Origin of the sequence: Xanthomonas vesicatoria ATCC 35937 (genome assembly GCF_001908725.1) — a bacterium.
Taxonomy (GTDB): domain Bacteria; phylum Pseudomonadota; class Gammaproteobacteria; order Xanthomonadales; family Xanthomonadaceae; genus Xanthomonas; species Xanthomonas vesicatoria.
This window is the reverse complement of the sequence record NZ_CP018725.1, coordinates 630,392-861,077: the sequence shown is the minus strand read 5'-3', so window position 1 is coordinate 861,077 and position 230,686 is coordinate 630,392. Positions and strand designations below refer to the sequence as shown.

The 230,686-nt window shown below is 64.2% G+C and carries 183 protein-coding genes, 1 tRNA gene, 1 other RNA gene and 3 pseudogenes (2 of these 188 cut by a window edge); 119 read left to right on the top strand and 69 right to left on the bottom strand.

What is annotated here, in order from left to right; all coding sequences use genetic code 11:
- The 7 genes from BJD12_RS03730 to BJD12_RS03700 form a co-directional block, all read left to right on the top strand.
- Positions 1 to 961, top strand: the 3' portion of a protein-coding gene (locus BJD12_RS03730) for a M24 family metallopeptidase (protein ID WP_005990511.1). The gene continues 239 nt to the left of window position 1, outside the view; the window shows 961 of its 1,200 coding nt (coding positions 240-1,200); its start codon lies beyond the left edge, outside the window; the stop codon is at positions 959 to 961.
- A gap of 96 nt (positions 962 to 1,057) precedes the next feature.
- Entirely contained in the window at positions 1,058 to 2,875 is a 1,818-nt protein-coding gene (locus BJD12_RS03725; protein WP_005990509.1) for a DUF885 domain-containing protein, read from the top strand.
- Complete coding sequence (locus BJD12_RS03720; protein WP_005990507.1) at positions 2,872 to 4,701, top strand: DUF885 domain-containing protein; 1,830 nt, start codon at positions 2,872 to 2,874, stop codon at positions 4,699 to 4,701. The genes BJD12_RS03725 and BJD12_RS03720 overlap by 4 nt, the downstream gene beginning before the upstream one ends.
- Before the next feature lie 64 nt (positions 4,702 to 4,765).
- Positions 4,766 to 6,352, top strand: a complete 1,587-nt coding sequence (locus BJD12_RS03715; RefSeq protein ID WP_005990505.1) for an APC family permease — start codon at positions 4,766 to 4,768, stop codon at positions 6,350 to 6,352.
- Positions 6,342 to 8,690, top strand: coding sequence for a S9 family peptidase (locus BJD12_RS03710; RefSeq protein WP_042827794.1), 2,349 nt, complete (start codon positions 6,342 to 6,344; stop codon positions 8,688 to 8,690). The genes BJD12_RS03715 and BJD12_RS03710 overlap by 11 nt, the downstream gene beginning before the upstream one ends.
- Positions 8,690 to 10,327 (top strand): DUF5597 domain-containing protein, encoded by a 1,638-nt coding sequence (locus BJD12_RS03705; RefSeq protein ID WP_050812856.1) that lies wholly within the window; start codon positions 8,690 to 8,692, stop codon positions 10,325 to 10,327. Before BJD12_RS03710 ends, BJD12_RS03705 begins: the two co-directional genes overlap by 1 nt.
- A gap of 116 nt (positions 10,328 to 10,443) precedes the next feature.
- A complete protein-coding gene (locus tag BJD12_RS03700) occupies positions 10,444 to 10,740 on the top strand; it encodes a flagellar basal body rod protein FlgC (RefSeq protein WP_005990500.1) in 297 nt (98 codons plus the stop codon).
- A gap of 164 nt (positions 10,741 to 10,904) precedes the next feature.
- Here BJD12_RS03700 and BJD12_RS03695 read toward each other — a convergent pair whose 3' ends face one another.
- The gene (locus tag BJD12_RS03695) at positions 10,905 to 12,476 is read right to left on the bottom strand and encodes a S53 family peptidase (protein WP_005990498.1); all 1,572 of its coding nucleotides are present in this window, start codon (positions 12,474 to 12,476) and stop codon (positions 10,905 to 10,907) included.
- A gap of 432 nt (positions 12,477 to 12,908) precedes the next feature.
- Here BJD12_RS03695 and BJD12_RS03690 point away from each other — a divergent pair, with 432 nt between their 5' ends.
- The 6 genes and pseudogenes from BJD12_RS03690 to BJD12_RS24070 all read left to right on the top strand — a co-directional run bounded on the left by BJD12_RS03690 (position 12,909) and on the right by BJD12_RS24070 (position 23,382).
- Entirely contained in the window at positions 12,909 to 15,266 is a 2,358-nt protein-coding gene (locus BJD12_RS03690) for a glucosidase family protein (protein ID WP_042827799.1), read from the top strand.
- 124 nt (positions 15,267 to 15,390) lie between these two features.
- Positions 15,391 to 15,531 carry a hypothetical protein gene (locus BJD12_RS24075; protein WP_155759265.1) on the top strand — a complete coding sequence of 47 codons (141 nt, stop codon included), beginning with the start codon at positions 15,391 to 15,393 and terminating at the stop codon, positions 15,529 to 15,531.
- A gap of 244 nt (positions 15,532 to 15,775) precedes the next feature.
- On the top strand, positions 15,776 to 18,670 hold the full coding sequence (locus BJD12_RS03685) for a TonB-dependent receptor domain-containing protein (RefSeq protein ID WP_005990495.1): 2,895 nt from the start codon (positions 15,776 to 15,778) through the stop codon (positions 18,668 to 18,670).
- Between the two features lie 160 nt (positions 18,671 to 18,830).
- A complete protein-coding gene (locus BJD12_RS03680) occupies positions 18,831 to 21,206 on the top strand; it encodes a glycoside hydrolase family 127 protein (protein WP_005990492.1) in 2,376 nt (791 codons plus the stop codon).
- 263 nt (positions 21,207 to 21,469) lie between these two features.
- A pseudogene (locus tag BJD12_RS24875) lies at positions 21,470 to 21,755 on the top strand (integrase core domain-containing protein); the annotation flags it as partial.
- Between the two features lie 298 nt (positions 21,756 to 22,053).
- Positions 22,054 to 23,382, top strand: a complete 1,329-nt coding sequence (locus BJD12_RS24070; protein WP_155616242.1) for a hypothetical protein — start codon at positions 22,054 to 22,056, stop codon at positions 23,380 to 23,382.
- A 97-nt stretch (positions 23,383 to 23,479) separates the two neighbouring features.
- Here BJD12_RS24070 and htpG read toward each other — a convergent pair whose 3' ends face one another.
- Positions 23,480 to 25,384 (bottom strand): molecular chaperone HtpG, encoded by a 1,905-nt coding sequence (gene htpG / locus BJD12_RS03665; RefSeq protein WP_005990488.1) that lies wholly within the window; start codon positions 25,382 to 25,384, stop codon positions 23,480 to 23,482.
- A gap of 239 nt (positions 25,385 to 25,623) precedes the next feature.
- Here htpG and rsmD point away from each other — a divergent pair, with 239 nt between their 5' ends.
- The 7 genes and pseudogenes from rsmD (at position 25,624) to BJD12_RS03630 (ending at position 31,844) form a co-directional block, all read left to right on the top strand.
- Positions 25,624 to 26,247 (top strand): 16S rRNA (guanine(966)-N(2))-methyltransferase RsmD, encoded by a 624-nt coding sequence (gene rsmD / locus BJD12_RS03660; RefSeq protein ID WP_005990486.1) that lies wholly within the window; start codon positions 25,624 to 25,626, stop codon positions 26,245 to 26,247.
- Positions 26,244 to 26,750: a pantetheine-phosphate adenylyltransferase gene (gene coaD / locus BJD12_RS03655; protein WP_005990484.1), complete on the top strand. Its 507-nt coding sequence runs from the start codon at positions 26,244 to 26,246 to the stop codon at positions 26,748 to 26,750. Before rsmD ends, coaD begins: the two co-directional genes overlap by 4 nt.
- A 46-nt stretch (positions 26,751 to 26,796) precedes the next feature.
- Positions 26,797 to 27,294, top strand: coding sequence for a hypothetical protein (locus BJD12_RS03650; RefSeq protein WP_005990481.1), 498 nt, complete (start codon positions 26,797 to 26,799; stop codon positions 27,292 to 27,294).
- Between the two features lie 61 nt (positions 27,295 to 27,355).
- The gene (locus tag BJD12_RS03645; protein ID WP_228861696.1) at positions 27,356 to 27,535 is read left to right on the top strand and encodes a hypothetical protein; all 180 of its coding nucleotides are present in this window, start codon (positions 27,356 to 27,358) and stop codon (positions 27,533 to 27,535) included.
- Positions 27,526 to 27,810, top strand: a complete 285-nt coding sequence (locus BJD12_RS03640; protein WP_003489796.1) for a YfhL family 4Fe-4S dicluster ferredoxin — start codon at positions 27,526 to 27,528, stop codon at positions 27,808 to 27,810. The genes BJD12_RS03645 and BJD12_RS03640 overlap by 10 nt, the downstream gene beginning before the upstream one ends.
- Positions 27,807 to 29,584 (top strand): annotated as a pseudogene (ggt, locus tag BJD12_RS03635) (gamma-glutamyltransferase). Before BJD12_RS03640 ends, ggt begins: the two are co-directional and overlap by 4 nt.
- 502 nt (positions 29,585 to 30,086) lie before the next feature.
- On the top strand, positions 30,087 to 31,844 hold the full coding sequence (locus tag BJD12_RS03630) for a glycoside hydrolase family 9 protein (protein WP_005990475.1): 1,758 nt from the start codon (positions 30,087 to 30,089) through the stop codon (positions 31,842 to 31,844).
- A gap of 523 nt (positions 31,845 to 32,367) precedes the next feature.
- Here the strand turns inward: BJD12_RS03630 and upp are convergent.
- Positions 32,368 to 33,000, bottom strand: coding sequence for a uracil phosphoribosyltransferase (gene upp, locus BJD12_RS03625; protein WP_039420472.1), 633 nt, complete (start codon positions 32,998 to 33,000; stop codon positions 32,368 to 32,370).
- Positions 33,001 to 33,151: 151 nt separating this feature from the next.
- Here upp and BJD12_RS03620 point away from each other — a divergent pair, with 151 nt between their 5' ends.
- The 4 genes from BJD12_RS03620 (at position 33,152) to BJD12_RS03605 (ending at position 39,432) form a co-directional block, all read left to right on the top strand.
- Positions 33,152 to 35,713 (top strand): TonB-dependent receptor, encoded by a 2,562-nt coding sequence (locus BJD12_RS03620; RefSeq protein WP_005990471.1) that lies wholly within the window; start codon positions 33,152 to 33,154, stop codon positions 35,711 to 35,713.
- A 14-nt stretch (positions 35,714 to 35,727) separates the two neighbouring features.
- Positions 35,728 to 36,831 (top strand): phytase, encoded by a 1,104-nt coding sequence (locus BJD12_RS03615; protein WP_005990469.1) that lies wholly within the window; start codon positions 35,728 to 35,730, stop codon positions 36,829 to 36,831.
- Complete coding sequence (locus BJD12_RS03610) at positions 36,828 to 38,207, top strand: purple acid phosphatase family protein (RefSeq protein ID WP_042827797.1); 1,380 nt, start codon at positions 36,828 to 36,830, stop codon at positions 38,205 to 38,207. Before BJD12_RS03615 ends, BJD12_RS03610 begins: the two co-directional genes overlap by 4 nt.
- A gap of 517 nt (positions 38,208 to 38,724) precedes the next feature.
- Positions 38,725 to 39,432: a glycosyltransferase family 32 protein gene (locus BJD12_RS03605; protein WP_039420406.1), complete on the top strand. Its 708-nt coding sequence runs from the start codon at positions 38,725 to 38,727 to the stop codon at positions 39,430 to 39,432.
- A gap of 347 nt (positions 39,433 to 39,779) precedes the next feature.
- Here the strand turns inward: BJD12_RS03605 and BJD12_RS03600 are convergent, their stop codons facing one another.
- Positions 39,780 to 41,276 carry an aminotransferase class III-fold pyridoxal phosphate-dependent enzyme gene (locus BJD12_RS03600; protein ID WP_005990464.1) on the bottom strand — a complete coding sequence of 499 codons (1,497 nt, stop codon included), beginning with the start codon at positions 41,274 to 41,276 and terminating at the stop codon, positions 39,780 to 39,782.
- 120 nt (positions 41,277 to 41,396) lie between these two features.
- Here BJD12_RS03600 and BJD12_RS03595 point away from each other — a divergent pair, with 120 nt between their 5' ends.
- The 17 genes from BJD12_RS03595 to BJD12_RS24055 all read left to right on the top strand — a co-directional run bounded on the left by BJD12_RS03595 (position 41,397) and on the right by BJD12_RS24055 (position 57,040).
- A complete protein-coding gene (locus tag BJD12_RS03595; RefSeq protein WP_039412949.1) occupies positions 41,397 to 41,828 on the top strand; it encodes an Lrp/AsnC family transcriptional regulator in 432 nt (143 codons plus the stop codon).
- Between the two features lie 153 nt (positions 41,829 to 41,981).
- Positions 41,982 to 43,052: a tRNA preQ1(34) S-adenosylmethionine ribosyltransferase-isomerase QueA gene (gene queA / locus BJD12_RS03590; protein ID WP_005990459.1), complete on the top strand. Its 1,071-nt coding sequence runs from the start codon at positions 41,982 to 41,984 to the stop codon at positions 43,050 to 43,052.
- 81 nt (positions 43,053 to 43,133) lie between these two features.
- Positions 43,134 to 44,279 carry a tRNA guanosine(34) transglycosylase Tgt gene (gene tgt / locus BJD12_RS03585; RefSeq protein ID WP_005990457.1) on the top strand — a complete coding sequence of 382 codons (1,146 nt, stop codon included), beginning with the start codon at positions 43,134 to 43,136 and terminating at the stop codon, positions 44,277 to 44,279.
- A 132-nt stretch (positions 44,280 to 44,411) separates the two neighbouring features.
- Positions 44,412 to 44,765 carry a preprotein translocase subunit YajC gene (gene yajC, locus BJD12_RS03580; RefSeq protein WP_005990455.1) on the top strand — a complete coding sequence of 118 codons (354 nt, stop codon included), beginning with the start codon at positions 44,412 to 44,414 and terminating at the stop codon, positions 44,763 to 44,765.
- Positions 44,766 to 45,096: 331 nt separating this feature from the next.
- Entirely contained in the window at positions 45,097 to 46,941 is a 1,845-nt protein-coding gene (gene secD / locus BJD12_RS03575) for a protein translocase subunit SecD (protein WP_005990453.1), read from the top strand.
- A gap of 113 nt (positions 46,942 to 47,054) precedes the next feature.
- On the top strand, positions 47,055 to 48,023 hold the full coding sequence (secF, locus tag BJD12_RS03570; RefSeq protein WP_005990451.1) for a protein translocase subunit SecF: 969 nt from the start codon (positions 47,055 to 47,057) through the stop codon (positions 48,021 to 48,023).
- Between the two features lie 509 nt (positions 48,024 to 48,532).
- Complete coding sequence (locus BJD12_RS03560) at positions 48,533 to 48,931, top strand: hypothetical protein (protein ID WP_005990449.1); 399 nt, start codon at positions 48,533 to 48,535, stop codon at positions 48,929 to 48,931.
- 27 nt (positions 48,932 to 48,958) lie between these two features.
- Complete coding sequence (locus BJD12_RS03555; RefSeq protein ID WP_074059308.1) at positions 48,959 to 49,285, top strand: barstar family protein; 327 nt, start codon at positions 48,959 to 48,961, stop codon at positions 49,283 to 49,285.
- A 72-nt stretch (positions 49,286 to 49,357) separates the two neighbouring features.
- Positions 49,358 to 49,753 carry a DUF7674 family protein gene (locus tag BJD12_RS03550; protein WP_005990447.1) on the top strand — a complete coding sequence of 132 codons (396 nt, stop codon included), beginning with the start codon at positions 49,358 to 49,360 and terminating at the stop codon, positions 49,751 to 49,753.
- Between the two features lie 770 nt (positions 49,754 to 50,523).
- A complete protein-coding gene (locus tag BJD12_RS03535) occupies positions 50,524 to 51,462 on the top strand; it encodes a hypothetical protein (protein ID WP_005992362.1) in 939 nt (312 codons plus the stop codon).
- 557 nt (positions 51,463 to 52,019) lie between these two features.
- Positions 52,020 to 52,520 carry a hypothetical protein gene (locus tag BJD12_RS03530; protein WP_005992360.1) on the top strand — a complete coding sequence of 167 codons (501 nt, stop codon included), beginning with the start codon at positions 52,020 to 52,022 and terminating at the stop codon, positions 52,518 to 52,520.
- Between the two features lie 421 nt (positions 52,521 to 52,941).
- Positions 52,942 to 53,523, top strand: coding sequence for a hypothetical protein (locus BJD12_RS03520; RefSeq protein ID WP_005993415.1), 582 nt, complete (start codon positions 52,942 to 52,944; stop codon positions 53,521 to 53,523).
- A gap of 18 nt (positions 53,524 to 53,541) precedes the next feature.
- Complete coding sequence (locus BJD12_RS24065; protein ID WP_126936615.1) at positions 53,542 to 54,330, top strand: hypothetical protein; 789 nt, start codon at positions 53,542 to 53,544, stop codon at positions 54,328 to 54,330.
- Positions 54,331 to 54,448: 118 nt separating this feature from the next.
- Positions 54,449 to 54,883 (top strand): hypothetical protein, encoded by a 435-nt coding sequence (locus tag BJD12_RS03510; protein ID WP_074059499.1) that lies wholly within the window; start codon positions 54,449 to 54,451, stop codon positions 54,881 to 54,883.
- A gap of 68 nt (positions 54,884 to 54,951) precedes the next feature.
- Complete coding sequence (locus tag BJD12_RS03505; protein ID WP_005993421.1) at positions 54,952 to 55,602, top strand: hypothetical protein; 651 nt, start codon at positions 54,952 to 54,954, stop codon at positions 55,600 to 55,602.
- Between the two features lie 70 nt (positions 55,603 to 55,672).
- Complete coding sequence (locus BJD12_RS24060; RefSeq protein WP_126936614.1) at positions 55,673 to 56,494, top strand: hypothetical protein; 822 nt, start codon at positions 55,673 to 55,675, stop codon at positions 56,492 to 56,494.
- A 135-nt stretch (positions 56,495 to 56,629) separates the two neighbouring features.
- Positions 56,630 to 57,040 (top strand): hypothetical protein, encoded by a 411-nt coding sequence (locus tag BJD12_RS24055; RefSeq protein ID WP_155616218.1) that lies wholly within the window; start codon positions 56,630 to 56,632, stop codon positions 57,038 to 57,040.
- A gap of 373 nt (positions 57,041 to 57,413) precedes the next feature.
- On the opposite strand, the gene BJD12_RS03495 is transcribed toward BJD12_RS24055, so the two are convergent.
- The 4 genes from BJD12_RS03495 to ptsP form a co-directional block, all read right to left on the bottom strand.
- Entirely contained in the window at positions 57,414 to 58,691 is a 1,278-nt protein-coding gene (locus tag BJD12_RS03495; protein ID WP_005993425.1) for a carbohydrate porin, read from the bottom strand.
- A 173-nt stretch (positions 58,692 to 58,864) separates the two neighbouring features.
- Complete coding sequence (locus tag BJD12_RS03490; RefSeq protein ID WP_005993427.1) at positions 58,865 to 60,610, bottom strand: PTS fructose transporter subunit IIC; 1,746 nt, start codon at positions 60,608 to 60,610, stop codon at positions 58,865 to 58,867.
- Between the two features lie 148 nt (positions 60,611 to 60,758).
- A complete protein-coding gene (gene pfkB, locus BJD12_RS03485; protein WP_005993429.1) occupies positions 60,759 to 61,715 on the bottom strand; it encodes a 1-phosphofructokinase in 957 nt (318 codons plus the stop codon).
- Positions 61,712 to 64,228, bottom strand: coding sequence for a phosphoenolpyruvate--protein phosphotransferase (gene ptsP / locus BJD12_RS03480; protein WP_058564022.1), 2,517 nt, complete (start codon positions 64,226 to 64,228; stop codon positions 61,712 to 61,714). Before ptsP ends, pfkB begins: the two co-directional genes overlap by 4 nt.
- 161 nt (positions 64,229 to 64,389) lie before the next feature.
- Here ptsP and BJD12_RS03475 point away from each other — a divergent pair.
- A pseudogene (locus BJD12_RS03475) lies at positions 64,390 to 65,201 on the top strand (LacI family DNA-binding transcriptional regulator).
- Between the two features lie 866 nt (positions 65,202 to 66,067).
- Here the strand turns inward: BJD12_RS03475 and BJD12_RS03465 are convergent.
- From BJD12_RS03465 to BJD12_RS03455, 3 genes are read right to left on the bottom strand one after another with little or no spacing between them, the layout of a single operon-like run.
- Complete coding sequence (locus BJD12_RS03465) at positions 66,068 to 69,238, bottom strand: multidrug efflux RND transporter permease subunit (protein ID WP_005997967.1); 3,171 nt, start codon at positions 69,236 to 69,238, stop codon at positions 66,068 to 66,070.
- 12 nt (positions 69,239 to 69,250) lie between these two features.
- Positions 69,251 to 70,558: an efflux RND transporter periplasmic adaptor subunit gene (locus BJD12_RS03460; protein WP_058563202.1), complete on the bottom strand. Its 1,308-nt coding sequence runs from the start codon at positions 70,556 to 70,558 to the stop codon at positions 69,251 to 69,253.
- Positions 70,559 to 70,572: 14 nt separating this feature from the next.
- Positions 70,573 to 71,232 (bottom strand): TetR/AcrR family transcriptional regulator, encoded by a 660-nt coding sequence (locus BJD12_RS03455; RefSeq protein WP_042827721.1) that lies wholly within the window; start codon positions 71,230 to 71,232, stop codon positions 70,573 to 70,575.
- Between the two features lie 276 nt (positions 71,233 to 71,508).
- On the opposite strand from BJD12_RS03455, the gene BJD12_RS03450 reads away from it, so the two are divergent.
- Entirely contained in the window at positions 71,509 to 76,515 is a 5,007-nt protein-coding gene (locus tag BJD12_RS03450; RefSeq protein WP_039424015.1) for an NAD-glutamate dehydrogenase, read from the top strand.
- Positions 76,516 to 76,740: 225 nt separating this feature from the next.
- Here BJD12_RS03450 and BJD12_RS03445 read toward each other — a convergent pair whose 3' ends face one another.
- A complete protein-coding gene (locus tag BJD12_RS03445) occupies positions 76,741 to 77,529 on the bottom strand; it encodes an SDR family NAD(P)-dependent oxidoreductase (protein ID WP_005989818.1) in 789 nt (262 codons plus the stop codon).
- A 188-nt stretch (positions 77,530 to 77,717) separates the two neighbouring features.
- Between BJD12_RS03445 and BJD12_RS03440 the strand changes: the two genes are divergently transcribed.
- Positions 77,718 to 78,293, top strand: a complete 576-nt coding sequence (locus BJD12_RS03440; protein WP_005989816.1) for a TetR/AcrR family transcriptional regulator — start codon at positions 77,718 to 77,720, stop codon at positions 78,291 to 78,293.
- Positions 78,294 to 78,601: 308 nt separating this feature from the next.
- Here BJD12_RS03440 and BJD12_RS03435 read toward each other — a convergent pair whose 3' ends face one another.
- The 6 genes from BJD12_RS03435 to aptA form a co-directional block, all read right to left on the bottom strand.
- A complete protein-coding gene (locus tag BJD12_RS03435) occupies positions 78,602 to 80,038 on the bottom strand; it encodes a DHA2 family efflux MFS transporter permease subunit (protein WP_005989814.1) in 1,437 nt (478 codons plus the stop codon).
- Positions 80,039 to 80,577: 539 nt separating this feature from the next.
- Entirely contained in the window at positions 80,578 to 81,570 is a 993-nt protein-coding gene (locus BJD12_RS03430) for an HD-GYP domain-containing protein (RefSeq protein ID WP_039425968.1), read from the bottom strand.
- A 34-nt stretch (positions 81,571 to 81,604) separates the two neighbouring features.
- Entirely contained in the window at positions 81,605 to 85,699 is a 4,095-nt protein-coding gene (locus BJD12_RS03425; RefSeq protein ID WP_005989812.1) for a CHASE domain-containing hybrid sensor histidine kinase/response regulator, read from the bottom strand.
- 151 nt (positions 85,700 to 85,850) lie between these two features.
- Positions 85,851 to 87,155, bottom strand: coding sequence for a DUF445 domain-containing protein (locus tag BJD12_RS03420; RefSeq protein WP_039425973.1), 1,305 nt, complete (start codon positions 87,153 to 87,155; stop codon positions 85,851 to 85,853).
- A gap of 206 nt (positions 87,156 to 87,361) precedes the next feature.
- Positions 87,362 to 88,216: a hypothetical protein gene (locus BJD12_RS03415; protein WP_005989810.1), complete on the bottom strand. Its 855-nt coding sequence runs from the start codon at positions 88,214 to 88,216 to the stop codon at positions 87,362 to 87,364.
- 234 nt (positions 88,217 to 88,450) lie between these two features.
- Positions 88,451 to 89,803, bottom strand: coding sequence for an omega-aminotransferase AptA (gene aptA / locus BJD12_RS03410; RefSeq protein WP_005989809.1), 1,353 nt, complete (start codon positions 89,801 to 89,803; stop codon positions 88,451 to 88,453).
- Between the two features lie 366 nt (positions 89,804 to 90,169).
- Between aptA and BJD12_RS03405 the strand changes: the two genes are divergently transcribed.
- The 5 genes from BJD12_RS03405 (at position 90,170) to BJD12_RS03380 (ending at position 97,275) form a co-directional block, all read left to right on the top strand.
- The gene (locus BJD12_RS03405; RefSeq protein WP_005989808.1) at positions 90,170 to 91,849 is read left to right on the top strand and encodes an OFA family MFS transporter; all 1,680 of its coding nucleotides are present in this window, start codon (positions 90,170 to 90,172) and stop codon (positions 91,847 to 91,849) included.
- Between the two features lie 6 nt (positions 91,850 to 91,855).
- Positions 91,856 to 92,701: a formate dehydrogenase accessory sulfurtransferase FdhD gene (gene fdhD / locus BJD12_RS03400; RefSeq protein ID WP_039426451.1), complete on the top strand. Its 846-nt coding sequence runs from the start codon at positions 91,856 to 91,858 to the stop codon at positions 92,699 to 92,701.
- On the top strand, positions 92,698 to 95,046 hold the full coding sequence (locus tag BJD12_RS03395; RefSeq protein ID WP_005989806.1) for an FdhF/YdeP family oxidoreductase: 2,349 nt from the start codon (positions 92,698 to 92,700) through the stop codon (positions 95,044 to 95,046). Before fdhD ends, BJD12_RS03395 begins: the two co-directional genes overlap by 4 nt.
- Positions 95,036 to 95,314 carry a hypothetical protein gene (locus tag BJD12_RS03390; protein ID WP_039426315.1) on the top strand — a complete coding sequence of 93 codons (279 nt, stop codon included), beginning with the start codon at positions 95,036 to 95,038 and terminating at the stop codon, positions 95,312 to 95,314. Before BJD12_RS03395 ends, BJD12_RS03390 begins: the two co-directional genes overlap by 11 nt.
- A 662-nt stretch (positions 95,315 to 95,976) precedes the next feature.
- Positions 95,977 to 97,275, top strand: a complete 1,299-nt coding sequence (locus BJD12_RS03380) for an MFS transporter (RefSeq protein ID WP_005989803.1) — start codon at positions 95,977 to 95,979, stop codon at positions 97,273 to 97,275.
- Positions 97,276 to 97,349: 74 nt separating this feature from the next.
- On the opposite strand, the gene BJD12_RS03375 is transcribed toward BJD12_RS03380, so the two are convergent.
- The 4 genes from BJD12_RS03375 to BJD12_RS03355 all read right to left on the bottom strand — a co-directional run bounded on the left by BJD12_RS03375 (position 97,350) and on the right by BJD12_RS03355 (position 102,319).
- Entirely contained in the window at positions 97,350 to 97,811 is a 462-nt protein-coding gene (locus BJD12_RS03375) for a bacteriohemerythrin (protein ID WP_039426320.1), read from the bottom strand.
- Between the two features lie 413 nt (positions 97,812 to 98,224).
- Entirely contained in the window at positions 98,225 to 99,523 is a 1,299-nt protein-coding gene (locus BJD12_RS03365) for a diguanylate cyclase (RefSeq protein ID WP_039426313.1), read from the bottom strand.
- Between the two features lie 100 nt (positions 99,524 to 99,623).
- The gene (locus tag BJD12_RS03360) at positions 99,624 to 100,940 is read right to left on the bottom strand and encodes an NAD(P)/FAD-dependent oxidoreductase (protein ID WP_005989796.1); all 1,317 of its coding nucleotides are present in this window, start codon (positions 100,938 to 100,940) and stop codon (positions 99,624 to 99,626) included.
- Positions 100,940 to 102,319 carry a glutamine synthetase family protein gene (locus tag BJD12_RS03355; RefSeq protein WP_005989795.1) on the bottom strand — a complete coding sequence of 460 codons (1,380 nt, stop codon included), beginning with the start codon at positions 102,317 to 102,319 and terminating at the stop codon, positions 100,940 to 100,942. The genes BJD12_RS03360 and BJD12_RS03355 overlap by 1 nt, the downstream gene beginning before the upstream one ends.
- A gap of 148 nt (positions 102,320 to 102,467) precedes the next feature.
- Here BJD12_RS03355 and BJD12_RS03350 point away from each other — a divergent pair, with 148 nt between their 5' ends.
- From BJD12_RS03350 to BJD12_RS03300, 10 genes are all read left to right on the top strand, one after another.
- Positions 102,468 to 103,223: a gamma-glutamyl-gamma-aminobutyrate hydrolase family protein gene (locus tag BJD12_RS03350; RefSeq protein WP_005989794.1), complete on the top strand. Its 756-nt coding sequence runs from the start codon at positions 102,468 to 102,470 to the stop codon at positions 103,221 to 103,223.
- 6 nt (positions 103,224 to 103,229) lie between these two features.
- On the top strand, positions 103,230 to 104,615 hold the full coding sequence (locus BJD12_RS03345) for a glutamine synthetase family protein (RefSeq protein WP_005989793.1): 1,386 nt from the start codon (positions 103,230 to 103,232) through the stop codon (positions 104,613 to 104,615).
- A gap of 792 nt (positions 104,616 to 105,407) precedes the next feature.
- Complete coding sequence (locus BJD12_RS03335; protein ID WP_039429019.1) at positions 105,408 to 106,775, top strand: aspartate aminotransferase family protein; 1,368 nt, start codon at positions 105,408 to 105,410, stop codon at positions 106,773 to 106,775.
- Positions 106,776 to 106,995: 220 nt separating this feature from the next.
- Positions 106,996 to 108,111, top strand: coding sequence for a polyamine ABC transporter substrate-binding protein (locus tag BJD12_RS03330; protein WP_005989791.1), 1,116 nt, complete (start codon positions 106,996 to 106,998; stop codon positions 108,109 to 108,111).
- A 288-nt stretch (positions 108,112 to 108,399) separates the two neighbouring features.
- Entirely contained in the window at positions 108,400 to 109,629 is a 1,230-nt protein-coding gene (locus BJD12_RS03325; RefSeq protein ID WP_425480540.1) for an HlyD family secretion protein, read from the top strand.
- A complete protein-coding gene (locus BJD12_RS03320) occupies positions 109,626 to 111,212 on the top strand; it encodes an MDR family MFS transporter (RefSeq protein ID WP_005989788.1) in 1,587 nt (528 codons plus the stop codon). The genes BJD12_RS03325 and BJD12_RS03320 overlap by 4 nt, the downstream gene beginning before the upstream one ends.
- Positions 111,213 to 111,216: 4 nt before the next feature.
- The gene (locus BJD12_RS03315) at positions 111,217 to 112,707 is read left to right on the top strand and encodes an efflux transporter outer membrane subunit (RefSeq protein WP_039423563.1); all 1,491 of its coding nucleotides are present in this window, start codon (positions 111,217 to 111,219) and stop codon (positions 112,705 to 112,707) included.
- Positions 112,708 to 113,211: 504 nt separating this feature from the next.
- The gene (locus tag BJD12_RS03310) at positions 113,212 to 114,342 is read left to right on the top strand and encodes an ABC transporter ATP-binding protein (protein ID WP_005989784.1); all 1,131 of its coding nucleotides are present in this window, start codon (positions 113,212 to 113,214) and stop codon (positions 114,340 to 114,342) included.
- Positions 114,339 to 115,253: an ABC transporter permease subunit gene (locus BJD12_RS03305; protein ID WP_005989782.1), complete on the top strand. Its 915-nt coding sequence runs from the start codon at positions 114,339 to 114,341 to the stop codon at positions 115,251 to 115,253. Before BJD12_RS03310 ends, BJD12_RS03305 begins: the two co-directional genes overlap by 4 nt.
- On the top strand, positions 115,250 to 116,098 hold the full coding sequence (locus BJD12_RS03300; RefSeq protein ID WP_005989781.1) for an ABC transporter permease subunit: 849 nt from the start codon (positions 115,250 to 115,252) through the stop codon (positions 116,096 to 116,098). Before BJD12_RS03305 ends, BJD12_RS03300 begins: the two co-directional genes overlap by 4 nt.
- A gap of 151 nt (positions 116,099 to 116,249) precedes the next feature.
- Here BJD12_RS03300 and BJD12_RS03295 read toward each other — a convergent pair whose 3' ends face one another.
- Positions 116,250 to 116,660: a hypothetical protein gene (locus tag BJD12_RS03295; RefSeq protein ID WP_039423542.1), complete on the bottom strand. Its 411-nt coding sequence runs from the start codon at positions 116,658 to 116,660 to the stop codon at positions 116,250 to 116,252.
- A gap of 260 nt (positions 116,661 to 116,920) precedes the next feature.
- Between BJD12_RS03295 and BJD12_RS03290 the strand changes: the two genes are divergently transcribed.
- Positions 116,921 to 118,285, top strand: a complete 1,365-nt coding sequence (locus tag BJD12_RS03290; RefSeq protein WP_039423560.1) for an NAD-dependent succinate-semialdehyde dehydrogenase — start codon at positions 116,921 to 116,923, stop codon at positions 118,283 to 118,285.
- A 272-nt stretch (positions 118,286 to 118,557) separates the two neighbouring features.
- Here the strand turns inward: BJD12_RS03290 and BJD12_RS03285 are convergent, their stop codons facing one another.
- The 8 genes from BJD12_RS03285 to BJD12_RS03245 form a co-directional block, all read right to left on the bottom strand.
- Positions 118,558 to 119,559 carry a magnesium and cobalt transport protein CorA gene (locus tag BJD12_RS03285; protein WP_005989775.1) on the bottom strand — a complete coding sequence of 334 codons (1,002 nt, stop codon included), beginning with the start codon at positions 119,557 to 119,559 and terminating at the stop codon, positions 118,558 to 118,560.
- A gap of 14 nt (positions 119,560 to 119,573) precedes the next feature.
- A complete protein-coding gene (locus BJD12_RS03280; RefSeq protein WP_005989774.1) occupies positions 119,574 to 120,839 on the bottom strand; it encodes a lipoprotein N-acyltransferase Lnb domain-containing protein in 1,266 nt (421 codons plus the stop codon).
- Positions 120,836 to 121,714 (bottom strand): CorC family transporter, encoded by an 879-nt coding sequence (locus tag BJD12_RS03275; protein ID WP_005989773.1) that lies wholly within the window; start codon positions 121,712 to 121,714, stop codon positions 120,836 to 120,838. The genes BJD12_RS03280 and BJD12_RS03275 overlap by 4 nt, the downstream gene beginning before the upstream one ends.
- 96 nt (positions 121,715 to 121,810) lie before the next feature.
- The gene (locus BJD12_RS03270; RefSeq protein ID WP_005989772.1) at positions 121,811 to 122,329 is read right to left on the bottom strand and encodes a hypothetical protein; all 519 of its coding nucleotides are present in this window, start codon (positions 122,327 to 122,329) and stop codon (positions 121,811 to 121,813) included.
- On the bottom strand, positions 122,329 to 122,814 hold the full coding sequence (ybeY, locus tag BJD12_RS03265) for an rRNA maturation RNase YbeY (protein ID WP_005989771.1): 486 nt from the start codon (positions 122,812 to 122,814) through the stop codon (positions 122,329 to 122,331). Before ybeY ends, BJD12_RS03270 begins: the two co-directional genes overlap by 1 nt.
- A gap of 519 nt (positions 122,815 to 123,333) precedes the next feature.
- Positions 123,334 to 124,323: a PhoH family protein gene (locus tag BJD12_RS03255; protein ID WP_005989769.1), complete on the bottom strand. Its 990-nt coding sequence runs from the start codon at positions 124,321 to 124,323 to the stop codon at positions 123,334 to 123,336.
- An 824-nt stretch (positions 124,324 to 125,147) separates the two neighbouring features.
- Positions 125,148 to 126,617, bottom strand: a complete 1,470-nt coding sequence (gene miaB, locus BJD12_RS03250) for a tRNA (N6-isopentenyl adenosine(37)-C2)-methylthiotransferase MiaB (RefSeq protein ID WP_005989768.1) — start codon at positions 126,615 to 126,617, stop codon at positions 125,148 to 125,150.
- A 64-nt stretch (positions 126,618 to 126,681) separates the two neighbouring features.
- Complete coding sequence (locus BJD12_RS03245; protein ID WP_005989767.1) at positions 126,682 to 127,302, bottom strand: glutathione S-transferase family protein; 621 nt, start codon at positions 127,300 to 127,302, stop codon at positions 126,682 to 126,684.
- Between the two features lie 108 nt (positions 127,303 to 127,410).
- On the opposite strand from BJD12_RS03245, the gene BJD12_RS03240 reads away from it, so the two are divergent.
- The 8 genes from BJD12_RS03240 to BJD12_RS03205 all read left to right on the top strand — a co-directional run bounded on the left by BJD12_RS03240 (position 127,411) and on the right by BJD12_RS03205 (position 134,755).
- The gene (locus tag BJD12_RS03240; RefSeq protein ID WP_005989766.1) at positions 127,411 to 128,376 is read left to right on the top strand and encodes a helix-turn-helix transcriptional regulator; all 966 of its coding nucleotides are present in this window, start codon (positions 127,411 to 127,413) and stop codon (positions 128,374 to 128,376) included.
- Between the two features lie 49 nt (positions 128,377 to 128,425).
- Positions 128,426 to 129,406, top strand: coding sequence for a lytic transglycosylase domain-containing protein (locus BJD12_RS03235; protein WP_039423527.1), 981 nt, complete (start codon positions 128,426 to 128,428; stop codon positions 129,404 to 129,406).
- Positions 129,407 to 129,770: 364 nt separating this feature from the next.
- Positions 129,771 to 130,415 (top strand): ubiquinol-cytochrome c reductase iron-sulfur subunit, encoded by a 645-nt coding sequence (gene petA, locus BJD12_RS03230; protein ID WP_042827720.1) that lies wholly within the window; start codon positions 129,771 to 129,773, stop codon positions 130,413 to 130,415.
- Positions 130,415 to 131,674 carry a cytochrome b gene (locus BJD12_RS03225; RefSeq protein WP_005989763.1) on the top strand — a complete coding sequence of 420 codons (1,260 nt, stop codon included), beginning with the start codon at positions 130,415 to 130,417 and terminating at the stop codon, positions 131,672 to 131,674. Before petA ends, BJD12_RS03225 begins: the two co-directional genes overlap by 1 nt.
- A complete protein-coding gene (locus BJD12_RS03220; protein WP_039423521.1) occupies positions 131,667 to 132,425 on the top strand; it encodes a cytochrome c1 in 759 nt (252 codons plus the stop codon). Before BJD12_RS03225 ends, BJD12_RS03220 begins: the two co-directional genes overlap by 8 nt.
- A 776-nt stretch (positions 132,426 to 133,201) precedes the next feature.
- Complete coding sequence (locus tag BJD12_RS03215) at positions 133,202 to 133,837, top strand: glutathione S-transferase N-terminal domain-containing protein (protein ID WP_024939278.1); 636 nt, start codon at positions 133,202 to 133,204, stop codon at positions 133,835 to 133,837.
- A gap of 78 nt (positions 133,838 to 133,915) precedes the next feature.
- Entirely contained in the window at positions 133,916 to 134,356 is a 441-nt protein-coding gene (locus BJD12_RS03210; RefSeq protein WP_005989759.1) for a ClpXP protease specificity-enhancing factor, read from the top strand.
- Positions 134,357 to 134,386: 30 nt separating this feature from the next.
- Entirely contained in the window at positions 134,387 to 134,755 is a 369-nt protein-coding gene (locus BJD12_RS03205) for a hypothetical protein (RefSeq protein ID WP_050812849.1), read from the top strand.
- A 443-nt stretch (positions 134,756 to 135,198) separates the two neighbouring features.
- On the opposite strand, the gene BJD12_RS03200 is transcribed toward BJD12_RS03205, so the two are convergent.
- A complete protein-coding gene (locus tag BJD12_RS03200) occupies positions 135,199 to 135,543 on the bottom strand; it encodes a DUF3301 domain-containing protein (protein ID WP_050812848.1) in 345 nt (114 codons plus the stop codon).
- 421 nt (positions 135,544 to 135,964) lie between these two features.
- Between BJD12_RS03200 and BJD12_RS03195 the strand changes: the two genes are divergently transcribed.
- Complete coding sequence (locus BJD12_RS03195) at positions 135,965 to 140,359, top strand: DEAD/DEAH box helicase (protein ID WP_005989753.1); 4,395 nt, start codon at positions 135,965 to 135,967, stop codon at positions 140,357 to 140,359.
- On the opposite strand, the gene BJD12_RS03190 is transcribed toward BJD12_RS03195, so the two are convergent.
- The gene (locus BJD12_RS03190; protein ID WP_005989752.1) at positions 140,299 to 140,919 is read right to left on the bottom strand and encodes a DNA-3-methyladenine glycosylase; all 621 of its coding nucleotides are present in this window, start codon (positions 140,917 to 140,919) and stop codon (positions 140,299 to 140,301) included. The genes BJD12_RS03195 and BJD12_RS03190 overlap by 61 nt on opposite strands.
- A 295-nt stretch (positions 140,920 to 141,214) precedes the next feature.
- Here BJD12_RS03190 and BJD12_RS03185 point away from each other — a divergent pair, with 295 nt between their 5' ends.
- Together BJD12_RS03185 and BJD12_RS03180 are read left to right on the top strand one after the other, a co-directional pair.
- Positions 141,215 to 142,873, top strand: coding sequence for a methyl-accepting chemotaxis protein (locus tag BJD12_RS03185; RefSeq protein WP_005989750.1), 1,659 nt, complete (start codon positions 141,215 to 141,217; stop codon positions 142,871 to 142,873).
- Between the two features lie 11 nt (positions 142,874 to 142,884).
- On the top strand, positions 142,885 to 143,394 hold the full coding sequence (locus BJD12_RS03180) for a chemotaxis protein CheW (protein WP_005989748.1): 510 nt from the start codon (positions 142,885 to 142,887) through the stop codon (positions 143,392 to 143,394).
- A gap of 340 nt (positions 143,395 to 143,734) precedes the next feature.
- Here BJD12_RS03180 and BJD12_RS03175 read toward each other — a convergent pair whose 3' ends face one another.
- From BJD12_RS03175 to BJD12_RS25310, 5 genes are all read right to left on the bottom strand, one after another.
- Positions 143,735 to 144,820: a GGDEF domain-containing protein gene (locus BJD12_RS03175; protein ID WP_005989746.1), complete on the bottom strand. Its 1,086-nt coding sequence runs from the start codon at positions 144,818 to 144,820 to the stop codon at positions 143,735 to 143,737.
- A gap of 196 nt (positions 144,821 to 145,016) precedes the next feature.
- Positions 145,017 to 145,190: a hypothetical protein gene (locus BJD12_RS24530; protein ID WP_005989744.1), complete on the bottom strand. Its 174-nt coding sequence runs from the start codon at positions 145,188 to 145,190 to the stop codon at positions 145,017 to 145,019.
- Between the two features lie 242 nt (positions 145,191 to 145,432).
- The gene (locus tag BJD12_RS03170; RefSeq protein WP_228862268.1) at positions 145,433 to 145,666 is read right to left on the bottom strand and encodes a helix-turn-helix transcriptional regulator; all 234 of its coding nucleotides are present in this window, start codon (positions 145,664 to 145,666) and stop codon (positions 145,433 to 145,435) included.
- Positions 145,667 to 145,872: 206 nt separating this feature from the next.
- Complete coding sequence (locus BJD12_RS03165; protein WP_228862267.1) at positions 145,873 to 146,784, bottom strand: ParB/RepB/Spo0J family partition protein; 912 nt, start codon at positions 146,782 to 146,784, stop codon at positions 145,873 to 145,875.
- 200 nt (positions 146,785 to 146,984) lie between these two features.
- Complete coding sequence (locus tag BJD12_RS25310; RefSeq protein WP_425480539.1) at positions 146,985 to 147,134, bottom strand: helix-turn-helix domain-containing protein; 150 nt, start codon at positions 147,132 to 147,134, stop codon at positions 146,985 to 146,987.
- On the opposite strand from BJD12_RS25310, the gene BJD12_RS25305 reads away from it, so the two are divergent.
- Positions 147,084 to 147,278, top strand: a complete 195-nt coding sequence (locus BJD12_RS25305; protein ID WP_425480543.1) for a hypothetical protein — start codon at positions 147,084 to 147,086, stop codon at positions 147,276 to 147,278. The genes BJD12_RS25310 and BJD12_RS25305 overlap by 51 nt on opposite strands.
- Positions 147,279 to 147,395: 117 nt before the next feature.
- Complete coding sequence (gene yecR / locus BJD12_RS03155; protein ID WP_074052451.1) at positions 147,396 to 147,719, top strand: YecR family lipoprotein; 324 nt, start codon at positions 147,396 to 147,398, stop codon at positions 147,717 to 147,719.
- Between the two features lie 326 nt (positions 147,720 to 148,045).
- On the opposite strand, the gene BJD12_RS24050 is transcribed toward yecR, so the two are convergent.
- The 4 genes from BJD12_RS24050 to BJD12_RS03135 form a co-directional block, all read right to left on the bottom strand.
- Complete coding sequence (locus tag BJD12_RS24050) at positions 148,046 to 149,032, bottom strand: hypothetical protein (protein WP_126936611.1); 987 nt, start codon at positions 149,030 to 149,032, stop codon at positions 148,046 to 148,048.
- Positions 149,033 to 149,045: 13 nt separating this feature from the next.
- Complete coding sequence (locus BJD12_RS03145; RefSeq protein WP_005989738.1) at positions 149,046 to 150,260, bottom strand: tyrosine-type recombinase/integrase; 1,215 nt, start codon at positions 150,258 to 150,260, stop codon at positions 149,046 to 149,048.
- Between the two features lie 173 nt (positions 150,261 to 150,433).
- Positions 150,434 to 150,509 (bottom strand) — tRNA-Ala (locus BJD12_RS03140).
- Between the two features lie 86 nt (positions 150,510 to 150,595).
- The gene (locus BJD12_RS03135; protein ID WP_005989736.1) at positions 150,596 to 150,997 is read right to left on the bottom strand and encodes an H-NS histone family protein; all 402 of its coding nucleotides are present in this window, start codon (positions 150,995 to 150,997) and stop codon (positions 150,596 to 150,598) included.
- A 217-nt stretch (positions 150,998 to 151,214) separates the two neighbouring features.
- Between BJD12_RS03135 and BJD12_RS03130 the strand changes: the two genes are divergently transcribed.
- A complete protein-coding gene (locus BJD12_RS03130; RefSeq protein ID WP_005989734.1) occupies positions 151,215 to 151,391 on the top strand; it encodes a DUF3606 domain-containing protein in 177 nt (58 codons plus the stop codon).
- Positions 151,392 to 151,406: 15 nt separating this feature from the next.
- A complete protein-coding gene (gene ligD / locus BJD12_RS03125; protein WP_005989732.1) occupies positions 151,407 to 153,983 on the top strand; it encodes a DNA ligase D in 2,577 nt (858 codons plus the stop codon).
- A gap of 86 nt (positions 153,984 to 154,069) precedes the next feature.
- Here the strand turns inward: ligD and rnd are convergent, their stop codons facing one another.
- The gene (gene rnd / locus BJD12_RS03120; RefSeq protein WP_005989730.1) at positions 154,070 to 155,164 is read right to left on the bottom strand and encodes a ribonuclease D; all 1,095 of its coding nucleotides are present in this window, start codon (positions 155,162 to 155,164) and stop codon (positions 154,070 to 154,072) included.
- 148 nt (positions 155,165 to 155,312) lie between these two features.
- Between rnd and BJD12_RS03110 the strand changes: the two genes are divergently transcribed.
- Positions 155,313 to 157,124 carry a formylglycine-generating enzyme family protein gene (locus BJD12_RS03110; protein ID WP_052318601.1) on the top strand — a complete coding sequence of 604 codons (1,812 nt, stop codon included), beginning with the start codon at positions 155,313 to 155,315 and terminating at the stop codon, positions 157,122 to 157,124.
- A gap of 520 nt (positions 157,125 to 157,644) precedes the next feature.
- Entirely contained in the window at positions 157,645 to 158,892 is a 1,248-nt protein-coding gene (locus BJD12_RS03105) for an AcvB/VirJ family lysyl-phosphatidylglycerol hydrolase (RefSeq protein WP_005994362.1), read from the top strand.
- A gap of 296 nt (positions 158,893 to 159,188) precedes the next feature.
- Here the strand turns inward: BJD12_RS03105 and xseA are convergent, their stop codons facing one another.
- Complete coding sequence (xseA, locus tag BJD12_RS03100; RefSeq protein WP_005994364.1) at positions 159,189 to 160,526, bottom strand: exodeoxyribonuclease VII large subunit; 1,338 nt, start codon at positions 160,524 to 160,526, stop codon at positions 159,189 to 159,191.
- A 179-nt stretch (positions 160,527 to 160,705) separates the two neighbouring features.
- Positions 160,706 to 161,773 (bottom strand): tRNA epoxyqueuosine(34) reductase QueG, encoded by a 1,068-nt coding sequence (gene queG, locus BJD12_RS03095; RefSeq protein WP_039424775.1) that lies wholly within the window; start codon positions 161,771 to 161,773, stop codon positions 160,706 to 160,708.
- Positions 161,774 to 161,797: 24 nt separating this feature from the next.
- Here queG and BJD12_RS03090 point away from each other — a divergent pair, with 24 nt between their 5' ends.
- The 6 genes from BJD12_RS03090 (at position 161,798) to BJD12_RS03065 (ending at position 169,476) form a co-directional block, all read left to right on the top strand.
- The gene (locus BJD12_RS03090; RefSeq protein ID WP_039424772.1) at positions 161,798 to 163,285 is read left to right on the top strand and encodes a bifunctional ADP-dependent NAD(P)H-hydrate dehydratase/NAD(P)H-hydrate epimerase; all 1,488 of its coding nucleotides are present in this window, start codon (positions 161,798 to 161,800) and stop codon (positions 163,283 to 163,285) included.
- Entirely contained in the window at positions 163,282 to 163,782 is a 501-nt protein-coding gene (gene tsaE, locus BJD12_RS03085; RefSeq protein ID WP_005994370.1) for a tRNA (adenosine(37)-N6)-threonylcarbamoyltransferase complex ATPase subunit type 1 TsaE, read from the top strand. Before BJD12_RS03090 ends, tsaE begins: the two co-directional genes overlap by 4 nt.
- Positions 163,783 to 163,852: 70 nt before the next feature.
- A complete protein-coding gene (locus BJD12_RS03080; RefSeq protein WP_172797200.1) occupies positions 163,853 to 165,535 on the top strand; it encodes an N-acetylmuramoyl-L-alanine amidase in 1,683 nt (560 codons plus the stop codon).
- 138 nt (positions 165,536 to 165,673) lie between these two features.
- Entirely contained in the window at positions 165,674 to 167,545 is a 1,872-nt protein-coding gene (mutL, locus tag BJD12_RS03075) for a DNA mismatch repair endonuclease MutL (protein WP_005994374.1), read from the top strand.
- Positions 167,545 to 168,480 (top strand): DUF1684 domain-containing protein, encoded by a 936-nt coding sequence (locus BJD12_RS03070; RefSeq protein WP_005994376.1) that lies wholly within the window; start codon positions 167,545 to 167,547, stop codon positions 168,478 to 168,480. Before mutL ends, BJD12_RS03070 begins: the two co-directional genes overlap by 1 nt.
- A gap of 33 nt (positions 168,481 to 168,513) precedes the next feature.
- Positions 168,514 to 169,476 (top strand): TraB/GumN family protein, encoded by a 963-nt coding sequence (locus tag BJD12_RS03065; RefSeq protein ID WP_005994378.1) that lies wholly within the window; start codon positions 168,514 to 168,516, stop codon positions 169,474 to 169,476.
- Between the two features lie 45 nt (positions 169,477 to 169,521).
- Here BJD12_RS03065 and phaR read toward each other — a convergent pair whose 3' ends face one another.
- From phaR to gluQRS, 3 genes are all read right to left on the bottom strand, one after another.
- Entirely contained in the window at positions 169,522 to 170,097 is a 576-nt protein-coding gene (gene phaR, locus BJD12_RS03060; RefSeq protein ID WP_005994381.1) for a polyhydroxyalkanoate synthesis repressor PhaR, read from the bottom strand.
- Positions 170,098 to 170,256: 159 nt separating this feature from the next.
- Positions 170,257 to 170,997, bottom strand: coding sequence for a beta-ketoacyl-ACP reductase (phbB, locus tag BJD12_RS03055; RefSeq protein ID WP_005994383.1), 741 nt, complete (start codon positions 170,995 to 170,997; stop codon positions 170,257 to 170,259).
- A gap of 85 nt (positions 170,998 to 171,082) precedes the next feature.
- Positions 171,083 to 171,982, bottom strand: coding sequence for a tRNA glutamyl-Q(34) synthetase GluQRS (gene gluQRS / locus BJD12_RS03050; protein ID WP_005994385.1), 900 nt, complete (start codon positions 171,980 to 171,982; stop codon positions 171,083 to 171,085).
- Between the two features lie 95 nt (positions 171,983 to 172,077).
- Between gluQRS and htpX the strand changes: the two genes are divergently transcribed.
- Complete coding sequence (htpX, locus tag BJD12_RS03045) at positions 172,078 to 172,956, top strand: protease HtpX (RefSeq protein ID WP_005994387.1); 879 nt, start codon at positions 172,078 to 172,080, stop codon at positions 172,954 to 172,956.
- A gap of 101 nt (positions 172,957 to 173,057) precedes the next feature.
- Here the strand turns inward: htpX and BJD12_RS03040 are convergent, their stop codons facing one another.
- From BJD12_RS03040 to BJD12_RS03025, 4 genes are all read right to left on the bottom strand, one after another.
- Complete coding sequence (locus tag BJD12_RS03040) at positions 173,058 to 175,127, bottom strand: EAL domain-containing response regulator (protein ID WP_039422622.1); 2,070 nt, start codon at positions 175,125 to 175,127, stop codon at positions 173,058 to 173,060.
- 116 nt (positions 175,128 to 175,243) lie between these two features.
- The gene (locus tag BJD12_RS03035; protein ID WP_005994391.1) at positions 175,244 to 176,425 is read right to left on the bottom strand and encodes a BaiN/RdsA family NAD(P)/FAD-dependent oxidoreductase; all 1,182 of its coding nucleotides are present in this window, start codon (positions 176,423 to 176,425) and stop codon (positions 175,244 to 175,246) included.
- Positions 176,422 to 176,970, bottom strand: coding sequence for a YaeQ family protein (locus tag BJD12_RS03030; RefSeq protein ID WP_005994394.1), 549 nt, complete (start codon positions 176,968 to 176,970; stop codon positions 176,422 to 176,424). Before BJD12_RS03030 ends, BJD12_RS03035 begins: the two co-directional genes overlap by 4 nt.
- Positions 176,971 to 177,026: 56 nt before the next feature.
- On the bottom strand, positions 177,027 to 177,512 hold the full coding sequence (locus BJD12_RS03025; protein ID WP_005994395.1) for a YaiI/YqxD family protein: 486 nt from the start codon (positions 177,510 to 177,512) through the stop codon (positions 177,027 to 177,029).
- A gap of 268 nt (positions 177,513 to 177,780) precedes the next feature.
- Between BJD12_RS03025 and BJD12_RS03020 the strand changes: the two genes are divergently transcribed.
- Positions 177,781 to 177,990 carry a cold-shock protein gene (locus BJD12_RS03020; RefSeq protein ID WP_005994397.1) on the top strand — a complete coding sequence of 70 codons (210 nt, stop codon included), beginning with the start codon at positions 177,781 to 177,783 and terminating at the stop codon, positions 177,988 to 177,990.
- A 367-nt stretch (positions 177,991 to 178,357) separates the two neighbouring features.
- A complete protein-coding gene (locus tag BJD12_RS03015; RefSeq protein WP_005994399.1) occupies positions 178,358 to 179,056 on the top strand; it encodes a glutathione S-transferase family protein in 699 nt (232 codons plus the stop codon).
- A 105-nt stretch (positions 179,057 to 179,161) separates the two neighbouring features.
- Here the strand turns inward: BJD12_RS03015 and BJD12_RS03010 are convergent, their stop codons facing one another.
- Positions 179,162 to 180,037, bottom strand: a complete 876-nt coding sequence (locus tag BJD12_RS03010) for an alpha/beta hydrolase (protein WP_005994401.1) — start codon at positions 180,035 to 180,037, stop codon at positions 179,162 to 179,164.
- Between the two features lie 268 nt (positions 180,038 to 180,305).
- Here BJD12_RS03010 and BJD12_RS03005 point away from each other — a divergent pair, with 268 nt between their 5' ends.
- Both BJD12_RS03005 and BJD12_RS03000 read left to right on the top strand, forming a co-directional pair.
- On the top strand, positions 180,306 to 181,862 hold the full coding sequence (locus BJD12_RS03005; RefSeq protein WP_005994403.1) for a protein adenylyltransferase SelO: 1,557 nt from the start codon (positions 180,306 to 180,308) through the stop codon (positions 181,860 to 181,862).
- Positions 181,863 to 181,954: 92 nt separating this feature from the next.
- The gene (locus BJD12_RS03000) at positions 181,955 to 182,515 is read left to right on the top strand and encodes an adenine phosphoribosyltransferase (protein ID WP_005994405.1); all 561 of its coding nucleotides are present in this window, start codon (positions 181,955 to 181,957) and stop codon (positions 182,513 to 182,515) included.
- A gap of 355 nt (positions 182,516 to 182,870) precedes the next feature.
- On the opposite strand, the gene dbpA is transcribed toward BJD12_RS03000, so the two are convergent.
- Positions 182,871 to 184,247 carry an ATP-dependent RNA helicase DbpA gene (gene dbpA, locus BJD12_RS02990; protein WP_005994407.1) on the bottom strand — a complete coding sequence of 459 codons (1,377 nt, stop codon included), beginning with the start codon at positions 184,245 to 184,247 and terminating at the stop codon, positions 182,871 to 182,873.
- A gap of 88 nt (positions 184,248 to 184,335) precedes the next feature.
- On the opposite strand from dbpA, the gene BJD12_RS02985 reads away from it, so the two are divergent.
- Both BJD12_RS02985 and BJD12_RS02980 read left to right on the top strand, forming a co-directional pair.
- Positions 184,336 to 186,228: an ATP-binding cassette domain-containing protein gene (locus BJD12_RS02985; protein WP_005994409.1), complete on the top strand. Its 1,893-nt coding sequence runs from the start codon at positions 184,336 to 184,338 to the stop codon at positions 186,226 to 186,228.
- 459 nt (positions 186,229 to 186,687) lie between these two features.
- A non-coding RNA gene (locus BJD12_RS02980) (sX9 sRNA) lies at positions 186,688 to 186,762 on the top strand.
- A gap of 90 nt (positions 186,763 to 186,852) precedes the next feature.
- Here the strand turns inward: BJD12_RS02980 and BJD12_RS02975 are convergent.
- Complete coding sequence (locus BJD12_RS02975) at positions 186,853 to 187,278, bottom strand: barstar family protein (protein ID WP_005994411.1); 426 nt, start codon at positions 187,276 to 187,278, stop codon at positions 186,853 to 186,855.
- Complete coding sequence (locus BJD12_RS02970; protein ID WP_005994413.1) at positions 187,275 to 187,715, bottom strand: guanyl-specific ribonuclease; 441 nt, start codon at positions 187,713 to 187,715, stop codon at positions 187,275 to 187,277. The genes BJD12_RS02975 and BJD12_RS02970 overlap by 4 nt, the downstream gene beginning before the upstream one ends.
- A gap of 262 nt (positions 187,716 to 187,977) precedes the next feature.
- Between BJD12_RS02970 and BJD12_RS02965 the strand changes: the two genes are divergently transcribed.
- A complete protein-coding gene (locus BJD12_RS02965) occupies positions 187,978 to 188,589 on the top strand; it encodes a superoxide dismutase (protein WP_005994415.1) in 612 nt (203 codons plus the stop codon).
- 157 nt (positions 188,590 to 188,746) lie between these two features.
- On the opposite strand, the gene BJD12_RS02960 is transcribed toward BJD12_RS02965, so the two are convergent.
- On the bottom strand, positions 188,747 to 189,580 hold the full coding sequence (locus tag BJD12_RS02960; RefSeq protein WP_005994417.1) for an inositol monophosphatase family protein: 834 nt from the start codon (positions 189,578 to 189,580) through the stop codon (positions 188,747 to 188,749).
- A gap of 115 nt (positions 189,581 to 189,695) precedes the next feature.
- Here BJD12_RS02960 and BJD12_RS02955 point away from each other — a divergent pair, with 115 nt between their 5' ends.
- The 3 genes from BJD12_RS02955 to BJD12_RS02945 are packed head-to-tail and all read left to right on the top strand — an operon-like array spanning position 189,696 to position 193,555.
- Positions 189,696 to 190,460: an RNA methyltransferase gene (locus tag BJD12_RS02955; RefSeq protein ID WP_039422598.1), complete on the top strand. Its 765-nt coding sequence runs from the start codon at positions 189,696 to 189,698 to the stop codon at positions 190,458 to 190,460.
- A 51-nt stretch (positions 190,461 to 190,511) separates the two neighbouring features.
- Positions 190,512 to 191,441 (top strand): phosphate/phosphite/phosphonate ABC transporter substrate-binding protein, encoded by a 930-nt coding sequence (locus BJD12_RS02950; RefSeq protein ID WP_042828236.1) that lies wholly within the window; start codon positions 190,512 to 190,514, stop codon positions 191,439 to 191,441.
- Positions 191,438 to 193,555 carry a putative bifunctional diguanylate cyclase/phosphodiesterase gene (locus tag BJD12_RS02945; RefSeq protein WP_005994422.1) on the top strand — a complete coding sequence of 706 codons (2,118 nt, stop codon included), beginning with the start codon at positions 191,438 to 191,440 and terminating at the stop codon, positions 193,553 to 193,555. Before BJD12_RS02950 ends, BJD12_RS02945 begins: the two co-directional genes overlap by 4 nt.
- Positions 193,556 to 193,652: 97 nt before the next feature.
- Here the strand turns inward: BJD12_RS02945 and epmB are convergent, their stop codons facing one another.
- Positions 193,653 to 194,681 (bottom strand): EF-P beta-lysylation protein EpmB, encoded by a 1,029-nt coding sequence (epmB, locus tag BJD12_RS02940; protein WP_039422591.1) that lies wholly within the window; start codon positions 194,679 to 194,681, stop codon positions 193,653 to 193,655.
- Positions 194,682 to 194,782: 101 nt separating this feature from the next.
- Between epmB and efp the strand changes: the two genes are divergently transcribed.
- The 6 genes from efp to BJD12_RS02910 all read left to right on the top strand — a co-directional run bounded on the left by efp (position 194,783) and on the right by BJD12_RS02910 (position 199,806).
- Positions 194,783 to 195,349 (top strand): elongation factor P, encoded by a 567-nt coding sequence (gene efp / locus BJD12_RS02935; protein WP_039407624.1) that lies wholly within the window; start codon positions 194,783 to 194,785, stop codon positions 195,347 to 195,349.
- A 5-nt stretch (positions 195,350 to 195,354) separates the two neighbouring features.
- Positions 195,355 to 196,203, top strand: a complete 849-nt coding sequence (locus BJD12_RS02930; RefSeq protein ID WP_050812921.1) for a PA3715 family protein — start codon at positions 195,355 to 195,357, stop codon at positions 196,201 to 196,203.
- A 17-nt stretch (positions 196,204 to 196,220) separates the two neighbouring features.
- The gene (locus tag BJD12_RS02925; protein WP_039422627.1) at positions 196,221 to 197,558 is read left to right on the top strand and encodes a TRZ/ATZ family hydrolase; all 1,338 of its coding nucleotides are present in this window, start codon (positions 196,221 to 196,223) and stop codon (positions 197,556 to 197,558) included.
- A gap of 29 nt (positions 197,559 to 197,587) precedes the next feature.
- Positions 197,588 to 198,307 carry a bifunctional 2-polyprenyl-6-hydroxyphenol methylase/3-demethylubiquinol 3-O-methyltransferase UbiG gene (ubiG, locus tag BJD12_RS02920; RefSeq protein ID WP_039422625.1) on the top strand — a complete coding sequence of 240 codons (720 nt, stop codon included), beginning with the start codon at positions 197,588 to 197,590 and terminating at the stop codon, positions 198,305 to 198,307.
- Between the two features lie 115 nt (positions 198,308 to 198,422).
- On the top strand, positions 198,423 to 199,088 hold the full coding sequence (locus BJD12_RS02915; RefSeq protein ID WP_042828744.1) for a phosphoglycolate phosphatase: 666 nt from the start codon (positions 198,423 to 198,425) through the stop codon (positions 199,086 to 199,088).
- Positions 199,089 to 199,116: 28 nt separating this feature from the next.
- Complete coding sequence (locus BJD12_RS02910) at positions 199,117 to 199,806, top strand: isoprenoid biosynthesis enzyme family protein (RefSeq protein WP_005997932.1); 690 nt, start codon at positions 199,117 to 199,119, stop codon at positions 199,804 to 199,806.
- 186 nt (positions 199,807 to 199,992) lie between these two features.
- Here the strand turns inward: BJD12_RS02910 and BJD12_RS02905 are convergent, their stop codons facing one another.
- Together BJD12_RS02905 and BJD12_RS02900 are read right to left on the bottom strand one after the other, a co-directional pair.
- Complete coding sequence (locus tag BJD12_RS02905; protein WP_005997934.1) at positions 199,993 to 201,663, bottom strand: glycoside hydrolase family 28 protein; 1,671 nt, start codon at positions 201,661 to 201,663, stop codon at positions 199,993 to 199,995.
- Positions 201,664 to 202,050: 387 nt separating this feature from the next.
- Positions 202,051 to 203,232: a putative acyl-CoA thioester hydrolase gene (locus BJD12_RS02900; protein ID WP_005997935.1), complete on the bottom strand. Its 1,182-nt coding sequence runs from the start codon at positions 203,230 to 203,232 to the stop codon at positions 202,051 to 202,053.
- A 365-nt stretch (positions 203,233 to 203,597) separates the two neighbouring features.
- Here BJD12_RS02900 and BJD12_RS02895 point away from each other — a divergent pair, with 365 nt between their 5' ends.
- From BJD12_RS02895 to BJD12_RS02885, 3 genes are all read left to right on the top strand, one after another.
- A complete protein-coding gene (locus tag BJD12_RS02895) occupies positions 203,598 to 204,101 on the top strand; it encodes a pyridoxamine 5'-phosphate oxidase family protein (protein ID WP_172797291.1) in 504 nt (167 codons plus the stop codon).
- A gap of 252 nt (positions 204,102 to 204,353) precedes the next feature.
- Complete coding sequence (locus BJD12_RS02890) at positions 204,354 to 204,644, top strand: hypothetical protein (protein WP_005997939.1); 291 nt, start codon at positions 204,354 to 204,356, stop codon at positions 204,642 to 204,644.
- Between the two features lie 239 nt (positions 204,645 to 204,883).
- Positions 204,884 to 205,150, top strand: coding sequence for a DUF3471 domain-containing protein (locus tag BJD12_RS02885; protein WP_005997941.1), 267 nt, complete (start codon positions 204,884 to 204,886; stop codon positions 205,148 to 205,150).
- 127 nt (positions 205,151 to 205,277) lie between these two features.
- Here BJD12_RS02885 and eutC read toward each other — a convergent pair whose 3' ends face one another.
- The 6 genes from eutC to yidD all read right to left on the bottom strand — a co-directional run bounded on the left by eutC (position 205,278) and on the right by yidD (position 211,925).
- The gene (gene eutC, locus BJD12_RS02880) at positions 205,278 to 206,099 is read right to left on the bottom strand and encodes an ethanolamine ammonia-lyase subunit EutC (protein ID WP_005997943.1); all 822 of its coding nucleotides are present in this window, start codon (positions 206,097 to 206,099) and stop codon (positions 205,278 to 205,280) included.
- Complete coding sequence (locus BJD12_RS02875) at positions 206,096 to 207,508, bottom strand: ethanolamine ammonia-lyase subunit EutB (RefSeq protein WP_005997944.1); 1,413 nt, start codon at positions 207,506 to 207,508, stop codon at positions 206,096 to 206,098. Before BJD12_RS02875 ends, eutC begins: the two co-directional genes overlap by 4 nt.
- The gene (gene eat, locus BJD12_RS02870) at positions 207,505 to 208,869 is read right to left on the bottom strand and encodes an ethanolamine permease (RefSeq protein WP_005997946.1); all 1,365 of its coding nucleotides are present in this window, start codon (positions 208,867 to 208,869) and stop codon (positions 207,505 to 207,507) included. The genes BJD12_RS02875 and eat overlap by 4 nt, the downstream gene beginning before the upstream one ends.
- Before the next feature lie 574 nt (positions 208,870 to 209,443).
- Entirely contained in the window at positions 209,444 to 210,283 is an 840-nt protein-coding gene (locus tag BJD12_RS02865; protein WP_005997947.1) for a M23 family metallopeptidase, read from the bottom strand.
- Entirely contained in the window at positions 210,283 to 211,632 is a 1,350-nt protein-coding gene (locus tag BJD12_RS02860) for a dihydroorotase (protein ID WP_005997949.1), read from the bottom strand. Before BJD12_RS02860 ends, BJD12_RS02865 begins: the two co-directional genes overlap by 1 nt.
- A complete protein-coding gene (gene yidD, locus BJD12_RS02855) occupies positions 211,629 to 211,925 on the bottom strand; it encodes a membrane protein insertion efficiency factor YidD (protein WP_161793297.1) in 297 nt (98 codons plus the stop codon). Before yidD ends, BJD12_RS02860 begins: the two co-directional genes overlap by 4 nt.
- An 84-nt stretch (positions 211,926 to 212,009) precedes the next feature.
- On the opposite strand from yidD, the gene dksA reads away from it, so the two are divergent.
- A complete protein-coding gene (gene dksA, locus BJD12_RS02850) occupies positions 212,010 to 212,969 on the top strand; it encodes an RNA polymerase-binding protein DksA (RefSeq protein ID WP_074052450.1) in 960 nt (319 codons plus the stop codon).
- Positions 212,970 to 213,406: 437 nt separating this feature from the next.
- Here dksA and BJD12_RS02845 read toward each other — a convergent pair whose 3' ends face one another.
- The 3 genes from BJD12_RS02845 to cysS form a co-directional block, all read right to left on the bottom strand.
- Positions 213,407 to 214,657, bottom strand: a complete 1,251-nt coding sequence (locus BJD12_RS02845) for an MFS transporter (RefSeq protein WP_005997955.1) — start codon at positions 214,655 to 214,657, stop codon at positions 213,407 to 213,409.
- Positions 214,654 to 215,091: a SufE family protein gene (locus BJD12_RS02840; protein WP_039420321.1), complete on the bottom strand. Its 438-nt coding sequence runs from the start codon at positions 215,089 to 215,091 to the stop codon at positions 214,654 to 214,656. The genes BJD12_RS02845 and BJD12_RS02840 overlap by 4 nt, the downstream gene beginning before the upstream one ends.
- Positions 215,092 to 215,729: 638 nt before the next feature.
- A complete protein-coding gene (cysS, locus tag BJD12_RS02835; protein ID WP_042828594.1) occupies positions 215,730 to 217,154 on the bottom strand; it encodes a cysteine--tRNA ligase in 1,425 nt (474 codons plus the stop codon).
- Positions 217,155 to 217,310: 156 nt separating this feature from the next.
- Between cysS and BJD12_RS02830 the strand changes: the two genes are divergently transcribed.
- The 15 genes from BJD12_RS02830 to BJD12_RS02760 all read left to right on the top strand — a co-directional run.
- Positions 217,311 to 217,823, top strand: coding sequence for a hypothetical protein (locus tag BJD12_RS02830; protein ID WP_005996827.1), 513 nt, complete (start codon positions 217,311 to 217,313; stop codon positions 217,821 to 217,823).
- A 308-nt stretch (positions 217,824 to 218,131) separates the two neighbouring features.
- On the top strand, positions 218,132 to 219,151 hold the full coding sequence (locus tag BJD12_RS02825) for an N-acetylornithine carbamoyltransferase (protein ID WP_005996828.1): 1,020 nt from the start codon (positions 218,132 to 218,134) through the stop codon (positions 219,149 to 219,151).
- Positions 219,148 to 219,618, top strand: coding sequence for an OsmC family protein (locus tag BJD12_RS02820; RefSeq protein WP_039420314.1), 471 nt, complete (start codon positions 219,148 to 219,150; stop codon positions 219,616 to 219,618). The genes BJD12_RS02825 and BJD12_RS02820 overlap by 4 nt, the downstream gene beginning before the upstream one ends.
- A gap of 30 nt (positions 219,619 to 219,648) precedes the next feature.
- On the top strand, positions 219,649 to 220,842 hold the full coding sequence (locus tag BJD12_RS02815; RefSeq protein WP_005996830.1) for an argininosuccinate synthase: 1,194 nt from the start codon (positions 219,649 to 219,651) through the stop codon (positions 220,840 to 220,842).
- 192 nt (positions 220,843 to 221,034) lie between these two features.
- Entirely contained in the window at positions 221,035 to 221,487 is a 453-nt protein-coding gene (locus tag BJD12_RS02810) for a GNAT family N-acetyltransferase (protein ID WP_005996831.1), read from the top strand.
- A 6-nt stretch (positions 221,488 to 221,493) separates the two neighbouring features.
- Positions 221,494 to 222,594: an acetylornithine deacetylase gene (locus BJD12_RS02805; protein WP_005996832.1), complete on the top strand. Its 1,101-nt coding sequence runs from the start codon at positions 221,494 to 221,496 to the stop codon at positions 222,592 to 222,594.
- Positions 222,595 to 222,643: 49 nt separating this feature from the next.
- Positions 222,644 to 223,987: an acetylglutamate kinase gene (locus BJD12_RS02800; RefSeq protein ID WP_005996834.1), complete on the top strand. Its 1,344-nt coding sequence runs from the start codon at positions 222,644 to 222,646 to the stop codon at positions 223,985 to 223,987.
- A 5-nt stretch (positions 223,988 to 223,992) separates the two neighbouring features.
- Positions 223,993 to 224,604 carry a GNAT family N-acetyltransferase gene (locus BJD12_RS02795; protein ID WP_005996835.1) on the top strand — a complete coding sequence of 204 codons (612 nt, stop codon included), beginning with the start codon at positions 223,993 to 223,995 and terminating at the stop codon, positions 224,602 to 224,604.
- A complete protein-coding gene (gene argC, locus BJD12_RS02790; RefSeq protein ID WP_005996837.1) occupies positions 224,601 to 225,551 on the top strand; it encodes an N-acetyl-gamma-glutamyl-phosphate reductase in 951 nt (316 codons plus the stop codon). Before BJD12_RS02795 ends, argC begins: the two co-directional genes overlap by 4 nt.
- A gap of 109 nt (positions 225,552 to 225,660) precedes the next feature.
- Complete coding sequence (locus BJD12_RS02785; protein ID WP_005996839.1) at positions 225,661 to 226,956, top strand: argininosuccinate lyase; 1,296 nt, start codon at positions 225,661 to 225,663, stop codon at positions 226,954 to 226,956.
- Positions 226,956 to 227,309 carry a cupin domain-containing protein gene (locus tag BJD12_RS02780; RefSeq protein WP_005996841.1) on the top strand — a complete coding sequence of 118 codons (354 nt, stop codon included), beginning with the start codon at positions 226,956 to 226,958 and terminating at the stop codon, positions 227,307 to 227,309. The genes BJD12_RS02785 and BJD12_RS02780 overlap by 1 nt, the downstream gene beginning before the upstream one ends.
- Positions 227,309 to 227,569, top strand: coding sequence for a YciI family protein (locus tag BJD12_RS02775; RefSeq protein WP_005996843.1), 261 nt, complete (start codon positions 227,309 to 227,311; stop codon positions 227,567 to 227,569). Before BJD12_RS02780 ends, BJD12_RS02775 begins: the two co-directional genes overlap by 1 nt.
- A 13-nt stretch (positions 227,570 to 227,582) precedes the next feature.
- The gene (proB, locus tag BJD12_RS02770; RefSeq protein ID WP_005996844.1) at positions 227,583 to 228,734 is read left to right on the top strand and encodes a glutamate 5-kinase; all 1,152 of its coding nucleotides are present in this window, start codon (positions 227,583 to 227,585) and stop codon (positions 228,732 to 228,734) included.
- Between the two features lie 123 nt (positions 228,735 to 228,857).
- Positions 228,858 to 230,102 carry a glutamate-5-semialdehyde dehydrogenase gene (locus BJD12_RS02765; RefSeq protein WP_005996846.1) on the top strand — a complete coding sequence of 415 codons (1,245 nt, stop codon included), beginning with the start codon at positions 228,858 to 228,860 and terminating at the stop codon, positions 230,100 to 230,102.
- A gap of 404 nt (positions 230,103 to 230,506) precedes the next feature.
- On the top strand, positions 230,507 to 230,686 hold the beginning of the coding sequence (locus BJD12_RS02760) for a CocE/NonD family hydrolase (protein ID WP_005996847.1). Its footprint extends 1,734 nt past the window's final position; 180 of the gene's 1,914 nt are visible here — the first part of the coding sequence; its start codon is at positions 230,507 to 230,509; the stop codon falls past the right edge of the window.

Sequence of the window (230,686 nt, the reverse complement as noted above, 5' to 3'; positions counted from 1 at the left end):
GGAGGGCGACCCGGTGCTGCTTTGCCCGGCGTTCGAGGAAGGCTCGCTGGACGCGGTGTTGAAAGTTCCGGTGGTCAAATACCTGTGGGAGGAGCACGAAGACCCCTACGCGCTGGCGGTGCAGGCGCTGGACGATCGCCATGCGCACGCGCTGGCGCTGGACCCGGGCATCGCCTTTGCGGTGCATACCGGCTTGCGCGCGCATCTGGGCACGGCCATCCGCGATGCCAGCGCCATCATCGACGGCTGCCGCATGTGCAAGTCGTCGGCCGAGCTGGCGCTGATGCAGCAGGCCTGCGACATGACCTTGCTGGTGCAGCGGCTGGCCGCCGGCATCGCGCACGAGGGCATCGGTACCGATCAGCTGGTGCGTTTCATCGATGAGGCGCATCGCGTGCTGGGCGCGGACAACGGCTCGACCTTCTGCATCGTGCAGTTCGGGCATGCCACTGCGTTTCCGCACGGCATTCCCGGCGTGCAGCACCTGCGTGAGGGCGAGCTGGTGCTGATCGACACCGGTTGCACCGTGCAGGGCTACCACTCCGATATCACCCGCACCTGGAGTTACGGCACGCCCAGCGATGCGCAACGGCGCATCTGGGACTTGGAGCAGGCGGCGCAGGCCGCTGCATTCGCGGCGATCCGCCCGGGCGTGGCCTGCGAGGCGGTGGACCAGGCCGCACGCACGGTGCTGGAAGCGGCCGGCCTGGGCCCGGATTACCGTCTGCCCGGGTTGCCGCATCGCACCGGCCATGGCTGCGGCCTGGCGATCCACGAAGCACCATATCTGGTGCGCGGCAATGCGCAGCCGCTGCGGCCGGGCATGTGCGCCAGCAACGAACCGATGATCGTGGTGCCCGGTGAATTCGGGGTGCGCCTGGAAGACCACTTTTACGTTACCGATGCCGGCGCGCAGTGGTTTACGCCGCCGTCGCCGGCGATCGATCAACCGTTTGCGTAAGCCTGTACGGGCTGACGCAAACGTGGGAGCGCACCCGCGCGCGACGGGCGTTCCCGACAAAGCCATTCCGCCGTCATCGCATCCTGGAGTCACTGCATGAAGCACCTGCGTCCTGTCGCCATCGGCCTGCTGGCTGCCGCCTTGTTCACTGCCTGCAAGCCCGCGCCGCCCGCACCGGAAACGGCAGCTGCGGCCACTGCCGCGCCGACCGACGAACAGGCCGCCAAGGCTTTCGATGCGCTGTTGGACAAGCAGTGGCAGTACCAGCTGCAGCACAACCCCGAGTTCGCCAGCATCATCGGCGACAAGCGCTACAACGACCGTTGGAGCGATTACTCGCTGGAGGCCGTGCAGGCCGAGCGTACCGCCACCGCCGAGCTGCTCAAGCAGTTCGAAGCGATCGACGCCAAGGCCCTGGACGAGCAACGCCAGCTCAGCCTGCAGATGATGCTCGGCCAGTTGCGCGACAAGCTGGAAGGCATCGACCTGAAGACCTATGCGATGCCGCTGGAGCCGATCGGCGGCATCCAGCTGGCGTTGGCCGGCTATGGCGATGCGTTTCCGTTCGAAAACGCCAAGGATTATCAGGACTACATCAAGCGGCTGGAGACGATTCCGACCGTGATCGAGCAGGTGATCGCGGTGTCGCGCCAGGGTGCGAAGGATGGCCTCACCCAGCCGCGTTATCTGCTGGAGCGCTTGCCCGAGCAGATCGACAAGATCGCGGCGCTGACCGGTGAGCAGAGCCCGTTCGCCTCGCCGCTGAAAAAGCTCGATACCGTCGTGCCGGCCGATCAGCGTGCTGCGCTACGCAGGCAACTGCTTACGGCGATCGATCAGCAGGTGCGCCCGGCCTACGGCAAGCTGGCGGCCTTCGTGCGCGACGAATACGCCGCGCAGGGCCGTAGCTCCGAAGGCATCTGGTCGCTGCCCGATGGCGAGCGCCGGTACCGCTACGCGATCCACACCCAGACCACCACCGACATGGCGCCGGAGGAGATCCATCAGATCGGTTTGAAGGAAGTGGCGCGTATCGAAGGCGAGATGGCGGTGATCGCCAAGGCGCAGGGCTTTGCCGACCTGGCCAGCTTCCGCAAGGCGGTGGACACCGACAAGCGCCACTTCGCCACTTCCGGCGAGCAGATCCTGCAGCAATACCGCCAGTACATCGCTGCGATGGAACCTGAGTTGCCCAAGCTGTTCGGGCACCTGCCGAAGACGCCGCTGGAGGTGCAGGCCATGCCCGCATTCCGGCGTAGCGCGCCCGGCGCCGAATATTGGCAAAGCAATCCGGAGGGCACCAAGCCGGCCATCGTGAAGGTCAACACCAGCGACTTCGCCAGCCGCACCCTGGTCAACATCGAAACCACCGCGTATCACGAAGGCGTGCCCGGCCATCACCTGCAGATCTCGCTTGCGCAGACGCTGCCGTTGCCGCCGTTCCGCCAGCAGGCCGGCTACAACGCCTATATCGAAGGTTGGGCGCTGTATGCCGAGCGCCTGGGCAAGGAGATCGGCTTCTTCAAGGACCCCTACAACGACTACGGCCGGCTGTCCGGCGAGCTGCTGCGCGCTAACCGCCTGGTGCTGGATACCGGGGTGCACTACAAGCGCTGGAATCGCCAGCAGATGGTGGATTTTTTCCACGCCCATCCCTCCGACGACGAGCCCAGCATCCAGTCCGAAACCGATCGCTACATCGTGTGGCCGGGGCAGGCGCTGGGTTACAAACTCGGGCAGCTGCAGATCCTGGCGCTGCGCGCCGAGGCGGAGAAAGAACTTGGCGATCGCTTCGATGTGCGCGCCTTCCACGATGCGGTGCTGGGGGGCGGCGCAATGCCGCTGGCGATGTTGCAGCAGCGCGTGCGGCAGTGGATTGCACAGGCCAAGGCAGCGCCGGGAGCTGCGCAGTGAGCGCCAACGCCGTATGGCGCAGCAGCGCCCTGAGCGTGCTGATCGCCGTCAACCTGGGCAGCGTTGCGATCCCCGTGTACGCGGCCGAGCCTGCGGCGAGCGCGCAAACCACGCCAGCGGCGCGCTTCAAGGCGCTGTACACGCGCGAGTGGCGCTGGCGTCAGGCGCAGCTGTCCGGCGCGGTGGATGAAGACAATCAGGCGACGCAAGACAAGCAGTCCGACCATCTACCCAAGGTCGATGTGGCCACGCAAACCCTGCGCACGGCGTACTGGCAACAGACCTTGAAGGAGCTGGATGCGATTCCGGCGGCGCAGTTGTCGGCCGAGGATCAGGTGAGCTACCAGGTCTACCGCCAGCAGCTGCAGGTGCTGTTGGATCAGCAGCGTTTTCGCGCCTGGGAAATGCCGTTCAACAGCGACTCGGCGTTCTGGAGCGATCTGGGTTTCAGTGCCGAAGCCACGTTGCGTACGCGCGAGGACTACCAGCGTTATTTGAAGCTACTGGCCGACATTCCGCGCTATTTCGCCGAGCACACCGACAATATGCGCGCCGGACTGGCGCGCGGTTTTAGCCAGCCGCGGGTCACGCTGACCGGGCGCGATCAGTCCATCGCCGATGTGGCGCAGGCCAAGGGCGAGGCCAATCCGTTCTATGCGCCGTTCAAGCAAATGCCGGCAACACTGCCGGCCGAGGTGCAGGCGCAACTGCGCCAGCAAGCGGTCGACACCATCGATACGCAGGTGCTGCCGGCGTACGCCAAACTGCTGGACTTCATCCGCAACGAGTACCAGCCGCGGGCACGGCCCACGCTTGCCGGTGAAGCCTTGCCCGATGGTCAGGCCTACTACCGCGCGCAGATCCGCGAGTTCACCACGCTGGACTTGAGCCCCGATCAGATCCACCAGATCGGTTTGCAGGAAGTGGCCAAGTTGCGCAAGCAGATGGACGCCACCATTGCCGAGAGCGGCTTCAAGCCACCGGCCGGGCAAGCAGTGTTCCCGGCGTTTCTGCACTTTCTGCGCACCGACCCACAGTTTTACGCCAAGACGCCGGAAGAACTGCTCAAGCAGGCTGCGTGGATTGCCAAGCGCGTGGATGCCAAGGTGGGCGATTACGTCGGCCGTCTGCCGCGCCGACGCTTTGCGATCGAGCCGGTGCCGCCGGAGCTGGCGCCGTTCTACACCGGTGGCCGCGGCGGACCGGGCATCTATCTGGTCAACACCTACAACCTGCCATCGCGGCCGTTGTACAACCTCACGGCGTTGACCTTGCACGAATCCTCGCCCGGCCACGCGCTGCAGATGCCGCTGGCCGCAGAAGCGCAGGGGCTGCCGGCGTTTCGCCGCTACAGTTATATCTCGGCGTATGGCGAAGGCTGGGCGTTGTACTCGGAGTACCTGGGCCAGGAAATGGGCATGTACGACACGCCCTATGACCGCTTCGGCTATCTCACCTACCAGATGTGGCGCGCGTGCCGGCTGGTGATCGACACCGGCATTCACCACAAGGGCTGGACGCGCGAACAGGCGCAAGCCTACTTGCGCGACAACACCGCGCTGAGCGAGCACGAAGTCACCACCGAAGTGGATCGCTACATCGCATGGCCCGGGCAGGCACTGTCGTATTACCTGGGCGAGCTGAAGATTCTGGAGCTGCGACGCAAGGCAGAAGCGGCGCTGGGCGAAAAATTCGACCTGCGCCACTTCCACGATGCGGTGCTGCAGACCGGCTCGGTGCCGCTGCCGGTGCTGGAAGCGCGTATCGACCGCTTCATCGCCGATGGTGGCGTGTCGCCGTATCCGGACGACACCACCGACGACTGATGCACCACCACCACGGGTGAGGCGTTGCCGCCGTCACCGCGCTTTCCACTCTTCGGGGCGACGTATGACCACACACGGTGCGACCACGCAAGGCAAGTTCCACAAGCGACTGAGCCTGACCGACCTGACCTTTATCGGCCTGGGTTCCATCTTCGGCTCGGGGTGGTTGTTTTCCGCAAGCCATGTGTCGTCGATCGCGGGACCGGCCGGCATTCTGTCGTGGATCCTCGGCGGCATTGCGGTGTTGCTGCTGGGGCTGGTGTATTGCGAACTCGGCGCCGCCTTGCCGCGCGCCGGCGGGGTGGTGCGCTACCCGGAGTATTCGCATGGCGCGCTGCTGGGGTCGTTGACCGGCTTCATCACCTTGATCGCGTTTTCCAGCCTGATTGCGATCGAGGTGGAGGCCGCGCGCCAATATGCGGCAGCGTGGTTTCCGTGGCTGAGCCAGCCGGGTAGCAGCCATCCCAGCGTGTTGGGCTGGTTGGTGCAGCTGGCTTTGCTGCTGCTGTTCTTCGTACTCAACTACTTCAGCGTCAAGACCTTTGCGCTGGCCAACAACATCGTCAGCATCTTCAAGTTCCTGGTGCCGATCCTGGTGATCGTGCTGCTGCTGAAGCACTTCAACGCCGACAACCTGAGCGTGCACGGGTTCGCACCGTCGGGCATGGCCGGGGTGGAAGCGGCGATCTCCGCCGGCGGCATCATCTTTGCGTACCTGGGGCTGACCCCCATCGTGTCGGTGGCCAGCGAAGTGCGCGACCCGCAGCGCAATATTCCCATTGCCTTGATCCTGTCGGTGGCGCTGTCCACGGTGATTTATGTGCTGCTGCAACTCGCCTTTCTGGGCAGCATTCCGGCCGCGCAGCTGGCGCACGGCTGGAGCGGTATCGACAAGGCACTTTCGCTGCCGTACCACGACATCGCGCTCGCCCTTGGCATGGCGTGGCTGGCTGCACTGGTGATCTGCGATGCGATGGTCTCGCCCAGCGGCACCGGCAATATCTACATGAATGCCACGCCGCGCGTGGTGTATGGCTGGGCGCGTAGCGGCGGGTTCTTGCCGGTACTGACGCGGGTGGACCCGGTATCGGGGATCCCGCGTCCGGCGTTGTGGTTGAGCCTGGGGCTGTCGATCTTCTGGACGCTGCCGTTTCCGTCGTGGGAGACGCTGATCGGCGTGGTATCGGCGGCCTTGGTGCTGAGCTATGCGGTGGCGCCAGTGACGGTCGCCGCACTGCGCCGCAGTGCGCCGAACTTGCCACGGCCGTTCTATGTGCGCGGTCTGACGGTGCTGGGGCCGCTGTCGTTCATGGTGGCGGCCTTGATCGTGTACTGGTCCACCTGGCCGACCTTGTCGTGGCTGCTGGGCCTGCAAGTGCTCGCGTTCGCGCTATACGTGTTGTACCGGTTGCCCTCGCGCGAGGGCAGGGCCCGCTTGCTGCGGCAGGTACGCGCATCGCTGTGGTTGATCGTGTTCTTCGTGCTGGTGATGGCGGTGTCGTGGGCCGGCACCTTCGGCGGGCACGGCTGGATCGCGCATCCGTTCGATACGCTGAGCGTGGCGGTGATTGCCTTCTTCATCTATCACTGGGGCGCACGCAGCGGCCTGCGTAGCGACGAACTGGCATTGGAAGAAGACGATGGCGAATGAGGCCCGACGTGCTGCGCGGATCATGCGGGCGGCGCGCGTCGTGGCCGCATGCATGCTGTGGCTCACGGCCAATGCGCAAGCGGCGCCGACGGTGGCCGACTACCAACGCTCGCTCGGCCTGCGCGCGCACTGGAGCACGCTGACCGAAAACGTCGCGTGGCCAGCGCAATGGCAGGACGATGGCAGGTTCTATTACCGCAAGACCGTGCCTGGTGGGTTCGCCTTCGTCCGCGTGGATGTGGCTACGCTGCACAAGCAACCGGCCTTCGACCAGGCGCGCGTGGCGCAGGCGCTGCAGGCCGCCACCGGCACCGCCTATGCGGCATTGGCGTTGCCGTTCGAGCAGTTTGCGTATTCGCAGGAAGGCGGGCGCGACGACGGCGCGATCGTATTCGCTATCAACGATGCCCCCTGGCGCTGCACGTTGACCACGTATCAATGCGCGCCCGATGCCCCCGGCCGGCAGCCGCAGCTGCTACAGCGACCGCGCGGTTTTGGCGTGGTGCGCGACCCGGACGTGGCCGCCGACACCACCCCGCGCCGCTCGCCCGACGGGCAGTGGGAGGCGCTGGCCGATGGCTGGAACCTGGTCGTACGCCGGGTGGCCGATGGCCAGCTGGTGCAGCGCACCGACGATGGCCGCGCCGACGATTATTTCGATCCGGACAGCATTGCCTGGTCGCCCGATTCGCAGCGGCTGGCGGTGTATCGGGTGCGGCCGGGCACTGCGCGCCGGGTGACGCGTGTGGAGGCCGCGCCGGCAGGACGCCTTGAGCCGGTGGTGCACACCCAGCTGTATCCCAAGCCGGGCGATGCGGTGGATGTGGAACGGCCGGTGCTGCTGGCGGTGGATGGCACGCGGCGCGTGGTGGACAACGCGCTGTTTGCCACGCCGTATTCCTTGTCGCCGCTGCAATGGCGGCCGGATGGGCGCAGTGTGAGCTTTGAGTCTGTGCAACGCGGCTTTCAGCACATGCGCGTTATCTCGGTGGATGCCAGCAGCGGGCGTGCGCAGGTGGCGGTGGCCGAAGACGCACGCACCTTCGTCTATGCCGACCGCAGCTTTCATCATGAGGTGGACGCGCATGGCAACGAGATTCTGTGGATCTCCGAGCGCGACGGCTGGCGGCACCTGTACCTGTTCGATGGCCGCAGCGGCAAGCCCAAGCGCCAACTCACCCGCGGGCCATGGGTGGTGCGCGATGTACTGAAGGTCGACGAGGCGCAGCGCCGTATCTGGTTCACCGCCAGCGGCATGGATGCGGGCAAGGACCCGTACTACCGGCAGCTCTACAGCGTGGATTTCGACGGGCGAAAACTCACCCGGCTGACCACCGCCGATGCCGATCACGAGGTGGCGATTGCAGACGATGGCCGGCATTACGTCGATGTCTATTCGCGCCCGGACCTGCCGCCGGTGATGGAGCTGCATGCCATCAATGGGCGGCTGTTGCAGCAGGTGGAGCAGGGCAACATCGACCGGCTGCTGGCCACAGGTTGGCGCGCGCCGGAGACCTTTGTCGCCAAGGGCCGCGACGGCCGCACCGACATCTGGGGCGTGGTGGTGCGGCCGCGCGATTACGACCCGCGCAAGACCTACCCGGTAATCGAGAACATCTACGCCGGCCCGCACGATTCCTTTGTGCCGAAGACGTTCTGGCCGTTCGGCTATCACTCCGGCGGCGACAAGCAGATCGGCATGCAGGCACAGGCGGACCTGGGCTTCATCGTGGTGATGATCGACGGCATGGGTACCGCCAACCGCTCCAAGGCCTTTCACGACGTGGCGTGGAAGAACCTGGGCGATTCCGGATTCCCCGATCGTATTGCCTGGCATCGCGCGCTCGCTGCAAAGGACTCGTCCTACGACATCAGCCGCGTCGGCATCTACGGCGCATCGGCGGGTGGACAGAGCACCCTGGGCGCGCTGGAACGTCACCCGGATTTCTACAAGGTGGGCGTGGCGTTTGCTGGTTGCTACGACAACCGCATGGACAAGATCAGCTGGAACGAGCAGTGGATGGGCTGGCCGGTGGATGCAAGCTATGCCGCTGCCTCGGGCGTGGTGAATGCGGGCAAGCTGCAGGGCGATCTGCTGCTGATCGTCGGCGAGCAGGACAGCAATGTGGACCCGGCCTCCACCGCGCAGGTGGTGGATGCCTTGATCAAGGCCGGCAAGGACTTCGACCTGCTCAACGTGCCGGGCGGCGAGCATTCGGTGGGCCGCTCCAGCGGGCCGATCGACTATGTACAACGCCGCCAGTACGACTTCTTCGTGCGCCACCTTCTCGGGCAGCCCACGCCGCACTGGAATTCGTCCGCCCCGGAGGCTCGCTGATGCTGTTTGCCCCTTTATCCGCCCTGCGCCAGCGTGGTCGCGCGGTTGTCTGCCTGTGTGCGTTGTCGCTGCTGGCAAGTGCGATCACGCCGGCAGCGTACGCCGAAGAGATGCCGCGCTTCGTCAGCCAGAACGGTCGCCATGCGGTCTTCGTCGACGGTGCGCCGTACACCGTCCTGGCCGCACAGCTGCACAACTCCAGCGCCTGGCCGGCGGTGTTGCCCAAGGCGCTGGACGAGGTGGTCGCCCTGCATGCCAACACCGTGGAAGCGCCGGTGTATTGGGAGCAGTTCGAGCCGGTGCAGGGCCGCTTCGACACCACCAACGTGGATGCCTTGATCGCCGGCGCACGCAAGCGCGGGCTGCGCGTGGCGCTGCTGTGGTTCGGCAGCTGGAAGAACGGGCAGATGCATTACGTGCCGGAGTGGATCAAGCGCGACGACGCCACCTACCCGCGCATGCGCGATGCCAATGGCGTGCCGGTGGATGTCTTGTCGCCACATGTAGCTGCCAACATGCAAGCCGATGCGCGTGCGTTCACCGCGTTGATGCAGCACCTGCGCAAGGTCGATGGCGACCGCCACACGGTGATCCTGGTGCAGGTGGAAAACGAGCCGGGCGCCATCGGCACGGTGCGCGACCATGGCCCGGCCGGCGAGGCGGCGTTTGCGCAGCCGGTGCCGGCTGCGATTGCGCAGGCTTTGGGCAAACCGCAGGGCAGCTGGCAACAACTGTTCGGTGCGGAGGCGGCCGAGGCGTTCAACGCGCATGCCACTGCGGCATACATCGAGCAGGTGGCCGCCGCCGGCAAGCGTGCGTATCCGCTGCCGCTCTACGTCAACACCTGGCTGCGCTACAAGGGCAAGCGCTATCCGGGCATGGATTACCCGTCCGGCGGCGCCACGGTAAATGTGTTCGCACTGTGGCGCGCGGCCACGCCATCGATCGACTTCATCGGCACCGACATCTATACCAACGACTACAACGAATACACCAAGGTCATCGGCCAGTACGCGCGGCCGGACAACCCGGCCTGGGTGTCGGAGACCGGCTTCGAAGCGGCGACGGCGCCGTACCTGTTCCATGTGCTGGGGCAGGGCGGGGTGGGCTTCTCGATCTTCGGCATGGATGGCAACCCGGACAGCGAGGCCAATCGGGCCGCCATCGCCGCGCATGCGGCCAATTTCCAGTTGCTGGCGCCGTTGCAGCGGGTGCTGGCGCAGGCCGCGTTCGAAGGTCGCCTGCAAGGCGTGGCCGAGCAGCCCGGCATGCCGCAGCGCACGCTTCGCTTTGGCGAGTGGCAGGCCAAGGTCTCGTTCGGGGCACCGATGTGGGGCGACGCGCCGGCGATCCTGCCGGGCAACGACGACCACGGCGGGCGGCTGCTGGTGGCGCAGCTGGGGCCAGAGGAGTTTCTGGTCACCGGCATGGCCGCGCGCATTGAATTTTTCCGCGAGGCGGCCGATACCCGTCATGGGCAACTGTTGCGGGTGGAGCAGGGGCGGTATGTCGACGGGCGCTGGCAGGTGGAAAAGCAGCTCAACGGCGACCAGACCGACTACGGGCTCAACTTCGGCCGTGGGGGCCCCACCAGTCCCGAACCGGTGGTGTTGCGGGTGCGCGTCGGAACCTATTGAGGGCTGCAGGCGCTGCGGCGACGCCGTCCGCAGGGTTGCCAGCCTGCCCTTGAAGCCCGCATTGCCGCACGCCATTGCATCCCGCGTCCCTCAGTCACTTGCGTAACGGAGCCACCATGAGCATCAGCAGCATCGCCAGTTCCGGAATGCAGGCCGCCGCGCTGCGTCAGCAGGTGGCCGCCAGCAATGTCGCCCGCCAACCGGTGGACGGCAGCCCGCGTCAGGCGGTGGCGGCCAGCACGCAGGCCAATGGCGGCGTGGCGGCCAACGTGGTCGATGCGGTGTCTGACCCGTCGGCTCCGGTCACCGATCTGGTCGACGGGCTATCGGCGCGCAACGACTTCCAGGCCAATGCCGCCGTGCTGCGACGCTCCGATGAAGCGGTGGGCAGCTTGTTGGACGTACTGGCCTGAAAGCAGCGCGCTGGCCTGGCGCGGCAGCATCGATCACGGCTCGCGTTACGCGCACAGCGCTGGTGTCCATCTCGGCACGCATGGTCCAGGCGGCGGGCATCACGCTTGCAGCGCGCTTATCGTCCCCGCCGTGCGCACAACGACGATAACCGCGCGTATCGCGCTCAGCCGGGTCGCAGCACGGTAGTCAAGCGTGCGCCGTCGGGCACGCCCAGTCCGGTGTTGGCATCCCAGCCGATGGATGCGCGGAAGCCGGTGTTGTCGCCGGCGACGATGTCGCGGAACGCATCCGGTTGGCCGTACAGGCGCGGCGGCACGAAGTGGGGGCGCATCCCGTTTGCGCCGTAGATGCGTGCCAGCAGGGCAGCCCACACCGGTGCGGCGGCACTGGTCCCACCCATTACCGCCGGCTGCCCGTTGATCGACAGGTAGTAGCCGGTCTGCGCATCGGCGTTGGCGGCCACATCGGGGACACCGCGCATGCTCAGTTGGAGTGACTGATGCTGTGCATCGGTCAGGTGCAGATCCTTCTGCCAGGCCGGGCGCGCGAAGAACCTGCTTTGCCCGCCGCCGCCGCTTACCCACGCCTGCTCGTTGGCGCTGTCGGCCGTGACCTGCAGCCGGGTGCCGCCACAGGCGAGCACGAATGGGCTGGACGCGGGGAAGCAGACATTCAACCCCGGCTGCCCGTCGCTGGCGCCATCGTCTCCGGCGGCGACGCACACCGTGATGCCCATCAATGCGGCGGCCTGGAACGCACAGTCGTATGCCTGACGCGATTGCGGAGTCCACTGCGATTCGGTGAAGCCCCAGCTGATGGCGATGATGCCGGGGGAATGCTCGGTGTCGTGGATGGCGGTGTTGACCGCTTCCAGAAAGCCGTTGTCGGTGTTGGGTGCGAAATACAGCACCAGCGTGGCGCCCGGTGCGATGGCCCCGGCAATCTGGATGTCCATCTGTGCTTCGACATCGGCGTTCGTGCTGCCGCTGCTCACCGTATTGGTCGCACCGGGCAACAGCACATCCACCAGCGTGGGCATGGGCACACCCAGCTGCGCGAAATAGGCGGCCATCTGTTCGCGTGCATAACCGGCCCCCAGCACGATGATGGCGATGCACTGCCCGTGCCCGTCGTGCTCGGGAAAGCCGTACAGCTGCGCCAGCTGCGGCGGTGTGTATTGCACGATCGGACCATCCTGCTTGGCGGTAGGCGCAGGCGGCTGTGTTGGGGTGGGCAGGGCCGCAGACGTGTCTGGCGTACTGGGCAGCGTCTGCGCCTGCGGACGCGCGTCCAGCCCGAGCACGGCGGTGACGATGCCGGCCAGGGCTTGTGGAATCGACACCGGTCCGGTGCGGCCGCGATAGCGCAGCGCGCCATCTACGTAGTCGCGCAAGCTGACCTGGAATGCAGCTTCGCATTGCTGCACGGTGCCTTCCAGGATCACGTTGCCGCTGTCTGCATGGGCACGCTCGACCACCAGGCCATAGCTGGCGGCAAAGTCGGCAACGGCCTGCAGGTCTGACGCGCTGGCGGCGAAGCGCTCGCTGAACTCCGCGCGCGTGAACGCAACCGGCAGCGTGTTGGCCTGCAGTTGCAGCAGCACCTCGGCGGCGGCATTCAATGCCGGCATCCGCACCGCGAGCAAGACGCGCAGTCGCTCGTCCTGCGGTGGTTGGCCGGCCTCGACAGTGGAGGCTGCGGTACGGCGCTCACTGCCAGCGAGGATCGTGTACATGCGGGAAAACTCCATCAAGGTAGGTGAGCCGATAGCGGTGGGTGCCAAACGAACAGCGCAGCAAGCACGGCCGACGCCTGCACGGCAGTGTGCATTCAACCCCAATGCGTTGGTTGTCTGCGCCGCCATCGCCACGTGCGATCGATCGCCATGCGAAGCACTGACACATCGAACAATGGACCTGCGGTCGCGCAAGGGAAGCGGCCTGCAGCAAGGCCAGCATCAGCGACCTTCGCCTCAGATCCTGCGACAGCATGCCGCGCGGGACATGGTGCTTGCGCGCTGGCGCAGCCACGGCCCCCACGAGCACGCCTGCAGGCAGTCGATGCGCCGCAGCTCTATGCAGATTTCCGCACCGGTCTCCGACCGCGGTCACAAGACGCGGTGCGCGAAGGCGCGCACGATGGGCAGCGATCATTCGAGGGCGCAACGATGGACCGTAGAACGTTTCTGCGTCAGGGCATGGCGGCCACAGCGGCGGTCGGTGCAGGTGCCGTGCTTGCCCCACCGGCCACAGCGGCGGCGGCGCTGCCGACGCCTCCGCCGGCACGGCCGCGTCTGGAGCCGCTGCCTTCGGCTGCGCATGTCGGCACCGCACTGTGCAGCTTCATGCACCTGCAGCAGACGTGGACCGTCTACGAGCATCTCGACGATGCGCAGGGCCAACTTACGCTGTGGACGGACAGCGGCATGTTGCGCCTGGACAAGCGCACAGAGCCGGCGTATCCAGCCGAGGGCACGCCGTACTTCGGCATGCCGCTGGCGCAGGTGGCGATGGCAGACGCCGACCTGCTCGCCGATCGCTTGCTGCGCGATGGCGACCCGGACGAGGCGCAGGTGCGCGATGTTGCGCCCCCGCCGGCCTCGTTGCTGGATCCCAAGGACAATGGTGGGCGCTGGCCGTGGACCACGTTTGTCGGCACGCGCGAAGCGCTGGACACCATGCCGATCCTGCCCAATGGCCGCAGCCGGACCTCGCGGCCGGAACATGCCTTCACCGAGCTTGGCGAGGAGGCGCTGATCAAACGCCGCGAGGAAGGCATGCTCGGTGGCTGGATGCCGGCGGTGCGCAAGGTGATGCGCCGAGCGGGTGAGCCCGACGCCTGGTACGACGTGCTGGTATTTGCCGATGTACGTGCCAGCGACCGTTTTGTGGTGCAGACCTGGCACCGCACCATGCAGGTCCGCGGCGGGCAGATCGTGGCAGTGCACTACACCCACAGCTATCCAGCATTCGGCAGCATGCGGACGCCTGCCACCGCTGAGCAGTTCTACGCGGCGCTGATCGATTTCGCGGCGTATTGGCAGCAGGCATTGGACGGAACGGTGCAGGCGCACTTACCCGATGCCAGCTGGAATGACATGGCGCAATTCGCGTTCGCGCGTGAGCTGGCGGTACGCCCGGGTGGCGACTACCCGAAGTATGGCGCGGTGGAGCGCGACTACTACGGCAACGAGTACGACGGCTTCCAGGATACCTTTACCAGTTCGTTCTACGCCAATCTGGAATGGGGCCGCTTCGCGCAGGCGGCGGCGGTACTCGACAACTATTTCGATGCGTTCGTGCAGGACGATGGCCTGCCGAACATGCGCGGGCCGGAGGTGGGGCAGTTCGGGCTGACCTTGTCGTTGTTGGCGCGTTATCTGCGTTACACCGGCGATGCGCTGCGCTTGCGTCGATGGCTGCCCAAGATCGCGGCCACGGCGCAAGTGCTGTGCGACTTGCACGACCAGGCATTGGCGCTGCCGCGTGACGCGTCCGGGTATGGCCTGTTGCATGGCTGGAACGAATCGGATGCGTGCCTGTTTCCCGATCCATCGCTGTGGTGGAAGCCGTACTACGCCAACAGCGCGCTGACCATTCGCGGATGGGAGGATATCGCGCAGGTCTGGGGCACCCTGGGCGGCGATGCGGCACAGGCGGCGCAATGGCAACGTCGCGCCAAGCAGTTGCGCAGCCGGCTCCAAACCAGCCTGCGTGCCAACGTGCGCCGCGACCTGTCGCCGCCATATGTCGGCCCACTGCCGGGCACCACGCTGACCTTTCGGCAATCGTTGCTGCAGGAAAAACCCAGCGAGCAGCAGTGGCCGCATCGCGCCTATGCTGAGTTGCTGCAGGCCGATGTGCTGCCCGACGATCTCGCTCATCTGGTGATCGATTGCCTGCGCGGCCACGGCGGTACCAGCATCGGCGTCGTGGCCAATATCGCACCACCCGAGCCGGGCAGCCGCGACCTGCTCGGCTTCATTTCCTATGGTTATGCGCAGCAATTGCTGCGGCTGGACCGCATCGAAGAGTATCTGCTGTTCGTCTACGCGCACCGGTATCAGGTGCATACGCGCGGCAGCTGGACGGCCGGCGAGGTCAGCGGCATCACCGGCGGCATGCCGCTGTTCTGCATGCCGGCGCAGATGACCATCCCGTTGCTGCTGCGCTGGATGCTGGTCAGCGACGACAGCGCGGGCGAGCAGTTGTTTCTGGCGCGCGCAGTGCCGCGTGCATGGCTGGGCAGTGGCGAGGCGGTCGGCATGACCGCAGCACCGACACGCTGGGGCGCGGTCACGCTGCGCTTGCGCACCGAGACCACGGCGCGCCGCATCGATGCAAAGGTACAGCTGCCCACACGCGCTCCCGAGCGCACCTGGCTGACGCTGCGTGCGCCAGCCGGCACACGATTGCAGCGTGTGCTGGTCGATGGGCGGCCGGCCCGTCTGCAGGGCCCGCATGCGGATCGGGTCGCGTTGTCGCGCGGCACTGCAGCGGTGCAGGTGCAGGCCTGGTACGTCTGATGCACGGCAGCGCAGTGCGTAGATCGAACAGTGGCGCGATCTGGGTTCGGCGATCCGCATCGATCGCCGTCTGGTTGGTTAGAGATGACAAGGTTGCTTTGAGGACATCTGCAGGAGTCGTGTCATGACGCTGGCCGTGAAGCGATCGATCCCGCGTGCAGCGATGCTTCAATGCACACCATTGCGCATGGCAACCATGCTGTTTTCCGCATGCACTTGCGACAAATGCGACAAGACGCGGCGCGTGCGCACAGGCACATTGTGACCAGCCGATGAAATTGGAGCGCATGGGCGACTCCACGAACGAACCAATTTCCATCTGACAATGCGCGGTGACGCGATCGATGCCGATCGCGCGCGTCGCTAGGTGTCTACGTCTGCCTTGCCGCCACGGCGACGCATCTCGCCGTGTCCTATGTCCGCCTTCGATGTTTTCCGCACTGGTGCATGCCGGTATGGGCGCGTGTTGCCCGTCGGTTATCCACTTTTCTTCAAACCAGGAGCCCCGCATGTCGATGTTGTCGCTGCCCATCCATCGCCGCACCGTCACGGGGCTGCGCCTGCTGCCCAGCACGCTTGCCACCGCGCTGTTGGTGGCGCTCTCCGCCGGCACGGCGGTTCCTGCGCTGGCGCAGCAGGCCGGCAACGGCGACGCAACGCAGACGCTCGACAGCGTGGTGGTCACCGGCTCGCGCCTGCGCCGCGTGGATACCGAAACCGCCAATCCGGTGGTCACCGTCAGCCAGGAACAGATCGCCGCCACCGGCAAGGCCACGGTTGGCGATCTGCTGCAGGAATTGCCATCGATCGCCGGCAACGCCACCAACCCGTACACCAACAACGGCGGTGGCACCGGCGCCTCGGCGATCTCGCTGCGCGGCCTGGGCGACAAACGCACGCTGGTGCTGGTCAACGGCATCCGCCTGGCCTACAACGACGTCAACGCGATTCCCTCCAGCATGATCGAGCGGATCGAGGTGCTCAGCGATGGCGCCTCGGCGGTGTACGGTTCCGATGCCATCGGTGGCGTGGTCAACTTCATCCTGCGCACGCGCTTCGATGGCGTGCAATTCAGCAGCGACTTCGGCACCAGCAGCGAACGCGATGGCAATCGCCGCAATTTCAGCCTTACCGCCGGCAAGACCTGGGAGCGCGGCAGCCTGATCGGCGGGTTGTCGTACCACAACATCGACCCGGTCTCGGCCGGTGCGCGCGACTACTCCAGAGATGCGCTGGCACTGACCGATGGCGTGCCGGTGAAGCAGGGGTCTTCTGCCACGCCCACCGGCACGGTCAATTTCAACGATGGCTCGGATCAGTCCAATCAGCTTCGGCAGGCCAACGGCTGCACGCGCGTGACGCTCAATGCGGGCGTCAGCGGCCGCGCGGGCCCAGGCGATTTCCACTGCTATGACGCCGCCGCCGATTCCTATAACTATCAGCCGTTCAATCTGTTGCAGACGCCGCAAAAGCGCACCAACGCCTTCCTGCTGGGGACATTTCGCTTCAGCGACGGCGTCGAGGGTTACGTCAACACCTGGTTCAGTAAAACCGAGTCGGCGTCTATCATCGCGCCGATCCCGATCTTCTCCAATGGCGACAACATCCTGGTGTCGTCGCAGAGCTACTACAACCCGTTCGGCGTCAACTTCGGTACCGACCGCACCACCGGCACCTCGTACAACGACCTCAATACGCGCGCCACGGTGCTGGGCAATCGCAGCTATCAATACAACACCTACAACTTCCAGATCAGCCCCGGCCTGCGTGGACGCTTCGGCGACAGCTCCTGGCAGTGGGATGCAAACTTCAACTACGGCAAGGTCAAGCAGAAGTCGATCAATAACGGCTTTCTCGACTATGCCGCGTTCAATCAAGCCATCGGGCCGTCGTTCCTGGACAGCGATGGCGTGGTCAAGTGCGGCAGCGCGAGCGCGGCGATTGCCGGTTGCACGCCGCTGAACTTCTTCAACCTCAACGACAGCAGCAACCTGGCCACCTTGCAGGGCATGGTGGTCAACCCGATCGTGACCAGCGTGTATACGGTCAAACAATTCGAAGCCAACGCCAACGGCACGTTGTTCGAACTGCCGGCCGGCGCGGCGAGCCTGGCGGCCGGGCTTTCGTATCGCAAGGAGCGCTCCACGACGGCATCGGACGCGCTGTGGACCGGCGACGAAAACGGCCTGTGCGGGGTGATCGAATACTGCTCGTCTACCCTGAGCGGCAGCTTCGACGTCAAGGAAGCCTATGCCGAAGCGTTGTTCCCGTTGCTCAAGGATCTGCCCGGCATCAACGCGCTCAACATCACCCTGGGCACGCGGTTTTCCGACTACAGCTCGGTGGGCAGCAAGACCAATAGCAAGGTGTCGCTGGAGTATCGCCCGATCGAGAATCTGCTGGTGCGCGGTACGGTCTCGCAGGTGTTTCGCGCGCCCAACATCAACGAACTGTATGCCGGCGTCGCAGGCGATGCGGCTACCGTCAACGACCCCTGCAACGGCTATACCGGCGGCAACAACGTCGCCTGCGCCAATGTGCCCACCGACGGCAGCTACCAGCAATCGGACGGCCAGGTGTCGGGCAAGGTCTCCGGCGCGGCAGTGGCCGGCTACCAACTCAAGCCGGAAACCGGCAAGTCCTACGACGTGGGCCTGGTGTACGACCCGCAATGGATCGATGGCCTGTCGATCAGCGCCGACTGGTGGCGCATCGATCTGGAAGACACCATCACCACCGTCTCTGCGCAAACGGTGCTCAACCAGTGCTATGCCAACTCGGCAAGCGCGTTCTGCGCGTTGATCCATCGCAACGGTAACGGCACCATCAATTACATCGCCGAACCCACCGTCAACCTGGGCAAGCTCTGGGCCAAGGGCATGGATTTCAACCTGACCTATCGCCTGCCTGCGACTGCCTGGGGCAACGTCAACATCGGCCTCAACGGCACCTATCTCACCCGCTACGATGTGCTGCCCGACACCACCGACCCCAGCTCGGTCACCATCCACAACGTCGGACGCTACACCCAGGCATACGGCAATTTCCCGCGCTGGCGCGCACTGGGCACGGTGAGTTGGGCGTTGGACGATTGGAGCGCCACCTGGCGCATCCGCTATGTCGGCAATACCGCCATCGGCAATTCGGATCCGGACCAAAGCCTGTCGGCCGACTCCAGCCAGCCCACGGTGGTGCGCAAGATCGGCGCCTACGTCTACAACAACCTGCAGCTCGGTTACAACGTCGAGCCCTGGCATACGCGCTTTGAAGTGGGCGTGGACAATGTCGCCAACAAGCAGCCGCCACTGTATTACTCCAACAATGTCGGCAACGCGAACACCGATGTAGCCACCTACGATCTGCTCGGCAGGTTCTATTGGGCGCGCGCGACGGTGAAGTTTTGAGTGCGGCCACGTCGACGCCGCTGTCTGATCGCACTGCTGCTGCCCGATCCGATCGGGCAGCAGCAGACCAGGTGACGCAGGGGGCCCTACATCGCGATTGCAATCAGGGCTGCAACGGCGCGCGCAGTCTGCAAGCAGCGGCGGGAGCTAAGCTGACCTTATGACCGAGCCATCCAACACCGTGCGCACCACCGACCACGCGCTGACCCTGTCGCGGCGGCGTTTTCTGGCCTGGAGCAGCCTGGCAGTGGCCGCGGGCTTCCTGCGCTTCCCCGCCGATGCCAATGCCGCCCAGCCGGGCCGCATGCGCGCGGTGCCGCTGGCCCAGGTCCGCTTGACGCCGTCGCTGTTTCTGGATGCGCTCAACACCAATCGACGCTATCTGATGCGGCTGCAGCCTGATCGGCTCTTGCACAACTTCGTGCTGTACGCCGGTCTCGACCCCAAGGCGCCGGCCTATGGCGGCTGGGAAGCGGACACCATCGCCGGCCATACGCTCGGCCACTATCTCAGTGCCTTGGCACTCATGCATGCGCAAACCGGCGATGCGCAATGCGCCACGCGTGCCGCGTATCTGGTCAGCGAACTGGCGCGTTGCCAGGCACATGCGGGCGATGGCTATGTGGCCGGCTTCACCCGCAAGAACGCTGCAGGACAGATCGAAAGCGGCCGCGCCGTTTTCGATGAACTGAAGAAAGGCAAGATCGACTCGGCACCGTTCTATCTCAACGGCAGCTGGGCGCCGCTGTACACCTGGCACAAGTTGTTCGCCGGCTTGCTCGACGTGCATGCGCACTGCGGCAATGCGCAGGCGCTGCAGGTGGCGGTGGGGCTGGCCGGTTACCTGCAAGGCATTTTCGCAGCGTTGAACGATGCGCAGCTGCAACAGGTATTGTCCTGCGAATTCGGTGGCCTCAACGAATCGTTCGTGGAATTGCATGTGCAAACCGACGACGCGCAGTGGCTGGCATTGGCGCAGCGCCTGCATCACCACGCCGTGATCGACCCGCTGGTCGCCCAGCGCGACGAATTGGTCCACCAGCATTCCAATACCAACATCCCCAAACTGATCGGCCTGGCCCGCGAGTACGAAGTCACCGGCGATGCCGCATCCGGTGCGGCCGCGCGCTTCTTCTGGCAAACCGTCACCGACCACCACACCTACGTGATCGGCGGCAATGGCGACCGCGAATACTTCCAGCAGCCGGACAGCATCTCGAAGTTTCTCACCGAGCAGACCTGCGAGCATTGCGCCAGCTACAACATGCTCAAGCTCACCCGGCACTTGTATCAGTGGGGACCACAGGCGGTGCATTTCGATTACTACGAACGTACCTTGCTCAACCACGTGATGGCGCAGCAGCATCCGCGCACCGGCATGTTCACCTACATGACACCGCTGCTGGCCGGCGAAGCGCGCGGCTGGTCCTCGCCATTCGACGATTTCTGGTGTTGCGTTGGCAGTGGCATGGAGGCGCACGCCCAGTTCGGAGACTCGATCTATTGGGAGGACGGGCAGGGCGTCTTCGTCAATTTGTACGTGCCCTCCACGGTGCGCGATGCGGCCGGGTTTGCGCTGAGCTTGCGCAGCACGCTGCCCGAGCGGGGAGAGGTCACACTGCAGATCGATGCCGCGCCCGCGGCGGCACGCACGTTGGCGCTGCGCGTGCCCGGTTGGGCCGGAGCATTCACGCTGCAGGTCAACGGCCAACTGCAGACCTTGCAGCCGGTCGATGGCTACCTGCGCATCGAACGAGTGTGGGCCGCTGGCGACACCGTGTCCCTGCAACTGGGAATGCCGCTGCGTCTGGAGCCCACCTCCGACGATCCTGCCTGGGTGGTGGTCATGCGCGGCCCGCTGGTACTGGCCGCCGATCTGGGCGACGCCGCAACGCCCTGGGACAACACCACACCCGTGCTGATCGGCGGCGACGAAGTCCTGCAACGCCTGCAGCCGCTACCGGCGCACGGCCATTACCAGTACAGCGACGGCGCGCAGCAGTGGCGTCTGTCGCCGTTTTACGCCCAGTTCGACCGCCGCAGCGCCGTCTATCTGGAACATCGCAACGCCGCTGCCTGGCAGCAACGCCAGGCCGAACAAGCCGCCAACGCGCAACAGCAAAAAGCCCTGGATACACGCGCGCTCGACCACGTTGCGCTTGGCGACGACACCTCCGAAAAAGCCCACGCACTCACCAGCGAAAGCTCCTACGCACTGAGCTACCGCCGCCGCGCCGGCCGCGACGCCCGCACTGGTGGTTTCATCGCCTTCACCGTGCGCAACACCGCCCAGGCCCGCATCTTGCGCCTGCGCTACTGGGGCGACGAAACCCGCCGCCGCTTCCGCCTCCTCGCCGACGGCGAGCTCATCGCCAACGAGCGCCTGGACGGCAATCGCGGCCTGGACTTCGTCGACATCGACTACGCCTTACCCGCAGCGGTAGCAGGCCGCGCCACCCTGCAGATCCGCATCGAACCGGAGACCGGCTACTCGGCAGGGCCGGCGTTCGGATGTTGGGTGTTGGGGTCGGCGTGAGTGCTGCATCAAGCGCATATCGAAGGGATGACTGGGGAACCCACCCTAACTTTGAAGAGAGCATGGCACCGGAAAGCAAAGAAACCATGCCCGCATCCACTCGAATGAGCTCAGACATGCAACATCAAACCCCTTTCCGTTCAGGAGAGGGGTTGGGCGAGAATACGGCGGTGAGCCGCGGCCTATTTTCAATGGCACGGACCCCCTCGCTTCACCGAATTGAATCCCACAGCAACGTTGACGTGAAGAAGTGTTCGACCGAAGAACTGGTTTGCACGGACAACGGAGAAGAGTTCTTTGGCAAGACTACGGGGGTATGCGCGTGTTGGGCAGCGGCGTCTGATCCAACCTAGCAAGCCAAACCAGAACTCTTACGTCTAATCCTTCAATTGCAGGCAGCACGACGAATGCCTCAACGAGCATTGGTTCCTGCGCGCCAAGCTCGATTGGTGGCGACGCGACTATAATGAGCGCCAACCCGAGAAAAAAATCGGGGCCATGACACCAGCTGCTTGTGCCCAACGGTTGACCAAAAGCGATATCAGCAACCACGCGGCTAAACTCGATCACTATTCAAAGAGGTGTGGGCGTTGCAACCTCTGGGCGGTGCGCCGGCAGTTGTTGCCGACCAAGGGGGGGCACTGATGGGCGGCACCAATCCGCTAGAAAATCTGATAAATCAGTCGTATGCACTCACGTTGCGCGTCAGCCTCATACCGCAGGTTGGGGTTGATGCATCTGGCGCATTGTTCCTGCCTTCCCTAGGAAGCGATCACATCCGTGGGCATGCTTGTTGCTGTGAACGCGCGGTCGAACTAGGATCATCATTTCTAATGGGGAGAAAACAATGGCGGAACCCGTAGCTGTCAGCGATAACGAGGACGTTTCAGCGATGGCAGCGAAGCTATGCAGTTCGCTACGCGAGTTTGCAGAAGAATTGGGCGCCCGCCACCCTAGCGGAACCCAGTCTTTTTATGCTGGTTTCAACTACAATGGCTCCGTCATACAGCCGGTCGACTTAAAGATCAGTGCGACTGCACTTGCAGAGCGTTATGAGTCTTATAACTGGACGGCCTGTAATCACGAGCATGCGTCAGAGTGGTTTAACGATCTAGCGGCCAAGGTTGATTTGGCAAAGACTGTTCTTCCAAATCTTTTTAGTTCTGCGCATGTTGCTGAGGGAATTCAGGCTCTACTGACAACTATAAAAATTCATGTTGATTCTTTGGTCGAATTATCGGTCGTAGATGAGATGCTGAAATTGCCCCAAAAAATCCAACGAGACGCATCGCGTGCAGCGGATCGTCTGTCAAATGCTTCTGGTAAAATTGAGGGTATTGAGGCGGTTTTGGCTAAAATTGCAGCCGCTAAAGAACTTGCTGAAAATCTCGGGGCTACCCAAGAAGATCTGGAAGCTGCTCTGAAAGAGGTGGAATTTGCCAAGACTAGCTCGCACCGGCATGAGCAGGCGGCTAAGGCTGCTGCGGAACATGCAGATGCAGCATCGGTCGAGTTGAAGGAGCATCTTGCAGAGGCTGAAAAAACGATGGCGCGTGTCGCAGCAGCTTACCGCGCGTCGACTTCTGAAGGGCTTGCGAAGGCCTTTTCAAGCAAAGCTGAAAATCTAAATAAGTCGATATATCTGTGGGTTGCCGCATTAATGGTGGGGCTTGTTGGTGCTATATGTATTGGTGCGACAAGGTTTCCATCGATATTGGCCGCTTCGGTTAATCAATCGGGTCAGTCTATAAATATAAGTGCGGTCTTAGTGCAGGTTATTTTAGCGGCCTTGTCGCTAGGGGCGCCAGTTTGGCTAGCTTGGGTGGCAACCACTCAGATCGGACAGCGTTTCAGGTTGGCCGAAGATTACGCTTACAAAGCTGCTCTTGCCGCAGCGTATGAGGGCTATCGTAGCGAAGCTGCCCGATTGGATCCTTTAATGGAAGGGCAGCTTTTCTCCATAGCTTTGACTAGACTCGATGAGCTCCCTTTGCGTTTAGTTGACAATCATGTTGCTGGTAGCCCTCTTCATGAACTTATAAAGTCTGTTGAATTTTCTGCAGCAATGGACGCTGTGCCTGGTCTACGCAGACGGCTTGATGCCATTTTTCGGCGCGAAGCCAAGACCTCGGGTAGCACATCTGTCGATTCTGCGGCATCCTCCCTCCCTGAGTAGTAGCTGTGTTGAGAGTTCGTGATTGATTTGATTCCTCTATATAAAAAACCGGCATTTAGCCGGTTTTTTATATTTCTTTCTTGGAATTGAAGAAATCTTAAGCAGACAGCTCCAGCAACAACTTATTCAACCGCCGCACATACCCGGCCGGATCCTTGAGGCTATCGCCCGCCGCCAACGCAGCCTGATCGAACAACACCCGGCTCAAATCGCCAAACCGGTCCATATCCTGTTCCGCATCCAGTTTCTCGATCAGCGGGTGGCCAGGGTTGAACTCGAACACCGGCTTGCTTTCCGGCACGGCCTGGCCGCTGGCTTCGAGGAGCTGGCGCATCTGCAGACCCAGGTCGCCCTGGCCAATTGCCAGGATGGCAGGGGAGTCGGTCAAGCGGTGCGAGACGCGCACTTCGGCGACGTCGTCGCCGAGCGCGGCCTTGATGCGAGAGGCCAGGCCTTCCTTGGACTTGGCGACTTCTTCCTGCGCCTTCTTGTCTTCTTCCGAATCCAGCTTGCCCAGGTCCAGGTCGCCGCGGGCTACGTCCACGAACGACTTGCCGTCGAACTCGGTGAGGTAGCTCATCAGCCATTCGTCGATGCGGTCGGTGAGCAGCAGCACTTCGATGCCCTTCTTGCGGAACACCTCAAGATGCGGGCTGTCCTTGATCTGCGCGTAGCTCTCGCCGGTGAGGTAATACAGCTTGTCCTGGCCTTCGGTCAGGCGGCTCACGTAGTCGGCCAGGCCCACGCTCTGCGCGCCGCTGGTGTCGTGCGTGGAGGAGAAGCGCAGCAGGCCGGCGATCTTTTCGCGGTTTGCGTAATCCTCGGCCGGGCCTTCCTTCAGTGCCTGGCCGAAGTTGCGCCAGAAGGTGGCGTAGTCGTCCGGCTTGTCCTTGGCCAGCTTCTCCAGCATGTCCAGCGAGCGCTTGGTCAGTGCGGACTTCATCGAGTCCACCACCGGGCCGGACTGCAGGATCTCGCGCGAGACATTGAGCGACAGGTCCGACGAATCCACCACGCCCTTGATGAAACGCAGGTACAGCGGCAGGAACTGCTCGGCCTGGTCCATGATGAAAACGCGCTGCACGTACAGCTTCAGCCCCTTGGCCGAATCGCGGTGATACAGGTCGAACGGGGCGCGGCCGGGCACGAACAGCAGCGAGGTGTACTCCAGCTTGCCTTCGACCTTGTTATGGCTCCACGCCAGCGGGTTGCCCGCATCGTGCGCGACGTGCTTGTAGAACTCCTGGTATTCGGCGTCCTTGATTTCGGACTTGGGGCGCGTCCACAGCGCGCTGGCGCGGTTGACCACTTCCCACTCCGGCTCGGCCGGCTTGTCGGCGTCTTCGCCGTAATGCTCCTTGCGCATCTCGATCGGCAGGCCGATGTGATCGGAGTACTTCTTGAGAATGTTGCGCAAGGTCCAGCCGTCGGCGAAGGACTCTTCGCCGTCCTTCAGCTGCAGCACGATGCGGGTGCCGCGCTCGGGTTTGTCGATGCTGGCGATCTCGAATTCGCCTTCGCCACGCGAAGACCAATGCACACCTTCGTTGGCGGGCAGGCCGGCGCGGCGCGAATACACGTCCACCTGGTCGGCGACGATGAAGGCGCTGTAGAAACCCACGCCGAACTGGCCGATCAGGTTGGCGTCCTTTTTCTGGTCGCCGCTCAGATGCTTGAGGAAGTCGGCCGTGCCGGACTTGGCGATGGTGCCCAGATGCGAGACCGCATCCTCGCGGCTCATGCCGATGCCGTTGTCGTCGATGGTGACGGTGCGCGCGTCCTTGTCGTAGTCGACGCGGATGCGCAGATCGCTGCCGCCTTCCAGCAGCTCGGGCTTGACAAGGGCTTCGAAGCGCAGCTTGTCGGCGGCGTCGGCAGCATTGGAAACCAGCTCGCGCAGGAAGATTTCCTTGTTCGAGTACAACGAATGGATCATCAGCTGCAGCAGCTGCTTGACCTCGGTCTGGAAGCCCAGCGTCTGCTTGTCGGTGTCAACGGTCATTGGGGTCGTGCTCCATGGTGGTCCAGGCCGCACTGCGGCCGATGGCCTGGGGGATGAGGCCGTCGGCGGATTTTTTCAAGGCGTGCCTGCGCGAAGGTGACGCGCATGGTGCAAAGCGGGGCAGGGCGGGCATGCCGGGCGCAGCGGTATCATGGGCGGCCATTGCCCGCACTCCGAACCATGCTGCCACTCGTACCACCTGTGTTCCGCCGTCGTCCGCCAGCGCCGGGCGCGCTGCGATGAGCCGCCCGCATCGGCCGGCGCCGCGTGGCATGGAAGGACAGGTGCGCATCGTCGGCGGACGCTGGCGCAACACCAAGCTGGCGGTGCCTGACCTGCCGGGCCTGCGCCCGAGCAGCGACCGCGTGCGCGAAACGGTGTTCAACTGGCTGATGCCGCACCTGCGCGGTGCGCGCGTGCTGGATCTGTTTGCCGGCTCCGGCGCGCTGGGGCTGGAAGCGGTCTCGCGCGGTGCGGCGCATGCCACGCTGATCGAACGCGACCCCGGCTTGGCGCAGCGGCTGCGCGAGCTGGTGACTAGGCTGGATGCGGCCGATCAGGTGCAGGTACTGCAGGAGGACGCGCTGCGCTGGCTGGAGCGCGCGCCGGCGGCCCAGGCCGATATCGTGTTCGTCGACCCGCCGTTCGCCGCCGGCCTGTGGCCCAGCGTGCTCGAACGCCTGCCCGCGCATCTGGCTGCCGAGGCCTGGCTGTATCTGGAAGCGCCGGCGGATGCGGCGCTGCAGCTGCCGGCCGGCTGGCACCTGCATCGCGAAGGGGGCACCCGGCAGGTGCGCTATGCGCTGTATCGCCGGGCCGCTGCTACACTGAACAGCGATCCAGCCCCGGTAGTTTCCGTATGAGCGTGGCCAACAGCCGCACCGCCGTCTATCCCGGTACCTTCGACCCGATCACCAATGGCCATATCGACCTGGTGAATCGCGCCGCGCCGTTGTTCGAGCGCGTGGTGGTGGGTGTGGCGTACAGCCCGTCCAAAGGCCCGGCATTGCCGCTGGAAAAGCGCGTCGCGCTGGCACAGGAGGCACTGGCGGCGCATACCAATGTGGAAGTGCGCGGCTTCGACACCCTGCTGGCGCACTTCGTGCGCGACATGAACGCCGGGGTGCTGCTGCGCGGCCTACGTGCAGTGTCCGACTTCGAATACGAATTCCAGATGGCCAGCATGAACCGCCATCTGATCCCGGAGGTGGAAACGCTGTTCCTCACCCCGGCCGAGCAATACAGCTTCATTTCGTCGTCGCTGGTGCGCGAAATCGCGCGCCTGGGCGGCGATGTCTCCGGTTTCGTGCCGGCCTCTGTGGTCGAAGCCTTGCGGCAGGTGCGCGAATCCCGCGCGCAGGCCTGATCTCATCTGTCGTTCCATCACCACGCTTTTCAAAGGGAGGAGTTTCATGAAACACACCATGCGCGCTCTGGCGCTCGCTTCGATCGCCGCTCTGGCGGTCACCGCCTGCAAGAAGGAAGAGCCGGCGCCGACCGCCGCTGCCGCTCCGGCAGCGCTGAAGGCCCCGGCCAAGGACGACAACGCGGGCTGGAAGAAGTACCTGCAGGAAGTGGTTGGTCAGAACCTGGGCGCCACCACCAACAGCCCGTTCCTGTACTACTTGCCGCCGGAGTCCGATGCCGAGTTTGCCGGCAGCTACGAGCGTCAGCTGGAAAGCGTCAAGACCGCACTCGCCCGTGGCGTGCAGCCGGGCAACATGCTGGCCTTCGGTTCGTCGGCCTCCACCAAGATGGCCGACCTGATCGAGGCCGCGTTCAAGGACGTGCAGCCGGATTCGATGAAGGGCGTGCGCGTTCTGTTCATCGGCGATGCCGCCGAGAATGCGCGCGTGCAGACCATCGTCCAGCCCAAGGGCGTGGAATACACTTTCGTTGAAGCCAAGTAATGCAGCACCAGGCCGGATGCGCGGGAGGGCGCAGCCGGCCGCCGTGTGCGGAGCCAGCAGCATGCTGACTTCGCACATCGCCGGAGCCGGCCGTGCCAGGCCGGTGCCCGACAGCGCCCACGGCGTTGTCCCCTGGTTGATTCGCGCCATGTGCGTCCGCCTGCAGCAGTACGTTGCGTTCCAGCGCCTGCAGTTGAACCGCGCTGCCTCGCATCGCATGGTGTTGTCGATATGTCGCTGAAAATCAACGAGCTGTGCGTCAACTGCGATGTCTGCGAGCCGGCCTGCCCGAATCAGGCGATCTCGATGGGCGAGACCATCTATGTGATCGACCCGGCGCGTTGTACCGAGTGCGTGGGCCATTTCGACGAAGCGCAGTGCGTGGTGGTGTGCCCGGTCGAATGCATCGACCCGGATCCGGCCATTCCGGAAACCCACGATCAATTGCTGGCCAAGCTCATGCAGCTGCAGCGCGATCATCCCGAACTGTACGAACAGGAGCCTCCCGCCCCGTGAGCACTTTCTTCCGACATTTTTCGACACGCGGCCTGCTGTTGCTGGCGTTCGTGCTGGCGCCGCCCGCCTGGTCCGCCGATGGTGCCAAGCCTGCCGCCGCCGCGCCCGCAGCAGTCGCCGCGCATCCGCCCGGTGCGGCAGTGGCCAGCGGCCATGCACTGGCCACCGACGCTGGCCTGCAGATCCTGCGCGAAGGCGGTAACGCGTTCGATGCGGCCATTGCGGTGTCGTCCACGCTGGCGGTGGTCGAGCCGATCAGCTCGGGGCTGGGCGGCGGCGGTTTCTTTCTGCTGCACGATGCCAAGACCGGCAAGGACGTGATGCTGGACGCGCGCGAGTACGCGCCCGAATCGGCCACGCCGGAGAAATTCCTCAACAAGCAGGGCGAGCTGGATCGCGACCGCTCGGTCAACGGCCCGTGGTCGGCCGGTATCCCGGGCCTGCCGGCGGCGCTGGTGGAGCTGGCGTCCAAGCACGGCCAGCTGCCGCTCAAGCAATCGCTGGCACCGTCGATCCGCATCGCCACCGAGGGCTTCCCGGTGTACGCGCGCATGGCCAAGGGCTACGCCTCGCGGCGCGAGGTGATGGAGCGCTATCCCGGCACGCGCGAGGTGTACTTGCGCGGCGGAAAGCCCATTGCCGAAGGCGACCTCTTCAAGCAGCCCGAGCTGGCGCACACCTTGACGCTGCTGGGCGACAAGGGCTTCGACGGGTTCTACAAGGGCGAGACCGCCAAGAAACTGATCGCCGGCGTCAAGCAGGCGTGCGGCCATTGGACTGCCGCGGAGCTGGCCGGTTACTCGGTGAAAGAGCGCACGCCGATCCAGTTCGATTACCGCGGCTGGAAAATCACCACCGCGCCGCCGCCGTCCTCGGGGGCATTGCGCTGGCGGCGATGCTGCAGATTCTGGAAGGCTGGGACTTGAACAAACTCGATGACGTGCACCGCACACATCTGGTGGTGGAATCGATGCGCCGCGCCTACCGCGACCGCACCTTCTTCCTGGGTGACCCGGACTTTGTCGACGTGCCGCAGCGCGTGCTGACCAGCAAGGATTATGCGCAAGGCCTGCGTGCCACCATCAACCCGGACAAGGCCACGCCCAGCGATCTGTTGTCGGGCAATCCCACGCCGCTGGAAGACGACGAGACCACGCACTTTTCCATCATCGATGGCGAAGGCAACCGCGTCGGCGCCACCCAGACCGTCAACCTGTTGTACGGCTCGGGCCTGATCCCCAAGGGCACCGGCGTGCTGCTCAACGACGAGATGGACGACTTCGCGCTCAAGCCGGGTACGCCGAACGCTTTTGGCGTGATGGGCTACGCGGCCAACGCGCCCAAGCCGGGCAAGCGCATGCTCAGCTCGATGACGCCGACCTTCATGGAATCTGCCGACAAGGCGATCGTGCTGGGCACGCCGGGCGGCAGTCGCATCATCACCATGGTGTTGCTCGGCATCCTGGGCTACGACGCCGGGCTGGATGCGCAGGCGGTCAGCGCGTTGCCGCGCTATCACCACCAGTGGCTACCGGACGTCATCGACGCCGAAAGCAATGCGTTCTCGCCGCAGACCGCCAAGGGTCTCGAGGCGATGGGGCACGCGCTGAAACAGCCCGGCGATACCGCCGAGGGCGGGCGCGGGTCCAGCCATGTGTGGGGCAACCTGCAGACCGTGGAATGGGACAAACGTAGCAATGTGCTCAGCGGCGGCAGCGACCCGCGTAACCCGGTGGGCAAGGCGCAAGTGCAGTTGGATACGGCGCCACGCTGATTGCCGAGATCGCTTGATCCAGACGCCTGGTTGCCAGCGATGGTGCCAGGCGTTTTGTGTTGTCGGGTCTGGATTCTGCCGCTGTCACGCAGTTGCTGATTCCATGCCTGCCAGTGTCGCCGACGCGGCCAATGGCTGAAGCGATTTCGCGCGCACGCGTGGCGGCGCTTACGTCGCGTACGTAGCTTGATCGTTGGGCAACGCACAACGTGCGTTGTTGAAGGCAGCCATGAGCGCTGTTGCACAGGGCATCGCAGAGAAGCGCGCATCGCTGACGCGGAATCAGTCAGGAAAGTGCTGCCTAGATCTGATCGGCGTGGGATTGCACGCGAGGCGCCTAACGCTGGTGGCTGATCGAAGCGCGCAGCGTTGTGGCGATCAAGCCAATGCGATGAGGCTCGGTCGGTCGCAGCGTTCGCACCGCCACGGGAATGCCGATTCACCCATCGACTATGCCCGGATTGGACTTGTCGCTGCCGGACAATGCAGCCACCATCGCGGCATGACACTCTTCAAGACTCTGCTCACCAGCATGGTGATCGCATCGCCCATCGTCGCCTGTGCCGCCGACACGTCCGGCAGTCAAACTGCCGCGTCGGCCGGTGCAGCCATCCACGTCAATCAACTCGGTTATCTGCCGGGCTCGGCCAAGCTGGCGGTGGTCGGGGTGCCGCAGGGCGCGGCGCCGGGTTCGGACCGTTTCACGGTCGAGGATGCGCAGGGCCGCAGCGTGCTGCAGGGCACGTTGCAACCTGCTGCAATGTGGACCCCGGCAGGGCAGCAGGCGCGGGTGGCGGATTTCTCCAGCGTGCGTGCGCCGGGAACCTACCGGTTGAGGATCGATGGGTTGCCGACCTCCGATGCATTCCCGATCGATGCGCAAGCATATCAGCCGGTGGTCGATGCCTCGCTCAAGGCGTTTTATTTCAACCGCGCCAGCACTGCGTTGCCGGCGCAGTTCGCCGGGCGCTATGCACGTGCAGCCGGGCACCCGGACACCGATGTGCGCATCCATCCTTCTGCCGCGTCTGCCACGCGTCCGGCCGACAGCGTGATCAGCGCGCCCAAGGGCTGGTACGACGCCGGCGACTACAACAAGTACATCGTCAATTCCGGCATCAGCACCTATACCTTGCTGGCCGCCTATGAGCACTATCCGGCGCTGTTCAAGGCCCAGGCCCTCACCATCCCCAACGACGCGCCCGGCGTGCCCGGCATCCTGCAGGAAACCTGGTGGAACCTGGAATGGATGCTGGCCATGCAGGATCCGGCCGATGGCGGGGTGTACCACAAGCTCACCGACAAGCAGTTCGACGGGTTGGTGATGCCGGAGCAGGCCAAGCAGCAACGCTACGTGGTGATGAAGGCCACTGCGGCCACGCTGGATTTTGCTGCGGTGATGGCGGCGGCCAGCCGTGTGTATGCGCCGTTCGAAAAACAGTACCCCGGCGTGTCGGCACGCATGTTGAAGGCAGCGCGTGCTGCGTGGAGCTGGGCGCAGCAGCATCCGGATGTGATCTATCGCCAGCCCGATGACGTGCGCACTGGCGGCTATGACGATGCGCAGGTTGACGACGAATTCGCGTGGGCGGCGGCGGAGTTGTATGTCAGCACCCGCGAGGATGGTTTCTACGATGCGATGCTGGCGCGCAATGTGCCGGCCAGCGTGCCGGGCTGGAGCAATGTGGGCGGACTGGCCTGGATGTCGCTCGCCGCGCATCGCGACACGCTGACCGCACGTGCGGATCGTGCGCGCATTACGCGTGAGATCACCGGCCTGGCCCAGCAATTGACCGACCAATGGCAGGCATCGCCGTGGCGCCTTGCCATGACCGACAAGGATTTCGTCTGGGGCAGCAATGCCTCCGTGCTCAACCGCGCGATGATGCTGCTGCAGGGCTATCGCCTGACCCAACAACGGACGACGCTGGATGCCGCGCAATCGCATCTGGACTACATCCTGGGCCGCAATCCGCTGGGGATTTCGTTCGTCACCGGGGTCGGCCAGCGCACACCGATGCATATCCACCATCGCCCATCGGAGGCCGATGGCATCGATGCGCCGGTGCCGGGCTGGCTGGCCGGCGGCCCGCAGCCGGGTCAGCAGGACGCGAAGGACTGCAAGGTGCCGTATCCGTCCAGGTTGCCGGCGCTGTCGTATCTGGATGACACCTGCAGCTACGCGAGTAATGAAGTTGCCATCAACTGGAATGCGCCGCTGGTGTATGTGAGTGCGGCGATCCAGGCTTTGACGCGCTGAGGCGGGCTTCAGCGCGAGGACGCGGTTTTTCCTTCTCCCATCGGGAGAAGGTGGCGCGTAGCGCCGGAAGAGGGGACGGCGTTGGCCAGGATACTGGCACGCCGCACCCTCACCCCAACCCCTCTCCCGCAGGAGAGGGGCTCACGCCGCCGTAGCTCACGCTGGCCTGCGTACAAGAGCTTCTGCTACTTGCATGTACCAGGGGTCGGGCTAGTTGCAGTTCTGGATAACGCCCTTAGCTATGCCAGCAACTTGTTGGCGATGCCGGCAACACAGTCAACACGGACGCACTGCAGCTGTTCCTTCTCCCCTCGGGAGAAGGTGGCGCGTAGCGCCGGATGAGGATACGGCGTCGGCCAGGATACTGACACGCCGTACCCTCACCCGAATCCTCTTCCGCAGGAGAGGGGCTTGCGTCGCCTCCGCCGCGCTTGCGGCGCGGGTGCGCCAGGGCATGCACGCCAATAGCGCGCATGCGGTCGCTTCACGCCCCGGAAAGAGAGGGGCGTGAAGGCACCACAGCTCACTCCAACCGCGTCCCGAAGATGCGATCGCCTGCATCGCCCAGGCCAGGCAGGATGTAGCCCTTTTCGTTGAGGTGGTCGTCGATGGCGGCGGTGTAGACCTCTACGTCTGGGTGCACCGCTTCCAGCGCCTTCAGGCCTTCCGGTGCGGCGACCAGGAAGATGCCCTTGATGCGCCGGGCGCCGGCGCGCTTGAGCATGTCGATGGTGGCGATCAAGGTGCCGCCTGTCGCCAGCATCGGGTCCAGGATCAGGGCGTCGCGTTCTTCCAGTCGGCCGGTGAGGCGTTCGAAGTAGGGCACCGGCTGCAGGGTTTCTTCATCGCGTTGCAGGCCGACCACGCTGACGCGCGCGGCGGGAATCAGTGCCAGCACGCCTGGCAGCATCCCCAGGCCGGCGCGCAGGATCGGCACCAGGGTGATCTTGGCGCCGGCGATGCGCTGTACATCGACCGGGCCGGCCCAGCCTTGTTGCACGTGCGATTCGGTGTCCAGGTTGGCGGTGGCCTCGTAGGCCAGCAGGGTGCCCAGCTCGGTGACCAGTTCGCGAAATCCCTTGGTGCTCAAGGCGGCGTCGCGCAGCAGGCCGATTTTGTGCTGGACGAGAGGGTGGCGGACTTCGACGATTTTCATGGGCAGCGACAGGCGGGAGAGACGCACAGTGTGCCGCAGCCACGCGTTGCGCTGCCACACATGACATGTGATCGCGCTTGCATATGTCATGTCGGTGAAACGTCGCAGACATAGTGTGCACACCCATTCTTAACCGATTTGGGAAGCACTCGTGTTGAACAAGACTCCGCTCTGCCTGGCGATCACGCTGACGCTGGCAACCACCGGCTGGGGCCCGCAGGCACAGGCGGCAGAGGCCGTTGCTGCATCCGGCGCAGCCAGCGGCGCGGCAGCCATCGATCTGGAGCGGCTGGAAGTGCGCCCGCAGCTGGAAGCGCAGGAGCGCGCAGTCGATCTCAAGCGCGCGTCCGATGCGATCCAGGATGCAGTGGCCTCCGATGCGATGGGCCGTTACCCCGACAAGAATGTTGCAGAATCCTTGCAGCGCCTGCCTGGCGTCAGCGTCACCCGCGATCAGGGCGAAGGGCGTTTCGTGGTGATCCGCGGCCTGGATTCGTCGCTCAACAGCGTGACCATCGACGGCATGAGCATGGGGACGCCGGAAGACGGCACGCGTTCGGCGCCGCTGGACGTGATTCCGTCCGATTCCACCGAGCGCCTGAAGGTCGTGAAGTCGCCCACGCCGGACATGCCGGGCGATTCGATCGGCGGCGCCATCCAGGTGGAATCCACCTCGGCGTTCGATCGCAACGGGCGCACCCTGCGCGGTTCGATCGAAGGCAGCCATCAGTCGTTGTCGGGCAAGACCAGCCCCAAGGGCGCGTTCAATTACAGCGACATCTACAACGGCACCTTCGGTGTGGCGGTGGGTGTGAACTATCAGTACCGCGAGTTCGAATCGGACAACACCGAAGTGGCCTACGACAGCTTCGACGGTGGCGCGGCCGATGACCTGTTCGCCGGCGAAGTGCAGCGCCGCAAGTACTTCATCGAGCGCACCCGCATGGGTGCCAACCTCAATCTGGACTGGCGCCCGGACGCCGACAACCGCTACTACCTGCGTTCGCTGTACAGCCGTTTTGACGATGCCGAAACACGTCAGCGCACCATCTTCGGGCTGGCCGATGGGGAGGTGAGCGCCAACGGCGACGGCACCTACGACGTGGCCGACCTGCCGGCGGACAGCATCTCCAAACGGGTGCGCTACCGCACCAAGAAGGAAGACAACACGGCGATCAGTTTCGGCGGCGAAAACCGCCTGAGCAGCGCCACGCTGGACTACAAGGTGGGCTACACCAAGACCACCGAGCGGGTGAATGATGAAATGGAAGCGCGCTTCAACTACGACGGCGATGACCTGTCGGCCACCGTGGATCAGCGCAGCGGCATCCCGCGGCTAGGTTTCTCCGATAACGGATGGCAGAGCAACCAGGACTTCGTGTTCGACCGCTTCGTGGTGGCGCCCAAGACGGTGGACGACAGCGAGCACAGCGCGCAGGTTAATGTGCGCTTCGACGGCGAACATTCCAGCCTGAAGATGGGTGTGCTCGGCCGCTGGCGCGAACGCGATGTGGACGTCAACGAACAGGAACTGCGGCGTGGCCCGGCGATCGATCTGAGCAGCTGGACCACCGCCGCACCGGAGCACCGCGGCGGTACGCTGGGCGAGAGCATCGGCTCGGACGGCATGCGCCGCTACTGGCGTGCGTCCGGTGGCTTGTACAGCGCACGTCCGCAGGATGTGGGCGGCAACCAGCAGGTGTCGCTGCAGGACGACTACACCGCAACCGAAGACGTCTTCGCCACCTATGCGATGGGCACCTGGGATATCGGTGCGTTGCGCATGATTGCCGGCGTCCGCGTGGAGAACACCCAGTTCAACGCCACGGGCAACCAGGTGGACGTTGCCGAAAACGGCCACACCGCCACGGTAACGCCACGCCAGGCCTCCAGCAGCTACACCAATGTGTTGCCGGGCCTGCACCTGCGCTACGACAGCGGCAACGATTGGGTGTTGCGGTTTGCAGCCAACAAGACCCTGTCGCGCCCGTCGTTCGGCGATGTGTCGCCGCGCGTGAGCATCAACCGCGGCGATGAAGAAGTAAGCATCGGCAACCCGGACCTCAACCCGTATCGTTCCACCAATCTGGATCTGTCGTTCGAAAAATACATCGGCAGCACCGGCCTGGTGTCGCTGGGCGTGTTCAACAAGTCGATCGACGATTACATCGTGCAGACCATCAGCACCGCCGATGCCGAATTTCCGGGCCTGCAGGTGACGCGTTCGATCAATGGCGACACCGCCAAGGTGCGCGGCGCCGAGTTCAACTGGCAGCAGACGCTGGACTTCCTGCCCGAAGGCTGGAATGGCCTGTTGGTCGGTGCCAGCGCCACCGCCCTGGACAGCGACTTCGACCCGGGCCTGAGCAATCGGGCCGGCGACGACTTCATGCTGCCGCGCTCGTCCAAGCGCATCTACAGCGGCCATCTCGGCTATGAAAAATACGGCTTCAGTGCGCGCGTGGCGGCGGTGTATCGCAGCGAATATCTGGACACCATCGGCCAGAGCCGCGCGTACGATATCTATGTCGCCCCGCATACCCAGCTGGATGTCAGCATGAGTTATCAGTTCAACAGCCACGTCAGCCTGTATCTGGAAGCGCAGAACCTGCTGGATGAGCCATTGGAGTTGTACCAGGGCGTGCCCGCGCGCACGCTGCAAAATGAAGAGTACGGCCGCACCTATGCGCTGGGCCTGAAGGTGGCGCTGTGATGCGGACAGGCATAATGCTGCGCTCCACGCTGCTAGCGAGCGCCCTGCTGTTGGCAGGCTGCGCGACCAGGCCGGTCGACCGCGAAGCCGACGAAGCGCTGCTCGCCGACCCCACGCTCAGCGATGCGAAGGTGGCGCATGAAGTGGTGCCGGAAGCCTTCATCACTGCGCTGACGCCATCCGACAATCTGGATTCGCCGGCCAGTTGGATCGCGCCCGATGGCAGCCGCTGGGTGATCGCCACGGCCAAGGCCACGCATGCGCTGGTGGTGTTCGACGGCGACAGCGGCAAGCGTCTGCGTGTGGTCGGCGGCAAGGGCAAGGCGCTGGGCAAGCTGGATCGGCCCAACGGGATTTCCGTGGTCGACGATCTGGTGTTCGTGGTCGAGCGCGACAACCGCCGCGTGCAGGTGTTCTCGCTGCCGGATTTCAAACCGCTGACTGCGTTCGGCCAGGACGACTTGCGCGAACCTTATGGCCTCTGGGTGCGCAAGCATGATGCCGGCTACGAAGTGGTGGTCAGCGACAACTACATGTCGCCGGCCAACAAGGACCAGCCGCCGCCGCTGGCCGAGCTGGGCCAGCGCTTCCGTCGTTATCAGTTGAATGCGGCAGGGCAGGGCTGGCAGGCGCGGCTGACGCAGAGTTTTGGCGACACCACCGAAGCAGGTGCGGTACGCATCGCGGAGTCGGTCTTCGGAGACGAGGCCAATGCGCGGCTGCTGATTGCCGAAGAAGATGTCGCGGTGGGCACGCAGTTGCGCGAGTACGGCATGGACGGGCGCTACCGCGGGCGCGACGTCGGGGCCGGGTTATTCAAGGCACAGGCCGAAGGCTTGACCCTACTGCAGTGCGCCGATGGCAGCGGCTACTGGATCGCCACCGATCAGTTCAAGGACCGCAGCGTGTTCCAGGTGTTCGACCGCAAGACACTGGCGCATGTGGGCGCCTTCGCTGGCCGCGTCACTGCCAATACCGATGGCGTGTGGCTGGACCAGCGCGGCGATGCGCGCTTCCCCGGCGGCGTGTTCTATGCGCTGCACGACGACCAGGCGGTGGCCGCGTTCGATTGGCGCGACATTGCACGCACTCTGCGCCTGAAGGAGTGCGCGCAGTGACCGCAGTCCGCACCGCGCTGTACGCCGCACTCTTCGCCTTTGCACTGGCCGCTGCCCCGGCACTGGCCGCCGAGCGCACCGCCGAACCCAATATCCAGGTACCGGCCGGTTCTACCCATTACGTGGCCGATGGCTTCCCCGACCGTATCGTCGCCACGCCCGCGCAGGACGCGGCCACCGGTTTTGCGGTGGCCTGGCGCACCGACACCAGCGTCGATCAGCCGTGGCTGGAACTGGTGATCGCCGGCGATTCGCCCGACGTCGGCACGCCGCGGCGTATTCGCGCCAGCACCGCCACGTTGAGTAGCGAAAATGGCAGCTCGCACCACCATCGCGCCGACATCGACGGACTGAAGCCGGACACGCTGTATGCCTACCGCGTGCAGGGTCATGCCACCTGGGGCGCGTGGAATCACTTCCGCACCGCTGCCACGGCGCAGACACCGCTGACGCTGCTGTATTTCGGCGACACCCAGAACAAGAATCTCAGCCTGGTGTCGCGGGTGATCCGCCAGGCCTGGCGCTCGGCGCCGGATGCGCGTCTTGCGCTGTTTGCGGGCGATCTGGTCAGCGGCAAGGACGGCCAGGACGACAACGAATGGGCGGAGTGGTTCGAAGCCGGGCGCTGGCTGCTGGAAGGCACTGCAGTGGCGCCGGCACCGGGCAATCACGAGTACCACGAAGAGGGCGAAGACACCCCGCAGGCCACCCGCCTCCTGGGCAGCCATTGGCCGGTGACGTTCGCACTGCCGCGCAACGGGCCGTCGGCGACCGCGCGCACCAGTTATTGGTTCGACTACCAGGGCGTGCGCATCGCCGTGCTCGACGGCACCTCGGCACTGGACCTGGGCACCGGGCCGGCGCAGGCGCAATGGCTGGACAAGGTCCTCGCCGACAATCCGCACCCGTGGTCGATCGTACTGATCCATCAGCCGTTCTTTTCGCCGCGCGCCGATCGCGAGAACGAAAAGCTGGTCGAGCAGGTGTTGCCGGTGATCCGCCGGCACAAGGTGGATCTGGTGCTGCAGGGGCACGACCACACCTACGGCCGGCGCGGCGACCAGGCCGGGCAGGCCACGCCGGTGTTCGTGGTGTCGGTTGCCGGGCCCAAGCAATACCGGCTCTCGGACATGGCCCGCAAGACCATGCGCCCGGTAGGCGAAGACACCCAGCTGTATCAGGTACTGCGCATCGACAACCAGCATCTGGGCTACGAATCGCGCACCGCCACCGGGCGCCTGTACGACGCGTTCGAACTACAACGCGACGCAAGCGGCGGCAAGCGGCTGATCGAACACGAGCAAGGGCGCATCGCACCGCGCGATTGCCCGCGCAACGCCACGCTCAAGGGCCGCGCGGATCGTTGCTGGGAGTAAGTCGGGCAGGGCGCAAGTGAGCAGGCGACCGATGGAGATGACGCAATCGCGAGATGGCGATCGGTCGCCTTGCACAGAAGCCACTGGCGTGGCGCATCTGTGCGCCGCACATCCAACCGATGGCAGTCGCTGCGGCGTCGACTGCGACCCTGGCGCTGACAAAACTGCCGGACTACCGTCGCAGAAGACTGGCCGGGATTCGGTGCGGCCTGCGAGATCGATTCCGATCCTGTCATCAATGCGCACCTGACGACCGGCTGCTCCGGTGCATTGGCCGCCGTCGATATGACAAAGCGGCGAAGGTTTAATCCGTAAATCGGTCGCGTTTATCAGCCGTTTCGTAACTTCGCGCGGGCATAGATTCTGTCGATGGAAGTCATGGTCAACGATTATGTAATGTGAATTACGTCACATCGAAAGTGCGACTACGGTTGGCGCGGCCAAGCCGTCTACCGATGCGCCGTTCCGATGCGGTTCGGTGACGGCTCCGGCTCCCCCAGCCCACCGAGTCGCCCCCATGATTCCCCAACTCATTCACCTGACCGCACCTACCAAGCAACTGCTGTGGGAGGAGCGCCGGGTTTGCGATCGCTTGCAGCGCTTGTTGCCCGGATGGAGCTGTCACGTCTGGGACGATGCCGATAATTCTGAATTGATGCGACGTGCGTTTCCGGAGTTTGCCGAGCGCTACGAGCGCATCCGGTTTGGCGTGATGAAGGCAGACATCGCGCGGTGTGCGTACATGCACGCGCATGGTGGTTTTTACTTCGACACCGACTACAAGCTGCTGCGCCCGCTCGGTGCGGATGTCCTGTCGCAGCACTGCGTGTTGCCCATCGAGGAGGGTGCGCTCGGCAACGACGACTTCAAGATCGGTAATGCCGTGTTCGGCTCCGAAGCGGGTCATCCATTCTGGGGCGCGTTCATCGAACATATTTTCAACGTGCATGCGCCGGAAACGCTGGAGGACCACCGTGAGATTCCGATGATCTCCGGCCCTCGCGGACTCACCCGCTTCTACAACGCGCATGGCGGGCAGTTCGCCGGCATCGTGTTCCCGCCGCGTGACGCGTTCCATCCGGATCGCACCTGGTTCGGGCTTGGCCATCGTGGCGGCCAGATCGCAGTCGGCTCGCACCTGTGCTGGGCGTCGTGGCGCGGCAAATCGCCACACCGTGCGGTGACCAATTATCTGCGCCGCAAGTTGAGCGCAGTGCCGATCTGATGCGTGCTTTCGTGGTGATGGTACGGCCATCGACCTGGGCGAAGACTGCGCGGGACGACGTGAGTCAGCCGGGTCGCAAAGCACGTTAATGGCGATTCATTCAAGCGAACGCTTGCTCGTCAGATTGGCTTCGCATCACGCCTTGCACTTGTCGTGCAAGGTGAAACCGTCGGGCGAGATGCGGGCTTGGCAGGGCCTGACATCTCCTCGAACGCGCAAATGCGGTGCGCAACGGCCGCCGTGCGAATCAAGATGCCGAACAGACAGGAGGTTGTGGGTGGCAAATCCAACACCCGATCGGGCAACGCACCGGCTGCAGCTGGCAGCCGATGCGCACCTGTCGCCGATCAGGCGGCCTCGGCCTGTACCTGGCGCGGGCCTTCCTTTACTGCGCGTGCGATCAGGCCGACCAGCAGATCGAGCTCGTCTTCGTCCATCGCAAAGTGCGGCGTAAAGCGCAGCGAGTTCTCGCCGCCGTGGATCACATTGACGCCGCGATGGCGCAGCCACTCTTCGGTGGAGCCGGCCCCGTAGCATTTGAACTGCGGCGCCAGTTCGCAGGAAAACAGCAGCCCGGTGCCTTGCACCTTGGTGATCAGCCCACCCAGTTCCGCCTGCAGCGCCTGCAGCTTGGCAATCGCCTGCGCACCGCGCAGGCGGATGTTGTCGCGCACCGCGGGCGTGAACAACGCCAGCGTGGCGCAGGCGACATCGAGCGCACGCGGATTGGTGGTCATGGTGTTGCCGTAGGTGCCCTTGCGGTACACCTGCGCGGCGTGCTCGGTCACTGCCAGCACCGACAACGGGTACTGGGCAGCGTTGAGCGCCTTGGAGTAGGTTTCCAGATCCGGCGGGTCGAGTTGCTCGAAACCGGGGTAATCCACTACCGACAGCACGCCGTGCGCGCGCAGGCCGGCCTGGATCGAATCCACCAGCAGCAGGCTGCCGTGCGAGCGGGTGAGCGCCCGTGCGGCGGCGTAGAACTCGGCCGGCAGGGCGCGCCCCGGGTCGCCTTCGCCCATTACCGGTTCCAGGAACACCGCTTCGATAAACCAGTGGTTGCGCACTGCCTCCTCGAAAGCGCGCTCCAGGGCGGCCACATCATAGGGTGCGATCGCAATCACCGAATCTTCGTCGCGGTAGCTGGCCAGATACTTGTTGTAGGTCTTGCGGCTGGAGTCCGAATACAGCCCCGGGCGGTCGGTACGGCCATGGAAGCTGCCCTTGACCACCAGGCGCTTGATGGTCGCCCCGGCGTGCCGCGCACCCGGGTCGGTGTGCAGCTTGGCGTTGGTATCGACGATGCGCGCCGCCAGGCCCACCGCTTCGGAGCCGGAGTTGAGGCACATGAAACGTGCGAACGGGCAGCCGCCACGGGTGTGGCCGATCTCGGCACGCAGGGCGCGGTCCAGCCGGCGCTGCGCCAGACTGGGTGTCATCACATTGGCCATCACCTGCGGGCGCGCCATCGCCTCCAGCACCGCTGCCGGGGTATGGCCGAAGCCCAGCATGCCGTAGCCGCCGGCGTCGTAGAGCACTGCGCCCTTGAGCGTGACCACCCACGGCCCGCGCGCAGCCAGCGCCACGTAGGGCGTCACCGCATCGTCGGCGTAGAAATTGATGAAGCCGTCCTGCACCGCGGCAATCTGCGCGTCTTCGTCGAGATCCAGCAGGTCAGCGGCATCATCGCGTACGTGTGCGTATTCGGCGGCCGCCGCGTCCATGGCGTGCGCCAGGTCGGGGTGGTTGGCAGCCAGACGCACGATGGCCGCATCGTCCAGGCCATCGGTCAGGCGGCGGCCGGCGTGGGCACGCAGCGGGGCGAGCGGGGCGAGGACGGACATGGCGCATCTCCTGCAAGTGGCGGTGTCCTTCCTATTATCGGCAGGGGATCGGCATTTGGCAGCGTGAATTTTGACGAGATGTGCGCTATTTTCGTCGATTCGCCGAAGTAGATGCGCATTGTGAAGATCACCCCGTCCGACGAACGCCTGTTGTCGCTGCTGCGCGAGGACGCGCGTGCGTCCACTGCCCAGATTGCGCGCCGGCTCGGGCTGTCGCGCACCACCGTGCAAAGCCGCATCGAAAAGCTCGAACGCGATGGCGTGATCAGCGGCTACACCGTGCGTACCCACGACGACTACGAGCAAGGCCGCATCCGCGCCCACATCCTGATCACCGTGCTGCCCAAGAAGATGCCGGCGGTGGTCAAGGCGCTGCGCGATATTCCCGAGGTACGCCTGCTGCATTCGGTCAGCGGCGCCTACGACCTGATCGCCCTGGGCGTGGTGGGCGGCGTCAACGAGATGGACGTGCTCACCGACGCCATCGGCGCGATCGACGGGGTAGAGCGCACCACCAGTTCGATCATTTTGTCGACCAAGTTTGAGCGGTGAGGGGAGTCGGGAATCGGGAATCGGGAATCGTAAGAGCGGGAGGCAGGGAGCGGAATTGGTGGCGGGTGCGCGCTGGATCTGTTGCGATTCCCGATTCTCCACTCCCGGCCGCAGTTACAATGCCCGGCTCCTCAGCCAATCCATCCTGCGGCCTTGAAGAAGTCTGATTTCAATTACGCGCTGCCCGAAGAATTGATCGCCCAGGCGCCGCTGGCCGAGCGTGCGGCCAGCCGTCTGCTGGTGGTGTCGCCTGCGCCCGCAGCTTTCAGCGACCGCCAGGTGCGCGATCTGCCCGAGCTGTTGCAGCCGGGCGATCTGCTGATCTTCAACGACACCCGCGTCATCCCCGCACGGCTGTTCGGGCAGAAGGCCAGTGGCGGGCGGGTGGAAATCCTGATCGAGCGCCTGCTCGGCGAACGCGAGGCGCGGGTGCAGATCGGTGCCAGCAAGTCGCCCAAGGCCGGCAGCCTGATCGCGCTCGATGCCGGTGGCCAGGCCGAGGTGCTGGGGCGCGACGGCGAATTCTATCTGTTGCGCTTCGAGATCCCGCTGCCGCTGGAGCAGTGGCTGCCCGAGGCGGGCCGCCTGCCATTGCCGCCCTACATTCGCCGTGAGCCGGGGCTGGAAGACCGCGAGCGCTACCAGACCGTGTTCGCGCGTGAGGTCGGTGCGGTCGCCGCGCCCACCGCCGGCCTGCATTTCGACGAGGACCTGCTGGCGCGTTTGCGCGAGCGCGGTATCGAGTTCGGTCACGTCACCCTGCATGTCGGCGCCGGCACGTTTCAGCCGGTGCGCGTGGACGCACTCGATCAGCATGTGATGCATAAAGAGTGGCTCAACGTCGGCGCTGCGCTGGTCGAACAGGTGCGCCGCACCCGCGCGCGCGGCGGCCGTGTCATCGCGGTGGGCACCACCGTCGTGCGCTCGCTGGAAAGCGCCTGGCGCACCACCGAGGCGGCCCCGGAGGGCGAACTGCTGCCGTTCGCCGGCGAAACCCAGATCTTCATCCTGCCCGGCTACCGCATCCGCAGCGTCGACGCGATGGTCACCAACTTCCATCTGCCCGAAAGCACGCTGCTGATGATGGTCTCCGCTTTCGCCGGTCGCGAGCGTATTTTTGAGGCCTACCAGCACGCCATTGCGCAGCGCTATCGCTTCTTTTCGTATGGCGATGCGATGTTGCTGTGGGGCAGGGAATCGGGAATCGGGAATGGGGAATCGTAAGGCGGTATCCGCCAAACGATCAGCCACTTGCCAACCGCTTTTCCGATTCTCCATTCCCGATTCCCCATTCCCGGCCCCTCAATGTCCCGACTCCAGTTCCAGCTCCAAGCCACCGACGGCCACGCGCGCCGTGGCCGGTTGACCTTTCCGCGCGGCACGGTGGAGACGCCGGCGTTCATGCCGGTGGGCACCTATGGCTCGGTCAAGGGCATCCTGCCCGAGCAGATCCGCGCGCTGGGGGCGGAGATCATCCTGGGCAATACCTTCCACCTGTACCTGCGCCCGGGCCTGGATGTCATCGGCGACCACGGCGGGTTGCACGGATTTGCGCGCTGGGACGGGCCGATCCTTACCGATTCCGGCGGCTTCCAGGTATTTTCGCTGGCGCATCGCCGCAAGATCACCGAGCAGGGCGTGACTTTCGCCTCGCCCACCGATGGCGCGCGCGTCTTCCTGGGCCCGGAAGAGAGCATGCAGATCCAGAAGGTGCTCGATTCGGACATCGTGATGATCTTCGACGAGTGCACGCCGTACCCGGCCACCGAAGAGGTGGCGCGGCGCTCGATGGAACTGAGCCTGCGCTGGGCGCAGCGCTCGCGCGATGCGCACGACGGGTTGGGGAACGACGCGGCGCTGTTCGGCATCGTGCAGGGCGGGGTGCATCCGGACCTGCGCACCCGCTCGCTGGAGGGCCTGCACGCGATCGGCTTCGATGGCTACGCCATCGGCGGGCTGGCGGTGGGCGAGCCGGAGCATGAGCGCAACGCCATGCTCGAACACCTGCACCCGCGCTTGCCGGCCGAGCGCCCGCGCTACCTGATGGGCGTGGGCCGGCCCGAGGACCTGGTGGAAGGCGTGGCGCGTGGCGTGGACATGTTCGACTGCGTGATGCCCACCCGCAACGCACGCAACGGCCACTATTTCACCTCGTTCGGCACCGTGCGCATCCGCAATGCCAAGTACGAGCGCGATCTGGACACCATCGAGCCGGGCTGCGGCTGCCATGCCTGCAGCAGCGGCTACACGCGTTCGTATCTGCGCCACCTGGACCGCTGCAACGAGATGCTGGCACCGATGCTGGGCACCCTGCACAACCTCTGGTACTACGAAAAACTGATGGCCGACATGCGTGCGGCGATCGCGGCGGGAACCTTTGTGCAGTTCCGGCGGTCCTTCTATGCGGCACGCGGCGCCACCACGCCGCCGTTGCCGGGGGAAACCAGCTGAGCCCTGCCGCCCGCGCCCCGGCGCGGACGGGCTGGAACCCGCGTGGCATAATTCCCGGCTGTTCCGCCCTGGCGGTACCTGAATAGCGAGTGGGCCCGTGGGGCGCGCTGGCACCAAACTAGGATGCATTGAATGAATTTGCTCGATTTCCTGATCCCCGTCGCGCAAGCGCAGGCCACTGGCGGCGCACCGGCCCCGGGCCCGATGGGAAGCCTGTCCACCTTCGCGCTGCCGATCATCCTGATCGCGGTCATGTACTTCTTGATGATCCGCCCGCAGATGAAGCGCCAGAAGGAGCACAAGTCGCTGCTGGACAAGCTGGCGCGCGGCGATGAAGTCATTACGTCCGGCGGCGTGGCCGGCGTGATCACCGACATCGGCGACAACTTCATCAGCGTGGAAGTGGCCGACAACGTGCGCATCCGCGTGCAGAAGAGCGCCGTGGGCCATGTGCTGCCGAAGGGCACGCTGAAGTCCGCCAGCTGAGTCGCGCGATCGGCATCGGGCACCGTCTGGCGCTGCCGGCAGGTGCTCGAAAACGGCAGGGGCCGCTCGTACACTCCGCTGTCGTCGCGCTGCCGATGCGTGCTTGGGGCTGCTCAAGACGTCGCTGTAAGTGAACACCTGCAACACCACAGCTGCGCGCACCGTGAGGCGGGCGCAGTCGGTGCACGGAGTCGGAACGCGCCCCTGGGCGCTTTTGCTCCGCGCACTGCCCGTATCCACCGGATGACCGCTCGCGACGCTGCATCGGCCGCTTGAAGTCGTTCTCACTGCTAGGCGCGGCGCCGGGATGGTGCTGTGCGGGACTGTCGCAATGCTCGAATTTCCTCGCTGGAAGTACTTCCTGATCCTGCTGGTGCTGGCGGTCAGCGCGCTGTACGCGTTGCCCAACATCTACCAGAAAGACCCGTCCGTGCAGATCACCGCCAGCCGCGGTGCGCAGCTCGACGACGCATTGCGCAGCCGTATCGACGGCGAGCTCAAGGCCGCGGGTATCACGCCCAAGGCCGTCACCAAGGAAGGCGACAGCCTGATGGTGCGCCTGCCTTCGTTGCAGGCGCAGACCCGCGCCAACGATGTGCTGCGTCAGCAGCTGGGCGAGAACTACACGGTGGCGCTGAATCTGGCGTCCACGGTGCCGGAATGGCTGGCCAAGCTGGGCGGCAAGCCGATGGTGCTGGGCCTGGACCTGGTCGGCGGCGTGCACTTCGCCATGCAGGTCGACCAGAAGGCCGCAGTGGAAAAGCGCATCGAAGGCTTTGCCGAAGACATCCGCACCACCTTGCGTGACGGACGCATCGCCTATCGGGCGGTCGAGCGTCGTGGCGACAACAGCATCCAGATCAGCCTGGGCGAGGGCGCCAGCGCCGATGCGGCGCGCACCGCGCTGGCCAAGGCCCAGCCGACGCTGACCTACGACGTCAGCGGCCAGAACATCGCAGTGAAGGTGCCGGAGGCCGAGCTCAAGCAGATCGCCAGTGGCGCGATCGAGCAGAACCTCACCACCTTGCGCAATCGCGTCAACGCGCTGGGCGTGTCCGAGCCGACCATCCAGCGCCAGGGCGAAGACCGCATCGTGGTCGAATTGCCCGGCCTGCAGGACACCGCCGAGGCCAAGCGCCTGATCGGCGCCACCGCCTCGCTGGAATTCCGCGCCGTGGTCGAAGGCAATGCCGAAGACGCGGTGCGCAGCGGCAGCATCCCGCCGGAAGCCAAGGTCTACCGCGTGCGTGATACCGGCGCGCCGGTGTTGCTCAACAAGCGTGCGCTGGTGACCGGCGACCAGATGGTCAGCGCCAGCGTCAGCAACGACCAGAACGGCATGCCGGCCGTGTCGGTGACGCTCAACAATGTCGCCGGCCAGCGCATGCTCGACTACACCAGCGCCAACGTCGGCAAGCTGATGTCGGTGGTCTACATCGAGCGCATCCCCACCGTGACCATGGTCGACGGCAAGGAAGTGCGCAGCGTTCGGGTCAAGGAAGAAGCCTTGTCGCCGACCCGCATTGCCGGCGTGTTCGGCAAGAACTTCCAGACCACCGGTCTGGAGAAGACCGAGGCCGAAAACCTGGCCAAGCTGCTGAAGTCCGGCTCGCTGGCCGCGCCGATGGATTTCGTCGAGGAATACGTGATCGGCCCGAGCCTGGGCGCGGAGAACGTGGAGCGCGGCGTCACCGCGGTGGTGTACTCGTTCCTGTTCACGCTTGTCTTCTTCACCATCTACTACCGCGTGTTCGGTGCGATCACCTCGGTGGCGCTGCTGTTCAACCTGCTGATCGTGGTGGCGGTGATGTCGCTGTTCGGCGCCACCATGACGCTGCCGGGTTTTGCCGGCTTGGCCCTGTCGGTCGGTCTCTCGGTGGACGCCAACGTGCTGATCAACGAGCGTATCCGTGAAGAGTTGCGGCTGGGCGTGCCGGCCAAATCGGCGATTGCGGCCGGCTACGAAAAGGCCGGCGGCACCATCCTGGACGCCAACCTCACCGGTTTGATCGTGGCGGTGGCCCTGTATGCGTTCGGCACCGGCCCGTTGAAGGGCTTCGCGCTGACCATGATGATCGGTATTTTCGCCTCGATGTTCACCGCGATCACCGTGTCGCGTGCGCTGGCGGTGCTGATCTATGGCAGCCGCAAGAAGCTGAAGACCGTCGCTATTTGAGATGCGAGTCCGCCTCGACCCGTGCAGCCGCGCTGTAGGGGGCGAGGGATGAATCCCTTCGCAAGCGTAGCGCGTCCCGATGGTGCGCAACGTCTAAACGGAAGATCTTTTCCATGAAATTGTTCCCGCTCCATCTCATCCCCAACGACACCAAGATCGACTTCATGCGCCCGCGCAAGCCGGTGCTGATCCTGATGCTGATCCTGGCGGTCGCTTCGGTCGGCATCATCGTCGGCAAGGGCTTCAACTACGCGCTGGAATTCACCGGCGGCACGCTGGTGCAGACCAGCTTCCAGAAAACGGTGGACGTGGACCAGGTGCGCGAGCAGCTGTCCAGGGCCGGCTTCGAGAACGCCCAGGTGCAAAACGCCCGCGGCGGCAACGAGGTGATGATCCGTCTGCAGGCGCGCGAGCAGCACAACAACCGCGACGATGCCGCGCGCACCGTCGCCGAAGAGGTGCGCAAGGCTGTCAGCACCGAGCAGAACCCGGCGACCGTGCAGCCCGGCGAGTTCGTCGGCCCGCAGGTCGGCAAGGACCTGGCCTTGAACGGCGTGTACGCCACGGTGTTCATGCTGGTGGGCTTTTTGATCTACATCGCCTTCCGCTTCGAGTGGAAGTTTGCGGTGGTGGCCAGCCTGACGGCCTTGTTCGACTTGCTGGTGACGGTGGCCTTCGTGTCGCTGACCGGTCGCGAGTTCGATCTGACCGTGCTGGCCGGCTTGTTGTCGGTGATGGGCTTTGCGATCAACGACATCATCGTGGTGTTCGACCGCGTGCGCGAAAACTTCCGCGCGCTGCGGGTGGAGCCGCTGGAAGTGCTCAACCGTTCGATCAACCAGACGCTGTCGCGCACGATCATCACCGCGGTGATGTTCTTCCTGTCGGCATTGGCGCTGTACATCTACGGCGGCGAGTCGATGGAAGGCCTGGCCGAGACGCACATGATCGGTGCGGTGATCGTGGTGATCTCCTCGGTGATCGTGGCCGTACCGATGCTGAGCATCGGACCGTTTGCGGTGACCAAGCAGGATCTGCTGCCCAAGGCCAAGGACGTGGAAGCGCTGGCGCGTCGTCCTTGATCGGTCGGCAAAAAGTGTGACGAAAAAACCGCGCATTGCGCGGTTTTTTCGTTTCTGGCGGTGGACGTCGTGCGTGCGCGGTTGTGCACTGTGAGGCCACTACTCGAGATCGTGAACATTAGGGATTAGGGATTTCGTCGCGTGCGTGATGCCGATCGATACGCAATACGTTGCGGTAGAGCCACTGGCCAGGATGAAGCGCCGTATCCAACCGAGATCCGCCTGTCGGTGCGCAGGTTGTAGTGCCGAACGCGCAAGCGGCCGCGCACTTGATCGAGCAACCGCGTCGGCGGACGTGCTGTTACACCATTGTTTTGGGGGTATTTCATACGCCTGCGTTCTTGCTGGATAACACTCCAAGCATCTGCATGGTCGAGGCCGCTCTCCGTCGTGCTACCTCATGATCGCGGCTAGGATTTCCCCCATTCACAAGGTACCAGCGATCGAACATACTCCATGCAACACCGCATTGCGGCGGTCCAATAGTAGTTAGACCGCACAGGAGAGATATGCAAGCCAAGACGCCCTTCGCAAGTCGATTCGCCGCGCGGTTTCTGGCGGCCGTGGTTGCCATGCACCTGCTGGTTACACTCGATCTGCTCTTCAAGTTCTTTCCGGCAAAGCCTGAATTCCTAGCCATGTGGGGGATTTCCGGTTGGGCAAAGCTGCTCTGGGCCGCGACCTGCGCTGTCGGAGCCGTTGCAGTGCTATTACTCCGTCGTCGCGCATGGTTAGGTTTCTTTGCATCGATCGGGTTTTGTGTGGGCTTGTATTTCGCCAGCGTGCAATTATGGGGTGCCGTGAAAGGTGGCTTCTGGCTAGCTGTCGGAGTAACGGCTCTTGCATTGATAGGCGCGGTGCGGTCCAACAATTCATTCAAGCCGAACCCGCTTCGCGGGTCGGCTTAATTCGGGCGTTAGGCGGCTCAGGAAAAAATGTTGCGCATTGATGCCAGTAATATAGTGGACGCCGATTCGTTCCATTCCGTGTTTGCGGCAGCCATGGGATTCCCAGCCTTCTACGGACGCAACATGAATGCTTGGATAGACTGTCTTTCCTACCTGGACGACCCTGATGCGGGCATGACAAGCATTCATGTCCAGCCAGGGCTAACACTTACCCTCGTCATAGATAATGCTGCTGACTTCAAGGCTCGTTGCCCAGAGCTGTTTGCTGCACTCACTGAGTGTGCTGCATTAGTCAACTGGCGTTGCGTCGAGGCCGGCACTGCCCCTGTTCTTTCTCTTGCGTTCAGTGCGTGATCGGCCTAACAATTCATTCAAGCCGACGCTGCTTTGCAGCGCGGCTTAATTCTGGCGTTAGCCGCATCGAACATGATCGAGCAATCTCAAGTCATGCTCCACATCGTTGAGGCCTGCCCTTCCTTTCGTTCCGCTTGGGAGGCACACTTGCTCGAGTACGGCAACGACGTCTTGTATGTCGCTGCTGGAGAGCTGGCCGATCACTTGCTTGTGCTGCATAGGGCTGGCGACTCATCGACGTTCCCCGCCTTGGCTGCCGCAATTGAGCAACTACATGTTAACGGTTCCCCTTGGGTCCAAGAGTTCGCTACTGTCGGCATTCTGGAGGCCGTTCAAAATGTCTGGGGCAACGCGGGAGCCGATCCGGAGACATTTGCTATCCACCTAGGCCCCGAGAGCCTCCGGTGGTGGAAAGGCCTCAACAATTTCTGGCCTGGCCGGGCTCCAATTGTCGTCGCAAGCGGCTAACAAATCATTCAAGCCGAGCCGCTTCGCGGCTCGGCTTAATTCTGGCGTTAGGCAGTGGTGGAGCAAACGCATTGGTGGTTGCCGCTTCGGTGAGCTCGCAGGCGTGCACGCGGTCGGCTCCGGAAGTCGTCATCACCGTCGCTGGTTGCGGTAAGTTCGGTGCTTCGCCCTGGCACGTCGTTCTCGCGCTGCGCCCGTTGCATTTGGCTTCGGTGGCATCCCGCGTCGCTGCATCGCTGGGCAAGCTCCATCCCACAACCTGTGACACACTCCGTCCAGGCGGCAGTGCTGGGGAGCAGGGTTGCAACATCCAACTTTTGCGGCCACTCACTTCCTAACAACTCATTCAAGCCGAAGTTACTTCGCAACTCGGCTTAATTCAGGCGTTAGGCTGTGGTGGAGCAAACGCGTTGGTGGGTGCAGCTTCGGTGAGTTGGCTGACGTGCACGCGGTCGGCTCCGGGGATCGCTCATCACTGTTGGTGGTGCCTGTAAGTTCGGTGTTTCGCCCTCGCACGTTATTACTGCGCTGCGCTCAGCGTCCTTGGGTTCGGTGGCATCACGCGCCACTGCATCGACGGGCACGCTCCATCCCACAACCTGTGGCAAACTCTGTCCAGGCGGCAGTGCTGGGGAGCATGGTTGCAACATCCAACCTTTGCGGCCACTCACTGCCTAACAACTCATTCAAGCCGAAGTTGCTTCGCAACTCGGCTTAATTCAAGCGTTACGCATGCAACTTAAACTCTTCCGCGAGCCAAGGAAAATCCAATGAACAGTCAGGAGGAGAAGCGCGCACAACTTCAGAAGGATCTGCAAGAGCGCATGTTCGATGTTGAGCACGCATTGGGGATGTACGCGCTCGGGTACTGCACTCTCCCGGCTGAAGGCATCTACGACAAAGAGGCCTTAGCTCCGCTCATGTCGGTTATTGAGTCGTGCCATATCTACCTCATTGGATTCGTGCCTCGCATAACACTAGAAAATGCGCGTCAAGACGAGGGCGGCATTCATTTGACCCACTCAGTGCTCGGAAGCGAGCACACGCTGACTTATCCAGTGCCGGTCGGGTATGTGCTGAAGGAAGATGATGATCGCTACTATCTTGAAGACCAAGGCGGCAATGCCTACTGGCTTAACCCAGACGAGGTGCAGCAGCGCCTGTGCAGAGAAACGGGGAAAATCGACTTCAACGTCAAGTACATTGGTCAAGCGTATGGACAGGAAGGTTCAAGGAATGCACTAGACCGGCTTTTAAAGCACGAAACACTTCAACGCATCTCACTCCTCGGCATACCCGACGGGTACCGCCTGACCGTTTTGCTGCTCTCGGTTCAACCTAACAATCAGTTGTTTACAGTGTTTAATCCCTTCGCAAAAAACAAAGACGAAGACGGAACTAGAGTGAAAGCTGGGCTGGACAAGCTATACAATACAAACGAAGCGGAGCGCACAACACTTTATGAGGCTTCATTAATAAGGTACTTTTATCCTGAGTACAACAAAGAGTTCAAGGACAGCTTTCCTTCAACGAACTTAAAGGTCTTGAAGGACTGTTACGCAAAGGACTTCAGCGCACTTGTGGCAGAGATATGTATCGATGAACTTCCCTTCAAGCTCAAGTCTGAAGCAGTTGAGGCCAAGAACTACCATATCGTTCGGCACGACCTGCATCAGTCTGCAGATCGGAAAATGTTCTTTGGCTTATGACTGGTAGCGGCGGAGCTCCCGTGCGCATGCCCAACAACTCATTCAAGCCGAACCCGCTTCGCGGGTCGGCTTAATTCAGGCGTCAGGTTGATGGAGATACACAATGAGGCTTTCAGTCTTCTTGCTGATAGTTCTAGCGACTACATCATGCTCGTGTGCTCCAGAGCCTTCCGGTTCCGGTGAAACACTTCCAGACCTCGTAATGACGGAAGTAGCTGCTGGGAAATGCGAGCTGAAATATAATTCCACGGCCACAACTTCTGTGGCTATCGCCGCGGACACTTGCACGTTCAAGCCTGGCGGAGAGATTGTTCTGATGTTCGCTCAGTGTGGACAGGTAGTAATGACGCCAAACAAGGACATTCCAGGGACATACGTGTGTGACTACTGCTCGGGTGGGCCCGGAACCAGTAACGCGTGTCCACTTAAGCGCCTTCCGGCTAGCGCCATGTGGCGGGTCGAGCGTGGTGCCGGGCCATCAACCTAACAACTCATTCAAGCCGAAGTTGCTTCGCAACCCGGCTTAACTCAAGCGTTAGACGGCAGGAAATCCCGAAATGAGCTTTTCGCACAAAGCCTTCTCCTTTGACTGGGCCGCATTCGAGCGTGAGCTGGCGCCCAAACTTAAGCAGGCGCTTCAGCTAGAGGACGCGAGGCCCTTAGAAGATTTCATTGAAGCTCACATCGACTCAGTGCGAGACCCATACGAAGGCGAGCCAGTCACAGAAGACTGGCGCTCCATGCTGGAAGCTGGAGATGTGCAAGAACTGGCCGATTTCGCTTTAACCCGCTACTACCAACCATCAGCCGACTTCGGGATCGGGGAAGAGTGGGAAGCACTGTCGAGGGAAATGCCAGAGGCTGAACGGGCTGCGTTGCTCGGCTCAGCGTTTGAGAGTTTTGATCCGGGAAGAATGGGCAGCTACTTTCAAAGCGAGCGAGTCGCAGCCGATTCACTACGGGCGTTGCGGAACTCAAGCGGCACGGCAGCAGAGAGGCTCAAACAGGGCCTAAGCGAAGCCGTCGATTCAGGCCGAGGCATCTATGTCACCTTCTAGCCTGCCGCCTAACCCTTTCATTGAGAGGACGCTTTCCGGCCTACGGCCTCCAAGCGTCTCTCATGTCAAACGTTAGGCCGTGGTGGAGCAAATGCGTTGGTGGCGGCCGCTTCGGTGAGCCCGCAGGCGTGCATGCAGTCGGCTCCAGACGGCAGTCATCACCGTTGTGAGCTGCGGTAAGTTCGGCACTTCGCCCTGCCACGTCGTTCTCGCGCTGCGCCTGTTGCACTTGGCTTCGGTGGCATCACACGCTACTGCATCGCTGGGCAAGCTCCATCCCACAACCTGTGGCACACTCGACCCAGGCGGCAGTGCTGGGGAGCATGGTTGCACCATCCAACCTTTGCGGCCACTCACTGCCTAACAACTCATTCAAGCCGAAGTTGCTTCGCAACTCGGCTTAATTCAGGCGTTGGGCGTCATGAAGACGAGTCAAGTACTTGCAGAATTTCAAGCGCGAGGCCATGAGCTGTACATGTGCTTCGTGTTCGCTGCGGATGGGCTGAGCAGCACAGCAGAACGCCTGCGGCCACACCTGACGGGTGCGGCCAATCAAGCCATGTATGTAGGCAACACCGCCCCTGAGCAAGGAAAGCACCAAGCCCGAATCAAGATGAAGGATTTGGTTGATTTCTCAAGCAAGGGTGGACTATTCACAGACACACTCGCCAAGTCGCTCATTGTATCGCTCTACTCAGAGTGGGATGAGCTTTATAGACATCGCTTAGCAAAAGAAATGGGAGTAGATGCTTCGGCTATTAGAGCCGATCTCATGGGAGATATCCGGCATGTTCGTAACTGGATTGTGCACAACAAATCAGTTGTTGGAGTTAAGCCACTGAAAGTTCTGCCTTGGCAACTATCGGTAGGCTCTCTGCTCACCATATCGGAGGAGCACTTCATTCAGTTCATGGATCAGCTGAACGAAATGCAGGCGTATGTAGCTGATGCCCAACAAAGGGCTCAAGCCGATAGCCCCGCCTCCGGCAGGTCCGCGGCTTAGCCCTGGCGTTAGGTTTGCTTGGAAATTTCATCGCAAAAGCAGCTCAGGAGCCATGGAACCCCAGATTTCTGCTATTTGTGCGGACAACTGTTAGACGACTCAAGCTCATTCAATCGAGATCATTGCCCGCCGAAAGGCTTCTTCGCCCCCAGCGACCGCGAGAATTACCCCATCATTCTTCCTACGCACGAAAGCTGTAACAACAGTTGGAAGGAGGCTGACGAACTTGTCGGGATAATCACAGACGCGCTTCACACAAGAAAGAAAAGCCAAGACCAAGCTTTTACCTCGCGCTTTGAAACCGAGTTTGTCAGCTTCGGGAACAGCCAAGCGGCATCTGTATCAAATCTTCCTCTTGCACCAATGGCTGCTCGCATTGTTCGCGGAATGCATGCTCTTCTATACAAAGAGTTTCTTCCTGTCAGCACCCAGAGCAAATTCCACATTCCACTGCCGGAAGCCGAGCTGGAGAGAAAAACTCCCATTCTTCCGCTTGAGCAGACGTTTACGTTCTCTGGGATCATTCGAAAAACTCTACTCTCAAAGTCGGCTGACGTTGTGCGCGCCTACAATGACAAATTCAAATACGCGTGCACTTGGGAACGCTTCGACAATGGTGGGGATTTCTGCATCGCTTGCTTCGACATCTACAACTTTCACAAGCTCGCTCCACCTGTAACGAACTTCCCGAAGTGCTTTGTCGCAATGTATATGCCTCAAAGACTGCCCATCGGCGCCTCGAGAGCATCAGACCTTGAAATCTCACTCACGCACAGCGAGCTCCTTGATCCTTGGCAGCAAATCTAACAATTTATTCAAGCCGAGCCCGCTTCGCAGCCTTGGCAGAGCGCCGTAAGATTGTCACTCAGCCGTGGCCGCGCAGCGAGCCGGCTTAACTGAGGCTTTAGCAGCTAAGGAGAAGAATTTGGCGACCGCAATAACGGCACTGCTTTCCATCTTCGGCGTAGTGGTTGGCGCGCTCCTGCAGAATCACTTCGCACGCCAGTCACATCAGGAGAAGCACCTCCTTGAGTCACGGAATGCTGCGTACATTGACTTTCTTGAGGCCGTCTCGGAACTTGTTGCTGCTCAGCGTGTGGGAAATAAGCAGCGAGAGATTGAGCAGCTAGCTCGGTTAACTCATGCAAAGGCCCGCATCTGCATCTTCGGTGAGGAGCATGTCGTGAGGCGTCTAGCCACGTTTTGGGCAACTGGCGCCACGCTTGAGACAGAGCAAGAGATTCTGGCTTTCACCCGCTTTTGCATGGAAATTCGAAAGTCACTTGGCATCAAGGACAAAGAATTCCTTCACAGCGAGGTTTCTCAATTGCTGTTTGCCGTCAATCCGGCACGCAGCTAACAGTTCATTCAAGCCGAAGCCGCTTCGCGGCTCAGCTTAATTCAGGTGTTAGGCCGCTAGGAGATATCATGGAAGACCAACTAAATTCTGTGCTAATGTTGCTTCTCGGCTGGTTGCTCGGCACGCTCAGTCCCGCAATTGTAGATGCCATAAAGTCAAAGAGAGAAACAGCTCTTGGTCGCGAGGCAATAGAAAATGAACTTAGGGAGTTCTCATCCATAATTCTTGCCGCTTGCTTCCGAACAAGTGGCTTAGCTGGTCAAATCGACAGAGCGTTTCTTAACTGGCAAAAAGGCAAGCTAGAGGCGGACCCTGGCAATGAGAGATCTGCAAAGTTTCTCGCCATGACAAATCAGCTTCTGGCGTTTCCCGATGACCAGATTGCTGGCGCGTCGCAAACTGCCGACGCAAAAGCGACTCTTTTGCAGAAGTACGCAGTTCCGCTACTGGATTATAGAGTCTCCGCACTCCAGACGTTTGATGCGCGCCATCAGACAAGTCTTCTTGAGATTAGGCGCAACATATCCCTTCTTGACTCAATCGTGGATCAGTCACGCGAGTTCTATCGCATGACCTTCGTACAACTACCAGAAGGCAACTACGACATCATTAGGGCCAATTTGGGGCAGACATACAGCGAGTACACTCAGCGGGCAAAGGTCATAGTCGATCAATTCATGCACTCCGGGTGGTGGCCTAACAATTCATTCAGGCGTTAAGCTATTAGCGAACTAACCTTGTCAATAAGCTAGCCACAAGGTACGCCACCAAATAAAACTGGACACATATATGCTTACTACCAAAAAATCTCTGCATGACTTTCTCACCAGCGGATCGGGTTTGGCGATTTTAGTTGTGGCATTGGTGTTTTCAGTTTTATCACTAATAATTTTCCTGCTTGCAAGTTGGGTGCAGAACTTGGCAGAACCTTGGAATAAAACCGCCGGCCCATTTCGTGAAGTCGGTTCGCTTCTTCTGACGGTCGGTGCCCTCGATTTTCTATTGAGAACAAAAATATGGAAAGAAGCCATTGATTCCGTTAGCGAACGCCTTCACCTTAAAGAATCCACTCTAATATCAGGCCTAACGGATTGCTGGAAATTCGATGAGGTGCCATGGGCGAAATTGTTTGGAAATTCAAAGACAATCACCATAGTGGCCATTTCGGCACGCCCGCTTTTGGTGGATCGATTGGCAATTTTGCGTGACTTCCTTTCCAAAGATGGCGTGCGTCTTAAATTGGTTCTTTCTGATTTTCGAGAAGATGAATTGATGGGCAGATTCGATGCCGAATTCAATGAAAAACCAGGAACGCGCTCAACTAAACTCAAGGATGCACTGAAAGAACTGCTGAAGGCGCTCAATAAAACGGACTTGACTAAAGTTGACATATATCTCTCAAAAACACGAGTTCCATACTCTGCATATAAATTCGATGATGACGTTCTTTTTGTGCCATATATTGCAGAGCCAACGCGAGATACACGGAGAATCACAGCTCTTTTATTTGGCGAAGGTCAAGTTCAGCGCGCATTCTTAGCACCTGACTTCGCATATCTAACAAACAACGGCAACATTGATCACAACACTCTTCAAGGGCATTTAAATTAAACATGCCAGTAAATCAGTGCTTCAACCCCTAAGCCTAACTGGTTGGTCAACCCGACGTCCACACGCTCTGCTTGTGGATACCCTCCGTGCCTCGCACTCCGCGAGCGCTAGGCCCCCTTTGAGGAACGCGCAGCTTTGGGACACTTCCACGGCAATGTTGTGTTACCCGGCGCCATTGATCCCGCAGACGAAGTGGCAGTAGTTAACTTCGTTCATTCGATCTTGGCGCCGCATCAACCCGAGCAGGATGAATGCTTTCCTCTCGCCTTCTATTCTGTCGTTGATAAAGGGTGGTACTCCCGCGTGGGATATCTTGCAATTGACTTTCCGCAGGCTCTTTCTGGCAGCAACCTCGTTATCGTTCCAGTTGCCGCTCTCCTGTTCAATGATGAGCCGTACGTGTTTGTAGCGCCAGATGGCGAATGGCATCAGTCTGGCTCGACATACACTTCAACTGAAATTGATGAAAGTTGGCCAAAGAGATTTCGTAGCCTGGCAAAGGCCTACAAAGACCGCTTGTCAGCAGTTGTCTACTTCAAGTGCTAAGCATGCCTGTCGCAAAGGTCATGGTGCCCGTCAAGCGGGCGCATAACAATTCATTCAAGCCGAACTCGCGTCGCGGCGCGGCTTAATTCTGGCGTTAGGCAGTGGTGGGTCATTGCAGCTTCGGCATCCGCTGTCGCGTGATCCTGCGTGTCCAGTGACTGGCTTGCGCGACCAGGTGGGCCGATAACGCCTCATTCCGTGCGATTGCGCACTGACGCGGCTCATCCAACTCGTCGGCCACATCCGGAAAATGACCAAGTCAACCGAGTCGACGCAATGCGTTGCACTGAAGTCAGATGCAACGCACCCGCCACTCACTTCAGGCAATAGTGCTCGACAAGCATGCGCGCAACGCGCACAGCGTCTCTACGGCTCACAGATTCCAATCAACCCGCATGCCGGCGATCAACGCATTCTTCAGATCATTGGTGCGCGTGGGTTCGTTGAACTGGTCCGGGTTGATCACGTAATGCAGGTTGGGGGCGATGCGCAGGCGCTTGGTGACCTGGATGCCGTAGCTCAGCTCCATCATGATCTGGTTGTCGGCCGGGGTGCCGGTGCCGCCGGCGGAAGCGCGCGCCAGGCGCAGGTTTTCGATGGCGTCGTCGCTGTACTTCTGTTGGGTGATCACAAACGCAATGTTGTCCTGCGGGCGGCTGGCGAAGGTGCCTTTCTGCACCAGGCCCAGTTGCACGAAGTGGTCTTCGATCGCCTGGCCGCTGGTGCTCTTGAGGATGGCGGCGAAGACCGTCAGCCCCTGGTTGCCGGACGGGTCCGGGTTGGTGACCTGCTGCTCGAAGCGGCCGAACAGGCCCGAGCGGCCTTGCTTGTTGTCATAGCCCAAGCCGCTGAGGACGGCGGGGTTGCCGTTGCGGTCGCGCAGCGGGTCGGTGTAGTCGGAGTTGTCCTGCCAGCCGCCGAGTTCGTACATCGCCGCCAGCGTGCCGTCGCCGCCCTTGTTCTTGTAGCCGATGGCGTAAGGCACCACCACGCCGGTGGTGTCGTCGGTGCTCCACTTCAGGCCGTGCTGGCCGTCTTGTGCCTGCACGGGGTTCACTTCATACGCGCCCACATGCACATAGACCTTGGGCGTGACCCAGGCGGTGGCATGCGCGGCCCAGCTGGAGACCGGCCAGTAGGTGAAGTTGCTGGTGCGGAACACGAAGGTGGGGTTGCCGCACGCGGAGTTGCCCTGGAAGTACTGGCACAGGTCCGAGCCGAGGAAGTGGATGTTGGCCACGCTGCGGCCGGCTTCCAGTTCCAGGCGGTCGTTGAAGAGTTTTTGCAGCAGGGTGAAGTTGGCTAGGCGCGTGCCCTGGCCGCCGTAGATTTCCTGCACAGAGGTGCTGTTGCCGATGCTGCTGTTGGACAGGTTGGTGCCGTGGCGGTTGGTGACGTACAACTTGACGGTGGCGCCGTTCCAGCCGAACAGGCGGTCCATGTCCACGTCGGTGCCGACCATCAGCTGGCCGGCGTAGGCGTCGCCGCTCTTGCGGCCGCCATCGATCATCGAAGCGGCTTCGCCGGTGTAGCCGAGCTTGAGCTTGAAGGCGTCGGCGGCGTCCTGCGCGTGGGCCAAGGGGGCCAGCGCCATGGCAAGCGACAGGCACAGCAGACGATGGGAAGCGCGGTGGGAGAGCAGGGCGGTCATGGCAGGACTCCGAACAAAGAGGGCGTGGCCGAGATGGCGGACGCGACAGCAAGGGGATGGGCAAGCCGCTGGCGGCGCGCGATCAATGCGCGGTGCGGCGGTAACGGCAATCAGGGGCGACGCGCGTCCGGCGCGTCGGATGCGGCGGCAGATGTCTGCCGCCGCAGGTTGGCTCAGGCGACGACGTCGACCACCGGCTTCTTGAGCACGCGCAGGGCGATCGCGGTGACCGCCACGCCGGCCAGCAGCGCCAGCACATACATCGCCAGGTGGGTGACGGCATTGGGAATCAGCAGCACGAAGATGCCGCCGTGTGGGGCCTTCAGTTCGGCGCCGACCGACATCGAGATCGCGCCGGCCACGGCCGAGCCGACCACCAGCGCCGGGATGGTGCGCAGCGGGTCGCGGGCGGCATACGGGATCGCCCCTTCGGTGACGAAGGCCAACCCGAGCACGCCGGCGGCGGTGGCCGAGCCGCGCTCTTCGACGGTGAAACGATTGCGGAACACCCAGGTGGCCAGCGCGATGCCCAGCGGCGGGGTCATGCCGGCCACCATGGCCGCGGCCATCGGGGTGTAGACCTGGCTGGCGATCAGGCCGGTGGAAAACGCGTAGGCGGCCTTGTTGACCGGCCCGCCCATGTCGAAGGCCATCATGCCGCCGAGCAACAGGCCCAGCAGCAGTGCGCTGCTGCCCTGCATGCCGCGCAGCCAGGCGGTGAGCCAGGCCAGCAGGTCGGCCACCGGTTGGCCGAACACGTACATCATCGCCAGGCCGACCAGCAGGGTGCCCAGCACCGGCAGGATCAGCACCGGCTTGAGCCCTTCCAGGTTGCGCGGCAGTTTGATGTAGCGGTTGAGCGCGGCCACGCCATAGCCGGCGATGAAGCCGGCAATGATCCCGCCGAGGAAACCGGCATTGAGATTGGCCGCGACCAACCCGCCTATCATGCCGGGCGCGATGCCGGGGCGGTCGGCGATGGAGTAGGCGATGTAACCGGCCAGCGCGGGCACCATCAGGGTGAATCCGGCCTTGGCGCCGATCTGGAACAGCGACCAGGCCAGCGTGCCCTGATGCGCATCGTCGCCGGCATAGATGCCGCCGAGCGCGAAGGCCAGCGCGATCAACAGGCCGCCGGCGGTGACGAACGGCAGCATGAACGACACGCCGGTCATCAGATGCTTGTAGGCGCCGGTGCGGCCGTTGGCCTTGCTCGCGGTGGCGCTGGCGGCCGTGCCCGAGGCCGGCGTCGCGCCGCCGTGCACGCTGGCTTCGGCCAGCGCCTTGTTGATCAGCGCCGGGCCGTCGTTGATCGCCGGCTTGGTACCGCTCTTGAACAACCGCTTGCCGCCGAAGCGGGCCAGGTCCACTTCGCGGTCGGCAGCGATGATGACCACGTCGGCGGCGCGGATTTCCTCGTCGGTCAGCGCGTCCTGCGCGCCCACCGAGCCCTGCGTTTCCACGCGCATCTGGTAGCCCAGCTTCTTGGCGGCCTGCTGCAGGCCCTCGGCGGCCATGAAGGTGTGGGCGATGCCGGTGGGGCAGGAGGTGATCGCGATGATGCGCTTGCCGCCTGCGCCGGACGCAGCGGTCGCTACCGATGTGCTGGCGGGTGCGGTGGTGGCAGCGAGCTGGCCGACGGCGGCGGCCGGGTCGTCCAGCAACGCGCCCAGGCTCAGATGCAGCAGTTGCGCGTCGCCGAAGCGCGCGGTGTCGGCATCGGCATCGCCGACGATCAGCACTTGCGCAGCGCCGTTGGTCAGCTCGGTCGGCAGTGCGCCGAGCACGCCCTGGTCGCTGCGGATTTCGATCGTCACGCTGCGCCCGGCGGCGGTGGCCGCGCGGCGCAGCGCTTCGGCCGCCAGGACGGCTTCGGTACTGCGTTCGCCGGCGGCGATGACCACGATGGAAGAGGACATGGGAAAACTCCTGCTGTATTGCGGTCGCCGGTAAGGCCGGCGGGGGAATTGGGGTGTTAGGCGTGCGGATGACGCATGCCGGGATGGCGGCAGTCGGAACGCCACGCCAAGACCGGCGTGCCAGTCGCCGGCAAGTGCCAGGCGGCGCTCACGACAGCGTCTCGATCACGACGTCGGCCGCAGCACGGCGCACGCCGTCGGCGTTGAGCCTGCGCGCGTCGCCGCTTTCCAGCCGGCACATCGAAAACGCCGTGGCCAACCGCGCGCACTGCTCCAGATCGGTGGGCGCATCCAGCAGCGCGGCGGCCAGGCCGGCCACCATCGCATCGCCCGCGCCAACGCTGCTGCCCTGTGCCAGCCGTGGCGGACGCGCGATCAGGCGCTGGTCGCGCTGCACGAACAACGCGCCGTCGGTGCCCATCGAAATCACCACCAGCTGGATGCCGCGCGCGAGCAGTTCGTGCGCAGCGGCGCTGAGTGCGGCCCGATCGGTGAGCGGGCGGCCGGTCCAGGCTTCCAGTTCATGACGATTCGGCTTGACCGCGTAAGGCAGGGCCTCGCGGGCAGCGCCCAATGCCGCCACCAGCGGCGCGCCGCTGGTGTCGAGCAGCACGCGTGCGCCCGCCGCGCTGGCCTGCGCCTGCAGCTGCGCCCAGCTGTCGTCGGGCAGGCCGGCCGGCAGGCTGCCGGATAGCACCACCGGCAAGCCGGGGCGCAGCAGCGGGGCGAGTTGATCGGCCACGCCTTGCAGATGCGCGCTGGTCAGTTGCAGGCCGGGCAGGTTGATGTCGGTGGTGTCGTTGCTGCGCGCTTCCACCAGCTTGAGATTGGTGCGGGTTTCGCCGGCCACGCGCTGGCAGTGGTCGACGATGCCGCGCTCGCGGAACAGCGCTTCGAACACGCCGGCATTGCCGCCGCCGAGCACGCCGAGTGCGGCGACATCGCTGCCCCAATCAGCCAGGCAGGCGGCGACGTTGATGCCCTTGCCGCCTGCGTCGTTACGCACGCTGCTGGCCCGATGCACGGCGCCAGGCAGCAGGCTGTCGAGCCGGATGGTCTGGTCGATCGCCGGATTCAGCGTGATGGTAATGGCCTGCAGGCTCATGCCCTGTCCTCGCGCTGCACTTCGAGTGCGCGCACTTGCTCGGCGGTTTCGCAGTTCAACGCCTGCTCGGCCAGCTGCTGCAGCGCGCTGAGCGCGGTGCCACGCAGACGTGCCTTGACCGCCGGGATGTCGTTGGGTGTCATCGACAGTTCCTGCACGCCCAAGCCGGCCAGCAGGCTGGCGCCGAACGCATCGCCGGCCAGACCGCCGCACACGCCAACCCAACGGTCGTGCTTGCGCGCGCCTTCAATCGTGCTGCGGATCATGCGCAGCACCGCCGGGTGCAGACTATCGGCTTCGGCGGCCAGTTCCGGGTTCTGGCGGTCGATCGCCAGCACGTACTGGGTGAGGTCGTTGGTGCCGATCGAGAAGAAGTCCGCATGGCGCGCAAGCACGTCGGCCTGCGCGGCGGCGGCGGGCACTTCGATCATGATGCCGATCGGCACTTCGGGCGCATCCAGCTCGGCGCGGATGCGCGCGCAGATGGCGCGCAAGGCGATTAGCTCCGGCACCGAGGTGATCATCGGGAACATGATCGACAGCCGCGCACCGTCCTTGGCAGCGCGGTACAGCGCACGCAGTTGCGGCTCCAGCAGGTCCGGGCGACGCAGCAGCAGGCGCGCGCCGCGCACGCCCAGGAACGGGTTTTCTTCGTGCGGCAGTTCCAGGTGCGCCACCTGCTTGTCGCCGCCGATGTCCAGCGCGCGCACGATCAGCGGGCGGCCATCCAGGGCCTGCGCCATCGCAAGGTAGGTTTGGTACTGCTCGTCTTCGCTGGGCGTGCTACCGCTTTCCAGGAACAGGAATTCGGTACGCATCAGGCCCACGCCTTCGGCGCCTTGGGTTAGCGCCATGGCCACCTGATCGGGCAGGTTGACGTTGGCGCCGATGTCGATGTGGTGGCCGTCGGTGGTCTCGGCGGGCAGGGCGCGCTGCGCGGCTTCGCGCTCGCGGATGGCCTGTTGTTCTGCGATATGGGTGCGCGCGGCGTCCAGATCCTGCTCGGACGGGTTGAGATAGAGCCGGCCGCTGCTGCCGTCGATGATCGCGGTGACGCCATCTTCGATGTCCAGCAACTGGCCCCCGGCTGCGACCAGAGCCGGCAGGCCCAGGGTGCGCGACAGGATCGCGGTGTGCGAGGTCGGGCCGCCCTGTGCGGTGGCCAGGCCGAACACGCGCGCGGTGTCCAGGTTGGCGGTGTCCGACGGCGACAGGTCGCTGGCCAGCAGGATGCAGGGCTGCTCGGGCAGGTCGGTGAGGCCAGCGCTCGCCGCCGCCGGGTCCAGCTGGGCCAGCACACGGCGGCCGACGTCGCGCAAGTCGGCTGCGCGGCCGGCCAGCACCGGGTTGCCCAGCGCCGCCAGGCCGGAGGCGATCTGTTCCACCGCCTGATGCCACGACCATGCAACGCCATGGCCTTCGACCATCAGCTGGCAGGTGCGGGTGATCAGGTCGGTGTCGTTGAGCAGCTCGGCCTGGGCCTTGAAGATGGCCGCGTCCGAGGCGCCGAGCCGGCGCTGGGTATCGTCCTGGATCGCCGCCAGCTGCTGGCGGGTGCGGGTCAATGCGTCGTGCAGCTGCGCGCCGCCATCGCCCAGGCCAACCGGTTGATCGGCCACCTCGGTCTGCGCCGCGCGCAGGCGGTGCACGATGCCGATCGCCACGCCCGGGCTGGCGCCGATGCCGACGATGGCCGGCTGCGCCTGCGGCGGGGTCCAGCCGACCACCGGGGCGGCGCGGCGTTGCGCGGCACGTTCGGCATCAGCCTTTTCCTGTGCGGTCAGGCTGTCCATCACCGCGCGCAGGCGCTTGAGCAAGGCGGCGGCATCGCCGCCTTCGGCCGAGACGGTGATGCTGTCGCCGGCGCGCAGGCCGAGTTGCAGCAGGCCGACCAGGCTCTTGGCATCGGCGGCCTGGTCGCCAGCGCGCACCTGGGCGCGGGCGCTGAAGCCGCGCGCGGTTTCGGCCCAGCGGGTGGCCGGGCGCGCGTGCAGGCCGCTGGGGTAGGCGATGGTCCACTCGAAGCGCTCGGCCAGATCGGTGGCCGGCACGGCGCTGCTGTCGGGGGCGCGGTCGCCGGTGAGCGCGGCCACGATCACGCCGGGGTCGTCGGTGGTGAACAGCGCTTCCAGCTGCGCCGGGTCCTGGATCAACCGGGTCAGCCGGCGTAGCAGGGTGATATGGGTGTCGGACTGGGCAGCGATGCCCACCACCAGTCGGGTGATCTGGCCGGGGTTCCACTCCACGCCTTCGGGCAGCTGCAGCACCGCAATGCCGTCGCGGCGCACCAGGTGGCGGTCCTCGCCCACGCCGTGCGGGATCGCCAAGCCATGGCCCAGGAAGGTGTTTGCCAGGCCTTCGCGGCGTCGCATGCTGGCGTCGTAACCGGGCGCTACGCAGCCGGCGGCGACCAGCAATTGAGCAGCCTGGGCGATGGCATCGTCCTTGTCGCGGGCCTGCGCACGCAGACGGATGAGCTCGGGAGTGACGGGGGCGGGCGACGGAGAAGACAAGGCGGGCTCCGATTGGGGGATCAGGCTGGGAAGTATAGTGGGAACGTTCCCACGATCCAGGTCAATGTGCAGTGCACAAAATCCTTGTAGTGCTTTCGGGTTAGCATCGGAACGGCTAGGGCGCCTGGGTCAGGTGCGCAAACGGAGCGGGAACGATCCCAGTGAGTATCAGCATCAATGACGTGGCCCGGGTGGCCGGTGTGTCCAAGTCCACGGTCTCGCGCGCGCTGGGCACCGGCCCGGTATGCGCGTCACCCTGTGCAATACCGATGAAGACCCCGAGCGTGAGGCGCTGTATCTGGAGTTGATGCAGGAAGAACGCATCACCGGGCTGATCTTCGCGCCGACCCGGGTGACGGTCGGGCGCATGCACGAACTGGCGTTGGATTACCCCACCGTGCTGGTGGACCGCGCGGGCCCTGGCAGCCGCTACGACAGCGTGGTACTCGACAACGCCGCTGCGATGGGCGAACTGGTCGCGCATCTGCAGGCACAGGGGTATCGGCGCATCGGCGGGCTGTTCGGCAGCACCAGCACCACTGCGGCCGAGCGCCGTGATGGCTACCTTGCCGCGATGCGTGCGCAGGGGCTGGAGCCGGATTACCGCGAAGTGGCGCCGACGGCCGAAGCGGCGATCGCCGAACTGGGCGATTGGCTGGCCAGCAAGGCTCGCCCGGAAGCTATCGTCACCAGTAACAGCCTGCTGCTGATGGGCGCACTGAAAGCTGCACGTACCGCCGGCCTGCGCCTGCCGCAGGACCTGGCGCTGGCCGGCTTCGACAACGAACGCTGGACCGATCTGGTCGAACCGGGCATCACCGTCGTCGAACAGCCGGTGGAAGACATGGGCCGCGCGGCGATGTCGCTGCTGCTGGAACGCCTGGGCAACCCGCAGCTGCCGATCCGCCGCATGGTCATGACCGGGCGGTGCGTGGTGCGAGGGTCGACTGGAACACGCACACCGGGCATCTGACTGCAGCTGAGTAGCGCGCTCAGCGCCGGTCAAAACGCCTGGCTCGTCGTGAGCGCGGCATGCTGTTACCGCTCGAAGTCAAACGTATGCCTCGGCGAGCGCGCGGTGTCCTCACCGCTTGCGTGAACCCATCCATGGGGGCTCGATGGCGGCATCCATGCCGCCAACGGTCCCGCAACCGGCGAGGGCACCGCGTTAGACAGTTTGCTGGCTGTTTTATTGAAAGCTCTGCGCACCAACCATCGTGACTGGTCCTTTTGCGGGACACGCCGTGAACCCATCCATGGGGGCTCGATGGCGGCATCCATGCCGCCAACGGTCTCGCAAGCGGCGAGAGCACCGCACCGGACAGTTTGCTGGCTGTTTTATTGAAAGCTCTGCGCACCAACCATCGTGACTGGTCCTTGCCTACTTAGCCTGAATTAGTCGGGAGCGCGGCGCCCTCACCGCTTGCGGGACACGCCGTGAACCCATCCATGGGGGCTCGATGGCGGCATCCATGCCGCCAACGGTCCCGCAACCGGCGAGGGCACCGCGCCAGACAGTTTGCTGGCTGTTTTAGTGAACGCTCTGCGCACCGACCATCGTGACTGGTCCTTGCCCGTCTACCGTCGCGGGACCTTACGCGGCATGGATGCCGCGTAAGAGCTTACAAGGACGTACTTGCAGCGTGTCCCGCGATGGTAGGCGGGCAAGGGCCCTGCAACGACGCCGCCGATTAGGGACTTTCCTTCTGGCCCATCCGCGCGCTATTGGAGAAAGCCGCTTCGAGCCGTCGCTTGGTTCGGATGCAGTCAAACTCTCAGGTCAAAGCACAAAAAAGCCCCGGCAGTGCCGGGGCTTTCGGTTTGCAATGAACGCCCGACTCAACGATCCGGACGATGCGTGCCCGAGTCGTTCTGTGCGACCAGGTATTCCTTGGACTGCTCGTCCAGCTTGTCGCCCAGCATGCGGCGCACCACCACGAAGAACAGCGGGATGAAGATCACGCCGAGCACGGTGGCGAACACCATGCCGCCGATCACCCCGGTACCGATGGAGTGACGCGAGTTGGCGCCGGCACCGGTGGAGATGGCCAGCGGCAGCACGCCCAGGATGAAGGCGAACGAGGTCATCAGGATCGGGCGGAAACGCAGGTGCGCCGCTTCCAGTGTCGCCTCGCGCAGGGTCTTGCCCGCCGCCCGCTGCTCCACCGCGAACTCCACGATCAGGATCGCGTTCTTCGCCGCCAGACCAATGACGGTGATCATGCCGATCTTGAAGTACAGATCGTTCGGCAGGCCGCGCAGCATGGAGAAGGTGATCGCGCCCAGCACGCCGATCGGCACCACCATCAGCACCGCCACCGGAATCGACCAGCTCTCGTAGAGTGCAGCCAGGCACAGGAATACCACCACCACCGACAGCGCGAGCAGCAGCGTGGCCGCGTTGCCGGCGATGATTTCCTGGTAGGACATGCCGCTCCAGTCGAAACCGAAGCCCGGCGGCAGGTCGTTGTTGACGATCTCTTCCATCGCCGTCATCGCCTGGCCGGAGCTACCGCCCGGGGCAGGGTTGCCGACGATGTTCACCGCCGAATAGCCGTTGTAGCGATTCAGCGCCGGCGAGGCGTAGGTCCATTCGGCCTTGACCACATTGCTCAGCGGAATCATGCCGGGCTGCCCGTCGGCACCGGTGGCGGTGCTGCTGGGAGTGAAGAAGTTACGCAACGATTCCGGGCCGGTACGGAACTGATCGTCGGCACGGATGTTGACGCGCTTGATGCGGCCTTCGGAGAAATAGTCGTTGACGTACACCGGTGCCAGCATCAGCTGGATCGAGCTGTAGATGTCGCTGACTTCCAGACCCATCGACTGCGCCTGCACGCGGTCCACATGCAACTGCAGCTGCGGCGAGTTTTCCAGGCCGTTCGGGCGCACGCCCACCATGGTGTCGGCTTTCTGCGCCGCCTTGCCGAGCACGATGTTACGCGCCTGGGTCAATGCTTCCTGGCCTGCGCCGGAGCGGTCCTGCAGCCACATGTCGAAGCCGCCGAACTGGCCAAGGCCCTGCACGGTGGGCAGGTTGACCACGAAGATCTGCGCACCCTTGATGCCGTAGAAGGCACCGTTGAGTTGCTGGATCAACTGCTCGGCCGTGACGTCACGCTCTTCCCACGGCTTGAGCCGAATGAAGCCCATACCGACGTTTTCGCCCGAGCCCAGGAAGCTGAAACCGGCAATCTGCAGCATGCCTTCCACAGCGGGCTGTTTTTCCAGCACCGCACGCATCTGCGCAAACGCTTCGTTGGTACGGATCTTGGTAGCACCCGGCGGCAGCTGCACGATGGCCACTGCAAAGCCCTGGTCCTCTTCCGGCAGGAAGCTGCCCGGCATGCGTGTGAACAGGAAGCCGCACAGCACCACCAGCACCACGAACACGATCATCCACGGTGGCGAGCGCTTCAGCGTGTGGCCCACCACGCCGACATAGCGATGCGCCAGCTTGTCGTAGTACTTGTCGAACGTGCGATAGACCCAGTTCTTCTTGTCCGAATGGGTGGCCTTGAGGAAGCTGGCGCACAACGCCGGCGTGAAGGTCAGCGCCAGGAACGCGGAGAAGCCCATCGACATGGCGATGGTCAGCGCGAACTGCTTGTAGATCGCACCGGAGGCGCCGGGCTGCAGCGAGGAGGGGATGAACACTGCCGCCAGCACCACGGTGATGGCCACCACCGCGCCGGTGATCTGGGTCATTGCCTTTTGCGTGGCCGCCTTTGGCTCCAGATGTTCCTCGCTCATGATGCGTTCGACGTTCTCGATCACCACGATCGCGTCGTCCACCACGATGCCGATCGCCAGCACCATCGCAAACAGCGTCAGCTGGTTGATGGTGAAGCCGATGGCATACATGCCGAAGAACGTGCCCAGCAACGCCACCGGGATCACCAGTGTCGGGATGACTGTAGCGCGGAAGTTCTGCAGGAACAGCAGCATCACCAGGAACACCAGCACGATGGCTTCCACCAGCGTGTGCACCACTTCCTCGATGGAGATGCGCACGAAGGTGGTCGACTCGTACGGCGCAAACCAGGTCACGCCCTGCGGGAAGGTGGGCTGCAGCTCGTCGAGCTTGGCGCCGACCGCCTCGGACACGTTCAATGCGTTGGCGCCCGGCAGCAACTGGATACCGAAGGCACCGGTAGGCTTGCCGTTGTACTGGGTATCGAAGCCGTAGTTGCTCGGGCCCACCGAGACACGCGCGACGTCCTTCAGGCGCACCGTCGCACCATTGTTGTCGGTACGCAGGATGATGTTCTCAAACTCTCCCGGCGAGCTAAAACGCCCTTCCGCCGACACCGTGGCGGTGAAGCTGATGCCTTGCGGCGTTGGGTCGGCACCGACCGAACCGGCCGCGAACTGCACGTTCTGATTACGCACCGCGGTCAGCACCTGGGTGGCCGACAGGTTGTAACCCTGCAGCTTCTCCGGGTTCAACCAGATATTCATCGCGTACTCGGCGCCGAACTGGTTGGTGCTGCCGACGCCGGGAACGCGCGAAATCTGTTCGAGCACGCGCGAACCGACGATGTCGTTGAGCGCATCGCGGTCGATCGACGGGTTGTCCGAGCGCAATGCGGCCACCATCAGGAAGCCGGCGTTGGCCTTGGCCACCACCACACCCTGCTGGGTGACTTCGGACGGCAGGCGTGGCGTGGCCAACGACACCTTGTTCTGCACCTGCACCTGCGCGATATCCGCGTCGGTGCCGGTTTCGAAGGTCAGCGTGATGGTGACGCGGCCGTTGGAGGCCGACGACGAGTTGAAATACAGCAGGTGGTCGATACCGGTGAGCTGCTGCTCGATGACCTGCGTCACCGCCTTTTCGGCGGTATCGGCGCTGGCACCGGGGAAGTTGGCGGTGACGGTGACCTGCGGCGGGGCGATCGTGGGGTACGACTCGATACCCAGATTCAGGATCGAGATCACGCCCGCAAGCGAGATCAGGATCGCCACCACCCAGGCAAAGATCGGGTGTTCGATAAAAAACTTAGGCATGTGCGGGTTCCGTCACTGCTGCTTGGACTGGGAGTCGGCCGGCTGCGCCGCCGCATCCTGCTTGGGCTGCTCCTGCGCCGCCGGGGCCGCGGCATCAGCCGCGTTGGCGGCCGGTGCGGCCTTGGCATCGCCGGCCTGGCCGGCAGCAGGCGCCGCGCCAGGTGCACCGGGCTGGCCACCGGCGGCCGGCTTGTTCGGATCCCACGGCACGCCCTTGGCGGGCTGACCTTCCTTGGCCTTCTGCACGCCGTCGACGATGACCTGATCGCCCGGGGTCACGCCGCCGGTCACGATCCACTGGCCCTTCTGCTGGCCGTCGACAGTGAGGTTCTTGCGCACCACCTTGCCGTCCTTGCCGAGCACCAGCGCATAGGCGCCCATGGCATCGCGCTGCAGTGCCTGCTGCGGCAGCAGGTAGGCATTGTTGCGCTGGCCCAGGCTGGCCTTGAAGGTCACAAACGCACCTGGCAGCAGCGACAGTTCCGGGTTGGGCAGGGTTGCGCGCAGCGACACCGCGCCGGTGCTCGGGTCCACCGTCACCGCCGACACGTCCAGCGTGCCGGGGTGCGGGTACATGGTGCCGTTGCCCAGTTCCACGTTGATGGTGGACTTGCCGTCGCCGCTGAGCTGCACGTTGCCGCTGCTCTGCGCCTGGCGCAGCGCGGCGAGTTCTTCGCTGCTCATCGCAAAGTTGACGTACAGCGGGTCGATCTGGTCGACCGTGGTCAGCAGGGTGGCTTCGCCGGCGCCGACCAACGCGCCTTCGGTCACCCGCTGGATGCCGGCGCGGCCGGTGATCGGCGAGGTGACGCTGGCGAAGCTGAGCTGGATCTTGGCAGCCTGTACCGTGCCGCGCGCCTGTTGCACGCTGGCGCCGGAGGAGCGCTCGGTGGCTTCGGCGTTATCGATGTCCGCGCGCGAGACGTATTGCTGCGGCGCCAGGCTGCGCGCGCGCTTGGCGGCGATCTGGGCGTTGGCATAGGTGGCCTCGGCGGCCGCCAGCTGGCCCTGTGCCTGCAACAGCGAGGCGCGCAGCGGCATCGGGTCGATCTCGAACAGCGGCTGGCCTTCCTTGACGTCGGTGCCCTCGGTGTACAGGCGCTTGAGCAGCACGCCGTCCACGCGGGCGCGCACGTCGGCCGAGCGAAACGCCGACAGGCGACCCACCAGGTCGCGCTCCAGGGGCAGCGTCTGCGGCTTCATTTCCAGCACCGACACTTCCGGCGGCGGTGGCGCCTGCTGTTGTTCGGGCTTGCTGCAGGCAGCGAGCGCCACGGTGATGGCCAAGGCCAGGCCGAAGGTGCGGAGCGGGGCAATCATCAGGAGGAACTCCGTTAGGGTCTTGAAGTGAGAAGAGAAAGCGGGGCCAGCGCAGGCGTGGCGTTGGCCACGGCAAACGCCCGCAAAAAGGTATCGACGGCGAACTGCGCCCACTGCTGCCGGGCGGCAAGGCCGGCGCGATGGGGCACCTGGAAGCGTTGGCGATCGAAATCCAGCCCGACGATCATGCTGAGCAGCAGCTCGGCCATGAAGTGCGGATCGTCATGGCGCAGCTGGCCGGCGGTCATCGCCTGCTCGAAGCGATGCGCCAGGCGCTGCTGCATACCGACGACGCCCTCATGGAAGATCTGCTGGGACTGATCGGGGAACCGGTGCGACTCGGCCTCCACCAAACGACAGGTCTGTAACACATCCGGGCTGTTGAGGCGGTCAAGATGGGCCAGCGCGAAGGCCAGCAGATCCTCGCGCAGATCGCCGGATACCGCACCCAGCGGCACCGTGGCCAGATGCACATGGTCCTGAAGGACATCGCGCAGCAGATTCTCTTTACAACCGTAATAGCTGTAGAGCGTCTGTTTGGAACAGCCGGCACGCTCCGCCACCGCGTCCATGCTCAGCCGCATACCGCGCTCGGCAAGCAAAGTATGCACGGCAGCATGGATGCGGCGATCGCAGTCCGAACGCCGGGCAGCACGGGGGGAACGAGAGGTCATGGCGGTAGACTATACCGTCCAGTTTAGTTTTTAAACAGCCTTGACGATCGCAGTTTGGCCTGCGCAATGCCTTGTGTGCCAGGCATTGGGCCGGACTTTGCCGGATCTGGCGGTCCAGCTGCCATTGGCCAGGCCTGGCTGAGAAAACTACAGAGCCAAAGCGTTTTGGGGCCACTGCGGCGCCTGTTGCGCGCCATGCATTTGCGCTATGCAGCAAGGCGTTCTCACGGCGCATCGGTACAATTCAGGTTTTCCACCGAGCATCCCAGCTCTCTCATGACAGCCAAGAAAGCCGCTTCGAAATCGTCCACGACGTCGGTCAGACCGGTCGCCGAACGTGCCGTCCCCGTGCTTGCCACCGAACCGCAGGCGGTGACCCTCGAGCCGGTGTTTGCCGCCTTGCGCAAGCGCTATCCGGCCGCCCGCCAGGCAGAAGGACAGGCGTTCGCCGCCGACTTCTATCGGCGCATGGAAGAGGACGAGTTCCCGAACCATCCGCCCGAACAATGGGCGGCGCTGGCGGCCGACATGCTGGAATTTGCGCGCGTGCGCAAGGCCGGCACGGTCAATGTGCGGGTGTTCAACCCCACCTTGAAGAGCCACGGCTACGAGTCGCCGCACACGCTGCTGCAGATCGTCAACGACGACATGCCGTTTTTGGTGGATTCGGTGAGCATGACCTTGTCGGACCTGGGCATCGGCGTGCATGTGCTCGGCCACCCGGTGCTGCGCATCGCGCGCGACAAGGCCGGCAAGCTGACCGCGGTGGGCGAGGGCAAGAGCGAGTCGTTGATGGTGCTGGAGATCGATCGCCAGCCGGCCGATGAAATGGCCAAGGTGGAAGCGGCGGTGCGCAAGGTGCTGGGCGAAGTACGCGCCATCGTGCACGACTGGGCCTCGATGCGCGAAAAGATGGTGATGCTTGCCGACGACCTGGCCACCCGCCGCCTGCCGATCGACGACATCAGCCGCCACGAAGCGCAGGAGTTCCTGCGCTGGGCCGCTGCCGACCATTTCACCTTCTTCGGCTACCGCGAATACCGCGTGGAGAAGCAGGACGGCCAGGAAGTACTGGCACCGGTGGAAGAGACCGGTCTGGGCCTGATGCGCGGCCACGACACCTCGCCGGCGCGGCCGGTGACCACGCTGGCGGCGCATGGCCTGAATGCCTCGTCCAAGCTCAAGGACGCGTTGATCCTGACCAAGACCAATGCACGTTCGCGCGTGCACCGGGTTGGCTATATGGATTACATCGGCATCCTGGAATTCGACGCCAAGGGCCGCATCGTCGGCGAGCAGCGCTTTCTCGGCCTGTTTACCTCCAGCGCCTACAACCGCCGCCCGTGGGAAATCCCGCTGGTGCGTCAGCGCCACGAATACGTGATGAGCAAGTCCGGGCTGACCCCGAGCAGCCATAGCGGCAAGGCGTTGCGGCATATTCTCGAGACACTTCCGCGCGAAGAGCTGTTCCAGTCAAACGAAGAAGAGCTGTATCGCACCGCGATCGGCATCCTGGGCTTGCAGGAACGCGTGCGTAGCCGCATGTTTCTGCGCCGCGACAAGTACAGCCGCTTCATTTCCGCGTTGGTGTACATCCCGCGCGAGCGCTTCAACACCGATGTGCGCTTGCGCATCGAGGCGCTGCTCAAAGACGCCTTGCATGGCGAATACATCGACTCGTCGGTGGTGCTGGGTGAGTCGCCGCTGGCACAGCTGCATCTGATCGTACGGCCCAAGAGCGGCGAAGCGCTGGAGTTCAACACCACCGAACTGGAATCGCGGCTGGCGCATCTGTTGCGCAACTGGCGCGATGCCCTGCGCGAAGCGCTGGTTGCCCGTCACGGCGAGGCCAACGGCTTGCGCATGGCGGCCAATTTTGGCCGCGCGCTGCCGGCTGGTTACATCGAAGAGTCGTCGATCGAATCGGCGGTGTCGGACGTCGAACATCTGGCAACCCTGGATGGCCCGGACGATCTGCATCTGAGCCTGCAGGAGGTCCGTCGCGACGCTGGCGTGCAAGACGCCGGCGAAGGGCTGCGTCTGAAGCTGTACCGCCAGCTCGACGATATTCCGTTGTCCGATGCGATGCCGATGATGGAAAACATGGGCCTGCGCGTGATCTCCGAGCGGCCGTATCGGCTGCAGGTCGGCGAAACGCCTGTCTATATCCAGGATTTCGAGGTCGAATCCACCGCCGGCAAGATCAACGCAGCCAGCGCCGATGCCAGCTTCGGCGAAGCGTTCGAGCGGATCTGGAATGGCGATGCCGAGAACGACGGTTTCAACCGCCTGATCCTGGCCGCCGGCCTGCACTGGCGTCAGGTCGCGCTGCTGCGCGGTTACTGCAAGTACCTGCTGCAGACGGCAGTGCCGTTCTCGCAGGCCTACGTCGAAGCGACCTTCACCCGTTATCCGTTGCTGGCACGTTTGCTGGTGGAGCTGTTCGAAGCGCGCTTCGATCCGTCCACGGGCAGCGAAACCAAGGCGCAGATCTTTGCCGGGCAGGAGCGTCTGCGCGAAGAGCTCTCCGCGCTGGCAGGTGGCGATGAGGCCACGCTCAAGGCGCTGGAGCCGGTCCTGGAGGCGCGCGGTGGCGATCGTGCTGCGCAACAGGAGTCCACCCGCGCCACCCTGCTCAAGCTGATGGACCGCGTGTCCAGCCTGGACGAAGACCGCATCCTGCGCAGCTTCATCGACGTGATCGATGCAACCTTGCGCACCAACTACTACCAGACCGATAAACAGGGCAAGCACGGCCATTGCATCAGCTTCAAGCTGGATTCTGCGCTGGTGCCGGACCTGCCCAAGCCGCGCCCGTATCGCGAGATCTTCGTCTACGGCCCGCGTGTGGAAGGCGTGCACCTGCGCTTTGGCGCGGTGGCCCGTGGCGGCCTGCGCTGGTCGGACCGCCGCGAGGATTTCCGCACCGAGGTGCTGGGGCTGGTCAAGGCGCAGATGGTGAAGAACACTGTCATCGTGCCGGTCGGCGCCAAGGGCGGTTTCTACGTCAAGCGCTCGCCGGTGGGCGGCGACCGTGACGCGATCCAGGCTGAAGGCATCGCCTGCTACAAGCTGTTTATCCAGGGCCTGCTCGACATTACCGACAATATCGTCGGCGGCAAGATCGTGCCGCCGCCGCAGGTGGTGCGTCACGACCAGGACGACCCGTATCTGGTCGTTGCAGCCGACAAGGGCACTGCCACCTTCTCCGATATCGCCAATGGCCTGGCGCTGGACCATGGCTTCTGGCTGGGCGATGCGTTCGCCTCCGGCGGCTCGGTCGGTTACGACCACAAGGGCATGGGCATCACTGCGCGCGGCGCGTGGGAATCGGTCAAGCGCCACTTCCGTGCGATGGATCGCGATTGCCAGAGCCAGGATTTCAGCGTGGTCGGCATCGGCGACATGTCCGGCGACGTGTTCGGCAACGGCATGCTGCTCTCACGGCATATCCGCCTGCTGGCGGCATTCGACCACCGCCACATCTTCCTGGACCCGAATCCGGATGCAGCGGTCTCCTTTGCCGAGCGCGATCGCTTGTTCAAGCTGCCGCGCTCCAGTTGGGCCGATTACGACGCCACGCTGATCAGCGCTGGCGGCGGTATCTATCCGCGCACGCTCAAGTCGATCGACATCAGCGCGCCGGTGCGCGAGGCGCTGGGCCTGGAGCCCAACGTCAAGCAGCTCTCGCCCAACGAGCTGATGAACGCCATCCTCAAGGCGCCGGTGGACCTGTTCTGGAATGGCGGCATCGGCACCTACGTCAAGGCGTCCAGCGAATCGCATGCCGACGTGGGCGACCGCGCCAACAACGGCCTGCGCGTCAATGGCGGCGAACTGCGCTGCAAGGTGGTGGGCGAGGGCGGCAACCTGGGGCTGACCCAGCTCGGCCGCATCGAAGCCGCGCAGACCGGCGTGCTGCTCAACACCGACTTCATCGACAACTCGGCCGGCGTGGACACCTCCGATCACGAGGTGAACATCAAGATCCTGCTCAACGACATGGTGCAGGCCAAGAAGCTCACCTACGACGCGCGCAACACGCTGCTGGCGTCGATGACCGACGAAGTGGCCGACCTGGTGCTGTGGGACAACTATCGCCAGAACCAGGCCATCAGCTTGATGGAGCGCATGAGCGTCAAGCGCCTGGGCTCCAAGCAGCACTTCATTCGTACGCTGGAATTGCAGGGCCTGCTCGATCGCCAGATCGAGTTCCTGCCGTCCGATGCCGAACTCTCCGCACGCAAGGCGCGCGGGCAGGGGCTGACCCGGCCGGAACTGTCGGTGCTGTTGTCGTATTCCAAGCTGGTGGCGTTCCAGCAGTTGCTGGAATCGGATATTCCGGAAGACCCGTACCTGTCCAAGGAATTGCAGCGCTACTTCCCGCAGCCGCTGCAGAAAAAATACGCCGATGCGATGGAGCGCCATCGCCTCAAGCGCGAAATCATCGCCACCGCGGTGACCAACACCACCATCAACCGCATGGGCGCCACCTTCCTGATGCGCATGCAGGAAGACACCGGCCGCAGCATCGGCGAGGTCGCCAAGGCCTACACCATCAGCCGCGAAACGCTGGATGCGCGCGCGCTGTGGACGCAGATCGACGCGCTGGACGGCAAGGTGCCCGAGCCGGTGCAGATCGATGCACTGGAAGTGATCTGGCGCCTGCAACGCTCGTTCGTGCGCTGGCTGTTGCTGCGTCCGGGCCAGATGCCGGGCATCACGGCGGCAGTAGAGCGTTACCACGGCCCGTTCAACGATATCCGCGTGGCATCGGGCGTGTTGTCCGACACCCAGCGACCGCTGTACGAAGCCAGCGTGCAGGATTGGCAGGACAAGGGCCTGCCGCCGGCACTGGCGCAGCAGCTGTCCGAGTTGCGCTATCTGGAACCTGCGTTCGACATCATCGAAACCGCGCGCACCCGCAAGCTCAAGCCGGTGGAAGTATCCAAGGTGCATTTCCGCCTGGGCGATGCGCTGCGGCTGCCGTGGTTGTTCGAGCAGATCGACGCGCTGGAGGTCAACGGCCGCTGGCATGCGGTGGCGCGTGGCGTGCTGCGCGACGAACTGGCCGCGCACCAGCGTGCACTGGTGGGCCAGGTGCTGACCATGCCCGGCAGCAGTGCCGAGGACAAGGTGGCCAACTGGCTGGCGCGCGACGATTCCAGCCTGCGCTTCACCCTGGCCATGCTCGCCGACGTGGCCGAGCAGAAGACGCTCGATTACCCGACCGTGTCGGTTGCGGTGCAGCGGCTGGGTCAGCTGGCTGCGCACGGGCTGTAGGCGCGTGCCGTGGCGTGACAGCGGGGCACGCGCCGCTGTCACGTTGCCCGTCATCGGTGATGACCGTTGTTGTCTGTCACGCAAAAGGCCGCCCTCGGGCGGCCTTTTGCGTGATGGCGTCCAGACTGCTGCGGTTTCTTGAGTCCTGCAGCAGTCAGAGTGCACGGCAGATCAGCGCAGGCCCGGCAGCCTTCGCCACTCAGACCGGCGCTGAGTGAATGCCGCTCAGGCCGCCGGTCGATAGCGCTCCGCGGCGTTCGCCTGCCGGATGTCCGACAGCAAGCCCTGACGTGCGCCATCCAGTGCATCCCAGCGCTCGGCTGCATGCAACGGCGGAATCGTCACCAGCTCGCGGCGATCGAAGCCGATCAGCGCGGCATCGACCAATTCGCCAACGTCCATCAGATCGCTCAGCGTGTTGATGTCGATACCGGCGCGCTCCCAGATTTCGGTGCGCGTGCCGGCCGGCAGGACGGCCTGCACGTACACGCCCTTGGCGCCAAGCTCCACGTGCAGCCCCTGCGACAGGAACAGAACGAACGCCTTGGTTGCGCCATACGCAGTCATGCCGAATTCCGGAGCCAGCCCAACGACCGAGCCGAGATTGACGATGGCGCCGCTGCCGGATTGCGCAAAGCGTGGTGCGACGGCGGCACAAAGGCGCGTCAACGCGGTGATGTTGAGCGCGATCAGGCGATCGATCCCCTCGGCGTTTTGTTGCACGAGGCCGCCGGATTGCGCGATGCCGGCATTGTTGACCAGGATGCCGATCTGCGCGTCGTCGCGCAGGCGCGCTTCGACCTTGCTGAGGTCGGCAGGCTGGGTCAGGTCGGCCTGCAGCGCATCGACGGTGACCTGGTGGCTGTCGTGCAGGCGCGCGGCCAGGGCGTCCAGGCGTGTCTTGTCGCGCGCGACAAGCACCAGGTTATGGCCGCGTTGGGCGAAGCGTTCGGCGTAGACGGCGCCGATACCGGTGGAGGCGCCAGTGATGAGGACAGCGGGGAGGGTTGTCATGGAAGTTCCTTGCGGTTGGTCGGGGCAGATGCCCAGAGCGTGGGGTCGAAGCGGAGCGAGCAATGGCGTTGCTCGCAGGGCACCTTAATGATTATGACCAAAATCTAAAATGTCAATGCTTTGATGATGTGCAACATCAAAGTATGCTGGCGTTCTACAACGTCCCGCACCCACGGAGGGTCCCAACGATGAAAGTGACCAAGGCACAAGCGCAGGCAAACCGCGCGCACGTCGTCGAGACGGCCGGGGTGTTGTTTCGCGAACGCGGTTATGAAGGGATCGGCATCGCCGATCTGATGGCTGCGGCAGGGTTCACCCACGGTGGCTTCTACAAGCAGTTCCGCTCCAAGGCGGATCTGATGGCCGAATCGGCTGCCTGCGGGCTGGCCAACGTCGCGGCACAGACCGAGCACGCGAACAAGACGGATTTCGTGAACTTCTATCTGTCGCGCGGGCATCGCGACAACCCCGCCACCGGTTGCACGATGGCTGCGCTGGGCGCCGACGCTGCGCGTCAGCCGCAGGAAGTGCGCGAAGCGTTTGCTGTCGGGGTCGAAAACCTGCTGGCTGCGCTCGACCGTAGCGGCGCCGCGCCCGGCACTGCCGAGGCGGCACAGGAGCGCACCAGCAACCTGGACATGATGGCGCATGCGATCGGCGCCATCGTGCTGTCGCGCTCCTGCCCGAACGATTCGCCACTGGCAGACGAAATCATTGCGGTATGTCGCGACCAGATCCTGTCGTCGTTGCAACCGTCCAACTAGCGGGCACAGGTGCATGCGCACCTTGCGCGATTGCGCCGGTCAAGCCGCGCGGCGAGAAAAGCACGCGTCCTGACACGCCATGTAATGCGTGAGTGGTCCTGCAGATCCTTCGTGCTCGCCACGCGCATTGATCGCCGCATGACTGCAGCAAGTTGCGTGACGTCATGAAATCGAAGCGCAGGGGCACGTTGCAAACCCATTGTGGTCAGCACCTGCGACAGTAAATGCTGATGAAGTGCAGGAGCTGCGGTGTCTCTGTCGATATCGGCTGACGGCGGTGCCCGCCCGCCGGTCACGCCACAGGTGGGTCAGCCGCGCGAAGCGCGGTGTCCGCTCATTTCCTGCCCGGCGTGCTTGTCGAAGCGCACATGCCACCAGGTGGCGCTGAGCGAAATCAGGCTGACCACGCAGAACGCCAGCGAAAAATCGCGTTGCGCGGGCTGGGTGTGATCGCCGGCCAGCATCGCCAGCTTGAGAATCATCGCGCCGGCGCAGACACCCACCGACAGCATCAGCTGCTGCAAGGTGGTGTACAGGCTGCTCGCGCGGCTCATGCGCGCGCTGGGCACGTTTTCATAGGCGATGGTGTTGTAGGCGGCAAACTGGAACGACATGAAGGCACCGCAGCACAGCAGCAGGCCGAACATCAGCGCCGGCGGCCAGTCTGGCCGGAACAGTGCGCACACCATGTATCCCAGGCTGGCCAGGATGCCATTGCCGATCAGGCTGTTGCGGTAGCCGAAGCGGCGCAGCAATTGCGGAGTGATGCTGCGCATCAGCAATGCGCCGAGTGCGGTGGCCAGAATCAGCCGCCCACTGTGCGCGGCGCTGAAGCCGAAGCCGATCTGGAACAACAACGGCAACAGGAACGGTTGCGCGCCCTGGGTGATGCGCATCAGTGCGCCCCCGATCACCGACAGACGGAACGAGTCGATCCGCAGCAGGGTCAGATCCAGCAGCGGTGCAGGGTGGTGGCGGGCATGCCACAGATATCCCACGGACGCGGCCGCGCCGATGGCCAGCAACCAGCTGGCCATGCCGATGCCGTCCTGCTGGCTGACCATTTCCAGGCCGAACAACAAGCAGCCCAGCGCCATGCCGCACAACACGAAGCCACGCAGGTCGAAACGCGCCGGTGCGGTGTCGGTGGGAATTTCCGGGATGAAACGGCGCACCAGCAAAAAGCCGGCGATGCCGATCGGTACGTTGATGTAGAAGATCCAGCGCCAATCCAGATACGACACGAAAAAGCCCCCTAGCGGCGGGCCCAGCATCGGGCCGATGAAGGCGGGGACGAGCGTCCAGGCCATCGCCGACACCAGATGGCGGCGCTCCACGGTGCGCAGCAGGATCAGCCGTCCCAGCGGGGCCATCATCGCGCCGCCGGCGCCTTGCAGCACGCGTGCGGCCACCATGGTGGGCAGGCTGTCTGCCAGCGAACACAGGATCGAGCCGCCCACGAAGACCCAGATCGAAGCGCCGAACACGCGGCGCAGGCCGAAGCGGTCGGCGATCGCGCCGCTGGCCGGGATCAGCACCGCCAGTGCCAGCAGATAGCTGGTCATGGCGATGCTCATGGCCGGCGCGGCCACACCGAAGTCGCGCGCCAGCGTTGGCAGTGCGGTTGCCAGCACCGTGGCGTCCATCTGCTCCATGAAAATGGCGCACGCCAGGATCAGCGAAATGATGCGGTAGTCGGGATAACGCGGCGGCGTCACGCCGGCCTCGGACACGCTGGAAGACATCGGGTTCTCGGTTGCCGGGCCGCGTCTACGGCGCTGGAGCGCCGGAACAGCCCGCGTCGCACGGTGTTGTGCGGCGCAACATGGATATTGTCCGCTTGCGTAGCGCGCGGTTCAAGCACGTGGCGGCAACGCTGCGTGCGTTTGGGCGGTGCATTTCTGCGTTGGCCGGAGCGGACTCTTGAGTGGGGCGATCTGCCAAGTGGAGTGGCCGGATGTGATCGTGTTTGGTGGCTTGAAGAGGTGCGCTGATTGCCGCGCTATCTGTCGCTGATGGCCGTCTCAAGCGGGAAAAAGGAGCTGCCAGCGTTCGGGCCGTGCGTGAGGCAGCGCGTGCGGTGGCGCAACCGCGTCGGGTGACGGTGAGGTCTGGGTGCGTGGGTGTCGATGGCGCCGCCGTCCCCTCATCCGGCGCTGCGCGCCACCCCGGTGCGAGAAGGGAGTGATGAGCACGCGGATCGTGCGTGGCTCGCTAGCACCAAGCACGACGCAGCTCGCAGCATGCACAAGGCGATACAGCTCGCCGTGCTTGAAGCGCTGGGTCAGCGCTGCGCGGTTCGGCTGTCCCAGGCGTCCTTGATCTCCAGGATCCTTGGCAGCGCATCGTGGAAATGCCGCACCAGGCGCGGTTCCAGTTGCTTGCCCGCCATGCTTTCCAGCTTGCGCATCGCGTCTTCTACCGTCCATGGCGCCTTGTAGGCGCGCCGCCCGCAGAGCGCGTCGAACACGTCGGCCACCGCGACGATGCGGGCCGATTCCGGAATGGCCTCGCCGGCCAGTCCGGTGGGATATCCGCTGCCGTCCCAGCATTCGTGGTGATGCAGCGCGATTTCGGCGGCCAGTTGAAACACCGGTCCGCGTCCGTGCCGCAGCAGATCGTGACCGGCCTGTGGGTGCTGCCGCACTACCGAGCGTTCGTGCTCGTCCAGCGTATCTGGCTTGTGCAGGATGCTGCCGGGCACGGCGATCTTGCCGGCGTCGTGCAGCGGTGCGGCGTCCTGCAGGGTCTGGGCCTGTTGCGGCGACCAGCCGGCGGCTTCGGCCAGGACACGGGCATACACCGCCATGCGCCAGATATGCGCGCCGGTGTCCGCGTCCTGACCCTGGCCGGCGGTGCCCAGCAAGTGAATCGCATCGCGGTATTGCTGCGCCAGCCGCGCGTTTTCGGCCAGCCTAAGCTGGGTGTTGATACGCGCCTTGAGCAGGGCCGGCGAATAGGGCCTGCTGACGTAATCGGCCGCGCCCGCTTCCAGCCCAGCGCGCTCGTCGTGCTCGCTGTTGCGCGAGGTCACGAACAGGATCGGGATGGCCGTGCTGGAGGGTTGTTGCTTGAGCGTGCGCGCGACCGCATAACCATCCATGTCGGGGAGTTCGACATCCAGCAGGATCAATGCCGGTGCGTGGCGCGCCACCGCGTCCAGCGCCTCGCCCCCGGTTTTGGCGAACACCAGCGGGAAGTCGTCACGCAGCAACTGGCGCAGGGTTGCCAGGTTGCTGGATTCGTCGTCGACACACAGCAAGGGGCGGGACGGCATGGGTGGTCCTTGCAGACGGTACGGGAGATCGCCGTCAGCGTGGGTGGGTGGCCTGCCAGTCGCGCAGGGTGGCCTGGGCACGGCGAAAGTCGAAATCTTCCACGGCGCGTTGCAGTTCTTCCCGCAGCGAAGGCGGCAGGTGCGGTGCGCAGATCAGCAACGCCTGGTCGATCTTGTCCGCGTTGTCGGTGGATAGGGCGAGCTCCAGGATCTGGATGCTGTCGGCATCGAGTACGACGTCGTCGCCGTCGGCTGCCACACTGTCCTGGCCGTCCTGCAGAAAGGCGCCAATTGCTTCGGCGGTGCGCTGCATGACGTCCTTGAGTGCGATCAGGGATGCGGCGATGTCGTGACCATCTTCGATGCGCGTTTCCAGATCGCTTGCAGCACCGGCCAGCGCCGGCAGCGCCAGCGAACCCGCCGCACCGCGCAACTTGTGCGCCATTGCGCCGATGGCAGACAGTTCGTTGCGGCGCAGGTGCTCGGCCGCAACTTCGGCCGGGTCCGGATTGTCGCGCAGCAGCTTGCTCAGGTAACGCGCGTACGGCTCGCGATCGCGCCACAGGCTGCGCGCGCGTGCAGCGTCCAGCAGTTCCGGATCGGCATGCTGCCACTCAGGGCCGATGGCCGGGTCGCTTTCGTGGGGCAGCGACGGCATGCGCTTTGAGCCCGGATGCATGAAGTGGCGGATGGCCGTGACCAGTTCCTCCACGTTGAAAGGCTTGGCGATGAAACCATTCATGCCCGCTTCCAGGGCTTTTTCCTGTTGCGGGCGGAACGCACCGGCGGTCAGTGCGATCACCGGCAGGCTGGCCAGGGCAGGGATCTGCCGCAGTCGGCGAGTGGCTTCGTAGCCGTCCACCACCGGCATCTGTACGTCCATCAACACCAGATGGAACAGATCGGGCGCACGTTTGAGGGTGTTGATCGCCTGCTCGCCATCGTGGGCGACGGTGACCATGGCGCCTTCGCCCTCGAGAATGCGCTGCGCCACTTCGCAGTTGATCTCGCTGTCGTCGACCAGCAACAGGTGCGTGCCTTCCAGACGCCGGGCCACGAAGGTCGGCGTGACGGGGCGCGCACCTGGCCGCTCGTCGACCAGTTGCTCTACCAGACGATGCAATGCGGCGCTGGTGACCGGCTTGGTCATCACCGCGTCCAGGTCCTGCTGGTCGGGATGCTGCTCCAGCAGCCGCCGCTCGTAGGCGGTGACCATCACGATTACCGGATGCGGGCCAGGGGCCGCACGGGCGCGTATTTCGCGTGCGATGGCCACACCGTCGATGTCGGGCATGCGCCAATCGAGCAGGAAGATGTCGTACGGTTCGCTCGCCTGTTCGATCGCCTGCAGCGCGGCCTGTCCGCTGGCCACTGCGTCCACCCGCCAGCCCAGGTCGGTGGTGATGCGTACCAGATTGCTGAGTGCGGCATCGTGGTCGTCGGCGATCAGTACCCGCGGCATCGCCTCCGGCGGCAGCGCGGGCAGGTCCTGATGCGATTTGGGCGAGGCCGCCTTTTCCAGCGTCACCACGAAATAGAACTCGCTGCCACGGCCGGGCACGCTTTCCACTTCCAGCTCGCCGCCCATGAGCTCGATCAGGCGTCGGCTGATGGTCAGCCCCAGGCCGCTGCCGCCATACCGCCGGCTGGTGGAGGTGTCGGCCTGCAGGAACGGCGAGAAGATCAGGCTCTGCTTTTCCTTGGAAATGCCGATGCCGGTGTCGCGCACGGAGAACAGCAGCTTGACCTTGTTCGGATCGCCGCTGGGGAAGCGCCGCACCGACAGCACCACTTCGCCCTGCTCGGTGAACTTGATCGCATTGCCGACCAGATTGACCAGCACCTGGTTGATGCGCAGCGCATCGCCCAGCAGCCAACGGCTGTCGCGTGGCAACGGCTCGACGATCATTTCCACCGGCTTGGCGCTGAGCGAGGAGCGCATCAGGTCGGCGATATTGTCGAACAATTGATTGAGATCGAATGGTGCGCGTTCCAGATCGATGCGCCCGGCTTCGATCTTGGAGAAGTCCAGGATGTCGTTGATGATTTCCAGCAAGGTGCGTGCGGAGCGGTCGATCTTGGTGACCATGTCCTGCGCCGCACCCGGGAGTTCGCTGCGCTGGAGCAGGTACAACATGCCCAGGATGGCGTTCATCGGCGTGCGAATTTCGTGGCTCATGTTGGCCAGGAAATCGGACTTTGACTGGTTGGCGCTCTTGGCTGCATCCATGGCCAGACGCAGCTGTTTTTCGTGCATCTTCTGCTCGGTGAGGTCCACCGCGACACCGAGGTAGCCGATCACCTGGTCGTTGTCGTCGCGCAGGGTGCTCAGGGTCAGCAGCACCGGCAGGCGGCGGCCGTCATGACTGACATAGGTCCATTCGCTGGTATCGCTGCGGCCCAGGCTGGTGAGCGCGGCCACCGCCTCCAGCGTCTGCGCCACAGGCACCCCGGTCTGCTCGGACAGCAGATGCGCGCGGTCCTGCAGTTCTTCCGGTTCGACGAACTGACTGGCCTTGCGCCGGCCAATCACATCTTCCGCGTTATAGCCAAGCAGCTTTTCTGCGGCGCGATTGAACAACGTGACAAAGCCGCTGGAGTCGGTGGCGATGATCGCGTACCCGGCATGCGCCAGAATCGCGCGCTGCAAGACCGAGAACTTCACCAGCTCGCTGGTGCGCTCGGCCACCTGATGTTCCAGGGAGGCATTGAGGTCGACGATCCGTTGATGCGACCGCACCCGCTCGGAGATATCGCGGAAAAAATGCGAATGACCGCTCAGCGTGCCATCCGGTTCGATGATGGGCGCCTTGCTCGCCAGAACATGCACGTGATGGCCATCGCGGTGACGCATGCTCTGTGCAGCGGAGGCATTGGGCGGAAGCGCATCGTCGGTGTGGTCGATCTGCGGCATCGCATACGGCTGTGGCGACAGCAGTAGCGTCAGATCCTGGTCGATCGCATCCTCGGCGGTGTAGCCGAACATCACTTCTGCGGCAGGGTTCCAGTGCGTGATACGGCCATCCGGGGTTTCGGCCACGATGGCTTCGCTGGAATGGCTGACCAATGCGGCCAGCTCCATCTGCTTGCGCAAGACCTCTTCGCGGCGCAGCCCGTTGCTGAAGTACAGCGCCAGCAACGCCGCCAGCAAGACGGACGCGGCCATGACCAGCCCGCCCACCAGCCACGGCGACGTCTGATTGAGCGAGGCTACGAAGCTGGCCGTGGGGTGGGCGGTGATGATCCAGGTGCGCCCGTAGATGGGCAGCAACTGCACCACCGGCCGCCAGCGCGCGCTGGCGCCAGTGGGGATGCCGCTGCGATAGAAGTTATGCGTCGGCTCGTTGCGATCGGATAGATCCAGCGCCACGTCGCTGCGTTCGCCCAGTGCGCTTTGCACCATCTGCTCGACGGCGAAAGGCGCATATACCCAGCCATTGGTAGCGGCCATGCGTTGCTGTGGTGTCTGCAACGGCATGCCTTCGCGGTACACCGGCAGCAAGACCAGAAAGCCGCTCTCGCTGGGCACGCGATAGCCCGACAGCGAGACCGGCGAGGTCATGATCGGCTCGCCGCTGCGCGCGGCCTGCAATGCCGCAGCGCGGCGGCGCGGTTCGGACGCGATGTCCAGACCGATGGGGCGGTTGCCGGAGGACTCTGGCTCGAAGTACAGCACGATGTAGCGCTCGCCATCCCACGGTGCCAGCAAGCGGCGGTGGATATCCGGCGCGCCGTCGGCACGCGCGGTCTGCAAGAACGCCGCTTCGTCGGCAGGTGCGACCCGATGGATATAACCATAGCCCAGTACGCCGGGAAACTCGCGCGCATAGTCGCGCGAACGGCTGTACAGCGTGAAGCGGTCTCGACCGATGACATCGCTGCCGGCACCGATCACCGCCCCGCGCGCACCGCGCAAGCCGTGCTCGAAGGTGTACATGCGTTCGCTGATATTGCGGGCGAGCGTGCGCACGACATAGTGGAAGCGCTGTTCGCGCTCGAGCTCGTTATGCCGTTGCAGCCAGACTCCCGAAACGATGGCGGCAATCAGACCTGCGGTGAGAACCAGCAGTGCGCTGATAAACGCGCGGCGCCCGTATTTCCTGCGCAGATCCCAGCTGCCATTCGGCATTTTCGTTCCTTCGCCTTGCCTGTTGCGTGCCCAGTGTCCAGGCCGACGGCAACGTCGACCTCGCGGTACCGCCTGACGATCATTTGGATGCGTGCAGCGTCCCCAGTTGCTGCATGCTGTCCTATTGGGCGATCAACGTCATGTCAGTGCATCAGAACGATAGCCAGATCGATAATGCGTGAAGGGCAAGGCCGATCAATCCACCGACCAACGTTCCGTTGAAGCGAATGTATTGCAGATCGCGCCCGACACCCAATTCCAATTGTTCGACGAGGTGACGTTCGTCCCAACTTTTCACTGTCGATGCAATGTGGTCGGTGACCGATGCACGCAGCCGCGTCGTGAGTTTGTCGGCTGCCTGCAGCATATGCTGATTGAGTGCATCGCGCAGCGAGGGATCTTGCGACAGCGCCTGGCCGAGTGATTGCATCGAGCGCTCCATCTGTGCGGCCATCGATGATTCTTCACGTGCCAGATCGTTGCGCAGCGCGTCGCGGATTTCGCCCCACAGGCCCTGCACGTATTCCTGCAAGGCAGGATGTTCGATCGCGCGTTGCTTGAGTTCTTCAACGCGCACGGCCATCTCCGGGTCATCGCGCAAGCGCGCGATGTAACGTTGCAGCCACGCTTCGTAGTCGAGCCTGATTGGATGCTCGGGTGTCTTGAGGATGTCCTGCAACTCTTCGATGGCCGCGCGCGCCATGCGGTCGGCGAGGCTATCGCCGATCTCTTCGATCGGCTTGACCCAGTTCACCGTGCCAACCAGCTTGGGCCACTCGCGGCGCGCATACCGCACGATCAATGCTGAGGCGCGGGTCTTGACCTGTTCCTGGTCCAGCCATTCGCCCAGCCGCAGCAGCACTTCGTCCAGCAACTTCTGATGGCGGCCATCGGTGGTGAGCAGCGCCATCACATCGCCCGCGGTGGCGGCCGCATTCCATTTGCGCAGGCGATCCACCACAAAGCGCTGGATGGCGCTTCGCACTGCGGCTTCGTCCAGCAACTCCAACGCCTGCAACATCCAGCCGCGTGCCATCTGCGCGAGCATACGTGCCTGTTCGGGCTTGGCCAGCCATTCGCCCAGGCGGCTGGCGGGATCGAACACGCGCAGCTTGTCCATCAACGCAGCCGGGGCGAGGAACTGGTCGCGCACGAATACCGCCAGGCCGTCGGCCAGCCGTTCCTTGCCGCGCGGCAGGATGGCGGTATGCGGGATCGGCAGGCCCATCGGACGGCGAAACAAGGCCACCACGGCAAACCAGTCGGCCAATGCGCCGACGGTGGCCGCTTCGCAGAAGGCCGACACCCATGCCCAGATGCCTTGTTCGCCCATCAGGTGGCTGACGACAAAGCCGGCAAACATCGCCAGCAGCAAGGCTACCGCCAACAGCTTCATGCGCTGCAGCTGGGCACGACGGGGATCGATGGGGCGAGACGTACTGAGACTGGGTTCCATGCCCGAAGTGTACCGAGTCGTTTGACCAGGGCATGTCCACGGCAGGTGGCGCTTGCGGGCCGATGTTGGCAGCCGTGCTTGCAACGGGGCGACCAAGCGCCTGTGCTGTCGTAGGAGCGCACCCGGGCGCGACGGGCTTTCGCGAGAAGGCTCAGTCGCGCCCAGGTGCGCTCCTACAGGATGGCTGTTGGCCGGCGGCTGGGCGCTTAGCCGCGCAGCCGCTCCAGCTGCGCCTGCAATGCGGTCACCTTGGACTGCAGCGCGGCGTTTTCGTTTTCCAGCTCGGTCACGCGGCGCTGCAAGGCCTTGAGATCGCGGCGCTCGGCTTCGCCGCCTTCGGCCTCGTCGGGCTTGGGTTTGCGCTTGGCGTCGCGCACGCGCTTGGCGGCCTGCTTGAGTTCTGCCTTGCCGGCCTGCGCGGCGGCACGTTGTTCGTCTTCCGATAGCGTGGCCACGGCGGCCGCGGCGCTGATCGAGATCTCGCCGGCCTTCACTGCCTGCACCACTTCCGGTGCGGCCTGTTTGTGGATGCGTTCGATCATCACCACCTGGTTGCTGCTCAGGCGTGCTTCGCGTGCCAGCTCAGCGCGGCTCACCGGAGTGGAGGTTTCCTCCCACGGCGGGCTGTCGGTGTCGTCGGTGGTGCGGGCGGCGCTTTCGTCGAGGCTGGTGTCGGCTTGCTGGTCGTCGACCGCTGGCGCCTCTGCGGCGGCATCGGCGTCGCGCTGGCTGCGCCGGCGTGCGGCCAGGATCTCGCGCTTGCGCAGTGCCAGCACGCCGCGCTGGAAGTCGGAGACGCTGCGTCGGCCAAGGTGCTGCTCGATCATCCACAGATGCACGTCCTGCATCGATTGGAAGCGTGGGTTTTGCACGGTTTGGAAGGGCAGTCCGTGCTTCTGGCAGATGCCGTAGCGGTTGTGGCCGTCTACCAGCACATCGCCCCACAGCACCAAGGCATCGCGACAGCCTTCGGCCAGCAGGCTGCGCTGCAGCGCCTCGTGCTCGTCGGGTGTCAGCGGGTCGATATAAGCCTTGAGTTCTTCTTTGACAACGATGTTCATGGGGCAACTGCGGGGAGTACGGGGCCGGCATTGTAGAGAGCCTGCTCCGGCTTTGCGCGCTTGACGTGGTGCCCACGCCCGTGACACGCGGGCGCCATTACGACCGGCCGGGCGCGCCGTCGGCGGGCTGTCATGACGCCACTCGCTGACGCCAGGTACCAACGCGATGCGGCCATGCGGACCAGGTCAGTGGCGCGCATCACCGCCTGTCATCCGAGCATGCCGGCTGCCTTGCTAATCCACCTGGCGCAGGATGCCGGCCAGGGTCTCGACCATTTGCCCGATCTGCTCGGGGGTCACGATCAACGGTGGCGACAGCGCGATTACATCCCCGGTGACGCGCACCAGCAGGCCGCCGTCGTGGAAGCAGCGTTCGAACACCTCGTAGCCGCGCGCGCCGGGGGCGCCATCGCGCGGCGCCAGCTCGATCGCGCCGATCAGGCCGATGTTGCGGATGTCGATCACGTGCGGCAGGCCCCGCAAGCTGTGCAGCGCGTCTTCCCACTGCGGGCCCAGCGTGATCGCAGCAGAAAACAGGCCTTCTTCGGCGTAGGTGTCCAAAGTCGCAATCGCAGCGGCGCAAGCCAGCGGGTGGCCGGAATAGGTGTAGCCGTGGAAGAGCTCGATGGCGTTATGCGGCCCGTGCATGAAGGCGTCATGGATCGCATCGGCCACCAGCACCGCGCCCATCGGCACGGTGCCGCTGGTCAGTCCCTTGGCGGCAGTGATGATGTCGGGTGTGACGCCGAAGCGCTGCGCGGCGAACGCCTCGCCGACGCGGCCAAAGCCGGTGATCACCTCGTCGAACACCAGGAGGATATCGTGTCGGTCGCAGATGGCGCGCAATCGTTGCAGGTAGCCTTCCGGCGGCAGGATCACGCCGGCCGAGCCGGACACCGGTTCGACGAACACTGCGGCAATCGTGGAGGCGTCGTGCAGGGTGATCAGGCGCTCCAGATCGTCGGCCAGCTCCGCGCCATACGTCGGCAGACCGCGCGAATAGGCGTTGCGCTGCAGATCCAGCGTGTGGCGCAGATGGTCCGTGCCGGCCAGCAGCGGGCCAAACCACTTGCGGTTATTGGGCAGCCCGCCGATCGACATACCTCCGAAGCCGACCCCGTGATAGGCCTTCTCGCGGCCGATGAAACGCGTGCGCTGGCCTTCGCCGCGCAGCCGGTGGTATGCCAGCACGATCTTCATCGCGCTATCCACCGCCTCCGATCCGGAGTTGGTGAAGAACACATGGCCCAGGCCGGGGGGCGCGATCGCGGCCAGACGCTGCGCCAGTACAAAAGGCAGCGGCGAGCCCATCTGAAAGGTCGGAGCGAAATCCAGCGTGCCGGCCTGTTCGCGGATTGCCGCCACGATCCGCTCACGCGCGTGCCCGGCATTGCAGCACCACAGGCCTGCAGTGCCATCGAGGATCTGCCGGCCGTCGATATCGCGGTAGTGCATGCCGGCGGCCGAGGCGAGCAGACGAGGGCGTGCCTTGAACTGCCGGTTCGCTGTGAAGGGCATCCAGAACGCGTCCAGCTGCGCCGGTGTCTGCAGCGCCTGCGCGTCGTCGCGCAAAAGTGGGTCGTGCATGAGTGGCTCCGTCACGGGTCTCCCGACTGTACGCAGCCTTCGCCCCGGTCGTCACCTCGGCGTCTGGCGAGAATGGGCGGTATGCCCAGACAGTTCTTCCGGGCAGCGGTTGATCTAGCTCGTAAGGACTAGTTAATTAGTCGCAGCGTCGGCCGCTAATCTCAAGGAACGCTTGTATGGCGTGTGTGTGGCGATGCGATGGAACGCTGCGAGGCGTCGCCGAGCATTGCAAAGCTGCAAGGATTGCCGATGATGCGCCAGACAACCGCTTGCTGGGTCTGGTTGTCGCCGCCGCATATATCGCAACACGCCGATCAATCGCAGGCGTCAATCGCCTTTATCGCACTTCATTTTGGGGAATCAAGAATGACGCAAGGGTCCACCGTGGCGGCAGCCAGTGGCGCAGACACCGGTTTGCTGTCCAAGGAGCGCATCGTTGCGCGTCCGGGGTTCAATCGTTGGCTGGTGCCGCCGGCTGCACTGGCAATCCATCTCTGTATCGGCATGGCCTATGGCTTCAGCGTGTTCTGGCTGCCGCTGTCCAAGGCGCTGGGCATCACCGAAGCGATTGCCTGCCCGGCCGACATGGGCCTGTTCGCGCGCATGGTGGCAAGCACCTGCGACTGGAAGATCAGCGAGCTGCAGTGGATGTACACCCTGTTCTTCGTGCTGCTGGGATGCTCGGCGGCGATCTGGGGCGGCTGGCTGGAACGTGCCGGTCCGCGCAAGGCCGGCGTGGTTTCGGCGCTGTGCTGGTGCGGCGGCCTGGTGATCTCGGCGGCTGGCATCCATTTCCATCAGATCTGGATGCTGTGGCTGGGTTCGGGCGTGATCGGCGGCATCGGTCTGGGCCTGGGCTATATCTCGCCGGTGTCGACCCTGATCAAATGGTTCCCGGACCGCCGCGGCATGGCGACCGGCATGGCCATCATGGGGTTCGGCGGCGGCGCGATGATCGGCAGCCCACTGGCCGATGCGCTGATGCGCCACTTCGCCACGCCGACCTCGGTGGGCGTGATGGAAACCTTCCTGGTCATGGCCGCGCTGTACTTCGTCTTCATGATGGCCGGCGCCTTCGGTTACCGCGTGCCGCCGAGCGGCTGGACCCCGGCTGGCTGGACCGCTCCGGTGGCCAGCAACAACGCCATGATCACCGCCAACCATGTGCATGTGAAAAAGGTCTGGGGCATTCCGCAGTTCTGGTTGCTGTGGGGCGTGTTGTGCTTGAACGTCTCGGCCGGCATCGGGGTGATCGGCATGTCTTCGCCGATGCTGCAGGAGGTCTTTGGCGGCCGTCTGATCGGCATGGATATCGGCTTCGGTAGTCTGGATCCGGCCCAGTTGGCCAGCATCGCGGCGATTGCGGCAGGCTTCACCGGCCTGCTCAGCCTGTTCAACATCGGTGGCCGTTTCTTCTGGGCCAGCATGTCCGACAAGCTCGGCCGCAAGAACACCTACACGTTGTTCTTTGTGCTGGGCATCTGCCTGTACGCGGCGGCGCCGTCGGCTGGTGGTGTGGGCGGCATTGCGCTTTTCGTCGGCATCTTCTGCATCATCCTGTCGATGTATGGCGGCGGCTTTGCCACCATTCCGGCGTATCTGGCCGATCTGTTCGGCACCCAGATGGTCGGTGCCATCCATGGCCGTCTGCTGACTGCCTGGGCCACCGCCGGCATCCTCGGCCCGGTGGTCGTGGGGTACATGCGCGAGTACCAGCTGGCGCACGGCAGCCCGCCGTCACAGGTCTACAACACCACCATGTACATCCTCGCCGGCATGCTCGTGCTCGGCCTGATCTGTAATTTGCTGGTGCGCCCGGTGGCCGCGCGTCATTTCATGACGCCCGACGAACTGGCACGCGAGAAGCAGCTGGCGCACGAGAAGGTTGACCGTAGCGGGCATGCGGTGCTGCCGCCGGACCAGATGTCGCGGATCGGGCATGGCGGTAATCCTGCGCTGGTTGCGTTTGCTTGGTTGGCGGTCGGCATCCCGATGGCGTTCGGCATCTGGGTGACGCTGCAGAAAGCCTTCGTGCTGTTTCACTGAGGTGAGATGACCATCCCATCGTCTCGTGCAGTGCGCCCTGGCAGTGTGGTGCGCACGGTTGTCCGTCATCGCGGCGGCCGCGGTGCCACCGTGCAGGACATGGTGGCGGCCGAGATGCCGGTTGCCCTGATCTATAACCAGGTGCCGTTCGCAGTGATGATGGCCACGCCGGAAGACCTGGAGGATTTCGCGCTCGGGTTTTCCTTGAGCGAAGGCATCGTCGACCACGCGCAGGATCTGCGCGTGGTCGCGGTGGAGACCTTTCTGGAAGGCGCGTCGCTGCAGATCGAGATCCCGCCCGAGCGCGCGGCCGCGTTGGACCAGCGGCGGCGCAATCTGGATGGACGTAGTGGTTGCGGCGTGTGCGGCAATGAATCAATCGAGGCGGTGCTACGTGTGCCGCCGCAGGTGCAATCGACGCTGCAGATCGACACCGATGCGCTGGCGCGCGCGCTGGAGGCATTACATGCCCAGCAGCCGATCGCCGCGCAGACCGGCGCCGTGCACGCGGCCGGTTGGGCGGACGCAAACGGGGCAGTGCAGCTCGTGCGCGAAGACGTCGGCCGCCACAACGCGTTGGATAAATTAATCGGTGCATTGGCGCGCGCGCGCATCGATGCATCGCAAGGGTTTGCGGTGGTCACCAGCCGCGCCAGTTACGAAATGGCCATGAAAGCTGCGCAGGCCCGGATTCCGCTCTTGGCGGCGATCTCGGCACCGACCGCGCTGGCGATCAGCCTGGCCGACAGCGCGGGCCTGACCCTGGTCGGTTTTGCCCGCAATCACGATTGTGTTGTTTACAGCCATCCACAACGCCTGAATCTGGGCGTTGCCGTGGGAGAGCCCGCATGAGCAAGAAAACCATCAAGCAGTACGACAATCCCGCGGGCGGCTGGGGCGCATTGCGCTCGGTAGCCAAGCACCTGATGGAACAGGACATCGCGGTGCAGGGCGCCAAGACGCTGCTGCACGCCAACCAGCCGGACGGCTTCGATTGCCCGGGCTGCGCCTGGCCGGATCGCGACCACACCTCCACCTTCGAGTTCTGCGAAAACGGCGCCAAGGCCGTGGCCGCCGAGTCCACCGCGCGCCGCGCCGGGCCGGAGCTCTTCGCCTCGCACAGCGTGAGCCTGCTGTCGCAGTACAGTGACTACTGGCTGGAAGGGCAGGGCCGCTTGACCCACCCGATGCGCTACGACGCCGCCACCGATCATTACGTGCCGGTGAGCTGGGACGCTGCGTTTGCGCAGATCGCCGGCCATCTCAATGGCCTGGCAACCCCGGACGAGGCGATCTTCTACACCTCCGGGCGGACCAGCAACGAAGCGGCGTTTTTGTATCAGTTGTTTGTGCGCGAGTTCGGGACCAACAACTTCCCTGACTGCTCCAACATGTGCCACGAGCCCTCCGGCACCGCCCTGCGCGCGCAGATCGGCGTGGGCAAGGGCACGGTGTCGTTGCACGATTTCGAGTTGGCCGATGCCATCTTCATCTTCGGCCAGAACCCGGGCACCAATCACCCGCGCATGCTGGGCGAGTTGCGCCAGGCCTCCAAGCGTGGCGCGGCGATTGCGGCGTTCAATCCGCTGCGCGAACGCGGGCTGGAGAAATTTGCCGACCCGCAGGACAAGCTGGAGATGCTGCACAACGGCTCCACGCGCATCGCCTCGGATTATTTCCAGCTCAAGATCGGCGGCGACCTGGCAGCGTTGAAGGGCATCATCAAGCATGTGCTGGAGCGCGATGCGCAGGCGCAGCGCGATGGCACGCCGCGGTTGCTGGATCTGGATTTCATCGCCGAGCACACCGCGAATTTCGACGCATTCGCTGCCGATGTGCATGCCGAGCGCTGGGACACGATTGTCGAAGAATCCGGCCTGGACGAGGCGGCGCTGCGCAAGGCCGGCGAGATCTATCTAAAGGCCGAGCGTGTGATTGCGTGCTGGGGCATGGGCATCACCCAGCACAAGCACTCGGTGGCCACCATCCACATGATCACCAACCTGCTGTTGCTGCGCGGTCATCTGGGCCGTCCCGGCGCAGGCGTGTGCCCGGTGCGCGGGCATAGCAACGTGCAGGGCGACCGCACGATGATGATCTACGAAAAACCGCCGGCCGCCTTCCTGGACAAGCTGCAGTCGGTGTTCGGCTTTGCGCCGCCGCGCGAAGATGGCTTCGATACCGTCGGTGCGATTGAAGCGATGCTGGACGGGCGGGGCAAGGTGTTCTTCGCGATGGGCGGCAATTTTGCTGCCGCCACGCCGGATACCGACGCCACGCACCGCGCATTACGCAACTGCGAACTTACGGTGCACGTCACCACCAAGCTCAATCGCAGCCATCTGGTGCACGGACGCGATGCGTTGATCCTGCCGTGCCTGGGGCGTACCGAAATCGATATCCAGGACACCGGCTCGCAAGGCGTGACGGTAGAGGATTCGATGAGCATGGTGCACCTGTCGGCCGGCATCAACCCGCCCGCCTCGCCGGAGCTGTTGTCGGAGCCGGCGATCGTTGCGCGCATGGCAGAAGCCACGCTGGGTGCGCGCAGCGCCATCCGCTGGCGCTGGCTGGTCGGCGATTACGACCGCATCCGCGACCTGATCGCACAGGTGTTCCCGGACTTTGCCGACTTCAACGAGCGCGTACGCACGCCGGGCGGTTTTCGCCTGTCCAACACCGCGCGTGACCGCCACTGGGTCACCCCTGAGCAGCGTGCAGTGTTCAAGGCGCACGCGGTCCCCACCGACAACCCGATTCATCGCGCGCGGCGTTCGCGAGGCGATCAGATGGTGTTTACGCTCGCCACCACGCGCTCGCACGATCAATACAACACCACCATCTACGGGCTGGACGATCGCTACCGCGGCGTGTTCGGCGAGCGCCGCGTGTTGTTCATCAACGGCGCCGATATCGCCGCGTTGAACATGAAGGCCGGCGATTGGGTGGATTTGGAAAGCCTGTGCGAAGACGGCGTGCATCGCGAGGCGCGGCGTTTCCTGCTGGTGGACTACAACATTCCGCGTGGCTGCCTGGCCGCGTATTACCCGGAAACCAACGCGCTGGTGCCGCTGTCGAGTTTTGCCGACGAAGCACGTACGCCGACCTCCAAGTCGATTCCGGTGATCGTGCTGCCGCATCGCCTAGAAACTGCCGATGCGGCGCCGCGCGATATCGGGGCCGTGCTTGTCCGCTGACCCGCAACTCACTGCGAAGCTATTGCACGTCCTGGCCGATGCGCCGGAAGGCGTGTCTCTGGCTAAGTTGTGCAAGCAACTGGGTGTGCGCATGAGCGTGTTACTGCGCACGCTCGCCTGGCTGGGGACGGCAAACCTGGACGGTGAACCTGGCCCGGACTGGGTCCGCGTAGAAGAGCGTGGCGAACGGCAATTTGCGGTGATTACCGCTGCCGGTCTGGATGAACACGTACAGCGTGCAACGGCGCAAGCGCCGCAGGGCGGTTAAGCGATCTTCCCGCTTTGATGAAGAGCTGGCGGTGTTTTGGATTTGGTTGGTACCGCATCCAGGAACGACGAGGGTCACGGGTTTGAGCCAAAAGCGTCGTTGGGCGAGCGCGCGGTGCCCTCACCGCTTGCGGGACACGCCGTAAACCCATCCCTGGGCGCTCGATGGCGGCATCCATGCCGCCAACGGTCCCGCAATCGGCGAGGTCACCGCACCAGAGCGTTGGTCGGCGGTTTTATGCGAGCTGCTCTTAATACGCAGGCGGCGCAGCGCGGCGCAGAAAGCGAAGGTCGCCTATCGCTTGCACTGACACACCGACCATCTCGACTGGTCCTTGTCCGCTCACCGTCGCGTAAGAGCCTACAGGGACGTACTTGCGGCGTGTCCCGCGATGGTGGGCGGACAAGGGCCCTTCAGCAAACCAACCAAGCTTTAGCGGGAAATAGTCGCAGCAATACCGCAGATCAAGCGTTCTGCAACCAAAGCACTTGAACAGCAGTTGGCTACGCTTTGTCGATCGCCTTAAGCGGGCAAGGCAAGGATGCCTAGCCCATAGCACCGTCGGTCACGCCTGTAACTTTTTACCAACCGGTTCGCCTGCGCAAAGCGTTGCCACGATCTGCCAGAATCAGCCGTCTTGTCTGTCTGGATGCCGATCAACGATGACTGCCGCCGCGCCACTCGCTACGCCCGTCAATTCGCCTGCGCGCGTGCTGTTTGCCAGCCTGATCGGCACCACCATCGAATTCTTCGATTTCTACATCTATGCCACCGCTGCGGTGCTGGTGTTCCCGACGTTGTTCTTTCCGGCCGGTGACGGCAGTGCGGCGATGCTGCAGTCGCTGGCGACCTTTGCGGTGGCTTTCATCGCGCGGCCGGTGGGCTCGGCGGTGTTCGGGCACTTTGGCGATCGGGTGGGCCGCAAGGCCACGCTGGTGGCAGCGCTGCTGACCATGGGCCTGTCCACGGTAGCTATTGGTCTGTTGCCCGGCTATGCGCAAATCGGGGTTTGGGCGCCGTTGCTGCTGGCGGTTTGCCGGTTTGGCCAGGGGTTGGGCCTTGGCGGCGAGTGGGGCGGAGCGGTGCTGCTTGCCACCGAGAACGCGCCGCCGGGCAAACGTGTGTGGTACGGCATGTTTCCGCAGCTGGGTGCGCCGTTGGGCTTTTTGCTGTCCACCGGCACCTTCCTGGGCATGGGCGCACTGCTGGACGATGCGGCCTTCTTGCAGTGGGGGTGGCGGGTGCCATTTCTGGCAAGCGCCTTATTGGTGCTGACAGGGCTGTGGGTACGCCTGAGCATCACTGAAACGCCGGACTTTCAAAAAACCCTGGATCGCAAGACGCGTGTGCGGCTGCCGCTGGGCACGGTAATTTCACAGCATTGGCCGGCGTTGCTCGTTGGCACGCTGGGCGCGTTTGCCACCTTCGTGTTGTTCTACCTGATGACCGTATTCGCGTTGGGCTATGGCACCAAGACGCTGGGCTACGACAAGGAACAATTCCTCTTGCTGCAGATGGCCGGCATCGTATTTTTTGCACTCGGCATTCCGCTGTCGGCCAAGTTCGGAGACCGGCACGGCGCACCATTGGCGATGATGCTCGCCAGCGTCGCCATTGTTGCGTTCGGGCTGGCGTTCGCGCCGTTGTTCCAGGCACATCACCCGCTGCAAGTGCTGGTCTTTCTTGGCCTGGGATTCTTCTTCATGGGGCTGACCTACGGGCCCTGTGGCACCTTGCTGGCGGAGTTGTATCCCACCGAAGTGCGCTACACCGGCGCGTCGCTGTCGTTCAACCTGGCCAGCATCCTGGGCGCGGCGCCGGCACCGTACCTGGCCACGCAACTGGCGGCCCGCTACGGGGTGCAAGCGGTGGGTTACTACCTGGGCGCCGCCGCCGTGTTGAGCTTGCTCGCATTGACGGTGGCGCGGCGCTCGCGGCCCAAGGCGCTTCCTGGCACGTAACTTCTCAGGCGTGTGCTGGCACGCAATGGTGCGTGTCGGATAAACGCATCTAGCGCGCAGCGCGCGCCTGCGAGTTAGCGAAAGATCCGCTGTAGTGTGCGTCCCAGCCAGGTGCCATGTTGGTGACTGCGCGAGAACTGGTTGAGATGGGCGATCACCTGCGGTGCGTAGGCCTGGTCGTCGCCGCGAATGTGATTGAACAGCCAGCGCGAAAGCATGTTGCGCAGTTCATCGGTGACGTCTTCACCGGCCTGGAACCGCAGCCGATACTCGCCGACACGCTTGCCGAACACGAGATGCACCCGCTTGTGCGCCAGGCTGAAAGGGTAGCCGGCCTGCTCCATCAACTCTTCTTCGAACGCGAAGTGCGACAGCGTGTAGTCGATCAGTTCGTCGATCACCTCGGCGACAGCCAATCGCTGCAGACTGGTCTGCGCAACATGCAGGTGGTTGATCATCTCGACGATGCGCCGGTGTTGATGATCGATGACCTCGATCCCGGTGTTGAGGTCGTCCTGCCAAACCAGCAATGCCATCGAAAATCCATTGATCAATGCGATGGGTGGACAATAGGCATGCGCTAGCAATGGCGCGTTGATCTCGATCAAACGGGCAAGCTCCCAGTTGGATCCTGCGGCGCCATGCCACCGCAGGCATCGGCACTGGCTGAGCGCGCCACCTGGGCGCAGGTCGCATGCACCATTCTCAGCAACGAAAACGGCGCGAGCGATTACCCGGTGGTGCTGGGCGATACGGAGAAAGTGCACGATGTGCGTATTGCAAGCCGGTTCAGGGCAGCGGTTGCGCAGCCTTTCTGCTTGCGGTTCCGTGCCTCTTTACTCCGGTAATGCGTCGCTCCCGCCAATGGCGGCGTGCTCATCGGTTTTCCGGTTCAACGATGGAACGTACCAGGCCGCATTGCAGTCTCAGGCGCCCAAGCGTGCGGCGCTCAACTCGCCAACCGCACCTGGTTACGGCCGCCGGCTTTGGCCAGATACAGATGCTTGTCCGCTTCGTTCAATAGATGATGCAGCGACTGGTCGCTTTCGGTCGCGATGCACACGCCGATACTCACGGTCATGCTCAGCGTATCGTCGCCAACGCGTACGCGTAGCGCACTGATGCGTTCGCGCAAGGTTTCGAAGTAGCTGGTGGCATTGGCCGCATCCAGTCCTGGCACCAGCAGGCAGAATTCTTCGCCGCCGAAACGCGCGACCAGGTCCTGCGGCCGTGCATGCCCGGAGACCGATGCGGCCACCGCGCGCAGCGCCTGGTCGCCGGCTTCGTGGCCCCAGGTGTCGTTGATGTGTTTGAAGTGGTCGATATCCAGCATGGCCGCGGTCACCGTCTGGTCCTGCGACAGCAGCTGGGGGATCACGCGCTGGCTTTGTTCCAGGAAGTAGCGCCGATTCGGCAGGCCGGTAAGAAAATCGCGCGTGGCCAGATCCTGCAGCGTGCCGATCAATTCCAGCTGGTCCACGTTCTGTGAGACGCGGCAGAAGAATTCTTCGCGCGAGAACGGCTTGCGCAGGAAGTCGTTGGCGCCATTCTTCAAGAAGCGCGGGATCAGCGACGAGTCGCTATTGCCGGAAATGCCGATTACCGCGACCTTGTCCCGCGAGCGCAGCGCACGCAGCCGGCGGGTGAATTCCACGCCTTCCATGCCGGGCATTTCCTGGTCGACGATGGTCAGGCGGATGCCGGGGTCGCGTTCGATCGCCTCCAGTCCGGCGGCGCCATCGGCGGCCAGCACCACGCGGTAGCCGTACATCGACAGCAGGGCGGCGGCATAGGTGCGTGCGGACAAGGAATCGTCCACCACCAGTGCGCCGATGCGGCGATTGCGCTCCAGGCGCTGCACCAGCCAGGCCAGATATTCGATGCTGCCCGGCGCATTTTTGAGCACGTAATCGATGATCTGCTGCTGCAGCACGCGCTGGCGCAGGTCCTCGTCATACACGCCGCTGACCACCACGGTGGGCAAATTGCGCGAGAGAAAAAACTCCACGACCTTGTCGCGGTCGCCGTCGACCAGTACCAGGCCGGTCAGGACCAGGAACCAGCCGTCTTCTTCGTCGAGCACGCGTGCGGCTTCGGCCAGGGTCGAAACGACCGTGACCGGCAGTTCCACGCGTTGCTCGATGGCTTCGCGCAGCATGCTGGTGAACGTGCGCGAGTTCTCCACCAGCAATACGCGTTGCGGCAGGACTGCGCTTTCACTATTGCGATGTAGGGTACCTGGGGACATCGGCTGGCCGTGTGGATCGAACCGTCAGATCAGCTAACGGCTCTGCTCGCCAAAACTTGAGCACGGCGTCGCAGCCTGCGCGATGTGCGTGTTTGCCCAGTCACCACAATGCGTCGCGCAGCCGATACCAGCTCATGGCCGCCACCAGCAACGGGGTGCGCAGCCGCTGCCCGCCGGGGAAGGGCAGGTGCGGGATGCGTGCGAACACGTCCAGCCGCCGGCTCTGGCCGGCGATGGCCTCTGCAATCACTTGGCCGGCCAGACCGGTGGCCGCCACGCCATGGCCGGAGAAACCTTGGGCGAAATACACATTCGGGGCGAGCCGGCCCCAGTGCGGGGCGCGGTTGCGGGTGATGTCCACGTAGCCGCCCCAAACGGTGTCCAGCGGCACGTCGCGCAATTGGGGAAACACCGTGTGCATGCGCTGGGTCATCAAGCGCTGCAGTCCCGGCGGCGGGCGCGAAGAGTAGCTGGCCCGCCCGCCGAACAGCATCCGGTGATCGGCGCTGAGCCGGTAATAGTCCAGCGCCCAATTGGTGTCGGCCACCGCCATGTCGTTGGCGATCAGGGCATGCGCACGCGCCTGGCCCAGCGGCAGCGTGGCGCCGACATAGGTGCCGACCGGCATGATGCGTTGCTCAAGCTGCGGGGCGATGCCGTGTAGCAAGGCGTTGCCGGCAATCACGCCGAAATCCGCGGTGACGCTGCCCTCGGCGGTGTGCAGCGTGACCTGCGCACCAGCGTCCTGCCGGGTCACGGCCGAGTCCTCGAAAATGCGCACGCCGGCCGCCAGCGCCGCCCGCGCCAGGCCGAAGGCATAGGCCAGCGGATGCAGGTGGCCGCTGGCGGGGTCGAACATCGCACCCAGATACAGCGGGCTGTCCAGCACCTGGCGGGTGCGGGCACGGTCCCACCACTCCAGCGGGTAGTCGTAGCGCTCGGCCATGCGCACGATGCCGTGCTGCAGCGCCCGGACCTGGCGTGGTTTCAGCGGCACGTGGGCGTGACCATCGCGCCAGTCGCAGGCGATGCCATGGCGCGCGATCCGCTGGCGCAGCAGGCGCATGCCGTCGCGCGAGAAGTCGAACAGCAGCCGTGCATCTGCATCGCCGACCAGCGCTTCCAGCGTGTCCTGTTCACAGCCGTAGCCGACGATCGCCTGGCCGCCGTTGCGACCGGATGCGCCCCAGCCGACGCGCCGGGCCTCGAGCACGACGACCTGGTAGCCGGCTTCGGCCAGCGCCAGCGCCGCCGTCAGGCCGGTGTAGCCGGCGCCGAGGATGCAGACATCGGCGCGTTCGGCGCCGCGCAGGCGCCGTTGCGCGGGCAGGGCCGGCGCGCTGCGCGCATACCAGCTGTCCGGATAGCCGCCTTGCGCGGTATCGGCGTGCGGCAGCGCGGTGGTCTGGTTGGCCATCACACGGTTCGCAGATACCGGGCGTAATCGATGTCCGGCACCAGCGCCTGATAGTCGAGCAACTCACGCTGTTTCTGCTGCCCGAACACCTGCTGGAACTGCGCGCCCAATTGGGCGCCGATGAAGTCGCTGGACACAAACGCATCGACCGCGCCCTGCCAGGTGCGTGGCTGGAACACGCCTTGCGCATAGGCATTGCCGGTGATCGGCGGCGTGGGCTCGGCGGGTTGCTGCAGGCCATCCAGGATGGCCGCCAGCACTGCCGCGACGGCCAGATACGGGTTGGCATCGGCGCCGGCGATGCGGTGTTCGATGCGGGTGTTGCGGGCATCGCTGTGCGGGATGCGCAGCGCCACGGTACGGTTGTTGAAGCCCCAGCTGGCATCCAGCGGCACGAAGGCATTGCTGACGAAGCGTCGGTAACTGTTGGCGTGCGGGGCAAACAACAGCAGCGATGCGTCCGCATGCCGCTGCAGCCCGGCAATGGCGTGGCGCAGGCGCTCGGCGGGCATCTCGGCCTCGCCGGCCAGCACATTGTGCCCGTCGGCATCGAGCAGGCTCACATGCAGATGCAGGCCGCTGCCGGCCTGGCCGGAGAAGGGCTTGGCCATGAAGCTGGCCAGCATGCGCTGCTGTTGTGCGATTGCCTTGATGGTGCGCTTGAGCAGGATTGCCTCGTCGCAGGCGGCCACGGCATCGGCGCGATGCTGCAGGTTGATCTCGAACTGGCCCGGCGCGTATTCGGCCACGGCGGTGTCGGCCGGAATGCCTTGCTGGCGGCATGCCGCAGTGACCGCATCGGTAAAACCACGGTGATCGTCCAGGTCCTGCAACGCGTATACCTGGGTGCTGTCGCTGCGGAGGCCGGTGACCGGATCGCGCGGGGTCTGCGGGCGCCCCTGCGCATCGGGTACTGCATCGAAAAGGTAGAACTCCAGCTCCACCGCCATCACCGGGGTCAGTCCGAGCGCGGTAAAGCCATGCAATACCCGCTGCAGCACCGAGCGGGGTGCGACCTCGACCAGGCTGCCGTCCGGCGCATGCATCGCCAGCAACAGCTGCGCCATCGGCTGCGGCGCCCACGGTACCGGACGCAGCGAGCCTTCGATCGGCCGGCAGATGCGGTCGGCATCGCCGATGGCATAGCCAAGCCCGGTTTCTTCCACCGTGTTGCCGGTGATGTCGGTAGCGATCAGCGACATCGGCAGGCATACGCCATCGCGGTAGACCTTGTGCAGCACATCGGCAGTGACGCGCTTGCCGCGCAGCACTCCGTTGGTGTCGGGCAACAACAGGTCGACGGAGTGGCAGCCTGGGATGCCAGCCAGGGTGGCGGCATCGGCAGTGGGCAGCGATGCAACGGAAGTCTCGGAAGCCATGGGCACCCCCTGCGAAGTCGCCGCCCAGCCTAGCAAAGCACGCGTGATCTTTTGCGACCGTGCAACGGTGCGGCCATTGGCAATGGCGGCGCTGGCGCGGTAAGTTCGAGCGCATCTGCCGTTCAACGCACCGCATCGGGATGTCTGCATGGCTGTGGTACCGCTGGTCGGATTGCCGACCGATCGCATCGCACAAGGGCCGCATCCGTTTCTGGCGGCCGGCGAAAAATACATCCGCGCGGTCGTGGAGGCGGCCGGTGCCATGCCGGTGCTGCTGCCGAGTCTGCAGCCCAGCCTGGATGCCGGCGTGTGGCTGGATCGGTTGGACGGCCTGCTGCTCACCGGGGCGGTCAGCAATATCGAGCCGCACCACTACAGCGACGAATCCAGCTGGGAGGGCAACCTGCACGATGCGGCGCGCGATGCCACCAGCCTGGGGCTGATCCCGCAGGCGCTTGCGCGCGGTTTGCCAGTGCTGGCGATCTGTCGTGGCCTGCAGGAGGTCAATGTCGCGCTCGGCGGGCGCCTGCATCAACGCGTGCATGCGGTGACCGGTCTGGCCGACCACCGCGAAGACCGCAACGCGGCGCTGGAGGTGCAATACGGCCCCGCCCACCCGGTGCGGCTGCAGCCTGGCGGCTTGCTAGCGAGCATGAACGACTCGGCCGAGGTGTGGGTGAACTCCCTGCATGGGCAGGGCATCGCCATACTTGCAGAGGGCCTGTTGGTCGAAGCGACCGCGCCGGATGGCCTGATCGAAGCCTTTCGCGGCTCCGGCCCGGGCTTTTTGCTTGCTGTGCAATGGCATCCGGAATGGCGTGTCACACAGCATCCGTTCTACCGTGGCATCTTTCAGGCCTTCGGCGAGGCCTGTCGCCGTTACGCCGCTCAGCGCGGTCAGTGAGGTTGTATGTCGATCCGCACACGCTCGCGTAAATCCACGCCTAAGCAGCCGGAGAGCGCACTGCGGCGCTGGCTCAAGGACCGCCACATCACCGAGGTGGAATGCCTGGTGCCGGACATCACCGGCAATGCGCGCGGCAAGATCATTCCGGCCGACAAGTTTTCGCACGATTACGGCACGCGTTTGCCGGAAGGCATCTTCGCCACCACGGTGACCGGCGATTTCCCGGACGACTATTACGCACTGACCTCGCCGTCGGATTCGGACATGCATCTGCGCCCGGATGCGTCCACCGTGCGCATGGTGCCGTGGGCCGCAGACCCCACCGCGCAGGTCATCCATGATTGCTACACCAAGGACGGCCAGCCGCATGAACTGGCGCCGCGCAACGTGCTGCGTCGCGTGCTGGATGCCTATGCCGAGGTCACGTTGCAACCGGTGGTGGCACCGGAGCTGGAATTCTTCCTGGTGCAGAAGAACACCGACCCGGACTTCCCGCTGCTGCCGCCGGCCGGCCGCTCCGGCCGCCCGGAGACCGCCCGGCAGTCGTATTCGATCGATGCGGTCAACGAGTTCGACCCGATCCTGGATCTGATGTACGACTACTGCGATGCAATGGAGCTGGACGTGGATACCTTGATCCACGAATCCGGCGCCGCCCAGCTGGAAGTCAATTTCACCCACGCCGATGCCTTGTCGCGTGCGGACCAAGTATTCCTGTTCAAGCGCACCATGCGCGAAGCGGCGTTGCGTCACGGGGTGTATGCCACGTTTCTGGCCAAGCCGATGGAAACCGAGCCTGGCAGTGCGATGCATATTCACCAGAGCCTGTTGCACGCCAGCACCGGCAAGAACGTGTTTACTGGAAAACGCGAGGGCGGGTTCAGCGAGACCTTCGCGCACTACCTGGGCGGGCTGCAGAAATACATTCCGATGGCGATGGGGCTGCTGGCGCCCAACGTCAATTCGTACCGCAGGCTGATGTTCGGCGAGGTCTCGCCAAGCAATGTGCTGTGGGGATTCGACAACCGCACCTGCGGGCTGCGGGTGCCGATCGATGCGCCGCAGAACATGCGGGTGGAAAGTCGGTTTGCCGGCTCCGATGCCAATCCATATCTGGCGATGGCGGCGACCTTGGCCTGCGGGTTGTTGGGTATCCGCGAAAAGCTCGAACCGACCGCGCCGATCAGCAGCAACGGCAAGGAGCAGGGCTACGATTTGCCGCGCTCGTTGGGCGAGGCGCTGGATGGGCTGGAGGGATGCGAGGCATTGCAGGAGATGTTGGGGCGGCGGTTTGTGCGGGCCTATATCTCGGTGAAGCGGAAAGAATATGAGACGTTCTTTCGGGTGATCAGCTCGTGGGAGCGGGAGTTCCTGTTGTTGAACGTGTGAGCATCCGAAAGAATATCGCTGCACGCGTCCTTCTCCCATCGGGAGAAGGTGCCCGAAGGGCGGATGAGGGTACGGTGTCGGGTGGTGTTGAAGTGTGGCTTGTGCTTGCGCGTTTCTGGTCATTCAAATTTAAAGCAGAGCTTTCACGCCCGTCGGGATCGTTTTTTAGATATTTCAACCAACGCAGAGCTTTCACGCCCTTCGGGCGCGAGTCACTTTCTTTGCTTGTGCAAAGAAGCGCTTTACGGCAGCCGCAGGCTGACCCAAGTAACCAAAGAAAGCACACCCCGTCCTCGCGCCCTGCGCGCCTTTGGCGCTGCGGGTGCGCAAGTCCGGCAGAAATTTTTGTAAGGTACATCACTGTCCCTTACAAAAACGTCGCGCATCCATGCGCCGCCCTGCGGGTTGTATCTGCCGGTCTTGCCGCTGCGGTATGGGGCCCCGGAAAAGCGTAAGCAAAGCAAAGCAAGCGCCGCTTTGCGCAACGCACTGAGGTGCGGCGATGCCATGCGCAGGCCAGGCGGTGCTGCGCAGGAGGCCGAAAGTGCGCTCGAAATGCGCAGGGCGCCTATGTCGCCAGACGTTTTCCTTCTCCCTCCGGGACATTGTCCTCCTCCATGGGGGAGAAGGTGCCCGAAGGGCGGATGAGGGCGACGTCGTTGGTAGGGCAACTTCTCGCGGCCCACCTGTCTGCCGGGCGCGCAGTGGAATGGCGGGGCGATCTGCAACGCCGTCCACGGTCCGGCAACAGGGCCTGGGTATGCTCTTGGTTCTTCATGCGTGGAGCGGGTCGTGGATTCTTCTGTGCTCAAGTCGTTGCAGCAACTCGATGCCGCGCATCATCTGCATCCGTTCAACGACAACGCGGTTTTGGCGGGCAAGGGCACGCGCATCCTGACGCGCGGTGAGGGCGTGTACGTGTGGGATGCCGACGGCAACAAGTTGCTGGATGCGTTCGGTGGCTTGTGGTGCGTCAATGTCGGTTATGGACGCAAGGAGCTGGCGCAGGCCGCAGCGCGGCAGATGGAGCAGTTGGCCTACTACAACAGCTTTTTTCAGTGCACCACCGAGCCCACCATCCACCTGGCCGCCAAGCTCGCGGAACTGACGCCGGGCGATTTGAACCATGCGTTCTTCGCCAATTCCGGCTCGGAGGCCAACGACACCATCCTGCGCTTGGTGCGGCATTTCTGGGCGGTGCAGGGGCAGCCGCAGAAACAGGTCTTCATCGGTCGCCACAACGGCTATCACGGCACCACCATGGCCGGTGCCAGCCTGGGTGGCATGCAGGGCATGCACAAGCAGGGCGGGTTGCCGATACCGGGCATCGTGCATATCGAGCCGCCCAATCATTTCGGTGATGGCGGGGACATGGCACCGGACGAGTACGGACTGCTTGCCGCACGCCGTCTGGAAGCCCGGATTCTTGAGCTTGGTCCTGAAAACGTGGCGGCATTCATCGGCGAACCGATCTTGGGGGCGATCGGTGTCTATATTCCGCCACGCAGTTATTGGCCGGAAATCCAGCGCATCTGCCGGTACTACGACGTGCTGCTGGTGGCCGACGAAGTGATCTGCGGGTTCGGCCGCACCGGCGAGTGGTTCGGGGCAGATTATTTCGGCTTTCAGCCCGATGTGATGACGCTGGCCAAGGGCATTACCTCCGGCTACATCCCGCTGGCAGCGGCGATGTTCAGCGATCGGGTAGCCGGGGTGCTCAAGCAGCAAGGCGGCGAGCTGGCACATGGCGGCACCTATGCCGGGCATCCGGTGTGCGCAGCGGTGGCGCTGGAGAATCTGCGCCTGCTGCAGGACGAAGGCATCGTGGACACCGCACGCACGCAGATTGCGCCGTATCTGGCGCAGCGCTGGGCCGAACTGGGAGAGCACCGGCTGGTCGGCGAGGCGCGGATCGCTGGCCTGGTCGGCGCGCTGGAGCTGGTGCCGGACAAGCGCCAACGCGGCAGGTATTTCAATGGGCGCGGGCGGGTCGGCGCGCTGTGTCGCGACTTTGCGCTGCGGCGCGGGCTGATCCTGCGTGCCACCTACGATGCGATGCTGCTGTCGCCGCCATTGATCATTACCTGCGAACAGGTCGATGAGCTGTTCGACAAGGCCTGGGCGGCGCTGGACGACACCGCGCAGGCATTGGGCAAGTAAGCGCGGCGGCAGGACGCCGGCCGCCGCGCCACCGATCCCAAGCGCAGCAAGCGCCACCGCCGCGAAAGACCTTCGCCACGTCAGACGCTTCAGCGCGTCGCACCCGCGCGAACTGCCGTCCTGCGACCGCATGCTGTGCAAACCCGGACGCGGTGGGTAGGCTGGACGGCAGACCGGCCGCGATGCCGGGTCGCCCCACCGCACTGCCCTGGAGACCCACATGACGCTGCGACTGCTCGCCCTGACCCTGTCCCTCACTCTGTTGTCCGGCTGTGGCGGCAATGGCGCGCCGGGCAAGGCCGATGCGCAGGCCAAGCTGCTGAACGTCTACAACTACTCCGACTACATCGCCGAAGACACGATCCCCGCGTTCGAAAAGAGCACCGGTATCAAGGTCACCTACGATGTGTTCGACAGCGACGAGATGGTGGAAACCAAGCTGCTCGCCGGCGGCAGCGACTATGACGTCGTGGTGCCCACACTCAACTTCTTCGGCCGGCAGATCCAGGCCGGTGTGTTTCTGCCACTGGACAAAAGCAAGATCCCGAATCTGGCCAATCTGGACCCGGACGTCATGCGCCGCATCGCCGCGCAGGACCCCAACAATGCGTATGGCGTGCCGTACATGATCGGCACCACCGGCATCGGCTACAACGTGGACAAGCTCAAGGCGATCTTCGGCAGCACCGATGTCGCCAACAGCTGGGATCTGGTGTTCAAGCCGGAGAACCTGTCCAAGCTCAAGGACTGCGGCGTCACCATTCTGGATACGCCATCGGACATGATCCCGATCGCGCTGAACTATCTGGGGCTGGACCCGCATAGCAGTGTGCCGGCCGAGATCGAGAAGGCGGCCGGGCTGATCAAGAGCATCCGCCCGTACGTGCAGAACTTCCACTCCAGCCAGTACGTCACATCCCTGGCCAACGGCAATACCTGCCTGGCGGTGGGCTGGTCGGGCGACATCATCCAGGCGCGCGACCGTGCCAAGGAGGCCGGCAACAACGTCAAGGTGGCTTACGCCATTCCGAAGGAAGGCGCACCGCAATGGTTCGACATGCTGGCCATCCCCAAGGACGCCAAGCATCCTGAAAACGCCTACGCCTTCATCAACTACCTGTTGAAGCCGGAGGTGGCCGCGTCCAACAGCAACTTCATTCATTACGCCAACCCGGTGCGCACCGCCACGCCATTGGTGGATGCGGCGATCCGCAACGACCCCACCATCTACCCGCCGCCGGAAGTGACCGCCAAGATGTTCACCTATGCGATCAATCCCCCGGAGGTTGATCGCCTGTACACGCGGCTGTGGACCGAGATCAAGACCGGCCGCTGAGCCAAGCTGACAGTGCTGATGCGGCGCCGACCGCATCTTCATCAAGCGCCAATCATTGGCTGCGAAACTGCAGCCTTGGTCGCGGCTGCGTGCAGCTGGCGCACCGGCGTCGCTTGCAGCGCCAGCGCACGTTCCTGTGCCGCACGCGGCTGACCGACACGCAGCAACCGCCCATACCGCGCGCTTGGCGAGCTCCAGCCCCAGCTGACTGGGCTCGTCACGCAATCTGTACTGGCGGGTTCAAATAATTGTATGGTTCCGCCGCTTGCGCCGTGCCGCTGATGCAGCATGCCGTTGCGCGCTTCGCCCACGACCTACAGGACGCTTCCTTTGAGCAACCAAGAAGACCGCCAGTCCAACGATGGCCGCAGCCAGGCTGCGGACGCGCACGACGACCAGGAACAGAAGCCGTCGCCGTTGAAGAATCCCAAGGTCAAGTGGACGCTGATCCTGGTGGGCGTGCTGGTGCTGGTCCTGCTGGTGGTCTGGCTGGGCTATTACCTCATCAAGGGCCGCTACATGCAGGACACCAACAACGCCTATCTGCAGGCCGATTCGGTGGCGGTGGCGCCGCGTGTCAGCGGCTATGTGACCAAGGTGATGGTGGGCGACAACCAGATCGTGGACGCCGGCCAGCCACTGCTGCAGATCGACGACCGCACCTATCAGGCCACGCTGCAACAGGCCGAGGCTGCGATTGCCGCGCGCCAGGCCGATATCGCCGCCGCTACCGCCAATGTGTCGGCGCAGGAATCGTCGCTGGTGCAGGCACGTACCCAGGTCACTGCCGCTGCTGCCAGCCTCAAGTTCGCCCAGGCCGAAGTGAAGCGCTTCGCGCCGTTGGCGGCTTCCGGCGCCGACACCCATGAACACCAGGAAAGCCTGCAGCACGATCTGGCCCGCGCCCGCGCCCAGTACGACGCCGCCCAGGCACAGGCCAAGGCGGCGGAGAGTCAGATCCAGGCCAGCACGGCGCAGCTGGAGCAGGCTCAAGCAGGGGTGAAGCAGGCCACTGCCGATGCAGATCAGGCCAGCATCGCCGTGGAAGACACCCGTCTGACCAGCCGCATCCACGGCCGTGTCGGCGACAAGACCGTGCAGGTAGGGCAGTTTCTGGCCGCCGGCACCCGCACCATGACCATCGTACCGCAGGAATCGCTGTACCTCATCGCCAACTTCAAGGAAACCCAGGTTGGCCTGATGCGTCCGGGCCAGCCGGCCGAGATCGAGGTCGATGCGCTGTCCGGCGTGAAGCTGCATGGCAAGGTCGAAAGCCTGTCCCCCGGTACCGGCTCGCAGTTCGCGCTGTTGCCGCCGGAAAACGCCACCGGCAACTTCACCAAGGTGGTGCAGCGCGTGCCGGTACGCATTCGCGTGCTGGCCGGCGAGGAGGCTCGCAAGGTGCTGGTGCCGGGCATGTCGGTGGAAGTGACGGTGGACACGCGCTCGGCCAAGGACGCCAAGCAGCGTGCCGAAAAAGAATCCGACCGCGTGCAGGAGCAGGAGCGCGCGCAGTGACTGCAGCGGCAGCCACCGGCCAGAGCGCCGGCGGCAGCGCGACCGGCGAGAAGGCCGAGCCGGGCTCCTGGCTGGCGGTGCTGGCCGGCACCATCGGCTCGTTCATGGCGACGCTGGATATCTCCATCGTCAACGCCGCGCTGCCCACCATTCAGGGCGAGGTCGGTGCCAGCGGCACCGAAGGCACCTGGATCTCCACCGCCTACCTGGTCGCCGAGATCATCATGATCCCGCTGACCGGCTGGTTCGTGCGCACGTTGGGCCTGCGCAACTTCCTGCTGATCTGCGCGGTGATGTTCACCGCGTTTTCGGTGGTGTGCGGGCTGTCCACTTCGTTGAGCATGATGATCATCGGCCGGGTCGGGCAGGGCCTCGCCGGCGGCGCGTTGATTCCCACCGCGCTGACCATCGTTGCCACGCGGCTGCCGCCAAGCCAGCAGACCATGGGCACCGCCTTGTTCGGCATGACCGTGATCATGGGCCCGGTGATCGGCCCGCTGCTTGGCGGCTGGCTCACCGAGAACGTCAGCTGGCACTACGCGTTTTTCATCAACGTGCCGATCTGCGTCGGCCTGGTGGCGTTGTTGCTGCTGGGGTTGAAGCACGAAAAAGCCGATTGGGCCGGCCTGCTCAACGCGGATTGGCTGGGCATCTATGGCCTCACCGCGGGCCTGGGTGGGCTCACTGTGGTGCTGGAGGAAGGCCAACGCGAACGCTGGTTCGAATCCAGCGAGATCAACACGCTGAGCCTGATCGCCTTGAGCGGCTTCATCGCCCTGGTGATCGGCCAATTCCGCAAGCGCGCGCCGGTGATCCGCCTGTCACTGCTGCTGCATCGCAGTTTCGGCGCGGTGTTCATCATGATCATGGCGGTCGGCATGATCCTGTTCGGCGTGATGTACATGATCCCGCAGTTTCTGGCGGTGATTTCCGGCTACAACACCGAGCAGGCCGGCTACGTGCTGCTGCTGTCCGGCCTGCCCACCGTGCTGCTGATGCCGATGATGCCCAAGCTGCTGGACGTGGTGGACGTGCGCATCCTGGTGATCGCCGGGCTGATCTGTTTTGCCGCCGCGTGCTTCGTCAATCTGTCGCTGACCGCCGACACCGTGGGCATGCATTTCGTCGCCGGGCAGTTGCTACAGGGGTGCGGGCTGGCGCTGGCGATGATGTCGCTCAATCAGGCGGCCATTTCGTCGGTGCCGCCGGAGCTGGCCGGCGATGCATCCGGTCTGTTCAATGCCGGCCGCAACCTGGGTGGCTCGGTGGGGCTTGCGTTGATCTCCACCTTCCAGGAGCGCCGCATGACCTTCCATACCGAAACCATCGGCAGCGCGATCACCGCCAATGCAACGCGCGCGCAGGACTTTCTGGCTGGCCTGAGCGCGCAGATGCAGGGCAGCGCCGGTGGCGAGGCCGCCATCCGCTCCATCGCGCAGCTGGCGCGACTGGTGCAACAGCAGGCGCTGGTGATGACCTACAGCGATCTGTTCTGGATCTTCGGCGTGATCGTGGTCTGCACGATTCCGCTGGCTTTTTTGCTCAAGCCGTTACCCAAGGGGGCGCACCTTGCAATGCACTGATTACCTGCGCCCGATGCGCATGCCACTGGCGGCGGCGTTGAGCGCCGTGTTGCTTGGCGGCTGCATGCTCGGCCCCAACTACACCAAAGCTCCGCCGGTGGCCGATGCGGCCATGCAGGCACCCACGCTGCATCGTGCCAGCGGCGCGCAGGTGGTTGCGGCCGCGCCGTTGAACCATTGGTGGGAGCAACTGAACGACCCGCAGCTCACCCAGCTAGTGACCCAGGCACTGGCAGACAGCCCGAACCTGCGCGCTGCGCAAGCCCGTCTGCGCGCCAATCGCGCACTGGCCCGGCAACGCCGCGCCGAGCGCTTGCCCAAGCTCAATGCGAGCGCGCTGTACGCCTATGCCGAGCCGCCGCAGACCATCGTTGATACGCTGGGCGGGCTGCAGGAGGGCCAGCCCGGTCAACCGCCGGCCACCGGCGATCAGGCGTTGGATCTGGACAAGACCCAAATCTACAGCGCCGGTTTCGATGCCAGCTGGGAACTGGATTTCTTCGGCCGCCGTCGTCGCGCCGCCGAGGGGGCGTTGGCGCAAGCGCAGGCTTCCGAAGCCGAACTGGCCGACGCGCAGGTGCAGCTCGCCGCCGAAGTGGGGCAGGTGTATCTCAACTATCGCGGGTTGCAGGCGCGGCTGGGCATTGCCGATGCCAACCTGGACAAGATCCGCCAGTCGTTGCAGCTGGTGCAGCAACGCCGTGCGCAGGGTGCCGCGTCGGACCTGCAGGTCGAACAGATCGCCACCCAGGTACAGCAACAGCAAGCGCAGCGCTTGCCGCTTGAGATGCAATTGCAGGAAGCGTTGGACCAGCTTGCCTTGATGGTCGGGCGCGAACCCGGCGCGCTGGACGCGCAGCTGGCGGCGGTGCGGCCGCTGCCGATGTTGCCCACCGACGTGCGTGTAGACGATGCCGTCGCGTTGATCCGCCGCCGCCCCGACGTGCGCAAGGCCGAGCGCGAGCTGGCTGCGTCCAGCGCGCAGATCGGCGAGGCCTTGAATGGCTATTTCCCACAGGTGACCTTGCTCGGCGGCCTGAGCTGGGTGGCCGGCTCGCCCAGCGACTTCAACTCCGACGCGCTGACCACCCTGGCGGTGCCGATGCTGCGCTGGTCGATCTTCGATTTCGGCAAGACCCGCGCGCAGGTGGAGCAGGCGCGTGCCGGCAACGCCGGCCGCGTGGCGGCCTACGAAGGCGCGGTGCTGGTGGCGCTGCAGGATGCAAATTCCGCGTTGTCGCGCTTCGGTTCGGCGCGCAAGCAATTGGTGGTCGCGCGCCAAGCCGAAGCCTCGGCCACGCGCTCGGCTGGCCTGATGCAGCAGCGCCGCGATGCCGGCGCAACCTCGTCGATCGATCTGCTCGATGTACAGCGACAGCAACTGTCCGCGCAGGACGCCGCCGCGCAGGCGCAATTGCAACTGCTGGTCAACTACGTCGCGCTGCAGAAGAGTCTGGGGCTGGGTTGGAGCGAGGCGCCACCAGAGACGCGTTGATGGCAGGTGACGTGCCGACGATCGGGGCGGATTCCCAACGGCACGACTCTGCCTGGCATTAGCATTGGCATTGGTGCTGTATTGGGATGCGCAAGCATTGAGCGCGTTCGCAATACGTGTGTCATCGGAACGATGGAGCCTTCCGACCGCGGCAAGTCAGCCGCTGTTCTGCGGCGACCTGCCTGACTGCAACACCGATGAAACGGCTGTCGGGTGGGTCGACGCATCGGTGCACCCAAGTGGTGCGTTATGCAACGGGCGGCAGGCTTGATTTGCTCCAACGCCTGACATCGTCCCCGTGTACGCGATGGCACACGAGATATTTGGCGGTCGTTCCATGTGCGAGGCCGTCAACGGTATCGTCAAGGTCGCTGCCCAAGATGCTGCTGCATCGCCGCTCTCAACCCGAGGCCGACATACGCGCTGCAGCGGACACGCGCTTTTGCCATGATGGCGTGCAGGCTTTGCTCAAGGCGCCTGCGTTTGCCGCACTCGAGAGGAACCATGTCACTGACCGATGCCTTGCCGCTCCCGTCCACCGCTGCGAATGCCAGCTACCTGTCCATCAGCGAGGTCCGCAAGGAGTTCGACGGGTTCGTTGCGGTGGACGATGTCAGCCTGCAGATCCGCAAGGGTGAGATCTTCGCGCTGCTAGGCGGGTCGGGCAGCGGCAAGTCCACGTTGCTGCGGTGTCTGGCTGGCTTCGAGCGACCCACCAAAGGGCGCATTACACTCGATGGCCAGCCGATCGACGCGCTGCCGCCGTACGAGCGTCCGATCAACATGATGTTCCAGTCCTACGCGCTGTTTCCGCACATGAGCGTGGAGCAGAACATCGCCTTCGGGCTGAAGCAGGAAGGCTTGTCGAAGGCGGCCATCGCCGCCCGCGTCGGCGAAATGCTGGAGCTGGTGCAGCTGGGCGCGTTGGCCAAGCGCAAGCCGCATCAGTTATCCGGTGGCCAGCAGCAACGTGTCGCACTGGCGCGCTCGCTGGCCAAGCGGCCCAAGCTGCTGTTGCTGGACGAGCCAATGGGTGCGCTGGACAAGAAACTGCGCTCGCAGATGCAGCTGGAGCTGGTCAACATCATCGAAACCTCCGGCGTCACCTGCGTGATGGTCACCCACGACCAGGAAGAGGCGATGACCATGGCCACGCGCATCGCATTGATGGACCAGGGCTGGATCCAGCAGGTCGGCACGCCCGATGAAATCTACGAACAGCCGGCCAATCGCTTTGCCGCCGAGTTCATTGGCTCGGTCAATCTGATCGATGCGGTCATCGCCGAAGACGCGCCCGATTACGTCACCTTGAAGACGCCTGCGTTCGACGCCCGTATCCGCATCGGTCACGGCATCACCGGCTTCGAAGGCCAGGCGGTGGCCTTTGCGCTGCGCCCGGAAAAACTCGCCATCGGCAAGGACGAACCGGCGCAAGCCTGCAACAAGGCGCGGGGAGTGATCGAAGATATCGCCTATTTCGGCAGTCATTCGGTCTACCACGTGCGCTTGCCCAGCGGCGTCAAGCTGATGGCCCACTTCGCCAATCGCCAACGCTGGGCCAGCGAAGCGCTGACCTGGGGCGATGCAGTGTGGGTGGGCTGGGGTGAGGACGATGGCGTGGTGCTCACCGCATGAGGCCGGGCCTGTTCCGTCGCGGCTTGCCAGGTGCGCGCTGGGGCGTGATTGCCGCACCGTACCTGTGGTTGCTGTTGTTTTTCGCGATCCCGTTCCTGATCGTGCTGAAGATTTCGTTTGCCGAACGCGCTACTGCGATGCCGCCGTACACGCCGCTGTTTGCGTCTGCGGCTGATGGGGCAATCAGCGTCAAGCTGCACCTGGGCAATTACCTGGCACTGCTGCGCGATAACCAGTACGTGGCTGCGTACCTGAGCTCGATCAAGATCGCGGCGATTTCCACCGCGCTGGCGTTGCTGATCGGTTACCCGATGGCGTATGTGATCGCACGCTTGCCGCTGGCGACCCGCAACGTGGCGATGATGCTGGTGGTGCTGCCGTCGTGGACCTCGTTCCTGATCCGCGTCTACGCATGGATCGGCATTCTCGACGGCAACGGCCTGCTCAATCAGGCGCTGCTGGCGCTGGGCGTGATCAAGCAGCCGTTGCAGTTGCTGTATACGCCGATGGCTGCCTACATCGGCATCGTCTACTGCTATCTGCCCTTCATGGTGTTGCCGCTATACGCCAATCTGGTCAAGCACGACAACCGTTTGCTGGAAGCGGCCTACGATCTGGGCGCGCGCCCGTGGCAGGCATTTGTGCGCATCACCTTGCCGCTGTCGCGCAACGGCATCGTGGCCGGCTGCATGCTGGTGATGATCCCGGCGGTGGGCGAGTTCGTGATTCCGGAAATGCTGGGCGGCCCCGATACCTTGATAATCGGCCGCGTGCTGTGGGGCGAATTCTTCAATAATCGCGACTGGCCGGTGGCCGCTGCGGTGGCCACCGTCATGCTGGTATTGCTGCTGGTGCCGATCGTGATCTTCCACCGTTACCAGCAGCGCGAGCTGGAAGGGCGGCTGACATGATGCGCGCCTCGCGCGGTGGGCGCGTGCTCGGTGGCAGTGTGCTTGCGCTGGGGTTCGGGTTTTTGTATCTGCCGATCCTGTTGCTGATGGTGTACTCGTTCAACGCCTCGCGTCTTGCCACGGTGTGGGGCGGATTTTCGACGCGCTGGTATGGCGAATTGCTGCGCGACCGGCAATTGCTGGAGGCGGCGTGGGTCAGCCTGGAAATCGCGTTCTGGACGGCTTGCGCGTCGATGGTGCTGGGCACGATGGCTGCGATGGCGATGGTGCGCATGCGGCGGTTTCCCGGCAAAACGCTGTTCGGCGCGCTGATCACCGCTCCGTTGGTGATGCCTGAGGTGATCATTGGCTTGTCGATCCTGCTGTTGCTGGTCTCGATGGGCGGCATACTCGGCATCGCACCACGCGGGGCAGTGGCGATCTGGGTCGCGCATGTCACCTTCACCGTGTCCTTCGTCACCGTGGTGATTTCCTCCCGCCTGCAGGAGCTGGACCGCTCGTTGGAAGAAGCCGCGATGGACCTGGGGGCCACACCGCTGAAAGTGTTCTTTTTGATCACCTTGCCGATCATCGCCCCGGCGCTCGCATCGGGTTGGCTGCTTGCCTTTACGCTGTCGCTGGACGATGTGGTGATTGCCAGCTTCCTGGCCGGGCCCAGCTCCACCACACTGCCGATCAAGGTGTTCTCCTCCGTTCGGCTGGGCATCAGCCCCAAGATCAACGCACTGGCCACGGTGATGGTGCTGGCGGTGTCGATCGCCGCGGTAATCGGCTGGTGGTTGCTGGCGCGCAGCGAAAAACGCCGGCAGCGCGATCAGCAACTTGCGCTGCAAGCCACTCCCTGAAGCGCGCCACCGCTGAGCTGGCCAATGGACCGCAGCGGCCGGCCGCCAGACAGACAAGCGCTTAAGCCACCTGCGCGTGAAGGCTGCAAATCGGTTCCAATTGTTTGATACGCCTGCCTGCCAATGCGCGCCACACTTCGATGGGACGCTCTTACCGGGTTGGTGGCGTGTAACCGCTATCCCAGGGCTGCGGCTTGGTCAGGTAGCACTGATATTCGGCCGTGATGTCGTAGCCGTGTTGCTCGACCCTGGATTGTTCGTCGGCGCGGTCCTTGCGGCTGTTCTTGTCGTCGCCCTTGGATTTTCGCTTCTCGGGAAAGATCGTGACCATGTTCGGCGATGAACGCGCGGTAATGAGTTGGCGGATGGCCGTGTCCGAGCACGCGCGCTGTGCCTCTTCCTCGCAGGGTTGCGCGGAATCGGGCATCAGGCTGTTGCAGCTCACGGTGACAAACCCGGCCGGGCCGGGCCGCGGACCACGCAAGAGATCCTGGAAGGCGGCGCAGCCGGGAAGGCACGCGCAGGTGACAAGGACAACCAGAACAACGAGATCTCGGCGCATCGTAGTGTTCTTCCATGAAGAGTGAATCTGCCACTGCGCGATGCTAGAGCAGTTTGTGCGGTTGAACCATGGGGCATGGCATCTTCCGTTACGTTGTTCCGGAAGCTGTATTCAGACGCCATCAGGTTCGTGTTGCGCGCTGCCGGCGCCGCATTGCGTCGCAGCGCCGGCAAACACAGCGTTGCACCGATTTCAGCCGGCTGTGACGCGGCAAAAACTTTCTGGCGACTAGGATGGCGGCCTTGCTACTGGAGAACGCCATGTCCTACGACACTGTCAACCCGGCCAACGGTCAGGTCGAGCACACCCAGCAGACCCTGGACGCCGCCGGCATCGAAGCGCGCCTGGCCGCTTCCGCCAAGGCCTTCCCGGCCTGGGCTGCGTTGCCGCTGGCCGAGCGCGGCGCCTTGCTGCACCGGGTCGGCGAAGAGCTGACCAAGCGGCGCGAGGACTTGCAGCGCATCATGACTGCCGAAATGGGCAAGTTGCGCCACGAGGCGTTGGCCGAAGTCGACAAGTGTGCGCAGGCCTGCGCGTACTACGCCGACCATGCTGCCGAGTACCTGGCGCCGCACGAGATTCCAACCGAGGCGCAGTCCAGCTATGTGCGCTATGAGCCGCTGGGTTGCGTATTTGCGGTGATGCCCTGGAACTTTCCGCTGTGGCAGGCGTTTCGCTTTCTCGCCCCGGGCCTGATGGCCGGCAATGTGGCGCTGCTCAAGCACGCCAGCAATGTGCCGCGTTGCGCCGATGCCATGAAGGACGTGCTCGATGCTGCCGGCATTCCGCCGGGTGTCTTCGACGTGCTGCATATCGACAACGACCAGGCCGCCGATGTGCTGCGCGACGACCGCATCGCTGCGGTCACCTTGACCGGCAGCGAACGTGCAGGCCGCTCGTTGGCCGCCAATGCAGGCGACCAGCTGAAGAAATGCGTGATGGAGTTGGGTGGTAGCGACGCCTTCGTGGTCCTGGAAGACGCCGATCTTGAGCACACAGTGCAATCTGCAGTGCAGTCGCGCTTCGACAATAGCGGGCAGACCTGCATCGCAGCCAAGCGTTTCATCGTGGTCGACGCCATTGCCGACCAGTTCATCGAACGCTTTGTCGCGGCGGCCGCCAAGCGCGTGATCGGCGACCCGCGGCAGGACAGCAGCACGCTCGCACCGATGGCACGCGCCGACCTGCGCGACGAATTGCACAAGCAAGTGCAGGCCAGCGTGGAAAAGGGCGCCAAGGTATTGCTGGGCGGCGAACCGGTACCGGGCTCGCATGCCGGCTACCCGGCCACGATACTCGACCAGGTCGCCCCCGGCATGCCTGCCTACGAGGAAGAATTCTTCGGCCCGGTGGCCTCGATCATTCGTGTGGCCGACGAGGCTGAAGCGGTGTGCGTGGCCAACGACACCACCTTTGGCCTGGGCGGCAGTGTCTGGACTGCCGACGCCAGGCGCGGCGAACGCGTGGCGCAGCAACTGCAGTGCGGTGCGGCCTTCGTCAATTCGGTGGTCAAGAGCGACGTGCGGTTGCCGTTCGGTGGCATCAAGCGCTCTGGCTTCGGCCGCGAGCTCGCCGACCATGGCATACATGAATTTATGAACATCAAGACGATCTATGTGGCTTGAGGGCTGGGATTGGGATTGGGGATTCGGGATTCGCAAAGGCCAGGGCGCTTTCTTCTCCCGCAGGGAGAAGGTGCCCGAAGGCCGGATAAGGGGCACATGAGGGCTGATTGACTCATGCGCGGGCCAAAGAAACCGGCAGGCATCGAACAGTCTGGGTTAAACGATCAACGCGCCAGCCATCGACACACAACTCGCTCAAGCCGGATCAGCAATCAGCAAATCCGCTCCAACCAATCCCGAATCCCAACTCCCAATCCCGGCAGCAAAGCGGCCTACAGCCACCGCGCGCGCTTGAACAGGCGATACAGCACCAGGCACGAGGCCACCACGGCGCCCACCAGTAATGGGTAGGCGTAGGGCTTGTCGAGTTCGGGCATGTGGGTGAAGTTCATGCCATACCAGCTGGTGATCAGCGTAGGCGCGGCCAATAGGGCAGCCCAGGCGCCCAGGCGCTTGACGGTTTCGCCCTGGGCCAGCGTCACCATCGACAGATTGACGCTCAAGGCAGTGCCCAGCATCTCGCGCAAGGTGTCGATGGCGTCATTGATGCGTACGGCGTGATCCAGCACATCGCGCAGGTAGACGCCCACTTCGCCATGAATCAACGAGCCGGGGTTGCGTTTGAGGTGAGAGAGCACGTCCTGCAGCGGTGCCACCACCAGCCGCATCTTGTTGAGTTCGCGCTTGAGTTCGTAAAGCCGTACGACCGTTTCGCGCTTGTAGTTCTCCGCGAAGATGTCCTTTTCCAGACCTTCCAGGGTGTCGCGGAACTCGTCCATGATCGGCAGGTAATTGTCGACCACAAAGTCCAGCACACCGTAGAGACAGAATGCCGAGCCCATGCGCAGCATCGCCGGCTCGCGCTCCACGCGGTGGCGCACCGGGGTATAGGAAAGCGATGCACCATGGCGCACGGTGAGCAAAAAGCGTGCGCCAAGGAAGGCATGCGTTTCACCGTAGCGGATGCGTTCGTTGACCAGTTGCGCGGTGTTGACCACCACGAATAGTGAATTGCCGTAACTCTCGGCCTTGGGGCGTTGATGCGCCTTGAGCGCGTCCTCGATGGCCAGGTCGTGCAGGCCGAACTCTTCCTGCAACTTGCGCAGCACCGATTCCTGCGGTTCGTACAGACCAACCCAGACAAAGCCATCCGGGCGCTGCAACTCGTCGCTGATCTGTTCGAGACTGATGTCGTGCCGTTTGCCTTCGCCGTCATAGTGAGCGCAGGTGATGACGCAGGAGGGGTTGTCTGGATGGCGACCGTGGTTGTTCATGGGCGCATCCTGGATCAGCGTGCGCGCAGCGACAAGTCACGTGGCCGCAGAGCGAGCGCGAGCGCGACATGGATCGGCAACAGCAGCATTACCCACTGCAGGTTGTCCTGGGCCTGGAACGACAGCCAGTGGATCACCAATGCCAGCAGCGCTCCGGCTGCCACCAGCCAAGACACCACATTGAACCAGCGGCCCGGCCGATGGCCCAGCTGCAGCCGAATGCCACCGAACCACAGCAGTAGACACAGTGGATTGACCAGCAAGAGATTGCGGTTAGCCCACGCGGATTGATGCGCGGTGAAGCCCCACAGATACACCAGCAGGCCGCCACCGATGGCGCACAGCAGCCAAAACGGCAGCGCCAGCCTGGCCAGCACACGTTGCCTGCGACGCAGCGCCAGCGCGCCGGCGGCCACCAGCAGGCCTGCCAGCAACCACGGCCACCAATGTCGCTGCTGTTCGGCGGGCTCGGGTGCGATGCGATGCGGCAGCAGTACCTGCGTGGATTGCACCAACGGGCGGCCAGCGCTGTTGTGCACCTGGGTCAGGCTGTCGGCCAGGCGCATCGGCACGAACGCTTCTTCCCAGCGTGACAAGGGGCGATCTGCGTACGGCCCCAGCCCCAGGTCGAAGCCCAGCCACATCCATGGGGCAGGGGAGGCCAGGCGCACCGCTTCGCTACGGAAGGTATTGCCGCGCGAGCGCCCGGCCAGTTGCGACTTGAGCACGCCACCCATTGCACGGTCCAGGGTGTCGCGCACCATGGTGGCGCAGTTGGCTTCGAAGTAATCGTAATGATAACGGGCGTTTTCCGGCTGGCTGCGGACCGCCAGGCCATCGGCAAGCGCGCGCGCCTGCTCCGGCGGCAGATCCAGCCATTGCACGCTGACACCGCGGCCAACGTTGCGGTATTGCGACAGGTCTTCGTCCAGCGGCAGCGCCACCAGGTAATACATCATTTCGCCACGCGCAAAACGCGGCACGAAGTCCGCCTCGCTCGGGTCGAAGAAGCCGAAGTTGTACGAGGTCGCCTGCTGGGTGAGCGGGTCGACCACCACGATGGCGTCATGCCCGAAGCGTTCGAAGAACACTTCGCCGGGCTGCATGGTCACCACGCCGACACGGGGCGAAGGCGTGCTGGTCGGGGAAGCGGTCTGCGCCCCCTGGGCTGCTGCAAGCGGCGCCACCAACAGCATCAGCAAGAGCAGCGCGCAGGACCGGACCCATTGCCAGGCACCACGGCGGTGACGCACCGTGGCGGAACTGCGTGCGAGGTTCAAGCGTCGTCCTGCGGGTCGGGCGGCAGGATGGTGACGTGGAAGGCGTGCACGCGGCGCGCGTCTGCCTTGGCCACACGGAAGGCAAACCTGCCCAGCGTCAGCTCTTCGCCGGTCTCGGGCAGGTGCCCGATCGCATCGGTGACCAGGCCACCCACGGTGTCGTACTCGTCGTCAGGGAACTCGGCACCGAAGCGCTCGTTGAAGTCCTCGATCGGCGTCAGCGCATCGACCACGTAGCGGCCGTCGGCCTGGATCGCAATCAGCGAATTCTCTTCTTCGGCATCGTCGTGCTCGTCGTCGATCTGGCCGACGATCTGCTCCAGCACGTCTTCGATGGTGACCAGGCCGGCAACGCCGCCGTACTCGTCCACCACGATCGCCATGTGGTTGCGCGACAGGCGGAATTCCTTGAGCAGGACGTTGAGCTTCTTGGACTCGGGGATCAGCACCGCCGGGCGCAACAGCTCGCGCACGTTGCCGGGCCCGTTGTCGGCAACCACACCGCGCAACAGGTCTTTGGCCAGCAGGATGCCAAGCACTTCGTCCTTGTTCTCGCCGTGCACCGGGAAGCGCGAGTGGCCGGATTCGACCACCTGCTTCATCAGATCGATGAAGCGCGCTTCCACCGGCAGCGAGACCATCTGCGAGCGCGAAATCATCACGTCGCCCACGGTGAGCTCGGACACGGAGATCGCGCCTTCCATCATGCGCAAGGTGTCGGCGGCGATGAGGCCGTCTTGCTCGGCAGTCCGCAGCAACGCGACCAGTTCGTCGCGGGTATGGGGTTCGCCGGAGAAGGCCGCGCTCAGGCGTTCGAGCCAACTGCGGCGTTTTTCGGAGGGTTCTGAGGTATGGCTACTGTCGTCTTCGGACATCGTGACGGGAAACGGCACCCGGCAAACCAGGCGTTAGGCTGCAGTCTAGCAGGAAGCCGGCAAGGCGCTGTGGATCCGCTTCCGTGGGCCAGGGTGTCAGGGCAGGTCCAGGCTATAGCCGCAGCCGACCACGGTCTTGCCCGGATGCGATTTGACGTTGGTCACGCTAAGCACCACCGATTCGATCATCGCCTCGCCGGTCTTCGGGTTGGTGGTGTCTTCGCTGACCAGCTCGCGGCCGTACATGACCTTGTCGGCGTTATCCACGCCCAGTTCCAGGTCCAGTTGCTTGGCCAGCGGGCGCGGGTCGGGCAGGTCCAGGATCGCCATGATGCTGGCGCCGGAAAAGGCGATATGCGTGGTGCTGTGGCCGAACACGCTGATGGGCGTGTTGAGGGTGTATTCGGTCATGAACAGGTTGGACTGATCCAGCGGCGTCCAGCCCAGTGCCACCGCCTTGAGCGGGTCGGCCAAGACCGGCGCCAGGGCGTTGAAGTCGCCGATGCGCTGGCGGCATTCGATCAATGCCGGCAGGTCCGGGCGCACCGGCGCGCCCTGCGCCAATGCCGCTGCCGGACTCAACAGCAGGCAGCTCACCGCGATCAGCGCGCGCATCAACGCTCTCCCGCGTAGGGGTCTTCGATCCCCAGGTCGGCCAGGATCTCGCGTTCCAGTTGTTCCATCGCATCGGCCTCCTTGTCGTCCTCGTGGTCCCAGCCCAGTAGATGCAAGGTGCCGTGCACGGTCAGGTGCGCGTAGTGCGCGGCCAGCGACTTGCCCTGTTCTGCTGCCTCGCGCGCCACCACCGGCGCGCAGATCACCAGGTCGCCCAGCAGCGGCATCTTGATGCCCTTGGGCAGACCCTCCGGCAGCTCGGCCGGGAAGCTCAGCACATTGGTGGCGTAATCCTTGCCGCGGTAGTGGTGGTTGAGCGAGCAGCCTTCCTTCTCGTCGACCACGCGCACCGCCAGATCGGCCTCGCGGATGCGGCCCTTCAGCGCCGCGGCAACCCACTTGCGAAAACTCACCGCCGACGGCAGGCCGGCGCGCGGCAGCGCGTAACTGACGGCAACGTCGAGGCGGACGGGTCCACGGGTCATGGCGAGCGCTTCCTGGGTAAAGAGATCAACGAGTGCAGGTGATCAGCAAGAGCACCGCGGGCCCATTGGCCACACGGTAGCTCGAACTGCCAAGCGGGCCGCGCCCGCAGCCGTGATTGTAATCGCGCACCCGCAACCTTGAAACGAACCCGGGTTGATCGTGCACCCAGACCGCAGCAATGCGGTCTTCGAGCAACTTCCCGACGAGCAACTGGCTGGCACGGTGCGCATGCGCCACCGGCGAACTATCGCAACCGCGTGCATCGGTGACGGTTCCCGGCAAATCGAGCAACCAACGTGCCGACGGAGACTGGGCCACTATCGCCTGCAGCGACGCAGTGGGCACACTGACGCTAGCTGCTTCGGCGGCCAATGAAATGCACGGCGGTGTAACCCGAATTGCCGGCGTGACATCGCGATCGACAATCGAAACATCTGCCGGTAGCGGCGCCGGCGTGGCGTGGAGGTGTGCCACTGCCGCCATTCCACTTGCCAACAGCAGGCTTGCAGGTCGCCATCTCACTCCGCATTGCCCTTGGTCGCGCCCTCCTGCTGATCGCGGCGGTCGTAGGCGGTGACAATGCGCTGCACCAGCGGGTGACGCACCACATCGCGCGCTTCGAAGAAGGTGAAGCTGGCGCCTTCGACGTCACGCAGCACCTCGATCGCATCGCGCAGGCCGGACTTGACGTGCTTGGGCAGGTCGATCTGGGTCAGGTCGCCGGTGACCACCGCGGTGGAGCCGAAACCCAGCCGGGTCAGGAACATCTTCATCTGTTCGATGGTGGTGTTCTGCGCCTCGTCCAGGATCACATACGCATCATTGAGCGTGCGGCCGCGCATGTAGGCCAGCGGGGCGATCTCGATGACGTTCTTCTCCAGCAGCTTGACCACCTTTTCCACGCCCAGCATTTCGTACAGCGCGTCGTAGAGCGGGCGCAGGTAGGGGTCCACCTTCTGGCTGAGGTCGCCGGGCAGGAAGCCGAGCTTCTCGCCGGCTTCCACGGCCGGGCGCACCAGGATCAGGCGCTGCACGCGCGATTCTTTCAAGGCTTCCACCGCGCTTGCCACCGCCAGGAAGGTCTTGCCGGTACCGGCCGGGCCGATGCCGAAATTAATGTCATGGGTCGCGATCGCGTGCAGGTACTTGGCCTGGTTGGCGCCGCGGCCGCGCACGGTGCCGCGCTTGACCTTGATCGCCACCTCCTGTGCTTGGTACGCGCGTTCGACCACGTGCTCGACATTGGCATCGTTCAAGCGCAGGTGGATCGCATGGTTATCGAAGAGGGTGGACGCGGCTTCTTCGTACAGCGCGGCCAACAGCGTTTGCGCCTCGGTGATCGCCGGCTCCGGGCCGGTGACGCGGAAGATGTTGCCGCGGTTGGCGATCTCCACGCCAAGCTTGAGTTCGATCTGGCGCAGGTGCGCGTCGAACGGGCCAGACAGATTGGCTAGGCGCTCGGTGTCGTCAGGCTCCAGGGTGAAATCGCGGTAAGCAGGTGTGTTCATGGTCGGGTCGGACAGCGCGCGCGGGGCGTAGGTAGGGCGGCAGATGAGGGTAGCGCGCAGGACGTGATCCCACCAACACGCCGGGCGTCGCGGCGTCGCCAATGCGAGGGAGGACAGCTTTTCCACAAGTGCTGTGGAGTCACGCATCAATAACCTGTGGATAAATTGCGTCGGCCTTACTGGCATAAGGCCTGGAAGGTGTGTGGTGAAAAAATCGCCACCGCGCGCAAGCTTGTCCACACACGGTGTGGATCGAATCCGGCAAAGCCTGTGGGTAAGTGTCACCACGCCTTGCACTGCAAGGTGTTGAACCGGTGTGGTGAATTTTTGATCACTGCCGCAGGCGCTGCACACTGCTGCTTGCCGTCATCTAGCCGCTGCGTGGCCCATCGCCGGATGTGTAGCTGCCGACAACGTCCCCTTCGGCAGCGACGCCGTGCATCGCGCGCGGGGAGCGCATGAGCCGATGAGCGGGGAGTGCGCCGCGCTGATGTGAGACAGGACTAACGCACGCCAGCATGCGCGCCTTACGGTCAAGTACACGCACTGGCATGTCCGCGGAGCGCAGCTTGCATCGAACGTTCAACCATTGATTGCCGACACGGCATCACGCGTGCAGCGCACGCGCAGCGTGCGTGCGCCGCGATCACATCCTGAGAGCTGCAAAAAGTAGCGAGCGATAGTCAGCCGGGTGCGGATGGCGGAGGAACCGTCATGTACGAGCGGTTCCTGCCACTCCGAGCGCCTGCCAGGCACGCCCGGCGGTGCGCACAGTCTTTTGTCAGCCGCTCTCAACGTAGCGCCGCACAGATGCGGCGCGTGTGTCAGCTGGTGCTGTCATCCAGATGGATGCGGCCACGCAACGAGTTGCTCATCGCCTCGGTGATCAGCACATCCACGAACTGCCCGATCAAACGCGGATTGCCGGGGAAATTCACCGGGCGCATGTTCTCGCTCTTGCCGGTCAGTTCGTTTGGATCGCGGCGCGACGGGCCTTCCACCAGCACCCGCTGCACGCTGCCGACCATGGATTGCGAAATGGTCGCCGCATGCGCACTGATGTGCGCCTGCAAGCGGGCTAGGCGCGCTTGCTTGACTGCATCGGGCGTGTCGTCTTCCAGATCCGCGGCCGGCGTGCCAGGGCGACGCGAATACACGAACGAAAAGCTCTGATCGAAACCGACGTCTTCGATCAACTTCATGGTCTTTTCGAAATCCGCTTCAGTCTCGCCGGGAAAACCGACGATGAAGTCCGAGCTGATCGAAATGTCCGGGCGCACCGCGCGCAACTTGCGGATCTTGGATTTGAATTCCAGCGCGGTGTAACCACGCTTCATCGCCGACAGGATGCGGTCGCTGCCTGCCTGCACCGGCAGATGCAGGTAGTTGGCCAGCTGCGGCACGCCGCGATACGCATCCACCAGCGAATCGGAAAATTCCAGCGGATGCGAGGTGGTGAAACGGATGCGGCCGATGCCCTCGATCTGCGCGATGGTGCGGATCAACAGACCCAGATCGGCATACTGGGCCGCCTCGTCCGCATCGGCGCCATACGCACCGCGATACGCGTTGACGTTCTGACCCAGCAGGTTGATCTCGCGCACGCCTTGCGCCGCCAGCTGCGCCACTTCCACCAGCACGTCCTCGAATGGCCGGCTGACCTCTTCGCCGCGCGTGTAGGGCACCACGCAGAACGAGCAATACTTGGAGCAGCCTTCCATGATCGACACGAACGCCGACGGACCATCGGCACGCGGTTCGGGCAGGCGATCGAACTTTTCGATTTCCGGGAAGCTGATGTCTACCTGCGACTTGCCGGACTGGCGGCGTGCACGGATCAGTTCCGGCAGGCGATGCAGGGTCTGCGGCCCGAACACCAGATCCACATACGGCGCGCGCTTGACGATGGCCTCGCCTTCCTGCGATGCCACACAACCGCCGACGCCGATGATCACCGGCGTGCCGCCGGCCTTGGCGCGGCTTTCCTTGAGCAAGCGCCAGCGGCCCAATTGGCTGAATACCTTTTCCTGCGCCTTTTCGCGAATGGAGCAGGTGTTGACCAGCACCACGTCGGCGTCTTCGGGGTTGTCGGTCAGCTCCAACCCTTCGGAGGCGGCAAGCACGTCGGCCATCTTGGCCGAGTCGTACTCGTTCATCTGGCAACCGTGGGTCTTGATGTACAGCTTGCCGCGCACCACGGCAGGTGCTTGCGGGCGGGCAACCGGCAACGGCAGCAGGGCAGGGGCGTCCACGGCGGTGGCCGTGGACAGATCGGAAACGGATGTCCCGGGCATGGCGCTTATTCCAGGCGGGTGAGATAGCCGCGCAGTTTACCCGCTCACGCCGGCGCTTGCGCTTTTAGCTTGGTGCTTGCGCGTCGACGGCGGTTGCGCGCGCGACCGCAGGGCGCTTGGCCATTCGTGCGATGTAGGCGCGAGTCGGGGCCGGCGGGTCGAGCAGTCCGAAGCCGGTCAGCCAGCCCAACGCGCTACCCCACAGGACATCAGCCGCGCTGCAGCGTGATCCCAGGAGGTAGTCTGCCTTTGCCAGTTGGGTATCTACCACCTGCAGCACGGTCTCGACGTTCCCGTAGGGCGAGAACCCGCGCGGCGGTGCATCGCGCTTCAACGCCTTGTCGAGCACCGCCGGTTCGAACGCCGACCCGTAAAACGCCAGCCAACGCAGATAGGCGCCGCGGTCGGCGTCGCCCGGGGCCGGCGACAGGCCGACTTCTGGGTACAGCTCGGCCAGGTACTGATAGATGGCACCTTGTTCGGTGACCACGCTGTCGCCGTGCACGATCGTCGGGATTTTTCCCATTGGATTGATCGCCAGGAACTGCGGCGCAAGCTGTTGCTCTTTTTCTAGATCGATGCACTGCAGGCTGTAGCTGGCACGCAGTTCCTCCAGCAGTACCAGGACGCCACGCGAGCGTGAACGGGGATTGTGAAACAGGGTGATATGGCGGTCGTCAGACATGGCAGGCTCCTTGAAGTTGGTGGTCGATGGTGTGGTTCGAGGTCATTACTGGTATGCCGATCCTAGAGCGCTATTGCGGACAGCTTCTGTCCGCAATACCGTCTCGCCATGGCCTCGACCGCTGCCCGTCTGTTGCGACTGCTTTCCTTGCTGCAAGGTGGCCGCAACTGGTCAGGCGCTGCGCTAGCCGGGCGCCTGGAGGTGCACCCGCGTAGCTTGCGGCGCGATATCGAGCGCCTGCGCGAGCTTGGCTATCAGGTGCATGCGGTGCCCGGGTCCGGCGGCGGTTACCGGCTGGGGCAGGGGGCGGCCGCCTTGCCGCTATTGTTCGAGGAGGAGGAAGCGCTGACCGTGGCAATCGCCTTGCGTGCGGCCGCCCCAGCCATTGCCGGCATGGACGCGGCTGCTGCCCGTGTGCTGGCAAAGCTGGACCCGCTGCTGCCACGGCGGAGCGGTCAACGCGCCAGCGCCGCGCATGCCGCCATGGCGAGCATGCCGATCGGCGAGCCGGGAACCCGGGTGGATGCGGCGTTGCTGGCTCAGCTTGCCGGCGCCTGCCGCGACCGCGTCACGCTGCGGCTGAACTACCGGCGTCACTCGGGCGAGGCCATTAGCCGCTGCGTCGAGCCGGCGCTGTTGGTCAACTACGGCCGGCGCTGGTATCTGCTGGCCTGGGACTGTGAACGTCAGGACTGGCGCACGCTGCGCGCAGACCGTGTCGATCTGGCAGTGCCCACCGGCGCAATGTTCGCTGCCAGGACACTGCCGGAAGAGCCGCTGCAGTTGCTGCGCAAAGCGATCGGCGAAGCGCCTTTTGCGTGTCGGGCACGGGTGCGGCTGCCTGGAACGCTGGAGGCGCTGGCGGCGCAGGTTCCACCCTGGCTGGGCGCGCTGCAGGCAGACGGGGCAGGCCATTGCTGGCTCGGGCTGGGCGCGGCGAGCATGCCGGCGCTTGCCGCCAATCTGTTGCTGCTCGATCTGCCTTTCGAGGCGATCGAGCCGGATGCCATGCGGCAACCGCTGCTAGATGCGCTCGATGCCTTGCGAACGCGACTGCACCGGCTGTCGGCCTGAGCGCTTCCGCCTCTTGGCAATCCCGAGGCAAGCTGGGACACTCCGCCGCATGAAGGGGATGTCAAGATTGCTGGGGCTGTTGCTTGTTACGTTGTCGGCTGCGCCGGCCAGCGCCGGCACGCTATACAAGTGCGTCAGCGGCGACGGCATCATCAGCTATCTGAGCAAGCGTCAGAGCGGGGCCACCTGCAGCGTCATCAGCAGCTACACTCCAGACCGCTCGGCCCGTCGTCTACCATCGCCCGTGCGTCCGGCGCAGGCAATGCCCGCGGACGCGGCCCGTTCCATTGCCACTATCGACAGTGGTGCACCCGCCACCATCATCAGCCCGCCGCTACGCCGCACTGCCGAGGCCGCTGTGGCCGCGCCGCGCGCGCTGCCGATCACGGATAACGCGACCTCGATCATGCCCGCCGCCGCGCCTGCCACTGCGGTGAACCCGCGTCGTGTGGTCAGCGGGCAGGTCTACTCTTACATGAAGGACGGCGTTCGCCATTACACCAGCGCACGTCCACGTCAGGTGGCCAGCATCGAAGGGCTACGCACCATCCACTACAGTTTTATCGAAACCTGTTATGCCTGCGGCGCCAAGCCGGGCGTCAACTTCGGTGCAATCCGGCTCAACACCGCGGCCTATCAGCAGGAGATCGCGTCGGCGGCACGCGAGTTCGGGGTCGAAGAAGCGATCGTGCGCGCCATCATCCATGCCGAATCGGCTTATAACCCGCTGGCACTGAGCCGCGCCGGTGCGCAGGGATTGATGCAGCTGATGCCGGGCACCGCGCGCCGCTTCGGCGTCAGCGATGCCTATGACGCATCGCAAAATATCCGTGGCGGCGTGCAATATCTTTCGTGGTTGCTGAAGCGCTTCAATGGCGACCTCACCCTGGCGGCTGCTGGTTACAACGCCGGCGAGGGTGCCGTGGATCGCTATGGTGGCGTGCCGCCTTACAGTGAGACCCAGCGCTATGTGCAACGCGTTGGCCTGTTGGCAGGCCGCTATCGCGGTCAGAGCGCCACCGCACACTAAGCAGCGGGTTGGCCCCCAAGGCGTGCAGACGCAGACAGCGCTGAGGTGGTCACTCCGCAGACCTTGTGTTTCGCATGGCTACCGAGGCTGCACATGCGTCGCAATACTTTCGCCGCATCAGCGCGCCCTTGCACCGACGCGCTGTCTGCGCGCATTGCGTTACAGCCGTCGCATGGGCCATCGCGCTTCGCCTGCAGCCCCGACGCGACCGCACACATCGGCCATTGCATCGCACATGCCCGACTGCGTACATTGCATTGTCTGTGCATTAAGCGTTCCGCTACACTGCGGTCGATTCATCGCGGCTGGACCCCCCGCCAGCCGTTGGCAGCCTCACGCTACCTAATCAAGATCGGAGAGCCGGATGGCCAACGATGGGGTTAACGCACCTGCTGATCTCGGGCGTCGCCGGTTTTTGACCGCGACGACGGCCGTGGTCGGTGCGGTCGGAGCAGGATTTGTTGCAGTTCCGTTCGTGAAGTCGTGGAACCCCAGTGCACGCGCCAAATTGGCCGGCGCACCGGTGACCGCCGACATCAGCGCCTTGCAGGAGGGGCAACGGCTGGTGCTGGAATGGCGCGGTCAGCCAATCTGGATCGTCAAGCGCTCCAAGGCGATGCTCGACGCACTGCCCTCGTTGGATGACCGTCTCAAGGACCCCAAGTCCGAGAACAAGGACCAACAGCCCGAGTACGTGCTGAAGAATCCCGAGTACCGCTCGATCAAGTCCGAGATCTCGGTGCTGGTGGGGCTGTGCACGCATCTGGGGTGCTCGCCGGAAATGGTGGCCGAGATCCGGCCCGAGCCCTACGACCCGCAGTGGAAGGGCGGCTACTTCTGCCCCTGCCACAAATCGCGCTTCGACATGTCCGGCCGCGTTTTCGATGGCGTGCCCGCACCGATCAACCTGCTGGTGCCCCCGCATCACTATGTGGACGACAACACCCTGGTGATCGGCGTCGATCCGGATGGTGCCGGTACGTCGGCCAAAAGCACGGGGGCTGCCTGATGAGCAATATTCTGGTTCGTACCGCCAACGGCGTGTTCGAGTGGGTCAACGAACGCGCGCCCGGGCTGATGCCCACGTATAGAAAGCACATCAGCGAGTACTACGCCCCGAAGAACTTTAACCTCTGGTACTACTTTGGCTCGCTAGCCATCGTGGTGCTGGTGAATCAGATCGTCACCGGCATCTTCCTGACGATGCACTACAAGACCAGCGCCGCCGATGCGTTTGCTTCGGTGGAATACATCATGCGCGACGTGGAGTGGGGCTGGCTGATCCGCTACATGCACAGCACCGGCGCCTCGCTGTTCTTCATCGTGGTGTATCTGCACATGTTCCGCGGGTTGATGTACGGCAGTTATCAGAAGCCGCGCGAGCTGGTGTGGATTCTGGGCATGCTGATCTACCTGGTGCTGATGGCCGAAGCCTTCATGGGCTACGTGCTGCCATGGGGCCAGATGTCGTTCTGGGGGGCGAAGGTCATCATCTCGTTGTTCGGCGCCATCCCGGTGATCGGCAACGGGCTGACGGAGTGGATCATGGGCGACTACCTGCCCGGCGATGCCACGCTCAATCGTTTCTTCGCGTTGCACGTGATTGCGTTGCCGCTGGTGCTGTTGCTGTTGATCGTGCTGCACATCGGCGCACTGCACGAAGTGGGTTCCAACAACCCCGACGGCGTGGATATCAAGAAGGGTCCCAAGGGCAACCGCTGGGATGCGCACAAGCCCACCGACGGCATTCCGTTCCATCCGTATTACACGGTCAAGGATCTGGTCGGTGTCGGGTTCCTGCTGCTGATCGCGGCGTTCATCATCTTCTTCGCGCCCGCCTTTGGCGGCCTGTTTCTGGAGCACGACAACTTCACCGAGGCCAACCGGCTGGTGACGCCCGAGCACATCAAGCCGGTCTGGTACTACACGCCGTATTACGCGATGTTGCGCGTGGTGCCGAACAAGCTGGGCGGTGTGCTGGTGATGTTCTCGGCAATCGCCATCCTGTTCCTGGTGCCGTGGCTGGATCGCGCCAAGGTGCGCTCGGTGCGTTATCGCGGCTGGATCTCGAAGGTGGCGCTAGGGGTGCTGGTGGTGTGCTTCGTGTGGCTGGGCGTGATCGGCTCCGGTCCAGGCACCGATGCGCACGAAACCTATGTGGGACGCGTGCTGACCTTCCTGTACTTCGCCTTCTTCATCACCATGCCGGTGTGGACGCGGCTGGACAAGACCAAGCCGGTTCCGGAGCGGGTGACGACCCATGACTAAGCACATCGTGATGTCATGGAAGTCGCGGGTAGCGGCAGTGCTCTGCAGCCTGACGCTGGCCGCTGGCGCAATGGCGGCCGAAGGCGGGAAGGTGCAGCAGGCCGGCAACGATCTGGGCGACCGCGCATCGCTGCAACGCGGTGCGCAGTTGTTCATGAATTACTGCTCCGGCTGCCACTCGTTGAAGTACCTCCGCTACTCGCGCATGGCCAGCGACCTGGGACTGAGCGAGGCAGAGGTCATGGCTAACCTCAACTTCACCGGGGCCAAGGTCGGCGAGCATATCGAAGGCACCATGCCGCACGATGCGGCGACAAAGTGGTTCGGCAAGGCGCCACCGGATCTCACTTTGATCGCACGCGTGCGCGGCACCGACTGGGTTTACACCTACCTCAAGTCGTTCTATCTGGATCAGACCCGTCCGTTGGGCTGGAACAACCAGTTGTTCCCGAATGCGTCCATGCCCAACCCGCTATGGGAACTGCAAGGCCTGCAACAGGCGCAATTCGGCCCGGCCGACAAGGCCACCGGCGACAAACCGGTCGAGGCGTTGAAGCTTGGTCAGCCGGGGCGTCAAACGCCGGTGGAATTCGACCAGACCGTGCGCGATATCGCCAACTTCCTCGAATACGCTGGCGAACCGGCGGCATTGAAGCGGCAGAGCATGGGCGTGTGGGTGATCCTATTCCTGGCGTTCCTTACCTTTATCGCGTACCTGCTGAAGAAGGAATACTGGAAGGATGTGCATTGAGGCTTGAAAACGTGTATTGGTCGGGGGCGTGATCTGCGATCAATGCACGCATCACGCGCGCATCAGGTAATTACCAAGCTTACGCATCAAGGCAGGCACCAAGCGCAGGCGCGAAGCAGCGGCTCACAGCGCAGGCATGGACTTGCATGCTCAAGCCCCTCTCCCCGGGAGAGGGCTTGGGGTGAGGGTCGGCCGTCACCGGTCATGCATGACCGCCCATCGTTGCTTGCTCAAGCATGCCGAGCTTGATAAGTCACACACATCTGCGCGGATGCAATACGCAGTGCAGGCAAGCCATAACGCGTCAATTTACGCGCGACAGCCAAATCTCACACCCCGGCGCTGGCAACCGCCTATACCACGCATCCTGAGCAAAGCTGGGGTGGTCTCAGGCAACGGTCACACCAGGCAGCGGTCGCCGCAAATCATCCAACTCAATCGGGGTGCCAATGCCACGTCGGCTGTTGCAGCGCGCGCTCCAACGGGGCGCAAGCGTTGCGAAGCATCCGGGCGACACATCGCCTGCACTGCCACGCATCGGCCGTTGGCCGCACGCTGACCGCATTGCCGGGAGGCGATATCCCGCCAAAACGGCGCGAATCGTTCGGCCATGCCTGACAACTCCGTAACGTCATCCGTTACCCGGGCATTAATAACGCCTATCACTCTTGGCTTTTGCGTGACGTGATTGCACACTCGAAGGACCGTGGTGACGGTCGGCGTTGGGCCGGCCGCGCCGATGCGACCGGCGGATTCCGGTCGTCGGAGAGCCTTGAATGGCGACGAGTGTGCGTATGCGGAATACCTTGACTTTGTTTTCGTCCAACGACGACGTGTTGTGCCACCGGGTCCGTCTGGTCCTGGCGGCGAAAGGGGTGACCTACGACCTGGTGCCGGTCGACCCTCAAAATCCTCCCGAAGATCTGATCGATCTCAATCCCTATCATTCGGTGCCGACGCTGGTCGAGCGCGATCTAGTGCTCTACGCTGCGTCGGTGGTCAGCGAATATCTGGACGAGCGCTATCCGCATCCGCCGTTGATGCCGGTAGATCCGCTGTCGCGCGCCCGGCTGCGCCTTGCGATGCTGCGTATTGAACACGACTGGGTGCCGCAGGTGCAGGCGATCCAGCTCGGCAACAAGACCCAGGCCGAAGCCGGGCGCAAGCGCCTGAAAGAACTGCTCACCGCCTCGGTGCCGCTGTTCAAGGCCAGCAAGTTCTTCCTCAATCCGGAAATGAGTCTGGCCGATTGCGCGATGGCGCCGATCATCTGGCGACTGGATGCATTGGAGATCGGCTTGCCCAAGGATGGCAAGGCGATCGAGGACTACGGCAACCGGATCTTCCGTAATCCCGGTTTCATTCGCAGCCTCACCGATCAGGAAAAGAAGCTGCGTGATTTGCCGGGCTGATGCGACGGCTGTATGCCAACAGACCGACTTGCGAGCGCGTCGCCGCCGTTGCGGGTCATGTCCGGGTAAAATGATGTCATGAGCGAAGATTTCCCCCGCATGACCAGCCATCGCCCGTACCTGCTGCGGGCCTTGGTCGAATGGATCAACGACAACGGCATGACGCCGCACGTTTTGGTGGATGCAGGACTGCCCGGCGTGCAAGTGCCGGCCAGTGCTGTCAAAGATGGCCGCGTTGTGTTGAACATCGCCGAGCGCGCCGTGGTTGGCTTGCAGGTCGACAATGAGAGCGTGAGTTTTACTGCGCGCTTTGGTGGCGTCAGCTATCCAGTGATGGTGCCCATGGCCGCCGTGCTGGCGGTCTATGCGCGCGAAACCGGGCAGGGCATGGCATTGCCGGACGACATTCCAGGCACCAGCAGCGAGCCACCTGATCCGGGTGCACCGCCGCCGAGTGCGCCGACGCCGGATGAGCCGCCCAGCAGTGGCAAGCGCCCGCACCTGCGCGTGGTCAAGTAAGCGCTTGAGGTGACTGACAGCTGCGTTCCCGTGCGGATGGAACGCACCCGTCATGTCGATTGCAGTGAGGCGGACGCATCCGGCGCAGTCGATTACCACTACGAGTACGACATCTATCGTTTCATGCAGGGCGCGCGCTGCCTTGTGGCGCGTAGCTATGTGGATACGCCCGATGAAGCGCACTTTCTCAGCATCGAAGTGGGTGGCATGCCGCGCCTGTTGAAGCGAGGCGACTTGCTGCAGTCGCTGTGCCTGTTTGCTCAGGCGGAGTTGCGTCGTGAAGGTAAGCAGCAACTGCATTGGTTGAGCGGTAAGGGCAACGGGTACGAGCCGGTGCCGGATGGCTCGGCAGCGGCCGGATCTGGTTGGAGAAACATCATTGGCCGCCTGATGAAGTAGGCCAGCGCAAACGGCTAACTGCCCGCACGCAGAAAAGCCTAGGAGCTGTCGCGCTCACCGTTGGATGGACGCGGTTAGTGCGCGGTGCGGTATCGAGCCCGCATACACGCCGATTTCAGCGCGCTGTTCGAATCGGTCTGATGGCCGCTCGCGACTCTCTGTCAGCCGCTCCACACTTGGCATCCGTCATGGGCACGGCCAGCGCGCTACCGCCGGCCGGCACGTGGCCCAAGGCGCGCAGATCAGCCCGCTTGGTCAGGGAATTTGTACTCGGCAGCCGCACCCAGGCGCAGATCGTAGGCTCGCACGCAGCCAGCTAGTCTCGCACGCAGTCAACGATGAAGTGCACGGCCGTGGCGGGGCGGCTGCACAACAGAGCTGTGGTGTTCGGCGTCGCGCAAATTAGCGCGTTGTTGCAAGCCGCTGGCATCAACCCAGCACGCTCATTCCAGCCGCGCGTGTTCCGGATGCAGCGCACGCACCGTCGCGACCTGCGGCCCGGTGAAGGCAATCAATTGATCCCCGCGCAGCACCAGCTTGCCGCTGTGGCGATCTGCTCCATCGTAGGAATACTCGAAGCGGAACGTGCGCTCGAAGCCGAGCCATCCATTGGGCATCCTGCAGATGCGCAGACTGGTGGAGTGCACGCTCTGGTCCAGCCACTGCACATCGGCAGCACGGCAAGCATTGCGGCCGAGGATATCGGCGCGTTCGGCGGCAGCCCGGGATGAGTTCCAGAACGCGAACAGTGCGGCACCGGCAATCATGAAGAGGATGAGGCTAGGCATGCCGCCAATGTGCCACGGCTAGCGACTGATCGACAATCGCCCGATCGGCCCGCAGCGTTGCGTCAGCGAAGCCTGCATCGCCATGGCATTCGCGGGGGGCCTCGCTTCAGCACCCCCAGCCGGTCTCCAGCCATGCCGCACCAAAAGCAGCATGCAGAACGCAACGAGCGGCTGCGAAACGGTGTGGGCGGCACCCAGGCGCGGGGTTGACCCTGGTACGCAAGATCCGGATGCCGCTAGCGCTCGCCGGGCAGCCTTGCCCGTCAGGTCGTCGCGAGTGGACGCGTCAGCCGCTCTAAATCGTTCACTGGCGTCGTCGCGACAGACTTGTGTGCGCTGTCGCGCAGCCCCATCCATTGCCTTCCTGCCCAGTTGAAACCGATTGCCGCGGCTAGTTGGCCCGCGTCCTCGGGCACCGCCCATGCATCCTGTCTTGCAACATTTTCATCCCGTGGTCGCCGCGTGGTTCGCGCAGACCTTTGCTGCGCCTACGCCGGCGCAGGTCGCCGCGTGGCCGGCGATCCAGGCGGGACGTCATACGCTGGTGGCGGCGCCCACCGGTTCGGGCAAGACGCTTACCGCGTTCTTTGCGGCGATCGATGCCCTGATCCGCGACGGGCTGGACAATGGCGGTGCGCTGCCCGACCAAACGCGGGTGGTGTATGTGTCGCCGCTGAAAGCGCTGTCCAACGACATCCATCTCAATCTGGAAGCGCCGCTGCAGGGCATCCGCGCGGCCCTGGTTGCCGACGGCCTGCCGGATGTGGCGGTGCGCACGGCAGTGCGCACCGGCGACACCCCGCAACGCGAGCGGGCACAGGCGCGGCGGGTGCCGCCGCATATCCTGGTGACCACGCCGGAGTCGTTGTACGTGCTGCTGGGCTCGGCTTCCGGGCGTAGCGCGCTGCGGCATGTGCGCACGGTCATCGTCGATGAAATCCACGCGGTGGCGGCGGACAAACGTGGCAGCCATCTGAGCCTGACCCTGGAGCGGCTGCAGCGACTGGCCGATCAGCCGATCACGCGGGTCGGCTTGTCGGCGACACAGAAACCCATCGAGACCGTTGCGCAATTCCTGGTCGGCGTTGGCGAAGACGGTGCGCCGCCACCCTGCGAGATCGTCGATATCGGCTACACGCGTGAGCGCGATCTGGCATTGGCGCTGCCGCCCACGCCGCTGAGCGTGGTGATGTCCAATGATCAATGGCTGCAGGTCTATGCCGACGTGGCCGCGCTAGCGCAGCAGCATCGCACCACGCTGGTGTTCGTCAATACGCGGCGCATGGCCGAGCGTGCGGCGCGGCATCTGGGCGATCTGTTGGGCAAGCAACGCGTTGCCGCCCATCACGGCAGTCTGTCGCGCGAGACGCGTCTGCTGGCCGAGCAACGGCTCAAGGCGGGCGAACTCACTGTGCTGGTGGCGACCGCATCGCTGGAGCTGGGCCTGGATATCGGCGATGTGGATCTGGTGTGCCAGCTCGGCTCGCCGCGCTCGATCGCCACCTTTCTGCAGCGTGCCGGCCGCTCCGGTCACAAGGTCGGCGGCACGCCGAAGGCGCGGCTGTTCCCGCAGACCCGCGACGAGCTGGTCGAATGCGCGGCGTTACTGGACGGCATCCGGCGTGGCGAACTGGATGCGCTGCGCATTCCGCTGGCGCCGGTGGATGTGCTTGCGCAGCAGATCGTGGCCGAAGCGGCATGCGAGGACTGGGACGAGGACGCGCTGTTTACGCTGATGCGGCGCGCGTGGCCGTTCGCTCAACTGAGCCGCGCCACCTTCGACAGCGTGGTGCGCATGCTGTGCGAGGGTTTCAGTACCCGGCTTGGCCCGCGTGCCGGCTATTTGCATCGCGATGCGGTGCATCGGCGGCTGCATGCACGCCGCGGTGCGCGCATGACGGCGCTGACCTCGGGCGGCACCATTCCCGAAACCGGCGACTACAGTGTGGTGCTGGAGCCGCAGGCCGAAAAAATCGGCACGGTGAACGAAGATTTTGCGGTCGAAAGTCTCACCGGCGACGTGTTCCAGCTCGGCAATGCCAGCTATCGCATCCTGCGCGTGGATGCCGGGCGCGTGCGTGTGGAAGATGCCAAAGGCGCGCCACCGAATATCCCGTTCTGGTTGGGCGAAGCACCTGGCCGCAGCGACGAGTTGTCGGCAGCGGTGTCGCGCCTGCGCAGCGAGATTGCAGCCCGACTCGACCACGCACCGCATCAGGCAGCACGCGACTGGCTCTGCAGCGCGCTGGGCTGCTGCGCAGAAGCGGCCCAGCAGCTGGTGGACTATCTGGCGCATGCCAGCACGGCGCTGGGCGCCATGCCCACGCAGCAGTGTCTGGTGATGGAACGGTTTTTCGATGCCAGCGGCGGCACGCAACTGGTGATCCACTCGCCCTACGGCAGCCGCATCAATCGTGCATGGGGGCTGGCGTTACGCAAGCGCTTCTGCCGCACCTTCAATTTCGAGTTGCAGGCGGCAGCGACCGAAGACGCGATCGTGTTGTCGCTGTCCACCAGTCATAGTTTTGCGCTGGAAGAGGTCGGCCGCTATCTGCATTCGTCATCGGCCGAGCATGTGCTGATCCAGGCGCTGCTGGATGCGCCGTTGTTCGGCGTGCGCTGGCGCTGGAACGCCACCAACGCGATGGCGCTGCCGCGTTTCACCGGTGGCAACAAGGTGGCGCCGCAGTTGCAGCGGATGAAGTCCGAAGACCTGTTGGCGACCGTGTTCCCGGATCAGGTGGCCTGTGCGGAAAACCTGGTCGGCGAGCGCGAGGTGCCGGACCATCCGCTGGTGACGCAGACGCTGGACGATTGCCTGCACCAGGCGATGGACAGCGAAGGCTGGTTAGAGGTGTTACGTGGGCTGGAATCGGGTGCCATCACCCTGGTGGCGCGCGATCTGGCGGCACCGTCGCCGCTGGCCGCCGAGGCCTTGAATGCGCGGCCGTACGCATTTTTGGACGATGCGCCGCTGGAGGAGCGCCGCACCCAGGCCGTGCAAAGCCGTCGTTACACCCCGCAGAACAGCGACGACCTCGGGCGCCTGGACCCGCAGGCCATCACATCGGTGCGCGAAGAAGCCTGGCCGCAGCCCCGCGATGCCGAAGAGATGCACGAGACCCTGGTCGGGCTGGGCGTGCTGCCGGCCGATGAGGCGACAGACCCGCAGTGGCAGGCGTGGCTGAGCGTGCTTGCCGCCGATGGTCGCGCCAGTTGCCTGCTCATGCATGGCGTGCCGGCGCTATGGATCAGCGCCGAGCGGATCGATTGGTTCATGCGGCTGTATCCGCACGCCTCGGCACAGCCTTTGTTGCATGCACCGGACGATTGCCGTGTGACCGCCTGGAAGCGCGACTCGGCGGTGCGCGAACTGTTGCGCGGTCGCTTGTCGGCGGTTGGGCCGGCGCAGGTGTCGGCATTGACCGCCGCATTGCGCTTGCCCGAGGACGAGATCGCACTGGCGTTGCTGGCATTGCAGCGCGAGGGCTATGTCATGGCCGGCCAGTTCAGTGCGCATGCGCCGTCGGAAGAGTGGTGCGAACGGCATCTGCTGGCGCGCATCCATCGCTACACGCTGGGGCGGTTGCGGCGCGAGATCGAGCCTGTTTCGCAACGCGATTACGCGCGCTTTCTGTTCGAGTGGCAGCACCTGGACAGCGCTAGCAGGGTTGCCGGACCGGACGCATTGGCCGGGGTTGTCGAGCAACTGGAAGGTTTCGAAGCGCCGGCCGTACTGTGGGAAAGCGAAGTATTGCCTGCGCGTGTGCGCGACTATCAACCCGCATGGCTGGACGAGCTGTGCACCGCAGGACGCACCACGTGGGCGCGCTTGCGGCCGGGCGGCGGGCGCAGCGGTGCTGCGCTGCGGGCCACCCCAATCGTGTTGTTGCCGCGCCGCGAAGCACAGCGTTGGAGCGGCCTGGCGCGCGCGGCCGACGACGCACCGCTGGGGTCGCGCGCCCAGCGCGTGGTGGAGGTGCTTCAGCAGCAGGGCGCGTTGTTCTTCGACGAGATCGCCGATGCAGCACGCCTGATGAGCACCGAACTGGAAGACGCCTTGAGCGAACTGGTGATGCGCGGACGTGCGCATTGCGACAGCTATGCCGGGCTGCGCGCGTTGCTGGTGCCGGCATCGAAGCGGCCGTCGGCGCTCTCGCGGCAGCGGCGCCGTGCCGGTGCGCTGGGCATTCGCGATGCCGGGCGCTGGGCGCCGGTACGTGCGCTTGCCGAGCTGCCGCTGGCAGAAGCCGGCGAGCGGCAGCAGGAGATGCTCGAACACGTCGCGCGCACGCTGCTGCGCCGCTACGGGGTGGTGTGTTGGCGCTTGCTCGAGCGCGAGGCGGCCTGGTTGCCACCCTGGCGTGAACTGCTGCGCATGTATCAACGCCTGGAAGCGCGCGGCGAAATCCGCGGCGGCCGTTTCATCGCCGGCCTGTCTGGCGAGCAGTTTGCCTTGCCCGATGCGATCGCTGCCTTGCGTCGCGTGCGCGCGCAGCCTCCGCAACAGCGCTGGGTGTGCGTAAGCGCAAGCGACCCCAGCAATCTATTGGGCAGCGTCCTGCCCGGCGAGCGCGTGGCTCGGGTACCGGGCAATCGGGTCGCATCGCTCGATGGCCTGCCGATGGCAGTGTGGTCGGCTGATCGCTTCCTGCCGTTGCAGGAGCTCACCGTCGAACAAACCGATCAGGCCTTGCGCATCCTGCAGCGCGGGCCGGGTGCGGCCGAGCCGACGCCGATGGAGCAGTGGCTGGCTCAGTCGCCCGAGAGTGCCGCACGCGCGCCGATCACGCGGGGGAGCGGACGCGACAAGTAGGCGCTGTCTGGTACGACCCAGCGCCATCGCTGGTCGACGGCCTTGCGGATGCCAATGCGCGGCGTTGCGAGCGGGACCGCCGGCGGCGGGGTGCCATCGTCCTCAATCCATAAACGTGCGTCGGCATCGGTCAGGTCCAGCCCGTTGTCGGCCGCAGTGACACCGAACGCCTGCGCCAGACGGCCGGGGCCGGTGGTCAGCGCCTTGGCCGGTGCCGTGCCGCGTGCCGCCTGCATGGCCGGCACGCCGGCGAGCGGCTGCAACGCGCGGATCAGTACGGCATGGCCAGGGGCGCCGCCGCACACCGCATTGATCGCCCAGTGCATGCCGTAGATGAAATACACATACAGATGCCCGGGCGCACCGAACATCACCTGCGTGCGCGGGGTGATCCCACGGAATGAGTGCGCAGCAGGATCTTCGCTGCCGCAATAGGCTTCCACCTCGGTGATGCGGCCGCGGCGGCCATCGGCGCTGACCAACACCTTGTTGAGCAGACGCGGCGCAACGTCGCGCGCATCGTGTGCGTAAAAGCTACGGGGCAATGGCGTCGGCGACATGGCATCAGCCTAGCTGCACGCACGTGATGTCTCTGCGGACTGTCCCGGACAGACGGGCAGCAAGGGGTAGGGCTTTTCCGAATACACCAGCTCAGGAGCGCCGGGTCTGTCACAAAAATGCATATCCGTCCGCATGAATGGGCGCTGTACCAGCGGTTACGTCTCAAGCGTATTTCGCCATCGCCGATAGCTATCAACGATTGGTTAGACGTCCGCATCATGCGATCGGCACGTGCAGCATCGTCGATCGCCCATGCACCGCAAGCAGCCCACGCATCACTCAAGAGAACTCCCAATGTTAGGCAACTTCAAAATCGGAACCCGGCTGGTCGTGGCGTTTTTGATCGTCTCGGCGATCGGCGCGTGCATCGGGTGGGTGGGCTATTCCAACTCCGGACGCATCAGCGACCTGTCGACCTCGCTGTACGAGCGCGAGTTGCTGGGCCTGTCCAACGTGAAAGAAGCCAATATCAACCTGATCTACGCCGGCCGCGCACGCGCCAACCTGATGTTGGCCAGCAACGCGGAAGAGCGTCAGTCGCACGTGCAGAACATCGACAAATACACCGCAAAGGTGGTCGATTACATGACCCGTGCACGCGGTAGCTTTCAGACCGAAGAGGGCAAGAACAAGCTCGCGCAATTCGACCGGGCCTGGCAGAAGTATCTGGACGAGCGCGGTCGCTTCATCGAAGCCGCCAATCGCGAAGCCTTCCGCGAAGCCAATCCGGAATTGGCCACGCTGTCGCGTGCAGTCCGCGCAAGTTCGGATGAGGTCGATAACCTGATGACCGACCTGAGTGGCCTGCGCGAGCGCAGCGCGGCGACGGCCAACGCCGAGACCAGCGCCATCCACGCGCGGAGTTCCAGGCTGCTGATGGCCATCATCTGTAGCGGCGTGTTGCTCGGGGGCGTGCTCGGCGTGGTGATCAGTCGCAGCGTCACCGGCCCGATCCGTCGCGCCGTCACGGTCGCCAACGGGCTGTCCGAGGGCGATCTGACCATGCGCATCGATGTGCACGGCCGCGACGAAACCGCCCAGTTGCTCGAAGCCATGCGCACCATGGTGCAGAAGTTGTCGCAGGTGGTGGGCGAAGTGAACACCAGCGCCGAGACCCTGGCCAGCGCCTCGGAAGAAGTCAGCGCCACGGCGCAATCGCTGTCGCAGGCCGCCAGCGAACAGGCGGCCGGCGTGGAAGAAACCAGCGCCTCGTTGGAGCAGATGACCGCCTCGATCAGCCAGAACACCGAGAATGCCCGCATCACCGACGGCATGGCCACCCAGGCCGCAAAGGAAACCATCGAAGGTGGCGAAGCGGTGGTGGCCACCACCCAGGCAATGAAGCAGATTGCACAGAAGATCGGCATCATCGATGACATCGCCTACCAGACCAACCTGCTGGCGCTCAATGCCGCCATCGAAGCGGCGCGCGCCGGCGAGCACGGCAAGGGCTTTGCGGTGGTTGCCGCCGAAGTACGCAAGCTGGCCGAACGCAGTCAGGTGGCAGCGCAGGAAATCGGTGAGGTGGCCAGTTCCAGCGTGGAATTGGCCGATCGCGCGGGGCGCTTGCTCGACACCATCGTGCCCAGTATCAAGCGCACCTCGGATCTGGTGCAGGAAATTTCCGCCGCGTCCGAAGAACAGTCCTCGGGTGTGAGCCAGATCAACTCGGCAGTGGTGCAGTTGAGCCAGACCACCCAGCAGAACGCCAGTGCTTCCGAAGAACTTGCGGCCACCGCCGAAGAAATGAGCGCACAGGCCGAGCAACTGCAACAGAGCATGGCGTTCTTCCGGCTGGGCGGGCAGGGAACTGCGAGCACGCCGCCCAAGCGTGGCAAGCAGGTCGCCGCACGCCCCGCGCGTGTCGCGGGTGCGCGCAGTTGGCGCAGCAGTGCAACGCCGGCATACGCGATGTCCGAGGGCCCGGACGAAGGGCAATTTGCTCGCTTCTGAGAGACCGACCGATGACCGCACAGACTTCCGATGTCATGCCGGGCGATGCCGATGCGGCCGCCCAGTACCTCACCTTTCAACTGGACGGCGAAACGTTCGCCACCAGCATTCTTGGGATCCGCGAAATCATCCAGTACCGCACTCCGACGCTGGTGCCATCGATGCCGGCATGCGTGCGCGGCGTGATCAATCTGCGCGGTGCGGTGGTGCCGGTGGTGGACCTGCAGGCCCGGCTCGGGCGTGCTGACGGTGCCATCAACAAGCGCAGTTGCATCGTGATCCTGTCCGCCGAGCAGGCGCAGGGCACGCAGGTGATCGGTGTGCTGGTCGACGCGGTCAACGCCGTCATCGAACTGGCCGATGACGATATTGAAGCGGCGCCAGCGTTTGGTACGCATATTCGCCGCGACTTGTTGCGTGGCATGGGCAAGGTGGGTGAGCGTTTCGTGGTGCTGCTGGACATGGAGCAGGTGCTGCAGGTGGACGAGATTGCCGGCAACGGCGACGCGCTGGCTGCCTGACAGCTGCGTGGAGCGCTGGCGAGCGATGCCGGTCGCGTGAGAATGCAGACGGTTGCCAGCGTGTAAAGAGACCGCGCGTCGTGGTTCGCGTCGATTCGGAACCTCGACGCGGTGGTGGGCGGCGAGCGTGTCAGTCGCTTGCTCGTCGCGGGTTGCCCAGGCAGATCGCGTCGTGCAGAGACGTGCTGCCCCAGGAATTGCCGGGTGTGCATCGACCCATGTCATCGAACGCTTCTCACGGCGCCGTACAACGGCAACGGTCCATGCACGGCGTTGCACTGGCCGACTGCGGCTCAATGCACGAAGAAAAACCGATTACGCAAATCAGTTTGCGCGAACGTCAGCCGTGCAGGTGCCAGCCGCTGAACCGTTGTGCCCGGTTGCGTCCATCGCAGATCGCGCCCTGCAGCGCATGCCGTGCGCGCGCAAGCAAGGTGTTGCTGTCGATCATCTCGCCAATAGGCCCGTCGACCAGTCCGACACTCACGGTCAAGGTGCCCGTCGGCCAGCGGGCTGCTTCGAACTTCCCACGAAGGTCTTCAGCAAGCCGCATTGCAGCAGACGCTGCTGCCACCGGCAGCGCTACACACAGCCGATCGCAGCCTAGCCGCGCCACGATGGCGGCAGGCGGCAACTGTGCCTCGAGCAGTCGTGCCGCCTGCACCAGCATGGCTTCGGCTGTTGCAACGCCCGATTGCAGCCTGTGCCGCTTGAAGCCATCCAGTTCGATCAGTAGAAAGCCGAGCGACGATTCCGTCGCTGCGGCGCTCGTGCCTTGCAGAGTTTGCAGTCCATGCTCCAGGCCGGCGCGGTTCCAGAGTCCGGTAAGCGCATCGCGTAACCCATCCAGTTCGACCAGCTCGGCCGCACGCCGTAATTCGATAGTATCCACGACCTGCCGGGCCAGCGCCCGTAACGCATCGCGCTCGGCACCGGACAGCCGCCGCGGAGTGCGATCCAGCACGCACAGGGTGCCCAGTGCGATGCCATCGGAGGTCAGCAGTGGGGCGCCGGCATAAAAGCGGATCTGCGGCTCGCCGGTGACCAGAGCGTTGTTGACGAAGCGCGCATCCAGACGGGTATCGGTCACCTCCATGAGTTGATCGGGTGCAAGGATGGCGTGCGCGCAGAACGACAGCGTGCGTGGCGTCTCGCCTGGCTGCATCCCGATCCTTGCCTTGAACCATTGCCGCTGCGTGTCGACCAGTGAAATCAACGCCATCGGCGTGCGGCATAGCGCGGCGGCATCGGAAACCAGCGCGTCGTACTGCGGTTCGGCTGCCGTATCCAGAAGCTGATGTGCGTGCAGCGCGGCCAGGCGCTCGTCTTCATTGGCCGGCGGGCGCGCACCAAGCAATGCGCCAACCTCGCTTGGCAACAATGGCGCGTGGATCAGGTGCAACGCGGGTACATCCGGAAGCTGCATGCAAGCCTTTGCGACAAGCGCCATCGAGGCGATCAGGTATATGCAGCAGCCTCAACCGCTGCGTGCGCCAAATGGCCGGACCAAGCATCGGCCGCCCCAGCGGCTGATCATTTGGATCTTGCCACATCGGCGGACGCCGCGAGGCGCTGCCGCTTCCACGCCGGCGCTGCGGAGCCGGCCCCGTAGAGCGGGGCGGTTACTCGCCCTGGCCGTCATTGCCCTTTGGGCTGCGGCTGTGCTCGTCACGCACTTTGAGATCTTCCTGGCCCGGGCGCTGCTTGGCAGTTTCGTCCTGCTTGCGCGACTCCTGGCTTTCGGAAACGCCGTTGGCGTCGGTGGCGGCAGTGTCGGGTTGACGTTGTTGGTTCATGGCCAAGGTCCGCTGTGATGGAAGGTGGACGTTAGCGCGCTCGATGTGATCCCGGCGGCATGGCCTGTTCGGCCGCCCGGTGCCTGTGGACGCTGAAAAACGAAGAGCCCCGGACGGGACGTCCGGGGCTCTTCGTTTGATGCAATGGGCGGAAGGCTCCCGAATAATACTTGCAAGTGACTGTAATGCAATAGGTATTTCCGATGCGGTGAATGTTGTTACCGCCATAGTTACCGCCAAGCTCATGCGGCTAGGCGATGCGTACCAATGCGTGCGTCTACAGCTGCACTCATCCATGCGGCCACTTCGGTGGAGACCCAAGCCGCAATATTGCCACCGGGGAATTGTACTGGCTTCGGGAACTTGCCCGCAGCGGCCCATGCATAGAGCGTGGACTTGCTGACGCCGACGGTCGCGATGACCTCTGGCAAGCGCATGAAGTGATACGGCAGTGTCGTCTGTGGTTGAGTCGTCATGGCTTCCTTGAAATGAGAAAGGCCCGCTGCACATGGTTGCAGCGAGCCTTTGGGTTGGTGGTGCCTGCCGTTGGGTAGCTCTCCCCGGAGGGGGGCGGCATGGGGGCGGCTGGGCCTTGAATGGTTGAAGTGACTGCCGCGTAATTTCGCAGCGAAAATCTTGTTTCTTCTCCCGCCGGCAGAGCGGTCAAATCAGGCTGGGGCTGTCAGTTGTCCAGATGTGCCGGTTGCGCTGGGACAGCGGGTGTCCCAATTGGGACAGGGCCGCATGGTGGTGGGCTGAAGTGAGCAAGAAGCTCCACCGATGCGAGTTGATCTGTGGCATTCACCTCGTCGTTCGCCAGCATCTCAAGCGCTCTGGCGCGCACGGCTGGGGATGAGCCATCCACGAGCTTGACTATGTGGCGCGCAACCCTTTCTGCATCCCGGTCTAGCTGCTGCTGGTCCGAGCTAGGCAGGCTTGTTTGCCAAGGGTTCTTCGCTTCGCGTACATGTCGCCACCTCGGCCAACCCGTGCCGGGGTCAATCGCCAGCGCGTGGAACTCTGCAGCGATGACGTGCGGCATACTGGTAAGCATGCTGCTTACCGTGCTCTTGCTGATGCCAAATCGAGCGGCGACAGAGCGTAATGACTCCCCACTAGGAAGCTCGATAGCTCCTCTATGTGTTAGATCTGCAAGGTACTGCCAAGCCGCGTCCCGGCGCTGCTCGTTGTGAAGGGCGAGCGATCTGCCGGTGCAGTTGACCAGTTTGGAAACAACCAGGGCAGTCCGCCAATCTAACGCCAGAACACATGCCGGAACTTGCTGTCTGCCTGCTTGTTGGTAAGACCTCAGGCGGTGGTGACCATCCACCAGATACAAGCCAGTTTCTACCGGCTCGGCGCTACCAATGTCAGCGAGCCAAACCGGATCAAGCTGCTTATCCTCCGTCGCTTCCAGTACTAAGCGAAGCGTTGCGACTTGTTGCTCGCTGCTTTCCTCGGCTCGCCCTTTGTCCTTAAACGGCACCAAGCGGGCAACACGTGGTTGCAAAGCGTCGTGGGTTCGTATATCGCCGAGTGGGATCAGGCGAGTGGAAGCATGTTTGAACTGCTCCATTACCGCGTCATATCTCATGGCTGTCTCCTTGTAAGTGGTCATAGGAGACGCGCGCAGTTTCCTGTGCTTACTACTAACCAATGGGAAGCTGCTACTTCTTGGTGCTGAAGGTACGCGCCGACAGAAGATGCCTTCTTCTGCTGTAGGTGTACCAAAATGATGCGGCCTTCAAGATCAATGACTTGCGACGCCGACTATCTCGGCGGATATGGCTAGGGCTACCCAGGGCTAGAGGTAGATGGGGGTTCTAGCAACGAGGTGGGATGCACGCCCAGCGTTTCGGCGAGACGGTAGATGTTCAACAGCGCGATGTTGCGCTGACCACGCTCGACGCCGCCCAGGTAGCTGCGCGCCAACCCGCTCTCCAAAGCAAGGCGTTCCTGGGAGAGTCCTTTGGCCTTACGGACCTCGGCAAGTCGCAGCCCAAACAGGACGCGTGGATCGGTGGGCATCGATTTCTCTGGCATGAGAGAACGATGCAGTTGCAACCTCTATCGGGCCACGCCCTATGAGGACACCCTCTATGAGTGACATTAGTGCCTGGCTCTTCTATCATTCTTTGGTGGAGCGCTCGGACAGCTCTGCGACTGCCCTGTACAACTAGGGTCCGAACGCCAAAGGGGGTCACCATGCAATTGAAGTTTTGCGCTGCGGCGGCCGTCGTATTGCTTGTCGGCGCATGTGCCACTCACGCCGACTGGCTGGTAACCAAAGCGAGCCGCGCAGATGGTGTGATCGCGCTTTCGTACGAGCGCAATGAGTTCCAGCGTCCTGATCTGAGCGAGCAGCAAGCAATTCAACTCGCTGAGCAGAAGTGCCGAAATTGGGGTTATGAAGGGGCAGAGCCGTTCGGGTCGCAGAGTACCGAATGCCTATCTCGTCGAGGCTTTGGGAACTGCGGGTCTAGGCGTGTAACGGCCGAATTTCAATGTATTGGGACGCCGGAAAAATGAAATCTTTCTTGCATGATTTTGCAATTATTTCGAGTTGTAAACTCTAACGGAGGTGCTGTGGGGACGTTAGTTGCGATTCCTATTATTGTGCTGTTGCTTGGCGTAATTAGCTTAATTTCAAGAAAATTGACATCAAGAATTGGAAGGAACCCGCGCCAACTGATTTTATTTCAGGTGGCGATGGGGGTTGTTGTCTTGCTTATTGTAGTATTCGCGGCCTTAAGAGTTGCATCGATTCACTGAAGGCTAAAACGATACAGATGAGTCTGTATGCAATGACGGGTTGTTGTACTTGCCTTTGTCGTAAAAGATGCCCCTTGCGTTCCTTAGCTCGGCTTGAGACCATTTCTATATATAAGCTCAGCAATGTCATTCAAAGGGCCAAGCTTTAGGAATAATGGTGTTAAGTTTTTTGTAGGGGTTGGCGGGAGAAAGACGTAGCGAAGCTCTTCTTGATAGAGGTACTTGAAGTGTTTGCAAGTGAAAACACTTTGCGTCTTTCTTGATGGGTGGTAAGGATCAAAGTAATGAACTGCGCATGGTGCGAAGCGCCAGCTATGCAAATGAGGCTGAAGTGCTTTCAGTAGCCGTCGTGAAAATTCCCCAACGTTTCGTATTACTAATACTGAGTCAGCATTGAAGTCGTCGAATAGACGGAGGTTTAAGCCAAAGCTAGCGCACCATACGTAGTAATTCGTCTCCATGACTACTTTTTGTGGCTTCGATGCTGGAGGCCCAAACGTGTCGATAAGTCGTGTTTTGAACGGATTCAATGAAAGTATGTCGTCCTCAAATGCGCTAGTTTCTAAGTCGTAAGAAAGCTCGTCGTCTGCAATAGCTGCGCCCAGTGAATCATCATTGTATAGAGAAGCTGGGGCTATGCGAATTTCTCCGCGCTCTAACAGTGCCTGCATCCATTTGCTTTCTCCGAATTTGTAGAGGTAGCGTTCCTTGGGTTTATTTTTTTGTAGGCGTAGGATGGCTGCAGATGCGGGGCTGTTAGGAGTGGTGGGCTTTGGGGTTGGCGTGTCTTTGAGTCCGCATCTTATGAATATTCCTTGATGGCTCCCAGTCCTAAGGCGTGATTCCTCAAGAATGTGAGAGAAAAGCCGCCAAAGAAAGTTTCCAGTCTGGGCATCGCCCTGAACGCATCCAATTTTTCCATTGGGTTCCAAGGTTAGTATGTTGGATATCAGGTCGCGGGCGCGCTGAGCCACTATATCGTCGGGCACTCCGTGGAGGTAGCGGCGTTCTCTATACTCCTCGTACCAACGCATGTAGAGTGATTGCTTAATGTTTATCAGGGGGTTCATTTTTGGGGCTTCCTTACGCTGCTTTCTTATCTGTGAGTGCTTTGCCATCAAATTTCAGCGCCTGTATGTAGTCGCCCCAGGCTTGCATCATTTTCCGACGCTCATCTAAATACTGAGCCTGGTTGTAAATTCCTCGCACTCCCGGCATCTTGTGGGTGAGCGCTGATTCGATTGCGTCAGCGTTCCAGAGGCCCATTTCGTTCAGCAGCGTACTAGCCATGTGCCGAAAGCCATGAATGGTGCTTTCTTCTCTCTCGATACCGCAGCGGCGCGCAGCTACGAGAATAGCGTTGCCTGACATGTGATTGCGAGGGTCGCGCCCACCAGGGAATACGAACTCGCCACGCCCTGTGAGAGGATGCAGGTCGCGCAGAATTTCTATTGCCTGAGTCGAAAGGGCCGCAATATGAGTGCGCTTGGTCTTGGTCACGAAGTAGCGCCATTGTCCGGCATCAAGGTCCAGCTCCGTCCACCTCATGCGGACAAGCTCGCCGGGTCTGGCGAACAGCAACGGTGCCAGTCGCAGGGCACTCCTGACCACTGGCCGACTGGTGCTGATGTCAATCTTCCGCAGCACGGTCGTAGCTTCCTCTGAGGTGGTGGCAGCAGCGAACGGCATGGATCTCCAGGGTGTCAGTGCTCCCTTGAGTGCGCCCGTCGGATCGGCTTCGGCCCGTCCAGTACGCACCGCGTATCGAAAGACTGCGCCGCAGGTCTGCAAAGCACGGTGTGCTGTCTCGATGGCACCTCGCTGCTCGATTCGCTCCAAGTGCTTCAGCAGTTCCGGGGCGGTAATGGCAGCGATGGGGCTGCTGCCGATCCAGGGAAAGATGTCGCTCTGCAAGCGGCGGATGATCTTGTCCGCGTACTGGGAACTCCAATCCTTCTGCTGCTTGGCGAACCACTCTCGGGCGATTACCTCGAAGCTGTTCGCTGCGGCGGCCTCCCCAGCGGCCTTGACGGCCTTTCGCTGTTCGCCTGGGTCTACCTTGGCCGCAAGCAGCCGACGTGCTTCCGCCAGCTTCTCCCGTGCATCTGCGAGGCTCACTTCGGGGTAGGTGCCGAATGACAGAGTATTCCGCTTGCCAGTGACCGGGCGGCGGTAGTCGTAGCGCCACCAGCGTGCGCCGTCGGGTCGTAGTAGTAGATACAGGCCGTTGCCGTCGCGCAGCTTCTGGGGCGTGGCGGTGGGTTTTGCTTTACGGATGGTGGTATCGGTGAGAGGCATAGTGGCTCCTTGACGGTAACAGGGTAGGGGATGCCCCAGCTACCGCCAAAATTACCGCCAGCTACCGCCGGATATGCGCGGTCTCGGCTAGACTGCCTCGGAAACAAAAAAGGCCGGAAAGCCTAATTCTGCAGGGCTTTCTGGCCTGGTTTGCACCGTCTAGGACGGAAAGATGGTGGAGCGGAAGGGGATCGAACCCTCGACCTTCGCGATGCGAACGCGACGCTCTCCCAGCTGAGCTACCGCCCCACGTGCTTCGATTCTAACCACATGCCGCACGGTTCGCCAAGGCAACCGGCAGCGAACCACGCCAACTGGCGCAATCCCGCAATGAATTACTCGCGAACCAGCGGGAACTTCAGGTCCGGGTTCTTGGCTTTCCATTCCTTGTACGACACCGAGCCTTCCCAGGCGGCAAATGCCTTCGGGGTGCGTCCACGACCGGACCAGGTCTCGCCGGTGTGCGGCAGTTCGTACTTCGGCTTCACTTCGCTCCGGCCGCTCTTGACCACTTCCTTACGCGCGGAAGTGGTGCCCAGATAGGCGGCGATATCGTTGCGCTGCTTGGTGTTGAAATGGCCGGCAAACTGCTCGAGCAGCGAGACGATGGTGGCATGCGCAGAGGATGCCTCGCTCGCGCGCTCGGTTTTCTCCTGTTCTTCCAGCTTCTGCAGTTCGTCCAGCAGCTTGGCTTTGGCTTGCGCGATGGAATCCAGTTTCGAAGAGGTATTGCTCACAGAGGTATGGCCTCGGAAAAGAGTGGAGACGTCGCCCTAGGGCGCGCGCCATTATGGCATGCGGTCCGGGGAGAGACCGCTGCGTGCAGGGCTGCTTGCACGTAGCGTGAACAGACTTTTCACGAAGCCTGCTCGGACGCTTTCCCATTGTCGTAAAGGCGCGCCCTGCTTATCCACAGGGCAGCAAGCCCGACCATGACGATAACAGGAGCACGCAATGAGCGATGACAAGCGCAACACCGGTTCGCCAGACCGCGACCGCATCAACGTCAACGAAGCCTATGAGTTGCAGTACTGGACCAAGACACTGGGAGTCAGCGCGGATGAATTGCGCGCTGCCGTGGAGAAGGTCGGCCCGGTGGCCGCGACCGTTCGCGCCCATCTGGGCAAGTAGCTCCGCGCGCTGAAAATGAGCCTGAGCGAGTACCGACGCAAGCGTAGCTGCGACAAGACCCGCGAGCCCGAGCCTGGCAAGACCGTGCCCGCCGGACAGCGAGCGATCTTCGTGGTGCAGTTGCACCATGCCAGCAGGCGCCACTACGACTTCCGCCTGCAGGTAGGTGACGCGCTCAAGAGCTGGGCGGTACCGAAAGGGCCGAGCTACGACCCCAAGGTCAAACGGATGGCGGTGGAGGTGGAGGAGCACCCGGTCGACTACGCCAGCTTCGAAGGCGAAATCCCCAAGGGCGAGTATGGCGGCGGGCATGTGGCCCAGTTCGATCATGGCGTGTGGGCGACTGCAGGCGACCCGGAAGCGCAGTTGGCCAAGGGTCATCTGCGCTTTGAACTGTTTGGCGACAAGCTCAAGGGTGGCTGGCATCTGGTGCGCTCCGGAAAGCCGGCACGGCAGCCGCAGTGGCTGCTCTTCAAAGAAGACGATGCCTATGCGAGCACCTTGGAGGCCGACGATCTGCTTGCCGATGTCGCCGCAGCGCCGGCGGAAGACGTCCGTCGTGCGGGTGCCGGCAAGGCCCAGCGCAAGGCGCTTACGCACGTGCCAGCGCCGCGCGCCGGCAAGCGCAGGCACTGGGCAAAGCAGGCGCTTGCATTGACCAATGCGTGCGCTGCGGAGATGGACGATGCGCCATTCGCGCCGCAGCTCGCCAAGCTGGGCCAGGCGCCGCCGGATGGCGGGCAATGGGTGCACGAGATCAAGTGGGACGGCTACCGGATACTGGCGACGATCAGCGACGGCGTAGTGCGGCTGTGGTCGCGTAACGCGCTGGAGTGGACGGACAAGGCCCCGGAGATTCGTAATGCAATCCTGTCGCTGGGCCTGCGCTCGGCACAACTCGATGGCGAATTGATCGCCGGCCGCGGCACCAAGGAAGATTTCAATTTGCTGCAGGCCACCTTGTCCGGCGAGCGTCAGGTGCCGCTGGCGCTCGCGGTGTTCGATCTTCTGCATATCGATGGCGTGGATATCAGCGAGGCCCCGTTAGTCGAACGTAAGCAGCTCTTGCAGCAGGTGCTGGCTGCGACGCCGAACGCGCATCTTGCCTACAGCTCGCATGTGGAGGGCGATGGGTCAGAGGCGTTCCGGGTGGCAGGCCAGCAGCACTTCGAAGGCATCATTTCCAAGCGTGCGGACCGGCCGTATCGCGGCGGCCGCAGCGACGATTGGCGCAAGACCAAACAGCTGGCGAGCCAGGAATATGCGGTGGTGGGCTACACCGCGCCCAAGGGCAGCCGCAGCGGATTCGGCTCGCTATTGCTGGCGACACCTGACGCAACGCACGGATGGCTGTACGTAGGCAGGGTGGGCTCCGGTTTTTCCGATGCGTTGATGCGCGAGGTGACGCAGCAGCTGGACGGTGGCGGACGCAAACCCACCGCCTACATCCCCACTGAAGACACCGATCTCCGCGGCGCGACCTGGTTTGCGCCGCGCTTTGTGGTAGAGGTGTTCTACCGTGGCGTTGGCGGGCAACACTTGTTGCGCCAAGCCTCGTTCAAGAGCTTGCGGCCGGACAAGCGCATCGCCGATCTGGGCGACACCGATGCGTCGGGTGGCGCAACCGCTGTGGAGCAGGCGGCTGCGAAACCGCGTCTGTCCAGACGCAACAGCGCACAGACTGCTTCTGCCAGGCCGCTGGCATCAACCTCGATGGCAGCGCCGTTACCAGCACTCTCCAGCCCAGCCAAACTGATCTACTCCGACATCCGCGCCACCAAGGGCGATGTCTGGGAGTACTACCAAGCAGTGATGGACCATGTGCTGCCGGAAATTGTCGGTCGCCCGTTGTCGATCATCCGTTGCCCGAATGGGGCGGAAAAACCCTGCTTCTTTCAGAAACACCACACAGCCGGGCTGGAACGGGTCAGCTCGGTCAAGCTGAAGGAAGAGACCGGCAGCAACGCCTACTATCTGGTGGTCGACGATGCGCCCGGGCTGCTGGAGCTGGTGCAATTCAATGCGCTGGAATTCCATCCCTGGGGTTCGCACGCGGCGCGCCCGGATATTGCCGACCGAGTGGTATTCGATCTGGATCCAGGTCCGGATGTGCCGTTTGCCGAGGTCAAACGTGCCGCCACCGATATCCGCAAGCTGCTTGCGCAGCTTGAGCTAGAGTCGTTCCTGCGCGTGTCCGGGGGCAAGGGCCTCCACGTGGTGGTGCCGTTGAACCCGGGCTGCGATTGGGAGCTGACCAAGCGCTTTGCCAAGGGCTTTGCCGACGCGCTGGCGCAGTCCGAGCCGGAGCGTTTCGTCGCCACGGCCACCAAGCGTTTTCGCAACAAACGCATTTTTGTCGATTACCTGCGCAACGGACGCGGCGCCACGGCGGTGGCCTCGTATTCGTTGCGGGGCAGGCCGGGCGCACCGGTCGCGTTGCCGCTGCCGTGGTCGGATTTACCCAAGCTGCACCGCGCCGATGCCTTCAGCTTGCGGGATGTGCCGGAGAAATTGCGCCGTCGGCGCAAGGACCCGTGGGCAGAGATCGATCGTCTCCAGCAGAACCTGGCACGTTGGGCAACGCAGGATTGATGGGGCTGAATCGCCTTGAATGAGGCCGCACCCTGCAAACAGAACGCCCGCATCGCTGCGGGCTTTTTTTGTCTGCGTCACGCCGCTTATTGCGCCGTCTGGTCGGCCAGCAACGGCATCAACTGCGCTTCCAGCACCTCGCGACGCCACTGGCCTAGTGCGGCAGGCCAGCTGTGCTGCTCGATCAGGGTTTCCAGGTGCCGGCGCGAGGCGAGCAGTCCGTCCGGTAGGCCGAGTTCGCGGCTGCGCTGCGCCACCGCATCCTGCAAGCGCTTGAGCAAGGCTTTGTTGCCATCGGTGGCGGCCTGCGCCAACGGGGCAGTGTCTTCGTCGGGCAATGGCGTATTGAGCGCGTCCCACACCGCGTTGGCGAGCTTGCGTGGCGCCTTGGGGAACTTGTCGAACTGTCGCAGCAGGGCGTCCAGGTCCGCGGGCGGAAAGCGCGCCAGCTGGCTGGCCAGTTCGTTGTCCAGGATCCAGCTACGCGGGCGGTCGCTCTGGCGCGCCTGCAGGTCGCGCCAGCGCAGCAGCCTCAGCAGCCGCCGTTGCGCCGCCGGCTCCAGAAACTGCGCGGTACGCAGGCTCACATGCGGCCAGCGCTCGCCATCATCGTGCTCGACCGTGGCAAGCAGGCGCTCGGCATCTTCGGCCAGCCAGCCCAGGCGATCCAGTTCGGTGAGGCGGCGGGACAGCTCGTCGTGAATCGCGAACAGGTAACGCACGTCGTCGGCGGCGTATTCCAGTTGCGATGCCGACAGCGGGCGGCGCATCCAGTCCGAGCGCGTCTCGCCCTTGGTCAGCAAGGTGCCGGTCACTTCCTGCACCAGCTTCTGGTAGCCCATGCCGCCGCCTACACCGGCCAGCGCGGCAGCGATCTGGGTGTCGAACAGCGGGCGTGGCAACACGCCGCATGCGCACTTGAAGGTGACCAGGTCTTCGCTGGCGCTATGCATCACCTTGACGATGTCGGTGGCGGTCAACCACTCCTTGAGCGCCTCGTTCATGCCCGGGATCAGCGGGTCGATCAACAGGATCTCCTCGCCGATGGCCATCTGCACCAAGGCCAGTTGCGGCCAGTAGGTGCGTTCGCGAATGAATTCGGTATCCAGGCCGATGCGCGAAGGACGCGCTGCCTGTAGGCGTTCGGTCAGCTCGGAGGGGTGGGTGATCCAATGGGGCACGTGATTTCCGTCGACAGCAAGGGTTTGCGCAGAACGCGCAGAATAGCCTAACGTCGCGATCGCCTGTCGTGCGGCAGAGCACTGGAAGGAGCAGGTGGTGGGCAAGTGCGGTAACCGGATCGCAGCGTGGGCATTGGTCGCGCTCAGCATGTGCGCCTGTACGCGTGCCCCCGCACCGGCGCCGGCCCCTGCGCGTCAGCCTGCAGCGTCGGCCCAACCGAGCAAGCCGAACGTCTCCATCGGTGGCGAAGAATCCGCCGAGACGGTGGCGCAGTGGCAACCGCCGGCGGTTGACCTGGGTGAGGAGCCATTGGCGCAGGCCCGCAAGCGCGCCGGCCAGGCATTGCAGGAAGACCGACTGTATCGCGATGCAGACGATGCGATTCCGCTGTATCTGGCCATCCAACAACGTGCCGGTGGCAAGGATGCGGCCAGTCAGCGTGGCCTGGAACAGGCACGCGCACGCTTGATCGAACGCGGGCAAGCGCTGGTCGCACAGACTGATCGGCAAGACGATGCGCTCGAACAGGCGCGAGAGCTCGCCATCGTGGCCTTGGCGCTTGCGCCGCAGGACCCGACGGTGCGCGCCTTGCAGCGCGAGGTGGAAACCGCGCAACGCGTGCTTGGTTTCAACCGCGCCGGCGAAGAAGATCTGCGCGGTGGCCGCCTGGGCGAAGACGGCAATGGCGCGCTGGCAAATTTTCGCGATGCCGCGCAACTGGATCCTGATAACCCACGCACGCGCCAGGGGCTGGCTGCCGTGGAAAGCGGCCTGCTGGAACGCGCCGAACAGGCTGCCGACGCCGCCGATTTCATCGGCGCGCGGTACTGGCTTCAGATGGCCGGGCAGGTGCGTGACCGTGCGCCCACCATTGCCGATGCGCGCGCGCGCATCGAGCGCACCCGGCGCGGGCAGATCGCTGCGTTGCACGATGCCGGTCTACACGATCTGACCTCGCCACGTGGGCTCAAGGCTGCCGGCGAAACACTGGCGGAAGTGCTGCGCATCGCCGACCCCGGTGACCCGATGGCCGGCGATCTACGGCGCCGCCTGGAATTGGCAACCCACTACGGCAGCTTCCGGCCCGGGCAGGTCTTCACCGACGGGCTCAAGGTCGGTGGCCGCGGACCACAGATGATCGTGGTGCCGCATGGCGCCTTTCAGATGGGTGCGAGCGACACCGAGCCAGGCGCCTCCGATAACGAGCGCCCTGCGCATTACGTGCGCTTTTCGCGCGGCTTCGCGCTGTCGATCACCGAGGTAACGGTGGCCGAGTTCCGCCAGTTTGTCGAAGCCACCGGCGCGCGTCCACGTGCCACACGGCGCGGCCACTCGGTGGTGTACGACGAGCGCAGCGGCAACTTCATCCGCCGCAGCGGCGTGGACTGGCAGTCCGACTACAACGGCGCCCAAGCCGCGCCCAACAGCCCGGTGATGCACGTCAGCATCCGTGACGCCGAGGCGTATGCGTCATGGCTGTCGGAACAGACCGGCCGCCATTACCACGTGCCCAGCGAGGCCGAGTTCGAGTACGCAGTACGCGCTGGCACCACCGGGCGCTATCCCTGGGGCAAGGCCGGCTCGCCCCCTCCCGATGCGGGCAATTTCACGGGCGGCAACGATGTCTCGCGCAGCGGCAGGCACTGGAACAACGGCTTTGTCGGTTACGGCGATGGGTTTTGGGGGCCGGCACCGGTGGGCAGCTTTCGTGCCAATGCCTGGGGCCTGCACGACATGGGTGGCAACCTGAGCGAATGGGTGGCCGATTGCTGGCACGCCAGCTACCGGCGAGCACCGGCCGACGGCGCGGCATGGTTCAACCCCGGTTGCCGGCAGCGCATGATTCGCGGCGGTAGCTGGGCCAATTCGCCGCAGCAGACGCGTGCGGCCTGGCGGCAATCGCAGGACTCCGATACCACCAGTGCGCGCATTGGCTTCCGGCTCGCGCGCGGGATCTAGAAACGCCCGATATGGATCACGCGCGCTATTTTCGGCCAACTGCATGGTCCTCGCACCCGGCTCGCCATTGCAGTTGCTGGAGAGCGTCTCTCAGATCGACGGTGCGACCGCGGGACTCGCAGTACCGGGATGTGGGTTGCCCCCGACGGGTCAGACGCGGGTGAGGCTGGACGAGCTAGCCATTTCTTTCGCACCACCAGCGAGCGCTGCCGGGAGGGCGCTCGCTGGCGCGAAGGTTTTGAGCAGATAGGGGCTTCAGGCCGGCGGTTCGATTCCGCCCATCTCACCCAAACAGTGGTCCTGGGACGACCCACTACAGTCGAGATTTCGATGCAGCGAGTTCCTGGCCGTGCTCAAGGGCATGGCGGAGGGCAAACGCAGACTGCGTGCCGCGCCAGCTCGGCCGCCACGCGTGACGTGCCTGGAGTGTTGGCTTAACCGTAGCGAACGATGAGCGCCTGTGGCGGAACCGCTCGTGGCTGGTGCGGTCGAAGTGCGAGCGCTTCCAGGAATTGCCGTGATGGGCATGGGGATCAAGATATTTCGTTGGGTCGTGGCGATCTTGCTGATCGGCGGCAGTGGCTTTGCCGTGGCGCGACATCTGCAGGACGGCAACACCGCCGGGCACTATCGCTCGGTGGAAGTGCTTCGCCCGGAAGGCACGCCCAAGGCAATGGTGGTGCTGTTGCCCGATAGTGGCCATCCGCAGCAGGCGCAGCAACTGGCCGACATGCTGAGCAACGACGGCGCGCTGGTCGCAGTGGTCGATACCGCCAGCTACCGCGAGCGCGTGCGCTCGCACCACGCCGCATGCAGCTCGCTGGCCGACGACGCCGAGCGGCTCGGCAAGAAGTTGCTGCGTGCCGAGCACGTGGATGCCTTCCTGCCGCCGGTGCTGGTGGGGCAGGGCGATGGCGCTGTGCTGGCGCGTCAGGCCCTGGCGTCGGCGGCACCGGACGTGCTCGGCGGCGCGGTGGTGGCCGATGCCGGCACCAAGGATGCGGGCCTGGCGTGTTCGCGCGACGTGCCCGATGCCAATCAGGGCTTTCTGGACGATCTGGTCGACGACGCCAGCCCGATGCAGATTGCTGTGGCAACGCGCGGTCACTTCCAGGCGGCGCAGGCGCAGGGTCTGGGCGACCTGCCGCTGGTCGAAATGCACGCACCCGGCAGCGACAAGCTGGTGGTGATGCTGTCGGGCGATGGCGGCTGGCGCGAGCTGGACAAGGGTATTGCCGCGCAATTGCAGCAGCAGGGCGTGTCGGTGGTGGGCTGGAACAGCCTGCGTTACTTCTGGGCCAGCCGTACCCCGCAGCAAGTAGGCGCGGATCTGGACCGGGTGATCGCCGCCTATCAGCAACGCTGGCACATCCGGCACGTGGCGCTGGTCGGTTACTCATTCGGCGCCGACATATTGCCGTTCGCCTATCCGGAGGTGTCGCCTCAGCGGCGCGCCTCGGTGCAGTTCGTCAGCCTGCTGGGGCTTGGCCATCAGGCCGACTTCAAGGTTCGCGTCGGCGGCTGGCTGGGTTGGCACAACGATGCCGAGCGCGATGTCGAACCTGCGATCCAGTCACTGGATGCACATCGTCTGCAATGCATCTACGGCAGCGAAGAAAAAGACACGCTGTGCCCGGAACTGCGCACACGCGGCGTTGAGGTCGTGATGCGGCCCGGCGGGCATCACTTCGATCATGATCCGGTAGTGCTGGCTGGATTGCTGATGCAAGGTTGGCGGCATGCGGCGCAGGTGACTGCCCACGGCTAGGGTGTGGTCATGCTCTCCACCTGAGAGCAAAGTCCGGGGCGGGTGGAGATGCTGCCGGGTGGGCGCTTTGCAAGTAGGCAACACGTTAGCCGAGCGCCTGACGACACTGCTAGACGCCATCGCTGCGCATCAGCATTGCGACGATACCGCTTGCGGTCTGCCTGCGCGCTACTGGTTATCGGCCACAAGCACCCATACGTGCGTGACGATGCGCGCTCGCCGGGCGCTATCGTGGCGACGACACCGCCCGCGGTACGACAACGCGCTGTAGGTCAGCCTGCTATGCACTGCTGCCGTCAGTCGTCGCTAGGCTCGACCCGCACGGCAATGCTGCCATCGGCCAGTTGCGCGCGCAGGCGCTCGCCGGGCGTCACATCTGCGGCGCTGCGCACCACGCTGCCATCGGCGGGGCGGGTCACGATGGCGTAACCGCGCGCCACGGTGGCGAGCGGGCTGACCGCTTCCAGCGAGCGCACCAGGCCGCGCAACCGCAGTTGATCGTGCTGCAGCCGCCGTTGCATGGCCGCCTGCGGGTGCACTGCGCGCAGGCGCTGCTGCAAATTGGCCAGATTGCGTTGCGGGTTGTGTGCCGTAAGGCGCGTCTGCCCGCGTTGCACGCGGGCCTGCAGACGCTCCAGTAGTTGGCTCATGTGCGCACGCAACTGCCTGCCGGCGTCCTCCTGGCGGCGCTGCAGCAACTGCAATCGTGCCTGCGGGCTGTGTGCACGCAAGCGCAATGCCAGCCGGTCGGCACGCTGCATCGCATTGCCCAAAGCATGTTGCTGCAGCTGGGCGATGCGCGCACGCGCGCGCCGCACCCGTGCCACCAGTTCGCGTTGATCGGGCACCAGCAACTCGGCCGCCACCGACGGCGTGGGCGCACGCACGTCGGCTACAAAATCGCTGAGGCTGAAGTCGGTCTCGTGACCGACCGCCGACACCACCGGCGTCTGCGCGGCGGCAATCGCACGCGCCAAACGTTCGTCGTTGAACGCCCACAGATCTTCCAGCGAGCCGCCGCCACGCGTGATCAGGATGACGTCGTAGCGCCCGGAGGCATCGGCGCGCTGCAGCAGCGAGGTGACTTGCGCGGCGGCGCTGTCGCCTTGCACCAGTGATGGCAAGAGGTCCACTTCCAGCAGCGGGAAGCGCCGTGCCAGCACGCTGAGCACGTCGCGTACGGCTGCGCCACTGGGCGAGGTGATCACCGCCAGACGCTGCACGTGCGCGGGCAATGGTTGCTTGCGCTCGGCGTCGAACAGGCCCTCTGCCGCAAGCCGCGAACGCAGTTCGTCGAAGGCCCGCCGCAGCGCGCCTTCGCCGGCTTCTTCCATATGGTCGAGCACCAGCTGGTAGTCGCCGCGTGCTTCGTACAGGGTCAAACGGCCGCGTGCGAGCACGCGCAGGCCTTCGCGCGGTTGAAACTTCAGCCAGGTGCTCTTGGGCTTGAACATCGCGCAGCGGATCTGCGCGCGCGCATCCTTGAGCGTGAAATACAGATGGCCAGAAGACGGGCGGGTGACGCTGCTCAGTTCGGCTTCCACCCACACCAGCGGGAAGCTGCCCTCCAGCAGGTCGCGCGCCAGCGTGTTGAGCTGGCTGGGAGTGAGGATCTGTTGGTTACGGTCGGCCATCGCCGCATTATCCCGCAGTGGCGAAGATCTATGGTGATCGGCCGCCGGGAACACCCCGCGACTGCGGCTGCGCCTGTGGAGTCTTGCCGCAATGGCGTGTTTACCAGCAGCTCTCTGCGGCGCGCGCTTACCGGCAGGAGCGGTGGCGCGCGCTGCGCAGGCAACGCGATGCCTGCGGATCAGAGACCGTGCTGCGCCAGCGCCCAGCCCACGTGCTCGCGCACCAGTTCCGAATCGTCGTGCCGACGCGCCTCCAACGCCGCCAGCACTTCCGGCGTACCGGGCGCATTGCCCAATCCCACTGCGATATTGCGCAGCCAGCGGGCGTGACCGCTGCGGCGGATCGGGCTGCCTTCGGTCCGCTGCAAGAACTCGGCCTCATCCCAAGCGAACAGCTGCGGCAATGTCGCCACGTCCAACGCGTTGCGGGCGCGGAAGTCCGCCTCGTCAGTGCGCTGGGCAAACTTGTTCCAGGGGCAGATCAACTGGCAGTCGTCGCAGCCGAAGATGCGGTTGCCGATCGGTTTGCGCATCTCTTCCGGGATTGCGCCATCGTGCTCGATGGTGAGGTAGGCGATACAACGCCGCGCATCCAGCCGATACGGCGCGATGATGGCCTGGGTCGGGCAGATGTCGATGCAGCGCGTGCAGGTGCCGCAGTGCGCGGTGGCCGGGGTGTCGATCGGCAGCGGCAGATCCAGGTAGATCTCACCCAGGAAAAACCACGAGCCGCCGTTGCGGTCGATCAGGCAGGTGTGTTTGCCGATCCAGCCCAGCCCCGCGTTGCGGGCCAGTGCGCGCTCCAGCACCGGTGCGGAATCGACGAACACGCGGTAGCCGAATGCGCCGATCTCGCCCTGGATGCGCTCGGCCAGCTTCTGCAGCCGGTTGCGCATCAGCTTGTGGTAATCGCGGCCCAATGCATAACGCGCCACGTAGGCACGGGTGCCATCGTGCAAGGTCGTCCAGGCCTCGGTGTCGTCCTTGCGGCCGTAATCCATGCCCACCGACAACACCCGCAACGTCCCCGGCACCAGCTCCTGCGGGCGCGAGCGCTTGTCGCCATGCTGGGCCATCCAGTGCATCGTGCCGTACAGGCCTTCTGCCAGCCAGCTGCGCAGATGCGCTTCGTCTTCGCCCAGTTCGATACCGGTGATGCCGCAGCGTTGAAAGCCCGCTTCGCGCGCAAGCACGCGGATGCGCGCGGCAGCATCGGTGGGGTCGGGGCGGGCGAGGACGGCGGACATGGCGACAAGTATAGAATTCCCGGCATGTACGCACCGCTCGCTCTTTACGATACCGCCGCCGCGCGCACGCTCGATGCGCAGGCCACCGCGCTGCTGGGTGGCGATGGCTACACCTTGATGCAACGCGCAGGGCAGGCCGCCTGGCAGTGGTTGCTGGAACGCTGGCCGCAGGCGCGCCGCCTCGTGGTGGTGTGCGGCACCGGCAACAACGGCGGCGATGGCTACGTGTTGGCGCGACTGGCGCAGCGCGCCGGACGCCAGGTGTGCGTGGTGCATTTGCCCGAGCACGGCCCAGCTTCGGCGCTGGCACAGCGCGCCTGCACCGACTATCTGGCCGTTGGCGGCGCGATCGAGCTGTTTCCATACGCGTTGGCGCAGGCCGATGTCATCGTCGATGCGCTGTTCGGTATCGGCCTGAACCGCGCACCGGATGTACAGACTGCCGCGTTGATCGAGGCCATCAACGCGGCCGGCACCCCGGTGCTGGCGCTGGATGTGCCCAGCGGGATCGATGCGGACCACGGCGTCGCCTTCGAGACCGCGGTGCGCGCAGAGGTCACGTTGCAGTTCATCGTGCCGCACATCGGCCTGTATACCGGCGACGCGCTGGAATATACGGGCGAACGCGGCATTGCATCGCTGGACGTGCCGGCCTCCGCATTCGAGGGGCTGCACCCGGCCGCACACGGTTGGGACAGCGACGCCCGGGCAGCGCACTTGCGGCCGCGACGGCGCAATACGCACAAAGGCGAATCGGGGCGCGTGCTGTGCGTGGGCGGCAATCTCGGTAGCGGCGGCGCGATCATGCTGACCGCCGAAGCGGCACTGCGCAGCGGCGCCGGGCTGGTGCAGGTCGCCACCCGCGACGAGCATGTCGCCCCGCTGCTGGCGCGCTGCCCCGAAGCGATGGTGCGCGCCGTGCAGGCCGACGACGACATTGGCCCACTGGCCGACGCTGCCGATGTGGTTGCCCTTGGGCCGGGACTGGGCCAGGACGACTGGGCGCGCGCGTTGTGGCAGGGCGTGCTGGGCTCGGACAGCGCGGTCGTCATCGATGCCGATGGCCTGAATCTGCTGGCCGCCACCTCCGCGCCGCCGCACGGCCCGCGCGTACTGACACCGCATCCCGGCGAGGCAGAACGGCTGCTGGGACTGCCCACCGCGCAGATACAGCGCGATCGGCTCGCCGCTGCCACCGCGTTGGCCCAGCGCTTTGACGCAGTCGTAGTGCTCAAGGGAGCCGGCACAGTGGTGGCTGCTCCCCGCGCAGTGCCGCGCATCATCGACGCCGGCAACCCCGGCATGGCCGTCGGCGGCATGGGCGACCTGCTGACCGGGGTGATCGCCGCATTGTTGGGGCAGGGTTGGTCGGCCTTCGATGCCGCCAGCCTTGGCGCCTTGCTGCACGGCTGCGCCGGCGATGCGGCCGCATGCGAGGGCGAGCGTGGATTGTTGCCCACCGACCTGTTGCTGCACCTGCGTCGCCTCGCCAATGCCGGAGCCGGCGCATGAATCAGCTCGACGCACATCTGATCGACGCCGAGGCCACCGAAACACTTGGTCGCGCCCTGGCCGCAGTGCGGCCCGCCGCGGCGATGGTGCAGTTGCATGGCGACCTGGGCGCCGGCAAATCCACGCTGGCGCGCGCGCTGCTGCGCGCACTTGGCGTCACCGGCCCCATCCGCAGCCCCACCTACACCCTGGTCGAGCGCTATCCGCTCAGTAGCGGCGACGAAGCCTGGCATCTGGATCTGTACCGCATCGGCAATGCCGGCGAGCTGGATTTCCTCGGCCTGGACGAGGGCAGTGCCAGTCTGTGGCTGGTCGAATGGCCGGAGCGCGGCGCAGGCACCTTGCCGCCGGTGGACCTAGACGTGGAACTGGCCGTAGAAGGCGAAGGGCGCAGCGTACGGTTGCTGGGCCGGACCCTGGCCGGGCGCGACTGGCTGCATGCGGTAGCCCAACGGGTCGAGTTGCAGCCTCTTTTTGTCAGCGGACAAGAACAATGAACGCCAGGTTACGGATTATTAAGGGAAATCACCTTGCAATTCACTCAGTTGGATGATTGAATCCAGCGCCATGACACCGGGGATCCGACAGTTCTGCGCTTCCGTCCTGACCGCCAGCCTCAGCCTGGCGGTTTTTGCTGCGTGGGCTGGTGAAATCAAGGGCGTTGGTGTCAGCACCGGTGCCACCGGGACGCGTGCAGAAATTCAGCTGGCGGGTAGCGGTGGTTTCAAGACGCTGTCGTTGGCCAACCCCAACCGCCTGGTGGTGGATTTCCCGGATTCGGCCGCCGCCCGTGGCTTGAAGTTGCCGCCGGCGAGCGGCTTAGTCACCTCGGTGCGCACTGGGCAGCCAGTGCCGGGGACCTTCCGGGTGGTGTTCGAACTGGCAAGCCCGGTGACCGCGCTCAAGCCGCAGATGCAGACGCTGGGCAGTGCCTCCACGCTGGTGATCGAGTGGCCGGGCGATCCTGTTCCGGCGAATACACCGCCTGTTGCGGCCAGCACGCCTGCTGCACTGCCGCCGCCACGTCCCGTCAACGCACAGGCAGAAGCTGCGCGTGCAACCGCGGCCCTGGCTGCGTCCGCGCAGCGTGCCTCGTCGGTGCCGCCAACGCCTGCGCCAACACCGTCACCCGCGCCGGTCGTCGTGCCTGCTTCGGCGATGCCGACCGTCACACCCGCGCCGGTGCCAACCACTGTGGCGACCGGTGTGCCGACCCCGCGCCCGGGAACACCGGCCGCCACGCAGACGACTTCGATCGGCAATCCCGCGAATCGTGTCGCTGTGAGCTCCGCCACACCTGCGGCCGGTGCAACGTCCACGGGCGGCGCATCGGCTGCCGCAATCTTGAACGGCGGGAGCACGCCAATGGCGGCCGCCGGCAGTGGTTCTGCCGTCTTGGGTACTGCGCCCGGCGCCAGTGCAGACGACGATTTGCCACCGCGCCCTGTGCTGCCCAGCGAGGCGTCGCGGGTCAAGATGGCCCCGGGCATGCGACCGCTGATCGTGGCCATCGACCCCGGCCATGGCGGCCAGGATCCAGGCGCAATGGGCCCGACCGGCAAGCGCGAAAAAGACGTGACGCTGGCTGTCGGCCGCGAACTGGCGCGCCAGATCAACGCCACGCCTGGCATGAAGGCGTACATGACCCGCGATACCGATGTGTTCATTCCCTTGCCGATGCGTGCGCAAAAGGCGCGGGCCGCCAAGGCCGACATCTTCATCTCCATCCACGCCGACGCTGCAGAAAATCGGAGTGCAACCGGCTCGTCGGTGTATGTGCTGTCGACCAAGGGCGCCTCTTCGCAACGTGCGCGGTGGCTGGCCGACAAGGAAAACGCGGCCGACCTGGTCGGAGGCGTACGTCTGCAGCAGACCGAAAGCACGCTGGCCAATGTGTTGCTCGACCTGGCACAGAGCGGCCACATGAAGGCTTCCGAAGACGCCGCTGGCCATGTGCTGGGTGGGCTCAAGCGCATCGGCAACAACCACAAGCCGCAGCTGGAACGCGCCAATTTCGCAGTGTTGCGTACTTCCGATATGCCGGCGATGCTGGTCGAAACCGCCTTCATCTCCAACCCGGACGAAGAACGGCGCCTGATCGACCCCGCCTACCAGCGCAAGATTGCTTCCGCCGTGCTGGATGGCATCGATACGTTCTTTACCCGGCAACCGCCGCCAGGCACCCTGTTTGCCGCGCGCGCGCAGGCCGAAGCCGATGCCGTCGGCACCGTGGCCGGCGGCAGTCGCTGACCCGCTCGGCTATCATTCGGCACTGATTCCCTGAGTGACGGCGCCTGCGCGCCGCCGGATTGCCGTGCCGACGTTCGTCTTGCCTGTTACACCCGCGATGCACCCTGTTTTGCGCTGGCAGCGCCGAAGCGTACGCTGATGGCGATCCGTCAGTTACCCGAGATCCTGATCAACCAGATCGCTGCCGGCGAAGTGGTCGAGCGTCCCGCATCGGTGGTCAAGGAGCTGGTCGAAAATGCCCTGGATGCCGGTGCCACCCGCGTGGACATCGATTTGGAAGAGGGTGGCGTGCGCCTGATCCGCATCCGCGACAACGGCGGCGGCATCCCGCCCCATGAGCTGCCGTTGGCAGTGTCGCGGCATGCCACCAGCAAGATCGCTTCGCTGGACGATCTGGAAACCGTCGCCACGCTCGGCTTCCGCGGCGAGGCCTTGCCTTCGATCGCCTCGGTCAGCCGCTTTACGCTGATCTCGCGCCGTCACGATGCCCAGCATGGGGCGGCGTTGCAGATCGAAGGCGGGCGGCTTGGCGAGGTGACGCCGCATGCGCACGCGCCCGGCACCACGGTGGAAGTCCGCGAGTTGTTCTTCAACGTGCCGGCGCGGCGCAAGTTTTTACGTGCCGAGCGCACCGAGCTTGGACATATCGAAGAGTGGCTGCGCTCGCTGGCGTTGGCGCGCCCGGATGTGGAGTTGCGCGTCTCGCACAATGGCAAGCCGTCGCGTCGTTACAAGCCGGGCGATCTGTATTCGGATGCGCGGTTGGGCGAAACCCTGGGCGAGGATTTCGCACGGCAGGCGTTGCGCGTCGACCATAGCGGCGCCGGGCTGCGTCTGCATGGCTGGGTAGCGCAACCGCATTACTCGCGTGCCAGTACCGACCAGCAATATCTCTACGTCAACGGACGCTCGGTACGCGATCGCAGCGTGGCGCATGCGGTCAAGATGGCCTACGGCGACGTGTTGTTCCATGGCCGTCAGCCGGCATATGTGCTGTTTCTGGAGCTGGACCCGGCGCGCGTGGACGTCAACGTGCACCCGGCCAAGCACGAGGTGCGTTTCCGCGAGGCGCGGCTGATCCACGACTTCGTCTATCGCACCTTGCAGGATGCGCTGGCACAGACCCGCGCCGGCGCCACGCCCAACAGCATCGGTAACGACGGCGCCGGCTACCTGGCTGCTGGCGGAATGGGCAACCTCCCTGGCGGCGCTGTCACACCGTATACCGGCACACCCGGCAATGGAGGTGGCTCGGGCAGCTATGCCAACTGGACGCCCTCGCAGTCACCCTTGGGTCTGCGCGTGGACGAGGCGCGCGCAGCCTATAGCGCGCTGTATGCACCGCTACCGGGCAGTGTGCAGCAGTCCTCCAGCTTGCCGCAGTTCTCCGGGACTGGCCTGCCGGTGACGGCAGAAGATAGCGGCGTGCCGCCGCTGGGCTACGCGGTGGCGCAGTTGCATGGCATCTACATCCTGGCCGAAAACGCCGAAGGCCTGATCGTGGTGGACATGCACGCCGCGCACGAACGCATTGGTTACGAACGGCTCAAGCACGCCCACGACAGCATCGGTCTGCATGCGCAGCCGTTGCTGGTACCGATGACGCTGGCCGTGGGCGAGCGCGAGGCCGATACCGCCGAACGTGAGGCCGAGACGCTGGGAACGCTCGGTTTCGAGATCACCCGCGCCGGCCCGCAATCGCTGCACGTGCGCAGCATTCCTGCGCTGCTAGCCAATGCCGAACCGGAGGCGTTGCTGCGCGATGTGCTGGGAGACCTGCGCGAGCACGGCCAGAGTCGCCGCATCGCCAGCGCACGCGACGAACTGCTCTCCACCATGGCCTGCCACGGCGCGGTACGCGCCAACCGACGCCTGACCGTGCCTGAAATGAACGCCTTGCTGCGCGATATGGAAGCCACCGAGCGCTCGGGCCAATGCAACCATGGCCGACCCACCTGGGCTCGGTTTACGCTGAGCGATATCGATCGTTGGTTTCTCAGGGGGCGGTGATGGCGGTGCACAGGGGGAAAGGCTGGCTGCTGGGCATGTGGGTGGCCGCGACGCTGGTCGGGTGTGGGCGCAATGCGCCGCCGCCCGCCGCACCGGTCGCATTGGACAAGACATTCCTGGCCGACAACGCTGCCTGGCGCGAAAGCCGGATCAGCGAACTGCGCGCGCCCGATGGCTGGACCAGCCTGGTCGGACTGCATTGGCTGTCGCTGAAGGCGCATTACATCGGCAGTAGTGCCGACAGCGGCATCCGACTTGCGGTCGGGCCGCCGAAGATGGGAATGGTCTCCAGCGAGAGCGGGGCGGTGTGGTTCGTCCCCGAACGTGGCACCGCGCTCACCGTGGATGGAAAGCCGCTGACCGGCAGGATCCGCTTTCAGTCCGATCGCGATCCGCAGCCCACGCTGATCCATTTCGACGATGGCAAGGGCGTGCTCAGCCTGATCCGTCGTGGCGACCGGTACGCGTTGCGGGTCAAGCACGCCGACGCGCCATCGCGCAGTCAGTTCGCCGGGCTGGAATACTGGCCGGCAGATCGGTCCTGGCGCATCGACGCACGCTATGTGCCCAACGATGTCGGCAAGACCATTCCGATCGTGGACATCGTCGGCATCACCAGTGCGCAGTCCAATGCCGGCGCCGTCGTCTTCGAACGCGACGGCAAGAGCTATCGCCTGGAGACGATCGGCGAACCCGGGCGGCCGGCGTTCGTTGTATTCGCCGACCGCACCAGTGGGCACGGCAGTTATCCGGCCGGGCGTTTCCTGGACCTGGAGGTGCCGGATGCCTCCGGTCATGTGGTGGTGGACTTCAATCGCGCCTACAACCCACCGTGCGCATTCACACCCTTCGCAACCTGCCCGCTACCGCCGCCGGAAAACCGGATCGACCTGGCAGTCTCGGCCGGTGAGAAAACCTACAAGGTGCCGCACTGACGTGATGAGGTGGACACAGTGAGCGTTGATGCGATGAAGGTGCGCCTGCGTGCGCGCGTTGCTGCGTGGTGCAGCGGGGCGATGATCGGCCTGGCGCTGTGGAGCGGGGCGGTCGCGCCGGTCTGGGCGCGGGATGCCAATGCCGCGCCTGCCGGCCCGCCGGTGCCACTGCTGTGGAAGGTCGACGGCAAGGGCGGCACGCTCTACCTGCTGGGCTCGTTCCATGTGCTCAAGCCTAGCGATTACCCGCTCTCCACAGATGTGATGCAGGCATTCGCCAAGGCGGACCGTCTGCTGTTCGAGCTGCCTCCGTCGGATGCGCAATCGCCGCAGCTGGCCAGCCGCATGCTGCAAGTGGCGCGACGTACCGATGGCCGCACATTGCAGGACGTGCTGGATGCCAAGACCTGGCAGGCGCTCGTTGCGTACACGCGCAAGCACGGCATGTCGATCGATGCCTTGCAGTCGCTCAAGCCCTGGTTTGTTGCGTTGTCGATCAGCCTGGCCGAGATGACCCGGCAGGGCATGGACCCGAACGCGGGTCTGGACCATTACCTGATGGATCAGGCGCAGGCCAAGGGCAAGCCCGCCGACGGCCTGGAGCGCGCCGAAGAACAGATCACCCTGCTCGATGGCATGTCGCCCACCGAGCAGCATCAGCTGCTGGAAGAGGCGCTGGACGAAGCCGATACCACCGATCAGCTGCGTCGGCTGCATGCGGCGTGGCGCAATGGCGACGTGCGCACGCTATCGACGCAGATGGCCGAAGACATGCGTCGCCAGTACCCCGCGCTGTATCAGGACATCAACGTCGAACGCAATGCGCGTTGGGTGCCGCGGCTGGAAAAGCAGCTGGGCAAGGGTAGTGGAACCACCCTGGTCGTGGTGGGCGCGCTGCATCTGTTGGGGACTGACGGCGTGGTGGAACGCCTGCGTGCGCGTGGCTACCACGTGGAACGGATCTGCTCGGCCTGCGCGGAGCAGGCCGGCCGTTGACTGCTCGCGCGTCCAGCCCAAGGCTGGCAGGCGCGAGCAGTGCTGTCATCCGCGGTTGCGGGCCTTGCCAGTGGTACCGGTATGGCTGTTCGATGCACCGTGTGTCCCGGTGCCCATCGGGCCGCTACCCATGCTGCCCGCGCCCGGCGGGGTCGGTGGTGTGCCAGGGCCACCCGGGCGACCGAAACCGGCGCCGAAGTTGCGCTGGAACTCCTGCCACAACTCCAGGTTGCGCTCGGTGAGCTGGTTCATCATCGCCCACGGAGTCTGCCCAAGCAGGTTGCCCATCTGCTGGCGGAACTGCTGCTGCTGGTCCAGGAACACCTGCATGCTGCGCTCCAGGTAATTGCCCATGAAACCCTGCAGCGAGTCTCCGTAGAACCGGATGATCTGGCTCAGCAACTGCGTGGACAGCATCGGCTCGCCGTCCTGTTCCCGGTCGGCAATGATCTGCAACAAGACGGCACGACTTAAATCTTCGCCACTCTTGGCATCGCGGACTTCGAACTCTTCGCCGTCGATGATCAACTGGCGTACATCTTCGATGGTGATATAGCTGGAAATCTCGGTGTCGTAGAGACGGCGATTGGGATACTTCTTGATGATGCGAAGTCCGGCCATGGAACGTTCACTCACACTGATAGTGCGCGCAGGATGGCGCAGCGCAGCAGCGGTTGCAACAGCCAAACCGCCTTATTTGCTTAAGCGGACACATTAAAAATGTTGCGCAGCATGGTTTTTGCGCTAAATCCATGCTGCACCGCAAAGTTGCAGCAAACGTTACCAGCCCATGTGGTGCCCGCCATTGATGTCCAGATTGGACCCTGTAATCCAGGCGGCCTCTTCCGCCACCAGGAACGCGACCGCATAGGCGATCTCTTCCGGGCGCCCCAGCCGGCCGGTGGGAATATCGGCCACGATCTTGGCGCGGACCTCTTCCGGCACCGCCATCACCATGTCGGTGGCCACATAACCGGGCGAGACCGTGTTGACTGTGACCCCAAAAGCGGCGTTCTCACGCGCCAGGGAGATGGTGAAGCCATGCATGCCGGCCTTGGCAGCTGCATAGTTGGCCTGGCCGTACTGGCCCTTGAGTCCGTTGATTGAGCTGATCTGGATCACCCGGCCCCAGCCACGCTTGCGCATGCCTTCGATCACCGGGCGGGTAACGTTGAAGACCGAATTGAGGTTGGTGTTGATGACGTCGTGCCATTGCTCGGCGGTCATGCGGTGGAAGGTGGTATCGCGGGTGATGCCGGCGTTGTTGACCAGGATCTCGATCGGCCCCAGCGATGCTTCCACCTCTTCAACCAGGGCGCGCGCGTGCTCGGACGACGCTACATCGCCCCGGAACAACGCAAAAGCGTAGCCCTGGGCCTCCATGCGCTGCTGCCAGTCGCGCGCCTTTTCTTCGTTGCGGAAGTTGCTGGCCACGGTGTGGCCCTGGTCGGCCAGACGCTTGCAGATGGCGGTGCCGATACCGCCGGTGCCGCCGGTGACCAATGCGACGCGAGATGTCATGACGACTCCAATGAACGGGTAAGGCCAGGGCGATCAGGGGGCCGGGGCAAGCGCTGCGCCCGGATGCCGGTGCTGGGTCGCAATTCTAGTCACGCGCGGGCTGCGCTGCGCATCCATCGCTGCCCAGGGTGGCGGTGCGCGGCAGCAGCTCGGGCGAAAAATGCTGTACGGCACGGTGCAGCAACGCATCGATGCCTGCATGCCGCGGGAGGGCGGATGCTGGCTGGCCTAGGGCCTGCCAGGCGGCATGTAGCGCGGGCAACGGGTCGGCGTCGTCCAGTGCGGGCGCACTGTGCGATTTGGACAGCTTGCGGCCATCGGCATCCAGGATCAGCGGCAGATGCAGATAGCGCGGCTGCGGCAAGTCCAGGGCGCGCTGCAGCAGAAGCTGACGCGGGGTGGAGTCGAGCAGGTCGGCGCCACGCACGACATCGGTGATGCTCTGCGCGGCGTCGTCCACCACCACTGCCAACTGGTACGCCCAGTAGCCATCGGCGCGGCGCAGGACCACATCGCCGACGTCGGCGTACACGTCCTGCTGCACATGGCCTTGTAGCCCATCGTCGAAGTCGACCTGCGCCTGGGGCGGCACCCGCAGGCGCACCGCTCGCCGCTCGCCCAGCGCCGCCACGCAGGCGTGGTGGATGCCACCCATCTGGGCCAGATCGGCGCGGCTGCAGCTGCACTCGAACGCCAGCCCGCTCGCCAGCAATGCGGAGATGGCGTCGCTGTAGTGCGCGTCGCGCTCCGATTGCCGGATCACCGGCAGGTCCGACGTCAGCCCGAACGCGGCCAGGCTGCGCAGCTGGCGCTCGGATGCGCCTGGCTCGGCGCGCGGTGGGTCGATGTCCTCGATACGGACGCACCATTGCCCGCCGGCATGACGGGCGAGCAACCAGCTGCCGAATGCCGCCAGCAGGGAGCCGAAGTGCAAGGGGCCAGTCGGGGAGGGCGCGAAGCGGCCGCGGTAGGAGGGCTGTGGCATACAGCTGAATCGTCGGTCAGGTGCTTGCTTGATTTCAAGCTGAGACGGCCGCAACTCCGCAACAGTTCACCTCGCATCCGTGGAGCAAGCGCGTCATGTTCAACCGCATTTTTCTGTTCCTGCTGACCAATCTGGCGGTGTTGTTCCTCGCCAGCATTGTGATGTCGGTCCTGGGCGTCAATTCTGCGCAGATGAGCGGCCTGCTGGTGATGGGTGCCATCTTCGGTTTCGGCGGCGCGCTCATCTCGTTGCTGCTGTCCAAGTTCATGGCCAAGCGCAGCACTGGTGCGCAGGTCATCACCGAGCCGCGCACACCCACCGAGCGGTGGTTGCTGGAGACGGTGCGGCGTCAGGCGCAGGCCGCCGGCATCGGCATGCCGGAAGTGGCGGTGTATGAGGGCCCGGAAATCAATGCCTTCGCCACCGGCGCCAATCGTAACAATGCCTTGGTCGCGGTCTCCACCGGCCTGCTGCAGAACATGAGCCAGGACGAAGCCGAAGCGGTGCTGGGCCACGAGATCGCCCACGTGGCCAATGGCGACATGGTGACCATGGCGCTGCTGCAAGGCGTGTTGAATACCTTCGTGATCGTGTTGGCGCGGGTGGTGGGCGGCATCATCGACAGCACCTTGTCGGGTAACCGCGAGGGCGGCCGTGGTTTTGCGTATTACATCATCGTGTTCGCGCTGGAGATGGTGCTTGGCATGTTCGCGACCATGATCGCGATGTGGTTCTCGCGTCGTCGCGAATTTCGCGCCGACGCCGGTGGCGCACAGCTCGCCGGGCACACCAAGATGATCGCCGCGCTGGAACGGCTGTCGCTCAACCACGGCCAGAGCACCTTGCCATCGCAGGTGCAGGCATTCGGCATCTCCGGCGGGGTGGGCGACGGCTTGCGTCGCCTGTTCCTGAGTCACCCCCCGCTGGCCGAGCGCATTGCAACATTGCGCGCAGGCCATGGCACTGCGATGTAACTCATCGGCCCGCCATGCTGGATGCCAAACAAAAAACCCGCGCAATGCGGGTTTTTTGTTGTGCTGCGCGTCCGTATCTTCGGCTGAGCCTTATGACCAGGTTAGCCGAATTCGTAGTTCATCAGCGGGCCGGTCGGTGCGACAAAATCGCCCTGCACATAATCCACTCCAGCGCTGAAGAAGCTGCTCATCGACTGGGCATCGGCCACGAATTCGGCCACGGTCAAAATGCCGGCCGGCTGCGCGCGCGAGGTGATTTCGCGGATCTTTTCCTGGCTCTCGCGGGCCGAGGCGATTTCGCCGGTGATGCCGCGATCCAGCTTGAGGAAGGCCGGCTGGAAATGCGCCAGCAGCTGGAACGAATCCAGGCCCGAGCCGAACTGTTCCAGCCCGACCTTGCAGCCCATCGCCGACACGGCCGCCAGAAACTGCTGCGCGTTCCGCAGGTGCGTAAACACCTTCGATTCCGGCGTCTGCAGCCACAAGCGCTCGCCCGGCACCCCGTACACCGCCAACTGCTCGCGGATGGTGTCGATCATCTGCGGGTCGGAGAACGAGTTCGGGCCGATTCGCACCAGCAGATGCGTCTTGTGCCCCGCACGCTGCCGCTCGCCGAGCTGACGGATGGCGCGCGCCACCACCCAGCGGTCGATCTCTGTGATCAGGTCGTGCTCTTCGGCGATGGCCATGAAGGCGTTCGGCGACATCATCTCGCCGTTGCGATCCAGGCGCAGGAACGCCTGATATAGCTCCAGAGGCTCGCCCTGCAGATTGAGTACCGGCTGGTAATGCAGCAGGAAGCCATCACCAACTAGCGCTTCGCGCAACTGCTCGACCCAGCGCTCGATGCGCTCTTCTTCGGCCCGGTCGGATGCGGCCGGGTCGTAAATGCTCACCGCATTGCCGCCGAGTTCGGCAGTGGTGCGCACCGCTTCGGTGCCGCGATTGAGCACCTGGCCGATGCTGGCGATCTTTTCGCCGATCTGCACGCCGCCGATACTCACCGTGACCGTCGCCGAGCGCGAACCGACGCTGAAAACATGCTGTGCGAACGCATCGCGCACCGTTTCGGCCAGCGCGTGCGTGCGTGCGTAGTTGCCGTCCATCAACAGCGCGAAGCTGTGCTCGCCGAAACGGGCGGAGACCACGCTCTCATCCACGATGCCGGCGACATGCGCAGCCATCGCCGCGATCAAGGTGTCTGCCGAGTCCAGTCCGATCTCGGGAAGGAGACGCGCATAGTGGTCCGGCTCGATCAGCAGAAAGCCGGATTGGCCCTCGCTGCGGCCAGCGCGCGCCACTGCCTGTTCCAGTGCCACCATGAAGGTGGGACGGTTGAGCAGGCCGGTGACCTGATCGCGCTGGCGCAGGTCTTCGACTTCGCGCGCCAGTTCCGGGTCGAATTCCTCGCGGCGTCGGAACACTACCTGGATGCAGGGCTCGCCTTCGTAAGTGGCGGTCGCAAATTCCATCGTTGCCGGGAAGGTGTCGCCTTCCAGTCGGCGCGCATCGACCTTGTACTGCGCCGGCGGTGGCTCGCCCTTGGCCAGGGCCTTGAGCAACTGCTTGAAGTCGTCGACGTACTGCGCGGCAATCATGTCCAGCAGCGACACACCTTCGACATCGTCGAACGACTCGAAGCCGAACATTTCCAGGTACGCCTCATTGGCGCGGATATGCATGCCTTCGTGGACGTAGGCGATGGGGTCGCGCGAGGAGGCGATCAGTGCATCGCAACGGCGCTCGGTTTCGCGCATTTGCGCTTCGATACGACGCAGGCCGCGCCGCGCCTGCAAGTCCGCCCATTCCGAGCGCACCAGGGCCAGCAAGTGCTCGGGGCGCTGGCGCAGCGCGATCGCGCGGATGCCGTGCGCAGCGGCATCGACCACCGCATTTTCCTCGATGCGTTGGGCCAACAGGATGATCGGGATGTCCTTGCCGCTACCGGCGATCTGCTGCTGCAGCGCACTCATCGGGATCTGCTGCGCCTGCCCATGCAGGGCCAGATCGATCTGGCCGCCCAGCATGCTGGCGAGCTCTTCCGGCGTTTGCGGACGCGACGGCCGCACCGCAATGCCGCCGTTGCGCAGCGCTGTCACGATCGCCTCCGCGCCTTCGACACTGTCGTCGACGATCATCAAGCGGAGGGTGAGATCTTTACCTCTTTGCATGCGCAACTCCCTGGCGACGGGCTTTAATACACGAAGGTCATCGGTGGCGTCCATGTCTGTGGACAGGGCCGCAGCAGCTGTGAGACTTGGGCCACGCTTCCAGCCGGGATGCGCGGTCAGGCCACGCTGCCGGCGGCATGCCCCGATGCCCAAGCCCATTGAAAATTGTAGCCCCCCAGCCAGCCGGTAACGTCCAACACTTCGCCGATGAAGTACAGGCCGGCCACCAGCTTGGACTCCATGGTTGCACTGGAGACCTGATCGGTATCGACACCGCCCAGCGTTACTTCAGCGGTGCGGTAGCCCTCGGTTCCGCTGGCGATCAGCGGGAAGGCGGAAAGCAGGTCGGCCGCGCTCTGTAGCTGCGGTGGATCCAGCTGACGCACCGGCTTGTCCGGCAACCACACCTCGCATAGGCGCTGCGCAAAGCGTCGGGGCATCACATCGCCCAGCACGTTGCGCAGCTCGGTGGCGCCACGCTGCTGCTTCTGCTCGCGCAGCCATGTGCCCGCGTCGTGTCCCGGCAACAGGTCGAGCCGCAAATCTTCGCCAGGTTGCCAATACGAGGAGATCTGCAGGATCGCTGGCCCGCTGACTCCGCGGTGGGTGAGCAACATGAAATTGCGGAAGCTGGCGCCGTTGCAGTGCGCCTCCACCGGCAGGGCGAGGCCGGACAACTCCTGCAGGCGTTCCTGATGCTTGCCGCTCAGGGTGAGCGGCACCAGTCCGGCGCGCGTCGGCAGCAGCGCATGGCCGAATTGTTGGGCCAGGGTGTAACCGAAGCCGCTGGCGCCCATGCTGGGAATCGACAGCCCGCCGGTGGCGACAATCAGCGACTGCGCCTGCACGCGCCCCAGGCTGGTGTCGAGCGTGAAGCCGTCGCTGTTGCGGCGGACCGATCGCACCTCGCATTGGGTATGGATCTGCACCCCGGCGGCCTCGCACTCGTCCAGCAATAGCCGCACGATCTGCTTGGACGAGATGTCGCAGAACAGTTGGCCCAGCTCTTTTTCGTGATATGCGATGCCATGGCGCTCGACCAGCTCCACGAAATCACCCGGGCTGTAGCGCGCTAGCGCAGATTTGCAGAAATGGCGGTTCGCGGAAATGAAGTTGCCCGGTGTGGTGCCGGTATTGGTGAAATTGCAGCGCCCACCGCCGGACATCAGGATCTTCTTGCCGACCTTGTTGGCGTGGTCCAGCACCAGCACCTGACGGCCACGTCGGCCGGCGGTGAAGGCGCTCATCAGGCCGGCTGCACCGGCGCCGATGACCAGTACGTCGCAACGCATGTTCATTCGGCCGGCGCTTGTCGCACCATCGGTGTGAGGGTGACGTTGCCCTGGTCGGCCAGCATCTGCACTTCGCCGTCCTGGATGATCACGTCAAAGCGCATGCCGCGCTGGATCAGCGCGCCCAGGGCTTCGGTAGCCTGCGATTCGAGTTCGATCACACGCAGGTTGCGGTGCCGGCCCATGGCGTTGGCGTGTTTTTTCCACCAGGTTTCGGTGGCCTGGCCGCCGTAACCGATGACCACCGCTTCGCGCGAGCGGTTACAGGCCTTGCGCACGCGGCTCTCGTCGGGCTGGCCAAGGTCGATCCACAGATCCGGGTCGCCGGTGTAGTCGCGCCGCCACAGGTCGGGTTCGTCGTCGTTGCTGAGGCCGCGGCCGAATTCCAGGCGGTCGTCCGCGAACAAGGCAAACGCGAGTAGCCGCACCATCAGGCGCTCGTCGGTTTCGGAAGGATGTTGGGCCAGGGTGAGCGAATGGTTGGCGTAATAGCCGCGGTCCATGTCGCTGATCTGGAGTTCCGCCCTGCGGACGGTGGCGGTGAGGGCCATCAGGATGCCGATTGCAAAGGGCGCTCATGATACGCGCACGCTCCAGCTGCGACGCGTTACGTCGGGGTGCGCGGTTGCGCTGCCAGCCACCGGTCCAGCTGGGCGGCGAAGGCCTGGCGATCGCGTGCATGCAATGCCGGCGGCCCACCGGTCGCGATGCCGGCGCCGCGCAACTCTTCCATGAAACCGCGCACCGACAGGCGCTCTTTGATGGTGTTGCGGGTGAACGCTTCGCCGCGCAACCCGACCGCCGTGGCACCTGCTTCCGGCGCGCGCGCAGCCAGCGGGATGTCCTGGGTCACCACCAGGTCGCCAGCAGCCACCCGGTCGGCAATCGCATCGTCGGCCGCGTCCGGGCCGCCGGGGACCTGCAAGGCGCGGACATGAGGCAGGCTAGGCCTACTGAGATAATGGTTGGCGACCAGTGTCACCGCGACGCCGGTGCGCGCGGCGGCGCTGAACAGGATGTCGCGGATTACTGCGGGGCAGGCGTCTGCATCGACCCAGATCTGCGCAGGTGTATGGGCTTGAGGCGTATTCATCGGGTGATTGTGGATGGGGACGGGCCTGACAGACAGTCAGGTTTGGCCTGACTGCAAAAGATTTGACGCAAGGTGTCGCTTTTTGCCGAAAACACGAGTACTGTGCACGCACTGTGTTTGCAAGGGTCACCGTGAATCGTGGCCTGGTGCAGCCGGATCGTTACAGATCTCGCTTCATCGTTCCGCTTTACCAACGCCTGCAACTCAGTCTCAGCTCCGGCTTTTCGGACGCTGCGATTTATCAATCAATAGTTCAGGAGTTAGTAAAATGTCAGAACGTCAAGTCGGTACCGTGAAGTGGTTCAACGATGCCAAGGGCTTCGGCTTCATCACCCCGGAAAGCGGCCCGGACCTGTTCGTGCACTTCCGTGCCATCCAGGGCACCGGCTTCAAGTCGCTGCAGGAAGGCCAGAAGGTCACCTTCGTCGCCGTGCAGGGCCAGAAGGGCATGCAGGCTGACCAGGTGCAGGCGGTCTAATCCGTCTGCAACCCTAGGGTTGCCAAAAACGTCGGTCGCGCAAGCGCCCGGCGTTTTTTATTGTCTGTGGGTCGCCTTTGTTGCCATGGGTCGCGTGTCCTCGGGTATGGGTAGTCTTCGCATCGTCCAGGCCGTGCGTGATCGTTGCTGGCTGCCGAACTCCCGTTTGTGCGTCATCTAAATGCGCATGATCGAACGCGCATCAGGCCCCAGCTTGCATCCAGGCAGTGAGCCCGCCGCATGCACCCCATCCCTGGTAGTCAGTCTTCACGCGACCGGCTGGCAATTGGCTAGTTGAGGCTCTGCTTGCGCATGGCAATGACGTGCGAATGGTTAGGATGGGGCTTTCCGTGTGCGGCCGCTTGCCATGATCACTGTTCACCACCTCAACAACTCCCGCTCGCAGCGCGTGCTGTGGCTGCTCGAAGAGTTGGCGCTGCCTTATCAGATCGTGCGTCATGAGCGCGATCCCAAGACCATGTTGGCGCCGGCAGAGTTGCGCGCGATCCATCCGCTTGGCAAGTCGCCGGTCATCGTCGATGGCGACCTGACCATTGCCGAGTCGGGGGCCATCCTCGAGTATCTGACCGAGCGCTACGACACCGAATGCGCACTGTCGCCGCCTGCACGGCCGATCGACTCCTCCGAGCGTCAGCAGTTCCGCTACTGGATGCACTACGCCGAAGGCTCGGCGATGCCGCCGTTGCTGATGACGCTGATCTTCGGTCGCATCCGTAGCGCACCGATGCCGTTCTTCGCCAAGCCCATTGCGCGCGCCATCGTGGACAAGGCAATGGCGGGTTTTGTCGGCCCGCAGTTGAAATTGCATCTGGACTGGATGGAGCAGTCGCTGCAGGCCAACGCCTGGTTTGCCGGCGAGCGGTTTACCGCTGCCGATATCCAGATGAGTTTCCCGGCCCAGGCTGCTGCGGCACGCGGGGGCGGGTTGGAGAGCTACCCGCGCCTGCGCGCGTTCCTGGAGCGGATCGAGGCGCGCCCCGCGTATCAGGCAGCGCTGAAGAAGGGTGGTCCCTACGAACTGATGGGACGCAACAACAAGGACTGATGCTGAGGCTGGCAACGGCGTGGCGTTGACAGCCACGTCGTTGATCGAGCAGCGGTGCTTGCTGATGTGGCGGCCGGGCCGTACATGGGTCCGCCAACCCCGCGCTCAGGGCGCCTTGCACTGGCGAAGGAATTGCAAGGTGTCGCGCAGTTCAGGCGAGTCGGCCGGCGGCTTGCGGAAGGCGAGCGCCAGGCGCATGTGTCCGACGCCTGGATACAGTTTGACCTGCACGCTTTTTCCCTTGCTGCGCATGGCCGAAGCCAACGCGACGCTGTTCTGTGGCTCGACGATGCGGTCGGCATCGCCATGCAGCAACAGCATCGGCGGTTCGTTGCCGTCGACGTGGAGGACCGGCTGCGACCTGACCTGATCATCGTGCGAGGTGCCGAAGATCTCGACGAGTTCGGGGTCGGTCATCGGAAGAAAATCATAAGGGCCGGCCAAGCCGACAAAACCGCAGAGCTGCTGCGGCTGGATGCCTTGCGCCTGCAGCCAGCGGCGATCGGTCGCCAGCAGCCCGGCGATGTGGGCGCCCGCCGAGTGCCCCATCACTGCCAGCCGCTTGGGGTCGCCACCATACGCATGCGCGTGCCGATAGCTCCAGGCGGTCGCGTTGGCGGCATCGGCCATGAAGCCTTGCAGCCCCACCTGCGGGTACTTGCGGTAGTCGGCCACCATTGCGACGACACCTTGACGGGCCAGGGCCTCACCCATCCAACGATAGTTGGCGCGCTTACCGCGTTTCCAGGTGCCGCCATAGAAGAACACCACTACCGGCGCATCGACCGCGCCGCGTGGCTGGTAGACATCCAGGGCCAGGCCGTGTTCCGAATCGAAAATCTGGCCGGGATGTTCGACGACGCCCTCTCGGCTGGAGACGGCATTGATGCCGCCGAAGAACACGCTGCTGCAGGCCGTCAACATGAGGGAGCCAAGCAGCAGGATGGCGGGACGGATCCAGCGGGAGGCGCGAAGAGGCATGGGCGATGTCGGTCGTAGAAGGGGGGGCGGCTGATAACACGCGGCGCGTACGGGATCGCTTCGCGTCATTCGGTACTGGTGTCCGCTAACCGCGTCGAAGCGGCCAGCGAGTCGATCGCGCTGCGTATTAGCGGTGATCTATTGTCGCCGGCATGTGCAGGAGGAGCTCGCTTGGTGTCGGTATGCGAAGTGAAGATACGGTCCGCCCGCGCGCCCGGATGCGGCCCTGCCTATGCCAAGTTCACCGGCGGTGGCCTAGGCTTGGCGCATGACAGACCTGCACTTTGATAATCGCCTGCGCCAACAGTTGCCCGCCGACCCGGAACAGGGGCCACGCCGTCGCGAAGTCGCCGCGGCCTGGTCGTCGGTGTTGCCGACTCCGGTCGCCGCACCGCACCTGATCGCGCATTCGCCGGAGATGGCGCAGCTGCTCGGCCTCGATGCGGCCGAGCTGGCCAGTGCGCGCTTTGCCCAGGTCTTTGGCGGCAATGCGCTGTATCCGGGCATGCAGCCATGGGCGGTCAACTATGGCGGCCACCAGTTCGGCCATTGGGCCGGCCAGCTGGGAGACGGCCGGGCAATTTCGCTGGGCGAAGCGATCGGTGTGGACGGTGGCCGCTACGAGTTGCAGCTCAAGGGCGCTGGCCCAACACCGTACTCGCGCGGCGCCGATGGCCGGGCCGTGTTGCGTTCCTCGATTCGCGAATTCCTGTGCAGCGAAGCGATGCATCACCTGGGCGTGCCGACCACGCGTGCGCTGAGCCTGGTGACCACCGGCGATGCAGTGGTGCGCGACATGTTCTACGACGGCCGCCCGCAACGCGAGCCGGGCGCAATCGTGTGCCGGGTGGCGCCGTCGTTCATCCGGTTCGGCAATTTCGAACTGCCGAGCGTGCGCGGCGATACCGCGCTGTTAAGGCAATCGGTGGATTTCACCATTGCGCGTGATTTCCCCGAATTGGAAGGCACGGGCGAGGCGATCTACGCGGCCTGGTTCGCGCAGGTCTGCGAACGCACCGCGGTGATGGTGGCGCAGTGGATGCGGGTAGGCTTTGTGCATGGGGTGATGAATACCGACAACATGTCGATCTTGGGCCTGACCATCGACTATGGCCCATATGGCTGGGTTGACGATTACGACCCGGACTGGACTCCGAACACCACCGATGCACAGGGGCGTCGCTATCGCTTCGGCACGCAGCCACAGGTGGCGTACTGGAACTTGGGACGCCTGGCACAGGCGCTGGCGCCGCTGTTCGCCGATGCTGCACCCTTGCAGCAGGGGCTGGACCGCTTTCGCGACACCTATCTGGCGTGTGACCGCAACGATACCGCCGCCAAACTGGGGCTGGCCGAGTGCCGCGACGAGGACCTGCAACTGATCGATGCGCTGCGTGCGCTGATGCGCGAGGCTGAAATGGACATGACGCTGACCTTCCGCGCATTGATCGACTTCACGCCCGAGCATCCGGATCCACAACTGTTGCGCGATGCGTTCTACGACCACGACAAGCGCACGGCCACGGCGCCGCAGTTGCTTGACTGGTTGCGGCGCTACGCGACCCGGCTGCAGCAGGACAGCGTGTTGCCGGAGCAACGGCGCGAGCGGATGCGCTTGGCCAACCCGCGTTACGTACTGCGCAATTACCTCGCGCAGCAGGCGATCGACAAGGCAGAGCAGGGCGATCCATCGGGCGTCCAGGAATTGTTGGAGGTCATGCGCCGGCCGTACGACGACCAGCCTGACAATGCCGCGTTCGCAGCTCGCCGGCCGGAATGGGCGCGCGATCGCGCCGGGTGTTCGATGCTGTCGTGCAGTTCCTGACGCGCTCAGGCACATGGATGTCGTAAATGCTGCGTCAAGGGCTGCGCAGCCTAGAATAGGACTGTCCCCACTGGCAGCGACGCCATCCCACCATGACAGACTGCACCCGCTGCGCCGGCACCAACTCCTCCGGCCCCAACCACTGGTCGGAACGGATTCGCGACGTCGGCGATTTCCCCAAGCCGGGTATCGTCTTCAAGGACATCACCCCGCTGTTGTCCGACGGCCCGGATTTCGCTTCTGCATTGGACGAGATGGCGCAGCCCTGGCGCACTACGCCGCTGGACGCAGTGTTGGGTATCGAGGCACGCGGCTTTATCTTGGGCGCAGCCTTGGCGCGCGAACTGCGCACCGGGTTCGTACCGGTGCGCAAGCCGGGCAAGCTGCCGGGGCGCACCCTGATCCAGGAATACGCCCTGGAATACGGTACCGATCGCATCGAGATGCATGAAGACGCGTTGCCGCGCGGCGCGCGCGTGTTGATTGTCGACGACGTGCTGGCCACCGGCGGCACGCTGCGTGCTGCGCTGGGGCTGGCGGCACAACTGGAGCTGGAAATTGTTGGCGCAGCGGTGCTGGTCGAGCTGAAGGCACTGCAAGGTCGCGAGAAATGGGCCAACGATGTGCCGCTGCTGGCGACTTTGTCTTACTGAGGTCGATCGGCTGACTTGGCGCGCTTGCCAGCAGAAAGTCATGATGGGTATTCGGAGTGCACTTGCCGGCAGGCAGGCGCAATGGGCATTCCGGGTGCATGGCGAAGGCGTCTGTATCGCGGCTGTCCGGCCATGGCCCGCTGCCCGCCCAGGACCGCTCGCGACGTGTCGCTAGGCGCTCGGAATCAGGGATCGCGGCAGTCAACGATTCGAGCAAGGGCACGCGTCCGCGCAACGCCAGCAACTTCCCGCACGCGGCCGGCATTGCACCGGCCGGCTTGGCTGTCGCGTGACTCGCTGAACTCGCCCAGCACCGCTTCCAGCGTCCTGCACTCGCGCAGGCTGCGACGGCGGCTTAGAGCTTGCTCACCCGGAACCGACGTCCCTTGATCTTGCCTGCGTGCAAGTGCGCCAGGGCCTTGGCGACCTGCGCACGGGTGATGGCGACATAGGAGCGGGTGGGATAGATGGCGATCTTGCCGATCGCCGCGCCCGACAGGCCGGCTTCACCGGTGAGCGCGCCCAGGATGTCGCCGGCACGCAGCTTGTCGGTCTTGCCGCCGTCGATGCGCAGGGTGGTCATCGCCGCTTGCGGCAGCTGCGCCGGGCGCGCGGTGGCCAGCGGCGCGCGCGACCATTTCAGCGGCTGGCCCTGTTCGGCCTCCAGTGCCTGCGCACGCGCCGCTTCGCGCGGCGCCACCAGGCTTAGCGCCAGCCCGTGCTTGCCGGCACGCGCGGTGCGGCCGATGCGGTGGCGGTAGGTTTCGGTATCGGTGGGGAGCTCGTAATTGACCACCGCCGACAGGTCTTCCACATCCAGCCCGCGTGCGGCCACATCGCTGGCCACCAGCACGTTGCAGCTGCGGTTGACGAAACGCACCAGCACTTCGTCGCGGTCGCGCTGTTCCATATCGCCATGCAGCGCGAGCGCGGAGAAGCCGAATTCCTGCAGCGAGCCGGCCACTTCATCCACTTCCTTGCGGGTATTGCAGAACACCACGCTGGATTCGGGATTGAAGCGCAGCAGCAGGCCGGCGACGGCCTTTTGCCGATAGGTCGGGTCGACTTCGAAGAATTGCTGGTCGATTTCCGGTGCGTTATCGGCGCCTTCGACGGTGATTTCGACCGGGTCCTTCAGGATCTCGCGCGCCAGCGTGCGGATAATGTCGGGGAAGGTGGCCGAGAACAGCAGGCTCTGACGATGTTTGTCGCAGCGGCTGGCGATCTCGCGGATGGGTTCTTCGAAGCCCATGTCGAGCATGCGGTCGGCCTCGTCCAGCACCAGCGTGCGCACGCCTCCCAGGTGCAACGCCCGCTTGCGGGCCAGTTCCTGGATGCGGCCTGGCGTGCCGACCACCACTTGCGGGTCGTGTGCTTCCAGCGATGCCAGTTGCGGGCCCAGCGGCATGCCGCCGGTGAGCACCACCAGCTTCATGTTGGGAATGCCGGTGGCCAGCTTGCGCAGTTGCTTGCCGACCTGGTCGGCGAGCTCGCGGGTGGGGCACAGCACCAGCGCCTGTGCGCGGGTCAGGGCAGGGTCGAGCTTTTGCAACAGGCCCAGCCCGAAGGCGGCGGTCTTGCCGCTACCGGTGGGCGCCTGGGCGATGACGTCCAGCCCCTGCAGGATCGGCGGCAGGCTCTGCGCCTGGATGGGAGTAAGGACGGTGTAGCCAAGGGCGTCGATGCCGGGGGCCAGGGCCGGCGACAGCGGCAGCGCGGAAAATTCGTTCATGGCGCATTTTAGCGGGAATCGGGAATCGCAAAGACGAAGGCTTTTTCCATTCCAGATTCACCATTCCCGATTCCCGTACAATTGCGCCATGCCTTTAATCACTCTGCAAAGCGTCGACTACAGCGTCGGCGGCCCCTTGTTGCTGGAAAAAACCGACCTCACGATCGAGCCGGGCGAGCGTATCGCCCTGATCGGCCGCAACGGCGCCGGCAAATCGACCTTGATGAAACTGATCGCCGGCGAGCTCAAGCCCGACGACGGCGAAGTGCGTGTGCAGCAGGGCGTGCGCATCGCGCGGCTGGAGCAGGAGGTGCCGCAGGGCACCGGTGGCAGCGTGTTCGATGTGGTGGCCGATGGGCTGGGCGAGCTGGGCCACTGGCTGGCCGAATTCCACCAGCTCAGCCATGCAGAGGTGTTCGATGCCGATGCCTTCGGCAAGGTGCAGGCCAAGATCGACGCGGCCGACGGGTGGGCGCTGGATCAGCGCGTCACCGAGACGCTGACCAAGCTGGAACTGGACGGCGATGCGGAGTTTTCGCGGCTGTCCGGCGGCATGAAGCGCCGCGTGTTGCTGGCGCGCTCGCTGGTGTCCTCGCCGGATGTGCTGTTGCTGGACGAGCCGACCAACCACCTGGACATCGAAGCCATCGATTGGCTGGAGTCGTTCTTGAAGGGGTGGAGCGGCAGCGTGTTGTTCGTCACCCATGACCGGCGCTTTTTGCGTGCGTTGGCGACGCGCATCGTGGAAATCGACCGCGGCCAAGTCACCAGCTGGCCGGGCGACTGGGCCAATTACGAGCGGCGTCGCGAAGAACGGCTCAATGCGCAGGCGCAGGAGAATGCACGCTTCGACAAGATGCTGGCGCAGGAAGAAGTCTGGATCCGCCAGGGCATCAAGGCGCGGCGGACCCGCGACGAAGGCCGTGTGCGGCGTCTGGAATCGATGCGCAATGAGCGCGTGCAGCGTCGCGACCTGACCGGAAACGTGCGTATGGAGGTCTCGCAAGGCGAGTCCTCCGGCAAGAAGGTGATCGAGGCCAAGGAGGTCGGTTTCGCATTCGGCGCACGCACGATGGTCAAGGACTTTTCGACCATCATCCAGCGTGGCGATCGCATCGGCCTGATCGGCCCCAACGGCAGCGGCAAGACCACCCTGCTGAAGTTGTTGCTGGGCGACCTGCAGGCGCAGCAGGGCGAGATCCGCATCGGCACCAATTTGCAGATCGCGTATTTCGATCAGTACCGCTCGACCCTGCGCGAGGACTGGAGCGCCATCGAGAACGTCGCCGAAGGCCGTGATTTCCTGGAGATCAACGGCAAGCGCAAGCATGTGCATGCGTATCTGCAGGACTTTCTGTTCACGCCCGAGCGTGCGCGTGCGCCGATCACACGGCTGTCCGGTGGCGAGCGCAATCGCCTGCTGCTGGCACGCCTGTTCGCGCAGCCATCCAACCTGCTGGTGATGGACGAACCGACCAACGATCTGGACGTGGAAACGCTGGAGTTGCTGGAAGAATTGCTCGGCGAATATACCGGCACCTTGCTGCTGGTCAGTCATGACCGCGACTTCCTCGACAACGTGGTCACCTCGACGTTGGTGATGGAAGGCGACGGCCTGATCGGCGACTACGTTGGTGGCTACAGCGATTCGTTGCGCCAACGGCGTACGCCGGCGACCAACGCGATGGCGGTCGCCAAGGCCTCGGCGACTGCAGCGGCGACCACACCTGTGGCGGTTGCGGCGGCGCCGGTGGATGCGGCGCCCAAGCGCAAGCTCAGCTACAAGGAGGCGCGCGAGCTGGAGCAATTGCCAGCGTTGATCGAAAGCCTGGAGCAGCAGGTCGCCGCGCTAACCGAGGCGATGAACGACCCCGGTTTCTATCAGCGCGACAGTGCGGCGATGGCCGCACATACTGCTGCATTGAGCGACGCGCAGGCGCAACTGGATGCGGCCTACGCGCGCTGGAGCGAGCTGGAATAGTCGGTCCCTGCCGGCACGCTGTTGCGTGCCGGCCTTGAGCGTCATGCGCTGATTGTTTTGCGCATTAGCGGATGCGTGAGCGGCAAGTGGCCGGTAGGCGGTGCCGGATGCTTGCAGACCGGTGGGCGCGTTCTATGGCTGTGCGTCGGTGATGTGCACTGCGTGCTGCAGCGCGACTTCTCCATGTGCCCGCGACTTAGGTGCCGGGCGTCTAGCACCATTCCGCGGAGCAGTGAGGCGGCGACTGCGTCGAGGGGCGTCTTATTTGGCGGTCAGGGCGGTGGACCCGACATGGCGTGCGATCTTCGGGCTGGCGTGGGCGGTGCTGAGCAAGCGCCACGCCGAGGTGTTGCAAACCTATCCCGGGCAAAGGCCGCACCGTGCGCAGTTATTCTTAAGGGTGGCTAAAAAACCTACCGCGCAGCTGCGAAGCATGCGCTGGCGGTGCTCGGATTCGGCATGTGCCACTCGTACACTCCAATTCTGAGTGCGCCGCCACGCCTACCTGACGAATGCGCGCGAGTTCTGTTAGCCACTCTAAGTTGCGATCAGCTACAAGCGGCTGACATCACGCATGTCGGTAACGCGTCTGTCACTTCAAACAGCAAGCATGCGCCGACTCAATCAATCGCAGGCACTGGCCGGCGCCACAAACGCCGCGAAGGTCAGCCCGCGCGTGGCCCAGCTGGTGGCGGCTTCGTCGAGAATATCCAGCAAGGTATCGCGGTCGGTTGGCGCTGCCTGCGCCAATGCCTCGGCACCGTCGATCAATAACGCGTAGCCGCGCGGGGAGGGCAGCCACGCCAGATCGCGCAGCGCATCGCTTAGCGCATCCCAGTTGCGGCCGAAGTTGGCGGGGAAATCCAGTTGGGTGGCCAGGCGCATCAGCAACATGCGCTTGTCGCTGCAGCTGGCCAGATCCACACGCAGGATGCGCAGGCCGGCATCGCGCGCCAATGCTGCCATGGTGTCCAGATCGTCGGTGTCGGCTTGATAGACGCCCGATTGCCGCGGGTCGGACAGGTCCAGCGCAAAGTCGCCCGCGCTCATGGCGCCTGCTCCGGTGTCGGGCCCTGGAACGATTTGAAGCTTTGGTAATGATCGTCGCTGTAGTACCAGGTCTGCGGCGGGGTGCCGCCGGTGACGATGCGGCGTGCGCCGCGATCGGCGCTGCCGGGTGTGTCGACGGTGTATTCGCGGTAGTAGCCGCGCGGACGCTCCGGTAGCCGGTGTTCGCGATTGCCGAACACGCCGCCGTCTTGCGGATACGGAAACGGCCCGCCGCGCTGGATCAGGACGATGGTGGCCATGGCTTCGGTCGGCAGAAAGGCGGGCAAGTGCGGCACCTGGCGCGCTTGTGGCGCTGCTGCAATCGGTGCGCTGAGTTGCGGCGCGAACTGCGGCTTGGGCGTCTGCAGCGCCCGCATGCCCCATAAGCCTGCAACGAGCAGCACGATGGCGACGATCAGCAAAGCGGGCTTGCGCATGACGGCGTTCCAGAAGCGAAGAGTGTGCGGCAGAGCAAGTATGCCGCTGCGCGACTGTGTCGACTTTGAACGCGGCCCGACGCCTGTGCGATTCACATCCAAGTAACCGGGGGCTGGTGCAAGGTGTGCAGCCAACAGGGCGCGGTCCCGGTCGAATGGGATGAAGTTTCCCTGCCGCTGCCCTTGGTAAGCGCCGTCGGCGTCCTTACCATCTACCCCGCAACGCCCGGTCTTCGCCGGGCGGCAAGTCCAGGAGACACGCATGGCCTACACCCTTCCGCAGTTGCCCTACGCCTACGACGCGCTGGAACCGAACATCGATGCACAGACGATGGAAATCCATCACACCAAGCATCACCAGACCTACATCAACAACGTCAACGCGGCGCTGGAAGGGACCGAGTACGCCGACCTGCCGATCGACGAGTTGGTGTCCAAGCTGAAGAGCCTGCCGGAAAATCTGCAGGGCCCGGTGCGCAACAACGGTGGCGGCCACGCCAACCATTCGCTGTTCTGGACCGTGTTGTCGCCCAAGGGTGGCGGCGAGCCCAAGGGCGAAGTCGCCAAGGCGATCGACAAGGACATCGGTGGTTTCGAGAAGTTCAAGGAAGCCTTCACGAAGGCCGCCGTCAGCCGTTTCGGCTCGGGCTGGGCCTGGTTGAGCGTGACCCCGGACAAGAAGCTGGTGGTGGAAAGCACCGCCAATCAGGACAGCCCGCTGTTCGAAGGCAATACCCCGATCCTGGGTTTGGACGTGTGGGAACATGCGTACTACCTGAAGTATCAGAACCGTCGCCCGGAATACATCGGCGCGTTCTACAACGCAGTCAACTGGGAAGAAGTCGAACGCCGCTATCACGCTGCGATCGCCTGAGTCTTGCGCTGACGCTGTACTGCCAGAAGGCCGGGATCGCTCCCGGCCTTCTTTGTTTGCAGCGGCCTGTTATGTAGGAGCGCACCTGGGCGCGAGGAGCTTTCTGGTGGAAGCTCGGCCGCGCCCGGATGCGCTCCTGCGATTGCCCGGGCGCCGATCAGAACTTGGCGTCGAACTCGCGGGCATAGCCGGTGTTGACGATGACTTTCTGCAGCGCATCGCTGATCTTGATGTTGCCCGCCACAATCTGCTGGGTTTCCGGCCCCATGTTGTCCATGCGCGGCGGCGTGGCGCCCTTGTAGTCGCAGACCCGGCCACCGGCTTCGCGCACCAGCAGCACCCCAGCCGCGATGTCCCAGGCTTTGACGCCGGCTTCGAAGTACGCATCGGCGCGGCCGCAGGCGACATAAGCCAGATCCAGCGCGGCAGAACCGGTGCGACGCACGTCTTCGGCCTGCACCAGCACCGCATCGACGCACTTCAGCTGCGCACTGATGCGTGCGCGTTCGCGCGGCGGGAAGCCGGTGTGGATCATTGCGCCTTCCAGGTCCTTGCGCTCGGCAATGCGGATACGGCGGTCGTTGAGCACTGCGCCTGCGCCGCGGCTGGCAGTGAACAGTTCGTTGCGCAGTGGGTCGAAGATCACCGCATCGGTGGGTTCGCCGTTTTCCACCAGTGCGATCGACACGCAGTAGTGCGGAAATCCACGCAGATAATTGCTGGTGCCATCCAGCGGGTCGATGACCCAGGTGTAGCGGCCACTTTTGCCGCCCTGCACGCCGCCTTCTTCGCCGAACACGGCGTACTCGGGGTAACCGCGCTTGAGTTCCTTGATGATGACCTTCTCGGCATCGGCATCGACTTCGCTGGCATAGTCCATGCGGCCCTTCTGCACCACGTTGAGTGCGTCGAGCTTGTTGATACCGCGCAACAGCACATTGCCGGCGAGGCGGGCGGCTTTGACCATGACGGTGACGGCGGGTTTCTGCATGGTTAAAGCTCCCGTGAAGGCAGAATCGGAAATGGCGAAGGTAAAAGAGCGGCCGGCGCGAAAGCCGGCCGCGCAGTTTACCATCTACGACCGAATAGCTCCCCAATCTCCGTTCATGTCCGTCAGTCAACGCATCCGTTTTGTTCTTGTCGGTACCCAGCATCCGGGCAACATCGGCGCCGCCGCGCGTGCGATGAAGACCATGGGTGTCTCGCGTCTGGTATTGGTGGCGCCCGAGCGCGCCCTCGATGAAGACGCCTACCGGCGCTCGGCCGGCGCCGAGGACGTGTTGGGCAATGCGCCGTTGTTCGACACATTGAGCGAGGCGGTGGCCGACTGCACGCTGGTGATCGGCTGCACCGCGCGGGCGCGCCGGGTGGCGCTGGAAGAGTTGCTGCCGGACGAAGGCGCGCAGCGCGCCCTGGCCAAGGCGAGCGAACCGGCCGAGGTGGCGTTCGTGTTCGGCCGCGAGCGCACCGGCCTGACCAACGACGAATTGCAGCTCTGCCACGCGGCGGTGCATATCCCGTCCGATCCGCAGTTCAGTTCGCTCAATCTGGCCGCGGCGGTGCAGGTGCTGGCCTATGAAGTGCGGCTGGCGCAATTGGCCGCAGGCGGGGCCGAGCCGGTGCCGGCGGCCGCCTCCGGCCTGCGCGATGGGCCGGCCAGCCATGCACAGTTGGAAGGCATGTTCGGACAGTTGGGCGAGACCCTGGACGAAATCGACTTTCACAAGGGGCGGGCGCCGGAGTCGGCGATGCGCAAGCTGCGGCGGCTGTTGCTACGCGCGGAGATGACCGAGCAAGAGGTGCGGCTGATCCGCGGCATCCTGTCCGATGCGCAGCGCATGGCGATGCTGGCCAAGCGTGCCGGAAACTGACGTCTGTCACATCTTCAAAGATTCGGCTAGGCTGTCCGCGGCTCTAGGGGAGTGTCCGTTTTGCGCGGTCTACAATGGTGTCTGATTGCCTGCTGGCTGTTGGCCGGGGCAGGCTTGGCCGTGACGGCTGCGGCAGCGCCCTCCTCGGTATTGGTACTCGGGCGGATCAGCGATGACCCTGCCACGCATTACGATCAACTCAAGCCGCTGCTGGACTATGTGGTGCCGCGCATGCGCGAGGTGGGCATCCGCCGTGGCGAAATCCTGATGGCACCGGATGCGCGCCAGATGTCCAGCTACCTTCGGCGTGGCCGGGTCGACTGGGTCAGCGAGACCACCGGCGCGGCGATGCTGCTGGAGCGACGGGGCGGGGCGCATCCATTGTTGATGACCGAGCGCGGCGGCGTGCGCGAGTTCCACACGGTGTTTTTCGTGCGCCGCGACAGCCCGATCCAGTCGCTCGCGCAACTGCGTGGGCATAGCCTGGCGTTACAGAATGCATCGTCCACCAGCGGCTATCTGGTGCCGATGCTGGAGTTGATGCGCAACGGCATTGCCTGCGATGTGCTGCTGTCGCCGGATGACCCGCAGGTGCCCGGTTCGGTGGGCTATCTGATGGTCGGCTCGAAATTGAACATCGCCGCCTTCGTGCACAAGCGCCTGATCGATGCCGGAGCCTTCAGTAATCTCGATTGGGACGATGAGCGGCATCTTCCGCCCGCGTTCAAACGCGATTTCCGCATTATGTACCGCAGCGCGCCGGTGCCGCGGGCGGTGGAAATGGTGCGCTCCGGCATGGATCCGGCAGTGGAGCGCCGCCTGCGCGCGGTGTTGCTGCAGGCCGCCTCCGACCCCAAGGCCGGACCGGCACTCCAGCGTTTCTTCGGGACCACCGCGTTCCACCCGCTGGATCGCGGGAGTCGCAGGCGCCTGGATGCGTTGAGCGCCGGCTTGCAGCACGTCAGGGATGAAGTGGAATGAGCCAGGTGCGCTTTGGGTTGCAGGCACGTTTCCTGTTGGTCATGGCGCTGACCTTGTTGTTGGTCGGTGCGATCCTGGCGTCGCTGTTGCAACGCCAGAGCGCGATGCAGCGTGAAGTGCGTGGGCTGAGCGCGCAGATGTTGCACGAGCTGTTCGATCGCAGCTTGCGTACCCGTGGCGAAACGTTGGCGACCGAGCTGGCCTCGGGGCTCGCCAATCCGCTGTATTACTCCGACCTGGGCGCGGTAGGCGCGCTGGTGTGTAATGCGTCACGTCAGCAGGTGGTGACGTATGTGCTGGTGTTCGACCGGCGTGGCCTGCTGGTGCACGACGGCACGGCCAATCTGCAGCGGTACGGGCAGCGCATGAACGACCCGCTCGCGGTCAAGGCGGTAGCGGCGCAGGCGATGTTGCAGCAATCCTCGCCCGAAGTGCTGGATGTGACGGTGCCGATCAAGATCGGCGATCAACGCATCGGCGGCGTGCGCGTAGGCATGTCGCGCGAGCGGGTGCGCAAGATCGAGTCTGGTGCCAACCTGACGCTGGTCCAGAACCTCAATGCGATCGGCAAGCGCGATCTGGGCTGGTTGCTGGTGCTGCTAGCGGCGTTGGTTGCACTGGGCGTGTTGTTGGCGATCTATGTGCAACGCACGCTGGTGGCGCCAATCCGGTTGCTGGCGGCGGCCGCGCGGCAGATCGAGCGCGGCGACTATGCTGTGCAATTGCCCCTGCATCCGCGCAATGACGAGATCGGCGAGCTGATATCCGCCTTCGGCCGCATGAGCGAAAGCATCGCCCGGCATGACCGCGAAGTGCGTCATATGGCCTATACCGACGCGCTCACTGGGCTGACCAACCGCCTTGGTTTCCGCGAGGGGCTGGACCATTTGCTCAACAGTGCGCGCAGCAGTAACAGCAAGCTGGCGCTGCTGTTTGCCGATATCGACGACTTCAAACGCGTCAACGACACGTTGGGGCATGAAGCCGGCGACGAGGCCTTGTTGCAGTTCGCCAGCAGGATCAGTCGCGCGGTGTCCGCGCTGGGTGGCGACGATGCGATCCTGGCGCGCTTCGGTGGCGATGAATTCGTGATCCTGCTGCAAAGCGGCGATGTCAGCCTGCTCGCCGCGCAGCTGGCGGACCGGCTGGTGCACGAGTTGAGCCGCCCGTTGAACGTGCAGGGCCGCGAAGTGTTCCTTGGGACCTCGATCGGCATCACGCTGTTTCCGGACGATGCCAACGATGCCACCGCGCTGTTGAAGAACGGCGACATCGCGATGTACCAGGCCAAGGTCGCCGGCAAGAACTGCCACCGTTTCTACAGCCGCGCGGCCGACCATGCGGTGGAGCGTCGCGTGCATATGGAGCATGAGCTGCGCGGTGCCTGGGAGCGCGACGAGTTGCGGCTGGTGTATCAGCCGATCTACCGCACCAGCGACCGCGTGCTGGTGGGCGTGGAGGTGTTGTTGCGATGGCAGCACCCGGCGCTGGGCACGATTGCGCCCTCGACCTTTATCGATATTGCCGAACAGAGTGGGCTGATCGAGATGATCGGCCCCAAGGTGCTGCGCGCGGCCTGCCTGGAAGCGGCGCAGTGGCCGGAAGTGGGCGAGGGCCTGTTTATTTCGGTCAATGTGTCACCGCGGCAGCTGCGCAGCGGCGACCTGATCGACACCGTGGCCGAGTGCTTGGCCGAGTCCGGGTTGCCGGCCGCGCGCCTGCACCTGGAACTGACCGAGACGGCGGTGATCGGCGACGAGATGATGGCCGCCAGCCTGCTCGATCAGCTGCACCGCACTGGCGTGAAGGTGTGGCTGGACGACTTCGGCACCGGCTTCTCGGGCTTGAGCCACCTGCGCCAGGTGCCGGTGGACGGGGTCAAGATCGACAAGAGCTTCATCGCCGACCTGCAGCGCGACCCGGACGATCTGGCCCTGACCACGGCCATCATCAACATGGCGCATTCGCTGGGGATCACCGTGGTAGCCGAAGGCATCGAACAGGAAGCGCAGTTCAACCTGCTGCGCGAGCGCGGCTGCGATCTGGGGCAGGGTTACTGGTTCAGCAGGCCGTTGAGCCCGGCCGATCTGGTCAAGCTGATCGCTGCGGGCTGAGCACCCTCGGGGCGCAGTGGGCGCGATTGGGCGTTACCGACAAGGCGTCGTCGCGCCCAGGTGCGCGCCTGCGATTCACCATGGTGAGTGGAGTAGGTTACAGCGGCCGTTTGCCGGTATCGCCGGGGATTTCGCGTACCAGGCGCGGGACCAGGTAGCCGGACAGGCGCGTGGCCAGTTCCGCGTGCAGGGCGCGGGCGCGGGCGTCGTCCACTTCGAAATGCGCCACACCTGCCACGCGATCGAGCTGATGCAGGTAGTACGGCAACACGCCGGCGGCAAAACTGCGTTCGCTCAACGCGGCCAGCGCGTCCACGCTGTCGTTGACGCCGCGCAGCAGCACCGCCTGATTGAGCAACTGCACGCCGACATCGCGCAATGCGCGCATGGCGGTGTCCACGTCGGCATCGAATTCGTTGGCATGGTTGGCATGGATCACGAAAGCCACCGGCCACGGCAGGCTGCGCAGCCAGGCCAGCAAAGGCGCGTCCACGCGTGCAGGCAACACAACCGGCAGGCGGCTGTGGATGCGTAGCCGCTTGAGGTGGGGGATTGCGGCCAGGGCGTCGGTGAGTTCGGCCAGCTTGGGCGAGGCCAGCGACAACGGGTCTCCGCCGGACAGCAGCACTTCGTCGATGTCCGCATCGGCCGCGATCGCGTCCACCGCTTCACGCCAGCCTTCGCGCGCGGCGGTTTCTTCCGCATAGGGGAAGTGGCGGCGGAAGCAGTAGCGGCAGTGCACCGCGCAACTGCCGGTGGCGATCAACAGCGCGCGGCCGCGGTATTTCTGGATCACCCCGGCGGCGGTCCTGGCGGCGGCATCGCCCACCGCATCCAGGCCGAAGCCCGGCACCGGCTGCATTTCTGCATCCAGCGGCAGCACCTGGCGCAGCAGCGGGTCGTGAAGGTCGCCGTGCCGCATCCGCGCCACGAATGCCTGCGGCACCCGCAGCGGAAACTGCGCGGCTGCCTCCGCACTGATGCCTGCTGCCTGCGCGTCCAGGCCCAGCAATTCCAGCAACACGCGCGGGTCGCGCACGGCATCGCGCCACTGCTGCTGCCAGCGCGGCGGCTGCAGGGTGGAGGGCGGCGATGGCTGTAAGGCGACGGGGGCTGCGGTTATCATGTGCGGTCACAAAACCAATGCCCGCCGGTTGCGGCGGGCGCCCCATTCTAATCCGACCGGCCACCGTGTGGCGGGTCGAGGTCTTATCGAGGAGCTGCACCATGGCCACTGTTGGCATGAACGACGTCAAGAACGGCATGAAGATCCTGGTCAACAACGAACCGGCGGTCATCACAGAGACCGAATACGTCAAGCCGGGCAAGGGCCAGGCCTTTACCCGCATGAAGTACCGCTTCATCAAGTCCGGCCGCGTGGTTGAAATGACGATGAAGGCGACCGACGACGTGGAAGTGGCCGACGTGGTCGATACCGACATGCGTTACCTCTACAGCGATGGCGAGTACTGGCACTTCATGGATCCGGAATCCTTTGAGCAGGTACAGGCCGACAAGGCCGGCATGGGCGGCGCAGAAAAGTGGCTCAAGGGTGAGGAAGACTGCATCGTGACGCTGTGGAACGGCGCGCCGATCTGGGTGCAGCCACCGAATTTCGTCGAGCTGAAGATCACCGAGACCGACCCGGGCGTGCGCGGCGATACCTCCGGTGGCGGCGGCAAGCCGGCCACGCTGGAAACCGGCGCTGTGGTGCGTGTGCCGTTGTTCGTCAACCAGGACGAAGTGATCAAGGTCGACACCCGTTCGGGCGAATACTCGGCGCGCGTCAAGTAAGCCGCATGCGTCTGGGACACGGGCCTGGTCGAGCGGTACGCGGTGCCGGTGTCCTGGCGGGGCTTTGGGCTGCGCTTGCAGCATGCCCGGCCTTTGCGCAATCGAACGCCGCAACCTGCGGCGCCGGTGACGTCGCGGCCGTTGCGGCCATCGCAACATCCGGGGTCGCTGGTGGCGATGCAGCCGCGGTGTCCGCCGACCTGATGGTGGCGCAGACCTGCAAGCCGTGGCCGAACGATCCGGCAATCGGGCTGGCGGCGATCGCATTTGCTGGCGACGCGCAGACCTCGCCTGGCGAGCGCGACCTTGAGTTGCGCATGGCCATGCTAGATGCCGCCAGCGGCAAGGTGCTGGCGTTTTACGCGCAGGACATGGGTGAGGACGCCGCCTTCGAACTCGCTGCCGACAGCCTGCGGCTGGATACGGCGCGCTACGACCTGGCCAAGGGCGTGCGCGCGATCGGCCTGGTGGTGCATAGCGCTGCGCGCGGGCCCAGCTGCCCGGATTTCTACAGCAACCAGGCATTGACCTTGCTGGTGCGCGAGGGGCGTAGCCTGCGCCCGGTGCTGCAGCGGGATCTCTATGCGTGGCAGCGCGTGAAAGGAGAGCCGTGCAGTTGGGGCAAGGGTGGCGTCATCACCGAAACGGCCAAGGTCGCTGTGAGCATGGCCCCGCAGGTACATGCCGGCTATGCGGACATTGTCCTGACCGCCAATGTGGTCACCATGGAGACCGCGCCGGGTAGCGACACCGATACCGAGCGCACCCGTCGGGTACGCCAGGTGCTGCGCTATGACGGCAAACGCTACGTGCCTGCTGCCGGTGGCGATACCGGCTGGCCGTTCGACAACTAACCCTTATGGATCCGCTCATGACCAATGCCCCTCCCGACGCATGCGACCTGTTGATCGAAGCCGGTTATGTCGTGCCGATCGAACCGCATGCGGTGGTGCTCGAAAACCACGCAGTGGCGATCAGCAATGGCGTCATCGTGGCGATCCTGCCGACTGCCGAAGCACGTACGCGCTTTACGCCGAAGCAAACCGTCTCGCGCCCGGAGGCGGCGCTGATGCCGGGTCTGGTCAATGCGCATACGCATAACCCGATGACGCTGCTGCGTGGCATCGCCGACGATCTGCCGTTGATGGTGTGGCTGCAGCAGCACATCTGGCCGGTGGAAGCGGCGGTGATCGGGCCGGAATTCGTGGCCGACGGCACGACGCTCGCCATCGCCGAAATGTTGCGCGGCGGTACCACCTGCGTCAACGAAAACTATTTCTTTGCCGACGTGCAGGCGGCGGTCTACAAGCAACATGGTTTCCGCGCACTGGTCGGCGCGGTGATCATCGATTTCCCCACCGCCTGGGCATCGTCGGACGACGAATACTTTGCGCGCGCCGGCGAGCTGCACGACCAATGGCGCGACGACCCGCTGATCGGCACCGCGTTCGCACCGCATGCGCCATACACGGTGAACGATGCCAACTTCGAGCGCGTGCGCATGCTCGCCGACCAGCTGGACATGCCGGTGCATCTGCACACGCATGAAACCGCGCAAGAAGTGGCCGATTCGGTCAAGCAATACGGCCAGCGTCCGTTGGCCCGTCTGGATCGGTTGGGCCTGGTCAACGACCGCCTGATCGCCGTGCATATGACCCAGCTCACCGATGCGGAAATCCATCTGTGCGCCGAACGTGGCGTCAGCGTGGTGCATTGCCCCGAATCCAACCTCAAACTGGCGTCGGGCTTCTGCCCGGCCTGCGCGCTGCAGCGTGCAGGCGTGAACCTGGCCATCGGCACCGACGGCTGCGCCAGCAACAACGATCTGGACATGTTCAGCGAAAACCGAACTGCGGCGATCCTGGCCAAGGCGGTGGCCAACGATGCCACCGCGCTGGATGCGGCCACCACGCTGCGCGCGGCCACGCTGGGCGGCGCGCGCGCATTGGGATTCGGCGACAAGATCGGCTCGATCGAAGTCGGCAAGCAGGCCGATCTGGTCTGCGTGGATCTGTCTGCGCTGGAGACCCAGCCGTTGCATCATGTGCTGTCGCAATTGATCTACGCCGCCGGCCGTCATCAGGTCACCGATGTGTGGATCGCCGGCAAGCCCAAGCTGGTGCAGCGCGAGCTGATCGACATGGATACCGCTGCCCTGGTCGCCAATGCGCGGCAATGGCGCGACCGCATCCGCACCGTCCGCGCCTGATCGCGCGTCATCGCATCCCGGAGTTCCGCATGAATCCCACGACCCAATCCACCTCCAGCAATTTCCATCAGGCCGAGCTGGATAAATTTGCCGCGCTGGCCAACCGCTGGTGGGACGCCGACGGCCCGCAGAAGCCGTTGCATGCGCTCAACCCGGTGCGCCTTGCGTACGTGTCCGCGCGGCAGGAGCTGGCCGGCGCACGCGTGCTGGATGTCGGCTGCGGTGGCGGCTTGCTCAGCGAGTCGATGGCGCGCCTGGGCGCGCAGGTCACGGCGATCGATCTGGCACCGGAGCTGGTCAAGGTCGCGCGATTGCATAGCCTGGAATCGGGCGTGCAGGTGGATTATCGCGTGCAGTCGGTGGAAGACCTGGCGGCCGAGCAGCCGGGCAGTTTCGATGCAGTGACCTGCATGGAAATGCTCGAACACGTGCCGGACCCGACCGCGATCATCCGCGCCTGCGCCAGCCTGCTCAAGCCGGGCGGCAAGCTGTTCCTGTCCACGCTCAATCGCACCCCGGCCGCATTCGCGCTGGCGGTGGTCGGTGCCGAATACATCGCGCGGTTGTTGCCCAAAGGCACCCATCACTACGAGGACTTCATCAAGCCGGCAGAACTTGCGGCGTGGTTGCGCGGCGCCGACCTGCAGCTGCAAGACGTCAGCGGCATGCTGTACGAGCCGTGGCGCAACCGCGCGCGGTTGTCCTCACGCACCGAGGTCAATTATCTGGCGTACGCGGTGAGGCCGTGACGGGCGGGGAGTCGGGAATCGGGGTTCGGGAGCCGCAACCGCGGTTGGCCGGTGGATTGACGTTGCCCGATTCCGCGCTGCTTGCTGCTGCTGGTGATGGCATGGCGGTGGTTCTGTGAGGTTTCCGCGCGCGGTGTTGTTCGATCTGGATGGCACTTTGCTGGATAGCGCGCCGGATATGCTGGCCACGGTCAATGCAATGCTGGCCGCGCGCGAGCGGGCACCAATTGCGCTGGAGCAGCTGCGGCCGGTGGTGTCGAAGGGGGCGCGTGCAATGGTTGGCGTGGCCTTTGCCGAGCTCGACGATCCAGCGCGCATCGCCTTGGTACCCGAATTCCTGCGTCGCTACGAAGGCTTGATCGGCACCCGGTCGACGCTGTTCGATGGTGTCGAAGACCTGTTGTCGCATTTGGAAGCGGACGGCTGCCTCTGGGGCGTGGTCACCAACAAGCCCGAATATCTCGCGCGCCTGATCCTGCCGCAACTGGGCTGGCAGCAACGCTGCGCCGTGTTGATCGGCGGCGATTCCTTGCCTGAGCGCAAGCCGCATCCGCTGCCGTTGCTGACTGCTGCCGAGCGTCTCGGTGTTGCGCCTGCGCAATGCGTCTATGTGGGCGACGATGAGCGCGACATTCTTGCCGCACGTGCGGCCAACATGCCGTCGGTGGCGGTGTTGTGGGGCTATCGCCTGCATGACGATGCGCCGGAACGCTGGCAGGCCGACGTCCTGGTGGACCAGCCGCAGCAGCTTTGGAACCCGGCGACGTGGCCGCAGACCTGATCTTTCTGGACTTTTTTCTGGACCCGCCATGAGCCAATCCAGCGCCCTCGACAGTTTTCTCGACAAGTGGCGAACCCGCTGGCCGGAATGGTCGGTTGCCGAACCTTTCGTTCCCGAACCGCAGCGGCACCTGGCCGCGGCCTGGTTCGCCTTGCTGCAGGAATGGGAGGACATCATGAATATCGCCGGCGACCCGTTGCCGGCCGATGCCAAGCTGGCGTGGTGGCAGCAGGAGCTGCGCGACTGGTCCGGTCAACGCTCGCGGCATCCGCTGGGACGTGTGCTGGAGCCGGTGCGTGCGCCGTGGGCGCAGTTGGCCGAGACCCTGCCGGCCATGCAGGTGGCACGCGCCCAGCCGGCATCGCTGCAGCAGGCATTGGATCAGCTGCGCGGCTTTGCCGAGGCGGTGGTCGCTGTGGAAGCGGTGTTGTTTGCGCGTACCCAGCCAGGCGATGCCAGCGCGGTGTCGGTGCAATGGCTGGATGCACGGCAACGCGTCGCCGGCGCCAGCGCCGCGCCTGGCGGTGTCACCCCGGTGGCCTGGCGTACGCAGCTGTTGCGCGCATGGCCACGTAAGCCGGCGTTGGCGCGCCCGCATCGAGTGTGGTCGCGTCTGGCACGGCTGCGCCTGCAACGCGAACTGGCCGGCAAGGCAGCCTATCCGCCGCCGGTGCAGCAACTGTGGCATAGCTGGCGTGCGGCCAGCGGCGCGGACTGAGCGCAACCGATACGCTGCATGGCCGTACAGTGCAAGCACACTGGCGTGCGCCGCAGGCTCACCAAATGCGGCGCCTGCAAGCCCGCGACAGGGTGGGCTCCGGACCGATGGCTTGCTGCGACCGGCAGATCGCAGCAAGCGTCGCATCAGCGTATGACTGCTGTGTTGGCGCTCAACTGGTTCGACTCAAATCGGTGAGTCCGTCAGCACCGAGTGATAGGCGATGAAGGCGTCATCGCATTGCAGTGGCGTGCCAGGGCCGGGTTTGCCTTGTAGCTGCACATCGTTGGGCACCGACTCCGTCAGCTGATCGTAAAAGCTCACCGGGCCACCCTTGAAGGTGAAATGCGTCGCCCCCGGGTTGCTCGCCGGCCCGCCGAAATGCGGCTGCGCGAAGCTGACCTTGCCGCCTTCCAGCACGACATTGTCCAGCGAGATGGTGATCGGCCGGGTGATGCTGGCATCGCGGTATCCATAGAAGCTCAGTTCGCCGCCGCCCAAGGTGGTCGAACCCAGCGAATGCACGTTGCTGAGCGAGATGCCGTTGAACTGCGGGGGCTTGTCGCGTGTTGCGGCATTGGCGTAGTTGGCATCGAACACCAGCGGCCGCGCAACCCCGCGCATGCAGATGTTCTCGAAGCTGATGTCGTAGACCTGACCACCGCGGGAGGCATCGGACTTGATGCGCAGGCCGTTGGCCGAGTAGGGATCGCGCTGTACATCGTTGGCGTTGAAGCCGTCGATGCTCAAGCCGCGCACGGCGATATGGCGCATTCCCGAATCGGTTTCGCTACCAAGCGAAAAACCATGGGTGTAGTAGAACTGGTTGTAGGCGAACAGCATGTTTTCCGAGGCGATGCTGCGCTTGCTGTTGGCATGCGCCTTGATCGCCACGCCGTCATCGCCGGTGCCGATGTACGAGTAGGCCAGCAACACGTTCTTCGACTGACCGGGGTCGAAACCGTCGGTGTTCTTGGCCGTTTCCGGGGTGAAGCAGGTGGCGTGCGGATTGACGTCCGGGGTGCTGCCGGACGGGCATCGGTAACCGGGACGCGAATAGACCAGGCTGGGTGCCAGGATCTTGATGCCCCACGCGGTCAGGCCCACCACGTTGTCGCTGACGACATGGAAATTGGGCGAGTTTTCCAGCGTGATGTCGTATAGCGTGATGTCGGTGCTGTCGTCGATCTGCAGCAGACGCGGTACATGCTGGCTCAGGCCCCGGGTGACGTTGAGATAGGCAAGATCCCACCAGCTGGCCTTGCCGGCATTGGGCCCGGCAGTGAGCGTGCTGCCGCCACGGCCGTCGATCTTGCCGGCGCCGACGATGGCGCTGTTGGCCGCATCGGACAGATGGATCAGCGGATTGCACGACTTGGCCTTGTCGCTGGTGGCGGTGCCACAGGTCCCCAGGCCGTTGTCGTAGTCCTGCGGATTACGCGAGCCGAACAAGGTGACGCCGCGGTCGATCCACAACGTGACCCCGCTCTTGATGGTCAGCGGCCCGCTGAGCAGGCCGGATTCGCCGGCATCGCCGGGGACCAGATGCACCGCGCTGCCGGCAGGACAGTCGTCAATCGCCGCCTGCAGGCGTGCGGTATCGCGCTTGGAATGGGCCGGATCCTGGTCCAGCGTGTCCAGCGAACCGGCCACCGGCGTCAGCGCGGCCTTGAGCGTGGCGCAGATATGGGTCGGCAAGTGCGGCTGCTGGACCACACCCCAGCGGGTGGAGATGCTGTGCGCGGTGTCTGGGACATCCTGCCCGTGCGGTCGCGCCGCGCCGGCCTGGAAGCTCGTCATGCCAAACAAGGCAAGTGTCAGGGGCGCGATGGCGGGGAACGTGAAAGTGGACTGCATTGGGAGAGCTCCGACGGGGCGTGGCGGCGGTGCAATCTGCGTGCGGCAGCGATATATCGCATGATAGCTGTGTGACCGTGCAGGTAAGCGCAGTGTATGCCGTGTATGTATCGATGTCGCTACGCCGATCGCTCAGGGGAGACGCAAGCCTGGCGTCTCATCCTGGCGGCCGACGTCGGTGGGGCGAACTCGACGCCGCATCTCCGAAGTCTGTCAACGCGTTGCCCACTCCAATCACCGCCACCATCATGTAAACGGATGCGCGTCAAACACCATCGCCTGTTGGCAGACCGCTTCACGCCGATCGCCGACAGGCGACGAGTGCCACGCCGAACGTGGCTCTGCTGCAAACACGCTGCAAAACTCCACAGCGCTTTTGGCGAGTGATCAGTCGGCGGCACCGGCACCGCTGTTGCCGTACTCATAAAAGCGGTTTGCCGAATGGGTGCAGCCGCTGCTGCAATAGGGACGACTGGCCGTAGATGCATTCCAGGGTGCGGCTTTGCGGATATGGCTGCCCAGGGTGGAGTTGCGCACCGTCACCTGACCATTGGGCGAGGTGCCATTGACGTAAGCACTCAGATTGCCGACCCCTTCGTCCCACGCGCGGCCCAGATAGGTCTGGTTGTCGGGTGAATCGGACAGGCTAACGAAGTTGCTGTTGATGGCGAGAAATCCATGGGCGCTGCCGGGGCGTGTGCTGGGTGCAAAGACATACCCGCCTCGGTTGGCTCCCAGACGGGCGCCGGTGGAGCGGATGTTTGCGTTGTCGAATACGCCGATACCGGAGCCAAAGATGAAATCCACATCGCCATCGATGGTGCTGTTCTTGAAATAGGCGCGGATGACATTGGCTGCGTTGGTTGCACTGATCAGTAGGGTGTCCTGGTTGCCGGTGACCAGCACATCTTCGAAACTGGCCCTATCCCCACGCACCGCCAGCGCAACAGCCGCTTGATTGTTGTCCGCATAGGTGCCTTCCACGTAATTGTTGTCCACCCGCAGGTGGCGCGCCTGGAAATCGTCCGCGCGCACGGTCAGCGTGGCGCTATTGGACGTGCCTACCGTGGTAGCTGATGCATTGCTGGCACACGCATGGCTGGCAGTGCCGGTTGGCTTGGGCGTGGGATTGGCATTATTGAAACGGATGACGGTGTCGGCCTTGGCCGCGCCCAGGCCGAACAGGGTCAACGGTGGCGCGTTGGTCGGCACGCACACCAGTTCGGTATAAGTGCCTGCCTTGATGCTGATGTAGCGGCGCGTGGTGCCGCCTGCAGCCACAGCCGCATCGATCGCCGACTGCACGGTGCGGTAGCGTGCGGAGCCATCGGCGGCCACTGCATAGTCCGCGCTGAGCAAGGCAACGCCGGCGGTGGGATTCCAGTTGTCGGTGACCAATGCACTGATCGGTCCTGCTTTGGCCAACGCTTTGGTGATCGTATAGGTGCTTGCTTCGGTGTTGGTGAGTTGTGGACGTGAGGCGGTGCCGGTGAGTGCGGCCGCATTGGCGCTGACAAGGCTGATCAGCGCAGCGGTGATGCAGGTCGTGCGGATATGCGAGACGGACATGGTGTGGCGCTCTCTTGGAAAGGGACGCATGCAGACACGTGGGATATCGCAGATGCCGGGCGCTGCGCGATCGTTGAGCGCGACGGCCTGCGATGGAGCGTGCGCCATGGTCGGGGCAGAGTGACCGTCGCTTTCGAACGCGGTGCAGGGCGATGATAAAGCCGGGGTCGCTTGTAGGCGCCAATGGTGCGACGCAAGGTGCAGGATGCACGTGGTGGTCACGCTTTACACCGGGTGCGGGTCGCAACTCGCGCCCTCGAGTCGCTTCCCGATGCGGGTGTCCGTTGCCGACGCGTTGCACGCAGCATCCTCACATGCCGTGGGCATGCGGCCTTTCAGACTCAGCGGCCCGCGTAACAACGCCCATGTCAGGAACCGAAATGGCAGATCCCAAAGAACTCCAAGAAAAATTCTGGAAGGCCCTGAAATCCGACCGTACCGTGATGCTGGGTCTGGATGGTGTGGAAGACGGCCACGCGCGTCCGATGACCGCACAGATCGAGGGCGACAGCGGTGGGCCGATCTGGTTTTTCACCTCCAAGGACAACGCCTTGATTGCGATGCTGGGGCAGGGCCGTCGCGTCATTGGCGCGTTCAGCAGCAAGGGCCATGATCTGTTCGCCAGCATCAGTGGTTCGTTGCGCGAGGACACCGACCGTGCGGTGATTGATCGTCTGTGGAATCCGTATGTCGCTGCCTGGTACGAAGGCGGCAAGGACGACCCCAAGTTGGCGCTGTTGCGTCTGGACGCGGACCACGCGCAAATCTGGCTCAACGGTTCCAGTCTGCTTGCCGGCATCAAGGTGCTGTTTGGTGTCGACCCGAAGAAGGACTATCAAGATAAGGTGGCGGACGTCCCGCTGCGTTGATATGCATGCGCACACGCGGCCATTCCGGCCGCGTGTGCGCGCTGACTTGCTGCACACGCGTCATCGCTCGCATGGCATGACGACGTTTGAACGCCTGGTGCGGGCGTCCGCACGAGTTGTCAGTCGATGCCGTGCGACATGTGCCCACGCGGCCCTGATCTGCGCTTCACCGGCTCAGAACACTAGACAGCGCGATGATGGCCTTTCAAGGCACAGCGCGCTTGTGTCGCAGCGCCCAACAAGGAGACAAACATGCAGCAGATCGAAATCGGCCAGATGGTATTTTTGCGCGACGGCGAAGTTGGCGTTGGCGCTGTGCGCGATATCCGCAACGACGGCGCAGAGCTGGTGATCAATATCGAGAACGGTGGTGATTTCGCGCTGCCGACGTCGGCGGTGCGCGATGTGCATTCCGGCAAGGTGTTGCTGGATGTCGATCGGTTGCCCGAGGATGTGCGCAATGCATTGCGTCATGTGCATGACAGCGAGCTGCAGACCAGTACGTATGCTGCGAGCAATCCGCAGGATGGCGCGCTGCGGTAACAACCATGCCCGTACATGATCACGGCCACCTTGCGCGCGAAAGCGGTATTTATGGCGGAACGGTGGGGGAGGCGTGAGCAATGCGCGTTGCATTGCACCCTGATCGGTCGGGTATGCAGCCGGCCTGCATGGTGACTTTCGGGCGAGGTCAGTTGCTCGACTGAGGTTTACCTCGGACTCCATTGTATCTGGAGCCGGCATGGAAATGCCCAGCCTACGTGCCTCCCTCTGCCACGCGCATGTTGCCGGCCGCGACCCTGGCGCGCTACGCCGGTTGTTACCAACGCGAGCCGCGCCGGGACATTGTGGTCACCCTTGACGGCAATCACCTCAAACTGGTCGCAGGCAGCTTCGTGGCGACGTTCTATCCCGAGTCAACCACGCGTTTCTTTGCGATCGAGCGCGATATCCGTTTCGATTTCGGGGCGGGCGATCATGGGCAGCTAAGTACGCTGACGGTTTGCGAGAATGGTGTGGTCAGTGAGCGGGCGCTACGCGAGAAATAATCAGGCGCAGGTTGGTAACAGCGTTCCCACATCGCCAGATTCGCATGCTCGGATGTCATGCATGGCGCGCAAGCGCGGCTGCCAGCGACGCTCTTGAAGATCGACTTCAAGCCCACCGGGTAGCTCATCACGCATCCGGCAACAGAAACGTACGTGGCACCGCATCGGCAGGCCCGGCCGACGGCAGCGCCGGCTGCTCCGCTTCGTCCTTGAGTTGCACGCCGGACAACTGACGGCGGAACGATTCGCGCAACAGAAACGCAAGTTTGTGGGTGGCGTCGGCGTAACTCAGTCCTTCAGCGCGGATATTGGAGATGCAATTGCGTGCGGCATCGGTCAAGCCGACGCGCGGCGTGTAGGTGAGATAGATGCCGAGACTGTCGGGCGAACTCAGCCCCGGCCGTTCGCCGATCAACACGATCACCGCGCGTGCCTGGAGCAGCTCGCCGACCTCATCGCCGATCGCGACGCGTCCTTGCGCAACCAACGCCACTGGCGCCAACGACCACCCCTCATGCGCAGCCAGGGCATCGATCTGTTCGAGCATGTTCGCCGCATGCCGGTGTATGGCAAGCGCAGACAGCCCGTCAGCGACTACCACCGCGACATCGTGCCCGCCGCCATGGACTGCGGTGAGCCCGCGCAGGTGCGTGGCAGCGTCGTCGGACAGGCGACGGCCCAGATCAGGGCGCTGCAGATACGCGTGCCGGTCCACTGCAGCACTGTGCAACAGAATGCTGCTGCGCCCGCGTTTTTCCAGCGCGGCCTGCAGGGGCGCCGGATCGAAGGCAAGATGCACCGCATCGCGCGCTTGCGCATGCGCCAGCTGAAAATCCAGATGGGCTGCAGTGGGCAAACTTGTACCGGCCCGTCCGAGTGCGATGCGTGCAGGCGTGAGCCGACGCAGTTGCGCCCACGCATCGCGCGGATATGTCATCGAGTCGTTCATTGCGGCGCTCCGCTGGGGAAATGCGACAGCGCACGGCGAAATGCTGCAGGCACCTCGCTGCCCAGTGCGAACCGCCCGTCTTGCTGCAGCCGCAGGATGCCTTGCTGTTCCAGCCATTGCTCGAATTCGGGCGCCGCCCGCAGGCCCAGCGCCTGACGCGCATACAGCGCATCGTGAAATGATGTGGTCTGGTAGTTCAGCATCACATCATCCGAGCCGGGGATGCCCATGATGAAGTTGATGCCGGCAGTGCCGAGCAGGGTCAGCAAGACATCCATATCGTCCTGGTCGGCTTCGGCATGATTGGTGTAGCAGATATCGCAACCCATCGGCACACCGAGCAATTTGCCGCAGAAATGATCCTCCAGCCCCGCACGGATGATCTGCTTGCCGTTGTACAGGTACTCCGGGCCTATGAAGCCGACCACGGTGTTCACCAGTAGCGGCTTGAACTGCCGTGCTACCGCATAGGCGCGCACTTCGCAGGTCTGTTGATCCACGCCATGATGCGCGTTGGCCGACAGCGCGCTGCCCTGGCCGGTTTCGAAATACATCACGTTGTCGCCGACTTCGCCGCGTTGCAGCGACACGCCTGCCTCGTGGCCTTCCCGCAACAGCGCCAGATTGATCCCGAAGCTGGCATTGGCGGCCTCCGTGCCGGCGATGGACTGGAACACCAGATCTACCGGTACGCCGCGATTGATCGCCTCGATAGTGGTGGTGATGTGCGCCAGCACGCACGACTGCGTGGGGATCTGGTAACCGGCGATCACCGCATCGAGCATGCGCAACAACGCGGTGGTGGCTGTCAGGCTGTCGCTGGCGGGGTTGATTCCGATCACCGCATCGCCATTGCCGTACAGCAGCCCGTCGAGCACGCTGGCGGCAATGCCGGTGGCATCGTCGGTGGGATGATTGGGTTGCAGGCGGGTGGACAGCCGCCCGCGCAACCCCAAGGTATTGCGAAAGCGCGTCACCACGCGGATCTTTTGCGCGACCAGGATGAGGTCCTGCACGCGCATCAACTTGGACACTGCAGCGACCATTTCCGGGGTCAGTCCCGGTGCCAGTGCGGCCAGCGCGGCTTCATCGGCCTGCGCACTCAACAACCAATCGCGAAAACCGCCGACGGTCAGGTGCGCAATTGCGGCGAATGCATGCGCGTCGTGCTGGTCGACGATCAGCCGGGTGACTTCATCGGCCTCATACGGCACCACGGCTTCGTCGAGAAAATGCCGCAACGGCAGATCTGCCAGCGCCATCTGCGCCGCCACGCGCTGCAGCTCCGAGTCGGCCGCGAGCCCGGCCAGTTGATCGCCCGAACGTGCCGGCGTCGCCTTGGCCAGCAGGGTCTTGAGATCGGCAAACCGAAACTGTTCGCCGCCAGCCGTGACGATAAAACCGCTCATCTGCTGCCGGCCACAGGCGACGCCTGGCTGCGCAGGCTCAGCACGCAACACAGCGCGCCGAACAGCAGCAGCCCGACAAAGATCAACGCCACGATCGGGTTGAACCACACCATCGCCACCAGACAGACCACTGCGAGCAACAACGCAATGGCCGGCACCAGCGGATACCCCGGTGCGCGGAAGCTGCGCTCCAGTCCCGGCTCGCTACGTCGCAGCTTGAACAGACTGAGCATGCTCATCACGTACATCACGATAGCGCCGAACACCGACATGGTGATCATTGCCGCCGTCAGCGACATGCCCTGAATCTTCACTACGCTGTCGCTGCAGATCGCGGCAATGCCGATCACGCCGCCGGCCAGGATCGCGCGATGCGGCGTGCGAAAGCGCGACAGCTTCGCTAGGCCGTGCGGCAGGAAGCCGGCACGCGCCAACGCAAAGAATTGCCGCGAATAGCCCAGGATGATGCCGTGGAAGCTGGCCACCAGACCGAACAGGCCGATCCACACCAGCATATGCAGCCAGGTGGAACTGTTGCCGACCACCGCCTTCATCGCCTGCGGCAGCGGGTCGTTGATGTTGGACAGCTGGCGCCAGTCGCCCACGCCGCCGGCAAACACCATCACGCCCAGCGCCAGCACCACCAGGGTCAGAATGCCGGCGATGTAGGCACGCGGGATGGTGCGCTTGGGGTTCTTGGCTTCTTCGGCTGCCATCGCGGCGCCTTCGATTGCCAGAAAGAACCAGATCGCAAACGGAATGGCGGCAAAGATGCCGGAAATGGCGGCTGGGCCGAACGCGTCGTTCCCGGCCCAGCCATTGGCGGCGAAGCGTGCCACGCTGAAACCCGGTGCCACCACGCCCATGAAGACCAGCAGTTCGATCACTGCCAGCAGGGTGACGATCAGCTCGAAGGTCGCCGCGATCGCCACCCCGACAATGTTCAAGCTCATGAAGATCACGTACGCGCCGATCGCGGCGATGCGTGGATCCAGCGTGGGGAACTGCACATTCAGATACGCGCCGATCGCCATCGCGATGGCCGGTGGCGCGAATACGAACTCGATCAACGTGGCCAGGCCCGCCAGCATCCCGCCATAGGTGCCGAACGCGCGCAGGCTGTAGGCGAACGGTCCGCCCGCATTGGGAATGGCAGTGGTCAGCTCGGTGAAGCTGAAGATGAAGCAGGTGTACATCACCGCGACCAGCACGGTGGTGACCAGAAATCCAAGCGTGCCCGCCGTGCCCCAGCCATAACTCCAGCCGAAGTATTCGCCGGAGATCACCAGACCCACCGCAATTCCCCACAGCTGCCAGGTGCCGAGTGTGGGCTTGAGTTGCTCGTTGCGCATGTCGCACATCTCCTGCAGTCGGGGAGGGGAGACGAAGCACGTCGGTTGCCAGGACTCGGCCGCGACACGGACTGAGCGTCGCAGGCTGATCGGCCGTTGTCATTGGCAATGATCGACGCTCTTCCGGTTATACCCCAAAGCCCGGCGACGGACACAAGCGCAGCGGGTAGGTATGGCGGAATGCGGCGGCGTTTTGCTGTTTATTGGTTTCTATTGCTTGATCTCGGGGACCAGGTCTCGCCTTAGATGCAGCAGATCAGTGATCGGATGCCGGGCCGGGTCTGCAAGTTCAGTGTCTGCTCTGTGCTCTGTTGCTCGCGCAATGCGTGACAGGTCGTAATCGACCCATGTTTGTAGCTAGGCCTGGCCGTGCAGGCAGCAAGCCCAACCAATTGGTCAACAAGGCGTCGGAATCGTCGCTAGCCCTGGTGCTGCCGGAATCGCTCAAGTCCCTCTCCCATCGGGAGAGGGGTTGGGATGAGGGTAGGGCTGCGCAGCTAACCAACTGCTGCCGCCGCACCCTCATCCGGCACTACGTGCCACTTTCTCCCGATGGGAGAAGAGAGAAGTCACATACTTGCTGCTACTTGCCGCGATCGAGCACCAGCAATGGGTCGATACGCACATCGAACCAATTCATCCCCCAATGCAGATGCGGCCCGGTCGCGCGCCCGGTCGCCCCCACTGCGGCAATCACCTGGCCTTGTTCCACCCGATCGCCCACCTTGACGTCGATCCGCGACAGATGCAGGAAATTGGAGCTGATACCGAAGCCGTGATCGAGCAGTACCGTGCCACCGGTCAGATAGAGATCCGGCGCCGCAAAGGTCACCACGCCTGCAGCCGGCGCCTTGACCGGCGTGCCGGTCGGTACGGCGATATCCATGCCCGAGTGCCCCGCGCCCGGCTGGCCGTTGTACACGCGCGCATTACCGAACCGGCCGCTGATGCGGCCTTGCACCGGCCAGATGAAGGGCTGTGCAAAATCCGTGCGTGCATCGTCGCGATCGCGTGTGGCGGTGACTTGTGCCTGCTCGCGCTTGATGCGCTCGGCAATGGCTGCAGGTGGGTTCACCGTCTTCGGCGGCACGCCGTTGACGCGCTCGGTCGGCCAGTCGCGCGGCGTCACTGCGATGCTGCTGGTGCGCTGTGTGCCATCGGGCAGGGTGACGTGCACCTGCAGTGGGCCGGTGGCATCGCGGCCGATGCCGAACACCACGCTGCCGTAGCCGCTGACGCGCAAGGTGCGCCCCGCATACTGCACGGTGCTGCCGGCAGGGACCTTGCCGATCACCATCGCTCCTTGCGAAGCGCTGGCCGGGAACACGACGCCAGCCTCGCTTGTGGCCTGCGCCTGCACTGCACCCGCACTCAGCATGGCCGGCGCCAACCCCAGCCATGCACCAAACAAGACTGCGCGCATCAGCGGTCGAAGGTCAGGCGCTGACCAGCGGCACTGCCGACCAGCCGCTCACCATCCCACACCTGCTGCCCGTTGACCCAGGTTGCGGCAATGCGCGAACGGAACGTGGTGCCCTCGAACGGCGACCAGCCGCATTTGGACAAGACCTGCTCGCGCTTCACGGTGAATGGGGTGTTGTCGATCATCACCAGATCGGCGAAGTAGCCTTCGCGCAGGAAGCCGCGTTCTTCCACATCGAACAACTGCGCCGGGGCATGCGCGAACTTCTGCACGATGCGGGTGATCGGCAGCTTGCCTTCATGCACCAGCTCCAGCGCGGCGACCAGCGCGTACTGCACCAACGGAAGGCCGGAGGGCGCCTGTGCGTAGGGCTTCTGCTTTTCTTCCCAGGTATGCGGGGCGTGGTCGGTGGCAAGCACGTCGATGACGTCTTCTGCCAGCGCTTGGATCAGCGCCAGGCGGTCCTCGGGATCCTTGATCGCGGGATTGCACTTGATCAGGTTGCCAAGCCGCGCGTAATCGCTGCGGTCGAAGCGCAAAAAGTGAATGCAGGTCTCGGCTGTGATGCGCTTGCGCAGCTTGCCGTCGGCGTCAACCAACGGGCCGGCTTCGAACAGCCCCAGCTCGTCGGCGGTGGAAATATGCAGCACGTGCAGGCGGGTGTTGTGCTTGCGCGCCAACGACACGGCCAGTTGCGAGGACTTCAGGCAGGCCTGACGCGAGCGGATGTCCGGGTGCATGTCCGGCGTCAGCGCGTCGCCGTACTTTTCCTTGTACTGCGCCATCGTCGCGTCGATGGTCGGGGTGTCTTCGCAATGGGTGATGATCGGGGTCGGCGCGTCGCGGAAGATCGCGTCCAGCGTCTGGGGGTTATCGACCAGCATGTTGCCGGTGGAGGCGCCCATGAACACCTTGATGCCCGGTGCGGTCTTGGGGTCCAGCGACTGGATTGCGGCCAGATTGTCGTTGCTGGCGCCCATGTAGAAGCCGTAGTTGGCCCAGGCGCGCCCGGCGGCGGCATCGTACTTGGACTGCAGCGCGGCTGCGTCCAGCGTGGGCGGGTTGGTGTTGGGCATGTCCATGAAGCTGGTCAGGCCGCCGGCCACGGCTGCGCCGGATTCGCTGGCGATGTCGCCCTTGTGGGTGAGGCCCGGCTCGCGGAAGTGCACCTGGTCGTCGATCATGCCCGGCAGCACCCAGCGCCCGGCCGCGTCCACCACGGTGTCGCCGGCGGCAGGCGTGATCTTGCTGTCGATCTTGGCGATGCGACCGCCCTCGATCAGGAGATCGGCGTCGAACTCCTTGCCTTCGTTGACCAGGCGGGCGTTGATGATGAGGGTTCGGCTCATGGATGAGGTCCTTTGCAACTACAAGAAGAGGGGGAAGGGGCGGGGGACGCGGACGCCTCGGGCACCGGATCGAAGCCGCCCGGATGAAAGGGATGACAGCGGCCAAGCCGACGCGCGGCCAGCCAGCAACCGCGTAGCGGGCCAAAACGGCCGATGGCGGTCATCGCATACTCCGAGCAGCTGGGCGCAAAACGGCAGCGCGGCCCGAGCAGTGGGCTGATGAACAGCTTGTAGAAGCGCAACAGCGCGATGAGCAGGCGTCCGATCACTTGCCAATCATATGCCACTTGCATTAATAGGTGGTTGCCGGGGGTCCGCGGGGTACGTTATAAAGGCCCGCTTTCCCGGGCCCCGGGGGAACCAAGGATGAGCGTTTCGTGGCTGCTAAAAAACCTGCAAAAAAGGCCGTAGAGGCCGCCAAGAAGTCCGCCAAACCCGCTGCGAAGAAGGCAGCGGCGCCCGCTGCTGCAAAACCGGCCGCCAAGAAGGCGACCCCGGCTCCCAAGCAACCGGTTGCCAAGAAGGCAGCTGCGACCAAGACCGTTGCCAAGCCGGCGGCGAGCAAGGCAGCTCCGGCTGCCGCCAAGCCGGCTGCCAAGCCGGTGGCGTCCACGTCCGTACCGAAGCCGGCCGCCAAGCCGGTTCCGGCCAAGTCAGTCCCGGTCAAGGCTGAGAAGCCCGCGCCCGCACCGGCCCCCAAGGCCGTCCCTGCGAAGCCGGCAAAGCCTGCGACCCCGTCACTTAAGAATCCCGTGCCCGTTTCGAAATCTTCCGCAAAAACGCCAACCAAAACCGAAGCCCCTGCCAAGCCTGCCGCGACCCGTCCGGTCGGCAAGGTAGCAGTGGCCGTGACTGCCAAGTCGTCCAGCCCCACACCCAAGACCAAATACAAGGTGGTCGATTACAAGATCGATGAGACGACCGGTCGCCCGATCCTCCCGCAGGGCTACAAGCCTTCGGCGGACGAGGAGTACATGAGCAAGCTGCAGCAGGAATACTTCCGTCAGCGTCTGCAGAGCTGGCGCAACGAGATGGTCGAAGAATCCAAGCAGACCATCGAGAACCTGCGCGAAGAAGTCCGCGATATCGGCGACGAAGCAGAGCGCGCCACGCGTGAGACCGAGAATTCGCTAGAACTGCGTGCGCGTGACCGTGCACGCAAGCTGATCTCCAAGATCGACAGCACGCTCAAGCGTCTGGAAGACGGTGACTACGGCTACTGCGTGGACACCGGCGAAGAAATCGGCCTGGACCGCTTGGACGCGCGCCTGACTGCCGAACGCACCATCGACGCCCAGGAGCGTTGGGAGCATCTGCAGAAGCAGCAGGGCGACTGATCGTCTGCCTCCGTTCGCATAAAGACCCCGCCCTGTGCGGGGTTTTTTGTATGGGGGGTGGGGTGTTGCGCGCCGTTGTCGCGGTGCGTCGTCGCCGAGTCCAAGGCCACACGGTGTCCTGCGCGTCCGGTGGATCCCGTTGCAGCGACTGTCGCTACGCGCAAGCGGCGCAGGGCGCTGCGGCATCTGCAAGCGCTGCCCCGCCGGCTTGGACTGGAGGCGCTGGACGACGCGTCACGGGCAGTCGGCACAGTCACTGGCGGCATGTGCAGCCTGTGCCTCGTCAGGTTTGGATTGAAGCGGCCGACAACACCTCGCGAGCAGTCATGAGGCGGACTTGACCGCAGTGCTCAGAACCCACCTGTACGCGGTGGACCGAACGTGCCGAGCACCGACCGCGCTCGTCTTGCAGTGCGCGGTCATCCTGTCAGCTGTGCCTATTGCAGATCGCGTAAATCCAGTTTGCGCAGGCGCGGCGCCTTCCAGGCCGTGGTCGCCACCACGCCCAGCGTGACGCAGCCGCCGATGACGACCGCCGGCACCAGCCCGACCAGCCGCGCCATGACGCCGTCGTAGAACGCGCCAAGCTCGTTGGACGAGCCGATGAAGATGCCGTTGATCGAGGACACCCGGCCACGCATCGCGTCCGGTGTGGCGAGCTGCAGGATGGTCTGTCGCACCACCACCGACACGCCGTCGCACATGCCGTAGACCAGCAGGATCGCCGCCGACAGCCAGAAGTGCCGCGACAGGCCGAAGGCGATGGTGCATAGCCCGAAGCCGGCCACCGACAGCATCAGGATGCGCCCGGCGTTGCGCTGCAGCGGGTGCCGCGCCAGCCATACGCCGACCACGATCGAACCCAGCGCCGGCGCACCGCGCAAGATGCCCAGGCCCTCGGGGCCGTAATGCAGGATTTCCTGGATGAAGGCGGGCAACATCGACACCGCGCCGCCCAGCAATACCGAAAACATGTCCAATGCCATCGCGCCCAGCATGATCTGGTTGGAGAGCACGAACTGCGCCCCTTCGGCGATGCTGCGGAAGATCGGTGCACGCGGGCCGGCGTTGACCGGCTCGCTGACGCGCAACAGCGCCAGGGCCAGGATCGCCACCAATGCCACACCAGCGGCCACGCCATAGGCCAGGCCCTTGCCGCCCCAGCCCACCAGCACGCCGCCGAGTGCCGGGCCGATCACCATGCCGGCCTGGAAGGTCACGCTGCCGATGCTGGCGCCGCGTGCGAAGGCTTCGCGCGGCAACGCACGCGCAAACAAGGCGTTGTACACCGGCGACAGGAACGAACGCGCCGCGCCGGTCAATGCGATGGCGGCATAGATCGGCCACACGCCCTGGATTGGCAGCCAGCCCTGCGCGACCGCCATCAACAGCAGCGCCGTCGCCACCAACCCCAGCACCGCGACCATGCCCAGGCGCCTGCGTGGCAGATGGTCGACCAGGTAGCCGGCAAACGGCGCGATGCAGAAGAACGGCAGGATTTCGGCAAGGCCGATCAACCCGAGCGACAGCGGATTGCGCGTGATCTCGTAGATGTGCCAGCCGACCGTGACCGCCACGATCTGGTAGGACAGCATCGCCGCAACGCGGTACAGCAACACCAGGCCAAAGCCCGGATGGGCGAGCAGCGTGCGCAGCGAGTCGGTGGGCGAGGGCGTCGGCGTGCTCACTGTTGTGCGCGCGCCGTTTCACGGATGAAGGCCAGCATGGCGGCCACGCCATTGCTGCGCGTCGGCGACAAGTGCTTGGCCAAGCCGATGCCGGCAATGTAATCCGGCTCGGTGGCAAGGATTTCCTGCGCACTGCGTCCGGAATACACGCGCAGTGCGAGATAGATCAGCCCCGACACGATGGCCGAATCGCTGACCGCATGGAAGTCCAGCCGCTCGGCATTGCCCTCCGGCACGATCCAGACCATCGATTGGCACCCGTGCAGGCGGTGTTCTTCGGTCTTCCATTGCTCGGGAAAGGTGGGCAGTTTGCGGCCCAGGTCGATCAGGTACTGGTAGCGCTCGGACCAATCGCCGAAGAAGGAAAATTCCTCGGCGATGGCGGCTTGCGCGTCGAGGGCAGTGGGTTCGAGCGGAAAGGGGGAGGTGGTCATCAAGAATCCAGAATCATTTGGTAAATCCCGTCTCCCGTGAGGGCGAGACGGCACGGTTGGCGCGCCACGGGCGAGCAGACTTTGGGGCGCCTGGGCTGCCAGCGCTGGCAGCCTGAGCGCTGGGCGGGGCTGGGGAGACGTGAAACCTGGTGGAGATTGTGCACGTGGCTTCGCCCGCAGCCTCATCCGGCGCTGCGCGCCACCTTCTCCCGGTGGGAGAAGGGGAGGTCATGCGCGTTTGACGTGGAGGTGTGCAATGGCGGTTTCAGGGGCTGAGTAGAGTGTTGAACTCGGGCATCGCCCCTCTCCCGCCGGGAGAGGGGTTGGGGTGAGGGTACGGACGAAGTCACGTGCATTCACGTCTCTCATGAGGCTTGGCCCGCACCTTCATCCGGCGCTGCGCGCCACCTTCTCCCGGTGGGAGAAGGGGAGGTCATGCGCGTTTGACGTGGAGGTGTGCAATGGCGGTTTCAGGGGCTGAGTAGAGTGTTGAACTCGGGCATCGCCCCTCTCCCGCCGGGAGAGGGGTTGGGGTGAGGGTACGGGCTAAGTCACGTGCGTCAACGTTTCTCATGAGGCTTCGCCCGCACCCTCATCCGGCGCTGCGCGCCACCTTCTCCCGAAGGGAGAAGGGAGGGTCATGCGCGCTTCCAGCGCACGCCTTGCGGGGTGTCTTCCAGCACGATGCCTTCGTCGGCGAGCTGCTTGCGGATGGCGTCGGCGCGGGCGAAATCCTTGGCTTTCTTCGCCGTGCTGCGTTCTTCGACCAGGGCAGTGATGCGCGCATCGTCGCCGGCATTGGTGCCGCGCGCGAACCAGGCAGCCGGGTCCTGCTGGAGTAGCCCGAGTGCCAGGCCTGCGCCCAGCAACCGGGTTTTGATCTCACGCAGTTCGGCACGGCGCGCCGATATGTCTGCACCGTGGGTCACTTGATTACGCAGTGCACGCGCCTCTGCAGCGATGCTGGCGATGATCGACAAGGCCTGCGGCGTGTTGAGGTCGTCATCCAGCGCAGCCTCCACTTCGGCGGGAATCGCTGGTGATGCGCTACCGTCCGGTGCGTCGCCTGCGTCCAGCGCGGCCACATCCCGCAACGTTCCGTACAATCGGTCCAGCGTGTTCTTGGCCTGTTCGATCAAGCCGTCCGACCAATCCAGCGGCTGCCGGTAGTGCGCGCTCACCAGCGCAAGACGCAGCGCTTCAGGCGGATGCTTTGCGATCAGGTCGTGCACGGTTTCGATATTGCCCAGCGACTTGCTCATCTTGGCGCCGCTGAAGTTGAGCATGCCGTTGTGTAGCCAGAACCGCGCAAAGGTAGCGCCGCCATGCGCGCATTCGCTTTGCGCGATTTCGTTTTCGTGATGCGGGAACTGCAGGTCCACGCCACCGGCATGGATGTCGATGGTCGGGCCCAGGTGGGCAGCGGCCATTGCCGAGCATTCGATATGCCAGCCGGGACGGCCGCGGCTCCATGGCGACTCCCAGCCGGGCAGGTCGTCGGTGGACGGCTTCCAGAGCACGAAATCGCCCGGGTCGCGCTTGTACGGCGCCACGTCCACGCGTGCGCCGGCCAGCATTTCGTCCGGGTCGCGGCGCGACAGCTTGCCGTAGCCGTCGAAACTGGCCACCGCAAACAGCACATGGCCTTCTGCGGCGTATGCATGGCCGTTTGCGATCAGCTGCTCGATCATCGCCACGATCTGTGGAATATGCGCGGTGGCTTCCGGCTCGATGTCCGGCGGTACCACGCCCAGCGCGGCCATGTCCTGGCGGTAGATCGCGGCGAAGCGGTGGGTGATGGTGGAGATCGGCACGCCCTGCGCCTGTGCGGCGGCGTTGATCTTGTCGTCCACATCGGTGATGTTGCGTGCGTAGCGCAGCGCGCCATAGCGGCGGCGCAGCAGCGCGGCCAGCACGTCGAAGACCACCGGGCCACGGGCGTTGCCGATATGCGCGTAGTTGTAGACGGTGGGGCCGCACACATACAGGGTGGGGCAGGACGGGTCGAGCGGCGCGAACGGTTCGACCCGCCGCGTCAGATTGTTGTGCAGGCGCAGGCTCATCGGCATCTGAAAAAGGGTAACCGCGCGATTCTAGCCCCTTGCGCCAAGTTGGCGAACCGGCGCGCCGACACCGGCGACCGGATGGGCTGCGTTCAGCCCCGGAGATCGCAAGCTCCATACACTTACGTATTGCCTGGCTTCGCCACTTCGGTCCTGATGCGACTTCTTCTGTTTCCCACGCTGTGTGTGTTGGTCTGGCAGGCAGTGCCGGCACATGCGGCAGAGCCCGATGTCAAAAACCGGGTCGTCGTGATCGAAAACGTCAAGCTGGATTACGCGCAGGTGCTCAACGTCGAGCCGGTCTATCAGACCCTGCGCGCCACCCGTATCGAAGAACAGTGCGAGGCGGAGCAGGCGGCGTCGGTGCCGGTCGCGGCGGTCGATGACGAAGGCCGCATCACCCGCATGGTGGATTCGGTCAAGGAAATGTTCTCGCGGCGGCCCGAGCCAGCCACGCCGGCAGCAGTGCCGCCGACCAGTACCCGCCGCAACTGCAAGGTCGTCGAAGTGCCGCGCGAGTTCCGGCGCCCGATCGCCTTCGACGTGGACTACGTTTACAAAGGCACCAAGTACCGCTCGCGGCTGCCGGAAGACCCGGGAAACCGGCTGCGCATCCGGGTCTCGGTGACCCCGTACATTCCCGACGCCATCGTCGCGCCGCCGCACTGACGTGCAGGGCGGTTGCGCCGTGCACGCATGCATGCGAGGATTCGCGCCCTATGCAGGCAATCCCATTTCAGCACGACACCAGCGCCGCCCGGATGGCCTCCGGCATGACCTCGCGTGCCCGCCGACCGGAATCCCACATTTTCGCTGGGTAACCGGGGCGTTTTGCTGTCCGTTCTGAAAACCCAGCCCACCGGCTGGGTTTTTTCGTTTTGGCGTCACAAAAGTTTCAATCGCAAGAAACGCGCATGTCGCGCACCCGTCGCTCCTGGCGGACCACGCAGCAGAAGCACGCAGCAAAGGATCGATCGATGTCACTGAAGCACTTCTTGAACACCCAGGACTGGAGCCGCGCCGAACTGGACGCGTTGTTGACCCAGGCCGCGTTGTTCAAACGCAACAAGCTGGGAAGCGAGCTGAAGGGCAAGTCGATCGCGCTGGTGTTTTTCAACCCGTCCATGCGCACCCGCACCAGCTTCGAGCTGGGCGCGTTTCAGCTGGGTGGGCATGCGGTGGTGCTGCAGCCGGGCAAGGATGCGTGGCCGATCGAGTTCAACCTGGGTACGGTGATGGATGGCGACACCGAAGAGCACATCGCCGAAGTGGCGCGCGTGCTGGGCCGCTATGTCGATCTGATCGGCGTGCGCGCATTTCCGAAATTCGTCGACTGGTCCAAGGACCGCGAAGACCAGGTGCTCAAGAGCTTTGCCAAGTATTCGCCGGTGCCGGTGATCAACATGGAAACCATCACCCACCCGTGCCAGGAGCTGGCGCATGCGCTGGCGCTGCAGGAGCACTTTGGCACGCAAGACCTGCGCGGCAAGAAGTATGTGCTGACCTGGACCTATCACCCCAAGCCGCTGAACACCGCGGTGGCCAATTCCGCGCTCACCATTGCCACGCGCATGGGCATGGACGTGACCTTGCTGTGCCCGACACCGGACTACATCCTGGATCAGCGCTACATGGACTGGGCCGCGCAGAACGTGGCCGAAAGCGGCGGTTCGCTGCAGGTGAGCCACGACATCGACAGCGCCTATGCCGGCGCCGACGTGGTGTATGCCAAGAGCTGGGGCGCGTTGCCGTTCTTCGGCAACTGGGAGCCGGAGAAGCCGATCCGTGACCAGTACCAGCACTTCATCGTCGACGAACGCAAGATGGCGCTGACCAACAACGGCGTGTTCTCGCATTGCCTGCCGTTGCGTCGCAACGTCAAGGCCACCGACGCGGTGATGGATTCGCCCAACTGCATCGCCATCGACGAGGCGGAAAACCGCCTGCACGTGCAGAAGGCGATCATGGCGGCGCTGGTGGGTCAGGGCCGCCAGTGAGTCACCACACCCATCGCTATGCCGCCCGTGTGACCTGGACCGGCGACCGCGGGCAGGGCACGCATAGCTATCGCAGTTATGGGCGCGAACATGAAATCGCCATCGCCGGCAAGCCGTCGATCGCTGGTTCCTCCGACCCTGTGTTTCGCGGCGACGCGGGGCTGCACAATCCCGAGGACCTGCTGGTTTCCTCGTTGTCGGCCTGCCACATGCTGTGGTACCTGCACCTGGCTGCCGAGTCCGGCATCGTGGTGCGTGGTTATGTGGACGAAGCGATGGGAAGCATGTTGACCGACGCCGACAGTGGTCGCTTCAGTGAAGTGGTCCTCAAACCCACGGTGACAATTTCCGCCGGTGACCCGGCCACCGCCAGCGCGTTGCATCATCTCGCGCACCAGGCCTGTTTCATCGCAAATTCCGTCAACTTCCCGGTGCGCTGCGAGCCGCGCATCGTGGTGGCGGACTAACTTTTCTCCCTTGCCCCCAGGAACTTCGTCATGAGCAGCAAAGATATCGTCCTCGCCTTCTCCGGTGGCCTCGACACCAGCTTCTGCATCCCGTACCTGCAGGAGCGCGGCTACGCAGTGCACACCGTGTTCGCCGATACCGGCGGCGTGGATGCCGAAGAACGCGATTTCATCGAAAAGCGCGCCTCCGAGCTAGGCGCCGCCAGCCATGTCACCGTCGATGGTGGCCCGGCGATCTGGGAAGGCTTCGTCAAGCCGTTCGTGTGGGCAGGCGAGGGTTACCAGGGCCAGTACCCCTTGCTGGTGTCGGACCGTTACCTGATCGTCGATGCCGCGCTCAAGCGCGCCGAAGAGCTGGGGACGCGCATCATTGCGCACGGCTGCACCGGCATGGGCAACGACCAGGTGCGTTTCGACCTGGCGGTGAAGGCATTGGGCGATTACCAGATCGTCGCGCCGATCCGCGAAATTCAGAAAGAACACACCCAAACCCGCGCCTACGAGCAAAAGTATCTGGAAGCACGTGGCTTCGGCGTGCGCGCCAAGCAGCAGGCCTACACCATCAACGAGAACCTGCTGGGCCTGACCATGTCCGGCGGCGAAATCGACCGCTGGGAGGCGCCGGGCGAGGGTGCGCGCGGCTGGTGCGCCCCGCGCAGCGCGTGGCCGACCGAAGCGCTGACGGTGACCTTGAAGTTCGTCGAAGGCGAAGCGGTGGAACTGGACGGCAAGCCGCTGCCGGGCGCCAAGATCCTGGCCAAGCTCAACACCTTGTTCGCGCAGTACGGCGTGGGCCGTGGCGTGTACACAGGCGACACCGTGATCGGCTTGAAGGGGCGCATCGTGTTCGAAGCGCCGGGCCTGATCTCGCTGCTCACCGCGCACCGTGCGCTGGAAGATGCGGTGCTGACCAAGCAGCAGAACCGCTTCAAGCCGGACGTGGCGCGCAAGTGGGTGGAGCTGGTGTACGAAGGCTTCTATCACGACCCGCTCAAGACCGATATCGAAGCGTTCCTGAAGTCGTCGCAGTCCAAGGTCAACGGCGAAGTGACGCTGGAAACCCGCGGCGGCCGCGTCGATGCGGTGGCGGTGCGTTCGCCGCACCTGCTCAACACCAAGGGCGCCACCTACGCACAGTCGGCTGACTGGGGCGTGGAAGAGGCCGAGGGTTTCATCAAGCTGTTCGGGATGAGCTCGACGCTGTATGCCCAGGTGAATCGCTGAGGATCTGACGCTCCTTTCCCTCCGGGAGAGGGGTGGGGGTGAGGGGACGTGCGAAGCCCGGCAAGGTTCGATTGCACGATGTGTCGTCCGCCTCCTCATCCGCCTTGCAACAGCCGATTTCCCCAGGTCTCGCCCGTACCCTCATCCGCCCCTTTTAGGGCACCTTCTCCCGGTGGGGAAGACGTTGTCGCGATGGAACCCATGACCGCACTGCGCATCAGCACCGACAAGCAGGAACTGGATCTGCGCGTGATCCATCGCTTTCTCAGCGAGCAGGCCTATTGGTGCCTGGGTATCCCGCTGGACACGGTGCAGCGGGCGATCGCCGGTTCGCTGTGCTTCGGCGGCTATGTCGCGGGCGCAGGGCAGGTCGCGTTCGCGCGGGCGATCACTGACGGCGCGACCTTCGCCTATCTGGCCGACGTGTTCGTGCTAGACGCATACCGCGGGCGCGGCTACAGCAAGCAGCTGGTGGCAGCGATCATGGCTCACCCGCAGTTGCAGGGCTTGCGCCGCTTCATGCTCGCCACCTCAGACGCGCATGCGCTTTACGCCCAGTACGGCTTTGCCGTGCCGACACGCCCGCACTTGCTGATGGAGATTGCCCATCATGACCTTTACCGCACCAGTCCCCCGGCTGCCTGACCTGCCATGACCGACCTGCTCCAATCCACCCTCCAACACCTGGAAAAGCTGGTGTCCTTCGACACCCGCAATCCGCCGCGTGCGATCGCTGCCGAGGGCGGCATCTTCGATTACCTGCGTGCGCAGCTGCCCGGTTTCCAGGTCGAGGTCATCGACCACGGCGCCGGTGCGGTGAGCCTGTACGCAGTGCGCGGCACGCCAACGTATCTGTTCAACGTGCATCTGGACACGGTGCCGGATTCGCCCCATTGGAGTGCCGACCCACACATGATGCGACGTACCGAGGACCGGGTGATCGGCCTGGGCGTGTGCGATATCAAGGGCGCCGCAGCGGCCTTGATCGCAGCCGCTAATGCCGGCGATGGCGATGCCGCGTTCCTGTTTTCGTCCGACGAAGAAGCCAATGACCCGCGCTGCATCGCTGCGTTTCTGGCGCGTGGGGTACCCTACGAGGCGGTGCTGGTGGCCGAGCCGACCATGAGCGAGGCAGTGCTCGCGCATCGCGGCATCAGCTCGGTGTTGATGCGCTTTGCCGGCCGTGCCGGGCATGCTTCCGGCAGGCAGGATCCGTCCGCTAGCGCCTTGCATCAAGCGATGCGGTGGGGCGGCAAGGCGCTGGATCATGTCGAGTCGCTGGCGCATGCACGCTTTGGCGGTTTGACGGGTTTGCGCTTCAATATCGGCCGCGTCGATGGTGGTATCAAGGCCAACATGATCGCGCCGGCGGCCGAGCTGCGCTTCGGGTTTCGTCCGTTGCCGTCGATGGACGTGGACGGCTTGCTGGCCACCTTTGCCGGCTTTGCCGATCCAGCGGCAGCGCATTTCGAAGAAACCTTTCGCGGGCCGAGCCTGCCGTCGGGCGACATCGCGCGTGCCGAAGAGCGTCGCCTGGCCGCACGCGATGTGGCCGATGCGCTGGATCTGCCGATCGGCAACGCGGTGGACTTCTGGACCGAAGCCTCGTTGTTTTCGGCTGGTGGCTACACCGCACTTGTCTATGGGCCGGGCGACATCGCCCAGGCACATACCGCCGACGAGTTCGTGACGCTGGAGCAGTTGCAGCGTTACGCCGAATCGGTCCATCGCATCATCAACGGCGCGCACTGACGCCGATTCCTGCGCCCCGGCGCATCCTTATCCTCTATCGATCACGGCAATGTCCCTCTCCGCACAGCCCCACAAACAGACCCGCCAGACCATCGTGCGCCTGCTTTCGAGCATGGCCAGCGCCAAGGAAATCAGCCAGTACCTCAAGCGTTTTTCGCAGGTGGACGCCAAGCGCTTTGCAGTGGTCAAGGTGGGCGGCGCGGTCCTGCGCGACGACCTGGACGCGCTGACGTCGTCGCTGTCGTTCCTGCAGGAAGTGGGCCTGACCCCGATCGTGCTGCATGGCGCGGGCCCGCAGCTGGATGCGGAGCTGTCTGCGGCGGGCATCGAAAAGCAGACCGTAAACGGCTTGCGGGTGACCTCGCCGGAAGCGCTGGCGATCGTGCGCAAGGTGTTCCAGGTCTCCAACCTCAAACTGGTGGAAGCGCTGCAGCAGAACGGTGCGCGCGCCACTTCCATCACCGGTGGCGTGTTCGAGGCTGAGTATCTGGACCGCGACACCTATGGCCTGGTCGGTGAGGTCAAGGCGGTGAATCTGGCACCGATCGAAGCCAGCCTGCAGGCCGGCTCGATCCCGGTGATCACCAGCCTGGGCGAGACACCGAGCGGGCAAATCCTCAACGTCAATGCGGATTTTGCCGCCAACGAGCTGGTGCAGGAACTGCAGCCGTACAAGATCATTTTCCTCACCGGCACCGGCGGGCTGCTGGATGCCGATGGCAAGCTGATCGATTCGATCAACCTGTCCACCGAATACGATCACCTGATGCAGCAGCCGTGGATCAATGGCGGGATGCGGGTCAAGATCGAGCAGATCAAGGACTTGCTCGATCGTTTGCCGCTGGAATCGTCGGTGTCGATCACCCGGCCGGCGGATCTGGCCAAGGAACTGTTCACCCACAAGGGCTCCGGCACGCTGGTCCGGCGGGGCGAGCGCGTGCTGCGCGCGACCTCGTGGGATCAGCTGGATCTGCCGCGGCTGACGTCGCTGATCGAATCGAGCTTCGGCCGCACCCTGGTGCCGGATTACTTCGCCACTACCACGCTGCTGCGCGCCTACGTCAGCGAGAACTATCGCGCTGCGGTGATTCTTACCGACGAAGGCCAGTTCGGTGCCGGCCGGCTGACGTATCTGGACAAGTTTGCCGTGCTCGACGATGCGCAAGGCGAGGGCCTGGGCCGTGCGGTGTGGAATGTGATGCGCGAGGAGACCCCGCAGCTGTTCTGGCGCTCGCGCCACAACAACCAGGTCAACATTTTCTACTACGCCGAATCCGACGGCTGCATCAAGCAGGAAAAATGGAAGGTGTTCTGGTACGGGCTGGAGAATTTCGAGCAGATCCAGCATTGCGTGGCGCACTGCGCGACACGTCAGCCGACGTTGCTGGGCTGAGCGCAATGACACCCGTTGCCCTGCCACCGGCCTGGAGCGAGATGCCCGTCTTGCGCGGGCAGCACGCCACCGTGGAGCCGCTGCAGCCGGCGCATGCCGATGGCCTGCGTGCGGCACTGGGCGACGGCGCGTTGTCGCGTCTGTGGTACACCGGCGTGCCGGCACCGGCCCAGGTCGATGCCTACCTCGCAGCGGCACTGGCGGCACGCGCCGATGGCACGGCGTTGCCGCTAGCGGTGCGCGATGCGGCCGGTGACATCGTCGGCTGCACGCGTTACTACGCGCTGGATGTCGCCGTGCCCCGGCTGTCGATCGGCTACACCTGGTACGCACCGCGCGTGCAGCGCAGCGGCGTCAATACCGAAGCCAAGCTGATGCTGCTGCAATACGCCTTCGAAACGCTGGGCTGCCTGAGCGTGGTGTTCGAAACCAGCTGGTTCAATCACACCTCGCGTGCGGCGATTGCGCGACTGGGCGCAAAGCAGGACGGCGTATTGCGCAATCACACCCGCCACGCCGACGGTACGCCGCGCGATACCGTGGTGTTCTCCATCATCGATACGGAATGGGCCGGGGTGAAACGACACCTGCAGTTCCGCCTGGAAGCAAACGCATGAGTGTTCAAGCAACAACCATCGGCATCGTTGGCGCCCGCGGGCATACCGGTTCGGAACTGATCAAGCTGGTGGCGGCACATCCGCACCTGCAGTTGGTGTTCGTGTCCTCGCGCGAACTGGCCGGGCAGGCGGTGGCCCAGCACAACGACGGCTATCGTGGCGATCTGCGGTTCGAAAGTCTGGACGCCGACGCAGTGGCTGCCAAGGGCGCCGACGTCGTGATCCTGGCGCTACCCAACGGCAAGGCCGAGCCGTTCGTGGCCGCAATCGATGCGCGCCGGCCGCAGACGCTGCTGATCGATCTGTCGGCGGACTATCGTTTCGACCCGACGTGGTATTACGGCTTGCCCGAGCTCACCCGTGGCGGCTATGCAGGGCAGCGCCGCATCAGCAACCCGGGCTGCTACGCCACCGCGATGCAGTTGGCGATCACCCCATTGCTGGATCAGCTGGCCGGCCCGCCGCAGTGCTTTGGCGTGTCTGGTTACTCCGGTGCGGGGACGACCCCGTCGGACAAAAACAATCCCGAACTGCTCGCCGACAACCTGATGCCGTATGCCTTGACCAACCACATGCACGAGCGCGAAGTCTCCGCGCAGTTCGGTGTGCCGGTGGAGTTCATGCCGCATGTGGCGCCGCATTTTCGCGGCATCACCATGACCGTCAACCTGTGGCTGCAGCAACCGCTGACGCGTGAGCAGATCCAGGCGCGTTACGCGCAGCGTTATGCAGGCGAGCCGCTGATCGAGCTGGTCGACGAGGCGCCCTGGGTGAGCCGCATTGCGGGCAAACACGGCGTGCAGATTGGCGGAATCACCCTGGCGCCCGGCAACAAGCGCGTGGTGGTGGTGGCGACGCTGGACAACCTGCTCAAGGGCGCAGCGACCCAGGCCATGCAGAACCTCAACCTGGCCTTGGGCTGGGACGAATTGACCGCGATTCGTTGATGCTAGCCCCTCGCGGAGCCCGTACATCAATGATGCGAGTCCCTCGCAAAAGCCCGCACATCCATGTGCGGGGATTTAAATCAGACGATTTATCTTGAGACGCTTTCCGATGACCAATTTGTTGTGGCAAAAACCCGGTGTTGCGGTAGACGCCAAGATCCAGACCTTCCTGGCCGGCGACGACGTGATCCTGGATCGCGAGTTCTTCCTGCACGACATCGCGGCCAGCAAGGCGCATGCGCAGGGGCTGCAGCACATCGGCATCCTGTCGTTGCAGGAGCTGGGCGGCTTGAGTGAGCAGCTCGATCTGTTGGCGGCCGATTTCCGCAGCGGCGCGTTCGTGCTCGATGAGCAGTACGAAGATTGCCATTCGGCGATCGAAGCGCGCTTGACCGAACGCCTGGGCGATGCCGGCCGCAAGATCCACACCGGACGCAGTCGCAACGATCAGATTCTGGTCGCCACGCGTCTTTGGTTGAAGGACAAGCTGCAGCGTGTAGCCGAACTCAGCCGCGAGATCGCCAAGGTGGCGCTGGACCGCGCACAGGCCGAAGGCGCATTGCCGGTGCCCGGCTACACGCATATCCAGCGTGCGGTGGTGTCGTCGGCGGGCATGTGGTGGGCGGGCTGGGCAGAGGCGTTTATCGATAACGCCGTGCGCGCGACCGATACCTTGCGCCTGGTGGACAGCAACCCGCTCGGCACCGCCGCTGGCTACGGCGTCAATCTGCCGCTGGATCGTGCGCACACCACCGCCGAGCTCGGCTTTGCACGTCTGCAGGTGTCGCCGATCTACGCGCAGCTTTCGCGCGGCAAGTACGAGCTGGCCGCGCTCGAAGCCCTTGGCAGCGCCACCCTGGACCTGCGGCGTATCGCCTGGGACTTGTCGCTGTTCACCAGCGGCGAATTCGCGTTTGTTGCGTTGCCGGCGCAGTACACCACCGGCAGCTCGATCATGCCCAACAAGCGCAACCCGGACGTGATCGAACTGATGCGCGCCACCCACGCCAGCGTGGCCGCCGCGCGGACCGAGATCGAACAGCTGCTGTCGCTGCCCTCTGGGTACCACCGCGACCTGCAGAGCAGCAAGGGCGCCATCGTGCACGGCTTCGGGCGCGGCCTGGCGGCGCTGGAACTGCTGCCGGCCTTGTTGGCCAACCTGGAATGGCGCCCTGACAAGCTGCATGCGGCGATCGATTCAGGGATGTACGCCACCGACGTGGCGGTGGAAGCGGCGGTTGCCGGGGTGCCGTTCCGCGATGCCTACAAGGCGGCTGCCGAAGCGTCGGACACTGCGGGGCAGGGGCGCACGCCGGAAGGTAGCCTGGCTGCACGCGTTTCGCCCGGTGCTGCAGCCGATCTGCAACTGGATGTGTTGCGCGCCCGCTGGCAGGCGCTGGTCTGATGGCCATGATCAGCACCGACACCGCCGAGCATTACCCCTGGGGCGAGGCCAGCGATGGCTGGCACCTGTTGCGCGACCCCAACCTGAGCGTGCTCGAAGAGCATATGCCGCCCGGCGCAGCCGAATTGCGTCATCGCCACAGCCGCGCGCGGCACTTTTTTTACGTGCTGGCCGGCGAGGTGATGCTGCAGCTGGACGGCGAGCAGCATTTGCTGCGCGCGGGCCAGAGCCTGCATGTGCCGCCGGGTTCCACCCACCAGATGCACAATCTTTCCGACGAGCAGGCGCGCTTCCTGGTCATCTCCACACCGTTCGGTCGCAGCGAGCCAACACCCGACAAGGAGGCCGGCTGATGTCCACACGTTATCTGGTGCTGGCGATGCGCAAGCCGCAGTTCCCGGCCGATGTGGTGGAACCGCATCGTGCATTTCTGGAGACACTGCGTGCGGCCGGGCAGCTGGAGTTGACCGGTGGTTTCAGCGACGGTAGCGGCGGCGCCTATGTCTTGATCAACGTGGACAGCCTGGAGCAGGCGCAGCAGATCGTGGCGCGCGATCCGCTGGCGCTGCGCGGTGCCTCCACGCTGACCGTCCACGAATGGAAAACGCACTGAGCCTCTCGCCACGATGACCACGCCTGCGAACACCTCGCCGTTTATCGAGCAAGCGCTGCCACCGTGGCGACGCGCGGTGCTCAAGGTCGGCAGCAGCCTGCTCGCCGCAGATGGCGGTGGCCTGTCGCCGCGCTTTGCGCTGGGTCTGGCGCAGTTTGTCTCGGCCAATCTGGCGGCCGGGCGCGAGCTGGTGATCGTGTCGTCGGGTGCGGTGGCGGCCGGTCGGGCGATCCTGCCCAGAGCCGCCGAGGCCGGGGCACCGATCGCCGCGCGGCAGGCGCTGGCTGCGCTGGGGCAGGCGCAGTTGATCGCCCTGTGGCAACGCTTTTTCGAACGGCCGGTCGCGCAGGTGCTGCTCACCCATGACGATCTGCGCAACCGTCGCCGTTATCTCAATGCACGCGCCACCTTGGGCGAGTTGCTGCGGTTGGGTGCGCTGCCGGTGATCAACGAGAACGACACCGTGTCGGTGGACGAGCTCAAGCTGGGCGACAACGACAACCTGGCGGCGATCGTCGCCGCACTGGTCGATGCCGATGCGTTGTTCATCGCCACCGACATCGACGGTTTGTATAGCGCCGACCCGCGCAGCAACCCGTTGGCGCGGCCGCTCGACGATGTCCCCGAGCTCACGCCGCTGGTGATGGCGATGGCCGGCGGCAGCGGCAGCAGCGTGGGCACCGGCGGCATGCGCACCAAGCTGGAAGCCGCCGCCAAAGCCGGTGCGGCCGGTATCGAAACCTATCTGTTCAATGGACGCAGCAGCGAGGTGGTGCGCGGGCTGGCGCAGGATCGCCTATGCGGTACGCGTATCCACGCCGCGCACACGCGCATTGCGGCACGCAAGTACTGGCTACGCCATGCGCCGGTGGAAGCGGGCGCCATCCTAATCGATGCGGGCGCCGCAACCGCGTTGAGCGACAAGGGCGCATCGCTATTGCCGGGCGGCGTGGCCGGTGCCGAAGGCGACTTCCGTCGTGGCGACATGGTGGAGATCCGCCTGCGCGATGCCGATGGCGAGCGCTGTCTGGCGCGCGGTGTCAGCCAGTATTCGGCACTGGATATCCGCCGGATTGCGCGCCGTCACTCGCGCGAGATCGATGGCGTCCTCGGTTACAGCTATGGCGAGAACGTGGTGCATCGCGACGATTTGGTGCTGTTGTAGCGGGGAATCGAGAATCGGGAATCGCAACAGCGTTTCCAGCTCACTTTCCCGCTGCCGATTTCGTCGCAGTAAAGTGGTGGCGCCCGCTTTTACCATTCCCGATTCCCCACTCCCGGCCCCTCAATGACCATCAAATCCCTCGCCCTGCAATGTCGTGATGCCGCACAGGTGCTTTCGCAGCTTTCCGCGCAGGCCAAGCAGGATCTGCTCGAGGCGATGGCTGCCGCGCTGGAAACCGATGCGGCGTCGATCCTTGCCGCAAACGCGCGCGATCTCGAGGCCGCCCGCGCCAAGGGCACCGGCACGGCCATGCTCGATCGGCTGGCGCTGGACGACAAGCGTCTGGCCGGCATCGCTGCCGCGCTTCGTGATGTGGCGCAGTTACCCGACCCGGTGGGCCAGATTACCCGCGACGATGTCCGCCCCAACGGCATCCGCGTGCAAAAGGTGCGCGTGCCGCTGGGCGTGATTGCGATGATCTACGAGGCCCGTCCCAACGTCACCGCCGATGCAGCCGCGCTGTGCATCAAGGCGGGCAATGGCGTGATCCTGCGCGGCGGTTCCGAAGCGATCCATTCCAACACCGCAATCGCGCGCGCATTGCAGGGCGCATTGCGCGCAGCCAACGTGCCCGAAGCGGCATTGACGCTGGTCGAGGATCTGCGTCGCGAGACCATGCTGGAATTACTGCAACTCAGCGACATCATCGACCTGGCGATTCCGCGCGGCGGCGAAGGGCTCATCCGCTTTGTCGCCGAACACGCGCGCGTGCCGGTGATCAAGCATTACAAGGGCGTATGCCATCTGTTTGTGGATGCGTCGGCCGATATGGAGCGTGCCGTGCGCCTGTTGGTCGACGGCAAGGCCAGCCGGCCATCGGCCTGCAATTCGCTGGAAACGTTGCTGGTGCATGCGGACATCGCCGAGCGCTTCCTGCCGCTGGCCGCTGCTGCGCTACGCGCGCGCAACGTGGAGCTGCGTGGCGATGCGGCAACGCGCGCGGTGTTGCCCGAGATCGCGCCTGCCAGCGACGACGACTATGCCGCCGAATATCTGGATCTGATCCTGGCAATCCGCGTGGTTGCGGATCTGGAGACCGCACTGGCCCACATCCGCCAGTACGGCTCGGACCATACCGAAGTGATCGCCACCGAAAACGCCGCAAACGCCGAGCGCTTCGTGCACGCGCTGCGCTCGGCGGTGGTGATGGTCAACGCTTCTTCGCGCTTTTCCGATGGTGGCGAACTCGGCCTGGGCGCGGAGATCGGCATCTCGACCACGCGCCTGCATTCGTATGGGCCGATGGGCCTGGAGGCACTCACCGTGGAGCGTTTCGTAGTGCGTGGCGAGGGGCAGGTACGGCACTGACGCCGTCGGCAGTCGTTGGCGTGGCGCTCGTCTGCGCCGGCTGGCAGGTCCCCTGTGCGTTGCGAGGATTAGGCGCAGCGGTTAGCTCCCCTGCGGAGGTGGTTGGCCCCCGCGACCCGGTGTCCCAGCGGAGCCGCAGATACCCAAGGCAGCTCCGGCAGCACGGCCGCTGCAATGGGTAGGCATCGCACCGATTGACGTGTGCGCCGCATGTTCCAGGTCTGCGGAGCTCGCCACCACCTCAGGACAGGGGGCAGTGGCCGGCAGCGCCGCCTGGCCGTCAGTCAATCAGCGCGCCAGCCAGTCATGCCGCTGCACCCCGCCAACCACGACCTTTGACACTCCCCAGGCAGCCCGCTGCCTGCCTACAGTCGACGATTGCCCCGCACGTTCCGGAGTTGTCGATGCGCCGCTTCGCTGTCTGCCTGCTTGCCACCGCCATTGCTGCCGCCGCCGGCAGCGCCTTTGCACAGACCTCGCCGATGACGCCGGACATCACCGGCAAGCCGTTCGTGGCAAGCGACGCTGCCAACGACTACATCAAGCGCGAGGTGATGATCCCGATGCGCGATGGGGTGAAGCTG

Bases quoted from the DNA above. Each gene is read 5' to 3' on its own strand.
- BJD12_RS03725 (WP_005990509.1), top strand. From the start codon at position 1,058: ATGAAGCACCTGCGTCCTGTCGCCATCGGCCTGCTGGCTGCCGCCTTG.
- BJD12_RS03715 (WP_005990505.1), top strand. From the start codon at position 4,766: ATGACCACACACGGTGCGACCACGCAAGGCAAGTTCCACAAGCGACTG.
- BJD12_RS03710 (WP_042827794.1), top strand. From the start codon at position 6,342: ATGGCGAATGAGGCCCGACGTGCTGCGCGGATCATGCGGGCGGCGCGC.
- BJD12_RS03705 (WP_050812856.1), top strand. From the start codon at position 8,690: ATGCTGTTTGCCCCTTTATCCGCCCTGCGCCAGCGTGGTCGCGCGGTT.
- BJD12_RS03700 (WP_005990500.1), top strand. From the start codon at position 10,444: ATGAGCATCAGCAGCATCGCCAGTTCCGGAATGCAGGCCGCCGCGCTG.
- BJD12_RS03695 (WP_005990498.1), bottom strand. From the start codon at position 12,476: ATGTACACGATCCTCGCTGGCAGTGAGCGCCGTACCGCAGCCTCCACT.
- BJD12_RS03690 (WP_042827799.1), top strand. From the start codon at position 12,909: ATGGACCGTAGAACGTTTCTGCGTCAGGGCATGGCGGCCACAGCGGCG.
- BJD12_RS24075 (WP_155759265.1), top strand. From the start codon at position 15,391: ATGACGCTGGCCGTGAAGCGATCGATCCCGCGTGCAGCGATGCTTCAA.
- BJD12_RS03685 (WP_005990495.1), top strand. From the start codon at position 15,776: ATGTCGATGTTGTCGCTGCCCATCCATCGCCGCACCGTCACGGGGCTG.
- BJD12_RS03680 (WP_005990492.1), top strand. From the start codon at position 18,831: ATGACCGAGCCATCCAACACCGTGCGCACCACCGACCACGCGCTGACC.
- BJD12_RS24070 (WP_155616242.1), top strand. From the start codon at position 22,054: ATGGCGGAACCCGTAGCTGTCAGCGATAACGAGGACGTTTCAGCGATG.
- htpG (WP_005990488.1), bottom strand. From the start codon at position 25,384: ATGACCGTTGACACCGACAAGCAGACGCTGGGCTTCCAGACCGAGGTC.
- rsmD (WP_005990486.1), top strand. From the start codon at position 25,624: ATGAGCCGCCCGCATCGGCCGGCGCCGCGTGGCATGGAAGGACAGGTG.
- coaD (WP_005990484.1), top strand. From the start codon at position 26,244: ATGAGCGTGGCCAACAGCCGCACCGCCGTCTATCCCGGTACCTTCGAC.
- BJD12_RS03650 (WP_005990481.1), top strand. From the start codon at position 26,797: ATGAAACACACCATGCGCGCTCTGGCGCTCGCTTCGATCGCCGCTCTG.
- BJD12_RS03645 (WP_228861696.1), top strand. From the start codon at position 27,356: ATGCTGACTTCGCACATCGCCGGAGCCGGCCGTGCCAGGCCGGTGCCC.
- BJD12_RS03640 (WP_003489796.1), top strand. From the start codon at position 27,526: ATGTCGCTGAAAATCAACGAGCTGTGCGTCAACTGCGATGTCTGCGAG.
- BJD12_RS03630 (WP_005990475.1), top strand. From the start codon at position 30,087: ATGACACTCTTCAAGACTCTGCTCACCAGCATGGTGATCGCATCGCCC.
- upp (WP_039420472.1), bottom strand. From the start codon at position 33,000: ATGAAAATCGTCGAAGTCCGCCACCCTCTCGTCCAGCACAAAATCGGC.
- BJD12_RS03615 (WP_005990469.1), top strand. From the start codon at position 35,728: ATGCTGCGCTCCACGCTGCTAGCGAGCGCCCTGCTGTTGGCAGGCTGC.
- BJD12_RS03605 (WP_039420406.1), top strand. From the start codon at position 38,725: ATGATTCCCCAACTCATTCACCTGACCGCACCTACCAAGCAACTGCTG.
- BJD12_RS03600 (WP_005990464.1), bottom strand. From the start codon at position 41,276: ATGTCCGTCCTCGCCCCGCTCGCCCCGCTGCGTGCCCACGCCGGCCGC.
- tgt (WP_005990457.1), top strand. From the start codon at position 43,134: ATGTCCCGACTCCAGTTCCAGCTCCAAGCCACCGACGGCCACGCGCGC.
- yajC (WP_005990455.1), top strand. From the start codon at position 44,412: ATGAATTTGCTCGATTTCCTGATCCCCGTCGCGCAAGCGCAGGCCACT.
- secD (WP_005990453.1), top strand. From the start codon at position 45,097: ATGCTCGAATTTCCTCGCTGGAAGTACTTCCTGATCCTGCTGGTGCTG.
- secF (WP_005990451.1), top strand. From the start codon at position 47,055: ATGAAATTGTTCCCGCTCCATCTCATCCCCAACGACACCAAGATCGAC.
- BJD12_RS03560 (WP_005990449.1), top strand. From the start codon at position 48,533: ATGCAAGCCAAGACGCCCTTCGCAAGTCGATTCGCCGCGCGGTTTCTG.
- BJD12_RS03555 (WP_074059308.1), top strand. From the start codon at position 48,959: ATGTTGCGCATTGATGCCAGTAATATAGTGGACGCCGATTCGTTCCAT.
- BJD12_RS03550 (WP_005990447.1), top strand. From the start codon at position 49,358: ATGATCGAGCAATCTCAAGTCATGCTCCACATCGTTGAGGCCTGCCCT.
- BJD12_RS03535 (WP_005992362.1), top strand. From the start codon at position 50,524: ATGAACAGTCAGGAGGAGAAGCGCGCACAACTTCAGAAGGATCTGCAA.
- BJD12_RS03530 (WP_005992360.1), top strand. From the start codon at position 52,020: ATGAGCTTTTCGCACAAAGCCTTCTCCTTTGACTGGGCCGCATTCGAG.
- BJD12_RS03520 (WP_005993415.1), top strand. From the start codon at position 52,942: ATGAAGACGAGTCAAGTACTTGCAGAATTTCAAGCGCGAGGCCATGAG.
- BJD12_RS03505 (WP_005993421.1), top strand. From the start codon at position 54,952: ATGGAAGACCAACTAAATTCTGTGCTAATGTTGCTTCTCGGCTGGTTG.
- BJD12_RS24060 (WP_126936614.1), top strand. From the start codon at position 55,673: ATGCTTACTACCAAAAAATCTCTGCATGACTTTCTCACCAGCGGATCG.
- BJD12_RS03495 (WP_005993425.1), bottom strand. From the start codon at position 58,691: ATGACCGCCCTGCTCTCCCACCGCGCTTCCCATCGTCTGCTGTGCCTG.
- BJD12_RS03490 (WP_005993427.1), bottom strand. From the start codon at position 60,610: ATGTCCTCTTCCATCGTGGTCATCGCCGCCGGCGAACGCAGTACCGAA.
- pfkB (WP_005993429.1), bottom strand. From the start codon at position 61,715: ATGAGCCTGCAGGCCATTACCATCACGCTGAATCCGGCGATCGACCAG.
- BJD12_RS03465 (WP_005997967.1), bottom strand. From the start codon at position 69,238: ATGCCTAAGTTTTTTATCGAACACCCGATCTTTGCCTGGGTGGTGGCG.
- BJD12_RS03460 (WP_058563202.1), bottom strand. From the start codon at position 70,558: ATGATTGCCCCGCTCCGCACCTTCGGCCTGGCCTTGGCCATCACCGTG.
- BJD12_RS03455 (WP_042827721.1), bottom strand. From the start codon at position 71,232: ATGACCTCTCGTTCCCCCCGTGCTGCCCGGCGTTCGGACTGCGATCGC.
- BJD12_RS03450 (WP_039424015.1), top strand. From the start codon at position 71,509: ATGACAGCCAAGAAAGCCGCTTCGAAATCGTCCACGACGTCGGTCAGA.
- BJD12_RS03445 (WP_005989818.1), bottom strand. From the start codon at position 77,529: ATGACAACCCTCCCCGCTGTCCTCATCACTGGCGCCTCCACCGGTATC.
- BJD12_RS03440 (WP_005989816.1), top strand. From the start codon at position 77,718: ATGAAAGTGACCAAGGCACAAGCGCAGGCAAACCGCGCGCACGTCGTC.
- BJD12_RS03435 (WP_005989814.1), bottom strand. From the start codon at position 80,038: ATGTCTTCCAGCGTGTCCGAGGCCGGCGTGACGCCGCCGCGTTATCCC.
- BJD12_RS03430 (WP_039425968.1), bottom strand. From the start codon at position 81,570: ATGCCGTCCCGCCCCTTGCTGTGTGTCGACGACGAATCCAGCAACCTG.
- BJD12_RS03425 (WP_005989812.1), bottom strand. From the start codon at position 85,699: ATGCCGAATGGCAGCTGGGATCTGCGCAGGAAATACGGGCGCCGCGCG.
- BJD12_RS03420 (WP_039425973.1), bottom strand. From the start codon at position 87,155: ATGGAACCCAGTCTCAGTACGTCTCGCCCCATCGATCCCCGTCGTGCC.
- BJD12_RS03415 (WP_005989810.1), bottom strand. From the start codon at position 88,216: ATGAACATCGTTGTCAAAGAAGAACTCAAGGCTTATATCGACCCGCTG.
- aptA (WP_005989809.1), bottom strand. From the start codon at position 89,803: ATGCACGACCCACTTTTGCGCGACGACGCGCAGGCGCTGCAGACACCG.
- BJD12_RS03405 (WP_005989808.1), top strand. From the start codon at position 90,170: ATGACGCAAGGGTCCACCGTGGCGGCAGCCAGTGGCGCAGACACCGGT.
- fdhD (WP_039426451.1), top strand. From the start codon at position 91,856: ATGACCATCCCATCGTCTCGTGCAGTGCGCCCTGGCAGTGTGGTGCGC.
- BJD12_RS03395 (WP_005989806.1), top strand. From the start codon at position 92,698: ATGAGCAAGAAAACCATCAAGCAGTACGACAATCCCGCGGGCGGCTGG.
- BJD12_RS03380 (WP_005989803.1), top strand. From the start codon at position 95,977: ATGACTGCCGCCGCGCCACTCGCTACGCCCGTCAATTCGCCTGCGCGC.
- BJD12_RS03375 (WP_039426320.1), bottom strand. From the start codon at position 97,811: ATGGCATTGCTGGTTTGGCAGGACGACCTCAACACCGGGATCGAGGTC.
- BJD12_RS03365 (WP_039426313.1), bottom strand. From the start codon at position 99,523: ATGTCCCCAGGTACCCTACATCGCAATAGTGAAAGCGCAGTCCTGCCG.
- BJD12_RS03360 (WP_005989796.1), bottom strand. From the start codon at position 100,940: ATGGCCAACCAGACCACCGCGCTGCCGCACGCCGATACCGCGCAAGGC.
- BJD12_RS03355 (WP_005989795.1), bottom strand. From the start codon at position 102,319: ATGGCTTCCGAGACTTCCGTTGCATCGCTGCCCACTGCCGATGCCGCC.
- BJD12_RS03350 (WP_005989794.1), top strand. From the start codon at position 102,468: ATGGCTGTGGTACCGCTGGTCGGATTGCCGACCGATCGCATCGCACAA.
- BJD12_RS03345 (WP_005989793.1), top strand. From the start codon at position 103,230: ATGTCGATCCGCACACGCTCGCGTAAATCCACGCCTAAGCAGCCGGAG.
- BJD12_RS03330 (WP_005989791.1), top strand. From the start codon at position 106,996: ATGACGCTGCGACTGCTCGCCCTGACCCTGTCCCTCACTCTGTTGTCC.
- BJD12_RS03325 (WP_425480540.1), top strand. From the start codon at position 108,400: ATGCCGTTGCGCGCTTCGCCCACGACCTACAGGACGCTTCCTTTGAGC.
- BJD12_RS03310 (WP_005989784.1), top strand. From the start codon at position 113,212: ATGTCACTGACCGATGCCTTGCCGCTCCCGTCCACCGCTGCGAATGCC.
- BJD12_RS03305 (WP_005989782.1), top strand. From the start codon at position 114,339: ATGAGGCCGGGCCTGTTCCGTCGCGGCTTGCCAGGTGCGCGCTGGGGC.
- BJD12_RS03300 (WP_005989781.1), top strand. From the start codon at position 115,250: ATGATGCGCGCCTCGCGCGGTGGGCGCGTGCTCGGTGGCAGTGTGCTT.
- BJD12_RS03295 (WP_039423542.1), bottom strand. From the start codon at position 116,660: ATGCGCCGAGATCTCGTTGTTCTGGTTGTCCTTGTCACCTGCGCGTGC.
- BJD12_RS03290 (WP_039423560.1), top strand. From the start codon at position 116,921: ATGTCCTACGACACTGTCAACCCGGCCAACGGTCAGGTCGAGCACACC.
- BJD12_RS03285 (WP_005989775.1), bottom strand. From the start codon at position 119,559: ATGAACAACCACGGTCGCCATCCAGACAACCCCTCCTGCGTCATCACC.
- BJD12_RS03275 (WP_005989773.1), bottom strand. From the start codon at position 121,714: ATGTCCGAAGACGACAGTAGCCATACCTCAGAACCCTCCGAAAAACGC.
- BJD12_RS03270 (WP_005989772.1), bottom strand. From the start codon at position 122,329: ATGCGCGCGCTGATCGCGGTGAGCTGCCTGCTGTTGAGTCCGGCAGCG.
- ybeY (WP_005989771.1), bottom strand. From the start codon at position 122,814: ATGACCCGTGGACCCGTCCGCCTCGACGTTGCCGTCAGTTACGCGCTG.
- BJD12_RS03255 (WP_005989769.1), bottom strand. From the start codon at position 124,323: ATGAACACACCTGCTTACCGCGATTTCACCCTGGAGCCTGACGACACC.
- miaB (WP_005989768.1), bottom strand. From the start codon at position 126,617: ATGCCCGGGACATCCGTTTCCGATCTGTCCACGGCCACCGCCGTGGAC.
- BJD12_RS03245 (WP_005989767.1), bottom strand. From the start codon at position 127,302: ATGTCTGACGACCGCCATATCACCCTGTTTCACAATCCCCGTTCACGC.
- BJD12_RS03240 (WP_005989766.1), top strand. From the start codon at position 127,411: ATGGCCTCGACCGCTGCCCGTCTGTTGCGACTGCTTTCCTTGCTGCAA.
- BJD12_RS03235 (WP_039423527.1), top strand. From the start codon at position 128,426: ATGAAGGGGATGTCAAGATTGCTGGGGCTGTTGCTTGTTACGTTGTCG.
- petA (WP_042827720.1), top strand. From the start codon at position 129,771: ATGGCCAACGATGGGGTTAACGCACCTGCTGATCTCGGGCGTCGCCGG.
- BJD12_RS03225 (WP_005989763.1), top strand. From the start codon at position 130,415: ATGAGCAATATTCTGGTTCGTACCGCCAACGGCGTGTTCGAGTGGGTC.
- BJD12_RS03220 (WP_039423521.1), top strand. From the start codon at position 131,667: ATGACTAAGCACATCGTGATGTCATGGAAGTCGCGGGTAGCGGCAGTG.
- BJD12_RS03215 (WP_024939278.1), top strand. From the start codon at position 133,202: ATGGCGACGAGTGTGCGTATGCGGAATACCTTGACTTTGTTTTCGTCC.
- BJD12_RS03210 (WP_005989759.1), top strand. From the start codon at position 133,916: ATGAGCGAAGATTTCCCCCGCATGACCAGCCATCGCCCGTACCTGCTG.
- BJD12_RS03200 (WP_050812848.1), bottom strand. From the start codon at position 135,543: ATGCCTAGCCTCATCCTCTTCATGATTGCCGGTGCCGCACTGTTCGCG.
- BJD12_RS03195 (WP_005989753.1), top strand. From the start codon at position 135,965: ATGCATCCTGTCTTGCAACATTTTCATCCCGTGGTCGCCGCGTGGTTC.
- BJD12_RS03190 (WP_005989752.1), bottom strand. From the start codon at position 140,919: ATGTCGCCGACGCCATTGCCCCGTAGCTTTTACGCACACGATGCGCGC.
- BJD12_RS03185 (WP_005989750.1), top strand. From the start codon at position 141,215: ATGTTAGGCAACTTCAAAATCGGAACCCGGCTGGTCGTGGCGTTTTTG.
- BJD12_RS03180 (WP_005989748.1), top strand. From the start codon at position 142,885: ATGACCGCACAGACTTCCGATGTCATGCCGGGCGATGCCGATGCGGCC.
- BJD12_RS03175 (WP_005989746.1), bottom strand. From the start codon at position 144,820: ATGCAGCTTCCGGATGTACCCGCGTTGCACCTGATCCACGCGCCATTG.
- BJD12_RS24530 (WP_005989744.1), bottom strand. From the start codon at position 145,190: ATGAACCAACAACGTCAACCCGACACTGCCGCCACCGACGCCAACGGC.
- BJD12_RS03170 (WP_228862268.1), bottom strand. From the start codon at position 145,666: ATGACGACTCAACCACAGACGACACTGCCGTATCACTTCATGCGCTTG.
- BJD12_RS03165 (WP_228862267.1), bottom strand. From the start codon at position 146,784: ATGAGATATGACGCGGTAATGGAGCAGTTCAAACATGCTTCCACTCGC.
- yecR (WP_074052451.1), top strand. From the start codon at position 147,396: ATGCAATTGAAGTTTTGCGCTGCGGCGGCCGTCGTATTGCTTGTCGGC.
- BJD12_RS24050 (WP_126936611.1), bottom strand. From the start codon at position 149,032: ATGAACCCCCTGATAAACATTAAGCAATCACTCTACATGCGTTGGTAC.
- BJD12_RS03145 (WP_005989738.1), bottom strand. From the start codon at position 150,260: ATGCCTCTCACCGATACCACCATCCGTAAAGCAAAACCCACCGCCACG.
- BJD12_RS03130 (WP_005989734.1), top strand. From the start codon at position 151,215: ATGAGCGATGACAAGCGCAACACCGGTTCGCCAGACCGCGACCGCATC.
- ligD (WP_005989732.1), top strand. From the start codon at position 151,407: ATGAGCCTGAGCGAGTACCGACGCAAGCGTAGCTGCGACAAGACCCGC.
- BJD12_RS03110 (WP_052318601.1), top strand. From the start codon at position 155,313: ATGTGCGCCTGTACGCGTGCCCCCGCACCGGCGCCGGCCCCTGCGCGT.
- BJD12_RS03105 (WP_005994362.1), top strand. From the start codon at position 157,645: ATGGGCATGGGGATCAAGATATTTCGTTGGGTCGTGGCGATCTTGCTG.
- xseA (WP_005994364.1), bottom strand. From the start codon at position 160,526: ATGGCCGACCGTAACCAACAGATCCTCACTCCCAGCCAGCTCAACACG.
- queG (WP_039424775.1), bottom strand. From the start codon at position 161,773: ATGTCCGCCGTCCTCGCCCGCCCCGACCCCACCGATGCTGCCGCGCGC.
- BJD12_RS03090 (WP_039424772.1), top strand. From the start codon at position 161,798: ATGTACGCACCGCTCGCTCTTTACGATACCGCCGCCGCGCGCACGCTC.
- tsaE (WP_005994370.1), top strand. From the start codon at position 163,282: ATGAATCAGCTCGACGCACATCTGATCGACGCCGAGGCCACCGAAACA.
- BJD12_RS03080 (WP_172797200.1), top strand. From the start codon at position 163,853: ATGACACCGGGGATCCGACAGTTCTGCGCTTCCGTCCTGACCGCCAGC.
- mutL (WP_005994374.1), top strand. From the start codon at position 165,674: ATGGCGATCCGTCAGTTACCCGAGATCCTGATCAACCAGATCGCTGCC.
- BJD12_RS03070 (WP_005994376.1), top strand. From the start codon at position 167,545: ATGGCGGTGCACAGGGGGAAAGGCTGGCTGCTGGGCATGTGGGTGGCC.
- BJD12_RS03065 (WP_005994378.1), top strand. From the start codon at position 168,514: ATGAAGGTGCGCCTGCGTGCGCGCGTTGCTGCGTGGTGCAGCGGGGCG.
- phaR (WP_005994381.1), bottom strand. From the start codon at position 170,097: ATGGCCGGACTTCGCATCATCAAGAAGTATCCCAATCGCCGTCTCTAC.
- phbB (WP_005994383.1), bottom strand. From the start codon at position 170,997: ATGACATCTCGCGTCGCATTGGTCACCGGCGGCACCGGCGGTATCGGC.
- gluQRS (WP_005994385.1), bottom strand. From the start codon at position 171,982: ATGCCACAGCCCTCCTACCGCGGCCGCTTCGCGCCCTCCCCGACTGGC.
- htpX (WP_005994387.1), top strand. From the start codon at position 172,078: ATGTTCAACCGCATTTTTCTGTTCCTGCTGACCAATCTGGCGGTGTTG.
- BJD12_RS03040 (WP_039422622.1), bottom strand. From the start codon at position 175,127: ATGCAAAGAGGTAAAGATCTCACCCTCCGCTTGATGATCGTCGACGAC.
- BJD12_RS03035 (WP_005994391.1), bottom strand. From the start codon at position 176,425: ATGAACATGCGTTGCGACGTACTGGTCATCGGCGCCGGTGCAGCCGGC.
- BJD12_RS03030 (WP_005994394.1), bottom strand. From the start codon at position 176,970: ATGGCCCTCACCGCCACCGTCCGCAGGGCGGAACTCCAGATCAGCGAC.
- BJD12_RS03025 (WP_005994395.1), bottom strand. From the start codon at position 177,512: ATGAATACGCCTCAAGCCCATACACCTGCGCAGATCTGGGTCGATGCA.
- BJD12_RS03020 (WP_005994397.1), top strand. From the start codon at position 177,781: ATGTCAGAACGTCAAGTCGGTACCGTGAAGTGGTTCAACGATGCCAAG.
- BJD12_RS03015 (WP_005994399.1), top strand. From the start codon at position 178,358: ATGATCACTGTTCACCACCTCAACAACTCCCGCTCGCAGCGCGTGCTG.
- BJD12_RS03010 (WP_005994401.1), bottom strand. From the start codon at position 180,037: ATGCCTCTTCGCGCCTCCCGCTGGATCCGTCCCGCCATCCTGCTGCTT.
- BJD12_RS03005 (WP_005994403.1), top strand. From the start codon at position 180,306: ATGACAGACCTGCACTTTGATAATCGCCTGCGCCAACAGTTGCCCGCC.
- BJD12_RS03000 (WP_005994405.1), top strand. From the start codon at position 181,955: ATGACAGACTGCACCCGCTGCGCCGGCACCAACTCCTCCGGCCCCAAC.
- dbpA (WP_005994407.1), bottom strand. From the start codon at position 184,247: ATGAACGAATTTTCCGCGCTGCCGCTGTCGCCGGCCCTGGCCCCCGGC.
- BJD12_RS02985 (WP_005994409.1), top strand. From the start codon at position 184,336: ATGCCTTTAATCACTCTGCAAAGCGTCGACTACAGCGTCGGCGGCCCC.
- BJD12_RS02975 (WP_005994411.1), bottom strand. From the start codon at position 187,278: ATGAGCGCGGGCGACTTTGCGCTGGACCTGTCCGACCCGCGGCAATCG.
- BJD12_RS02970 (WP_005994413.1), bottom strand. From the start codon at position 187,715: ATGCGCAAGCCCGCTTTGCTGATCGTCGCCATCGTGCTGCTCGTTGCA.
- BJD12_RS02965 (WP_005994415.1), top strand. From the start codon at position 187,978: ATGGCCTACACCCTTCCGCAGTTGCCCTACGCCTACGACGCGCTGGAA.
- BJD12_RS02960 (WP_005994417.1), bottom strand. From the start codon at position 189,580: ATGCAGAAACCCGCCGTCACCGTCATGGTCAAAGCCGCCCGCCTCGCC.
- BJD12_RS02955 (WP_039422598.1), top strand. From the start codon at position 189,696: ATGTCCGTCAGTCAACGCATCCGTTTTGTTCTTGTCGGTACCCAGCAT.
- BJD12_RS02945 (WP_005994422.1), top strand. From the start codon at position 191,438: ATGAGCCAGGTGCGCTTTGGGTTGCAGGCACGTTTCCTGTTGGTCATG.
- epmB (WP_039422591.1), bottom strand. From the start codon at position 194,681: ATGATAACCGCAGCCCCCGTCGCCTTACAGCCATCGCCGCCCTCCACC.
- efp (WP_039407624.1), top strand. From the start codon at position 194,783: ATGGCCACTGTTGGCATGAACGACGTCAAGAACGGCATGAAGATCCTG.
- BJD12_RS02930 (WP_050812921.1), top strand. From the start codon at position 195,355: ATGCGTCTGGGACACGGGCCTGGTCGAGCGGTACGCGGTGCCGGTGTC.
- BJD12_RS02925 (WP_039422627.1), top strand. From the start codon at position 196,221: ATGACCAATGCCCCTCCCGACGCATGCGACCTGTTGATCGAAGCCGGT.
- ubiG (WP_039422625.1), top strand. From the start codon at position 197,588: ATGAATCCCACGACCCAATCCACCTCCAGCAATTTCCATCAGGCCGAG.
- BJD12_RS02910 (WP_005997932.1), top strand. From the start codon at position 199,117: ATGAGCCAATCCAGCGCCCTCGACAGTTTTCTCGACAAGTGGCGAACC.
- BJD12_RS02905 (WP_005997934.1), bottom strand. From the start codon at position 201,663: ATGCAGTCCACTTTCACGTTCCCCGCCATCGCGCCCCTGACACTTGCC.
- BJD12_RS02900 (WP_005997935.1), bottom strand. From the start codon at position 203,232: ATGTCCGTCTCGCATATCCGCACGACCTGCATCACCGCTGCGCTGATC.
- BJD12_RS02895 (WP_172797291.1), top strand. From the start codon at position 203,598: ATGTCAGGAACCGAAATGGCAGATCCCAAAGAACTCCAAGAAAAATTC.
- BJD12_RS02890 (WP_005997939.1), top strand. From the start codon at position 204,354: ATGCAGCAGATCGAAATCGGCCAGATGGTATTTTTGCGCGACGGCGAA.
- BJD12_RS02885 (WP_005997941.1), top strand. From the start codon at position 204,884: ATGTTGCCGGCCGCGACCCTGGCGCGCTACGCCGGTTGTTACCAACGC.
- eutC (WP_005997943.1), bottom strand. From the start codon at position 206,099: ATGAACGACTCGATGACATATCCGCGCGATGCGTGGGCGCAACTGCGT.
- BJD12_RS02875 (WP_005997944.1), bottom strand. From the start codon at position 207,508: ATGAGCGGTTTTATCGTCACGGCTGGCGGCGAACAGTTTCGGTTTGCC.
- eat (WP_005997946.1), bottom strand. From the start codon at position 208,869: ATGTGCGACATGCGCAACGAGCAACTCAAGCCCACACTCGGCACCTGG.
- BJD12_RS02865 (WP_005997947.1), bottom strand. From the start codon at position 210,283: ATGCGCGCAGTCTTGTTTGGTGCATGGCTGGGGTTGGCGCCGGCCATG.
- BJD12_RS02860 (WP_005997949.1), bottom strand. From the start codon at position 211,632: ATGAGCCGAACCCTCATCATCAACGCCCGCCTGGTCAACGAAGGCAAG.
- yidD (WP_161793297.1), bottom strand. From the start codon at position 211,925: ATGCAAGTGGCATATGATTGGCAAGTGATCGGACGCCTGCTCATCGCG.
- BJD12_RS02840 (WP_039420321.1), bottom strand. From the start codon at position 215,091: ATGACCACCTCCCCCTTTCCGCTCGAACCCACTGCCCTCGACGCGCAA.
- cysS (WP_042828594.1), bottom strand. From the start codon at position 217,154: ATGAGCCTGCGCCTGCACAACAATCTGACGCGGCGGGTCGAACCGTTC.
- BJD12_RS02830 (WP_005996827.1), top strand. From the start codon at position 217,311: ATGCGACTTCTTCTGTTTCCCACGCTGTGTGTGTTGGTCTGGCAGGCA.
- BJD12_RS02825 (WP_005996828.1), top strand. From the start codon at position 218,132: ATGTCACTGAAGCACTTCTTGAACACCCAGGACTGGAGCCGCGCCGAA.
- BJD12_RS02815 (WP_005996830.1), top strand. From the start codon at position 219,649: ATGAGCAGCAAAGATATCGTCCTCGCCTTCTCCGGTGGCCTCGACACC.
- BJD12_RS02810 (WP_005996831.1), top strand. From the start codon at position 221,035: ATGGAACCCATGACCGCACTGCGCATCAGCACCGACAAGCAGGAACTG.
- BJD12_RS02805 (WP_005996832.1), top strand. From the start codon at position 221,494: ATGACCGACCTGCTCCAATCCACCCTCCAACACCTGGAAAAGCTGGTG.
- BJD12_RS02800 (WP_005996834.1), top strand. From the start codon at position 222,644: ATGTCCCTCTCCGCACAGCCCCACAAACAGACCCGCCAGACCATCGTG.
- BJD12_RS02795 (WP_005996835.1), top strand. From the start codon at position 223,993: ATGACACCCGTTGCCCTGCCACCGGCCTGGAGCGAGATGCCCGTCTTG.
- argC (WP_005996837.1), top strand. From the start codon at position 224,601: ATGAGTGTTCAAGCAACAACCATCGGCATCGTTGGCGCCCGCGGGCAT.
- BJD12_RS02785 (WP_005996839.1), top strand. From the start codon at position 225,661: ATGACCAATTTGTTGTGGCAAAAACCCGGTGTTGCGGTAGACGCCAAG.
- BJD12_RS02780 (WP_005996841.1), top strand. From the start codon at position 226,956: ATGGCCATGATCAGCACCGACACCGCCGAGCATTACCCCTGGGGCGAG.
- BJD12_RS02775 (WP_005996843.1), top strand. From the start codon at position 227,309: ATGTCCACACGTTATCTGGTGCTGGCGATGCGCAAGCCGCAGTTCCCG.
- proB (WP_005996844.1), top strand. From the start codon at position 227,583: ATGACCACGCCTGCGAACACCTCGCCGTTTATCGAGCAAGCGCTGCCA.
- BJD12_RS02765 (WP_005996846.1), top strand. From the start codon at position 228,858: ATGACCATCAAATCCCTCGCCCTGCAATGTCGTGATGCCGCACAGGTG.